Here is a 228,624-nt window from a genome sequence, read left to right on the forward strand (position 1 = left end):
GGTCGTGTTGGCCTCGTTGTACCCGGCGACGAACTGCTTCAGGACCTTGCCGGCCTCAGCCTTGGACAGTGCCGGGATCTTCTCCCGTTCGCCGTGCACCGTCATGCACCCGCTCAGCGTCAGCAGTGCCGCGCTCGCGGTCATCATCGCGACGGGCACCCGGAACGGCGACCTGCGTGTCATGGGGCTCGGGCTCCTTCTGGGCGACCGGGGCGGACTCTGCGGCCGCCGGGGTGGCTCGATTCTGCGCAACCCTACCGGGGGCGAAGAAGAAGAGGAGCGTGGGGATCAGGTAGAGGCACCAGACCACGACCTGGACAACTGTCGGGTCGGGCTGGAAGTTGAAGACGCCCTTCAGCAGTGTGCCGTACCAGCTGTCCGCGGGGATCTGCTCGCTGATGTCGAACGCCTTGCTGCCCAGGCCCGGGAGGAAGCGGGCCTCCTGCAGGTCGTGGACGCCGTACGCGAGGACGCCGGCGGCGACCACGACGAGCATCCCGCCGGTCCAGGTGAAGAACTTCGCGAGGTTGATCCGCACCGCGCCGCGGTAGAACAGCCAGCCCAGCAGCACGGCGGTGAGCAGGCCGAGCACCACGCCGATGAGCGGCCGGGGCGTACCGTCCGAACTCGCCTGCACGGCCGCCCAGACGAACAGCGCGGTCTCCAGGCCCTCGCGGCCCACCGCGAGGAAGGCGGTGACCACGAGGGCGAAGGTGCCCATCGCGAGCGCCGCGTCCAGCTTGCCGTGCAGCTCGGCCTTCATGTGCCGCGCGGTGCGGCGCATCCAGAAGACCATCCATGTCACCAGGCCCACCGCGATGATCGACAGCGAGCCGCCGAGCGCCTCCTGTGCCTCGAACGTCAGCGTCTGCGAGCCGAATTGGAGCGCGAAGCCGAAGACGAGCGCGAGCAGTACCGCGACGCCGATGCCGAGCCAGATGGGCTTCAGCGCCTCGCGGCGGCCGGTCTTGACCAAGTAAGCGACGAGGATGCAGACGACCAGGCTGGCCTCCAGCCCTTCGCGCAGGCCGATCAGATAGTTACCGAACACGTCGGTTCCCTCTCATTTCCGATAGAAGTCAGGCGAACAGCGCCCGGCCCCACCAGTCGTCCTTGCCGCGGACGCCCGGCGGGACCGCGAAGACCGCCGAACCCACGTGCTGGATGTATTCGTTGAGCGCGTCATGGCGCGCCAGGTTCTTCTGCAGCGGCACGAAGCCGTCCCGCACGTCCCGCTGGTACGCGAGGAAGAACAGCCCCGCGTCCAGCCGGCCCAGGCCGTCCGTGCCGTCGGTGAAGGAGTAGCCGCGGCGCAGGATGCGGATGCCGCCGTTGGCGTCGGGGTGCGCGAGCCGCACGTGCGCGGTCGGCAGCATGGACTTCAGGTGCGGCGCGTCGAACTCCTTCCGGCGGCCGGCCGGGGCGCCCTCGCCCTTGCTGCGCCCGAAGACGCCCTCCTGCTCCTGGAGCGAGGTGCGGTCCCAGGTCTCGATGTGCATCCGGATGCGGCGCGCGACGAGGTACGAGCCGCCGGCCATCCAGCCGCCGGCCCCCTTCTCGTCCTGCTCGCCCACCCATACGTGCTTGTCGAGCGCCGCGGAGTCGCTGCCGGCGATGTTCCGGGTGCCGTCCTTGAAGCCGAACATGTTGCGCGGGGTGTGCGCGTCCGGCGTCGTGGAGGAGGTCTTACCGAAGCCCAGCTGCGACCAGCGCACGGCGACCTTGCCGAAGCCGATGCGGGCGAGGTTGCGGATCGCGTGCACGGCGACCTGCGGGTCATCCGCGCACGCCTGGACGCACAGGTCGCCGCCGCTGCGGGCGGCCTCCAGGTTGTCGCCGGGGAACTTCGGCAGATCGATCAGCGCCTCGGGCCGCCGGCCCTTGATCCCGAAGCGGTCCTCGCCCTTCTTCTCGAAGAGCGTGGGCCCGATGCCGAAGGTCAGGGTGAGCCGGGAGGGCTTGAGGTCCAGCGCCTCGCCGGTGTCGTCCGGCGGCGCCTCGGCGAGCCCGCCGACCGCGCCCTCGCCGACCGGCCGGCCCGCCGTCATCTTCGCGGCGGCGGCCGTCCACTCCTTGAGGAGGTCGATCAGCGCTTCCCGGTCGTCGGTGGTGACGTCGAACGCGGCGAAGTGCAGGCGGTCCTGGACGGCGGTGGCGATGCCTGCCTGGTGCGTGCCGTGGAACGGGACGGCGGCACCGGTGCCGTCGGCGGCGGGCGCGGCCTCGCCGCCGGTGTTCAGCGCGGCGGCCGTGCCGCCGGCCGCGACCGCGCCGAGCGCGAGCCCGGCACCGCCCCAGCCGATCAGCGCGCGGCGGGAGGGGGTACGCGCTGCCGCGTCCGTCCCGTCCTCGGCGGTCCGCGTCAGGTCATCGGATTCGACTGCCATGGGGCCCTCCTACTGGGCGACGGCGGCGGCGAGCTTCGACAGCGGCTCGGCCAGCGCGCTGACGCCGTCCGACAGCGTCTTGCGGTCGCTCTTGGAGACGGTGTCGTACGAGACGAAGCCGTCGCCCTCGCGGTACTCGTCCAGCTGCTTCCCGATCGCCTCGAACTGCCTGTCCAGCTCCTTGACCAGCGCCGGGTCGTTCTTCTTGGCGACCGGCTTCAGCAGCTCGTACGCCTTGCGCGCGCCCTCGACGTTGCCCTCGAAGTCGACCAGGTCGGTGTGGCTGTAGCGCTCTTCCTCGCCGGTGACCTTGCCGGTGTAGACCTCGTCCAGCAGCTCCTTGGCGCCGTTGGCCATGCTGGTGGGGGTGATCTCCGCCTTACCGACCCGCTGCTGCCAGTCCTCGAGATCCTTGATCAGCTGATCGGCCAGCTTCTTGTCGCCCGCGGAGATCTTCTTGGTCTTCCACAGGGACTCCTCCAGCTTGTGCCAGCCGGTCCACTTCTGGCCGTCCTCCAGACCGTCCTCGCGCACGTCGACCTTGGGGTCGATGTCACCGAAGGACTCCGCGACCGGCTCGGTGCGCTCCCAGCCGACGCGGGAGGGCGCGTACGCCTTCTTCGCGGCCGCCAGGTCGCCGTCCTTGACGGCCTCGGCGAACTTCTTCGCCTTCGGCAGCGTCTCGTCGGCCTGCTGCTGCACGTACTTGCGGTACTCGGCCACCGCCGCGTCCAGCTTCGGGTCCCGCTTCGCCGCGGCGCCCTTGCCGGTCACGGTGATCTTCTGCCGGATGCCGGCGCCCTTCATGCCGGGCTTGCAGGCGATCTCGTACGAACCGGCCTTCACCTCGGCGGTGATGGCGGCCCTGGTGCCCGGGCCGATGTTCTCCCGCTCGGTGACGATGCGGTCGCCGGGCGCGTAGACGTACACCTCGGTGACCTTGCTGCCCTTGTTCTCGACCGCGAGCTTCACGTGCCCGGCCGGGAGCTCCTTCTTCGACACCTCGCACGCGTTGTCGGACGCGGTCACCGCCACGGCGCCGGCCTTCCCGGCGTCGCCCGACAGCTCGCTCTTGGCGGTGCACGCTGTTGCGGTCAGTGCGGCGGCCACGGTGATCGCGGCAGCGGTTGCGGAGCGGAGGGCTCGCATGAAGGCTCCAGGCTGGTTCGGGCGGCGCTCGGACGAGGGGGGACGGATCCGGCGCCGTCGGTCTTCGGCTCAGTTCTACTAAGGCGCACCTAAGTTATCTGAGGCTTACCTGAAGACAAACCAACTGTCCAGTGATCCCTCTCTCACGGACAACGAGGCCATAACAGGCCACCCTGCACTAGGCAATGACTTGGCAATGCACTGGTCAAGGTAAGGGCCAGTGGCGCTGATGATCTCTCACCCCTCTTGAATGGCCCCATGACTGAACTGCATGTGGTGCGGGTGTTCTGCGGGCCGGGCGGCGAGGGCGGGAATCCGCTGGGGATCGTACGGGACGGGGCGGCCGTGCCCGGGCAAGACGCGCGGCAGGCGCTCGCCCGGGAACTGGGCTTCAGCGAGACGGTGTTCGTCGACGACGCCGGGCTCGGCGCGGTCGACATCTACACGCCGACGGCGCGGCTGCCGTTCGCCGGGCACCCGCTGGTCGGCACGGCCTGGCTGCTGCGGCACCTCGGGGCGCCGGTGGACGTGCTGCGACCGTCGGCCGGTGACGTGCCCGTGCGCCACGACGGGGAGCTCACCTGGGTACGGGGCCGCGCACAGTGGGCGACGGGACGCACGCCCCGGCAGTACGGCTCGGTCGCCGAGGTGGACGCGCTGCCCGCGCCGCCGCCGGGCGAGGGCTGGCTGTACGCGTGGGCGTGGGAGGACGAGACGGCGGGGCGGGTGCGAACGCGGGGGTTTCCGCGCCGGGGCGACAACATCGACGAGGACGAGGCGACCGGGGCCGCGGCCCTGCAGCTCACGCACGAGCTGGGCCGGGCGCTGGACGTGCGGCAGGGGCGCGGCTCGCAGATCCTCACCCGGCCCCGGCCAGGAGACCTGATCGAGGTCGGCGGCCGGGTCGCCCTGAGCGACGTACGGCGGCTCGGCTAGGGCGTGTCTTTTGGATCAGCCCGGATCAGGTCGCGGCGTCTGGTGCGGTGGATCGCAAGGCGGAGCATTGCCCGCGTACCGGGTTGTACGTGGGCATTGCGACAACGCCGCGAGGTGCCGTGCCTGGGGGCACCTCCCAGCGGTAGCTGGGGGAGTCGCGGCCCCGGGATGATCCGAAAGACGCGCCCTGGCCGCCGTACGCGGGCTCACGCGCTCAGCGGGCTCGCGCCGCCTCCGGAGAACTCCGCGTCCAGCTCGCGCAGGACCGCGACGTTCAGCGCATAGGCGCGCCTGCACTCCTCGACCACCCGCTGCTTCTCCAGGTCGTCCACGGGCAGCGCGTCCAGCAGCGCGCGGTACTCGCGCTTGAAAGCGGCGGGATTGCCGATGTCCTCGAAGACGTAGAAGCGGACGCCGTCGCCCTTGCGCGCGAAGCCCCAGGCCTGCTCGGCCGTGCCGCGGACGATCTGACCGCCGGAGAGGTCGCCGAGGTAGCGGGTGTAGTGGTGGGCGACATAGCCGGCCGGCCACTCGCGGGCGCACTCGGCGATCCGTGCCGCGTACGTTTCCGTGGCGGGCAGCGGCCGGAGCGCGCCGCGCCACCCCGCCCCGCCCAAGTACGCGAGGTCGCGCTCCAGCTCGGGCTTGCGGGTCAGCTCGGGCCGGAGGAAGGGGCCGGCGACCGGGTCGGCGGCGAGCGCCTCCGCGGTCTCCTCCAGGGCGCGGTAGACGCACCACAGCTGCTCGGTGTAGCGGCGGTAGGCGGCGACGCCGAGCCGGCCGCCGAGCATGTCGTCCATGAAGGAGGTGTGCTGCACCTCGGTGTGCGCTTCTCGGGACGCCGTACGGATCAGTGTGGAGAACGGCGTGGAGAGGGCGGGGCTGTGCGCGTCCAAGGCGGGCCTCCGGGGACCGAGCGGTAGCGGCCGGGAACCGATTGTGGCAACTTAGGCTTACCTAAGTCAACCGGTTCCCGACGCCCTGTCGGTAAACCTGTACCCGCCCTCGTACTCAGGGAAGCGTGAGGATCTCCGCGCCGGTCTCCGTGACGACGAGGGTGTGCTCGAACTGCGCGGTGCGCTTGCGGTCCTTCGTCACCACCGTCCAGCCGTCCTCCCACATGTCGTACTCGTGCGTGCCCAGCGTCAGCATCGGCTCGATCGTGAAGGTCATGCCGGGCTTGATCTCGGTCGTGTGGTGCGGGCTGTCGTAGTGCGGCACGATCAGGCCGGAGTGGAAGGACGTGTTCACGCCGTGTCCGGTGAAGTCGCGGACGACGCCGTAGCCGAAGCGCTTGGCGTAGGACTCGATGACCCGGCCGATGATGTTGATCTGCCGGCCCGGCTTCACGGCCTTGATGGCGCGGTTCAGCGACTCGCGGGTCCGCTCGACCAGGAGCTTGGACTCCTCGTCGACGTTGCCGCAGAGGTAGGTGGCGTTGTTGTCACCGTGCACGCCGTGGATGAACGCGGTGACGTCGAGGTTCACGATGTCGCCGTCCTGCAGGACGGTGGAGTCGGGGATCCCGTGGCAGATGACCTCGTTGAGCGAGGAGCACAGCGACTTGGGGAAGCCGCGGTAGCCGAGCGTGGAGGGGTAGGCGCCGTGGTCGCACATGTACTCGTGCGCGACGCGGTCCAGCTCATCGGTGGTCACGCCCGGCTCGATGAGCTTGGCCGCCTCCTCCATCGCCTGGGCCGCGATCCGGCCCGCGATGCGCATCCGCTCGATGGTGTCGGCGTCCTGCACCTCGGGACCCGTGTACGGGGTCGGCGCGTCCTTGCCGACGTACTCGGGGCGCGGGATGGCAGCGGGGACGGGGCGCTTGGGGGAGATGGTCCCCGGGACAAGAAGAGACTGGCCAGACATGCCAGCGAGTGTATCCGCGAGCCATCGGGCAGGATGGCGTCAGGCAAGGCGCCCACTTGCGGAGGAGGCCGGGATGGCACTGTTCAGGCGGAAGACGGCAGGGAAGCCCGGCGAGTGGTACTACTGCCTCAAGCACGGCACGGTCGAGGAGGGCCCGGAGTGCCGGGCGGCCGACCGGATGGGTCCGTACGGCAGCCGCGAGGAGGCCGCGCACGCGATGGAGACGGCCCGCGAGCGGGAGGCGGAGTGGCGTGAGGACCCCCGGTGGAACGACGCGAGCGGCGGGACGTCCTGAGTCGCGGCGCTGACCTGCGGAGCGTCCCCCCGGTTTTCACGTGCCGGACGGGATCGATCCGGCCGCGGCCCGCGCCAGACACGTGGCCAGCCGCGCCCGCGGCACCGGCTCGCCGCCCCGGCGCGGGTGCACCGCGTTCGTGAGCAGCACGAGGAATGTGTCCGTTACCGGGTCGAGCACCAGGCTCGTCCCCGTGAAGCCGGTGTGCCCGGCGGCGCCGTTTGCGGCCAGTTCGCCCATGAAGCCGGGCTGCGCGACGCGGAAGCCCAGGCCCGGCGGCGCGAGCATCAGCGCGACCGTCTCCGGGCGCAGCACGGGGCCGCCGCCGGTGAGCAGCGCGCGGCACAGCACCGCGAGGTCCTGTGCCGTGGCGAAGAGCCCCGCCTGCCCGGCGACGCCGCCCAGCGCGTAGGCGTTCTCGTCGTGCACCTCGCCGCGGACCACGCCGCCCGCGCAGGACCGCCGCCGGGCCTTGAGCAGTACCTCGGCCTCGGTGGCGGCCACCCCGGCCGGGGCCAGCGGCCCGTACGAGGTGCTGATCATGCCGAGCGGGCCGGTGATGCCGTCCCGGACGAGGACGTCGAGCCGCTCGCCCTCGACCGTCTCCAGCAGCCGCTGGAGGGCGATGAAGCCCAGGTCGGAGTAGCAGAAGGGGCCCGGCACGGCAGCCGCGGCCACCGCCCACAGCGGCCCGAGCCGGTCGCTCCCCGGGGCCACGGCCCCGTCGTACAGCGGCAGCTCGGCGGCCAGCCCCGAGGTGTGGGTGAGCAGGTGGCGAATCGTTACGGCGGGCGCGAAGGCCGGCAGGTGGCGGGCCACCGGGTCGTCCAGCCCGAGCGTCCCGCGCTCCACCCGCTGCAGCACCGCGATCGCCGTGAACAGCTTCGAGAGTGACGCCAGGTCGAAGACCGTGCCCGCCCGTACCGGCTCCCAGCGCTCCCGGGCCAGCGGTATCCCCCGCCCGCGGTCCACGTCGTAGGACCCGTACCGCAGCGCCCACCCCGCGGCCTCCTCGACCGCGACGACCGGCCCGCGCCCCGCCACCGCCACGACCCCTGCGCAGCAGGGCGCCGGCCCTCCGGGCAGCGCGCGGATCTCCGCGACGAGCCGCCGCGTCCATGCCGGATCGAGCCCCGCCTGGGCGGGGGTGCCGTGGCGTAGTGGTGCGGGTGCGTTCAGAGCCGGGTCCTCTCGCCGGTACCGCCGTCCTCCGTGGACTCCTCCCTACGCTGCCACGGACGGCACAGTCCCAGGAAGCACGCGAGCGCCAGAAGTGCACAGGAACCCTGGACGACGGCCATCGGCACGGCCGTCCGCTCCCCCGCGATACCCACCAGCGGGGAGGCCACGGCGCCCATCAGGAACGTGGAGGTGCCCAGCAGCGCCGAGGCGGAGCCCGCCGCGTGCGAGGTGCGCAGCAGCGCCTGGGTGTTGGTGCTCGGCATGACCAGGCCCATCGAGGCCATCAGGACGAACAGCCCGGCGGCCATCGGCACGAGCCCGACGGGCCCGAAGACGCCGGTGGACATCAGCAGCAGCGCGGCGGCCGCGAGCGTGATCAGGCCCAGCCCGATCGCCAGCACCTTGTCCAGCGAGACCCGTCCGACCAGCACCTTCCCGTTGAGCTGGCCGAGCAGGACCAGCCCGACGGAGTTGATGCCGAAGAGCAGGCTGTAGGTCTGCGCGGAGGCGCCGTAGATCTCCTGGATCACGAACGGCGAGGCGCTGATGTACGCGAAGAGCGCGGCGAAGGCGAAGGCGCTGACGAGCAGGTACCCGGCGAAGACCCGATCGGTGATCAGCGCGCGCATGGTGTGCAGCGCGGCGCCGAGGCCGCCCGCGTGCCGGCGCTCCGGCGGCAGCGTCTCGTGCAGCTTCCGCCAGACGACGAGGGTGAGCAGCACGCCGATCACGGTGAGCACGACGAAGACGCCGCGCCAGTCGGTGATGCGCAGGATCTGCCCGCCGATCAGCGGCGCGACGACCGGCGCGACACCGGAGATCAGCATCAGGGTGGAGAAGAAGCGGGCCATCGCCACGCCGTCGTACATGTCGCGGACCACGGCCCGGGCGATGACGATGCCGGCCGCGCCTGCCAGGCCCTGAATCAGCCGCGCGCCGATGAGGAACTCGGCGTTGGTGGCGACCGCGCACAGGGCGGTGGCCAGTACGTAGATGACCATGCCGATGAGGAGCGGGCGGCGGCGCCCCCACTTGTCGCTCATCGGCCCGACCACCATCTGGCCGAGCGCCATGCCGGCGAGGCAGGTGGTGAGGGTCAGCTGGACGGTGGCGGCGGGGCTGTGCAGGGACCGGGTGACCGCCGGCAGGGCCGGGAGGTACATGTCCATGGAGAGCGGCGGGACCGCGGTCAGGCCGCCCAGGATGAGGGTGACCAGGAGGCTCGTACGGCGTACCGCGGGGGTCGGCGCGGGGCCGGTGGAAACGGGGCCGGTGGGAAGGGGTCCGTCAGCTGCGGGACCGGGGCCGGGGCCGCCGGTCGCGGCGGATATTCGGGGACTGGGGCGGCTCTGATGGCTCTCGGCCGTGGCGTGGCCGGGGTCCGACATGAGTGTCTCCATGGTGTGTAGATGTACGAACCATGGTGTCATGTCCGCGCGGACCCCGGCCTGTTTTGCACCCCCCGGACGGCTGGATCAGGCGGGCTTGAGGCCCGGGTCGCCCGCCTCGGAGACGAAGGAGGCGACGGTGGCGACCGGCGCGCCCTGCGTGGTCACCGCGGACACGGTCCGGTAGTCGGCGCGCGCCTTCTCCTGGTCCAGCTCGACCGTCACATAGCCGCGGCGGCCGTTGTAGAACTTCATGTGCGGGTTGGCCGCCATGTAGGCGTCCCAGTTGGCGGGCCGGTCGGCGCCGTCCTTGCCGCTGGCGATGGAGGTGGTCACGAACTCCACGCCCTGCGTCCGCGAGTCCTGGTCGGCGAAGTCCTTCTTGATGTCGAAGGCGTAGTGCACGTGCACGTCGCCGGTGAGGACGACGAGGTTGTCCACGCCCGCGGCCTCCGCGCCGGCCAGCACGCGGTCCCGGGAGGCGCTGTAGCCGTCCCAGGAGTCCATGCTGACCTTGTAGTCGGCGCCGGTGGTGCTGCGCCGCTCGGAGAAGGTGACCTGCTGCGGCACGACGTTCCACAGCGCACCGGAGGCGCGCCAGCCGTCGGCCAGCCACCGCTCCTGCGTGGCGCCGGTCAGGGTCCGGCTCCTGTCCGTGGACTCCGGGCCCGGGGCGTGCCAGCCGTCGCCGTACGCCTGGTCGGAGCGGTACTGGCGGGTGTCGAGGATGTCGAACTGGGCGAGCGTGCCGTACTGCACCCGGCGGTAGAGCTGCGCGTCGGAGCCGCGGGGCTGCTGGGGGCGGCGGAGCGGCTGGTTCTCCCAGTACGCGCGGTAGGCGGCGGCGCGGCGCACCAGGAATTCGGCCGGCGGCAGGTCGTTCTCGCTGATGTCGGAGGCGTAGTTGTTCTCCACCTCGTGGTCGTCCCAGGTGACGACGAAGGGGTGGGCGGCGTGCGCGGCCTGCAGGTCCGGGTCGGACTTGTACAGCGCGTACCGCAGCCGGTAGTCCTCCAGCGTGACGGTCTCCTTGTTGAACAATGCGGGCAGCGTCCGGTCGCTGTAATTCCGGGCGCCGCCGACCGCGTTCACCGGGTACTCGTAGATGTAGTCGCCGAGGTGGAAGACGACATCCAGGTCCTCCTCCGCCAGGTGCCGGTGGGCGGTGAAGTAACCGTCGTGGTACGCCTGGCAGGAGACGGCCGCCAGCCGCAGGCTCTGGAGGCGCGCGCCGCGGGCGGGCGCGGTACGGGTCCGCCCGACCGGGCTGATCCAGTCACCGGCACGGAACCGGTAGTAGTACACCCGGTCCGGGCCGAGACCGGTCGCCTCAATATGTATCGAGTGGTTGAACTCCGGGTGCGCCTCGGCCTTGCCCTGCCCGGCGATGCGGGTGAACTTCTCGTCGTGCGCGATCTCCCAGCGCACGGAGACGCGCGCGTCGGGCATGCCGTTGCCCGGCTCGTACGGGCGGGGCGCCAGCCGCGTCCACAGCACGACCGAGCCGGGGAGCGGGTCACCGGAGGCGACGCCGAGCGTGAAGGGGTTCTCGGAGAGCTGCTTCGCGTCCACCTCGGCAGCGTAGGCCGCGCCGGCGCCCGGCAGGTTGGTCGCGAAGGCGAGCGTCGCGGCGGCACCGGCGACGGTGAGGAAGCGACGGCGGCCGAGATGCTCGGCGGCGGCCCGCAACCGCTGGTCGTGCTGGGAGTGCTGAGTCATCTGCCCCTGCCCTGGCTGAAGTGTTTTCGGACTTCTCGTTGTCTGCTGTGATTGCAGAGGCAGGGGGCGGCGACGTGGCGTCGGATGTACGACGCAACGATGACGGCGGGATGAGGACTGGGCCCGCAACGGACACAGCGGGGCATACTCGCCCGGACGGCCTGGTCCGGGGCACGGGATGTGACGTGACTTGAGTGGCCTACGCTCCTGCCATGACTCACACGGAGAATCCGAAGGTGGCCGTGGTGACGGGCGCCGGATCCGGCATCGGCCGCGCGGTGGCGCTGACGCTGGCCGCCGCGGGCTGGTCGGTGGCGCTGGCGGGGCGGCGCGCGAAGGCCCTGGAGGAGACGGCCGCACTGGCCGGCGACGGCGCCGAGCTCCTCGCCGTCCCCACCGACGTCGCCGACCCCGACGATGTCGCGGCGCTCTTCTCCGCCGTCCACGACCGCTTCGGCCGGCTCGACCTGCTCTTCAACAACGCCGGCACCTTCGGCCCGCCCGGCCCCCTGGAGGACCTCTCCTACGACGACTGGCGCTCGGTCGTCGACGTGAACCTCAACGGCGCGTTCCTCTGCGCCCAGGCGGCCTTCCGCGCGATGAAGGACCAGTCGCCGCAGGGCGGCCGCATCATCAACAACGGCTCGATCTCCGCACACGTACCGCGCCCGCACTCCATCGCGTACACCGCGACCAAGCACGCCATGACCGGCCTCACCAAGTCCCTGTCCCTGGACGGCCGTCCGTACAACATCGCCTGCGGCCAGCTCGACATCGGCAACGCGGCCACGGAGATGACAGGCCGCATGCAGACCGGCATCCTCCAGGCCAACGGCGAACTGGCCGTCGAACCGGTCATGGACGCGGCGGACGTCGCCCGCACGGTCCTCCACATGGCCGCGCTCCCGCTGGAGGCGAACGTCCAGTTCGCCACGGTGATGGCTACGGGGATGCCTTATATCGGGCGGGGCTGACGATGTGTGACGGGTGAGGGTGCGGGTACCGGGGCGGGCGCGGGGTGCGGGGTGCGGGGAACCGCCGACTGTCACGGTGACGGGTGATCACACGCCCGTCACACACTCCCCACACCCCGCCCCGACAACCTCCACCAGCCCTTTCGCACCCCGTCCCACAACGCCACCACCCTCGGTACGATCCCGCGCATGCCTCCCCACAACGACCTGGATGACCAGGGCATCGCACTCCTCATGGAGTCCGCCACGCCGCGGGAGCGCCGCGCGGTACTGCGCCGCCGGCGCCACCGCCCGTCGAGCCCCCGCGACGCCCGTCTCACCCAGCTCGTCGTCTCCCTGCTCTTCCTGGCCGGCGGCATCGGCGCCCTCATCGAACACATCGACGCGCACACCTCGGCCCACACGGTCGCCGCGTACCTGGCCCTGATCGGCCTGTGCGCCGTCTCCGCCGAACTCAGCCGCCGCGGCCGCACCCGCATCAGCTTCTGGCTGCTCTGCACAGGCATGATCGCCCTCGGCCTCATCACCCCGTTCCTCCTCTGAGGCTCTGTCGGCCGGCACTTTTCGTGCAGTTGTCGGGGCGGCTTTGTGCAGGAGATCGGGTGGGGATGTGCCGATGCCCGACGGGTCAGAAGGCGAAACCGTAGTCCGCGCACTCCGCCCGGAAACCCGGATCATTGGGCCCGAGCGCGTTGACGACGTTCTGCACGGTCGGCCCGTCGACGAACATGCCGACATGCCCGACCGGATCCTTCGGACACTGATCCTGAACAGTGACGTTCCGAACGTCGCCCTCCGCCGCACCGTCCGCCGTCAAGAAGGCATTGCTGTACGGCGTCACCACATGATCGTGCCGGGTCTCGATCACCACGTACTTCACCCCGCGTACGGTGTCGCCGTCCGCCCACAGCTCCTTCTGGAACGCCGAGCCCGCCTCCTGCTGGTGCAGGGCCGGTGCGCCCGCCCCGTCGAAGACGCCATTGACGAGGCCGAGGACGCCGAGCGAACGCCCCAGTTCGGTAAGGCCGTTGAGGGTCGTGCCGTGGTTGGACGGCGCCAGCCCGACGACGGTGTCCACCTTCTTCGCGCCGCCCAGCCGCTTGAGGTAGTAGTGCGGCATCATGCCGCCCTGCGAGTGGCCCACGACGTCGACCTTCCGGGCCCCGGTCGCGGCCAGCACCTTGTCGACGAAGGCGGCCATCGTCCCGGCCGACTTCGCGATGTCGCCGAGGCCGCCGACGCGGCCGGCCGACAGCCCGGTCATGCCGTAGTTGAACGCGAAGACGCAGTAGCCCTCGTTGGCCAGCGTCGGGGCGATCTTCGTCCAGTTCGCACCCACGTTCACGCCGGTGGCGTGCACGAGGACGACCGGCTCCGGGTGCGCCGCGTCCGGCTCACAGCCCCAGTCGTTCGCGCCGGCGACCGCGTCGGGGCTGTACAGGAAGTTGTGCACGGCCTCCGGCAGACCGCCGACCGGCACGGACTCCCGGGCCGGTGCCGTGTCGGCCCGCGCGGGCCCGGCCGTGCCGAGGACGGTCGCGCTCAGGCACACCGCGGTGACCAGGGCCGTACTCCAGCGCCGTACGGCAGCGGATGGTCTGCCGCGGGCAGGGGTGCGTTCCATCATGTCCTCCTGAGAAGTGGGGGTGGGGGTGGGGGAAACCGCCGGCCCGCCTCGTACAGCAGGAGAACGATCACGAGGCACGAAAGGTGAGGGGGCCGTCGCCGTCCGAGCACACCGCATCGCCGAGAATCCGAAAACGGTTGTGTTCAGAATCGGTTACCTGACGGTAAGTCCGGCCCTGACGGCAGGCAATACCCGTGCACGGGATAATTGCGGGGCGGGGACGCCCGGCTCCGGAGGACGGAGTCGGGTGGGGTTGGGTTGGGTTGGGTTGGGTCGGGTGGGGTTGGGTCGGGTGGGGTTGGGTCGGGTCGGGAACGAGACGGAGGCACCGGTGGCGGACGCGCGGTCGGGAGGCGGGCCCGCCCGTAAACCCACCCGGAAGTACGCGGGCAGGCCGGCCGCCGAACGGCGCGCGGAGCGCCGCGAGCGACTCCTGGAAGCGGGCCTGCAGCTCTTCGGCGCGGGCCCCGGCTACCGCGCCACGTCCGTCACCGCGCTGTGCGAGGAAGCGGGCCTGTCCACCCGCCAGTTCTACGAGGAGTTCCGCAACCTGGAGGAACTGCTCGCCGCGCTGCACGCGCAGGTCAACGGCTGGGGCGAGGAGGCGGCCGTGGCGGCGCTCGCGGCGGCCGCCGAGCGGGGCGTCGAGGAGCGGGCCGCCGCGGCGGTACGCGCGTACGCCGAGGCCGTGACCGACGACCCCCGCCGAGCCCGAGTCGCCTTCGTCGAAGTCGTCGGCGTCAGCCCGGCATTCGAACAGCACCGCATGGCCCGCCGCGCCCAATGGGCCGACTTGATCAGCGCCGAACTGACAGCCGCAGCCGCCCGCGGCGAGGCCGCCCCCCGCGACTACCGCCTCGCCGCCACCGTCTTCGTCGCCGCGGTCAACGGCTTCCTCTACGAATGGTCAGCGGGCTTCATCGACGCCCCTCTGGACGCGGTGGTGACGGAACTGGTCCATCTTCTGCTGGGAACACTCCACCCACTGAAGGAGCTCTCAGAGGGCTCATCGGAGGGGCCCACGGAGGGCTGACCGGAGGCGATGAGGATCAGGCCGGCCTCACCAAGCCCCCCTCCGCTGGTGCAGCGGTGACGGCTGACGCCAGTCCCGCCGTTACGCCGTGCAGCACGAGCCCTCTCCCCCAGGTCACGGCGGGGAGCCGAGGCCACCCCGGCGGGATGATGCGGCTGTATCCCAGTCGGCGTCCCTTCGGCCGTCCTGCTGGAGATCACGGAGCCTTCTGGCCGGGCCTCTTGATCAGCCCGTCCAACGAGATTGCCACACACAGTGCTACCGGAATCACGGCGGCCCACGAATAGAAGGCCACCAGTGGGCCATTCGCGAGAATAAACAACCCCGCAGCGATCCTGTACAACCATCGCACGTCGGGTACATTCTCAGCGGCGCACTGGATATCCCGTCGATACTTCACGTACACCGCAGTCAATACAACGGGCCCGATCATCAAGGGCCAGGCGGACGCTTCGATCGGCAGCCAGTGCGTCCCTGCGATTTTCCCGATCGCCCCTACTAGAAGGAACCAGAGTAGGGGCACGAGCGCAGTCACTCGAACTGCAAGCAGGGCCCTGGATTCACCCTTACCGGACGACGTCATGCCACCTCCTGGATTTGGCGGTTTCAAACGATGAGGGCAATGTGTTCGCACGCCAGTCCCAAGTGCTACGCGCCGACGTAGTCCCGGTCCCAACGGGCCATCCGTGTGCTGCCCCACGTACCGAAGACCACAAATACCGTCCCCAGACCGGCGATCCCGCCCCCGTAGGAGCCCGGCTCCCAGGAATCGTCCACGGGGCCGGCCGCCTCCTCGGGGTCGTACCGAACCCTCAGCACGTCACCCTCGTCAACGAATTCGGGATCGCAGCCACCGCCCTCCGAGAGCGAGGGCTTGATCTCCCGCCCGTCGAGCCTCTCCACAGTGCACCGGTCGGTCTTCTTGTCCTCCACCGCCACGACCTGCGCCTTGATCCACTGGCCACGCTCCTGCAACGCCGCGTCCTCGCCGGCTTCGCCCGACACCACTGCCAGCCCGACGCCCGCGATAATCGGCAGCACGAGTTGCCACGCCCCCTTCCGCTGCTTTCGAGGGATACGCCGTAGCCGGAGGACCGGTACGAGAATCGAGGCGAGCGGCAAGAGGATCGCTGCCAACAGAAAGCCCAGGGCCCTGATCCAGCCTGGCAATGGAACCGCAGGCCCCAGCCACATCAGTCCCGCGATGCCGGCCACGGATACCAGATAGAACAGCAGCCATCGCAGAAACGCCGACCGGTCCTGCCGAGCTCGTTCCTCAGCTGCGCGTTCCCCGCCGACAGCGACCTCGTGCGCCTGCCGCGCCATTCACTATCCCCATCTCCGTGTCACTGAATCACATACAGGCTGCGGGCGAAATCGTCGAACGCGTCAATGTTCGCGGACACCCATTCGATGTCATCGCTGACGGTGCGCAGGGACAGGTCGATGCCAAGAGAGTCGACGCGCCACCCGTAGTTGACCGACATGCACGGGACCCCGCTCCCCTCGTGCACGAACCGGCGAACGGAGCGCAACCCCTTGCCGAGGTTGTCGGTGCTGAAGTCCACTATGTGCGGCGCCTGCAAGGCGCCGGGCTCGTGACGCTGCACCAGCGTGTCCAGGACCGGTTCCACTGGCCCTGTCGATTCCGCTGCGTAGAAGAAGAACGGCAACGGGGCCCTGTGGAGATCCGGCGCGTACGCGAACAGGTGCTGCATGGGAATCTTCTGCGGAAGCTGTTCCGAGAGACCCTCGAGAATGCGAGCGAATTCCTTCACCTGCGCCTTGTTGAGACGCTCATCGCCGGTGAGGAGAATACAGTGCAATTCGGCGAAGTTCTTCGCCCACTTGCGTCGCGTCCGGGCGGCTCCCCTTCCTTCAAGGATCGGGACGGCGATCCACCCGTCCGCCAGTTCTTCGGTGAAGTCGAGCCCGTATTGCAGGGGAGTGCTGTGCGTCACGCGGTTACTCGTTTCCTTGGACGTCGGCCGCTCACCGGATTGTCGATCAGGGTCACGCATGCATCCAGCTGTCCGCTTCCTCGTCCGGGCTGATCCGGATGGTCCGGGCGAATTCGTCGACGTCTTCGAGGGCGCGGAGGACCCGGCCGGCGGAGGGATCACTCAGGATGATCAGGACGTCCGCGGCTTCCGAGTCCTTCTCGTAGCGCCAGGCGTAACGGACGCCGACGTGCACCTCGTTGCTGTCGGGGTCCGGGTCCTGGTAATAGCGCAGCACCCGCAGACCGGATCCCAGATGTGGGGAGTCGAAGTCCTCGACGACGGGCGGCTCGACTGCGTAGTCGGCATCGGCATGGGTCAGCGCACGGAGTGCCGCTTCCCGATCTTCTCCTTCTTCGATTTCCACCAGATCGACATAGGTCGGCATCGGGATCTCCCTCGGGTGCGGGAGATGGAGGAAGACCTCGAAGCCCGGAAAGGCGGCGGGCGCCCTGAGGGCGTACATCAACAGGATGTTGGTCAGCAGGTCGACTTCGCCCGGTTCCGGCTTCTCCGACGCGAAATCCTCCCACAGGCCTTCGGCGAAGTAGCGCGCCCACGCCTCCGGCGACTGCGCCTCTTCGACGTCCTCAAGGCCCGGTTCCGGCCACATGAGCGGGATGCGGATCCACGGGGCGAGGCTCATGGCGTGCTTGACGTTGAGCCAGCTCATTCATAACTCCACTTGAAGGTTCCGACCACCGCGTCGAACAACTCGACAAGCACACCGGTGAATTCACTGTCGAGGTCGCCGTCGCCGGGTGTGGAAAAGTTGATGCTGATCCAGCGGCCCGGATCGTCCACGACGGGGATCACGTACTCGACCCGACAGGCCGGCAGGGCGGTCTGCTGTACGGCTTCGGTGGCAGAGCTCAGCTCCGCCACGTCAGGGGCGGAGCGGTAGAAGCGGCGGAGTGCCGGTGCCCCTGCCACTTCCGCCTTCGACGCCGTTCCGCCGGGGGCGCCCTCGTTGACCAGCTGATCGAGCACTGCCTCCGGCGGCACCGTACGGTCCTGGCCGATCGGCATTTCGGCGACGATGAACGAGGCCATGAGGAAGACCCCGCCGCGCGGAAGCACCGGCAGGTAGAGGTCAAGGCCGCCGTTTCTTTTGGCAGCACGGGCCTGCTTCTCGATATGGCGGCGCATGTCCAGGCGGAAGCGCATCGCATCGTCCCGGGGGATGCCCTCCGGGACTTGCTGCATATGGGAGAAGAGGACCTTCTCGAGTGCTTCCTTCGTGCCGTTTCGCAGGGGGATGCGGGTCCAGCCCGGTGGCAGGACGAGCTCGTAGCCACGGGGAGTGGCCCTCTCGGCAGCCGGTGGTTGCTGCTCGAGATCGGATGCACTCACGCGGACGCCTGCTTCTTCAGAAGCCGGTCGGCCACCAAGATCGTCACGCTGGCGAGCAGCGAAATCACGGCCAGCCAGCTGTAACCGATGGCCGACATGACATTCGGGATCAAGTACAGACAGGAAACGATCTTGATTGTTTGCGAGAAGTTGGCGCCCTTCCGCGGGTCACGGATGAGTTCTCGGTTTCCGATCAACAGAGCCAGCATCAACACCGGCGAAATCATGGCCGGCCACACGAAGTATTCGATGGTGAGCCAGTCCATTCCGCCATACTTGCTGCCGAGATCCTGGAAGGCGGCAAAGAGGATCGGCACCAGCGCACACACAGCAAGGAGCTTCATGGCCCTGGACTCTTCAGGGCTTTTCGCCGGGATTGTCGCCACTGTCTTCTACTTTCTAGGCTTTTTACTGCTTCGGGTTTGGCTTGCTCGACTTCGGTCGGCCAGGCTTCACCTCGGGGCCGTCACCAACGGCTGCCGACCTCACGCGTCAGGACATCCTTGGCGTCTCCGTACTGGTCCGCGATCGGGCCTTTTTCCCCGAATTTGTCTCCCAGGTCCACCCCAGTGGCAGCCCCATAGTTCCACCGGAATTTGGTCACAGCCTTGTCCACCGCATCAGCCGCACCCTTGACGTTGGCATCGCTGCCGAATTCGGCTCGCATCCGCTTGGCGAACTTGGACGCGCTGGCGACCTCCCCCTCGCCGCTCAGCAGGGTGTCCATCCGGGTCGTCGCGGGTCGTGTTTCCTTCGCCCCGATCCCGCGCAGTGCCTGTTTTGCCCGAAGCGCCTTCTGGCCACGCGCCGAGTTGACGCCGTAGCGTGTGACGTTCTTGTCGAGCAGCTTGCGCAGGTTCGTGTACCGATTGAACCGCCCCGCTCGGCTGGTGGCCTTCAGTGTTGTGGAGGCTGCCTTTACGCCCTTCATGGCGACGCTGCCGACTCCCAACGTCGCCAGCGCGAAGACGTCCATGGCGACGTCTGTCCAGTTCCCGTCGCCGGAAAGGGCCAAGAGCGTGTGCCCGACGCCGACGGCCACCGTGAGACCGATGGTGGCCACCGTGATCAGCGTCGCCAGCCATCCGACCGGCGTGAAGAGCATGGCGGCGACCCCGATGATCGTCGCCGCCCAACTCAGGACTTCGACGACGGTCTTGATCGTATCCGCGTTCTCGTGCACCCAGTCCTTGAAATCCTCCCAGCCACTGTCCTTGATGATGTCCGAGATGTCATCGCCGATGTTGCCGGCGTAGTGCTGGGCGCGGGTGTCGCGGTCGGAGATGACGTCGTTCAGCTGTTTGTGGTACGTCGCCAGGTGGCTGTCGGGGTCGGATTCCTCCGGCGGCTTCTTGTCGCCGTCCTTCTTCGCCTCGGCTTCCTTCTTCTTCACCTCGGCAGCGTGGTGCTCATCGGCCTGCTTTGCGGCCTTGAGAATTCCGTCCGCCCGCTCCTGGTAACCCTCCAGGTCGTTGGCCCAGTTGCCGAGGTCGCCGACCACTCGTTCGTAGCGGGCCGCCGTTTCACGGAAGTGCTTCTCCAGTTCGCCGGACTTCTCGCGGATCTTGTCGGCGTACTTCCCCTTCAGCGCGTCACCGTCGTCGACCTTGCGCAGGATGCGGGCCTGGTCGCGAAGGGTCGAGGCGAGGTCCTTCATCTTGCGGACCTCGTCCCGGATGTCCTCCGGATCGCCGGGGACCGGGTCCTTCTCCGCCAGCGGATGCCAGTCGACCGGTCGCCGCCTGCCCTTACCTGGTGCCATCAGCTACTATCCCCCGTTTTTCCCGTGCTTCTTCTCGGTCGCGTTCTTCAGGTCAAGGTCCTGCTTCTCGAAGCTCTTGAGCGCACCCTCTACGTGCTTCCCCAAGTCCTTGACGTTTTCCAGCAATTCGCGTCGATAGTTGTCCCAGTTGGTAACGAACTCGTCCATCTTTCCGGCGATGCTGTCGTGACCCCAGATGTCCCGGATGTCGTCGCGGTGGTCGTTGATGCCCTCGAGGACCTTCCTGATGTCCCGGAGATTGCTCTTCGAAGACCCCAGCAGCGTGTAGTCGACAACCAGCCGGTCGTGCCCGCCCATGTTTCCCCTCCCGTTGTGCTTACACGGTCAACAGCTCACGTCGCCGCTCACCCCACCGGCACAGTCACCGTGAACGCCTCCCCGTTGCCCAGGTGCAGCAGCCCCTTGCCCGGGGTTACCGGGCCGCCCACCGAGCTGCGGCTCAGGCGGACGCCGATCAGTTCGCCGCTGGAGGTGTCCTGGGGGGAGAGCAGCAGGCCCTGCCGGGACTTCTTCAGGTCGACCTGCCAGCCGCTGAAGCCGGAGCAGACGTCGTCCTCGTCGCCGGCGATGACGATGCCGATGCCGCGGTCGGAGCCCGTCGAGATCAGCTTCTTGAACTCGTCCTCCGCGTCGCAGTCCTCGAGGAGTTCGCCGTCGTCGATCAGGATGACGATCGGGCGCTCCACGGACGCCGTCGCCACGGCCTCCTGCAGCTCGTCCTCCTCGATGTCGCTGCCCGTGAAGACCGCCAGCACGCCCTCGAGGCCCTTCAGTTCGCGCAGCGGGGAGGTCCGCGGGGCGGCGACGACGAGGCGGACGCCGCGGCCCACGAACGTACGCGCCAGGTTCATCAGCACCGTCGAGCGGCCCGACTTCGCCGGGCCCGCGATCACGAAGCCCGGCGAGCCCTGTCCCAGGTCCGGGCCGAAGGCCATCAGGTCGTCGCCGCCGACACCCACCAGGCCCCACAGCCGCGAGGCGGCCGCCGCCGGGTCGATGTGCTGCCACGCCTCGCCGAAGGTGATGCGGCTGGGCAGCGAGTCCACCCGGAAGGGACGGAGGTGCCGCGGCACCGCCGCGTCCCGGCGGGTCGCCCCCTCTCCGATGGCCGCAAGGGCCGCGTTCTGGCCCTGCCCGGTGGCGTCCTCGCTCAGCAGCGCGAACTGGATCTCCGTAGCCGTCTCGTTGCGGAACGCGCGGCCGGGCGGGATCTCGTCCGGCACCTTGCGGCTGTTGATGCCCAGCATCGTGAAGTCGGTACGGTCCGCGAGGCGCAGGGCGAGCTTGTCCTCCGTGAGGGAGGAGATCCGGCCGGTGAGGAGCTGCCGGTCACCCGTGATCACCAGGTGGATGCCCACGCTCGCGCCCTCGCGCATCAGGGTCAGCAACTCGTCGGTCAGCTCGCCGTGTTCCAGCTCGCCCAGGGAGGTGACCCAGCCCTCCCAGCGGTCCAGGAGCAGCACGATGTGCGGCAGCCGCCGGTCCTCCGGCGACCCGGCGCGCTGCTCGCCGATGTCCGCGAAGCCGGACTCCGCGAGCAGCTCCTGCCGCCTGCTCGCCTCCGCCGACAGCCGGCGGATCAGCCGGACGGCCCGCTCGCTCTGGTTGCGGCCCACCACGGCGCCGCAGTTCGGCAGCTTGGTGAGCGCGTTCAGCGCGCCGTTGCCGCAGTCGATGCCGTACAGGTGGACGTCGGCGCAGGAGAGGGTGCGGGCCAGGGAGCCCGCGATCGTACGCAGCACCTGGGAGCGGCCGCTGCGCGGCGCGCCCGCGATGAGCAGGTGTCCGAAGGTCGCGAAGTCGATCGCGACCGCGCGGCGGGCCTGGCTCGACGGCAGGTCCTCGATGCCGTACGGCGCCGGGGGCAGCGCGCCCAGGCCCTGCACCGGCGGCAGGTCCTCCGGCAGCAGGGTCTCCGCGAGGGCCGGCAGCCACGGGCTGTGGGGCTGCGGGATGCGCAGGTGCGCGTTGGCCTCCCGGACGGCGTCGACCAGTACCTTCAGGTCGGTGATCTCCTCTTCCTCGCTCTTGGCGGCCGCGGGCTTCGCCAGCGCCGCGCGGCCCAGACCGGCCCAGTCCAGCTCCCCGGTCCACGGGGCGATGGCCATCGGGTCCACGGTGCCGGGGCGGCGGCCGCCGACGCGGCCGGACTGGAAGGGGATGAGGGAGGCCGCGCCGGTGCGCACGTAGGCGCGGCCCGGGTTGTTCTTGGAGATGTTGCCGGCCTCGGGCGAGTCGATGACGTCCGAGGACTCGCCGCCGTCGGTGACCCGCAGGGCGATACGGAGGTTGGTGTTGGCCCGGATCTCCGGCGAGACCACGCCGGACGGCCGCTGGGTGGCCAGCATCAGGTGGATGCCGAGGGAGCGGCCGCGCTGGGCGATGTTGACGAGGCCGGTGACGAAGTCGGGCAGGTCGCGGACCATGGACGCGAACTCGTCGATGACCAGCAGCAGTCGGGGCAGCGGTGCCATACCTGGGTTACGGCGCACCAGGTCCTGGTAGTCCTCGATGTCCTTCGCCCCGACCTGGGCGAGGATGTGCTCGCGGCGGTGCAGTTCGGCGCCGAGCGACTCCAGGGCGCGCTCGACGAGGTGGGCGTCGAGGTCGGTGACCATGCCGACGGTGTGCGGCAGGTGGACGCAGTCCTTGAACGCGCTGCCGCCCTTGTAGTCGACGAGCACGAAGGTCATGTTCTCCGGCGTGTTCGCCACCGCCAGCGCGGCGACGATCGTCTGCAGCAGTTCGGACTTGCCGGAGCCCGTCGTACCCGCGATGAGACCGTGCGGCCCGTCCTTGCGGATGTCGATGCCGAACGGCCCGTCGTACGACTCGCCGACCATCGCCAGCGTGGACTGCCCGCCGGTCTGCCAGCGGGCGGCCACCGCGGCGGCCGTCGGCGGCTCCATCCCGATGACGTCGAGGAGCCGGCTGGCGTCCGGCAGCGCGCTGTCCGTCGCCTCGCCGCTGATGTCGCGCAGCGGGGCGAGCGCCCGGGCGACCCGGTCGCACCAGGCCGGCGAGACGAAGTCGGGCCGTACGCCCAGGATCTTGGCCTTGCCCTCCTGCTGTACGCGGAGTCGCAGCACGGAGGGGTCGATCTGTTCCGCGGCCGTCGGCGCCGCGGGCACCGGGGAGCCGCTGTGGCTGTCGAGGGAGAGCATCACGGCGGCGGTGTTGGTCAGCGCCGGGTTGGCGGGCGCGGCCGACTTCTTCCCCCTCTTCTTCTTGCGGCGCGACCTGCCGGCCTCGTCCGCCGCCTTCTTCCGCTGCTCCTCCTCGGCGGCCCGCCGCAGTACTTCGTAAGCGTCGCTCGCGCCGCCGCCGGCCTGCTGCTCGTGCCGGGCGTGCCGGGCGGTGCGCGGTTCCGCGATCACGATGCCCTTGCACTCGCCCGGCAGGAAGCGCTCCTCGGCGTCCAGGCAGATCGCGTACATCGATACGGCCGGGCCTTCCTGCAGCAGCCGTACGACGCCGGGCATCGAGCGCAGCCGGCGCGAGCCGTCCCAGACGACGACGATGTCGGGGTCGGCGAAGCCCACCTGACCGCGGTTCTCCTGGGCGGCCTTCTGCCTGGCCTCGAGGATCTGGGTGAGTTCGCCGATGCGGGCGCCGACGGTCTCGGCGTCGTTCCCGATGAGGACGTTGGCGTCCTGCGCCGTCGGACGGGCGTGCGGCAGCCAGCGGACCCAGTCCCAGCTGGGCTGCGCGTTCGCCTCGGTGAGTACGTAGAACTGCACATCCAGCGGGCTGTGCAGGGCGGCCGCCTGGGTCACCGTCCACCGCGCCAGGCTGCGCGCGGTGTCGTCGGGGCCCGCGAAGCCGATCACACCGAGCTGGCCGAGGTGCAGGGCGACGGGGGTGTCGGCGATCTCCCAGGTGACCTGGCGGCGGTGGTCGTCCTGCTCGGGGTCGTCGAGGACGACGGCGGAGGGCAGCCGGCCGGTGCCCACCCGCAGCAGCAGGTGGTCGGCGTCGCTGCGGCGGCGCTCCCACAGACGGGTGCGGGGGCCGGTGGCGTTGGCCCAGATGGTGCCGGGGTCCGGGTGGTCGAGGAGGCGGTCGCCGCGCTCCAGGGCCAGCGCCTCCTGCGCGTCGCGCTCGATCCGGGCCTTGTGCTCCTCGTACTCCTCGACCTGCTTGGCGTGCGACTTGCGGCCGTGCTTCTTGTCCCAGAAGTAGTTGCCGATCATGATCAGCGGGCTGAAGACCGCCATCACCAGGTACGTCGCGCGCCCCATCACCATCGCCATGGTGACGGCCATGACGAGCGGGGACAGCGCCATCAGCCAGGGCAGCGGCCGGGCCTGGTGCTCCTTCGGGGGCGCCGGCAGGCGGAACGTGGTGGTGCGCTCCGGCGGGCGCAGCCGCGGCGGGCGGTTGTAGTCGAGCCCGGAGCCGTCGTCGGACCACTTCAGGGCCGCGTCCGGGGGCGTGTAAGGGGCCACGTCGAGCAGGGTGTTGCCCATGGCGAGCTGGGAGCCGACGGGCAGCTGCTGCCCATCGAGGGGCTTGCCGTCGACGCGCACCTCGAGCGCGGGCTCCTTGCCCTCGGGCGCCGCACCCGGCCGGCCGGGCTGCCCGCCCGACTGTTCGCCGCCCTGTCTGCCGCCGTGCACGGCCAGCCGGAGGTCGTCAGCGGAGACCACGTAGAGGGTCATCGCACGCTGGGGCAACTCCGGCTCATTGATGACTATTTGGCAGCTCGGGCCGGAGCCTATGTCGTACCGGCCGATGCCGAGCCGGTACACGGCGCCGGCGTCGGGCCCGCCGGCCACCCGGACCTCGATGACACCGGACTGCTCGCCGGGCAGCGTGCCGGAGGGGTCGTCCAGGCTCACCACCGCGCCGTCGCGCAGCGGGGAGCCGGCGACGGTGTGGTTGGGGTCCACGTGGTAGTTGTCGACGTAGAGCGCGGGGCCGGGCTGTCCGGGGAGCGAGCCGGGGCCGCCCATGCCCCGCACCCGGGCGGCCAACTCCCGGGCGACGGCGTCGATACGGGCCTCTGGGTCGGCGTCGAGGACGAGGTCTTTGCCGATGTGCGTATAGGGGTCGACGACGGTCAGCTTCAAACGCACTTAGCTCCTCCTCGAAATGCCTCTCTACGAAGGAGAGAATATCTTCCCGGCAAAGCGGTCGCGTACCGGCGCCATGTCCCAACAACGTCCCGATTTACTGGGATTCAATGTCGGTCGTGACGGCACTTATGTGCACCTGTAAGGGCTAGCGACTAGGGTGCCCAACGGCGCGTGCCGAACCGGTGCGCGCCATGCGTATGCCGGGAGGGGGACCTCGCGGTCGTCAACGGGAAGGGGAGCGTCATGGCTAAAGACCTTGATGTCACATATGAGGACATGCGGGCCGCCGCGAAGAAGATGAACCGCGAGAAGGAGCGCATCGAGGAGAAGCTTCACGACCTGAAGACCTACATCGACGGCCTGCTCGAGAAGGGCTTCGTCACCCGGCAGGCGTCGAAGAAGTTCGGTCACGACTTCGAGGAGTTCAAGCAGGGCATGTCGAAGACCAACGAGGGTCTCGACGGCCTGGCCCAGTACCTGGAGAAGGCTGCGGACTCCTTCGAGAACCTCGACCTCGAGCTCGGCAAGTAAGCCGGCGCCTGCCGCGGCAGAGCCTGCCTGCGCGCAGCGACGGGGGGTGAGGGTGGTGTCGGCCGATCCAGGCCGACCCCACCCGCACTCCCCCTTTTTTGCTTTCTGCGCCACCCGATATTCCTCCATTTCCATTACACCCGTTACGGCACATGCACAGAATATTCACAGGCGCCAAGTAGTACTTGATGGACTTGATGACACTTCTGTCCGTTGTGACCGCAGTCGTCGTGATCATGGTGATGAGGCGCTGGAATTTCGTGATTCTTGCCCTCATGAGCCCGGTCACGGTCACGGTCGCGGTCGCGGCGAATTACGCCATGGCAGGAGTCACGGGAGGGAGCAAAAGCGAATTGCGGAGGATGCTCAGGACGCTTTGATCGCTTTGATCGCGCTGGTCGCTGAGCCGCTCGGCCGTCGGGTGATCGGCGGCAAGGCGCCTGCCGGGCGCCGGAAGTGTGGGGGCGGACGAGTCGGCCTGTACGCCGGGTTTTGTCTCCCGTGGCCCTTGCGGGCCGCGGGGAGGCGGCCATCCATCTAGGACTGCCGTTGCCGGCAGCCTCGTGCGGTCCACCCGCGGACTCGGGCGGGCAGCCCTCGAACATCCGCGCAGGGCCGTCAGCCGACGGCCCCTTTTGACCTTGCTCCAGGTGGGGTTTACCTAGCCCTCCGAGTCACCTCGGAGGCTGGTGGTCTCTTACACCACCGTTTCACCCTTACCGGCGCCTTGCGGCACCGGCGGTCTGCTTTCTGTGGCACTGTCCCGCGGGTCACCCCGGGTGGGCGTTACCCACCACCCTGCCCTGTGGAGCCCGGACGTTCCTCGGTGAGGTCCGAAGACCCCCACGCGACCGCCCGGCCGGCTCGTCCGCCGTGCCGACCATGGTACCCGTACGCCGCGGCGGCTCGTCCTTGACCTTGTCGCAGCGTCAACGTTTCTACTGGACCGCATGAGGATCGGAGAGCTCGCGACGCTGGCCGGGGTCACCACCCGGACCGTGCGCCACTACCACCACCTCGGGCTGCTGCCCGAGCCCGAGCGCCGCGCCAACGGCTACCGGGAGTACGCGCTGCGCGACGCCGTGCTGCTGGCGCGGGTGCGGCGCCTCACCGAGCTGGGGCTCGGCCTTGACGAGGTACGGGACGTACTGGCCGAGGACGCCGGACGGGCGCTGGAGGAGGTGCTCGCCGAGCTCGACGCGGATCTGGCGCGGCAGGAGGCGGAGCTGCGCGAGCGGCGGGCGCGGCTGCGTACGTTGCTGGACCGCGCCGAGGAGCACGGCGGCCTGCCCGCCGAGGGCCCCGTGTCCGAGGAACTCGCGGACGTCTTCGGGAAGATGGCCCGCGTCTCGGCCGCACGCCCCGGGCCCGAGCCCGCGATGGCCGCCAAGGAGCGGGAGATGATGGCGCTGTTCGAGTCGATGGGCGGGGTGGCGGAGCGCGAGAGGCTGTCCTCCCTGCTCGGTTCGGCGCTCATGGAGCCCGCGGCCATGGACCGCGCGTACGAGGTGTACGCGCTGCTGGACGAGCTCGCGGAGGCCGAGGTGGACGACCCGCGGGTGACGCGGGCCGCGCAGGAGATCATCGGCTGCCTGCCGGACGCGGTGGTCGCCGAGCTCGGCGCCGATGCGCGCGAGGCCATGGCCATGGCCGGTACCGGCTCCGGTACCGAGGACGCGGCGGCGGCCCGGTCGCTGATGGCCGCCTTCTACGCCCACTTCGCGCCCGCCCAGGCCGCCGCCGTCCAGCAGGCGATCCGGCTCATGGTGGAGCGTGCGCGGTGAGCCGGCGCCGGGCGGCGCGCCTGCTGCTCGCCCATGAGGGGCGGTGGCTGGCGAGCCTGGGGCTGTGGGTGGTCCGGCGGCGGGACGGCGCGGGGCGGGATGCCTGTGGTGTGCGCGCCTTCGGGTATGCGGGGGCGCAGGCCCCGTTGGTGCTCGGCTTCGCCTTCGTGTGCCTCGTCGAGACCGTCGGCGTCGCCTTCCTGCTCGCGGGCTTCCCGCTCGTCCACGCGATCATGCTCGTGCTGGACGTCTACACGGTCCTGATGGCGCTCGGGCTGCACACCGTGGCGGTCACCCGGCCGCACCTGGTGAGCGCCGACGCGCTGCGCATACGGAACGGTGCGCGGCTCGACGCCTCGATACCGCTGGACCGCATCGCCACCGTGCGCCGCGACCTCCGCTTCCCGAAGGGCAGGCCGCCCGCCGGCGTCCTGGAGTCGGCCGTCGCCGGACAGACCGCGGTCACGCTGGAGCTGTCCGCGCCGGTGACGGTCGTACGGCGGCTGCTGGGGCCGCCGGAGGAGGTCCGTACCGTCCGCTTCCACGCGGATGACGCGCGGGCGGTGGTGACGGCACTGCGGGAGGCGCTGGCCGCCGTGCCGGAAAGCGGGCGGGCCGCTCACGCCGGTACGAAGCGCACCGTCTCGCGTCCCGGGTAGGCGGCCGTGAGGCGGACCCGCAGCGGGTGGCCCAGGGGCAGTGGCGGGGCCTCGGGGGCGGCGTCCACGCGGCCGACGACGGCCGGGGCGCAGAGGTGGACGGTGCCCTGGCGGGGCCGCTCCTCGTGGACGTCGACGACGTAGCCGTCGAAGAGCTCGCCGATCCGGTCGTGCAGGACGGCCGCCTCGACCAGGTCGACGCACTCCCGCTCGACCCGGTTGGCACGCCGCCCGCCCGCCGCCATCTCCTCCGGCAGCGCGGGCAGCGCCGCGCGTACCCACTCCGGTACCGGCTTCCCCGCCGCCGCTGCCAGGCACAGCTCGGCGACGTAGCGGTCCACCAGGCGCCGCAGCGGCGCGGTGGCGTGCGTGTACGGCGCGGCGACCGCGGAGTGCAGGGCGTGCGCCGAGTCGGGCGGGGAGCCGTCGAAGACCGTGTAGCCCGCGCCGCGCAGCAGGGCGGTGCACTCCTGGAGGAACGCGGCGTGCGTGCTCCGGTGCGGATCGAGGCCGCGGATCAGCTCCGCGTACGAGGTGTGGTGCGGCCAGTCGACGCCCAGCGCGCGGGCGGTACGGCGCAGCCGTCCGACCGCGCCGTCCGGTGCGGCAGGCAGGGTGCGCAGGATGCCGGTCCCGGAGTCGAGCATCAGGTCGGCCGCCGCCATGCCCGTGAGCAGCGAGAGCTGCGCGTTCCAGCCGTCGGCCGGCAGCGGGGCACGGTAGGCGAGGCGGTACCGGCCGTCGCGCAGCACGATCTCCTGTTCGGGGACGTTCAGCGAGATGCCGCCGCGGGCCCGCTCGCGCTCCTCGCGCAGCTGCCCGATGTCGCGGAGGAGCGAGAGCGGCTCCTCGGCGGTGCCGCTCTCGATGGCGCGCTGCACGCCTTCGTAGTCGAGCCGGGCACGGGAGCGGACGACGACCCGCCGGACGTCGGTGGCGACCAGCGCTCCGTACTCGTCGAGATCGAGCCGCCAGAGGACGGCGGGCCGGTCCTGGTCCGGGAGAAGGCTGGCGGCGCCCTCACTGAGGACGGGCGGGTGCAGGGGGACGCGCCCGTCGGGGAAGTACAGGGTCATCACACGGCGGTGCGCTTCGTTGTCCAGCGCGCTCCCCGGGGTGACGAACGCGGCCACGTCGGCGATGGCGTAGTACACGCGGAAGCCGCCGGGCTCCCGCCGCGTGAGGTACATCGCCTGGTCGAGGTCGGTCGAGCCGGGCGGGTCGAGCGTGAAGAGCGGCAGGTCCGTGGCGTCCTCGGCCGGCAGCCGGGGGCCGCGCGCCGCGCGGGCCGCCTCCTCCCTGACCTCGGGCGGGAAGTCGGCGGGCAGCTCCGTCCGGGTCCGCAGCTCCTCCAGCGCGCCGCACAGCAGGGCGGTGTCCGCCGGGGATTCGTCGGTCACTCGCATCGGGCGACGGGGCATGGAGCCGAGACTAGGACAAATCCCTCCCGGCCACCGTCCGGCGCCGGCACGCGACCGAATAGGGTTCACGGGGGCCGCGTACCAGGCGCGCGCCCCGCATCCGTGCCCGTACCCCCGTAAGGAGAACGACCGTGCTCACGCTGCTGCCGCCGTCCGAAGGCAAGGCCGGAGGCCGGGACGGCGCGGCCCCGCTGGACCTGGCCGCGCTGTCGCTGCCGGGCCTCACGGCCGCCCGCGAGACGGTGCTGACCGAGCTGGTCGAGCTGTGCGCGGCGGACGCCGGCAAGGCGCAGGAGGTACTGGGGCTGAGCGAGGGTCTGAAGGGCGAGGTCGCGAAGAACGCCGGGCTGCGCACCGCCGGCACGCGGCCGGCGGGCGAGATCTACACCGGCGTGCTGTACGACGCGCTGGACCTGGCCACGCTGGACGCCGGGGCGCGGCGGCGGGCCGAGCGGTCGCTGCTCGTGTTCTCCGGGCTGTGGGGCGCGGTGGGCGTCGCCGACCGGATCCCTTCGTACCGCTGCTCCATGGGCGTGAAGCTGCCCGCCCTGGGCGCGCTCGGCGCCTACTGGCGCGCCCCGATGGCGGAGGCGCTGCCCGCGGCGGCCGGTGATCAGCTCGTACTGGACCTGCGTTCGGCGGCGTACGCGACGGCGTGGAAGCCGAAGGGCGAGGTCGCCGAGCGGACGGCGACGGTGCGGGTGCTCCAGTCCAGGATCGTGAACGGGGTCGAGAAGCGGTCCGTGGTCAGCCACTTCAACAAGGCGACGAAGGGGCGGCTGGTCCGGGACCTGCTCTCGGCGGGGCTGGAGCCGGCCGGTCCGGCGGAGCTCGTGGAGGCGCTCGGCGAGCTGGGTTACGCGGTCGAGGCGCAGCCCCCGGCCAAGGCCGGCAAGCCGTGGGCGCTGGACGTGATCGTCACCGAGCTCTGAGAATATTGCAGCATGTGCAACGCTCGTTGCGAAGAGTGCGGACGAGGCGCACTATGAACCCGTGACTAGTGCTGCCTCCGCCTCCGCCGCCGCTTCCCCCGAGCGCTCCGTCCTCGGGCTCGCCCCCGTCATCCCGGTCGTCGTCCTGGAGGACGCCGCCGACGCCGTACCGCTCGCCCGTGCGCTCGTCGCGGGCGGCCTGCCCGCGATCGAGGTGACGCTGCGCACCCCCGCGGCGCTGGACGCGATCCGGGCGATCGCGGCCGAGGTCCCGGACGCGGTGGTCGGCGCGGGCACGGTGATCACGCCCGCGCAGGTCACGGAGACCGTCGCGGCGGGCGCCCGCTTCCTGGTCAGCCCGGGCTGGTCGCCCCGGCTGCTCGGCGCGATGAAGGACTCCGGCGTGCCGTTCCTGCCGGGCGTCTCGACGACGTCCGAGGTCGTGACGCTGCTGGAGGAGGGCATCACGGAGATGAAGTTCTTCCCGGCGGAGGCGGCGGGCGGCACGGCGTACCTGAAGTCGCTGGCCTCGCCGCTCCCCCAGGCCCGGTTCTGCCCGACGGGCGGCATCAAGGAGGCGAACGCACCGTCGTACCTGGCGCTGCCGAACGTGGCGTGCGTGGGCGGCACATGGATGCTGCCGGCGGACGCACTGGCGACCAAGGACTGGGCACGGGTGGAGGGGCTGGCGGCCGGGGCGGCAGCGCTGCGCCCGTAAGGGGCGCGGGGAACTGCGCGACCGGCCACGACGGCGCGGCAGTCGGCAGCCGAGCGCGCCGCCCTCCCCCGTGGCCGGAGTCGGCCCTTCGGAGCGCGAGCGCTACCGCAGGTGCGACGTATCGTTCAGCAGCCGCACCGACGCGTTGCCGTCCCCGTAGTACGCGATCGCCGACAACGAGGCCGCGGACAGCTCCATGCGGAACAGCGACTCCGGCGGCGCGCCGAGCGCCAGCCGGACCAGCGTCTTGACCGGCGTCACATGCGTGACGAGCAGGACCGTCTTCCCGGCGTACCGCGCCTGCAGCCGGTCCCGCGCCTGCGCGACCCGCCGCGCCACGGCCGCGAACGACTCGCCGCCGCCGGTCGGTTCGGCCTTCGACGAGGCGAGCCAGGCGTTCAGGTCGTCCGGGTAGCGGTCGCGCACCTCGGAGAAGGTCAGCCCCTCCCAGGCGCCGAAGTCCGTCTCGCGCAGGCCGTCCTCGATGCGGACGTCCAGGCCGAGCCGGGCCGCGATCGCCTCGGCGGTCTCCCGGCAGCGGCGCAGCGGGGAGCTGACGATCGCCTGGACCGTGCCCCGTACGGCGAGCGCGCCGGCGGCCTCGCGTGCCTGCAGGCGCCCTGCGGCGGAGAGTTCGGGGTCCGAGCCACCGCTCCCGGAGAACCGCTTCTCCGGGGTCAGCGCGGTCTCGCCGTGCCGCAGCAGTACGAAGGTGGTCGGCGCGCCGAGGTCGGCGGGCGCGGCCCAGCCGGACGACGGCGCGGCGGTGGCGGCCGTGGCAGCGGGCAGCTCGGCATCCGCCACCGCGGTGTCCGAAGCCGTCGCGCCCGCGGGCTCCCGCGCACCCACCGCCAGCGCCGCGCGCGACGCGCCCGGCTCCCACTGGCGGCCCGCCGCGCCCGCGTCCATCGCCTCGTTGGCGAGACGGTCGGCGTGCTTGTTCTGCGCGCGCGGAATCCACTCGTACGTGACCCGCTCGGGCGGGAAGACCGCCTTGGCGGTGGCCGCGAGCGGCTGCATGTCCGGGTGCTTGATCTTCCAGCGCCCGGACATCTGCTCGACGACCAGCTTGGAGTCCATCCGGACTCTGATCTCCGCCTCCGGGTCGAGCGCGTGGGCGGCGCGCAGCCCGGCCACCAGGCCCCGGTACTCGGCGACATTGTTCGTGGCCGTACCGAGGTACTCGGCGGCCTCGGCCAGCGTCTCGCCGGTCTCGGGGTCGAGGACGACGGCGCCGTACCCGGCGGGCCCGGGATTGCCCCGCGACCCGCCGTCCGCCTCGACGATGAACGTCCGCGCCATCGGACTTACAGGCCGGAGTCCGGCGTGCGGACCAGGATGCGGCTGCAGTTCTCGCAGCGCACGACCTGGTCGGGCGCCGCGGCCCGCACGTCGTTCAGCTCGGTGATGTCCAGCTCCAGGCGGCAGCCCTCGCAGCGGCGCTGGAAGAGCCGGGCGGCACCGACGCCGCCCTGCTTCGCGCGCAGCCGGTCGTACAGCTTGAGCAGGTCGTCGGGGATGTCGGCGACGGTCAGCGCGCGCTCCTTGGTGACCGTGGCGGCCTCCTCGTCGATCTCGGCGAAGGCGGCGTCCCGACGGGCGACCGCGTCGGCGACCTTGGCCTGGATGGCCTCCACCCGCCCGGTCAGCTCGGTGACGCGCTCCTGCGCGGCCTCGCGGCGCTCCATGACCTCCAGGACGACGTCCTCCAGGTCGCCCTGGCGCTTGGCGAGCGAGGTGATCTCGCGCTGGAGGTTCTCCAGGTCCTTGGGCGAGGTGACCGCGCCGGAGTCCAGGCGCTGCTGGTCGCGGGCCGCGCGCTGGCGCACCTGGTCCACGTCCTGCTCGGCCTTGGTCTGCTCGCGGGCGGTGTCGCTCTCCTCGGTCTGCGAGGCGACGAGCAGGTCGCGCTGCTGGGTGAGGTCGCTCTCCAAGGTCTGGAGCTCGGCCAGCTCGGGGAGGTTGTTGCGCTTGTGCGCCAGCTGGGTGAGCCGGAGGTCCAGGGACTGGACGTTCAGAAGGCGGATCTGGTCTGCGGGCGCGGCGTTCAGTTGGGGGCTCCTGGTGAGTCGGTGGTGGTCCGGGAGGACGCCGCGTGGGCGGTCCAGGGGTCGGTGACCGTACGGGAGACGTGCGTACGCAGGTCCCAGCCGTGCCGGTCGGAGATCTCGTCGAGCTGCGCGGCCGCCTGCTCGCACCACGGCCACTCGGTGGCCCAGTGCGCGGCGTCCAGCAGCCCGAGCGGGCTCTTCTGGGTGGCCTCGGAGGCCGGGTGGTGGCGCAGGTCGGCGGTGAGGAAGGCATCCACGCCCGCCGCGCGCACATCGTCGAAGAGGCTGTCACCGGAGCCGCCGGACACCGCGACCGTACGGACGGTGCGGTCGGGGTCGCCGGCGGCGCGGATGCCCTGCGCGGTGGCCGGCAGCCGCTCGGCGGCGTACCGGGCGAACTCCGCGAGGCTCATCGGGTGGGTCAGCTCGCACACCCGGCCGAGGCCGCGGCGGCCCGCCGGGTCGCTCGCGTCCGGCACCAGAGGGCGCAGCACGCGCAGGTCCAGGGCACCGGCGAGGGCGTCGGAGACGCCGGGATCGGCGGTGTCGGCATTGGTGTGCGCGACGTGCAGGGCGATGTCGTTCTTGATCAGCGTGTGGACGGCCTTGCCCTTGAAGGTGGACGCCGCGACCGTCGTCGTCCCGCGCAGGTAGAGCGGGTGGTGGGTGACGAGCAGGTCGGCGCCGAGCTGCACGGCTTCGTCGACGATCTCCTGTACGGGGTCGACGGCGAAGAGCACGCGCTGTACGGGCGCTTCGGGGTCGCCGCAGACGGTGCCGACGGCGTCCCACGCCTCTGCCCGCTCGGCGGGCCACAGGGCGTCGAGGGCGGAGAGGACTTCAGACAGTGCGGGCACGGGTGGAAGGTTACCTCCCAGCCCCGGCGGAACGCCCAGCCGCGGTGGCCCCAGGATGCCGGGCGCACCTGGGCAGGCACCCGGCGCACCCCTGGCGGACCGCCACCGGACGCCGCGCGGACCCGGCGCGGAGCGACCCGGCTGGCACATCCGCCACACCGCTCGCAGGCGAATCGGACAACGGCCACTCATACGCGTGAAGTGGTCCATCACGCGTTGATCGACACGAAGTGCGAAAACTAGCTTCAGTCGTGACTGGAGGTGACCATTCCATGACTGCCTGTGCAATCGAGGGCGTTGGAACCGACGGGAACACCGAGGACGTCACGGAGACCGCCGCTCCCGGACCCCCCGAGCTCCCCGGGCTCCGGGGGCTCACCGGACTGCCCCACCGCCCCGCCGCGCTGACGCTCGCCGCCGACGGTTCGTACGCCGCGCGGCTCACCCAGGGGCCGGGCGGCGGCTGGTACCCCGAGCGCTGGACGCTGGACGGCTGCGAGCCGTACGCGGTGCCGCTCCCCGGCCGCCGCCCCGAGCAGCCGGACAGCGCGCTGCTGCCGCTCACCGACGGCCGGGTGCTGATCCTGCGCCGCACGGAAGGCCACTGCACGGTCGCCCTCCTGTACCCCACGGGCCCGGGCACCGGCGAACTCCCGCTGGGCGCCGTGGAGACCGAGGAGCTGACGCTGCTGCCGCCCGCCCCCTGCGGCACTGCGGCCCACGCGCTCGCCCCCGTGGGCGGCGACGGCGCGCGCCGGGCCACCGCGGTCTGGCTGCTGCACGGCGGGGGCGAGGGGCCGCAGCGGATCGCCCTGGTGCCGGGCCGCTGCACCGGCGGCGCCTGGCTGGACAAGGAGGGCCGGCTGCTGGCCCTGGACCGCGAGCTGGACGGCCTTACCAAGACGGTGGTGGTCGACCTCGGCCGGGGCGGCGAGGTCAGCCCGCTGCTGCAGATCGCGGAGCGGAGCAACGACCGGCTGCTGCTGGCCGACCCCGACAGCGGGCTGATCCTGCTGCGGTCGGACGCACCCGGGTACGACCGGATGGGCTGGGGCGTACTGGGCAGCACGCTGCCGGTGCGGTTCCCCGAAGCGCTGCGCTCGGCGGACGCCGCGCTGACGCCGTTCGCCGTGCAGCCGGGACAGGTGCTGACCCCGGAGAGCTGCGCGGTGGCGTTCCGGGTGGACGCGGCGGCCGGTACCTGGCTCGCCACGTGGCGGCCCGCGGCGAAGCGGCTGGGCCGGCCGGCCGCGCCCGCGGGCTGGCTCGCCGGTACGGGCCGGTGGACGCCGGACGGCGAGCTGCGGCTGCCGTACGCGACGCCGGCCACCCCGTGCGGCGTGGCCCGGGTGAGCGTCCCCTGGGACGCTGCGGTCACGGCACCTCCGGGCGCCGCGCCCCCGTCTCCCGCGCTCCCCGTACCGGTGCCGGCAGCGGCCCCCGCGTCGCATTCGCAACGCCTGACGCGTCTCCCCTGGGACACCTCGTCCGCTTTGCCGCCGACTTCCGTAATCCGCACGACCCCCGCCGGATATCCGAACGACTGCACAACATCCGCACAATCGGACCCCACCGCGCGGGAACCGTACGCAAGCGGGGCGCATCCCCAACCGTGCAGGCCAGTACCGCTGCAGCAGGCGCCACTGGCGGCCCGGGAGGCCCGGTAGAGCGAAAAAGTACGCCCCGTTAGAATTCGGAAGGGGGCTACGCAGCCGGTTGACCCGGCCACCGACGGTGATGCCGCGGCGGTCCCGACGCGTACACCTGTAAGCGATCTGACGGAGTGACACTTTCCATGTCCGAAGCCCGAACCGACACGACCCAGGCGCGCCCGCAAGGGTCCTCCGCCCAGGCCGCCACGGCCGCAGGCTCCGGCAAGCACCGTGGCCCGGCAGCGAGCGAGGACGCGGCCGCGTCCAGCGCCGGGCGGCACCGCCGGCCCAAGAACTCCCGGGAAGCCTGAGCACCACCGGCCCTCCCGAGTCGGCCGTGGGGGGGGGGGGGGGGGGGGGGGGGGGGGGGGGGGGGGGGGGGGGGGGGGGGGGGGTGTGGGGGGGGGGGGGGTGTAGGGTGCTGGGAGGGGGGGAAGAGGGGCCGAAGCGTGCGGGGGCAGGGGTGTTGTGGGGGGTGGGGGGGTGTCCCCCCCCCCCCCCCCCCCCCCCCCCCCCACGCGCGGTCGGTCGGCGACCGGCCGGTCAGCCCGCCACCGGCTGTGCGGCCCGCATCAGCTCGCGGCGCTGCTTCATGAACGGGCGGGGGCGGTTGAGGGCGAGGACCGCGGTGGTGCGGCCGTCGCGCTCGTACGCGGCGAGGAAGCTGCGGTCCTCGGGGGAGCCGTCGAGCACTCGCAGGGTGTCGGTGGGCAGCCGCCGTCCGGCGAACTGGATGCGGACGCCGTACTGGTCGGACCAGAAGTACGGCACCGCGCGATGCGCCAGGAGGGTCTCGCCCGCGAGCAGGTTGTGGACGGCGGTGGCGGCCTGTTCGGTCGCGCTGGTCCAGTGCTCGGTACGGGACCCGTCGACCCGGGCCACGTCGCCGACCGCGACGACGTGCGGCAGCGCGGTCACGCACCCGGCGTCGCAGACCACCCCGTCGTCCAGGGCCAGCCCGGAGCCGGCCAGCCAGTCGGTGTTCGGGCGGACGCCGATCCCGACGACGACGGTGTCGGCGGGCAGCACCCGCCCGTCGGCCAGCTCGACACCGGAGACCCGGCCGCCCGGCTCGCCCTTCAGCGCGGCGACGCCCGTACCGGCGACCAGGGTGACGCCGTGATCACCGTGCAGCCCCGCGCAGACCCCGGCCATCTCCTCGCCGAGCTGCGGCAGCAGCGGGAGCGGCGCGGCCTCGACGACCGTGACCTCATGACCGAGCGCGGCACACGAAGAGGCGACCTCGGCGCCGATGAAGCCGCCGCCGATCACCACGACCCGCACCGGCCCGGCGGCCAGGTCGGCGCGGAGCGCCTGGGCGTCGTCGAGGCCGCGCAGGGTGTGCACCCCGGCGAGCTCGGGCCCCGGCAGCCGGCGCGGGGTGGCGCCGGTGGCGACGACCACCCCGTCGGTGGCCAGCGACCGGCCGCCTGCCAGCCGCACCGACCGGCCGTCGGCGGCCAGCCCGGCGGCCCGCGTCCCGAGCAGCCACTCCGCGTCCAGCTCGGCGACCTCCTCGGCGTCCGCCAGTGCGAGGTCGTCCTGCCCGGTCGTGCCCTTGAGGAAGTCCTTGGACAGCGGCGGCCGGTCGTACGGACGGTGGCACTCGTCCCCGACGATCATCAGCCGTCCCTCGAAACCCTGGGAGCGCAGCGCTCTCGCGGCGTACAGTCCGGCCAGCGAGGCTCCGACGACGGTGACCGTCCTCATGCGGCGTTGCCTTCCTCGGCGGCGTGGCGCACGTAGATCATGCCGTCCTCCACGGTGACGGAGTGGGTGCGGACGGCGCGGCGGGCGGGCAGGCAGGTCGGGGCGCCGGTGCGCAGGTCGAACGACGCGGCGTGCAGCGGGCATTCGACCAGGCAGCCCTCCAGCCAGCCGTCGGCGAGCGAGGCGTCCTGGTGGGTGCAGGTGTCGTCGATGGCGTAGATCTCGCCGTCGGCGTTGAAGACGGCGATCGGAGGTGCGGTGTCGATGCGTACGGACTCGCCTGCGGGCAGGTCATTGAGGTGGCAGACGGGAATCACGGGGCACCCCTCTTACTGTTCGGTATAGTTGAGTTCCGCGATGCGCACGGCGAAGCGCTCTGCGCAACAGAATCCAAGCCGGGAGCCCGCGCGTCAAGCGCCTCCCTTCAGATGCCGGCCCGCATCGGGTCGCGCCAGGTGGTGAGATCGGATGACGGACAGCGCGAAGGACACGTCGGAGGCCAGGTCAGCGAAGAAATCACCCCGCGGAGCGGGGAGTTCCGTGCAGTCGGTGGACCGTGCGGTCACCGTGCTGGAGATCCTCGCCCGGCACGGCGAGGCGGGGGTGACCGAGGTCGCCGACGAGCTCGGCGTGCACAAGTCGACGGCCTTCCGGCTGCTCGGCGTGCTGGAGAACCGCGGGCTGGTCTCCCAGGAGCAGGAGCGCGGCAAGTACTACCTCGGCGCCGGGGTGCTGCGGCTGGCCGGCGCCGCCGCGGTCCGGCTGGACATCTCGCAGGAGGGCGCGCCGATGTGCCGGCTGCTCGCCGACGAGCTGGGCGAGACGGCCAACATCGCGGTGCTGGACAACGGCGCGGCGGTCAACATCATGCAGGCCCGCGGCCCGGCCTCGGTCACCGCGCAGAACTGGCTCGGCCGCCGCACCCCGCTGCACGCGACCTCCAGCGGCAAGGCGCTGCTGGCGTTCCAGCCGGGCCCGGTGCAGGACGCCGCGCTCGCCCGGAAGCTGCCGCGGCTCACCGAGCGGACCATCACCTCCGTCGCCGAGCTGCGCGACCAGCTCGCCGAGGTGGTGCGCAACGGCTTCGCGGTGGCGATGGAGGAGCTGGAGCTCGGGCTGCACGCGGTCGCCGCGCCGGTGCGCGCGCACGACGGCCAGGTGATCGGCGCGATCAGCGTCTCGGCGCCCGCGTACCGGCTGGAGCCCGAGCGCATCCCGGAGGTCGCCAAGCGCACGGTCGAGGCGGCCCAGGAATTGTCCCGCCGCATGGGATACGGGAGTTGACCCCCGCCGACTAGGCGGTTCGACCGTACGCAGGAACGATGCGGGGCCGGTGCCGACCGGCCCCGCTGCCTTGTCTGCGATCAGTACCGGCGCTTTTACCAAGGGTTAACTCGCACCCCTTGACGGCGCCGAGACGGCGTTCCCAGTATGTCTCTCATCGCGCAACGAGTCGTGCAGTGCGCAACACTGAGGGGTAGGGGCATGCCACACGAAGTCCGTGCTGTGGTCGCGACGAAAAAGGGCGCACCGGTCGAGGTGCAGCAGATTCTGGTGCCGGACCCGGGCCCGGGGGAAGCGCTCGTCTCCGTGCAGGCGTGCGGGGTCTGCCACACGGATCTGCACTACCGGGAAGGCGCGGTCGGCGACGACTTCCCGTTCCTGCTCGGGCACGAGGCGGCCGGGGTGGTGGAGGCCGTGGGGGACGGCGTCACCGACCTGCTGCCCGGCGACTACGTGGTGCTCGCCTGGCGCGCGCCCTGCGGCACCTGCCGCTCCTGTCGCCGCGGCCGCCCCTGGTACTGCTTCGACTCGCGCAACGCCGCCCAGCCGATGACGCTGCTCGACGGCACCCCGCTGACCCCGGCGCTCGGCATCGGTGCCTTCGCCGAGAAGACGCTGGTCGCCGCGGCGCAGGCGGTCAAGGTCGACCCGGCGGCCCGCCCCGAGGCCGCGAGCCTGATCGGCTGCGGCGTGATGGCCGGCTACGGCGCGGCCGTGAACACCGGAAACGTGCGGCGCGGCAACACGGTCGCGGTCATCGGCTGCGGCGGCGTCGGCAACGCGGCGATCGCGGGCGCCTGCCTCAACGGCGCACGCAAGGTCATCGCCATCGACATCGACGACAGAAAACTCGACCGGGCCGAGAAGTTCGGCGCCACCCACATCATCAACTCCCGCGGCACGGACCCGGTCGAGGCGGTGCGCGCCCTGACGGACGGTTTCGGCGTGGACCTCGCGATCGACGCGGTGGGCCGCCCGGAGACGTACACGCAGGCGTTCTACATGCGCGACCTCGCCGGCACCCTGGTCCAGGTGGGCGTGCCCGAGCCCGGCATGAAGGTCGAGATCCCGCTCAGCGATCTCTTCTCGCGCGGCGGCGCCCTCAAGTCCTCCTGGTACGGGGACTGCCTGCCCAGCCGCGACTTCCCCGACCTGATCGACCAGTACCTCTACGGGCTGCTCGACCTCGAAGCCTTCGTCACCGAGCGGATCTCCCTGGACGAGGTGGAGGCCGCCTTCGACACCATGCGCGGCGGCCGCGTCCTGCGCTCCGTGGTCGTCCTCTGAGGGACGCCAGTCCCGGAACTTCCTGCCTGACCCGAAGGAGGGGCATGTCCCGCACACCCGCCACCGATGCCCGCGTGGTCGTGATCGGCGCCGGCATCGTCGGCTGCTCGCTCGCCGACGAACTGACCGCGCGCGGCTGGCGCGATGTCACCGTCCTCGAACAGGGCCCGCTCCCGGCCCCCGGCGGCTCCACCTCGCACGCCCCCGGGCTGGTCTTCCAGACCGGCCCCTCCAGGACCATGACCGCGTTCGCCTCGTACACCGTCGAGAAGTTCAACTCCCTCGAAGTGGACGGGCTGTCCTGCTTCAACCCGCTCGGCGGGCTGGAGCTCGCCACCACCCCCGAGCGCTGGGCCGACCTGCACCGCAAGGCCGGGCTGGCCGCCTCCTGGGGCGTACGCGGCGAACTGATCACCCCGGCGGAGTGCAAGAAGTACTGGCCGATGCTGGACGAGGACCGGGTGCTCGGCGGGTTCTACACCCCCGACGACGGCCTGGCCCGCGCCGTCCTCGCCTGCCGCGCGCAGATCGCCCGCGCGGAGCAGCGCGGCGCCCGCTTCCTGGAGCGGCACACCGTCACCGGCATCGAGCGCGCGGACGGCCGGGTCACCGGCGTCGTCACCGACCGCGGCACCTTCCCCGCCGACCATGTCGTCTCCGCGGCCGGCTTCTGGGGCCCGGTGATCGGAAAGATGGCCGGCGTGGACGTGCCGCTGCTGCCGCTCGCCCACCAGTACGCCAAGACCGCGCCGCTCCCGGAGCTCGACGGCGTCAACGACCCGCGCACCGAGGCGAGCAAGCCGATCCTGCGGTTCCAGGACCGCGACCTGTACTACCGCGAACACACCGACCGCATCGGCATCGGCTCCTACGCGCACCGCCCGATGCCCGTCGACCCCGCCGCCGTGCCCGCCTTCGACGACGCGCCCGTCATGCCGTCCTCGCTGCCCTTCACCGCGGAGGACTTCGCACCGAGCTGGCAGGACAGCGTCGAACTGCTCCCCGCGCTCGGCGAGTCCGCGGTCGAGGAGGGCTTCAACGGCGTCTTCTCCTTCACCCCCGACGGCATGCCCGTCCTCGGCGAATCCCGTGACCTGCGCGGATTCTGGCTCGCCGAGGCGGTCTGGGTCACCCACTCCGCGGGCGTCGCGCGCGCCGTCGCCCAGTGGATGACCGACGGCCGCCCCGACATCGACGTTCACGAGTGCGACCTGTACCGCTTCGAGGACGCCCAGCGCTCGCCCGCGTACATCGAGGACCGCGGCGCCCAGAACTTCGTCGAGGTCTACGACGTCATCCACCCGCTCCAGCCCATGGAGCAGCCCCGCCCGCTGCGGGTCAGCCCCTTCTACGCCCGCCAGCAGGAGCTGGGCGCGTACTTCCTGGAGGGCGGCGGCTGGGAGCGCCCGCACTGGTACGAGGCCAACGCCCCGCTCGCCGAGGGCATCGAGCTACCGGAGCGGGACGCCTGGTCGGCCCGTTACTGGTCGCCGATCGCCGCGGCCGAGGCGAAGGCGACGCGCGAGAAGGTCGCCCTGTACGACATGACGCCGCTGCGCCGCCTGGAGGTCACCGGGCCCGGCGCGCTCGCCTTCCTCCAGCGCATGACCAGCAACCAGCTCGACAAGAAGCCGGGTGCGGTCACCTACACGCTGCTGCTGGACGAGACGGGCGGCATCCGCTCCGACCTCACCGTGGCCCGGCTCGCGCCCGACCGCTTCCAGGTCGGCGCCAACAGCGGCTCCGACCTGGACTGGCTCCTGCGGCACGCCCCGGAAGGGGTGCAGATCCGCGACATCACCTCCGGCACCTGCTGCATCGGCGTCTGGGGCCCGCTCGCCCGCGACCTGGTCCAGCCGCTCACCCGCGACGACTTCTCGCACCAGGGCTTCGGCTACTTCAAGGCCAAGCAGACCTACCTCGGGCACGTCCCCGTCACCGCGATGCGGCTGAGCTACGTGGGCGAGCTGGGCTGGGAGCTGTACACCACCGCCGACCTGGGCCTGCGCCTGTGGGACACGCTGTGGGAAGCCGGGCAGGAGCACGGCGTGATCGCGGCCGGGCGGTCCGCCTTCAACAGCCTCCGGCTGGAGAAGGGCTACCGCGCCTGGGGCCACGACATGACGACCGAGCACGACCCGTACGAGGCGGGCGTCGGCTTCGCCGTCCGCCCCGCCAAGGGCGACTTCCTCGGGCGCGCGGCGCTGGAGGGCCGGAGCGCGGAGACCGCCCGCCGCAAGCTGACCTGCCTCACCCTCGACGACCCGGCCGCCGTGGTCCTCGGCAAGGAGCCGGTGTATGTGGACGGCGCGCCCGTCGGCTACGTCACTTCGGCCTCCTACGGCTACACCGTCGGCCGGTGCGTCGCCTACGCCTGGCTGCCGGCCGCGGCCGCCGTCCCCGGCACCGCCGTGCACGTGGAGTACTTCGGCGCGAAGATCCCCGCGACCGTCGCCGAGGAGCCGCTGTTCGACCCGGGCATGACCCGCATCCGCAAGTAGCGCTTGGCACAAGTAGTTCGCTTGAGGAGACGCACATGACGACCACGCCCGAACTCGCCCCTACCAGCAGCCTGATCGCCACCCTGCCCGGCACCTCCTACACCGACCCGGAGACCTTCCGGCAGGAGCAGGAGAAGATCTTCGAGCGCCTGTGGTTCTGCGCCGTGCGCAGCGCCGACCTGGCCAAGCCCGGCGCCTTCCGCACCGTGCAGGTCGGCCGGGAGAACGTCCTGGTCACCCGCAACCGCCGCGGCGAACTGCGGGCCTTCCTGAACATCTGCCGGCACCGCGGCGCCCGCCTGTGCACCGAGGAGTCCGGCGAGGCCCGCCGCAACCTCCAGTGCCCGTACCACGCCTGGACCTACGACTTCGACGGCAAGCTGGTCGCCGCGCCCAACCTGCAGAAGATGCCGGACATCGACCGCACCGAACGCGGCCTGGTCACCGTCCCGCTGCGGGAATGGCTCGGCTACGCCTGGGTCTGCCTGGCCGACGAGCCGCCCTCCTTCGAGGACACCGTGATCGGCGCGGCCGTCGAGCGGCTCGGCGACGCCGCCTCCATCGAGCGGTACCGCACCGAGGGCCTGGCCCTGGGCAAGCGCATCACCTACGACGTGGCGGCCAACTGGAAGCTCATCATCGAGAACTTCATGGAGTGCTACCACTGCGCCACCATCCACCCCGAACTCACCGACGTCCTCCCGGAGTTCGCCGACGGGTTCGCCGCCCAGTACTACGTGGGGCACGGCGCCGAGTTCGCCCCGGAGGCCGAGGGCTTCACGGTCGACGGCAAGGGCGGCTTCGGCCGGCTCCCGGAGATCGCGGAGACCCAGGACCGCCGGTACTACGCGATCACCGTCCGGCCGCAGGTCTTCGTCAACCTCGTGCCCGACCACGTCATCGTCCACCGGATGTTCCCGATGGCCGCGGACCGCACGGTCGTGGAGTGCGACTGGCTCTACCTCCCCGAGGTGATCGAGTCCGGCGCCGACATCTCCACCTCCGTCGAGCTGTTCCACCGCGTCAACAGCCAGGACTTCGAGGCGTGCGAGCGGACCCAGCCGGCGATGGACTCGCGCGCGTACCGGGACGGCGGCGTCCTCGTACCGAGCGAGCACCACATCGGCGCCTTCCACCAGTGGGTCACCGAGCAGCTGGAGGAGAAGCGTGCCTGAGCTGTTCATCGACGGGCGGTGGCAGGCGGCCGCCGCCGGCGGCACCCGCGAGATCCGCTGCCCTGCCGACCAGACCCTGGTCGCGGTGGTCGACGAGGGCGACGGTACAGACGCGGACCGGGCCGTCGCCGCGGCCCGGCGCGCCTTCGACACGGGACCCTGGCCGCACACCACCGCCGCCCGGCGCGGCGCCAAACTGCTGCGGGTCGCCGACCTCCTGGAGCGCGACAGGGCGGTCCTGGCCCGCGCCGAATCACTCGACACCGGCAAACGGCTGGTGGAGAGCGAGCTCGACATGGACGACATCGCGGCCTGCTTCCGGTACTTCGGCCGCCTGATCACCGAGGAGGGGGACGCGGGCCGGGCCGTCGACGCGGGCAGCGCCACGGTCGACAGCCGCGTCGTGCACGAGCCGGTGGGCGTCTGCGCGCTGATCACGCCGTGGAACTACCCGCTGCTGCAGACCGCGTGGAAGGTCGCCCCGGCCCTCGCCGCCGGCAACACCTTCGTACTCAAGCCCAGCGAGCTCACCCCGCACACCGCGATCCACCTGATGCGGCTGCTCGCCGAGGCCGGGCTGCCGGACGGCGTCGCCAACCTCGTCCTCGGCACCGGACCCGAGGCGGGCGCCCCGCTCACCGACCACCCCGACGTGGACCTGGTCTCCTTCACCGGCGGCCTGGCCACCGGGCGGCGGATCATGGCCGCGGCGTCCGCCACCGTCAAGCGCGTCGCGCTCGAACTCGGCGGCAAGAACCCCAACATCGTCTTCGCCGACGCCGACTTCGAGACGGCCGTCGACTACGCGCTGACCGCGATCTTCCTGCACTCCGGGCAGGTCTGCTCGGCCGGCGCCCGGCTGCTGGTCGAGGACTCCCTGCACGACCGTTTCGTCGACGAGGTGGTGCGCCGGGCCCGGGAGATCCGGCTCGGCGGGCCCTTCGACCCGGAGGCCCGTACCGGCCCGCTGATCTCCGCGGCGCACCGGGAGAAGGTCGAGGCGTACGTCGCCGCCGGGCTCGCCGAGGGCGCCGTGCTGCGCTGCGGCGGCGCCCGCCCCGACGATCCGGACCTCGCGGACGGCTTCCACTACCTGCCGACCGTCCTCGACGACTGCACCTCCGCCATGTCCGTGGTCCGCGACGAGTCCTTCGGCCCGGTCCTCACCGTCGAGCGCTTCACCGACGAGGACGAGGCGGTACGGCTCGCCAACGACACCGTGTACGGGCTGGCCGGCGCCGTGTGGACCACCGACCCGGCGTGCGCCGACCGGGTCGCCGCCCGGCTGCGGCTCGGCACCGTATGGATCAACGACTTCCACCCCTACCTGCCGCAGGCGGAGTGGGGCGGCTTCAAGCAGTCCGGGACCGGCCGCGAGCTCGGCCCCAGCGGCCTCGCCGAATACCGCGAGACCAAGCACGTCTGGCGCAACACCGCCCCGAAGGCGCTCCACTGGTTCGACTGATCCGACTGAGGAGAACGCTCTTGACGGCTCCCCGAGCAGAAAGACCACCGCAGGACGCACCACCGGCACAGGACGACGACGGCCTCGCCGAGTTCGGCTACCGCCCCGAACTCAAACGCACTCTCGGCAACTTCCACACCTTCGCCGCCGGCATCAGCTACATCTCCATCCTCACCGGCACCTTCCAGCTCTTCTACTTCGGCTTCGGGCACGGCGGTCCCGCCTACTGGTGGTCCTGGCCGATGGTCTTCGTCGGCCAGCTGATGATCGCGCTGTCCTTCGCCGAGCTGGCAGCGCGCCACCCCGTCGCGGGCTCGGTCTACAACTGGGCGAAACGGCTGGGCAATCCGCACGTCGGCTGGCTCGCCGGCTGGATGATGCTGGTCGCCTCGATCGTGTCGCTGTCCGCCGTGGCCCTCGCCTACCAGCTCACGCTCCCGCAGATCTCCGCCGCCTTCCAGTTCGTCGGCGACGGCACCGGGCGCTACGACATCGCCACCAACGGCGTCCTCCTCGCCTCCGTACTGATCCTCTTCACCACCCTCGTCAACGCCTTCGGCGTCAAGCTGATGGCCCGCATCAACACCGCGGGCGTCTTCATCGAGCTGATCGCCACCGTCGTACTGATCGTGCTGCTCGCCGTGCACGTCGTACGCGGGCCCGACGTGGTGATGGAGACCCACCACACCGGGACGGGCCAGAGCTTCGGCTACCTCGGCGCCTTCCTCACCGCCTCGCTCGCCTCCGCCTACGTCATGTACGGCTTCGACACCGCCGCCTCGCTCGGCGAGGAGTCCCTGGACCCCTCCCGCAACGCGCCCCGCGCCATCCTCCGCGCGCTGCTCGCCTCCTTCGTGCTCGGCGGGCTGATCCTGCTGCTCGCCCTGATGAGCGTGCGCAGCCTGGACGGCAAGGGGCTGGCCACCGACGGGCTGCAGTACGTCGTCCTGGACGTGCTCGGCGACACCGTCGGCAAGGCGATGCTCTGGTGCGTCCTGATCGCCGTCACGGTCTGCGCGCTGGCCGTCCACACCGCCGCCATCCGGCTCGCCTTCGCGATGTCCCGCGACAACAACCTGCCCGCAGCCTCGCTGCTCGCCCGGGTCAGCCCGCGCTTCCAGACCCCGGTACTGCCCGCCGTGATCGTCGGCGTGCTCTCCCTCGCCGTACTGCTGATCAACATCCGCCAGCCGCAGATCTTCTCCGTCGTCACCAGCATCGGCATCATCATGATCTACGGCGCCTATCTGCTGGTCACCACGCCGATGCTGATCGCCCGGCTGCGCGGCCGCTGGCAGCCGGCGCCCGGCCGCTTCACCCTCGGCCGCTGGGGCCTGCCCGTCAACGTCCTCGCCGTCCTGTGGGGCGCCGGCATGATCGTCAACCTCGCCTGGCCCCGCGACGCCGTCTACAACGCGGCCCCGCCCCACCACTGGTACCTGCGCTGGGGCGCCGTCCTCTTCGTGGGCGCCGTCGCGCTCGGCGGCTTCGCGTACTACTGGCTGATCCAGCGCCACCGTACGGGCGTGCTCGCCGAACACGCGGCGCTGAAGGAAGCCGGTCCCGACACCACAAGGAGCACCCCCACCCATGTCCACTGAAGAGTTCGACTATGTCATCGTCGGCGGCGGCACCGCGGGCAACGTCGTGGCCGCCCGCCTCAGCGAGGACCCCTCGGTGACGGTGTGCGTACTGGAAGCGGGCCCCTCCGACGTCGGCGACGACAACGTACTGCGGCTGGAACGCTGGATGGGCCTGCTGGAGTCCGGGTACGACTGGGACTACCCCGTGGAGCCCCAGGCGAGCGGCAACAGCTTCATGCGGCACGCCCGCGCCCGGGTCCTCGGCGGCTGTTCCTCGCACAACTCCTGTATCGCCTTCTGGGCCCCGGCCGAGGACCTCGACGGCTGGGAGGCCGCCGGCTGTACCGGCTGGGGCGCGGAGCACACCTTCCCGCTCTACCGGCGGCTGGAGTCCAACGACGCGCCCGGCGACCACCACGGCCGCTCGGGCCCCGTCACCCTGCGCACCATCAAGGGTGCCGACCCCTGCGGCACGGCGCTGCTCGCCGCCTGCGCCGAACAGGGCATCCCCACCACCCCGTTCAACACCGGCGAGACCGTGCTCCGCGGCGCCAACTGGTTCCAGATCAACTCCGACGAGAACAACATCCGGCAGTCCTCCTCCGTCGCCTACCTCCACCCGATCCTCGGCCGCCGCCCCAACCTGGAAGTGCGTACCGGCGTCCGCGCCAAGCAGCTGCTGATCGACGAACACCGCCGCTGCACCGGCGCCACCTACCTCGACCCCGACCTGATCCACACCCGTACCGTCAGTGCCCGCCGTGAAGTGATCGTCTCCTGCGGCGCCATCGACACCCCCAAGCTGCTGATGCTCTCCGGCATCGGCCCGGCCGCCCATCTGCGCGAGACCGGCGTGGACGTCCTCGTCGACTCGCCCGGCGTCGGCGAGAACCTCCAGGACCACCCCGAGGGCGTCATCATGTGGGACGCCAAGCAGCCCATGGTGACCAGCTCCAACCAGTGGTGGGAGATCGGCATCTTCGCCGACACCGAAGCGGGGCTGGACCGGCCGGACCTGATGTTCCACTACGGCTCGGTGCCGTTCGACCTGAACACCGCCCGGCACGGCTACCCGACCTCCGAGAACGCCTTCTGCCTCACCCCGAACGTCACCCGCGCCCGCTCCCGCGGCACGGTCCGGCTGCGCACCCGCGACTTCCGCGACAAACCGAAGGTCGACCCGCGCTACTTCACCCACGAGCACGACGTACGGGTGATGACGTACGGGCTGCGCCTCGCCCGGGAGATCGCCGCACAGCCGGCGCTGGCGGACTGGGCGGGCGCCGAGCTGGCCCCGGGCCCGGACGTGCGCACCGACGACGAGCTGCTGGACTACATCGCCAAGACCCACAACACCGTCTACCACCCGGCCTGCACGGTGAGGATGGGCGCCGACGACGACGCCATGGCGCCGCTGGACGCCCGGCTGCGTGTGAAGGGCATCCAGGGGCTGCGCGTCGCGGACGGCTCGGTCATGCCGGAGCTGGTCACGGTCAACCCGTGCATCACCACGATGATGATCGGCGAGAAGTGCGCCGACCTGCTCAAGGAGGACCGCTAGCGGGCTTCCTTGCGGAACGGCGGCGGCGCCGTGCCGTCCACGACGGAGCGCGCCAGGTCGTGGAGGTTGCGCTGGTGCGCACGGGCGTACCGGCGCAGCTCCGCGAACGCCCCGTCCGTCGGGTAGCCGAACCGCTCGGCGAGCACGCCCTTGGCCTGCTCGATGACGATCCGGCTGCGCAGCGCCTGCTCCAGCTGCCGGGCGTGGTCACGGGTGCGCCGGTGCCGCAGGTGCAGCGCCGCGGCGTCGGCGAGCGCCGGCACCGGCGCCGACCGTTCCGCCGGCGGGGGCGTGGCCACGTCGTGGTACAGCACCAGCGCGCCCAGCGGGACCCCCGGCCGCGTGCCGCCGGGCCCGTCCTCGTGCGCCACATCGGCCAGCGGCACCCTGCTGACCCGGCGGACTCCCAGCTCCCGCGCCCCCGCGGTGAACCGCGGCCAGCGGGCGGCCGCCGCGGCCTCCAGCGGCACTTCGTCCGCCGGGGCGCCGGCCAGCGTGTCCCGCACCGGGCCCTCGCCCAGCCGCTCCTCCAGCTCCCACAGCAGCTCGGCGCGGGGGCCGGAACCGGCGGTGACCGGCGGCCGGCCGGCCAGTACGGCCAGCGCGTCCGGGGCGGGCTCGTCGCCCAGCAGCCGTACGTACTCGATCAGGGAAGCGGCGTGCGCGGCCGGCTCCCGGTCCGCCGGCGAGGCCAGGTCCAGCAGCGCACGGGTCAGCAGCCGCTCGCGTTCGGACGCCGGTCGAACGGCGTGCGGGCGCTGCGGCAGACACGCGGCGGTGGGGTCTGCCGCGTCCATGGCGAGGCGCGGCACCGGAAATGCCTCCATTCGGACAGTCAATGCCCGCGTGGGGCCCGCCGATATCCATTTTGCGTAGCATGGGGACACCAAGCGCAGTCGGCTGCTCACTGCGCGAGGGCGAGCGACGATCCGAGGAACGGGGGGCGGCGATGCCGGGGGAGCGCGGCCACGGCACGGAACGGCGGGCGCGGTGCGGCCCGCGCGCGTTCCGCACCGCCGACGTAGAGCGTGCCCGCGCCTGGATCGCCGACATGCTCTCCTATCCGGTGGTGCTGAACCCCCTCACGGACCCAGCGGACTTCGGCTTCGCCATGAGCGCGCTGCAGCTGGGCCCCGTCACTTTCGCCACCGCGACCTACGGCATCGACGTCCTCTGCAGGAGCGAGGGGCTGGGCGTCGCGTACCACATCAACGTGCCGTGCAGCGGGCAGATGGTGCAGTCCCACCGCGGCGAGGTGTTCCGGGCCACCGCCACCGACGGCCGGGTCCCGGTCTTCGAGCCGGCCGGCGCCGTCACCGGCGAACTGGACACCGAGACCGAGGTGCTGGCCCTCAGCTTCGACCGGCAGGCGGTGGAGAGCACCCTGGCGGAGCACCTCGAACACCCCGTGCGGCCGCTGCACTTCCCCGGCGGCCTGGACCCGTACCACGGCCGGGGGCGCACCCTCGTCTCCCTGGCCCGGACCCTCGCCGGCGAACTGGCCGCGCCGACCGGCCTCCTGGCCCAGCCCGTGGTGGCCACCGGCCTCGCGGACTCGCTGCTCACCACGATGCTGTACGCCACCCCGCACCAGTACCGCGAAGAGCTCGCCGACCCGGCCACCCGCACCTGCCCGCGTCCGGTCAAGCGCGCCGTGGACGCCATGCAGGCCGATCCCGCGCACCCCTTCACCGTCCTGGAGCTGGCGCGGATCGCCGGCGTCGCGCCGCGCTCCCTGCAGGCCGGCTTCAAACAGCACCTGGAGACCACACCGATGGCCTACCTGCGCCGGCTGCGGATGGAGTGCGCCCACCGCGACCTGGTCGCCGCCGGCCCGGGCGTCTCGGTCACCGAGGTCGCGGGCCGCTGGGGCTTCACACACCTGGGCCGCTTCGCCGCCGCCTACCGGGCCCGCTACGGCAGGCTCCCCTCCCAGGCGCACCGCCGCTGAGCCGGCCTTGCTCACCGCCCCTGGTGGGCGTCGCGCGCGGCGTCGACGAAGCGCTCCAGCGCGGCCCAGAAGGGCCTGTACGCGGCGTCGAACCGCTCCTCGGCGGCGGCCCGGTCCTCCGGGCCCGCGCCGGTCCGCAGGGCCTGCTCGATCGCCGCGTGGAAGTCGCCCGTCGACTTCTGGACCACGAGCGCCGCCGAGGCCGCGGGCGGCGGCCCCTCCAGCTCCACGACCCGCGCACAGCGGCGGAGCTTCGCGTACTCCGCCACCTGGCGATCGCTGAGCTGCCGCAGGGCCGTCGTGCTCCCCTCGGCGTCCGGCTGCCGCAGCACGGCCGAGATCTCCCAGAACAACTCGCCCATCCGGTGCGTCTGTTCGATCAGGTCCAGGTAGGCGGTGCGGCGGCTCTCCCGGAGGCGTTCGCGGCGCTGGGAGTCGGCGGCGGTTTCGGCCTGGACGCGTGCCGCGCGGGTGGCGCCGCGGCTGGTGACCCAGCTGGCCAGCACTGCGGTGCCGCCGGTGACCGCGGCGATCGACAGGGTCCACAGGGTGCTTTCGGCCATGGTCGGCAACCGTACCGGCCGGGCGGGGCGGCCACCCGGCCGGTACGGGGTCGTCGCGTCAGCCGACGGAGACCGCCGACCAGGCGGCGGCCACCGCGTTCTGCTCGGCGCTGCCCGCGCCGTACAGGTCCTTCGCCGCGTTCAGCGTGGCCGTGCGGGCCGCGGCGTAGTTCGTCCCGGACGTCATGTAGACCGTCAGCGCCCGGTACCAGATCTTCCCGAGCTTGTCCTTGCCGATGCCCTGCACCGTACTGCCGTTGCAGGTGGGCGAGTTGTGCGTGACCCCGCCGATCACCTTCTGGCCGCTGCCCTCGGCGAGCAGATAGGCGAAGTGGTTGGCGACCCCGGACGAGTAGTGCACGTCGAGGTCCTTCACCTTCGAATTCCAGCAGTCCGCCGACTTGGTGTCCTTCGACGGTTTGTCCATGTAGCGCAGCGCGGCCTGCCCGAAGTCCGGTCGGACGATCTTCTCGCCGATGAGATAGTCACCGGGGTCGCTCGCGTTCTTCGCGTAGAACTCCACGAGCGTGCCGAAGATGTCGGAGGTCGCCTCGTTGAGGCCGCCGGACTCCCCGGAGTAGGTGAGGTTGGCGGTCGCCGCGGTGACGCCGTGCGACATCTCGTGCCCGGCGACGTCGAGCGCGACCAGCGGCCCGAAGACCTTGCCGTCGCCGTCCCCGTACGTCATGCAGAAGCAGGTGTCGTCCCAGAAGGCGTTGTTGTAACCGCTGCCGTAGTGCACGCGGTTGTACGAGCCCTTGCCGTCCCCGGCGATGCCGTTCCTGCCGTGCACGTTCTTGTAGTAGTCCCAGGTGGTGTCCGTGCCGTACTGGGCGTCCACCGCGGCCGAGGAGCGGTCGGCGGTGGTGCCGCTGCCCCAGTGGTTGTCCGCGTCGGTGAAGAGGGCGGCAGGCGCGCGGCCCCAGCAGATGCCGAGGATGCAGGAGTCCGTCTTGTTCTGCGCGTCACCGGTGTAGGTGCCGCCGCGGGTGGCGTCCTTGAGCTGGTACGTGGTGCCGGACTTGGTGGTCTCCAGCGGCACGGTCCCGCCGTACAGCGACTTGCCGTCGCCGGTCACGGTCTCCAGCCGGTCCCAGGAGTCGATCGCCTTGCCGGTACGGGCGTTGGTGAGCACGACGTGCGCCGCGGGGTTGCCCCTGCCGTCCTGGCCTGCGGCGGTGGTCCGCCAGGCGAGCTGCGGTGCGCCGTGCAGCGCGTCGATGACCAGCAGCGGCTTCGCGGCGACCTTGCGCAGCGCGGTACCGGAGTTGGCGGCGCGCAGCGCCGCGGTGCCCAGCCCCGCGGCCTTCGTCGCGCTGATCAGGGGCTTGACGGTGGGGACGGCGAGGTCGCTGCGGGTGGCCCGGGAGGCGCCGCGGTAGCTGCCGTCGGGGGAGAGGTGGACGACCAGGTCGCCGCCGAGCACGGGCACTCCGCCGAAGCTCCGGTCGTAGCGGACGTGCCGGCTGCCGTCGGAGTCGATGACGACGTCGCGTACGGAGGTGTCCTGGGCGGCGGTGAAGCCGAGTTGGGTGGCGTGCGCGGCGAGCGCGGCGTCGGCGCTGCGGACGGCTCCGGCGCGGTCGGGGGCCGGCCGGGCGGTGGCGGCTGTGGGCAGGGTGGCGGCGACCAGAGCGGCCGCCGCCGTGGCTATGACGCTGGTGGCGAGGCGCGTTCTCGATCTCATCGGGCTCCTCGGACGGCGGGGCAGCGCCCGGTGGTGTACCCACCGGTAACGCTGATGGCGAGTCACATTAAGCGTCCATGACAACGCTCTGTCCATACCCCGACGACGACCGGCACATACCCTGCACAGGGCCTCGCGCGGGGCTGACGTCCGGGTCTGAAGTACGGGCCCTATGAGCCGGCCCCGAGGTCGCTCTCGTCCGTCCCGTAGCGCACCGCTCGCATCGTGCGCTCGGACGGGACGACCTGGGCGACCTGGCCGGCGATCTCCATGAGACGCGGGGCGAGTGCGCGGACGCGGGCGTCGGGGAGGCGGACGGCGGGGACCTGGATCACCACCGCCGCGTGGGCGTGGCCCCCGGCGCCGAGTACGGGGGCGCCGATGCAGCGGACGCCCTCGACGTTCTCCTCGTTGTCGATGCTGAAGCCGCGCTCCCGGGTGCGCCGCAGCTCGTCAGCGAACCGCTTCGGGGTGGTCACCGTATGCGGCGTGACCGCCGCCAACCGCTCGGGCAGGGCGGCCAGATAGTCCTCGACGTCCTCCGCGAACGCCATCATCGCCTTGCCCGAGGCCGTGGAGTACAGCGGGAAGCGCGCCCCGGGGTGCTGCTCGAAGCGGAGCGGCAGCGTCGACTGGACGCGCATCACCACCACCGACTCGCCGCCGTCCCGCACGACGAGGTTGACCGACTCGTTCGTCTCCTCGTTGAGCTGCTTCAGCAGCGGCATCGCGCGGTCGGCGCCCAGCGCCCGCTGCGCCGCCTGGCCGAGCAGGATGGCCGTACTGCCCAGGTAGTAGCCCTCCGTCGCGGGATTGCGGCGCAGGAAGCCCTCGGCGGCCAGCGCTCCGACGACGCGGTGCGCGGTGCCGGGCGTGAGCCCGAGGCGCTGCACGATCTCGGTCACCTGGACGTCGCCCTCGGCCTCGATGAACAGCCGCAGCACGGCCATCGCGCGGCCGATGGCCTGGGTGCCGGCCGGGGTGTCAGGTGCCTTGGCGCGTCGCTCACTCACCCGCGGCAGCCTACCGAGCCGTGCACGCCCATTGACGGCGGGCACCTGCCGTCCTAGCTTGCAGGTACTGCTCCACATTGTGGACGGCCTTCCAAAGATCTTCATCGGCCCTACGCCAGGAGACTTCATGCCGCACTTCGAGCACCCCACCGAGACCGTCTTCACCTGGGCCGCGCCGCCCCTGAAGTTCGGCCTCGGCGCCTCGCCGAGATAGGCCAGGACCTGCGCGCACTCGGCGTCACCAACGCCCTGGTCATCACCGACCCCGGCGTCGCCGCGAGCGACGTGCCGGACCGCGTCGCGCACGCGATCAAGGCCGCCGGGCTCGGCGCCGACGTCTTCGACGGCGTCGCCGTGGAGCCGACCGACCGCAGCATCGAGGAGGCCGTCGCCTTCGCCCGTTCCGGCAGCTGGGACGGGTACGTCGCGGTCGGCGGCGGCTCCGCCATGGACACCGCCAAGGCCGTCAACCTCCTCACCACCCAGCCCGGCACGCTGATGGACTACATCGCCCCGCCCGTCGGCGGCGGCAAGGTCCCCGAGCTGCCCGTCAAGCCCCTCATCGCGGTCCCCACCACCGCGGGCACCGGCTCCGAGGCCACCACCATCTGCGTCGTCGACCTGCTCGACCTGCGCCTGAAGGCCGGCATCAGCCACCCCCGGCTGCGCCCCGCGCTCGCCGTCGTCGACCCGCTCACCACCCTGTCGGTCCCCGCCCAGGTCACCGCCGCCAGTGGCATGGACGTCCTCACCCACGCCGCCGAGAGCTACACCGCGCTCACCTTCGACGCCCGCCCCGCCTTCCCCGACGCCGCGGCGCGCGCCGCGTTCTGCGGCGCCAACCCCATCAGCGACGTGTGGTGCGAGAAGGCCATGGAACTGGTCGGCACCCACCTGCGCCGGGCCGTGATGAACGGCAACGACCTCAAGGCCCGGCAGGGCATGGCGTACGCGTCCGCCGTCACCGGCATGGGCTTCGGCAACGCCGGTACGCACATCCCGCACGCCAACGCGTACCCCATCGCCGGCGCCGTGGAGAACTACCGCGCCGAGGGCTATCCGGAGATGCCGATGGTCCCGCACGGCCAGGCCGTCGCCTCCACCGCCATGGCCGCCTTCCGCTTCACGTACCCCTCGAACCCACAACGCCACCTGCGCGCGGCCGAGTTGATCGGCGGCCGGCCCGTCGACCCCGACGAGGGCGCCGAGGCGCTGCCCCGCGTCCTGCGCGAACTCCTGCGTGACATCGGCATGCCCAACGGCATCGCCGCCTTCGGCTACGCCGAGTCCGACCTGGACACCCTGGTCTCCGGCACGATGAAGCAGTCCCGCCAGCTCTCCGTCGTACCGCGCCCGCTCACCACCGAAGCGGCCGGCCGGATCTTCCGCGAGTCGCTCCGCAACTGGTGAAGGGAGCGCAGCCGTGCCCGCATCCACCGCACAGACCCCGAGCCCCATCGGGAAGATCGCCCTCGCCGGCGCCATCGGCACCACCATCGAGTGGTACGACTTCTTCCTCTACGGCACCGCCGCCGGCATCGTCTTCGACAAGCTCTTCTTCCCGAGCTTCGACAGCCTCGTCGGCACCCTCATCGCCTTCGCGACCTTCGCCATCGGCTTCGTCGCCCGCCCCCTCGGCGGCATCGTCTTCGGCCACTTCGGCGACCGGGTGGGACGCAAGACCGCCCTGATCACCACCATGTTCATCATGGGCGCCGGCACCTGCCTCATCGGCGTCCTGCCGACGTACGACTCCATCGGCGTCTGGGCCCCGGTACTCCTCGTCCTGCTCCGCATCCTCCAGGGCATCGGCATCGGCGGCGAATGGGGCGGCGCGGTCCTGATGTCCGTCGAACACGCCCCGGAAGGCCGCAAGGGCTACTACGGCAGCTGGCCCCAGATCGGCGTCCCCGCCGGCCTGATGCTCGGCACCGGCGTCTTCGCGCTGCTCTCCAGCACCCTGGACAGCGAGCAGTTCCTCGCCTGGGGCTGGCGCATCGCCTTCCTGCTCAGCGCCGTACTGGTCCTCATCGGCCTCTACATCCGCCTCCAGGTCTACGAGACGCCCGCCTTCCGCTCCGTACGCGAGCAGCACACCCGGGCCCGCATCCCCCTCGTCGAGCTGCTCCGCACCTCCAAGGTCAACCTGCTGCTGGGCATGGGCACCCGCATGGCCGAGGGCATCGCGTTCAACACCTGGGGTGTCTTCGCCATCGCGTACACCACCACCGAACTGCACGTCCCCCGCACCCACGCCCTCATCGGTGTCATGGCGGCCGCGGCCGTCTGCGTTCCGATGATCCCGCTGTGGGGCGCGCTCTCCGACCGCTTCGGCCTGCTGCGCACCTTCGGCCTCGGCGCCGTCCTCTTCGGCGTCTCCGCCGTCCCCGCCTTCGCGCTCTTCGACACGGGCTCCGTACTGGTCATCGGCGGCACCCTGGTCGTCACCCTCGGCCTCTTCTACGGGGCGATGTACGGCCCGCAGGCCGCGCTCTACGCCGGCCTGTTCCCCGCCAACGTCCGCTACAGCGGCGTCTCCTGCGTCTACCAGGTCTCCGGCGTCTTCGCGAGCGGATGCACCCCGCTGATCCTCACCGCACTGCTCTCGGCGGGCGACGGCAGCCCCTGGCTGATGGTCACCTACATCGTCGCGATGTCGGCGCTCAGCCTGCTCTGCGTCGTCCTCATCGCGCTCCGCCGCCGCCGGAGCGCCGCCGACCGACCCACCGGGAAGGAGCGCCATGCGTCCGTCCGGACACCGGCCCCGCAATAAGGCCGACGCGGCCGGCGCCGAGCTCACCGCCGCGCTCCGCCGCGCCGGCGTGCCCAGCGCCGACGACTCCGACCTCGCCCGCTCCCTGTACGCCTCCGACGCCTCCCTCTACCGCATTCGCCCGCAGGCTGTCGTCGTCCCGCGACACGCCGACGAGATCGCCGCCGTACGCGAGGTCTGCGCCGCGCACCACGTACCGCTCACCCTGCGCGGCGCCGGCACCTCCATCGCCGGCAACGCCATCGGCCCCGGCGTCGTCGTCGACACCAGCCGCCACCTCAACCGCGTACGGGAGATCGACCCCGAAGCCGGTACCGCCCTGGTCGAACCCGGCGTCGTCCTGGCCGACCTGCAACGCGCCGCGGCCCCGCACGGCCTGCGCTTCGGCCCCGACCCCTCCACCCACAACCGCGCCACCCTCGGCGGCATGATCGGCAACAACGCCTGCGGCTCCCGGGCCCTCGGATACGGCCGGACCAGCGACAACGTGCTCGGCCTCGATGTCCTCACGGGGGCGGGGGAGCGGCTGCGGCTCGGGTCCTCCGAGGCGACCGCCTCGCCCCTCCTGACCGCCCTCCGGCGCACCGTCGGCGAAGAACTCGCCCTCCTCCGCACCGAACTGGGCCGCTTCCCCCGCCAGGTCTCCGGCTACGCCCTCGAACACCTCCTGCCCGAGCGCGGCTTCGATGTCGCGCGCGCCCTCGTCGGCAGCGAAGGCACCCTCGCGCTCACCCTCGCCGCCCGGCTCCGCCTCGTCCGCGACGCCCCGCACCGCGTCCTCACCGTCCTCGGCTACCCCACGATGGCGGACGCCGCCGACGCCGTACCGGCGCTCCTGAAGCACACGCCGGTCGCCTGCGAAGGGCTCGACGCCCGCATCGTCCGCACGGTCACCGCCCGCAGGGGCCGCGCGGCCGTCCCCGCCCTCCCGCGCGGCGAGGGCTGGCTCCTCGTCGAACTCGTCGGCGAGAGCCTGCCGTACCTGGTGGACGCCGCGGCCCGGCTCGTACGGGACGCCGGCGCGCTCGACTCCCGTACCGTCACCGACCCCGCCGAGGCCGCCGCCCTGTGGCGCATCCGCGAGGACGGCGCGGGCCTCGTCGCCCGCACCCCTGACGGCGCACCGGCCCACGCGGGCTGGGAGGACGCCGCCGTACCTCCCGAACGGCTCGGCGCGTACCTCCGCGCGTTCGAGGACCTCCTCGCCGACCACCACCTCACCGGCGTCCCCTACGGACACTTCGGTGACGGCTGCCTCCACGTCCGCATCGACTTCCCGCTCGGCGCCCCCGGCGGTACGCAGGCCATGCGCGAGTTCCTCTTCGCGGCCGCCCGCCTCGTCGCCCGGCACGGCGGCTCCCTCTCCGGTGAACACGGCGACGGCCGCGCCCGCGGCGAACTCCTGCCGCTGATGTACTCCCCGGCCGCACTCGGCCTGTTCGCCCGCGTCAAGGCCCTCTTCGACCCCGACGACCTCCTCAACCCCGGCGTCATCGTCCGCCCCGACCCCGTCGACCACGCCGTACGCGCCGCCGGTGCCCGCCCCCTCACCCGCCGCGAACTCCCCACCCTGGCCCTCGCCCACAGCGCCGACGGCGGCGACCTCTCGCGCGCCGTGCACCGCTGCACCGGCGTCGGCAAGTGCCGCGCCGACACCACCGCCACCGGCGGCGTGATGTGCCCCAGCTACCTCGCCACCCGAGAGGAGAAGGACTCCACCCGCGGCCGCGCCCGCGTCCTCCAGGACGTCGCCTCCGGCGCCCTCGGCCCCGACGGCTGGCGCTCGCCCGCCCTCCACGACGCCCTCGACCTCTGCCTCGCCTGCAAGGGCTGCTCCTCGGACTGCCCCACGGGCACCGACATGGCCGCGTACAAGGCGGAGGCACTGCACCAGAGGTACGGGCGCGGACTCCTCCACCCGCGCCCCCGCAGCCACTACGCGCTGGGCCGGCTGCCCCTCTGGACGCGGCTGATCGCCCGCACACCGGGCGCGGCCCGGGTCGCGAATGCGGTATTGCGCTCCCGGCTGCTGCATCCGCTCCTCACCTGGAGCGCGGGCGTCGACGCGCGGCGGTCGCTGCCCACCTTCGCGGGGACGACGTTCCGGCGATGGTTCGCGGACCGGGACCGGGCACCACAGGAAGACGCGCCCCACGGCGACGTGGTGCTCTTCGTCGACACCTTCACCGACGCCTTCGCGCCCGAGACGGGCCGGGCCGCGGTCGCCGTACTGGAAGCCGCCGGCTACCGGGTCCGGGTCACCGAACGCCCCGTGTGCTGCGGCCTCACCTGGATCTCCACCGGCCAGCTGGACGCCGCCCGGCGCCGCGTGCGCGCCACCGTCCGCGCCCTCCTCCCGTACGTACGCGCGGGCATACCGGTCGTCGGACTCGAACCGTCCTGCACCGGAGTACTGCGCTCGGACGCGGCGGAACTCCTGGGCGGGCGCGGCGTGTACGGGGCCGCGGCGGGCGAGGCGAGAGCGGAGGAGGCCGCCGCCGCGCGGGAGGTCGCCGCCGCCACCCGCACGCTCGCCGAACTGCTCAGCGCCACCCCCGGCTGGTCCCCGCCCGATCTGACCGGCACCACCGCGGTCGCCCAGCCGCACTGCCACCACCACGCCGTCATGGGCTGGGACGCCGACGCCGCGCTGCTGGCCGCCGCCGGCGCCATCGTCGAACGCCTCGGCGGCTGCTGCGGCCTGGCCGGCAACTTCGGCGTCGAACGCGGCCACCACGACGTCTCCGTGGCCGTCGCGGAACACGCGCTCCTCCCGGCCGTACGCCGCTCCGCCCCCGGCACCCCGCTCCTCGCCGACGGCTTCAGCTGCCGCACCCAGCTCGCCGACCTGACCGGGCGGCGGGGGACGCACCTGGCGGAACTCCTGGCACGCTCAGCCTCCGAGGAGCCGCAGTGATCCCCACAGCGCCACCACCGCAAGGGACAGCGCGGCGGGCACCGTGATCAGGCCGAGCCGGGTGAAGTCCTTGAGCACCACATCGGTGTCGTGCGCGTGCAGGATGCGCCGCCACAGCAGCGTGGCCAGCGACCCCGCGTAGGTGAGGTTCGGCCCGATGTTGACGCCGAGCAGGACCGCGAGCACCGCGCCGGGGCCACCCTGCGCGGTCAGCGGGATCAGGACGAGTACGGCGGGCAGGTTGTTGATCACGTTGGCCAGTACGGCGGCCAGCGCGGCCACGCCGAGCAGCGCGGGCAGTGACGTGCCGTCGGGGACCAGACGGCCGAGCGCGTCGGCGAGCCCGTTGTCCACCACCGCGCGCACCACGATGCCGAGCGCGAGCACGAAGGCGAGGAACGGCAGCGAGAGCGAGCCCAGGACGGCGCGGACGGTCGTACGGCGGCGGGCGAGCGTGCGGGCCGCGAGCACCAGCGCGCCGGCCGCCGCCGCCCACGCAGGGTCGATGCCGAGCGCGGAGGCGACCACGAAGCCGGCCAGCGTGCAGACCACGGTGACCAGCGCGAACACCGGTACGTCCGGCGGTTCGGCGGCAGCCGGAGGGGGCGTCTCCGCGTCGAGGTCGGCGGCGAAGTAACGGCGGAAGACCAGGTACTCGGTACCGATGGCGACCAGCCACGGCAGCACCATCAGCGCGGCGAACCGGGTGAAGCTCAGCCCGCTCGCCGCGAACGCGAGCAGGTTCGTGAGGTTGGACACCGGCAGCAGCAAGGAGGCCGTGTTCGAGAGGTGGGTGCAGGCGTAGACGTGCGGCCGCGCGCGGGCGCCCAGCCGGGCGGCGGTGGCGAAGACGACCGGGGTGAGCAGCACGACGGTGGCGTCCAGGCTCAGTACCGCGGTGATCGCCGAGGCGAGGCCGAAGACGGCGGCCAGCAGCCGCCGGGGACGGCCCGCCGCGGCGCGTGCCATCCAGGCGCCGCACGCCTCGAAGAGCCCTTCGTCGGCGCACAGCCGGGCCAGCACCAGTACGGCCGCCAGGAAGCCGATCACGGGGCCGAGCCGCGCGGCCTCCTCCCGCGCGTGCGCCAGCGGGATCGCCCCGGTCGCGAGGACGACGGAGGCGGCCGGTACCGCGATGGCCGCCTCCGGCAGCCGGAACGGCCGTACGACCGCGCACACGAGCACGACGACGAGCAGCGCCGCGGAGAGCGCCTCCGCGAGGGGGGTGTTCAGGGTCGTTCCTTTCAGCTGGTCCGTCCGCCGTCGGGGTCGGACAAATGTCGCAGAGTATGCGCTGGCCAGGCGCCATGGTGCAGGATGGGGGCAACGGATGACGCCGAACGCGTGTCATGCCCCGTCAGGTTTGTATGTATATCCCTAGAATTGCTCGATGCAGATACCGCAGCTGCCCAGCGCCCTTGCGAGCGAGGTGATCCGGTGACCCGCCCCGACGCCACCGACGAACAGTGGGAGGGCCTCGCTGAGGTCGTCCCGCTGCGCGGCGGCCGCGAGTGGCCCTCATGGCCCGACCACCGGGCGCTTCCCGACGACGAACCGAGCGAGGCGTCCCGCCGGTTCATCGTCATCCGCGTCCAGACCTTCGCCGACGCCCGCGAGGTCGCCGAACACCTCATGGCCCAAGTGCCCGTGCTGCTCGACCTGAGCAGCGCCGACACGGATGTGGCCAAGCGCATCCTCGACTTCTCCAGCGGCGTCGTCTTCGGCATCGGCAGCGGCATGCACCGCGTCGACACCAACGTCTTCCTGCTCGCCCCGGTCGGCACGGAGGTCGAGGAACCACGGGCGGGGGCGGCGCCGCGCCCGTAGGCGCAGCGCCGGCGTCCCCCGTTCGTAGGAACGGCCGTCCGGCGGAACGGTTCTCCGGCGGCCCGGCTCTCTAGCGTTCCCGCCATGGACCCCTGGAGCCGTACGGAAGAGGGCGCGACGGCCGCGGCCGTGGAGACGGGCCCGGGCGCGGACCCCGCCGCTGAGGCGGGCCCGGGCGCGGGCGCGGGCCCGGGCCCGGGCGCCGAGGCGAGCGGGCCGCCCCGCCCCCTCGTCACCGAGCTGCGCCTGTCCGCCTTCAAGTCGCACCGCGGCGCGACCTACCCGCTCGGCCCCCTCACCCTCCTCGCCGGCCCGAGCGGCAGCGGCAAGTCGAGCGCGCTCCAGGCGTACGGGCTGCTCGTCCGGCTCGGCGCGGGCGAGCCGCTGGACGGGGCGCTCGCCGCCGTACCGGGCGGCGCGGCGGCCTGTGTACCGGAGCGGGCCGCGCCGGACGCGCAGGGGAGGCGCGGCTTCCGCATCGGCTGCACGGTCGACGGACCGGCGGGCCCGACGCGCCTCGACATCGCCGTGCAGACCGAACCCGAGCTGCGGATCGCCGGTGAACGGCTCACCGGCGGCGGCCGGACGCTGTTCACCACCGCGCTCACCGACCCCGGCCGCCGCACGGTGCAGGCCGCGTGGCTCACCGCCGGGGCCGCGCCCGTCACCCGTGCGCCGCTCCCCGACGACCGGCTGGGCACCGCGCTGCTGCCGCTGCGCGTCGCGGGCACGACGGCGGGGCAGCGCCTGGTGCTGGCCGCCGCCGAACAGACCCTGATCGCCCTGCGCTCTTCCTTCGTCTGCGACCCACGGCCCGAGGCGGTACGCGCGGTGGCACGGGCCGCAGGCCCCGGGCCGGGGGCGGGCGCGTCTTCCGGGGCCGGCGTGGCGGACGCCGCCGAGGGCGCACGGCTGCGGCCGGACTGCGGCAACCTCGCCGCCGTACTGGAGCGCACCGGCCGGGAGTGCGCCACCCGCCACGCGGCGCTCGTCGACGCGGTACGCGCCGGCTGCCCGGGCCCGGTGCGGGAGCTCCGCGCGGAGCCCGGCGCACGGCGATTGGACTGGCTGGGCGACGGCGAGCTGCGCTATCTCGCGCTGGCGCTGGTGCTGCTGACCGGCCCCGGCGTGCTGGCCGTCGACCCGGTGGCCGAGGTGCTGCCGGCCCGTCAGGTGCTGACCGTGGTGGTGGACGGGCTGGACCGCTGCCTGGACCGGCGGCAGTCGGCCGAACTGTTCGCGCTGGCCGTACGGATGGCGGCGCGCGGCCACGTCCGGCTGCTGGGGACGGTGACGGACGCCTCGGCCGCCGCCCGGCTGCCGGAGGTCGGAGTGCTACACCTGGGGGCATGAGTGAAGATCTTGAGACCTTGCAGCGCCGGCTGGCCGACTTCGCGGCGGCCCGGGACTGGCAGCAGTACCACACCCCGAAGAACCTCGCCGCGGCGCTCAGCGTCGAGGCGTCCGAACTGGTCGAGATTTTCCAGTGGCTGACGCCGGAGCAGTCCGCCAAGATCATGACCGACCAGGAATCCGCGGCGCGGGTCGAGGACGAAGTGGCGGATGTGCTGGCGTACTTGCTCCAGTTCTGCGGCGTACTGGGCATCGACGCGGCGGCCGCGCTCGCCGCGAAGATCGAGCGCAATGAGGAACGATTCCCCGCGAATCGACCCGGTCGTCACTCTCCGGAGTGATGGATCTCGCAAACTCGCCTTAGTTGTCCACAGATTTGCGAATTACTCTAGCGCTTTCGGCGGTTTCAGTTCACTCTGGGTAGTGGCAGGTGTGCGCAAGGCAGCGGACGAGGGCAAGGGAAGGGGTCGTGCATGGATGCGGTGCGGATCATCGCGGCCAGTCGGCACGGTCTGGCCCAGGCGCGGACGGTCCAGGACATCGTCATAGAGGCGTGGCAGGCGCAGGCCCTGGCGGAGGCGGTCGGCAGCCTCCTGGCGATATCGGGACCGTTCGAGGTGCGGGCCAAGGCGCGGAGGCTGGGCGAGGCGGGAGGCCGGTCGGGCGCGGCGGTGCTGTGTCCGGTACCGAGATCGTACGGCCCCAGGGCGGCCCAGCTGTCCGAAGTCCGGGACAGCAAGCTCGCGTTGACGGACCTGTGCGGCCTGCTGGCCGAGGTGTGCGAGGCCCTGGTGAGCGTCGTCTGCGCGGCCGAGGAGGACGGCCTCTACTGGACGTGCGTGGAGGCGATGGACGCGGCCGACGAGTCCCGCGACCGCGCCGCCGCCATCCTCAAACAACTCCTCGTCCGCGACCGCCCCCACGACCGCGACCTGGCCTGACGAGGAGACCGATGCCCCGCCCCGGCGCACTGACGAGCGCGGGCGGGCGGCTGAGCGGGGGCCTGGCCGAGGGCTGGGCCGGGGGCCGGGCCGGGGGCTGGGCCCAGGTGGTGGGTTGGCGGGGGGCGGGGGGAGGGCAGGGGGAAGATGGGGGGATGGATCTGCGAATCTTTACCGAGCCTCAGCAGGGTGCCGACTACGACACCCTCCTCACCGTCGCCAAGGCCACCGAGGACCTCGGCTTCGACGCATTCTTCCGGTCGGATCACTATCTGCGGATGGGCACGGCGGACGGGCTGCCCGGGCCCACCGATGCCTGGATCACGCTCGCCGGTCTGGCCCGTGAGACCCGGCGCATCCGCCTCGGCACGCTGATGACCGCCGGTACCTTCCGGCTGCCCGGCGTGCTCGCCATCCAGGTCGCCCAGGTGGACCAGATGTCCGGCGGCCGGGTCGAGCTGGGCCTGGGCGCGGGCTGGTTCGAGGAGGAGCACAAGGCGTACGGCATCCCGTTCCCCAAGGAGAAGTTCGCGCGGCTGGAGGAGCAGCTGGCGATCGTCACGGGGCTGTGGGACACGCCGGTCGGCGAGGAGTTCTCGTACGAGGGGACGTACTACCAGCTGGAGAAGTCCCCGGCGCTGCCCAAGCCCGCGCAGCGCAAGGTGCCGGTGCTGATCGGCGGGCACGGCGCGACGCGCACGCCGCGGCTGGCCGCGCGGTACGCCGACGAGTTCAACATCCCCTTCGCCTCCCTGGAGGACACCGCGCGGCAGTTCGGCCGGGTGCGGGCGGCGGCCGAGGCGATCGGCCGCAAGGGCGACGACCTGGTGTACTCCAACGCGCTGGTCGCCTGCGTGGGCAAGGACGACGCCGAGGTGGCGCGCCGCGCCGCGGCCATCGGCCGGGACGTGGCGGACCTGAAGGCCAACGGCCTGGCCGGTTCGCCGGCCGAGGTGGTCGAGAAGATCGGCCGGTACGCGGAGGCCGGGGCCTCCCGCTTCTACCTCCAGCTGCTGGACCTCGACGACCTGGACCACCTGGAGATCATCTCCTCGCAGGTGCAGAGCCAGCTGGGCTGAGGAGCACCGGTCCGCCCGGCACCGGTCCGCCCGGCGCGAGCCGGGTGGACCGGGACCCGGCCGGGGCCGTGCCGCGCCGCGTCCACCGTCCCCCACGCGCCGCACCCACCTTCCCGGATACCGAGTGATCATCGTTGAATCCGGCCAGGATGGGGGGATGGGATTCCATGTCGACTCAGAGGTCGGTCATCTCCGCCGGGTCATCCTGCACCGCCCCGACCTGGAGCTGAAGCGGCTCACCCCGTCCAACAAGGACGCGCTGCTCTTCGACGACGTGCTGTGGGTGCGGCGCGCGCGGGCCGAGCACGACGCCTTCGCCGACACCCTGCGCGACCGCGGCGTCGAGGTGCACCTCTTCGGGGACCTGCTGGCGGAGAGCCTGCGCATCCCGGAGGCGCGGGCGCTGGTGCTGGACCGGGTCTTCGACGAGAAGGAGTACGGGCCGCTGGCCACCGACCACCTCCGGGCCGCGTTCGAAGAGCTGCCGCTGGGGGAGCTGGTCGAGGCGCTGATCGGCGGGATGACCAAGCGGGAGTTCCTGGAGCGCAACCCCGAGCCGACATCGGTGCGCTTCCACGTGATGGACCTGGACGACTTCCTGCTGCCGCCGCTGCCGAACCACCTCTTCGCGCGGGACACCTCGGCGTGGGTGTACGACGGGGTGTCGGTGAACGCGATGCGCTGGCCCGCCCGGCAGCGCGAGACGGTCCACTACGAGGCGATCTACCGGTACCACCCGCTCTTCACGCACGAACGTTTCCACGTGTGGTCCGAGGGCCAGGCGGCGTACCCCTCCACCATCGAGGGCGGCGACGTGCTGGTGATCGGCAATGGCGCGGTGCTGATCGGGATGAGCGAGCGGACCACGCCGCAGGCGGTGGAGATGCTGGCCCGCGGGCTGTTCGCGGCCGGCTCCGCGCAGACGATCGTGGCGCTGGACATGCCCAAGCGGCGGGCGTTCATGCACCTGGACACGGTGATGACGATGGTGGACGGCGATACGTTCACGCAGTACGCGGGGCTGGGGATGCTGCGCTCGTACACGATCGAGCCGGGCGCGAGCGAGCGGGAGCTGAAGGTCACCGATCACCCGCCGGAGCACATGCACCGGGCGATCGCGGCGGCGCTCGGCCTGGACGGCGTGCGGGTGCTGACCGCGACGCAGGACGTGCACGCGGCGGAGCGCGAGCAGTGGGACGACGGCTGCAATGTCCTGGCGGTCGAGCCGGGCGTGGTCGTGGCGTACGAGCGTAATGTCACGACCAATACGTTTTTGCGGAAGCGCGGGATCGAGGTGATCACGATCCCGGGGAGCGAGCTGGGGCGGGGCCGCGGCGGACCGCGCTGCATGAGCTGCCCGGTGGAGCGGGACGGGATCGGGTGAGCCCGCGGGCGGCTCCGGCTCGTTGAATAGGAATGCGCGGCGTCGTATACACTTCCATATTCGACCGCCCGGTCGTGCCTGTTGCGACGCAACGTCGTACCTGATGCGACCGCGAGGCCGTACCCGACCCCATTGGCCGCGACCTAGGAGCCTGCCATGGCGATTGACCTCACGGGCCGCCATTTCCTCAAGGAGCTGGACTTCACCGCCGAGGAGTTCCGCCACCTGATCGACCTCGCCGCGGAGCTGAAGGCCGCGAAGCGCGCGGGCACCGAGGAGCAGCGGCTGAAGGGGCGCAACATCGCCCTGATCTTCGAGAAGACCTCCACCCGGACCCGCTGCTCCTTCGAGGTCGCGGCCGCCGACCAGGGCGCCCACACGACGTATCTGGACCCCTCCGGCTCGCAGATCGGGCACAAGGAGTCGGTGAAGGACACCGCCCGCGTGCTCGGCCGGATGTTCGATGGGATCGAGTACCGCGGCAGCGCCCAGGTGAACGTCGAGGAGCTGGCCAGCCATGCGGGCGTGCCGGTCTACAACGGCCTGACCGACGAGTGGCACCCCACCCAGATGCTCGCCGACGTGCTCACCATGATCGAGCACAGCCCCGGCCGCCCCCTGGGAGAGCTGACCTTCGCCTACCTCGGCGACGCCCGGTACAACATGGGCAACTCCTACCTGGTCACCGGCGCCCTGCTCGGCATGGACGTGCGCATCGTGGCGCCGAAGAAGCTGTGGCCCGAGGAGTCGGTGATCGCGAGCGCCCGGCAGCTCGCGGAGAAGAGCGGCGCCCGGCTGACCCTCACCGAGGACGTCGCCGAGGGCGTGCGCGGCGCGGACTTCGTCGCCACCGACATCTGGGTGTCGATGGGCGAGCCGAAGGAGGTCTGGGACGAGCGGATCGCGCTGCTCAGCCCGTACGCCGTGACGATGGACGTGCTGCGCGCCACGGGCAAGGAGGACGTGAAGTTCCTGCACTGCCTGCCGGCCTTCCACGACCTCGGCACGGCCGTCGGCCGCGAGATCTACGCCCGGCACGGCCTGGAGTCGCTGGAGGTCACCGACGAGGTCTTCGAGTCGGCGCACTCCGTCGTCTTCGACGAGGCGGAGAACCGCATGCACACGATCAAGGCGGTCATGGTCGCGACGCTCGGACGCTGAGCCGGCGCTCCGGAGAAGCGGCCGGAGAAACCACACCGGAGAAACCACGCGCCGCGGACGCGGTCGCCGCATACAAATACGCCTTAATGGGCGATCATGCACCATTTTCGGTTATCATCGAACCGAACCTCGGGGGCGGGCCGATCGGCCCGCCCCTTCTCCGTGCCCCGCCCACCCCGCCGGGCACGTCGCACCACCAGGAAGAGAACCACCCCATGTCCGCGTCCGGACTGCGCATCAAGTCCCCCGACCTGCTCGTCGCCGAATCCGGCGCGGATCTCGAAGGCCACGGCCTCAAGCGCACCATGGGCCTCTTCCAGCTGGTGTGCTTCGGCGTCGGCGCGATCGTCGGCACGGGCATCTTCGTCGGCCTCTCGGACACCGTCGCCGAGGCCGGCCCCGCCGTCGTCGTCTCCTTCGTCCTGGCCGCCCTGACCTGCGTCTTCACCGCCTTCTCGTTCGCCGAGCTGGGCGGTGCGATCCCGGTCTCCGGCAGCTCGTACTCCTACGCGTACGCCACGCTCGGCGAGCGCACCGCCTTCCTCGTCGGCTGGTGCCTGCTGCTGGAGTACGGCGTGTCCGTCTCGGCGGTCGCGGTGGGCTGGGGCCAGTACCTCAACGAGCTGCTGGACAGCCTGGTCGGTTGGCAGCTGCCCGCCGCGCTGTCCGCGCCGCCCGGCGAGGGCGGCGTCCTCAACCTCCCCGCCGTCGTCGTCATGCTGCTCGCCGCCACGCTCCTCGTGCGCGGCATCCGGGAGAGCGCCCGCGCCACCGCCGCGATGGCCGTCCTGAAGATCGGCGTACTGATCCTCTTCTGCGTGATCGCCTTCACCGCCTTCCGGTACGGCAACCTCTCGCCGTTCGCCGCGCAGGGCGCCGCCGGCATCACCTCCGGCGCCTCGGTCGCGTTCTTCTCGTACATCGGCTTCGACGCGGTCACCACGGCGGGCGAGGAGGTCAAGAACCCGCGGCGGAACATTCCCGCCGCGATCCTGATCTGCATCGGCCTCGTCACCGTGCTGTACTGCCTGGTCGCGCTCGCCGCGATCGGCGCGCTCTCCGCGGACGACGTCGCCGACAAGCCCGCCGCGCTCTCCCTGATCGTCGACCGGGTCACCGGCTCGGCGCTGGGCGGCGGGATCATCGCCTTCGGCGCGGTGGTGGCCATCGCGTCCGTCGTCCTCGCGGTGATGTACGGCCAGACCCGCATCCTGATGTCGATGTCCCGGGACGGGCTGATCCCGCGGGTGTTCGAACGGATCTCGCCGAAGACGTCGACGCCGGTCCGGGGCACCTGGATCGTCGCGGTCGTCTTCGCGGTGCCGGCCGCGGTGGTGCCGCTGGACGTGGTCATGAATCTGACCACCATCGGGACCCTCGCGGTCATGGCCGTGGTCAACGTCTGCGTCATGCGGCTGCGCCGCACCCGCCCCGAACTGCCGCGCCGCTTCCGGGTGCCGCTCTTCCCGCTCAGCCCGCTGCTGGGGATCGCGTTCTGCCTGTACCTGATCTACGGCACGGGCCCGGCCACCTGGCTGCAGTTCGCCGCGTTCCTGGTGGTCGGCGCCCTGGTGTACGCGCTGTACGGCCGCCGGCGCTCGCGGCTGGCCGCCACCGCGCCCGAATCCGCTGCCGAAGTGGCGCCGAAGGAGTGAACCGGGGGCCCGGTCCGGGCCCGGCGGGCGCTCAGTCCGTACCGGCTCCCGGCGCTGCCGGGAGCCGGAACCACACCGCCTTGCCCTGTTCGGTCGGCCGGTAGCCGGATGCCGCGCTGAGGGTGCGGATCAGCAGCAGCCCCCGGCCGCCCTCGTCCAGCAGGTCGATCTCCGGCGGGGCGTCGTCGCCCAGGCCCTGGACCGGCGCCGGGTCGTTGTCGTGCACCTCGACGTGCGGGTGGCCGCTCGGCAGCACCTCGATGACCAGCTCGATCGGCTTGTCTCCCGGTGTGTGCTCGACGGCGTTGGCCACCAGCTCGCCGGTGAGCAGCTCGGCCGTGTCGCTGTCCGTGGCCACCCGCATGTCCGTGAACGCCATCCGGATCAGGGCGCGCGCGATCGGCACTGCGGCAGTGGTGTGCGGCAGCGTGATCCGCCAGGACGACGGCGCGGCTGGCTCCGGCAAGGTGCGTTTCCGTTCACGGGGCGTGATGTCCTCTTATAACGGTACGAACCTCTGCGGCGGACGGCTCGTCACGGCTTGTAGCGACGTCGGGAGTGCCGGGTGGATGCCTTATCGCGTACTCGTGACGGCGGTCACGGTTGCGTGATAACTTCCCGGAACAGGTAACGCCGGATACCGGCAGATACCGCCAGGCACCAGCCCTCCGGCTGAAGGGGGCACGACGCCCATGAGCCCGTTCACAGGTTCCGCGCACGCCACCGACGCATGGGAACACCTCCGCGTGACCAGGGAGGACGGGGTCGCCACCGTCACCCTCGCGCGCCCGGACACCCTCAACTCCCTCACCTTCGGCGCCTACGCCGACCTCCGCGACCTGCTCGCCGAGCTCTCCCGGGAACGCGCCGTGCGCGCCCTGGTACTCGGCGGCGAGGGCCGCGGCTTCTGCTCCGGCGGCGACGTGGACGAGATCATCGGCGCCACGCTGGAGATGGACACCGGCCAGCTGCTGGACTTCAACCGGATGACCGGTCAGGTCGTACGGGCGCTGCGGGAGTGTCCGTTCCCGGTGATCGCGGCCGTGCACGGTGTCGCAGCCGGGGCCGGCGCCGTCCTCGCGCTCGCCGCCGACTTCCGCATCGCCGACCCCTCGGCGCGCTTCGCCTTCCTCTTCACCAAGGTCGGGCTCTCCGGCGGCGACATGGGCGCGGCGTACCTGCTGCCCCGCGTCGTCGGCCTCGGGCACGCCACCCGGCTGCTGATGCTGGGGGAGGCCGTGCGCGCTCCCGAGGCCGAGCGGATCGGGCTGCTCAGCGAGCTGGCCGAGGAGGGCAAGGCGCACGAGGCCGCCGCCGCGCTGGCCCGCCGGCTCGCGGCCGGGCCGGCGCTCGCCCACGCCCAGACCAAGGCGCTGCTCACCGCCGAGCTGGACATGCCGCTCGCGGCGGCCGTCGAGATGGACGCGGCGACCCAGGCGCTGCTGATGAACAGCGCCGACTACGCCGAGTTCCACGCCGCGTTCACCGCCAAGCGCGGCCCGAAGTGGCAGGGGAAATGAGCTCCGGGGACGGGGCGCTGCCCGGCGGCCGGGTGGCCGTCATCGGGGGCGGCCCCGGCGGCCTGTACGCGGCGGTCCTGCTCAAGCGGCTGGATCCGGCCCGCGAGGTCACCGTCTGGGAGCGCAACGCGCCCGACGACACCTTCGGCTTCGGCGTGGTCCTCTCCGACGAGACCCTGGGCGGCATCGAACAGGCCGACCCGGTCGTCCACGAAGCGCTGCGCCGCGAGTACGTGCGCTGGGACGACATCGACATCGTGCACCGTGGCCGCACCCTCACCTCCGGCGGCCACGGCTTCGCCGCCATCGGGCGCCGCCGCCTCCTCCAGCTGCTGCACGAGCGCTGCCGCGCCCTCGGCGTACGGCTGCGCTTCCGTACCGAGGCGCCGCCCGCCGCCGTCCTGGCCCGCGACCACGACCTGGTGATCGCCGCCGACGGCGTGCACAGCGCCACCCGCGGCGCGCACGCCGAGGTCTTCCGCCCGCACCTGACCACCCACCGCTGCCGCTACATCTGGCTCTCCGCCGACCTCGCCTTCGACGCCTTCCGCTTCGACATCGCCGAGACCGAGCACGGGGTGCTGCAGCTGCACGGGTATCCGTACGGGGAGCGCGCGAGCACCGTCATCGTCGAGGCGCACGAGGACGTCTGGCGGCGGGCCGGCTGGGACGCCTGCCCCGCGCAGGAGTCCGCCGACCAGTGCGCCAAGATCTTCACGGACGCGCTGGGCGGCCGCCCGCTGTACGGCAACAACTCCGCCTGGACCGCCTTCCGTACGGTCACCAACGCGCGCTGGTCGCACGGCAACGTCGTGCTGCTCGGCGACGCCGCGCACACCGCCCACTTCTCCATCGGCTCCGGCACCAAGCTCGCCATCGAGGACGCCCTTGCGCTCGCCGCCTGCCTCCAGGAGCACGCGGCGCTGCCCGACGCGCTCGCCGCGTACGAGGCCGAGCGCCGGCCCGTCGTCGAATCCACCCAGCGGGCAGCCCGCGCCAGCCTGGAGTGGTTCGAGAACCTCGCGCAGTACGCGGACCAGCCGGCCCGCCGCTTCGCCTTCAATCTCCTCACCCGCAGCCGCCGGGTCACCCACGGCAACCTCCGGCTGCGCGACCCCGGCTTCGTCACCGCGGTCGAGGAGGAGGCCGGCGTGCCGCCCGGTACGCCGCCGATGTTCACGCCCTTCCGGCTCGCCGGGCTGACCCTGCGCAACCGCGTCGTGGTCTCCCCGATGGACATGTACAGCGCCGACGCCGACGGCACACCGGGCGACTTCCACCTCGTCCACCTCGGCGCCCGGGCCCTCGGCGGCGCAGGCCTGGTGATGACGGAAATGGTCTGCGTCAGCAGGCAGGGCCGCATCACACCCGGGTGCACAGGGCTGTACGCGCCGGAGCACGAGGCCGCCTGGCGCCGGGTCACCGACTTCGTGCACACCGGCGCGCCCGGCACCGCGATCGGCGTCCAGCTCGGCCACTCGGGCCGCAAGGGCTCCACCCGGCTGATGTGGGAGGGCATCGACCAGCCGCTCCCCGAGGGCAACTGGCCGCTCGTGGCCGCCTCCGCGCTCCCGTACCGGCAGGGCGTCAACCAGATACCGCACGCGCTCACGGCGGACGAGCTGGCCGGCGTGCGCGAGGACTTCGTACGCGCCGCCGAGCGTGCCGCGCGCGCCGGCTTCGACCTGCTCGAACTGCACTGCGCACACGGCTATCTGCTCTCCGGCTTCCTCTCGCCGCTCACCAACCACCGCACCGACGCCTACGGCGGCGACCTCGCCGCGCGGCTGCGCTTCCCGCTGGAGGTCTTCGACGCGGTACGCGCCGTCTGGCCGGACGGGCGGCCCATGACGGTACGGATCTCCGCCACCGACTGGGCGGCGGGCGGCACCGGTGCCGAGGACGCGGTGGAGATCGCGCGGGCCTTCGCCGCGCACGGAGCCGACGCGATCGACGTCTCCACGGGGCAGGTGGTCGCTGACGAACAGCCCGCGTTCGGACGCTCGTACCAGACGCCGTTCGCCGATCGCATCCGCAACGCGGTGGGCATCCCGGTGATCGCGGTCGGCGCCATCTCCTCCTGGGACGACGTCAATTCGCTGATCCTCGCGGGGCGCGCCGACCTGTGCGCGCTGGCCAGGCCGCATCTCTACGACCCGAACTGGACCCTGCACGCCGCCGCGGAACAGGGGTACTCCGGCCCCGGCGCGCCCTGGCCCGCGCCGTACCGGGCAGGCAGCCGCATTCCGCCGGCGGGGCGTACGGACGGGCCCAAGCAGCGGCTGACGCTGGGGGGATGACGCGCCCGGCGGACGGGCCGGGCGGGGTGCGCGGCCGTCGTACCCGGCCGCCGCGGTCCGCCGGTCAGCCGACGGGAGCGCAGCTCACCGTGGCGGTGAAAACAGGGTGGCCGTGCTGTTCCGCGGTGACCGCGACGCGCGGCCGGCCGGCGTCGTCGTGCCCGGCGGCCTCGGCCCGTATCCAGCACGGCGCGTCCAGCTCGCCGTAGCGGACGAAGGAGCAGTCCATCGCGGCGGCGATCGAGGGGCCTGGGCCCACCGCGGCGTACGCGGCCTGCCGGGCGGCCTCCACCAGCAGCATCCCCGGCGCGTGGTCGACGGGGTGGTCGAAGAGCACCGGGTGGGAGATGTCGGCCCGCAGCTGCCAGCGGTCGGTCTCGGCGGTGGGGGAGAGCACCACGTCGGCCGGGCGGTCCCGGCCGACGAGCGCCGGGCGGACGGGAGCGGCCGGCGGGATCGCGCGCGCGAGGGCGTGGCCGAGGTCGGCGTACGGGCCGCGCAACCGCCGGTAGACGGCCGGGATGTGGCAGGTGAAAGTGCACTCGACGCGTCCCAGACGCCGGTCGTCCCGATAGGCGTCGAAGATCTGCCGCATGCTGGACAGCCGGCTGCCTCTGCGCACGATGTCGTGGTCGTGCACGCGTACTTCGACGTCGGCGGGGGCGCCGGCGAGCGCGAGCGCCTCGGGGTCGGCGGAGTACCGCATGCTTCCCCAGATCACCGGGTGGCCCAGCGGGATGCCGTGGCCGACGTGATTGAGCAGGAGGCCGGCCTGCCGCACGGTCTCCGCCAGCATCATCGGGTCGTGCAGTCCGTGCGCGGGGCCGTAGAAGCTGTGGGCGCGCGGCCATTGGGCGTCGACGGTCCAGGCGTCGTCACCGTTGCCGCGCCAGTCGGTGAGGAACACCTCGGTCACCGAGCTGCGGTGGACGTACTCCCGCGGAACCGTGGTGGTCAGCGGCCGCTGCGGAGCGAGTGCGGGGGATTTCCCCGAAGGCGCGGTGAGTCGGCCGCGGACGGAGTGCGGCACGGTCAGAACGTCGGGCATGCGGGTTCCTTCCCTGGACGGGCGCGGGCTGCGCCCTTACTCAGCGCCTGCTGCCCCAAGATACGAACCGGCTGGTTTGTTTTCTAGTGCTTCAGAGTGAATCTTTGGGCAGAAGTGTTACGTGTGACGGCATAGTTATCGAGCCACGGCCGTTTTCGGCCGCGCCACACGCAGCGACGAGTTGCTCAGGACGTCGGAAGACGGCGGCCGAGGGGCCGCCGTCGGAGGAGGTGCCGGGCCGGTCAGGCGGCGTGGCGCTCCCATCGGCCGCTGGGGGTCAGGTGGCTCATGGCTCCCGGCGAGGCCAGGCTCGGCAGGATGTGCCGCCACAGAGAGGTGACGCGCTCGTGCAGGTCGGTGCGGTTCGCGGCGGCGTGGGAGAAGAGCTGCACGCCCATGTACGCGGACACGACGAACTCCGCGGCCTTCGCCGGGTTCACCGCGGGCAGCAACTCCCCGCGCTCGCGCGCCTCGGTGAACATCCTGGTCACGATCTCGATCCAGTCCTGGTACGGCACCAGCGGTTCGTGGCTGAAGGTGGTCTCCACCGCGATCCGGGTGCCGGCCTGCAGCACCGGGTCCTCGCGCAGCGCCCGCGCCACCTGATGACTGAAGTCGATGACGTCCTGCACCCGGGAGTCGCTGGGCGGCGGGACCAGCATCTCGGTCTGTTCCGCGATGACCGCGCGGGCCAGGGCGTCCTTGGACGGGAAGTGGAAGTACAGCGCGCCCTTGGTGACCTTGGCGCGCTGGATGATCTCCGCGATCGTGGCCGCTTCATAGCCGCGCTCGCCGATGACCTGGGCCGCTGCCACGAGGACGGCCTGTCGAGTGCGCACTGCCCGTTCCTGCTTGGCCACCGGCGGTCCTCCGCATGTTCGCTCTGGGGTGCGTCCGCCTTCCGCGGATCTGGCCGAATTCTATTGACGGCGCAAACAATAATCCAACCAGACGGTATTGATCTGTCGTGGAGATTTGGGAAAGCTTCGTTCCGGTCCTACCGGTCGTGAACGGTCGGCCCCCGAGTCCGGACGCGGCGCGTGCGTACGGGCCCTGCAATCGTCCGCAGCCCTCTATCCCCAGGAGCCTCCCCCCATGGCCGCGCCCGTCCACCCCGCCACCCACCGCGAAGTCCGCCTCGCCGCCCGCGCCGACGGCGCCCTGACACCGGATCACTTCACGGTGGTCGACACTCCGCTGCCGGAACCGGCCCCGGGTACGGTCCTGGTGCGCAACCGGATCATGGCCGTGACCGCCGTGATGCGCACGATGATGACCGGGGCCGAGCTGCCCATGCCCTCCTTCGTGCCGGGCCGGGCGCTGTGGGGCGCGGCGATCGGCGAGGTCGTCGAGGCGCCCGGCGGCGGCTTCGCGCCCGGCGACCTGGTCCGGCACGACCTGGGCTGGCGGGAGTACGCCCTGGTGGACGCGGCACGGGCGCAGCGCATCGACCCCGAGGCGCTGCCCGACCCGGCGGCGCACCTCTCGCAGGGCGCCACCGCCTGGGGCGCCCTCGTGCACATCGCGCGGGTACGGCCCGGTGACACGGTGTTCATCACCGGCGCGGCCGGCGGCGTCGGCAGCCTCGCGGGCCAGCTCGCCCGGCGCCTGGGGGCGCGCCGGGTCATCGGCTCCACCGGCTCGGAGCGCAAGGCCGAGTACCTGGTGAAGGAGCTGGGCTACGACGAGGTGGTGCTGCGCGGCGCCGGGCCGATCGGCCCGCAGCTGCGCAAGGCGGCGCCGAACGGCATCGATGTCCTGCTGGACACCGTGGGCGGCGAGCAGCTGGCGGCGGCGCTCGAATCGGCCCGTACCGGCGCCCGGTTCGCGCTCGTGGGCGCGCTGTCGGCGCAGCTGGGGGCGGGGGCCGGGACCACGGCGCCGGTCGAGCTGGACACCGCGCTGGTGGTCACCCGGCGGGTCGCGCTGCGCGGCTTCTCGGTACGCGACCACCCGGGCCTCGCGCAGGAGTGGGCCGAGGAGTTCGGGCGCGGCCTGCGCGACGGCACGCTGATCTTCGCGCACAGCCGGCTGCGCGGCCTGGACCAGGCCCCGGAGGCGCTGCGCGAACTCGTCCAGGGCGACCACACCGGGGCGGTGCTGGTCGAGCTGTGAACTCCGTGCGGCCCGCCGGGGGGCGGGCCGGGCGGCCGCCGTAGGGGCCCACCCCGACGGGTCCCGACGGCATACGGGCGTGGCGGCCACCGGACCACCGGTGACCGCCGCGCCCGCGCGACGACCGCCGCGCGCGGCGGCCCGGGCGGTCGGGTGCGGACGACCGCAGGGGGTGTACGCCTCGCAAGGTGTGTATGTCTCGCGGCGTGTGTACGACGGTCAGCGCGGCGGCGTGCGGCGCGGCGCGAAGGCGGCGGGGTCGCGCCCCGCGGCGCCGCGCAGGGCGGGCTGGGGGACGGCGGCGCGCGGCCCACCGGGCGGCCCGGCGCGCAGCGGGCGCCCGGCGCCGGCGCCGGCGGGCACCCGGGGCGCGGGCACCAGCTGCCGCCACATGTCCGTCACGGCCTCCCGGCTCCACCACGTACGGTCCGTGTGGCCGAGCTCCAGCAGCCCCACCACCATCGTGGTCAGCGCCCGGGCGAGCCGCTGCGGGTCGGTGTCCGGGGGCAGCCGGCCCGCCGAGCGGTCGGCGGCGGCCTTCTCCAGGAACAGCGTGCACCACCGCCGGTGCAGCAGGGTGCCGCTGGGTGTGGGGTCGCTCTCCGGGCGGATCCGCAGTCCGGCGCGGACGACGATGTCCCGGTCCACCCGGTCCAGCAGGGCGGCGGCGAAGTCGCGGGACGCGGTCAGCACCGGGTCGGGCGCGCGCAGCAACTGCTCCTCCAGCTCGCGCAGCGCGCCGAGCGCCTCGTCGCGGACGGCGAGGGTCAGCTCTTCCTTGGACTCGAAGTGGAAGTAGAGCGCGCCTTTGCTCAGTCTCGCGCGCCGGCTGATGTCGACCATGCCGGAGGCGGAGACGCCCTTGTCGATGAAGCTCTGGGCGGCCGAGCGGATGAGCGCCTGGCGGCTCTGGATCGCGCGGTGCTGCGTGGGCACTGTGTCCGTCCTGTCTCTCGTCCGGCTCGCGGGCTCGATGAGCCGAGGGCTCGGTGACGCGGGAGCCCGATGGCTCGATGGCTCACATGGTTCATGGTTCACGTGGTTCGATGCGGCGAAGGGTACCGAGAAAAACCAACCATGCGGTTTCAATATGGTACGGCCCGGCAAAGTCGGGCGCGGTAACCGGCCGATCCCTCGAAGCCGAGGTGGCTGAAGTGTTACCCCCATGATCGCGGCCCTGTGGCGGTCGGGTCGCGGTTCGTCCCGGGCGTCACAGGCGTTGCGGTCGTGTACGCGTTGTGTGTGAGGTGTGGCTCAGCGCATTGACAAACAGCGCAGGCGGTTTTTAAATCTGCAAAGGCGAGCAACGAAACGCGTTGCCTCCATGAAAGCCGTTGTAACGCTTCCCCGCCAGGCCCCCGCGGCGTTGCGTGCCGACGGATTCGCTTCACTCTTCACACATGCATCGGTTTCAGTTCCTCATCGCCGGTGGGAGTCCTGGACTCCGGCCGGCCCGTCAACGCATCGGAAGGTATCGAGCAATGCGCGATTCAGCGGACGTCGGCGAAGGCATCGGGGGGGCGCCGCGGGGCGGTGGCGCGGTTCCGATCCGGGCTGTCGTATTCGACCTGGACGGCACCCTCGCCGACACGCTGCCCGCCATTGGCCGGCTGCTCTCGAAGGTGGTCGCGGAGCAGGGGCGCCGGGTGACGCCCCGGCAGGCCGCGGCCGCGGTCGGCAAGCCGGCCCCCGCCGCCTTCGGGCAGCTGCTCGGCCGCCCGGAGACGGACGAGGCGGTGCTCACCGCGATGGGTCGCTACCGCGAACTCTTCGCACACGAAGTGCTCCGTGAGGGCCCGCGGCTGCTGTTCCCCGGCGTCTCCTCCGGCCTGTCCGCGCTGCGCGCGCACGGCATCGAACTGGCCGTGGCCACCTCCAAGGTGGCGCGCAGCGCCGAGGCGCTGCTGGACGTGATGGGCATCCGCGACCTGGTCGGCCCGGTCGTCTGCCACGACATGGTGCGGCGCGGCAAGCCGCACCCGGAGATGGCGCTGCGCGCCGTCTCCCAGCTCGGCGTCTCGCCGCGCGAGAGCGCGTACGTCGGCGACACCGTCGGCGACATGCGCATGGCCGTCACCGCCCACATGGCCCCGATCGCCGTGACCTACGGCGTGGGCCGCTTCGGGGAGCTGGCCGCGGTGGCCGGCACCCGGATGTGCAGCTCCTTCCGTGACGTGGTCGCCGCCGTGGCCGCCACCCGCCCCCGCCCGGTCGAGATGGCCGCCGGGCACCACCGGATGCGCTGAGGCGCTCCACTGCCCGTCCTCCTGGGGCCGTATCCGCGTCCGCCCCGTACGACGCCCGCTCCGCACGACGTGCCTCACGCGCGGCCGCGCCGCCACCCTGACGGCCGTCTCCCGCCCGTCGGCACGCCGGACCCCCCATGCGGAGGCCCGTCCCTCACCCGGGACCCAGTGCGCCCCGCTCAGCCAGTACCCCGTGCGCGAACTCCGCGCCCGCCGCGTGCAGCCGCCGGTGCAGCCGGCCGAAGACCGCCGCCGCGCGGCCGCCGGGCCAGTCCTCCGGCAACAGCGCGGCGGGCAGGCCAGGATCGGCGTACGGCAGGCGCCGCCAGGCGTCCAGGGCCAGCAGATAGTCGTGGTACGCCGCCTCCGGCACCGTCCCGCGCCGGCGGGTCCAGCGCCGCAGCACCGGCTCGTGCGCGTCGAGGAACGCGCGGTGCCGCCCGGCGATCGCGGGCAGGTCCCACCAGCGCGCCACCGCCTCCACCGTGGGCGCGAACCCGGCATGCGCGCCGGTGAAGAGGTCGACGTACCGATCGAGTTGGAGGCGCCGCACCACGTGCCGGGTCTCCTCGTAGAGATGGCCCGGCGCGATCCATACGCCCGGAGCCGCGGTACCGAAGCCGAGCCGGGCCAGCCGGGAGCGCAGCAGGTGCCGCTTGTGCCGCTCCTCCTCGGGTACCGAGAACACCGCCAGCACCCAGCCGTCGCTCGCCCGGGCGGCGGGCCGCCCGTAGATCCGCCGGTCGCCGTCGGCCAGCAGCTCGCGCGCGTCCGCCGACAGCGCGTATCCGGCGCCCCCCGCCGGCGTGCGCGCGGGCACCAGCAGCTCGCGGCGCTTGAGCCGGGAGACCGCCGAGCGCACCGACGGCGGGTCCACGCCCACCACGCCCAGCAGCGTGATCAGCGCGGCCACCGGCACCGGCCCCAGCGGTTCCCCCTTCGCGTCGCGTCCGTACGCGCCGTAGAAGGTGACGATCAGGGACCGTGGGGTGCGCTGCGGCTGCGGGTCACTCACGCCGTCACTCTAAAGGGGCGCCCTGAAGAGGCGCGCGCAGCCGGAAGCGCTGGAGTTTGCCGGTCGGCGTCCGGGGAAGCGCGTCGTGGAAGACGATCTCGCGCGGGCACTTGTACGGCGCGATCTCGGCCTTGGTGAACTCCCGCAGCGCGGCGACGGTTTCCTCCGAACGGGGGAGGTCCGTGCCGAGCACCACATGGGCCACGACCACCTGTCCGCGCGCCGCGTCGGCACGGCCGACCACCGCGGCCTCGGCCACCGCCGGGTGCCGCAGCAGCGCCTCCTCGACCTCGGGCCCGGCGATGTTGTACCCGGCCGAAATGATCATGTCGTCGGCGCGCGCGACATAGCGGAAGTAGCCGTCCGGCTCGCGCACATAGGTGTCGCCGGTGAGGTTCCAGCCGTCCCGTACGTACTCCAGCTGGCGCGGGTCGGCGAGGTAGCGGCAGCCGGTCGGACCGCGCACGGCCAGCAGCCCCGGCTCGCCGTCCGGCAGCGGCCGCCCCGCCGCGTCCACCACCCGCGCCTCGTACCCCGGCACCGGCACCCCGGTGACCCCGGGACGGGCGGCCTCGTCGGCGGCCGAGAGGAAGATGTGCAGCAGCTCCGTCGCGCCGATGCCGTTGATGAGCCGCAGGCCGGTCGCCTCGCGCCAGGCGTGCCAGGTGGCGGCGGGCAGGTTCTCGCCCGCCGAGACGCAGCGGCGCAGCGAGGAGACGTCGTACCCGGCCAGTTCGGGCAGCATCGCGCGGTAGGCGGTGGGCGCCGTGAACAGGACGGAGACGCGGTGGGCCGCGATGTCGCGGAGCAGTCCGCGCGGCCCGTTCCCTTCGGTGAGCAGCGCGCTGGCCCCGGCCCGCAGCGGGAAGACCACCAGGCCGCCGAGGCCGAAGGTGAAGCCCAGCGGCGGGCTGCCCGCGAAGACGTCGTCCGGCACGGGGCGCAGCACGCGTGCCGAAAACGTGTCGGCGATGGCGAGCACGTCCCGGTGGAAGTGCATGCAGCCCTTGGGGCGCCCGGTGGTGCCGGAGGTGAACGCGATCAGCGCGACGTCGTCGGCGGCGGTGTCCACCGCGGCGTACTCGGCGGGCTTGCCGGCGGCCAGGCGCAGCAGGTCGTCCGGTGCCCCGCCGCCGTACGCGGTGACCGCGAGGCCGGGCAGCGCGGCCTTGGCCAGGTCGTCCACCGACCGTACGTCGCACACCGCATGGCGGATACGCGCGATGTCGCACAGGGTGGCCAGCTCATGGGTGCGCTGCGCGGCCGGTACGGTCACCGCCACCGCGCCCGCCTTCATCACCGCCAGCCAACAGGCGGCGAGCGCGGGGGAGTTCGGCCCGCGCAGCAGTACTCGCGCGCCGGGCCGCACGCCGAGGTCGTCGCTCAGTACGTGCGCGATGCGGTTGACGCGCTCGCGCAGCTCTCCGTACGTCCAGACCGTCCCGGTGCCGTCGCGCAGGGCGGGCCGCCCCGCGCCGAACCGGTTCAGCGAGCCGTCCAGCAGCTCCGTACCGCAGTTGAGCCGGTCGGGATACCCCATATCGCCGAGGTGCGGCCACTGCTGGGGTGGTGGGAGATGGTCGCGGGTGAAGGTGTCGGCGTGGGCCGAAGGCTGTAGGTCCATGACGCATGCGCCCCCTCGTGACGCTCAGCCGTGGTGTCCGAGGGCCGCCGGGGACTGCCGTACGGACGGTTCGCCAGCGTAACGTGTTCGTGACGACAGTCAACAGACCGCGATAAGGGAGCCGCCCTGTGACCGCATTCGCGCTCGACGCCGGGGACGTGGCCTGGTGTGCCGAACTCCGGGCCCTGACCGCCGCACAGCTGCGCCCGCTCGCCGAGAAGGGCGAGCCGGGCCGGGTCAACCGCCCGCTGGTGGCCGCGCTCGGCGAACTGGGGCTGCTGCGCCGGCTGTTCCCCGAGGGTGGCACCGTCCGCGCCCTGGACCTGTGCCTGTTGCGGGAGTCCCTGGCGCAGGAGTGCACCGAGGCGGAGACGGCGCTCGCCCTCCAGGGGCTCGGCACCTATCCGGTACTCCAATCCGGTACCGAGGAGCAGCGAGCGCGCTGGCTGCCGGAGGTCACCGCCGGGCGCGCGGTCGCCGCCTTCGCGCTCAGCGAGCCCGGCGCCGGGTCCGACGCGGCGGCGCTCAGCCTGGCCGCAGAGCCGGACGGCCCCGGCGGCAGCGGCTGGCGGCTCACCGGCGAGAAGTGCTGGATCTCCAACGCGCCCGAGGCGGACTTCGCCACCGTCTTCGCGCGCACCGGCGAGGCCCCCGGCGCCCGCGGCGTCACCGCCTTCCTCGTCCCCGCCGACCGCCCCGGACTGAGCGGCGAGCACCTGGACATGCTCAGCCCGCACCCCATCGGCACGCTGGTCTTCGACGGCGTCCCCGTCACCCGCGCCGACGTCCTGGGCGAGCCGGGCCACGGCTTCGGCGTCGCGATGCGCACCCTGAACCTCTTCCGGCCCAGCGTCGGCGCCTTCGCCGTCGGCATGGCCCAGGCGGCGCTGGACGCCGCACTGGAACACGCCGCCACCCGTGAGGCGTTCGGCGCGCCCCTGAAGGACCTGCAGTCCGTCTCCCACCGCCTCGCCGACCTCGCCACCCGTATCGAGGCGGCCCGGCTGCTGGTGTACGCGGCGGCCGCGGCCTACGACGCGGGCGCGCCCGGCATCGCCAAGCGCGCCGCCATGGCCAAGCTGCTCGCCACCGAGACCGCCCAGGAGGCCGTCGACGCCGCCGTGCAGATCCACGGCGCCCGCGCCCTGCGCCGCGGCCACCTGCTGGAACACCTCTACCGGGAGGTGCGCGCGCCGCGCATCTACGAGGGCGCGACGGAGGTGCAGCGGACGATCATCGCGCGGGAGCTGTACCGCTGACGGACGTACTGTCTCCGGTGGGAACTCCTGGTCGACTTCGTCCACCGGGAGCCGGTGGCCGAGCTCCCGGCCGTGCGGTAGAGTTGATCTTGAGCGCGCCGCCGGGAAACCGGTGACGGCCCAGGCGTTGGTGGTCCAAGGAAAGACGCCCCGCTTCCTGCGGGGAGATGCAGGTGCAAGGCCTGCCCAGCGCTCGCGACGAACCCCGGTCTCCGCACGGAGACCGGGGTTCTGCCATTGCCCCCGGCGGGGGCTGGGCACGGGCTCTCAGGGGCGGGCCTTCTTGAGCGCCGTGGTGACGGCGTCGAGCAGGCGGTACCGCGAGACCGTCGCCTCCTCGTGGGCGGCGGCTTCGAGCCGGCGCGGGACGTCGTCCAGCGGAACGCCCAGCCGCGCAAGGGAGTCGAGCGTACGCGCGGCCTCCGCCCCGGTCGCCTCCTCCTGCTGGACGCGCTGGATGCGGCCGTGGTCGGCCACCGCCCACAGGAGCTGCTCCGGCATCGCGCTGACCGTGCCCGGCGCGAACAGCCCGTCCGCGTAGTGGGTGTCGCGGTACACGGTGTCGTGCACCGTCGTCGCGGTCCACAACAGCCGCTGGCGCCGGGCCCCGAGCCGCGCGTGCGGCTGCCAGGCGGCGCCGTCGTACGTCCTCCTGTGCCGCGCGAGGGCGAGCCGGGCGACGGCCAGGGCGGTCTTGCCGCGCAGGGCCAGCGCCGCCTCCGTACCGATGCCGTCGAGCAGCGGGTCCACCGCACAGTCGATCGGGCTGACGTGGAACGACGCCACGGAATGGATGCGGGCCAGCGGGCGGCCCGCCCGGGAGGCCAGCTCCAGACCGGCGAGATGCGCGTCGGCGACCTGCTGATAGCGCTCGGCCGAGAACACCGCCGCGGCGTTCACGCCGATGCCCTCGGCGAGACAGCCGGTGATCGCCGCAAGGCCCGTGTCGGTGGCCGGAATCCTGATCAGCAGGTTGGGCCGGTCGATCTCCCGCCACAGCCGGCGGGCCCACTCCACGGTCGCCGCACTGTCGCCGGAGAGCCGCGGATCGATGTCCACCGACACCAGCCCCGTCGTGCCGTGCCGCGCGAGGTGGACGGGCAGCAGTACGTCACAGGCCCACCGCAGGTCATGGGCCGTCAGCTCCCACACGGCCTGTTCCACGGTGGCCTCGCGCGCGGCCAGGCCCCGCAGCTGTTCCGCGTACGCGGGTCCCGCGGTCACCGCGTGGAGGAACAGCTCGGGGTTCGTCGTGGCGCCGGACACGCGCCAGTCCTTCACCAGCGCTGCCAGGGCGCCGCTGCCCAGCAGGAAGCGGCTGATGCCGTCGAGCCAGAAGGAGATCCCCGCGTCGTTCAGCTGCCGCAGCCGTGGCGCGGTCATCGGGCCCGCCGGCGGAGGGTGACGCGGCGGTGGCGCGCGGTCCGCGCGGCGGACGGGGCGGCCGCGGCGGCCGGGCGTCCGGTGGTGCCCCGTGCGGGGTGGGGAATGTACTGCACACACCGACCCTCGCTCAGGGCGCGGGGAACCAAAAGGGGGCGCACCGGACTCCGTCAAGTAGCCCGCGATTTCTGGCCGTTCGGGCAAGAATCCGCGCCCCGAGGGGCATGCGGGCCGGCGCCGGCGTGCCCGGCCGGGCAGCGGCGCCTACGCCTCCGCCGGACCGGACCGTCGGCCGGGGGCGGCCGTCTCCCGCTGCTGCCGCAGCACCTCCCGGGCCCGCACCAGGCGCAGGGCGAGCTGGACCTCGACCGCGCGCTCGCCCTTCTGCCAGCCGGACCCGAGCAGTTCCGTGATCCGGTCGAGCCGGCGGGCCACGGTGTTGGCGTGGATGTACAGGGCCTCCGCCGCGCGGGTGGGGCTCTGGCCCGAGGCGAAGTACGCCTCCACGGTGCCGACGAGATCGGCTCCGCGCTCGGCGTCGTGGTCCAGCAGGGGACCGATGGCCGAGGCGACGAACCCGTCCACGTCCCGGTCGTCGGAGAGCAGCAGCCCGAGGAAGCCGAGGTCGGCCATGGAGGCGGCGTTCCCCGCCTCGCCCAGGATGGCCAGTGTGTCCAGGCAGCGCTGCGCCTCGTGGTGCACCCGGGCCACCGACGCGAGCCCGGTGCCGGGACCGGCCGCGCCGACGGTCACGGGCTGCGTCAGGGAGGGCGACAGCTCGTCGGACACGGCGCGCGCCGCGGCCGAGGCGTCGGAGCCGGGCAGCAGCAGCACGATGCGCCCGTCCCGTACCGTCTTGAGCCCGCGGTGCCGGGAGCTGTACGACGAGGCCCACACGACGGCCTTGCCGTGCTCGCTGCCCTCGGGCCGGATCGCCACGACGACGTACGGCTCGTCCAGGTCCACCTGGAGCCGCTGGGCGCGCGTGGCGAGCCGGTGCGGCGCGCGCAGCGGCACGGCGAGGAGCTCGTCGAAGAACTCGTCACGGACCGGCCCGGCCGCGACCGCCGTGCTGCGCTGGATCACCAGCAGCATGGCCACCGCCTGCCCGGCGAAGCGGAGGAACCGCCGCCCTTCGGCGTCGAGTCCGGCGGCGGGCCGGAACAGGACGATGCCGAGGTTCTCGGCCCCCGCGCTGACCGGGGCCGCCCAGAGGTCCGCCGCGAGGGCGACCGGCTCGCCCGCCGCGTGCGCCTCCAGCACGGCCCGGTCCGTCACCGCATCGGTGAGCCCGGACGCCTCCCCGGCCGACGTCAGGACCCGCCCGTACGCGTCGCTCACCACCAGCCCGCCGTCCAGTGCCTCGGCCGCGGTGCTCGCGAGCTGCTGCAGGTCGCTGCCGTCGAGGACCAGCGAGGCCAGCCGGGACTGGGCGTCCTCCAGGTACGTCATGCGCGCGACGGTGGCCCGCGCCCGGGCGCCCAGGGACTCCAGCTCGGCGATCTCCGAGCGCGTACGGTCGAGGAGTTCGGCCTTCTCCAGGGCGACCGAGGCGAAGTCCGCGAGCGAGCGCATCACGCTGATCTCGTCGGGCGTGAAGTGCCGCACCACGCGGTTGGCCCCGTAGAGCACGCCGATCGGCTCGCTCCCGCGCAGGATCGGCACCGCCATGATCGCGGAGAGGCACTCCGCGCGGACGACGGCGTCGACCTCCTCCCAGTGCGGGATCCGGTCGTCGTTGAGGTAGTCCGTGGTCCAGAAGGGCGCGCCCGTGGTGCGGACCAGGTCGCTCAGACCGCGCTGCTTGCGCACCACGAGGCCGGTGTTGAGGGCCGTCGTGTCGCCGTCCGAGCTGTGGATGTAGGAGTTGTCCTCGGCGTCGCGCAGGCTGACGTACGCCATGTCGAAGCCGAGCAGTCTGCGGGCCCGGCTCGTGACGACCTTCAGCAGGGTGTCGGGGCTGGAGGGCGCCGCCATGTCGTGCACGGTGTCCACGAGCCCGGTCATGAAGGTCTCGCGCCGGCGGCGCTGGCTGACCGACGCCTGGACGTCCAGCGCCAGATGCGTCGCCCGCTGGAGATCGGCGAGCCCGTCCGGTGACAGGGACAGCCGCCGGCCGCGCTGGAGCAGTTCGTGGAACCGGTCCGGCGGTGAATCCTGCGCGAGCAGTTCCAGAACGGCCAGTGCCGGGACGCCGATGGACTCCTCGCCCTTCACCTTTGCATCTCCCCCCGAGACCCCGAACGCGTCGAGCCGCTTGAATGTATGTGCCGCCGTGGGCCGAGTCAAGCACGAGTCAAGCCCCGGTCAAGCGGCTGACCTGGAAATTCGCATTCTGCCGGTGGCTGCGACATCACTCGGCGGCCGCGCGGTGTTGTGGGACCACCTTTTGCCCGCCGTCCGGCTCGGCAACGATCAACGCGGGGGCCGGGAACGGACTTCGCCCGGGGGTGGCGACGACGTTCGCGGCGATCAATGAGAAACGGGGGCGGGATGGCCGCGATCAAGAACTACGTGCTTTCTCTGGAGCGGAGCAGAGCGGCGCTGCTGCACAAGGAACGGCCGCGGACGTTCGCCATGGCGGGCGCCGAATGGGATTTGCTGGACGGGGTGTTCGCGCCGCCTTTCTCCGCCTCGACCGGCGCGGCCATGGAACTCCTCGGCCTCACCGGGCCGGACCCGGCACTGTGGCGTGGCTCGTTCCTGGAGGTCGGCTGCGGTACCGGAATCATCGCCGTGTCCGCCGCACGGGCGGGCTGCGACCGCGTCACGGCCCTCGATATCAGCGCGGACGCCGTACGGAACGCCGCCATGAACGCGGCCCGCCACCACGTGGCCGACCGCGTGAAAGCCGTGCACAGCGACCTCTTCGACGGACTCGTGCCGGGCGACCGGTACGACACCGTTTACTGGCACTCGAATTTCGTCCTGGCCCCGCCGGAGTACCGCTACCTGTCGGTGCACGAGCAGGCGTACGTCGACCCCGGCTACCGCGCTCACCGGCGCTATCTCGCCGAGGCACCGTCGTACGTGACGCCCGGCGGAAGGGCCCTGCTGCACTTCAGCGAGCGCGGCGACCTCGCGTCGCTGGAGGCGATGGCCGCGGACTGCGGCCGCCGGCTGCGGGTGCTGCGCAGCCGCACGGTGCGCGAGGGCGCGGAAAACGTCGGGCACTTTCTTCTGGAGATCACCGATACGGCGACCGAGCGGCGCGCGGCGGCCCGCTGAACCGGCGGCGCCGAATGCGAGAAAGCCTTGTCGGCCCCGAGTACTCCCCTTCGTACGTACTCCTTCGTACTCCTTCCCGAGCTGAGAAAAGAATCGTGCGGACTCTGCTGATAGACAACTACGACTCCTTCACCTTCAACCTCCACCACTACCTGTCCCGGGTCAACGGAGTCGAGCCCGTGGTGCTCCGGAACGACGACCCGCGGTGGGATCCGGCGCTGCTCGCCGAATTCGACAACGTCGTACTGTCACCGGGACCCGGAAACCCCGGCCGCCCGGCCGATTTCGGAATCTGCCGGGAGATCGCCGAACGCGGCGACATTCCGGTGCTCGGCATCTGCCTGGGCCACCAGGGGCTGGCGCTGCTGCACGGCGGCACCGTCGCCCGGGCCCCGGAGCCGCGGCACGGCCGCACGTCACTGGTGCGGCACACCGGCACCGGACTCTTCCGCGGCCTGCCCTCGCCCTTCGAAGTGGTGCGCTACCACTCGCTGGCGGTGACGGACCTGCCGGACGGGATGGAGGCGGTGGCGTGGACCGAGGACGGCGTCCTGATGGGGCACCGGCACCGGTCCCGCCCCCTGTGGGGAGTGCAGTTCCACCCGGAGTCGATCCTCACCCAGTACGGCCATGAACTCCTGGCGAACTTCCGCGAGCTGACCGCGGAATGGCAGGCGGGACGGGGTACCGGACGCGGTGCCGGACGACGAGACGCACCGCACGTACCCGCCGTCGCGGAGCCCGTCGAGCCCGCCGGACCCGTCACGCCCGCCGCCCCCGACGTACCCGTCGTGCGCCGGCTGCGTGTCCTGACCGAGCAGCTGCCGACACGATGGCGCGACGAGGTCGCCCACCAGCGGCTCTTCGGCCGCAGCGAGAACGCGTTCTGGCTGGACAGCAGCAGGGCCGACGCGGACGCCGGGCGGTTCTCCGTCATGGGCGACGCCGCGGGGCCGCTCGCGCGCGTGGCCAAGGCCGATGTGTGGAGCCGCACCGTCACGGTGAGCTCCGCCGAGGGCCTGCAGATCGTCACGGGCGAGTTCCTCGACTGGCTCGACCGGGACCTGCGCGGCATGGAGACCGAGCTGCCCGACGTGCCCTTCGAATTCACCCTCGGCTGGGTCGGCTACCTCGGGTACGAGCTGAAGACGGAGTGCGGCGGCGACCTGGTGCACCAGGCGGAGGACGCCGACGCCGCCATGGTGTTCGCCGACCGCGCCGTGGTCCTGGACCACCTCACCGGGACCACCCATCTGCTGGCGCTGGCGGAGGACGACGACGAGCGCGACGCGCGCTCCTGGCTCACCGCCACCGCGCGGACGCTGGAGTCCCTCGCGGGTGTGCCCGCCGGCGAACCGGCCCCGCCGGCCCCGACCGCCGGGATCCGGCTGCGCCACGAGCGCGACGGCTACCTGCGGCTGATCGACGCCTGCCAGGAGGAGATCGCCGCCGGGGAGACCTACGAGGTCTGCCTGACGAACCTGGCCGAGGCGGACTGCCCCCTCGACCCGTGGGAGGGCTACCGCGCGCTGCGCCGCTTCAGCCCCGCCCCGTACGCCGCGCTGCTGCGCTTCGGCGCGCTGTCCGTGCTCAGCACGTCGCCCGAGCGGTTCCTGCGGGTGAGCGCGGCGGGCGTCGCCGAGTCCAAGCCGATCAAGGGCACCCGGCCGCGCGGGGCGACCGCGTCGGAGGACGCCGCGATCGTCGCGGAGCTGCGCGCGAACGAGAAGGACCGCGCGGAGAACCTGATGATCGTCGACCTGGTGCGCAACGACCTCGGCCGGCACGCCGAGATCGGCTCCGTCGAGGTCACGGGGCTCTTCGACGTCGAGTCGTACGCCACCGTCCATCAACTGGTCAGCACCGTACGCGCCAGGCTGCGCGCTGACCGTACCGCGGTGGAGTGTGTGCGGGCCGCGTTCCCCGCCGGGTCCATGACGGGCGCGCCGAAGGTACGCACGATGCAGATCATCGACCGGCTGGAGGGCGGACCGCGCGGCGTCTACTCGGGGGCCATCGGCTACTTCTCGCTGTCCGGGGCCGCCGACCTGAGCGTGGCGATCCGCACGGCGGTGGTCACGCCCGGGCGCGTCCGCTACGGCGTGGGCGGAGCCATCGTCGCGTTGTCGGACTCGGAGGAGGAGTTCGAGGAGACGGCGGTCAAATCGGCGCCGCTGCTGATGCTCACCGGAGCCGAGTTCCCGGGCCGCCGCAGGACGGACTCGGTCCCCGGGTGACTCCCGGGAAGCGGTGGTGCGGGCCCCGCCCCGTCGCGGTGCCCGCACCACCGGCACGGTGTCCCCGCCACCGCAGCGGCCGCGCGCGGGCGGCACAAAAGGCGTGACAGGGCGGCCGGGTGGTGGTGGGAGCACCACCCGGAGGCGCAAGAGGGGAGCCTGCGCACCTCGTCCGAGGCGGCCGGCCGGAGCGATTCTTGAGGCGGTCGAAGGATCACCGTGTCAGAGGGGGAGACCCGTGGTTGTGTCCGTCAGTGCAGGAAGAGCGGTACGCGAGCAGTCCTGGTCCGCCGCGCCGTCCGGGCCCGCGGGAGCGCCGGAGGCCCGGGAGGCGGTGACCCGCGGACTGGGCGACGTGCTGTTCGCCTCGTTCGCCCGCAGGGACCAGCGCCGCAAGGGGGAGCAGTACCTGCGCGGGCTGCTGCAGACGGAGGGCCGCAAGTCCATCCGTAACATCGCGGCCCAGGTGGGCGGTTCGGCCACCGAGCAGAGCCTGCACCACTTCATCAGCAGCTCCACCTGGGACTGGCAGCCCGTGCGCGAGGCGCTCGCCGGCCACCTCTCGCGGCTCGCCACGCCGCAGGCATGGGTGGTGCACCCGATGGCCATCCCCAAGGCCGGCGACCAGTCGGTGGGCGTGGACTACGGCGTCGACCCCTGTACGGGCATCTTCCGGGGCCAGCGCGCCTTCGGCGTGTGGTACGCCACCGAGACGCTCAACACCCCCGTCAACTGGCGGCTTTTCCTGCCGGGCTCCTGGGACGGTGACGAGGAGCGGCGGCGCCAGGCCGAGATCCCCGAGGGAGCGGGCGGGGAGACCCTGGAACAGTGCGCCGCGGCGGCTGTACTGGAGGTGATGGCGTCCTGGCGGGTGCCCGCCCGCCCGGTGGTGCTCAACACCCACATCAACCGGATCGGCGCCACCATCGGCCGGTTCAGCGCCGCCGGGGTCCCGGTGATCGCCCGGATCCGCGGGACGGACCGGCTCATGATGGGCGACCCGGCGCTGCCCGGCTACGACGGGGGAGCGCTGACGGCCGAGCGGATCCTCGCGGGCGTGCGCGGGCTGCGCCGCCCCGTCCGCGCGGCCGGCACGGGCGACACGCTGGCCGTCGCGGTCCGGGTGGCGTGCGTCGGCGAGCCGCCGCGCCGGCGCCGGGGCGGCGCGGCCGACGCCCCGGGTGACCTCGTGCTCGTCGGGGAGTGGCGGGACCCGCAGGGCCCGCCCGCCGCCCTGTGGGTCACCAATATGACGGCGGTCCCCGCGGGGGCGCTGCTGCGGCTGACCGGGCTCGGCGGCCGGGCCTGCCAGGACCTCGCGGCGGCGGGCGAGGACGTGGGGCTCAAGGACTTCGAGGGCCGCTCGTTCCGCGGCTGGCACCGCCACATGACCCTGGCCTCCGCCGCGCACGCCGTGGCCGCCCTGTCGCGCACCGGCGGCGCCCCACCAGTGGGCGCAGGGCGGGGACTTGACGGACTCCGGACCACCTGACGTAGTCGCGCCGCCGGCGTTGGCGCCGGTCCGCGCGTGCCGCACGATTCAGGCCACAGGGCGCCGCGCGGAGACGATTTCCGGCGGCCCGGAGGGGGAGCATCCGTGACATCCATCGGGAAGCCGGACGGTGACGGCCGGCCCGGTTCCGCGACCGTCGAGAGCGTGCCGATCGACCGGCTCAAGCCGTCCGACTCGCCGCGCGGCGGTTCCTGCGACGAGAGCCACGTCCGCGCGCTCGCCGACTCCGGCCGGGAGTTCGAGGCCATCGTCGTGCACCGGCCGACGATGCGGGTCATCGACGGCATGCACCGGCTCCGCGCCGCCCGGCTGCGCGGCCACCACGCCATCGCGGTGCGCTTCTTCGACGGCAGCGAAGCGGACGCGTACGTGCTCTCCGTCCAGCTGAACGTCCGGCACGGCCTGCCGCTGTCACGGGCCGAGCGCCGCGCCGCAGCCGAGCGCATCCTGCGTACCCACCCCCACTGGTCCGACCGGGCCATCGCGGAGCGCACCGGCCTCAGCGGCAAGACCGTCGGCAAGCTGCGCGGGTGTGCGAGTGCGGAAATTCCTCAGCCGCACACCAGGGTCGGCAGGGACGGCACCGTACGGCCGGTCAGCAGCCTCGACGGGCGGCTGCGCGCGGCCGGCCTGATCGCGGCCGACCCCACCGCCTCGCTGCGCGAACTGGCGCGCAGGTCGGGGCTGTCCACGGCGACGGTGCGCGACGTGCGCGACCGGCTGCGGCGGGGCGAGGACCCCGTGCCAGGGGGCGGCCGCGGCTCCGGCGGGCCCCTGGCGCGTACGAATGCACCTGCCGGGCCGTCCCTGCGGCTCGACGCCGGGAGCGGGACGGGGGAGGGCGAGGAGCGCCCCGACCCGGTGGCCACGGCGGTGCGCAAACTCGTCAAGGACCCGTCCCTGAAGGGCAGCGAGCCCGGCCGGCAGCTGCTGCGCGCCCTTCTCGCCACCGAGCTCACCCCCCACCAGTGGCGGCGGATCGCGGCCGCCCTGCCCGGACACTGCGCACCACTGGTGCGCACCGTCGCCGCCCAGCGGGCCGCCGAGTGGAACGCCCTGGCCGACGCGGTCCCCCCGCGCGTCCAGGGCGCCGCCTGACCTTCCCCCAGGCGTCCAGGCTTCCTGCCTTCCCGGGCCGAGCGCCGGGGCAGCCCGTACCGACGGGCCGCCCCGGCGTGCCCGTATTTCCGCGTCCGCGGCAAAGAAATCCGACTGTTGAAATCCGACCGTTGAAGATTCTTCCGTACCCGGCATCCGGTCATTAGGCTGCGATGAGTCCGATACGGGAATTGCCGTGACCGCCGCCTTCGGCGAGCGACATCCGGCCGGCCCGTGACGCGCTTTCCCGCCGTCCGGACCTCCTGCGCGCAAAGCGCCTCCGCCATTCATCCGGCAGTCATCAGCCATGCACTGCGAAGGGATTTCCATGTCTGAAACCGCAGCCTCCCAGGGATTCGCCGACGCGGCCGAACTGCGCCGCGCGCACCGGGCCGTCGTGGAGCAGTACATGCACACCAAGGGCGAGGCCCGCCTCCGGCGGCACAAGCTCTTCACCGAGGACGGCAGCGGTGGCCTGTGGACCACCGACACCGGTTCCCCGATCGTCATCAACGGACGGGACCGCCTCGCCGAGCACGCCGTCTGGTCGCTGAAGTGCTTCCCGGACTGGGAGTGGTACAACATCCGCGTTTTCGAGACGGATGACCCGAACCACTTCTGGGTCGAATGCGACGGGCACGGCAAGATTCGGTTCCCCGGTTATCCCGAGGGTTACTACGAGAATCACTTCCTGCACTCGTTCTCGCTGGAGAACGGGAAGATCAAGCAGAACCGCGAGTTCATGAACCCCTTCGAGCAGCTGCGCGCGCTCGGCATTCCGGTGCCCGAGATCAAGCGCGAAGGAATACCCACCTGACGGTTCCTCCCCCTCGGCGGAGCCGGCCCTTCCCCCCTTGGAGAGCAACATGGAAAACGTTCTGCGCGCCTTCGAGTCCCGCGCCGCGCTGCAGCAGCCGCAGTGGGCCGACCCGCATCAGCTCCAGCGGGTCAGGGAGACCCTGGAGGCCAGGCCCCCGCTCGCCAGGGCCGACGACATCCGTACGCTGCGTTCCCTGCTCGCCCGGGTCGCCGCCGGCGAAGCCATGGTGGTGCAGGCCGGGGACTGCGCCGAGGACGTGAACGAGCACACGCCCGGCTATGTGGCCCGCAAGGCCGCGCTCCTGGACCTGCTGGCGGGCGTCCTGCGGATGGCGACGCACAAGCCGGTCATCAGGGTGGGCCGGATAGCGGGCCAGTTCGCCAAGCCGCGCTCGAAGGCCACCGAGTGCATCGGCGGGGTCGAACTCCCCTCGTACCGCGGCGACATGGTGAACGGCCCGGAGCCGGACGCCGAGAGCCGGCGCCCCGATCCGCTGCGCGTCCTCGCCGGGTACATGGCGGCCAACGACATCGTGGAACACCTGGGGTGGAAGGGCCGCGCCGAGGGCCAGGGCATCGAGGCACCGGTGTGGACCAGCCACGAGGCCCTGCTCCTCGACTACGAAGTGCCGATGCTGCGCCGGGACGAGCACGGCGGGAGCTACCTCGGCTCCACGCACCTGCCGTGGATCGGGGAGCGGACCCGTCAGGTGGAGGGCGCCCATGTCGCCCTGCTCGCCCAGGTGTTCAACCCAGTCGCCTGCAAGGTCGGCCCGGGCATGACGCCCGAGGAACTGCTGGCCCTGTGCGAGCGCCTCGACCCCGGCCGTGACCCCGGCCGGCTCACGCTGATCGCCCGCATGGGCGCCGACCTGGTCGCCGACCGGCTGCCCCCGCTCGTCGAGGCGGTCCGCGCCGCGGGCCACCCGGTGATCTGGCTGACCGACCCGATGCACGGCAACACCGTCTCGGCCCCGGACGGCCACAAGACCCGCATGGTGGCGACGGTCGCGCGCGAGGTGCGCGACTTCCAGCAGGCCGTGCTCGCCGGCGGGGGCATCGCCGGCGGCCTGCACCTGGAGACCACGCCGGACGACGTCACCGAGTGCGCCACCGATCAGGCCGGCCTCGCCCGGGTCGGCGAGAAGTACACCAGCCGCTGCGACCCGCGCCTGAACCCGTGGCAGGCCGTCGACGTGGTCTCGGCCTGGAACGGCTGACCGGAACGGCCGACTGCACCGGCCGACTGCACCGGCCGACCCCTTCCCGACATCAGAAGCTGGAGGTCAGGGCCATGCCCGGCATACCGCCCATCGAACCCTACGCACTGCCCACCGCGGGTGAGCTGCCCGCCAACACCGCCCGCTGGACCATCGACCCGGCCCGCGCCGTCCTGCTGGTCCACGACATGCAGCGGTACTTCCTCGAGCCCTTCCCGGAGCCCCTGCGCACCGAGCTCGTCGCCAACGCCGCGCTGGTGCGGCGGTGGAGCGCCGCGCACGGCGTCCCGGCCGCCTACACCGCCCAGCCCGGCGGTATGGACGACCGGCAGCGCGGTCTGCTCAAGGACTTCTGGGGGCCGGGCATGCGCACCGACCCCGCCGACCGCGAGGTCGTCGACGAACTGGCACCCGGACCCGAGGACTGGCGGCTCACCAAGTGGCGCTACAGCGCCTTCTTCCGCTCCGACCTGCTGGAGAGGATGCGGGCCGCCGGGCGGGACCAGCTGATCGTGTGCGGCGTGTACGCACACGTCGGGGTCCTGATGTCGGCGGTCGAGGCGTTCAGCCACGACATCCAGCCGTTCCTGGTCGCCGACGCCGTCGCCGACTTCTCGGCGGAGTACCACCACCTGGCACTCCGGTACGCCGCCGAGCGCTGCGCCACGGTCCTCACCGCCAAGGAGGTACTGGCGTGAACGCGGGTCTCCTCGACCGGATCCTGGGCCCGGAACCGGGGCCGTTCGCCCTGCTGCACCGGCCCGAGACGACCGGCCCCGGACACCTGGATGTCCTGGTCGGCGAGGTGTCCTACCCGGAGTCGCTGGCACAGATCCCACTGCCGGACGGTCCCGCGCCTGCCACCGGGGTGCGCCACGAGGTCCTGACCGTCATCCCTTACCGGCAGATCGCCGAACGCGGATTCACCGCGGCCGACGACGGGGCGCCCCTGATCGCCCTGACCGTCACCGGCCAGGAGACCGTCCGCGTCGAGGACGCGGCCGCCCGCATCGGCGATGTGCCGACCGAACTGCGCGACGCCCACTTCGACGTGGACGACGAGGAGTACGCCGAGACCGTCCGCAAGGTCATCGCCGAGGCCATCGGTGAGGGCGAGGGCGCCAACTTCGTCCTCAAGCGCTCGTTCGTCGCCGACATCAGCGACTTCGGACCGCGCAGCGCCCTGGCCCTCTTCCGGCGCCTGTGGGAGCGGGAGACCGGCGCCTACTGGACGTTCGTCATCCACACCGGCGACCGCACCTTCGTCGGCGCCTCACCCGAGCGGCACATCAGCCTCCGCGACGGCGTCGCCGTCATGAACCCGATCAGCGGCACGTACCGCTACCCGCCGTCCGGCCCCGAACTGCCCGGGATCATGGACTTCCTCGCCGACCGCAAGGAGACCGACGAGCTGTACATGGTCGTCGACGAGGAACTGAAGATGATGGCCCAGATCTGCCCCGAGGGCGGCCGGGTCGTCGGCCCCTACCTCAAGGAAATGGGCAGCGTCGCGCACACCGAGTACTTCATCGAGGGGCGCACCGACCGGGACGTGCGCGACGTCCTGCGCGAGACCCTGTTCGCGCCCACGGTCACCGGCAGCCCGCTGGAGAACGCCTGCCGGGTCATCGACCGCTACGAGCCGCAGGGGCGCGGCTACTACAGCGGGGTCGCCGCCCTGATCAGCCGCGACGAGCACGGCGCGCGCTCGCTCGACTCGGCCATCCTCATCCGCACCGCGGACATCTCCGCCACGGGGCGACTGCGGATCGGGGTCGGCGCCACGCTCGTACGCCACTCCGACCCGGCGGCCGAGGCCGCCGAGACCCGCGCCAAGGCCGCAGGGCTGATCGCCGCCCTGGAAGTGCCCGCGGTCACCCGCTTCGCAGAACACCCCACGGTCCGCGCCGCCCTGGGCAGCAGGAACGACACCATCGCCGGCTTCTGGCTGAGCGACATCGGCCGGCGGCTGCGGCCGGAGCCCGGCCTCGCCGGCCGCGAGGTCCTCGTCATCGACGCCGAGGACACCTTCACCGCCATGATCGCCGGGCAGCTCCGCTCGCTGGGCCTCGCGGTGACCGTGCGGCGCTTCGACGAGACGTACTCCCTCGACGGGTACGACCTCGTGGTCATGGGCCCGGGGCCGGGCGACCCGAGCGCGTCGGCCCACCCGAAGATGGCGCACCTGCGCACGGCCGTCGACACCCTGCTGCGCGACCGGCGGCCGTTCCTCGCCGTGTGCCTCAGCCACCAGGCGCTCAGCCTCCGGCTCGGCTTCCGGCTGCGCCGCAGGGACGTCCCCAACCAGGGCGTGCAGAAGGAGATCGACCTGTTCGGCCGCGCCGAACGAGTCGGCTTCTACAACACCTTCGCGGCGGTGAGCCACGAGGACCGCGTCGAGGTCGACGGGGTCGGCACGGTCGAGGTGAGCCGCGACCGGGCGACCGGAGAGGTGCACGCGCTGCGCGGGCCGCACTTCGCGTCCATGCAGTTCCACGCCGAGTCCGTGTTCACCCAGGACGGGCCGCGGATCGTGGCCCAGGCCGTACGGGACGTCTTCGCGGCAGCGCCGCAGCACGTCACCTCCTGAGCCCGCACCCCCCACCCAAGTTCCTTTGTACTCCGCCCGGTTGGAGAGAACCTCATGCACCGATACGTCGTCGTGGACGCCTTCGCCGAGGAACCCCTGCGCGGCAATCCCGTCGCCGTCTTCTTCGACGCCGACGATCTGCCCGCCGAACGCATGCAGCGCATGGCCCGGGAGATGAACCTCTCCGAAACCACCTTCGTGCTCAAGCCGCGCGATGACGGGGACGCCCGCATCCGCATCTTCACGCCGGTCAACGAACTGCCCTTCGCCGGGCACCCGATGCTCGGCACGGCCATCGCCCTGGGCGCGGAGACCGACCGGGACAAGCTGCTCCTGGAGACCTGGATGGGGACCATCCCCTTCGAGCTGGACCGCAGGGACGGGGACGTGGTGGCCGCGCGGATGCAACAGCCGATCCCCACCTGGGAGGCGTTCGACCGGGCCGAAGAACTCCTGGCGGCCCTGGGCGTAGGCGAGTCGACCCTGCCGGTCGAGATCTACCGCAACGGTCCCCGGCACGTCTTCGTCGGCCTGGAGAGCGTCGAGGCGCTCTCGCGGCTCAACCCCGACCACCGGGCGCTCGCCACGTTCGACGACATGGCGACCAACTGCTTCGCCGGCGAGGGCACCCAGTGGCGCAGCCGGATGTTCTCGCCGGCGTACGGGGTGGTCGAGGACGCGGCCACCGGTTCCGCGGCCGGACCCCTCGCCCTGCACCTCGCCCGGCACGGCCTGATCACGCACGGGCAGCCCGTGGAGATCCTCCAGGGCGTGGAGATCGGCCGCCCCTCGCTGATGCTGGCGCGCGCCGAGGGCACCGGCGACCGCTTCACCTCCGTCGAAGTCGGCGGCAGCGGCGCGCTGTTCGCCCGAGGCGAGGCCCTGGTCTGACGGCCGGGCCCCAAAAGGCGACGTAACGAACTACCGGCGTAACGAACTACCGGCGTAACGAACTACCGGCGTAACGAACTACCGACGTCACGTACTACCGACGTCACGACGTGAAGTCACACCCTGAGGAGGCAGTAATGAGTGCAGGCAGGTCGGAAACGATGACCGCGACCATCGACATCGACTTCCCCGAGTACGACACCCCACCGGCCTCCCCGGCCGGAATCGTCCGCGGCTGGTGGGAGACCGCCGCGCGCCTCGGGGTGCGGGAGCCGAAGGCGCTGGCGCTCGCCACCGCCGACAAGCGGGGACGCCCGTCGACGCGGATCGTCGCGGTGAACGAGATCACGGACGAGGGCATCGTCTTCGCCACGCACCTGGGCAGCCAGAAGGGCCGCGAGATCACCGAGAACCCGTGGGCCTCGGGCGTCCTGTACTGGCGCGAGACCAGCCAGCAGATCAGCGTCAGCGGCAGGGTGGAGCTGCTCGGCCCCGACGTGGCCGACGCCAAGTGGGCCGAGCGGCCCCTCTTCACGCACCCCGCGTCGGTCACGTCGCGGCAGAGCGAGGAGCTGCGCGACATGGCGGCGTTCCAGACGGAGGTCGACCGGCTCGCCGGCACCGGACCGCTGCCGCGCCCGGAGAGCTATGTCGCCTATCTGCTGCGGTTCGACGGCGTGGAGTTCTGGGCCAACGGCGAGAACCGTGTGCACCAGCGCCTGCGGTACGACCGGGACGGCGAGGGCTGGACGGTGCGGCGCCTCCAGCCGTGACCCGCGCTCCGCTGCACGCCCGCGCCGCGCCGCTGCTCAGCGGCGCGGCGCTTTGCGTTGCCGAACGCCGTTGAACGTCGCCGCGGCCCCGCGCAGGCCCCCGCTGACGACTTGACATAGTGCCGCCCGGACCGTCGCAGCGCGTGGGCCGCTGGCGCACAATTTCCTGAGTGAGCGAAAAGCTTGAGGAAACCGAAGAAGCAGGAGCGGGAGCGGCCGAGAAGATAGCGGCGGCCTATATCGCGGCCTGGCGCGGCAAAGAATTCGACACCTTGCGATCATTCCTGGCCGATGAATTCGAGTACGTAGGACCGCTGGCCCGGCTCGACGATCCGGACGCGTGCCGGGAATCCCTGGAGCGCATGTCGCCGGTGACGACGGACCTCGCCGTGGAGCGGGTCTTCGTTTCGGGCGCCGACGTGGTCACGTGGTTCACCCTGCACACCACCATCGCCCCGCCCACTCCCGTCGCGAACTGGATTCACGTCGAGAACGGAAAGATCAACAGAATTCGAGCGGTGTACGACCCGCGCGCGCTGCTTTCCGACTGAACGAGAGGAAGAAAACCCCGATGACCACCGAGCGGGAAAAGGCCAAGGAGCCGGAGGACCTGGCGCGGCTGTGGGTGGAGCTGGCCAACGCCGGCGACGCCGAGGGCATGGCGGCGCTCTACGAAGCGGACGCGATCATGGCGTTCCCCATCGGCCGGGAGCACGTCGGCCGGGACGCGATACAGAAGGCGTTCGAGGGGATGCTCGCGAAGTTCTCCTACTTCCCGATGGAGCAGTCGCTGCCCACGCTGCGCCTCGGCGACGTCGCCCTGACCTCCAGCGTCCCGGAGGACAACAGCCGCGGCCGCTACCAGGTGGCCCGGCGCCAGCCCGACGGCACCTGGCTGCGCGTCCTGCACTCGTCCGGTTACTTCGGCGAGCCCACCTGACCTCCACCAGCGATGACTGGCGCCCCCAGAAAGGAATCCGCGCGATGAGCGCACACGCTGTGCCTGCCGATGCCTACACGACAGGACTGCTGAGCAAGGATCTGCCCACCGAACTGGAGCGGCTCCAGCTGCTGGAGAGGACCTACGACCCCGGAACGGTGCGGGCCTTGTCCCAGTTGCCGATGCGGTCGGACTGGCGGTGCCTGGAACTGGGCGCCGGCGCGGGCTCCATCGCGTACTGGCTCGCCGAGCGGGTGCCCGACGGCTCGGTGCTCGCGGTGGACATCGACCCCCGGTTCATCGACGCCGGCCGCGCGCCCGGTCTGGAGGTGCGGGGATCGGACATCACCACCGACGACTTCCCGCCCGGCTCCTTCGACCTGATCCACGCCCGCGCCCTGTTCATGCACCTGCCGCGGCGCGAGGAAATGGTCGAGCGGGCGATGAAGTGGCTCGCGCCCGGCGGCTGGCTGGTCCTGGAGGACGTTCACTTCCTGCCCGCCGCCGACTCCCCGTACCCGGTGTGGCAGCAGGTGCACGGCGCCTATCTGGAGGCGCTCGCCGGGCAGGGCATCGACCTGGCCTGGGCGCGGCGCATCCCGGCGCGGCTGGCGGCGGCCGGCTGCGACGCGGTGGGCCTCTCGGTCACCCCGGGCGGCCTCGGCGTCGACGAGGTGCAGGACCGGCTCCTGAGCATCCGACTGATCCAGAGCGGCCCGCGGCTGGTCGAAGCCGGTCTCGCGACCGCCGAACAGATCGAGGCCGCACAGCGCCTGGTCGAAAGCGACCCGGCCCCCGATGTCTCCACCTTCGTCTACAGCGCCTGGGGCCAAAAGCCCGACGGATACGCGCAGTAGACACCTTCTCGCCTTCCCACCTTCTCACCTTCCCACCTTCTCACTTTCCCCTTCTCCGGCGCCGCTGCCGACGCCGAAGAGTCCCCCCATCCCAGCCCTCGACGGCGGTGTAGAAAACATGAGTTCAACGCAGAGTTCGACGCAGAGTTCAACGCAATCACAGAGCGGCACGGAAAACTCCGCGCCCTCAGTGGTGAAGAAGGTATCGGCCACGGCCATTGCCTGGCTTTCGTTCACGACCATGTTCGTGATCGGAACCGACACCTTCCTCGTCGCTCCGATGCTTCCCACGCTTTCCCGCAGTTTTGACGTCTCCACCAGCATGTCGGGGTGGATGGTCAGTGCCTACGCCCTCGGCTTCGCCCTCTTCGCGCTGGTGGCCGGCCCCCTCTCGGACGGCAGGAACCGGCGCAGCGTACTCCTCCTCGGCTTCGCCGGATTCACCATCGCAACCGCGCTCTGCGGAGTGGCGCCGGGCTTCTGGGGCATGATCGTCTTCCGGGTGCTCGCCGGCATGTCGGCCGCCCTGGTCACCCCGCAGCTGTGGGCCTCCATCCCGGTCCTGGTGCCCAAGGACGCCATCGTGAAGACCATGGGCCTGGCGGGCGCCGGCATGTCCATCTCGCAGGTGGTCGGCGTCCCGATCGGCGGCTGGCTGGCGGCCAGCTCCTGGCACGTGCCGTTCTTCGCGGTCGCCGGGCTCTCCGCCGTCGTCTGGGTCCTGCTGTTCCGGGTCTTCCCGTCCGTGCCCGCCGCGCCGTCGGCCGGCGGCGGCTTCTTCTCGGTGTACGCGGGTCTGTTCCGCTCCCGCACGTTCACCTGGTACCTCGTGGGCTACCTCGCGTACCAGACCGGCGTGTTCGAGACCATCTCGTTCATCGGGTCCTGGCTCGCCAAGGACTTCGGGCTGGGCGTCACCGCGATCGGCGCCGCGATGATGGCGCTGGGCGTGGGCATGGCGATCACCTCGATCTTCGGCAACCACCTCATCAAGCGGCTGGGTGAGGCGCGCACGCTCGCCTGGGCGTTCGTGGCGCTCATCGTCATCTACGCCGCCGTGCCGTTCGCCCCCAACCTGGCCACCGCGATCACCTTCCTGGCCCTCGGCTCCGCCGTGCTCGGCCTGAACTACCCGATCTTCATGGCCATGCTGCTCTCCCGGACCACCGCGGCCCGCGGCACGGTCTCCTCGCTCGCGACGACCGCGCTGTACGTCGGAACCACGATCGGCGGCTTCGTGGGCGGCATCCTGCTCTCCCACTTCGACGGCTTCCACGGAGTCTCCGGATTCACCGTGGCGGCCCTCGTGATCGCCGCGCTGGTCTTCGCCGGGTCCGGAGCCTTCCGGACCAAGAAGGCGGAGCCCGCGGCCGCCTGACCGGGATCCCGGACCGGCCCCGCGGGAACCCCCGCTCGCGCGGCCGGGCGACCGCCGGGATCCCGCAGGCCACTGCCCGTGGCCGTGAGCGCCCACTCCGACCGGAGAGGCGCACACGGGCACGGGCTTGTGGGACGTGGGGGTGCGTACCACCTGTCCAGAACCTTCGGAGCCTGTGTCCGAACCCATCCGTTGCACCTGGGGGAGTCCGTGAGTAGTGCCGCGTTGCGCGAGGCGAGCGGGTGCCGGCCGGCCGTCGACGCGCTGCAGACCCTGTGCGCCCCGCTGTTCGCCTCGCTGCCCCGCAGCGACCAGCGCGAGCGGTTCGTGAAGTACGTCGAGGGGCTGCTCGCCACCGAGGGCCGCCGGTCCTTCCGGAACATGGCGGCCTGCCTGGGCGGCGGGCCCACCCTGGAACAGCGCCTGCACCATTTCGTCAGCTGCTCCACCTGGGACTGGATGCCGGTCCGGCGCGCCCTGGCCGCCCGGGCGACCGCCCCGGTGCCGCCCGACGCGTGGGTGCTGCGCACGGTACTGGCGCCGAAGGAGGGCACCAGCATGGTGGGCGTCCACCGCCGCCACGTACCGGCCCTCGGTCACTCGCTCAACGTGCAGTACGCCGTCGGCCTCTGGGCCGTGTCCGGTACGGAATGCCGGCCCGTCAACTGGCGGCTGCTGCTGCCCCGTACATGGACGGACGACCCGGAGCGGCGGGCCCGGACGTCGATCCCCGACGGGAGCCGCCCCGAGACCCCGACGGAGTGCGCGATCGGCGCGTACAGCGGCCTGATGGATGACGCGGAGGGGCAACTGCCGGGCGCGCCGGTGGTGTTGGCCGTGGACGGCGTCGACGTGGCCGCGGCGGTCCGGCACCTGCGTGCCGCTCGGCTGCCGTTCCTCGTGAAGGCCGACCCCGGCGACCCGCTCGGCGCGCGCGCCGCCTCCGACGACGGCCTGCTCCTCTTCGGCAGCAGTACGGGGACGGAGCCGTGGCCCGACGAGGTCTGGCTCACCAACCTGCGGGACGCCGGCACCCCGGAGCTGACGGCCCTGGCGGCGTCGGCGCGCGCGGTGGACGCGTCGTTCGCGCAGGTCACCGACCCGCTCGGCGCGCGGGACTTCACGGGCCGCACCTTCGACGGCTGGCACCGCCATATGACGCTCGTCTCGGTGGCACACGCGGCACACGCGGCGGCCCACACGGCTCGTGCGGCCGCCCCGGCGGACAACCGCCCCTCGTCCTCGCTTGTGACAGAGTCTGCACCTTTTCCTGGTGTTGCCGATCGGGTGTGACTAGCGTCGAGCCAGTCGCGGCCGGCGCGGCGTGCGGCCCTCGCCGCCACAGTCCCGCGCCCCCGCCTTTTCCGCCGCAGCCGCCCATCGTGTGGCCGCCGCACCACTTCCACCGGACTTTCACCGGTTCCTCTGGTCTAGGAGTGCCATGTCCCGCCGTCTGTTCACCTCGGAATCCGTGACCGAGGGGCATCCCGACAAGATCGCTGATCAGATCAGCGACACGATCCTCGACGCGCTGCTGCGGGCGGACCCGGTCTCCCGGGTCGCCGTGGAGACGCTGATCACCACCGGCCTCGTCCACGTCGCCGGCGAGGTCACCACGAAGGCGTACGCGGACATCGCGACCCTCGTCCGGCAGAAGATTCTGGAGATCGGCTACGACTCGTCGGCCAAGGGGTTCGACGGCGCCTCGTGCGGCATCTCGGTGTCCATCGGCGCGCAGTCGCCGGACATTGCGCAGGGCGTCGACACGGCGTACGAGCGGCGGGTGGCGGGCGAGACGGACGAGCTGGACCGCCAGGGCGCGGGCGACCAGGGCCTGATGTTCGGCTACGCCACCGACGAGACGCCCGAGCTGATGCCGCTGCCGATCCACCTGGCGCACCGGCTGTCGCGCCGCCTCTCCGAGGTGCGCAAGGACGGCACGCTCCCGTACCTGCGCCCGGACGGAAAGACCCAGGTCACCATCGAGTACGACGGCGACAGGGCGGTCCGCCTGGACACGGTCGTCGTCTCCTCGCAGCACGCGGCGGACATCGACCTGCAGACGCTCCTCACCCCCGACATCCGCGAGCACGTCGTCGAGCACGAGCTGGCGGCCCTGGCCGACGAGGGCATCAAGCTGGAGACCGACGGCTACCGGCTCCTGGTGAACCCGACGGGCCGCTTCGAGATCGGCGGCCCGATGGGGGACGCGGGCCTGACCGGCCGCAAGATCATCATCGACACGTACGGCGGCATGGCCCGGCACGGCGGCGGCGCCTTCTCGGGCAAGGACCCGTCCAAGGTGGACCGTTCGGCGGCGTACGCGATGCGCTGGGTCGCGAAGAACGTGGTGGCGGCCGGGCTGGCCGCGCGCTGCGAGGTGCAGGTCGCGTACGCGATCGGCAAGGCCGAGCCGGTCGGCCTGTTCGTGGAGACCTTCGGCACCGCGACCGTCCCGCAGGACCGCATCGAGAAGGCCATCACCGAGGTCTTCGACCTGCGCCCGGCCGCCATCATCCGCGACCTGGACCTGCTCCGCCCCATCTACGCGGCGACCGCCGCCTACGGCCACTTCGGCCGCGCCCTCCCGGACTTCACGTGGGAGCGCACCGACCGCGCCGCCGCGCTGCGCACCGCCGCGGAGGCCTGACGTGCGGATCGTCATCGCCGGATCGGTCGCCACCGACCACCTCATGACCTTCCCCGGACGCATCAGCGACCAATTGCTGGCCGACAAGCTGGACAGGGTCTCCCTGTCGTTCCTCGTCGACACCCTGGAGATCCGGGAAGGCGGCGTCGCCGCCAACATCGCCTACGGCCTGGCCCGCCTCGGCCACCGCCCCCTCCTCGTCGCGGCGGTCGGCGCGGACTTCCGGGACCAGGGCCGCCGCCTCGCCGAGCTCGGCGTGGACACCTCCGGGGTGCGCGTCTCCGGTACCCGGCACACGGCCCGCTTCCTGTGCACCACCGACCCGGACGGCAACCAGCTCGCCTCCTTCTACGCGGGCGCGATGGCCGAGGCCGCCGACATCGACCTCGCCGCCGTGCTCGGCCCGCGCGGCGGCGCCGACCTCGTGCTGATCGGCGCCGACGCCCCGGCCGCGATGCTCCGCCACACCCGGGCCTGCCGCGCCCTCGGCATCCCCTACGCCGCCGACCCGGCCCAGCAGCTGGCCCGCCTCGAAGGCCCCGAGATCCGCGAACTCGCCGACGGGGCGACGCTGCTGTTCACCAACGAGTACGAACACGAACTGCTGCTGCGCAAGACCGGCTGGACCCACGCCGAGGTGCTGCGGCGGGTCGGCACATGGATCACCACGCTCGGCGAGAAGGGCAGCCGCATCGAACGCGACGGCGAACCGGTGGCGGAAGTCCCGGCCGTCCCCACGGACGTCGTCGCCGACCCGACCGGCGTCGGCGACGCCTTCCGCGCCGGATACCTGGGTTCCCTCGCCGCGGGGCGCGACCCCGTGCGCTGCGCGCAGACCGGATCGGTGATGGCCTCGTTCGCCCTGTCGGCCGTGGGGACCCAGACGTACACCCCCACACCCGAGGGCGTGCGCGCACTGCACCGCACCGCCTACCCGGGCGCCGCGGACCCCGCGACACCCGTGCTCGCAGAGGGGGCGGCGCACCGATGAGCGTGCTCACGCTGCCCGCAGCCCGCCCCGGCCCGGCCGAGCTGATCGCGGCCGGCCACCGCTCGTACTCCTTCGAGTTCTTCCCGCCCCGGACCGACCAGGGCGAGCGGGTGCTGTGGCAGGCCCTGCGCCGGATCGAGGCCGTCGACCCGGCCTTCGTCTCCGTGACCTACGGGGCGGGCGGGTCCTCGCGGGAACGGACCACCGACCTCACCCAGCGCATCGCGGAGCACACCACCCTGCGCCCGGTCGCCCACCTCACCGCGGTCGGCCACTCGACGGCCGAACTCCGCCGGATCATCGGGCGCTACGCCGACGCCGGCATCCGCGACGTACTGGCCCTGCGCGGTGATCCGCCCGGTGACCCCCGTGGCCCGTGGACCCGGCACCCCGACGGCCTCGACCACGCGGCGGACCTGGTACGGCTCGTACGCGACCTGGGCGACTTCAGCATCGGCGTCGCCGCGTTCCCCGAGCGGCACCCCCGCTCGCCCGACTGGGACACCGACATCCGCCACTTCGTCGCCAAGTGCCGGGCGGGCGCGGACTACGCCATCACCCAGATGTTCTTCAGCGCCGAGGACTACTTCCGGCTGCGCGACCGGCTGGCCGCCGCCGGCTGCGACACTCCGGTCATCCCGGAGATCATGCCCGCCACCCGGTACGACCAGATCAGCCGCTTCGCCGAACTGAGCAACGCCACCTTCCCGACCGGCCTCGCCCGCCGGCTGCGTGCCGCGCGGCACGCCCCCGGGGACTCCCACCGCATCGGCGTCGACCACGCCACCGAACTGGCCCAGCACCTCCTCGACGAGGGCGCGCCGGGCCTGCACTACATCACCCTCAACCACTCCACCGCGGCCCTCGACATCCACCGCCGCCTCCGCCTGGAGACGACTCACCTATGACCACGTCACTTTCCCTGCCCTGCGTCGGCCCGCTGCCTCCGCTGCTCCCCCTGGGCTTCGAGTGGTCCGCACTGGACCAGCGGGCGGTCGACACCGCCCGTGTGCTGGCCGCCGACGCCGTGCAGAAGGTCGGTAACGGCCACCCGGGCACGGCGATGAGCCTGGCCCCTGCCGCGTACACCCTTTTCCAGAAGGTCATGCGGCACGACCCCGCCGACCCGGACTGGACCGGCCGTGACCGGTTCGTGCTGTCCGCCGGCCACTCGTCCCTGACCCTCTACATCCAGCTCTACCTGGCCGGTTTCGGCCTGGAGCTGGAGGACTTGATGGCCTTCCGTACCTGGGGTTCCAAGACCCCGGGTCACCCGGAGTACGGCCACACCGTGGGTGTCGAGACCACCACCGGCCCGCTGGGCCAGGGCGTGGCCAACGCAGTGGGCATGGCGATGGCCGCCCGGTACGAGCGCGGCCTGTTCGACCCGGACGCCGCCCCCGGCACCTCGCCGTTCGACCACCACATCTACGCCATCGCCGGCGACGGCTGCCTGCAGGAGGGCATCTCCGCCGAGGCGTCGTCCATGGCCGGGCACCAGAAGCTCGGCAACCTGATCATGCTGTGGGACGACAACCACATCTCGATCGAGGGCGACACCGAGACCGCCATCTCCGAGGACACCGCTCTGCGGTACGAGGCGTACGGCTGGCACGTCCAGCGCGTGGCGCCGAAGTCCAACGGCGACCTGGACCCGGCCGCCCTGTACGCCGCGATCCAGGCCGCGAAGGCGGTAACGGACCGCCCGTCGCTGATCGCGATGCGCTCGATCATCGCCTGGCCGGCCCCGCACGCGCAGAACACGGAGGCCGCGCACGGCTCGGCACTGGGTGCCGAGGAAGTGGCCGCCACCAAGCGGGTGTTGGGCTTCGACCCTGAGCGGACCTTCGAGGTCTCCGAGGAGGTCATCGCCCACACCCGGACCGCACGGGACCGCGGTGCCCGGGCCAGGGCCGAGTGGGAGAAGGCGATGGCCGCCTGGCGCATGGCGAATCCGGCGCGGGCCGCCGAGTTCGACCGGATCACCGCGGGCGAGCTGCCGACGGGCTGGGAGGCGAAGCTCCCGGTCTTCGAGACCGGCAAGGGCGTCGCGACGCGCGCAGCCTCGGGCAAAGTCCTGCAGGCGCTGGGCGGCGTGATTCCCGAGCTGTGGGGCGGCTCCGCCGACCTCGCCGGCTCGAACAACACCACCATCGACAAGAACTCCTCGTTCCTGCCGGTGGGCAACCCGCTGCCCGAGGCCGACCCCTACGGCCGCACGATCCACTACGGCATCCGCGAGCACTCCATGGCCGCGGAGATGAACGGCATCGCGCTGCACGGCAACACCCGCATCTACGGCGGCACCTTCCTGGTGTTCTCCGACTACATGCGCAACGCCGTACGCCTCTCGGCCCTGATGCACCTGCCGGTCACCTACGTGTGGACCCACGACTCCATCGGTCTCGGCGAGGACGGCCCGACCCACCAGCCGGTGGAACACCTCGCCTCCCTCCGCGCCATCCCCGGCCTCAACGTCGTCCGCCCGGCCGACGCCAACGAGACCGCGATCGCCTGGCGCGAGATCCTCAAGCGCTCCACGAAGGAGTACGGCAAGAGCGCCCCGCACGGCCTGGTCCTGACCCGCCAGGGCGTACCGACGTACGAGCCTGACGAAGGTGCGGCGAGGGGCGGTTACGTCCTGCTGGCGGCCGAGGGCGGCGAGCCGCAGGTGATCCTGCTCGGCACGGGCTCCGAGGTGCAGCTCGCCGTCGAGGCGCGTGAGCGGCTGCAGGCCGCGGGCGTCCCGACGCGCGTCGTCTCGATGCCCTGCGTGGAGTGGTTCGAGGAGCAGGACCAGGCGTACAAGGACAGCGTCCTGCCGCCGGCCGTCAAGGCCCGCGTGGCCGTCGAGGCGGGCATCGGCCTGACCTGGCACAAGTACGTGGGCGACGCCGGCCGCATCGTGTCGCTGGAGCACTTCGGCGCCTCCGCCGACGGCAAGGTCCTCTTCCGCGAATTCGGCTTCACAGCCGAGGCCGTGACCGCCGCGGCCCTGGCCGCACTCGGCGGCGGAAGCGAGCGGGACATGACGGAGGAGCACCGTTGAGCAGGTTGCGCTGGCTGACGGCGGGGGAGTCGCACGGCCCCGCACTGGTGGCGACGCTGGAGGGCCTTCCGGCCGGCGTCCCCGTGACCACGGAGATGGTGGCGGACGCCCTGGCCCGTCGCCGGCTCGGTTATGGCCGCGGTGCCCGGATGAAGTTCGAGCGTGACGAGGTGACCTTCCTCGGTGGCGTGCGGCACGGCCTGTCGCTGGGTTCGCCCATCGCGATCATGGTGGGTAACACCGAGTGGCCCAAGTGGGAAAAGGTCATGGCGGCCGATCCGGTGGACGAGGCGGAGCTGGCCGAGCTGGCCCGCAACGCGCCGCTGACCCGCCCGCGCCCGGGCCATGCGGATCTGGCGGGGATGCAGAAGTACGGCTTCGATGAGGCCCGCCCGATCCTGGAGCGCGCGTCGGCGCGTGAGACGGCGGCCCGGGTGGCGCTGGGCGCGGTGGCCCGCTCCTTCTTGAAGGAGACGGCGGGCATCGAGATCGTCAGCCACGTCGTCGAGCTGGCGGCTGCCAAGGCCCCGTATGGCGTGTACCCGGAGCCCTCCGATGTGGCGAAGCTGGACGCGGACCCGGTGCGCTGCCTGGACGAGGCGGCGTCGAAGGCGATGGTCGCGGAGATCGACCAGGCGCACAAGGACGGCGACACCCTCGGTGGCGTGGTGGAGGTGCTGGCGTACGGCGTGCCGGTGGGCCTCGGTAGCCATGTGCACTGGGACCGCCGCCTGGACTCCCGCCTGGCCGGTGCCCTGATGGGCATCCAGGCGATCAAGGGCGTCGAGGTCGGCGACGGCTTCGATCTCGCCCGGGTGCCCGGTTCCAAGGCGCACGACGAGATCCTGGCGACCGACGACGGCATCAAGCGCGCGTCGGGCCGCGCCGGTGGCACCGAGGGCGGCCTGACCACCGGCGAACTCCTGCGCGTCCGGGCCGCGATGAAGCCCATCGCGACCGTGCCGCGCGCGCTGGCCACCATCGATGTGGCCACCGGTGAGGCGGCGCAAGCCCACCACCAGCGCTCGGATGTGTGCGCGGTGCCGGCTGCCGGGATCGTGGCCGAGGCCATGGTGGCGCTGACCCTGGCCGACGCCGTGGCGGAGAAGTTCGGCGGCGACAGCGTGCCCGAGACGCGGCGCAACGTGCGCTCGTACCTCGACAACCTGCGGGTCCGGTGAGCCGCTCAAGTACGGTCCGCGGTCCGCGGGTTGTGCTGATCGGGCCGATGGGGTCGGGCAAGTCGACGGTCGGCGCGCTCCTCGCCGAGCGGCTGGGCTGCGGTTTCCGGGACACGGACGCGGACATCGTGGCCGCGCAGGGCCGGGAGATCGCGGACATCTTCGCGGACGAGGGCGAGCCGTACTTCCGCGAGCTGGAGCGGGCGGCGGTCGCCGCCGCCGTGGCCGGGCACACGGGGGTCCTCGCGCTCGGCGGCGGGGCGATCCTCGACGGGTCGACCCGCCGGCTGCTCGCCGGGCACCCGGTCGTCCATCTGTCGCTGGGCGCGGCGGAGGCGGTCGAGCGCATCGGCGCGAACCGGGCCCGCCCTCTGCTCACCGCCGACCGGCACACCCGGTGGCGGGAGTTGATGGAGGCGCGCCGGCACCTGTACGCCGAGGCGGCCCGGGAGGTCGTGGCCACCGACGGCCGCACCCCCGAAGAGGTCGCCCGGGCGGTCCTCGGCGTACTGGAGCTTCTGTAGGTCGGGGAACGGCCCACGGGGTGCCGGGGCTTACGGGTGGTACTTCTCCTCGACCGTCTCGCCGGCGCCGGACTTGGTGCTCATGGTGACGCGGACGGTCACGCTGCCGGTCTTCGCGGCCTTCTCCAGCTGTTCCACGGTGCACTTCGCGGTGCCGTAGCCGTCGTCGCCGAGGGACACGCCGTCGTCGGGGTCGTCGGAGCAGATCGCGGCCGCGCCGAGGATCTTGGTGGCGTTGGCGACGAAGAACGCCTGGTCCGTGCCGCCGTCCTGGGGCTTGACGATCAGCTTGCCGGGCGCGAGGTACTCCAGCTTGCCGACGATCGTGCGGTGGTTGCCCGCGTTGGCGACGCCGCCGCCGGCGGGGGCGGACTCGCTGCCGGTGCCGGCGGCGGGCGGCGCCGTGGTGGGCTTGCCGCCGTCCTGGCCCTGCGGGCCGGAGTTGTCCGAGGAGGAGCCGCTCGTGGGCTGGGGCGAGGCCGAGGAGTGCTGCGAGTCGGTCGCGGCCGAAGAGCCCGAGGAGTCGGCGGCGCCCGCCTCCCCGGAGCCCTGCCCGCACGCCGTGGCCCCCAGGCCCAGCGCCGCGGCGGCGACGACGGCGGCGGCGATGCGGCGGCCGGCGCGGCTGCGGAAGCGCTTGGTGGCGGTGGCGGTGTTCATCGTGTACTCCCGTTGCTCTGTTCTCTCGTCTTTCTCCCTGACGACAATCAGTTTCCAAGATCGCGTTGGCGTTCCGCTAACGGACGGCTAATGCGGTGCGGCGGCACACCGCAGCGCGCGTGCCGCCGCCGCCGAAGGTCGGTCAGATGTCCCGGAAGATCTCGATCTGTGCGCCCAGCGAGTTGAGCCGCTCGGCGAGGTCTTCGTAACCGCGGTTGATGACATAGACGTTGCGGAGTACGGACGTCCCCTCGGCGGCCATCATCGCCAGGAGGACGACGACGGCGGGGCGCAGGGCCGGCGGGCACATCATCTCCGCCGAGCGCCAGCGGGTCGGGCCGTCGACCAGGACGCGGTGCGGGTCGAGCAGCTTCACCTGCGCGCCGAGGCGGTTGAGGTCCGTCAGGTAGATCGCGCGGTTGTCGTAGACCCAGTCGTGGATGAGGGTCTGGCCCTGGGCGCTGGCCGCGATCGCCGCGAAGAACGGCACGTTGTCGATGTTCAGGCCCGGGAACGGCATCGGGTGGATCTTGTCGAGCGGGGCGCTCAGCTTGGAGGGGCGCACGGTGAGATCGATCAGGCGGGTGCGGCCGTTGTCGGCGGTGTACTCCGCGCTGCGGGTGTGGTCCAGGCCCATCTCCTCCAGGACCGCGAGCTCGATCTCCAGGAATTCGACGGGTACGCGGCGGATCGTCAGCTCGGACTCGGTGACGACCGCGGCGGCCAGCAGGCTCATCGCCTCGACCGGGTCCTCCGACGGCGCGTAGTCCACGTCCCGCTCGATGTGCGCGACGCCGTGCACGGTGAGGGTGGTGGTGCCGATGCCCTCGACCCGTACGCCCAGCTGCTCCAGGAAGAAGCACAGGTCCTGGACCATGTAGTTGGAGGAGGCGTTGCGGATGACCGTGACGCCGTCGTGCCGGGCGGCGGCGAGCAGCGCGTTCTCCGTCACGGTGTCGCCGCGCTCGGTCAGTACGATCGCGCGCTTGGGCGCCACGGCCCGGTCGACGTGCGCGTGGTACGTGCCCTCGGTGGCGGTGACCTCCAGGCCGAAGTGGCGCAGCGCGGTCATGTGCGGGGTGACCGTACGGGTACCGAGGTCGCAGCCGCCGGCGTACGGGATCTTGAAGTGGTCCATGCGGTGCAGCAGCGGCCCGAGGAACATGATGACGCTGCGGGTGCGGCGTGCCGCCTCGGTGTCCATCGCGTCGAGGTCCAGCTCGGCCGGCGGCACGATCTCCAGGTCGTTGCCGTCGTTGATCCAGCGGGTGCGGACACCGATGGAGCCGAGGACCTCGAGGATGCGGTAGACCTCCTCGATGCGGGCGACCCGCCGCAGCGTCGTGCGCCCGGCGTTCAGCAGCGTGGCGCAGAGCAGGGCCACGCACGCGTTCTTGCTCGTCTTGACGTCGATGCTGCCGGACAGCCGCCGGCCGCCGACGACGCGGAGATGCATGGGACCCGCATACCCCAGGGAGACGATTTCACTGTCGAGCGCCTCGCCGATCCGGGCGATCATCTCAAGGCTGATGTTCTGATTACCGCGTTCGATGCGGTTGACCGCGCTCTGGCTCGTGCCGAGCGCCTCCGCCAGCTGGGTCTGTGTCCAGCCCCGGTGTTGCCGGGCGTCACGGATGAGCTTGCCGATGCGTACGAGGTAGTCGTCTGCCATGAGGAGAACGGTATCTCAGATATGAGATGGATGTTCAACTGTCGCTTGTTCTACTACTATGCGAACAATAGGCCGTACGGCGGCAGCGAGGCGACCGCTGCCGAGGCGGCGGACACAGGGGAGGCGGTGCCGGACATGGCCGGTCGCTGGGGCATTACCGCAGGACACGGCGGCGGCACGGCGGACGCGGGCAAGGGGCCGGGCGTGCGCCGGATGATCGTCGCGATCGCACCCTTCCCGGTGGCCGCCGCCGTCGTCGTAACGGCGTACAGCACGCTCGCCGGGCGGCTGCCCGACACGCTGGCCACGCACTTCCGCGCCGACGGGCGCGCCGACGGCTTCACGACCGCCGGCGGCTTCCTCGCCGTCTCGCTCGGCACCCTCCTCGTGTTCGGCGCCGTTTTCGGGCTCCTCGTCCTCGGGCCGACGGCCGGACGGCGTACCGGGACCGCGCGGCGTCCGGCGGACACGGGTCGTGCGGACGGCGTACCGGCCATGGCCCGCCTCCGCACGGCCGGTTCCTTCATCGCCGTCGGCTACGGGCTCGCGGGCCTGCTCGGGTACCTCTTCGTACGGACGCTGTACGCCAACGCGGCGGCCGGCGGCCACTCCGCCGCCCGGCTCCCGCTCTGGCAGGTCGCCGTGGCCCTCGGCGTGGGCGTGGTGGCCGGCCTGCTCGGCCGGCTGCTGGCGGGGAAGGATGTGCCGCCGCCGGACGGCGGGGTGCGCGGCGGTGCGCCCCGGCTGCCCCTCGCCGGCTCCGAGGTCGCCGGCTGGTCCCGGACCGTCTCCTCGCCCGTCATGTACGTCCTGGGCGGCGTGCTGCTCCTCGCGGGCCTGATCGCGGGCCTGACCGCGGGCCCGGGCAGCGGGTGGAGCGCGACGCCGGTCCTGCTCTTCGGCGGGCTGCTGATCCTCGCGCTCGCCGGGCTGCGGGTGACCGCCGACCGGCATGGCCTGACGGTGACCCCGCCGCTCCTCCCGTACCCCCGTATGCGCATCCCCCTGGCCCGCATACGGGAGGCCGACAGCCGGAAGATCGTCCCGCTGCGCGACTTCGGCGGCTGGGGCTACCGGATGCGGCCCGGCCGCAGCGGTTTCGTGCTCCGCTCCGGCGAGGCGCTGTCGCTGCGCCTGGCGAGCGGAAAGGAGTTCGTGGTGACGGTCGGCGACGCGGCCACCGCGGCGGCGCTCCTGAACACCCTCGTCGACCGCTCGGACGCCGCGGAGGGCAGCGGGGACGGTGGTACGGGGAGTAGCGCCGACGGTCCTGCGAACGGCAGCGCCGGCGGTCCGGGAGGCGCGGCCTGATGCTCGTCCGCATCGACCCGGCGTCCTCCGTGCCGCTCGGCGATCAGGTCGCCGCCTCCGTGCGCGGCGCCATCGCCGACGGCTCCGTGGGCGCGGGGGAACGCCTCCCCGCCGCCCGCGCCCTCGCCGTCTCCCTCGGCGTCAACGTCCACACCGTCCTCCGCGGCTACCAGCGCCTCAAGGAGGAGGGCCTGATCGAACTGCGGCGCGGCCGCGGCGCGGTGGTCACCGGCGCCGCGTCCCCCGCCCGCGCCCGCCTCACCGACGCCGCCGCCGGCCTGATCGAACAGGCCCGCGCCCTCGGCCTCACGGACGAGGAGATCGTCTCCCTGGTCCGTACGGGCCTGGGCGGCCGGATCGGTACGGGCTGACCGCCCATCAGGTCGGCTCGGCTACCAGGTCGGCCCCGCCACCTGCCGGGTCGTCACATTGATCCGGTTGAAGAGGTTGGTCAGGCCGACCATGAGGACGATCGACGCAAGCTGCTTCTCGTCGAAGTGCTCGGCCGCCGCGTTCCAGATCTCGTCCGGCACCGGGTCCGGCTGATCGGCGAGCCGGGTCGCGGCCTCGGCGAGGGCCAGCGCGGCGCGTTCGGACTCCGTGAAGAACGGCGCGTCGCGCCAGGCCGCCACCGCGAAGAGCCGCTCGTCGGTCTCGCCCGCCTTCTTCGCGTTGAGCGCGCCGCCCACCACGCAGTAACCGCAGCCGTTGATCTGGCTCGCGCGCAGGTGCACCAGCTCCAGCGTCGTCTGCGGTACACCGCCCGACCCCGCCGCCTTCAGGAGCTGCTGCACGGCCGCGGTGGCCTCGGGAAAGATGGTCGCGGGGTTCTGCATCCGTGCCTGCATGATCGCTCTCCTCGTGATCGGATTTCCGTGCTTCACCCCTACGACGGGAGCGGCCCGCGAGATGTGACATGCCGGCCGAGGCGTCCGCGGAAAATTTTCCGCACCCCTCTGTACCTACTGGTATGTATCCTCTCCCCATGAGCACTGCGAACGGCCCGTCGGCCGGCACCTCGGAACGCCTCATCGAAAGCACCCGCGAGCTGCTGTGGGAGCGCGGCTACGTCGGCACCAGCCCCAAGGCGATCCTGCAGCGCGCGAACGCCGGCCAGGGCAGCATGTACCACCACTTCACCGGCAAGCCGGACCTCGCGCTGGCCGCCATCCGGCGCACCGCCGAGGAGATGCGGGCCGAGGTGGCGCGGCTGCTTGCCGAACCCGGTACGGCACCGGACCGGATCGGCGCCTACCTGCGCCGCGAACGCGACGTCCTCAAGGGCTGCCCGGTCGGGCGGCTCACCCAGGACCCGGACGTGATGGCCGACCCGGCGCTGCGCGCGCCGGTCGACGAGACGTTCGACTGGCTGCGCGGCCGGATCGCGGAGGTGCTGGCGGAGGGCCAGGAGGGCGGCGAGCTGAATGCCGAGCTGGACCCGGCCGCCACGGCCGCGACCGTGGTCGCGGTGGTCCAGGGCGGTTACGTCCTCGCCCGCGCCGCCGGTACGCCGGACGCCTTCGACCAGGCCGTCACGGGCGTGCTCACCCTGCTGGCCGCGCACGCCACCGGGAGCCGCTGATGTACGCCGCGCAGTACGAGATCACCCTGCCCGCGGACTACGACATGGGCGTCATCCGAAAGCGGGTGGCCGACTACGGGCATCTGCTCGACGACCGCGCCGGGCTGGCCCTGAAGGCGTACCTCATCCGCGAGCGCGGCGCCGACGGCTCGCCGGTCAACCAGTACGCGCCCTTCTACCTCTGGCAGGACGTCGACGCGATGGGCCACTTCCTCCTCGGCGGGGGCGGCTTCCAGGGGATCATCCGCGACTTCGGCCGCCCGGCCGTACGGCACTGGACCGGCGTGGCCACCCTGGCGGGACCGGCCCGCGAGACACCCCCGCGCGCCGCCTCCCGCCGCCTGACCGCCCTCCCGCCCGACCCCGACCCGGACCGCACGGGCCTCGGTCTCTCCCGCCTCATCGAGCGGGAAACCGAAGCCCTGCGGACCCTGGCCCGCCGCGCCGACGTCCACACGGCGGCACTCGCCGTCGACCCGCACCACTGGCACCTGATGCGCTTCGTCCTCTGGACGGACACCGTCCCCGACAACGAGGACGCCACCGAACGCTACGAGGTCCTCCACCTGTCGGCCCCGCACCTCACCGAGCTGCAGGACGGCATGCGGCAGGGCGGAGCATGACCGCGCGGCGGCGATGTACTAGAGTTATCTCGACATCGAGATATCTGCCGAGAGGCGTACCGCTGCCGCGCTAGTAAGGCTCCCCTAACTAAGTCTTACCTTAGCTGATCGGCTGGGGCCGGTGACGGCAGGATCGTGGTGGTACGCGCGAATTCATGCATGAAGGAGACTGTCGTGTCGGCGAACAGCTTCGACGCCCGCAGCACCCTGCAGGTGGGCGACGAGTCGTACGAGATCTTCCGGCTGGACAAGGTGGAGGGCTCCGCCCGCCTCCCGTACAGCCTGAAGGTGCTGCTGGAGAACCTGCTCCGCACCGAGGACGGCGCGAACATCACCGCCGACCACATCCGGGCGCTGGGCAACTGGGACTCGCAGGCCCAGCCCAACCAGGAGATCCAGTTCACGCCGGCCCGCGTGATCATGCAGGACTTCACCGGCGTGCCCTGCGTCGTGGACCTCGCCACCATGCGTGAGGCCGTCAAGGAGCTCGGCGGCGACGCCGACAAGATCAACCCGCTGGCCCCGGCCGAGCTGGTCATCGACCACTCCGTCATCGCCGACAAGTTCGGCACCAACGAGGCGTTCGCGCAGAACGTCGAGCTGGAGTACGGCCGCAACAAGGAGCGCTACCAGTTCCTGCGCTGGGGCCAGACCGCCTTCGACGAGTTCAAGGTCGTCCCGCCCGGCACCGGCATCGTCCACCAGGTGAACATCGAGCACCTGGCCCGTACGGTCATGATCCGTAACGGCCAGGCGTACCCCGACACCCTGGTCGGCACCGACTCGCACACCACGATGGTCAACGGCCTGGGCGTCCTGGGCTGGGGCGTCGGCGGCATCGAGGCCGAGGCCGCGATGCTCGGCCAGCCGGTCTCCATGCTGATCCCGCGCGTGGTCGGCTTCAAGCTGACCGGCGAGCTCACCCCCGGCACCACCGCCACCGACCTGGTGCTGACCATCACCGAGATGCTGCGCAAGCACGGTGTCGTCGGCAAGTTCGTGGAGTTCTACGGCGAGGGCGTCGCCGCCACCTCGCTCGCCAACCGCGCCACCATCGGCAACATGTCGCCGGAGTTCGGCTCCACCGCCGCGATCTTCCCGATCGACGACGAGACGCTGAACTACCTCAAGCTCACCGGCCGCTCCGAGCAGCAGGTCGCGCTGGTCGAGGCGTACGCCAAGGAGCAGGGCCTCTGGCTGGACCCGGCCGCCGAGCCGGACTTCTCCGAGAAGCTGGAGCTGGACCTGTCGACGGTCGTCCCGTCGATCGCGGGCCCGAAGCGCCCGCAGGACCGCATCGTGCTGGCCAACGCCGCCGAGCAGTTCGCCACCGACGTGCGCAACTACGTCTCGGACGACGAGGAGGCGGGCAAGGAGTCCTTCCCGGCCTCCGACGCGCCGGCCACCTCCAACGGCGTGCCGACCAAGCCGACCCTGGTCACCGCAGCGGACGGCTCGACGTTCGAGATCGACCACGGCGCCGTCACCGTCGCCGCGATCACCTCCTGCACCAACACCTCGAACCCCTACGTCATGGTCGCCGCCGCGCTCGTGGCCAAGAAGGCGGTCGAGAAGGGCCTGACCCGCAAGCCGTGGGTCAAGACCACCCTGGCCCCGGGCTCGAAGGTCGTCACCGACTACTTCGACAAGGCCGGCCTGACCCCGTACCTGGACAAGCTGGGCTTCAACCTGGTCGGCTACGGCTGCACCACCTGCATCGGCAACTCCGGTCCGCTGGACGAGGAGATCTCGAAGGCGATCAACGAGGCCGACCTCGCCGTCACCTCGGTGCTCTCCGGCAACCGCAACTTCGAGGGCCGGATCAACCCCGACGTCAAGATGAACTACCTGGCGTCCCCGCCGCTGGTCGTCGCGTACGCCATCGCCGGCTCCATGAAGGTGAACATCACCGAGGAGGCCATCGGCAACGACACCGAGGGCAACCCGGTGTTCCTCAAGGACATCTGGCCCACCGAGGCCGAGGTCAACGACGTCGTGGCCAACGCCATCGGCGAGGACATGTTCAACAAGTCCTACCAGGACGTCTTCGCGGGTGACGCCCAGTGGCAGGCGCTGCCGGTCCCGACCGGCAACACCTTCGAGTGGGACAGCGAGTCCACCTACGTCCGCAAGCCCCCGTACTTCGAGGGCATGACGATGGAGACCACCCCGGTCGAGGACATCGCGGACGCCCGCGTCCTGGCCAAGCTGGGCGACTCGGTCACCACCGACCACATCTCCCCGGCCGGTGCGATCAAGGCCGACACCCCGGCCGGCAAGTACCTCACCGAGCACGGCGTCGAGCGTCGCGACTTCAACTCCTACGGCTCCCGCCGTGGTAACCACGAGGTCATGATCCGCGGCACCTTCGCCAACATCCGCCTGCGCAACCAGATCGCGCCGGGCACCGAGGGCGGCTTCACCCGCGACTTCACCCAGGCCGACGGCCCGGTCTCCTTCATCTACGACGCGTCGCAGAACTACCAGGCCGCCGGCATCCCGCTGGTCATCCTGGCCGGCAAGGAGTACGGCTCCGGCTCCTCCCGCGACTGGGCCGCCAAGGGCACCGCGCTGCTCGGCGTCAAGGCCGTCATCGCCGAGTCCTACGAGCGCATCCACCGCTCGAACCTGATCGGCATGGGCGTCCTGCCCCTGCAGTTCCCCGAGGGCGCCTCCGCCCAGTCGCTGGGCCTGACCGGCGAGGAGACCTTCTCCATCACCGGCATCACCGCCCTGAACGACGGCGGCATCCCGGAGACCGTGAAGGTCAAGGCCGCCCGCGGCGAAGCCGCTGATGGTGACAGTGTGGAGTTCGACGCCAAGGTCCGCATCGACACCCCCGGCGAGGCCGACTACTACCGCAACGGCGGCATCATGCAGTACGTGCTGCGCAGCCTGATCCGGAAGTAAGCAGCCCGGTCCGCGAGTGAGCGGGACCGGCAGCGGCAGGAAGGGCCGCACCCCTCGGGGTGCGGCCCTTCCCGCATGTCCGGCTTGTACCACGGAAGCGCCCGGCGGGGCGGGTGTGCGGGGCCGCTCGGGGACATCACGAGGCCGGGGGAGTGGTGTCGGGGCGGACTCGGTGAGAAGGCGGCGAGGCGCGGTAGGTCTTACGCCGTCCTTATTTCCTGCTGACAGGAGAATCACATGCGCAGGTTCATCGGCCGGTCCGTCGCGGCCGCCGTGCTCGCGACGGCGGTCGTGCTCCCGGTGTCGGGAGTGGCCCAGGCCGCCCCGAAGGCGCCGACGGTCGCGTCGTGGCAGCACCACGACTGCAAGTGCAAGCACAGCCACCACCGCTGGGACGATGACGACGACTGGGGCTGGGGCCACCACTGGTGGGGCCACGGCGGCCTGCTCAGCGGCCTCCTCGGCATCCTCCTCTGAGCCGTCCGGCAGCCGTACAGGGCCGCACCCTCCGTTCGCGGACGGTGCGGCCCTGGCGTGCGGGCGGGGTCAGGAGATCAGTTCGATCTCGGCGAGGGTGGCCCTGGCGGCCGGGACCAGGCGGTAGTGCCGGTACGTGCCCGGCCGGTCGACCGAGAAGACGCGGGTCTGCTTGCCCCACGTGAAGGACTCGGCGGAGCGGCGGTCCACGGTGGTCCACTTGCGGCCGTCGGGGGAGCCTTCCAGAGTCCAGCCGGCGGGTGCGTCCGCCTTGGCCGAAGAGGTCAGCGTGTACGAGGTGACGCGGGACGCCTTCGTGAGGTCGGCGGCCGCCGTTTCGAAGGACGCCGAGGTGTCCGAGGTGTTGTCGAAGAGCGCCGAGCCGTCCGGCGCGGTCACGTCACCGGCCGGGGACGGGACCTTGTCGTCCTGGGTGATCGAGGTGGGCGCGGCGTGCGCGCCGGTGCCCCAGCGGGACGGCTCCGGGCCCATGGCGAAGTCCAGGGTGCCGCCGCGGGCGAGTACGGAGTGCGGGAGCGCCGTGGAGGTCCAGGGCTTGCCGTTGACCCGCACGCCCTGCACGTAGACGTTCCGGGCGCTGTTCTTCGGGGCCTTGATGACCAGGTCGCGGCCGTTCTCCAGGTGGACGGTGGCCTTCGTGAAGAGCGGGGAGCCGATGGCGTACTCCGGCTGTCCCATCACCAGCGGATAGAAGCCGAGGGCGCTGAAGACGTACCAGGCGGACATCTCGCCGTTGTCCTCGTCGCCCGGGTAGCCCTGGCCGATCTCGCTGCCGAGGTAGAGCCGGGAGAGCACCTCGCGGACCTTCTCCTGGGTCTTCCAGGGCTGCCCGGCCGCGTCGTAGGCGTACGCGATGTGGTGCGACGGCTGGTTGCTGTGGCCGTACATGCCCATGCGGGTGTCGCGGGCCTCGGTCATCTCGTGGATCACGCCGCCGTAGCTGCCCGCGAACTCCTGGGTGCCGGTCTCGGGCGTGGCGAAGTACGTGTCGAGCTTCTTCGCCAGGCCCGCGCGGCCGCCGTAGAGGTTGGCGAGGCCCTTGAGGTCCTGCGGCGCGGTGAAGGCGAAGGTCCAGCCGTTGGTCTCGGTGTAGTCGTTGCCCCAGACGCGCGGGTCGTACTTGTCCGGCGTCAGCCGCCAGTCGCCCTTCTCGTCCTTGCCCTGGAAGAAGCCGACCTTGTCGTCGAAGAGCTTGACGTAGTCCTGGGCGCGGTTCAGGAAGTAGGCCGACTCCTCCTTGTAGCGCTTCTTGTGGGTCTTCTTGTAGAGCGCCTGGCCCATCCGGGCGATGCCGAAGTCGTTGAGGTAGCCCTCCAGTGCCCAGGACATGCCCTCGCGGGTCTTGGTGGAGGTGTAGCCGAGGAACGGCGAGGTGTTCATGCCCTTGCGGCCGACGCCGGGGCTGGGCGGCGCGACCGTGGCGTTCTTCAGCGCCGCCTCGTACGCCGCGTCGGCGTCGAAGTGCACCCCCTTGGCGTACGCGTCGGCGAACGCCACGTCGGAGCTGGTGCCGGTCATCAGGTCGGCGTAGCCGGGCGAGGACCAGCGGGAGATCCAGCCGCCGTCCTTGTACTGCTGGACGAAGCCGTCGGCCAGCTGCCCGGCCAGCTTCGGGGTGAGGAAGGAGTACGCGGGCCAGGTGGTCCGGTAGGTGTCCCAGAAGCCGTTGTTGACGTGCACCTGGCCGTCGACGATCTTCGATCCGGTGTGGGTCGGGGTGTCCGGGCCGGTCGCGGGGGAGAAGGGGCTGGCGTAGCGGGCCTTGCCGCTCACCTCCTCGGAGCCGGAGTTGGGGTAGAGGTAGAGCCGGTAGAGGCTGGAGTAGAGGGTGGTGAGCTGGTCGCGGCTCGCGCCCTCGACCTCGATGCGGCCGAGGATGCCGTCCCAGGCGGACCGGGCCTTGTCCGTCAGGGAAGTCAACGACGCGCTCTCCGGGACCTCCTGGCCGAGATTCGCCTTCGCCTGGTCGACGCTGATCAGGGACGTGGCGATGCGCATCGTGACCGTGCGGTCGGTGCCCGGCTTGAAGCGGAGGTAGCCGGTGACGTCGGGGCCGCCGCCTCCGGAGAGCTTGCCGCCGGCGGTGACCGGCGCGTCGAAGGTGGCGTACACGAAGAGCCGCGTGGCCCCCGTGGACGACCCGCTCTTGACGTCGGAGAAGCCGGTGACCACGCCGTTCTCGGTGTCGAGCGTGAGGCCGCCCTTGTTGTTGACGTTGTCGAAGATCAAGCTCGCGTTATCACCCGGAAAGGTGAACTTCATCAGCGCGGCGTGGTCGGTGGGAGCGATCTCGGTCTTCAGCCCGTTGTCGAAGGTGACGCCGTAATAGTGCGGCTTCGCCGTCTCGCGGGAGTGGTGGAAGGGGAGCGCGCGGGCGGTGCGGGAGGCGTCGGGGGTGCCGGCGGCCGCGGACGGCATCACCTGGAAGGTCTGCCGGTCGCCCATCCAGGGGCTGGGCTCGTGGCTGGCGGCGAAGGCCTGGAGTGTGGGGAGGTTGTCGGCGTTGTTCTTGCGCGCGTATTCGTAGAGCCAGTCCTGGGAGCCGGCGTTGGTGACCGGGGTCCAGAAGTTGAAGCCGTTGGGGACGGCGGTCGCGGGGAAGGTGTTGCCGCGCGAGAAGCTGCCGCTGGAATTCGTGCCGCGGGTGGTCGAGGCGTAGTCGGCGAGGTGCGCGAGCCGCTTCTCGGGCGCCTTGGGGGCCAGCTTCACATCGTCCAGCCAGCCGCGGAACTTCGCCGGGCCCTTCGGGGAGTCGTAGGCGACCAGGATCCGGTCGACGGTCCGGCCGTTCGCGACCTGCCCGATCCGCGAGGCGATGTGGTTCCACTGATTGACGTAGAGGGACTTCGAGGCGCCCTGACCCCGCGGATCGAGCGGGAAACCGTGCTGGTCAACGGCCTTGAGGTCGCTCAGATAGGTGCCGTCGCTGAAGGCCAGGTCGACGGCGACGTTCGTGGCGTCGTAGTCGCGGTCGCCGTCGGCCATCGACGGGAAGACGCGGTAGGAGAGCTCGGTGTCCCGGTCGACGGCGACGTTCACGTCGAAGACCTTGTTGTACGAGTATCCGCGGCCGTCGGCCGTATGCGTCCCGGCGTAGCGCAGGGCGCGCGTCCCGGTGAATCCGGCGCGGGCCTTGGCGGTCGGTGAGCCGCTCGGGCCGCGGTCGACGAGGGAGAGCATGTCCTTGGGCGCGGGGGTGTCGCCGCCGTCCGCCGCGAGGTGGACGTCGGCGAGCTGGAGGGCGTCGTCGGCGCCGTTGTTCGCGGTGATGTCGAGGCGGTAGTGGCGGTAGGCGGCCGGGGCGCCGATCTTGTACGTCCTGGTCTCATGGCGCTTCGGGAAGGACTGGTCCCGCTGGGTGTCGAGGACCTTCCAGTCCTTGCCGTCCTGTGACCCCTCAAGGGTCCAGTCCCGGGGGTCGCGCTCGGCGTGGTCATTGGCCGAGGTGAGCGCGTACGTCGTGACCTCGATGGGCGCGTCCAGGTCGAACTCGGCCCAGCTCGTGCGCGCGAAGGCCAGCCACTTGCTGCCCGGATCGCCGTCGATGAGGTTCTCCTTCACCTCGCCGCCGCCGTCGTTCTCGCCGCCCGCCCGGACGTCGGTGACCCGCTCGGTCACCTCGCCGGGGATGCCGGAGCTGAACGCGCCGTTGACGCCCGCGGCCTTCTTCTTGCCGTCGGCACCGGTCTCCACGGTGTTGAGCCAGGTCGGCGCGGGGTCCTTCGCCTCGAAGGAGGAGCTGAACGCCCGGTCGGAGCGCGGAGATCGGTCCGGCGTGGCGACCGCCGGGCTCTGGCCGCCCATGGCGAGGGCGAGGGCGACCGCGCCGATCGTCGTGGCGGTGACCGGGCGACGTCTGTATCGAGATCTGTGCCCCATCCGCAAGATTCCTCCAGTTGGACAACGTTGTCACGAGGCCGCGCAAGGGACCAGTAGGGCGGCAAGCGGGCAGGAGTGTCAAGGGCGCGGGACGACCGAGGGGCGGTTGTCGGTCGTACGCCGCTGGTTGTCGGCCGTGCGCCGCGCTCGCTTCGGTTACGGCTTCGCGGCGACGGGCGGCACGAAGAAGCTCACCATGTCCCGGTACTCCTGGTGGGGCGCGTCATCGGCGGCGAGCCAGTCGCTCGGTCCCACGCGGTCCTCCCACGCGAGATGCCGCTCGGCGATGGCGCCGACGAAGTCCTGGGCCAGCCGCCCCGCTTCGAAGAGGTCCTGGTCCGGACTCTGCGAACTCGCCCCGACGATCTGCCCGCGCACTTCGGCGGAGTGTCCGTAGCGAAAGCCGGCGCTGCCGCACAGATGCGGGTCGACGAGGACCGCCTCGCCGTAGTTGCGCCCCAGTCGCCGGTGGCCTGCGGCCTTGGCGGCCGCGTTGGGCAGGAATCTGTGCCCGTCCTCGCCGATGCTGACGACGCCGAGAACCGCGCGCTCGTTGGGTATCCAGGGCCCCGCCGTGGGATCCATGAGGACGAAACCCATGGCTGTCCGGCCATAGCTGCCGCGGGGCGCGGCGGACGCGGCGGTGGTGTGCTGGCGCCAGATGCTCGCCGCGCGCCGGAGCCCGAGCTCCAGCAGGAGCTGGTCGAGTTCGCCGGGGCCGAGCAGGTAGTCGTACGGATTGCGGCGGTGCTGGGCGCGCACCGTCAGCCCGTGCTCCGAAACGGTCTCGCGGACATTCACTGTCGGCTCCTTCTGCGGTGTGCACCAGTGGTCGGCCACCGGCGGGGCGGTGAGATCGTCGGAGATCATAAGGCCGAAATCCGGTGCCGCCGCGGGGAAATCGAAAAAGATCTTCGAGAGGTGGGCGGTGCGGCCGTTCCGTAGAAAATTCTGCGCGGAAAGGCCGCGTACGCGGTGCCGGAATCGTTCCGGTTACGTGCGGGAATGGCGATAGTGGTTGAACCACTTGACGTCACGTCAGTTTCCATCCATGCAGGTCAAGTTGGGTTCACGTAAAAGGCGTGGTCCGCTCATGGAAATGCTTGACCGCGGGACCGCTTCCCCATAGATTGCCTGGCGCCGCAGGGATCGAATATCGAACGGGGGGCGATCAAGTGGTGGGGGGTTCCGGGACCCGCAGGGTTTCCCGATCTTGAGTACGTGGAGTCGCCGACTCCGTATTCACACCTGACCTGGCTGGGCCGCCACAGGGCGCCCCGGCTTTCCGAGTCGCGCCCTTGAACCATCGGGACCATCGCGCGAAATCACCGTTGCCGTATTGCCTGCCGACAGCCCGGGCCTTGGCCCAGGTGGCCTCGGCATGCCGCGCGGCCACTCATGGGAAAGGTTGGTTCTGCAATGACAGTGAGCGCTCATCTCGGCCTGGCGGAGACGTTCCGGCGGGACGGTTTCGCCGCGACGGGGCCGCTGATCTCCACGGACGAGGTGGAGCTGTACCGGGACATCTACGACCGCTTCCTGAGCGGCGAGATCGAGAGCGGGGACAAGCGCTCCGACCTCGGCTCCCACGTCCCGCGCCGGGACGGCGTGCGGGAGAACATCACGCAGATCATGTGGCCCTCCGCGCTGTACAAGCCGCTCCTGGACCTGCCGCTGCACGACCGGGCCCTGAAGGTCGCCCGCGAACTCATCGGTGACGACGCCGAGCTGGACTTCGACATGCTGATCCACAAGGCGCCGCACACCGGCGTGCCGACGCCGTGGCACCAGGACGCGGCCTACTGGATCGACCTGCCCGACACCCGTGCCGTCTCCCTCTGGGTGGCCCTCGACGAGGCCGTGCTGGACAGCGGCTGCATGTGGTACGTCCAGGGCTCGCACCGGCAGCCGCTGCGCCCGCACCGCCCGACCAGCGACGGCAAGAACATCGAGACCGACTGCTCCGAGACCGAGCCCGGGGCGACCGCGGTGCCGGTGTCGCCGGGGGAGGGCATCGCCCACGGAGGCCAGACGCTCCACTACTCCCGCGGCAACACCACGGACCAGGTCCGCCGCGCCTACATCCTCAACTACCGCCCCGCCTCGATGATCCGGTTCGAGCGGGAGCGGGGCGCGGACCACGGCCTCGAGGAGAACGTGCGCAAGGTGCGCAACGCGAACGCCGGGGACGCGGGCAACTGAGCGACTCGCAATTGATCCACCCGCGACCGATCCACCCGTAACCCCCCTCCGACCGCCCTGAACACGCCTGTGAGGTAATGCCATGGAGCCCACGAGTCACCCGGTGAAGTTGAGCGGTGCCGTGATGGCGCATCCCAAGCGCATGAAGGAAGCCCAGCTCATCGCTGACGCCGACGCGAAGGGCCGGATCCGGGTGACCGTCGACCCCGAGCCCGGGGGCCGGCCCACGGCGCTGCGCACCGCGCTGGTGTCCTGGGGATGCGTGGCGCCGGACGCCACCCACCACGTGGTCCTGCAGGACGACGTGCTCCTGGCAGACGGGTTCTACGAGCACGCCGAACGCGTCGCGGCCCGGGTCCCGCACGAGGCGGTCGCCTTTTATGCCGGGTGGGAGGCGCGCAACGGCGCCGTGGCGCGCCTCGCCGCGCTGACCGGCTCCCCGTGGGCGTACACGCTCCAGGAACACGTGCCGTGCCAGGCGCTGATGCTGCCCGCCGACGTGGCCCGGGGTTACGCGGCCTTCCAGGAGGAGCACGGCGAGGGCTGGCCGTACGACGTCGTGGTGCAGCAGTACCTGAACTCCCTGGGGATACCCGTACGGTTCACGACGCCCAGCACCGTGCAGCACGACGAGGTGCCCAGCATCGCCGGCAACAGCTACCACGGGTTCCGCCAGGCGACGCTGTTCACCGGACAGGCGGCGGAACCGTCGACGTACGACTGCCCCCGCTTCCCGGTCGTGCCCTTCTACCAGTACGGCGACGCCCGGTGCGCCGTCCGCCGTGAGACGGAATGGGAGTACCTGGAGACCGAGCGGTACCTGCGGCGCCTCGGGCTGCTCGACAACGCCACGGCGGCCTTCGACGCGGCCGAGCCGTCCGGTCTCCCCGAGCGGGTGAGCCGGGCCGTGTGGCTGACCGGGTTCGCCACCGGCGTCGTCACCGCCGACGCGCCGGAGCCGGAGCCTTCGGTGGCGGCCGCGGTGATGGAAACGCTGGGCACCGGCGGCCTGTGCGAGGAGTACACGGCCGCTGAGCTGCTCGCCATGGCCCCCGCGGTGCGGGACCTGGCACTGGCCGCGCTGGCGGCGGGACGCCGGGCCGGACGCCTCGGCATACGCGCGGCAAGCCCCGGACCCGATGCCGCCCGCGTCGTCGTCACCGGGGGCGAGAGCCGCTTCGGCGGCCAACTCGCCCGCCTGCTCGTCGACGTGGGGTACCAGGCCGTACATCTCGCGGGCGCGCCGGAGGCCCGGGACCTGGCCGGTGTGCCGTACGTCGTGCACCTGGGCGGCGCCGACGACGCGCTGCTCGACGAGGTGCTGACGGCCGCGGAGCAGGCGGGCGTGGCGCGCCTCGTGTACGCCGGTTCCGCCGCGGTCTACCGCGGCAGCGGCGCCCGGACGGTGGCGGAGGGGACGCCGGCGGAACCGCCGGGCGACCCGGTCGCGCTGGCGTGGTGGCGGCAGGAGGAGCGGTGCCGCCAGTGGGGCGAGCGGAGCGGGACCGCCGTACAGGTGCTGCGCCTCGCCGACCCCGTCGGTCCGCACGCCCCCGCCGACAGCACCCCCGTCCGGTGGGTGCACCTGGCGTGGACGCGCCACTCGCTCTCCCTGAACAAGCAGGGGGCGCACCAGATCCTCGACTACCGCGACATGGCCGACGCCATCGGCGCCGTGCTGGCCGCCCCGCCGGCCGCGGCGGTGCTCAACGTGGCCTCGGCGGCGTACGGCGAGGAGGAGCTGGCGGAGCTGCTCGCGGACGTCTCGCGCCGGACGCCGTGGGAGTGGAGCGACGGCCCGGAGGCCGAGCGCTGGACCATGTCGACGGAGCTGATCGAGAAGGAGCTGGGCTGGCACCCCTCGGCCTCGGTCTTCGAGGGCGCGCGGGCGCTGGCCCAGTGGTACGCCTGCGACATCCACGGCGACTACGACGTCCCGGCCTGAACACCCCATCTCTCATTGACCTTTCAAGGAGTGCGGCATGTCCGGTATAGCTGGCTGGGTCGACTTCTCCCGCGACGTGGCGCGGGAGCGGGACGTCGTACAGGACATGACGGCCACGCTGGCCCGGCGCGGTCCGGACGGCGAAGGCGTGTGGCTGTCCGGGCACGCCGCGCTGGGCCACCGGCGGCGGTCCGCCGCCGAGGCCGAAGGGGGCGAGCTGCCCCTGGTCCTCGATGCCGGTTCCGGCCCGCGCACGGTCCTGACCTGGAACGGCCGGCTCTACAACGCCCAGGAGCTGCGGACCCGGCTCCGGTCGGCGGGCCACGACCTCAGGGCCGGCGGCGACGCCGAGCTGGCCCTGCACGCGCACCGGGAGTGGGGGCCGGACTTCGTCACGCGGCTCGAGGGTGTGTACGCCTTCGCTCTCTGGGACGTACGACGGGAGGAACTGCTGCTGGTCCGTGACCGCATGGGCGTGAAGCCGCTGTGCTACGCGATCACGCCGGCCGGGGTGCTCTTCGGCTCCGAGCCGAAGGCGATCCTCGCCCATCCCGATTTCTCGGCGGCCGTCGACGCCGAGGGGCTGCGCGACATCCTCTCGGTCGCCCGGGTGCCAGGGCACGCGATCTTCCGCGGCATGCGGGAGGTCCGCCCGGGCCACACGGTGCGGGTGACGCGCGCGGGCACGGTCGAGAAGCGCTACTGGGGACTGCGGGTGGCGGACCACACGGAATCCCTCGACCGGACGATCGACACCGTCCGCGGCCTGCTGGAGACCATCGTCACCGAGCAGATGGTGGGCGAAGCGCCGCCGTGCGCGCTGCTCTCCGGCGGCCTGGACTCCAGTACCCTCACCGCGCTGGAGGCGAAGACGGCCCGCGCCCAGGGGATCGGCCCCGTCCGCTCGCTGGCGGTCAACGACCACGACCCCGACGGGAAGGCCGGCAACGACGACCACCTCTACGCGCGGATGCTGGCGGAGCACGTCGGCACGGACCACGGCGAGATCTCCCTGAAGGACCTCGACCTGCTCGACCCGGCACTGCGGGCCTCCGTCCTGGCCGCCTACGACGTGCCGATCAACAAGGGCGACCAGTACGCCTCCCTGCATCTGCTGTTCCGCGCCGCGCGAGAACACGCCACCGTCGCCTTCTCCGGAGAGTGCGGCGACGACGTGTTCGGCGGATACAACTGGAACCGCCTCTCCGAGTGGATCTCCACCAGTACCTTCCCCTGGGTGGCCGAGGGGAGGCCGCGCTTCCAGGGCTACGAGTCGGTCTTCGACCCCGGCCTCCTCGGCAAGCTCGACCTGGCCACGTACGAGCGCGACTCCCACAGCGCCGCGGTCGCGGAGATCGCGGCGGCCGACCACCTCGACGACGCGGACGAGGCGCGCTACCGGGAGGTCACCTACCTGGCGCACACCCGCCACTCCCGGGTTCTCTTCGACCGCCTCGACCGGCTCGGCATGGCGTCCGGGCTCGACATCCGGGTGCCCTTCGCCGACCACCGGCTCGTCGAGTACACCTTCAACATCCCCCGCGCCATGAAGGGTTTCGACGGCCGGGAGAAGAGCCTGCTGCGCGCGGTCATGAAGGACCTGCTCCCGGAGCCGGTGGCGATGCGCGTCAAGACCCCCTATCCCAACCTCCGGGACACCGCCTACGACCGCGTGCTCCGCGACCGGCTCGTGGCCGTCGTACGCGACCCGGACAGCCCGATCGCTCCGCTGCTCTCCGACGGACTCAGGGCAGCGGTGGCGGGGAGCGGCGCGGCCGCGCTGGAGAGCGGGGTGAGCCGGGCGGCTCTGGAGACGGCACTCCAGACGGAGAGCTGGCTGCGCACCTACGGGGTGCGGATGGACCTCTGAGAGTTCTCCAGCCTGAATTCCGTGCAAAGGATGCCCGAATGATCACGCCCCTCGCCCCGCCGGCCCGCCTGTGGACCTGGAATTTCGGCGGCTACTTCACCGCCCGCATCGCGTCGATGCTGGGTGACGCGATGCTCCCGGTCGCCATGTCGGTCGCGCTGCTCTCCCTCGGATACGGGGTCAGCGCGGTCGGGTTCGCGCTCGGCGCCTGGATGGGGGCGTTCGCCCTCTTCGTCGTTTTCGGCGGGGTGTTCGCCGACCGGTTCCACCCCAGGCCGCAGATGATCGCCGCGGACGCGGTCCGGTTCCTGCTCATCGGCTCGCTCGCGGCGTACTTCTGGCTCGGGCACCCGCCGCTGTGGTTCATCCTCGCGGTGTCCGTGCTCGGCGGGACCGCGACCGCGATGTTCCAGCCGGGCGTCACCAGCCTGGTGCCCCAGGTCGCCGCCGACCCGCAGCAGGCCAACGGGGTGCTGCGGGTGGCCCAGGGGATGTCCACGATGGCGGGGCCCGCGCTCTCCGGGCTGCTCGTCGCCACCACGTCGGCGGCCGTGGCGTTCGCGGCGACCGCCGCCACCTTCGCGGTCAGCGGGGTCTGCCTGGTGGCGCTGCGGCTGCCCCGGTTCGAGCCGGACCGGTCGGCCTCCACGCTGGCGAATCTGCGTACCGGCTGGGACGAGTTCCGGTCCCGGTCCTGGCTGTGGGCGGTGATCCTGATCTGGTGGATGCTCGGGATGTTCGTCTGGGGCCCCATCACGCCGCTCGGCGCGGCCTCCATCACCGACGCGCACGGCAAGGCCGCGTTCGGCTACGCCGAGGGCGCGTTCGGGGCCGGCTGCGTCCTCGGGGGTGTGCTGGCGATCCGGATCCGCCCGTCCCGGCCGCTCTTCGGCGGCGGGCTCGCGATGTTCCTGTTCCCGCTGATGCCGCTGGCCGCTTCCCTGGTCCCGGCCCAGCCGCTGCTCATGCTCGGGTATGCGATCAGCGGCATCGGCTGGGCGTTCTGGGGCGTCCAGTGGGCCACCACGATGCAGACCCAGATTCCCGAGGACCGGCTCAACCGCGTGTCCGCCTACGAGATCGCGGGCTCGATCCTCGCCGTGCCGATCGGGCAGATGATCGCGGGCCCCGCCAGCACGGCCTTCGGCGTCCACCGGATGCTGATGGTCGCCACGGTGATCGGCTTCTGCTGTGCCGCGGCCCTCATCGCCGTCGCCCCCATCCGCCGGCTCCTGCGCGCGCCGGAGCGACCGCGGCCCGCGCCGGCCACTCCCTCCCTCGACGCGACCAGCACATGATTGGGGCTTGTCCATGCGGTACCGCATGACGGTGATCGGCAGCGGATATCTCGGCATCACCCACGCCGCGTGCATGGCGGAACTGGGCCACGAGGTCCTGGGGCTGGACATCGACGAGGACCGGATCCGCCGGCTCGGCGCCGGTCGGCTCCCCATCCACGAGGAAGGTCTCGACGAGCTGCTCCGCCGCGGGCTGGACTCCGGAAAGCTGCGCTTCACCACTTCCTACCAGGAGGCGGCCGAGTTCGGCGACGTACATTTCCTGTGCCTGGGCACGCCGCAGAAACAGGGCGAGTACGCGGCCGACGTCTCGCAGCTCGATGCGGCGGTCGACGCGTTGGCGCCCCATCTGACGCGGGAGTGCCTGGTCGTCGGGAAGTCCACCGTGCCCGTCGGTTCGGCGGAGCGGCTCGCGGGCCGACTGCGGCGGCTCGCGCCGGCCGGTGACCGGGTCGACCTGGCGTGGAACCCCGAGTTCCTGCGTGAGGGCTTCGCCGTCCAGGACACGCTCGGCCCGGACCGCGTCGTCCTCGGCCTCCGTACCCGGTACGCCGAGAAGGTGCTGCGCGAGATCTACGCGCCTCTCGGCGAAGTCCCCTTCGTCGTCACCGACTTCGCCACCGCCGAGCTCGTCAAGGCCGCCGCCAATTCCTTCCTGGCCACCAAGATCTCCTACATCAACGCGATGGCCGAGGTGTGCGAAGCGGCCGGAGCGGACGTGGTGCAGCTCGCCGAGGCCATGTCCTACGACGATCGCATCGGCGGGCGCTTCCTCCGCCCCGGACTCGGCTTCGGCGGTGGCTGCCTGCCCAAGGACATCCGCGCTTTCCTGGCCCGCGCCGATGAGCTGGGCGCCGGGCAGGCGCTGTCGTTCCTGCGCGAGGTGGACGCGGTCAACCTGCGCCGCCGGGACCGCACGGTGGATCTCGCCCGGGACCTCGCGGGCGGGTCCTTCGCGGGCCGCAGGCTGGCCGTCCTCGGCGCTGCCTTCAAACCCGACTCCGACGACATCCGGGACTCGCCGGCGCTCCACGTCGCGGGGGAGATCCAGCGGCAGGGCGGGCGGGTGTCCGTGTACGACCCGGTCGCGCTGGACAACGCCCGCAAGGCATGCCCCGAGCTGAGCTACGCCACCTCGGCGACGGAAGCGGCGCGTGGGGCACACGTGCTGCTTCTGCTCACGGAGTGGCAGGAGTTCGTGCGCCTGGACCCCGCGGAGCTCGGCGCGGTGGTCACGGTGCGCCATGTCCTCGACGGGCGCAACGCCCTCGACCCGGCTGTCTGGCGGAAGGCCGGATGGCATTACCGGGCCCTGGGCCGCCCTTGACCGGGGCTCGCCCCCCTGGCGCACTGGCGGGGTAGCGGAGCAGCGGGACGGCCGTCACCGTGAGGTCTCAACTCGGACAAGACCGGCCTGCAAACCTGCGTTCGATCTTGCCCAGTTCGTGGGGAGAGGACTATACCTGTCGGCGTCAGCATGGCCGTTCAGCCGAACGCGGACCCGGGCAGGGGGCAGGGGAAAGCGTCCGAGCAGCGATGCGAGCCGTGCGGGCCCTTCCTTGTCACCGGCCCCGGAACAGGCACAGCAGTACAGCAGCACCGTACGACCCCAGCTTCACACCACCGCGGTGCCGGGGAGGGTCCGGTTCACCGCCTGAGTCCAGAAGGCGAGGACTTGAGCATGGGATCCAGCAGACTCAACCGTCGTGACGTGATGAAGAGGGCCGCGGCGGCCGGTCTTCTCACGGTGCCCGCCATCGGCGCCCTCAGCTCCTGCGCCAGCGGCGGCAGCGAGGAGAACAAGGCCGAGAAGGGCAAGAAGAGCAAGGACAACCCGCTCGGCGTGAAGACGGACGCGGGCCTCGCCGTGTACATCTTCAACGGCGGCTACGGGGACAAGTACGCCCAGTACGTCACGGACATGTACGCGGAGAAGTACCCCAAGGCGAAGCCGTCGCAGAAGGCCACGGAGCGCATCGCGACCCAGCTGCAGCCGAAGATCATCCGGGGCAACCCGACCGCTGACGTGATCAATAACTCCGGCGCCGACAAGATGAACCTCGGCAAGCTCGTGAAGAACGGGCAGGTGGCCGACCTCACCGAGCTGCTCGACGCGCCCTCGTGGGACGACCCGAGTGTGAAGGTGCGCGACACGCTCGCAGCGGGCATGGAAGAGATGGGCGCCTTTGGCACCAAGGGCTGCTACCAGCTCAACATCGCCACGACCGTGTACGGCAACTGGTACTCCAAGCGGCTCCTGGAGGACGAGCTGGGCATGGAGTATCCGAAGACCTGGGACGAGATGCTCGCTGTCTGCCGCAAGGCCAAGTCCAAGGGCATCCACGGCTGGAGCTATCCGGGCGGCCACGCCCGGTACATGCTCTTCAGCATGTACGCGATGTTCGCTCAGGTGGGAGGGCGGCAAGTCGTCGAGGCGATGGACTACTTGGAGCCGAACGCCTGGAAGCACGACGCGGTGAAGTCCGTCCTGGAGGCGTTCGAGGAACTGATCGCCAAGAAGTACGTGCTGACCGGCTTCGACGGACAGGACGCCCACACGGAGATGCAGACCGCCTGGACCAAGGGCAGGTGCGTCTTCATCCCCGACGGTTCCTGGGTGGAGAACGAGGCCAAGGACACCACTCCGAAGGGCTTCAGGATGGCGGTGGGCGCGACCCCCTCGCTGGACAAGAGCGACAAGATGCCGTTCGGCACGCTCTACGCCCCGCCCGGCGAGCCCTTCGTCGTTCCGGCCAAGGCCGTCAACGTGCGGGGCGGCATGGAGTGGCTGCGGATGATGTACAGCAAGAAGGCCGCCCAGAACTTCTTCAAGGAGGTCTCCTCGATCCCGGCCCTGAAGGGTGCGATCGCCGGAATGGATCTGCCGCCCGGCGTCGACAGCGCGCAAAAGGCGCTCACGGCCGCCGGCGACAACGTCGTGATCCCGTTCTTCAAGGAGTGGTACGAGGAGCTCTTCGCGAACGACTTCGACAGCGCCATGGCCAAGTTCATGGTGGGTGACCTGTCGGTGCGGGGCGTGATGGACGCCATGCAGAAGGCGTCCGACCGCGTGGCCAAGGACCCCGACATCACCAAGGTCAAGAAGGGCTGACGGGGCGACAGTACGGAGCACGGGGACAACAGCGGTGAATCGGGGCGGCGTGAGCGCACAGACACGGGCGGACAACAAGTCCTCGCCCGGCAGGACGGGTTACGGCGGAGCACAGCAGACCTCGGCGCCGGGGCGGCTGCTCTTTCTCGCGGCGGTTCTCCTCCCGCCCCGGTTCACGCCGGAGAGAGTGCGCAACGACCGCAGATACCGCACGCTCGACAAGTACCGCTTCATCGCCGGCTTCCTGGTCGTGCCGCTGGCCTTCTACGCGGTCTTCGTCATCTCGCCCTTCATTCAGGCGATCTACTACTCGTTCACCGACTGGTCCGGCGGGCCGGTGGCGAACTTCATCGGCCTCGGCAACTTCGTGAAGATGTGGCACGACGAGCGGTTCTGGGATTCCGCGACGACCAGCCTCACGCTGCTCGTCATCGCCCCGCTCATCACGCTCGTCCTGGGCATGTTCTTCGCCTACATGCTCACGGCGGGCGGCCGGCACCGCAGGGGCCAGGCCGTGGCGGGCGTGGCCGGTTCCTCGCTCTACAAGGTCGTCTACTTCTTCCCGCAGGTCCTCTCCGTCGCCATCATCGCCGTTGTGTGGGGACGGGTCTTCAGCACCAACAGCGGCCTGCTCAACGGTGCCCTGGAATCCGCCGGTGTGGCCGGCCCCGCCTGGCTGGGCGGGAACCACACCCTCGCCCTCATCGCGGTGCTCACCGTGCTCTCCTGGAGCTTCGTCGGCTTCTACGTGGTGCTGTTCTCGGCGGCGATGGGCGCGATCCCCAAGGACATCTACGAAGCCGCGCTCCTGGACGGCGCGGCCCGGGGCCGCACCTTCTTCAGCGTCACGCTCCCGCTGACCTGGGACACCGTGCGGACCGGCTGGATCTATATGGGCATCCAGGCGCTCGACTCGTTCGCGATCGTCCTCGTCATGGTGCCGGGGAACGCCCTGAAGGTGACCCCGGTCTTCCTCTACGAACGGTTCCGCGACGGCCAGTACGGCTACGCCACCTCCATCGGTGTCGTGCTCCTCGTCCTCAGCGTGATCTTCTCGTTGATCATCATGAGGATCGGGAACCGCGACCGGATCGAATACTGACGAGCGCGGGAGCCACATCGCCATGACCACCACACCCGAGAAAACGGCCCCCGCCCGGGGTGCCCGCCGCCGAGGCCGCGGCGCCGAGAGCGCCACCCTCAACGTCTTCTCGCACGCCTTCCTGCTCCTGTGGGTGGTGATGGCGGCGGGCCCGCTCGTCTGGGTCGCGGTGACGTCGTTCCGTACCTCGGGCGACATCCTCAGCGACCCGATGGGCTGGCCGTCCTCGCTGCACTGGGAGAACTTCAGGCACGCGTGGAACGAGGCCAACATCGGCCGCTACACCCTCAACTCCCTGGTCATCCTGGCCGGATCGCTGACCGGCACGATGCTGCTCGGCTCGATGGCCGCCTACGTCATCGCCCGCTTCACCTTCCCGGGCAACCGCGTCGTCTTCATGCTGTTCGCGGGCGGCATGATGTTCCCGGTCATCCTCGCGCTGGTGCCGCTCTTCGCCGTCATGGAGAACTTCGGCCTCCTCGACACCCGCCCCGGCCTGATGATCGCGTACATCGCGTACTCGCTGCCGTTCACCACCTTCTTCCTCACCTCCTTCTTCCGTACGCTGCCGACCGGCGTGCAGGAGGCGGCGATGGTCGACGGCGCCTCGCACACCCGCACCTTCTTCCAGATCATGCTGCCGATGGCCAAGCCGGGCCTGGTCAGCATCGGCATCTTCAACTTCCTCGGCCAGTGGAATCAGTACCTGCTGCCGCTGCTGCTCAACAACGAAGAGGAAAAGAGCTATGTGCTGCCGCAGGGGCTCGCCTCGCTGGCGGTCTCACAGGGCTACCGCGGCGACTGGGGCGCGCTCTTCGCGGGCCTGACGGTGGCCATGCTCCCGGTGCTCGTCGTGTACGTGGTCTTCCAGCGCCAGGTGCAGGCGGGCCTGACCGCCGGCGCCCTCAAGTAAGGCGCGCTTACCGATGTCGAAGGGTTGTCCATGAACAAGCGAATCATCGCCACCGGTGCGGTAGTGAGCGCCATGGCACTGGGACTTTCCGCCTGTGGTGGCGGCAGTGACAGCGGCGACAGCAAGACCATCAAGGTCGTCGCCGCCGATTACGGGGACAAGGCGTCCAACGCCTCCAAGGTGTACTGGGCCGACGTCAAGAAGGAATTCGAAAAGGCCAACAAGGGCTACAAGGTCGATGTCCAGGTGATCAACTGGAATGAGATCGACAAGTCCGTGAAGAACATGATCCAGGCGGGCAACGAGCCGGATCTGCTGCAGACCGGCGGCTACGCCGACAAGGTCGCCGACGATCTCCTTTACAAGGCGGACGAGGTGCTCTCGCCCAAGACGCGCGAGAACCTCATTCCCACCTTCGCCAAGGCCGGCGAGGTCGACGGCACGCAGTACGGCATTCCGTGGGTCTCCTCCAGCCGCGTGATGTTCTACAACAAGGACGTGCTGAAGAAGGCAGGGGTGAAGACACCGCCCAAGAACTGGGACGAGCTCGCCGCCGCCGCCAAGAAAATCAAGTCCGCCAAGGCCGCGGAAATCCCCTACGCCCTGCCGCTCGGTCCCGAGGAGACCCAGGGCGAGACGATGATGTGGGAGCTCGGCAACGGCGGCGGCTACACGGACGCGAGCGGCAAGTACACCCTGGACAGCGCCAAGAACACCGAGACCTTCGACTGGCTCAGGACCAACCTGGTCAAGCCCGGTCTCACCTATGCCAACCCCGCCTCCACCGACCGCAAGACGGCCTTCGCCGACTTCGCGGCCGGCAAGGTCGGCATGCTCAACGGCCACCCGAGCCTGATCCAGATGGCCAAGGAGGGCAAGGTCGACTACGGAGTCGTGCCCATTCCGGGCAAGGACGGGCCGCTGAAGAGCACCCTCGGCGTGGCCGACTGGATGATGGCGTTCAAGGACGGCGGCGCCGAGAAGGCGGGCGTGAAGAAGTTCCTGGACTTCACGTACTCCAAGAAGATGCTGCAGTTCGACGAGATGTACAACCTCATGCCGGTCACCCAGGACGCGCTCAAGACGATGCAGTCCAACGGCAAGCACAAGGACCTGGAGCCCTTCTTCAAGGTGCTGCCGAACGCCAAGTTCTACCCGCTGGGCGACACCTCCTGGGACGTCGTCTCGGCCGAGATCAAGAAGACCGGCGGCAAGGCCGTCGCCGGCGACGCGAAGCAGGTCCTCGGCGACCTGCAGAAGAAGGCGGAGTCGGCGGCCGCCGACGCCAAGTAACGGCTCGCACGCACCCGTTCGCAAGGAGCACTTGTGTCAGTGAAGGCCCCGCCGTCCCCGGCCGACGCCGGCCGGGGACGGTCCGGGCGCGTACGCAGGCCGGTGCGGCGCCCTGGCGGTCTCGCCAGGCTCGGACCGCTGCCCTGGATAGCGCCCGTCGTTCTGCTGATCCTCGCCGTGGTCGTCTGGCCGGTCGTCGAGCTGATCCGCACCTCGTTCCTCAACATCTCCATCGCCGGGAAGGTGCGCGGCGGCGCGGGGACCGACAAGTTCGCGAAGCTCTTCGAGGAGAGCGACTTCGGGGCCGTGCTGTTCTGGACGGCGGTGTGGACCGTCGTCGTCGTGGCCGTCACGATGCTGCTCTCGCTGGCCCTCGCCCAGCTGTTCAACCAGAGGTTCCCCGGGCGCCGCATCACACGCTGGGCGCTCATCGCGCCCTGGGCGGCATCCGTGCTGATGACCGCGATCGGCTTCAAGTGGATGCTCAACCAGACGGCCGGCGTGCTCAACACCCTGATGCTGGACCTCGGCCTCATCGAGAGCTCCAGGGACTGGCTGGGCCGGTCGGGCACGGCCTGGCCGTGGATGATGGCCGTCGCGGTCTTTGTCTCGCTGCCCTTCACCACGTACACGCTCCTCGCCGGACTGCAGACCGTCCCGCGGGACGTCTACGAGGCGTCGCGGATCGACGGGGCCGGCCCCTGGCAGACCTACCGGCGCATCACGCTGCCGCTGCTGCGGCCCGCCTTCCTCGTCGGCGTGGTCATCAACCTCATCAACGTCTTCAACTCCTTCCCCATCATCTGGGCCATGACGCAGGGCGGCCCGGGCTATGACACCTCCACGACCATGGTGTTCATGTACAAGCTGAAGGAGACCGACATCGGCGAGTCCGCGGCCATGTCGGTGGTCAACTTCGGGATGGTCGTGGTGCTCGTGCTGATCTTCCTGAAGGTCAGCCGGTGGAACGAGGAGGACTGATGGCCACCGCGACGGCGGGCCGCCCCACGGCCCGCGCGCCGAAGCGCACCTTCCGGCCGCGCACCCTTGTCATCACGGTCTGCGCCTGGGCGCTCGCCGCGCTCTTCCTCGCGCCGTACCTGGAGATGGTCGTCACCGCGCTGCGCCCCAAGAGCGAGCTGCGGGACCGCACCTACCTGCCGCAGCACTTCGAGTGGGCGAACTTCATCGACGTGTGGAAGGAGTCAGCGCTCGGCCAGAACCTGCAGGTGAGCATGGTCGTCGCGGGCGGCGCCACGCTGCTCGTGCTGCTGGTCTCGCTGCCCGCCGCCTACTACACGGCGCGGATGCGCTACCGGGGCCGCAAGCTCTTCCTGCTGCTCGTCCTGGTCACTCAGATGTTCCAGCCCACGGCGCTGCTCGTCGGCCTCTACCGGGAGTTCCACCAGCTGGACATGCTCAACTCGGTCTGGACGCTGATCCTCACCAACGCGGCGTTCAACCTGGCCTTCGCGGTGTGGATCCTGACGGCGTACATCGGCTCGATCCCGCCGGAGCTGGAGGAGGCCGCCATGGTGGACGGCACCAGCCGGTTCGGCGCGATGACGAAGGTGACGCTGCCGCTCGCGCTGCCCGGTGTCGTCACCACCGTGATCTTCACCTTCATCTCGGCGTGGAACGAGTTCGTGATGGGGCTCACCCTCACCACCGAGCCGGAGAAGCAGCCGCTGACGGTGGGCATCAACAACTTCATCGGCGCTTACACCGTGGAGTGGAACTACCTCTTCGCCGCTTCCGTGGTGGCGATCGTGCCGGTCATCGTGCTGTTCGCCTTCATCGAGCGGCACGTGGTCTCGGGACTGACGGCGGGTTCGGTGAAGTAACCCGTTCCGCCCAGGGCCTCCCCGCCTTCCGCCGCCGGGCGACGGGAGGCCCTGGGGCGTGTCCACGCGGCGGGTCGGCCGTCGTGCGTGGATATGCGCCCTGCGGTGGTCGAGGACTTGACGGGAGTGGACCCGGGCGGCTCAGCTTAGATTCACATGTTGGAGACAAGCCGGGTCCCATTGCTGTGGCCCGGCCGGCGGGCGGTCGTCGTGCCGCCCGCGGCAGGCGGGAGTGGATGAGTCGATGGAGACTCCGGGGTCGCAGTCCTCGCTGCACCGGGCCAACCTTGAGCGGGTCGTGCGCGCCGTGAGGATGGCGGGATCGCTCACCCAGGCGGAGATCGCCCGGACCACCGGGCTCTCGGCGGCCACGGTCTCCAACATCGTGCGGGAGCTGAAGGACGGCGGGACCGTCGAGGTCACGCCCACCTCCGCGGGCGGCCGTCGGGCCCGCTCCGTCTCGCTCTCCGGCGACGCGGGCGTCGTGGTCGGCGTCGACTTCGGCCACAGCCACCTGCGGGTCGCGGTCGGCAACCTCGCGCACCAGGTGCTCGCCGAGGAGTCCGAGCCGATCGATGTGGACGCCTCGGCCGCCGAGGGCTTCGACCGGGCCGAGCAGCTGGTCAGCCGGCTGGTGGCGGCCACCGGCATCGACCGCTCCAAGGTCGTCGGGGTGGGCCTCGGCGTGCCGGGCCCGATCGACGTGGTCTCCGGGACGCTCGGCTCGACCGCGATCCTGCCGGGCTGGTCCGGCACCAACCCCGGCGAGGAGCTCTCGGAGCGGCTCGGCGTGCCGGTGCACGTCGACAACGACGCGAACCTCGGCGCGCTCGGCGAGCTGGTGTGGGGCGCCGGGCGGGGCGCCGCCGACCTCGCGTACATCAAGGTGGCCAGCGGCGTCGGCGCCGGGCTGGTGATCAGCGGGCAGATCTACCGCGGCCCGGGCGGCACGGCGGGCGAGATCGGGCACATCACGCTCGACGAGTCGGGGCCGGTGTGCCGCTGCGGCAACCGCGGCTGCCTGGAGACCTTCACCGCGGCGCGGTACGTCCTCCCGCTGCTCCAGCCGGGGCACGGCCCGGACCTGACCATGCCGGGCGTCGTCCAGCTGGCGCGCGACGGCGACCCGGGCTGCCGCCGGGTCATCGCGGACGTCGGCCGGCACATCGGCAGCGGCGTGGCGAACCTGTGCAATCTGCTGAATCCGAGCCGGGTGGTGCTCGGTGGCGACCTGGCGGAGGCCGGGGAGCTGGTGCTCGGGCCGATCCGGGAGTCGGTGTCGCGGTACGCCATCCCCAGTGCGGCGCGTCAGCTCGGCGTCGTACCGGGCACGCTGGGCGGCCGGGCCGAAGTGCTGGGCGCGCTGGCGCTGGTGCTCAGCGAAATGGGGGACTCCACGCTGCTGGACGGCACGCTCGCCGTGGACGCTCCCGCCATTGTCTGAAGCAAGAGAGGCGCCCCACCGGTGCTGGGGCGCACTCTGAGTTCACACAGCTAACGGATGGCACCGTTGTCATCTCGTTAAGGATTTACTCCTTGACGCCCTGCGAGCGGCCGAGTTGACTCCAAGCACCTCGGCCGCAAGGACGCGGCCATGTCAGGGAGGGCCATCCCCATGAACGCATTTGTGCGTCGCGTCGTCATAGCCACCACCGCGGTCTCCATGGCCGCGACCGTGGCCGCCTGCGGCAAGGCCGGCAGCGACGGCGACAGCGGTGGTGACAAGAAGACCATCGGCCTCTTGCTGCCGGAGAACAAGACCACGCGTTACGAGACCTTCGACCGCCCCTTGATGGAGGCGAAGATCAAGGAGCTCTGCGCGGACTGCGTGGTGAAGTACAACAACGCCGCGCAGGAGACCGAGACGCAGAAGAAGCAGTTCGACGCGCTGATCACGCAGGGCGTCAAGGTCATCATCCTGGACGCGGTCGACTTCAAGGCCACCAAGTCCTGGGTGAACCAGGCCGCCAAGAAGGGCGTCAAGGTCGTCGCGTACGACCGCCTCGCCGAGGGCGACATTTCGGCATACGTGTCCTACGACAACGAGAAGATCGGCCGCCTCCAGGGCGAGGGCCTGGTCAAGGCCCTGGGCAGCGACGCCAAGAACGCCAACGTGGTGATGATCAACGGCTCGCCGACCGACCCGAACGCCCCCTTCTTCAAGAAGGGCGCGCACACGGTCCTCGACAAGCAGGTCAAGAAGATCGTCTACGAGCAGGACATCCCGGACTGGTCGCCGGACGAGGCCAACAAGAAGATGAACTCGGCGATCGACTCCCTCGGCAAGGACGGCTTCCAGGCCGTCTACTCCGCCAACGACGGCATGGCCGGCGGCATCCTCACCGCGCTGAAGCAGCGCAGCGTCGACGTCCCGGTCGGCGGCCAGGACGCCGAGCTGGCCGGTCTGCAGCGGATCCTGAAGGGCGAGCAGTCCTTCACGATCTACAAGCAGATCAAGCCGCAGGCCGAGACCACCGCCGAGGTCGCGGTCAAGCTCCTCAAGGGCGAGAAGATCGGCTCCGTCACCCCGGACAAGGTCGACAGCCTCAGCGGCGAGGTCAAGGGCATCCCGGCGAAGCTGTACGACGCGCAGATCGTGACCAAGGACGACATCAAGGACACGATCATCAAGGACAAGGTGTACAAGGCGAGCCAGCTCTGCACCGCGGACTACAAGAAGGCGTGCCAGGAAGCCGGCATCAAGTAGCCCTCCCCCGGACGGCCCGCGCCCTGGGTGGCGCGGGCCGCCGGGCAGCCTCGTACGCACCATTCCCGCCCGACAGGCGGCGAAGGAGATGATTCACGTGTCCGCTGCGCCCGTGCTGGCGTTGCGCTCGGTCTCCAAGCGGTTCGGCGCCGTCCAGGCGCTCTCGGACGTCACGCTGGAGATCGAACCCGGTGAGGTGGTCGCCCTGGTCGGCGACAACGGCGCCGGCAAGTCGACCCTCGTCAAGACCATCGCCGGGGTCCACCCCATCGACGAAGGCACCATCGAGTGGGAGGGGCGACCGGTCCGCATCAACCGGCCGCACGACGCCCAGGAGCTCGGCGTCGCCACCGTCTACCAGGACCTCGCCCTCTGCGACAACCTCGATGTCGTCGCCAACCTCTTCCTCGGCAGCGAGCTGCGCCGCGCCTCCGTGCTGGACGAGATCGCCATGGAGAAGCGCGCCAAGGAGCTGCTGGACACCCTGTCCATCCGCATCCCCAGCGTCCGCATCCCCGTCGCGGCGCTCTCCGGCGGCCAGCGCCAGGTCGTCGCCATCGCCCGCGCGCTGATCGGCGACCCCAAGGTCGTCATCCTCGACGAGCCGACCGCGGCGCTCGGCGTCGAGCAGACCGCGCAGGTCCTCGACCTCGTCGAGCGGCTCCGCGAGCGCGGCCACGGCGTGATCCTGATCAGCCACAACATGGCCGACGTGCAGGCCGTCGCGGACCGCGTCGCGGTGCTGCGCCTCGGCCGCAACAACGGCGTCTTCCCGGTGGCGGACACCTCCCACGAGGAGATCATCGCCGCCATCACCGGCGCCTCGGACAACGCCGTCACGCGCCGCAAGGCCCGTACGGACCAGGTGAAGAAGGAGCAGGGCGCGTCATGAGCAGCGACCTCACCAAGAGCGCGGCGGGCGGCACGCCGGACCAGGGCGCCGCCGCGGCGGAGCAGGGCGCCGTCCCGGCCGCCGCCGTCGACCCCCGCCTGCTCGTCCGCGAGCAGGGCTTCAAGGGGTACTGGACCGACTTCACCCGGCGGATGCGCGGCGGCGAGCTGGGCTCGCTCCCGGTCGTCCTCGGCCTGATCGTCATCGCGGTCGTCTTCCAGCTGCAGACCAGCAGCTTCCTGTCCGCGGGCTCGCTCGCGAACATCGGCGTCTACACCTCCGGCCTCGGCATCATGGCCGTCGGCATCGTCTTCGTGCTGCTGCTGGGCGAGATCGACCTCTCGGTCGGCTCGGTGGCGGGCGTGGGCGCCGCGGTCTGGGCCGTGCTCAGCGTGACGAACGGCCTGAACGACTGGCTGTCCGTCCTGCTCGCCATCGTCTGCGGCCTGCTGATCGGCGCGCTGCACGGCTTCTTCTTCGCCAAGATCGGCGTGCCCGCCTTCGTGGTCACGCTGGCCGGCTTCCTCGGCTGGAGCGGCCTGCAGATCTGGATGATGGGCAAGGAAGGCTCCATCAACACGCCGGACGACAGCGTGGTCGCCTACCTCACGGGCTACTACTTCGAGGACAAGGCGGCGGCGTACGGCCTGGCGCTGGTCGCCGTGCTGGCGTACGCGGGCTCGCTGCTGCTGGACACCAGGCGCCGCAAGGCCGCCGGGCTGCCCTCGCGGCCGCTGAGCGAGGTGGGCCTGCGCACCGCCGTGGTCGCGGTGATCGCCTTCGTCGTCGCGTACGTGCTCAACGAGCCGGCCGGCGCGCGCGGCCTGCCGCTCGCCCTCGTCGTCTTCCTGGCCGTCCTGGTCGTCGCCGACTTCGTGGTCCGCCGCACGACCTACGGCCGGCAGATCTTCGCGGTCGGCGGCAACGCGGAGGCGGCCCGCCGGGCCGGCATCAACGTCGACAAGATCCGCATCACGGTCTTCGCGATCTCCGGGATGCTCGCGGCCTTCGGCGGGCTCTTCATCGCCAGCCTCTCCGGCGGCGCCACGAAGAACCTCGGCGCGGGCAACACGCTGATGAACGTGATCGCCGCCGCGGTCATCGGCGGCACCAGCCTCTTCGGCGGCCGCGGCAAGATCTGGTCGGCGCTGCTGGGCATGCTGGTGATCCAGTCCATTCAGCAGGGCCTGAACCTGCTGGGCATGGCCAGCGAGATCCAGTACATGATCACCGGCGCGGTGCTGCTGGCCGCCGTCGTGATCGACTCGGTCTCCCGGCGGACCCAGAAGACGGCCGGACGGACCTGACACGCCCGGTCAGCCCGATGGCCCCTGCCCGGTTCCCTACGGGTGGGGGCCATATGCGTGACATTCCTCGCACGGCCCGCGCGCAGTGGCAGCGCGCGGAACATTAGACTCGTCTGATCGGCAAGCTCGATCAGCTCGGACCGTCCCGAAGCGGTTCGAAAACAGCTCGACGCAACGCACAAGGAGGCACGGGTGGCGCTGCTGACCCGCATCAGGGGACCGCGCGATCTGGACCGGCTCGGACCGGAGCAGCTGGAGCAGCTCGCGGGAGAGATCCGTACGTTCCTTGTCGACGCCGTCTCCAAGACCGGCGGACACCTCGGCCCGAACCTCGGCGTGGTCGAGCTGACCATCGCCCTGCACCGCGTCTTCCACTCGCCACAGGACCGGGTCCTCTTCGACACCGGCCACCAGTCCTACGTGCACAAGCTGCTGACCGGACGCCAGGACTTCGGCAAGCTGCGGGCCAAGGGCGGCCTGTCCGGCTACCCCTCGCGCGCCGAGTCCGAGCACGACGTCATCGAGAACAGCCACGCCTCCACGGTGCTCGGCTGGGCCGACGGGCTGGCCAAGGCCAACCAGGTGCGCGGCAAGGACGACCACGTCGTCGCGGTGATCGGCGACGGCGCGCTCACCGGCGGCATGGCCTGGGAAGCGCTGAACAACATCGCGGTCGCCAAGGACCGCCCGCTGGTCATCGTCGTCAACGACAACGAGCGCTCGTACGCGCCGACCATCGGCGGCCTCGCCAACCACCTCGCCACGCTCCGTACGACCGACGGCTACGAGCGCTTCCTGGCCCGTGGGAAGGACCTGCTGGAGCGCACCCCGGTCGTCGGCAAGCCGCTCTACGAGACGCTGCACGGCGCGAAGAAGGGCCTGAAGGACTTCATCGCCCCGCAGGGCATGTTCGAGGACCTGGGCCTGAAGTACGTCGGCCCGATCGACGGTCACGACATGGAGGCGCTGGAGTCCGCGCTGCAGCGCGCCAAGCGCTTCGGCGGCCCGGTCATCGTGCACTGCCTGACCCAGAAGGGCCGCGGCTACGAGCCCGCCGAGCAGGACGAGGCCGACCGCTTCCACGGCATCGGCGTGATCCACCCCGACACCGGCCTCCCGGTCTCCGCCTCCGGCGCCGACTGGACCTCCGTCTTCGGCGAGGAGATGGTCAAGCTCGGCCGGGAGCGCAAGGACATCGTCGCGATCACCGCGGCGATGCTGCAGCCGGTCGGCCTGAAGAAGTTCGCCGAGGCGTTCCCCGACCGGATCTACGACGTGGGCATCGCCGAGCAGCACGGCGCGGTCTCCGCCGCGGGGCTGGCGACCGGCGGTCTGCACCCGGTCTTCGCGCTGTACGCGACGTTCCTGAACCGCGCCTTCGACCAGGTCCTGATGGACGTGGCGCTGCACAAGTGCGGCGTGACCTTCGTCCTGGACCGCTCCGGCGTCACCGGCACGGACGGCGCCTCGCACAACGGCATGTGGGACATGTCGCTCCTGCAGGTCGTCCCGGGCCTGCGGATCGCCGCGCCGCGCGACGCCGACCAGGTACGCGCCCAGCTGCGCGAGGCCGTCGAGGTCGACGACGCGCCGACCGTGGTGCGCTACTCCAAGGGCGCGGTCGGCCCGGCCGTCGAGGCCGTGGGCCGGATCGGCGGCATGGACGTACTGCGCAACGCGCCCGAGAGCGTCACGCGCCCGGACGTGCTGCTGGTCTCCGTCGGCGCGCTCGCCCCGATGTGCCTGGAGATCGCCGACCTGCTGGACAAGCAGGGCATCTCCACGACCGTCGTCGACCCGCGCTGGGTCAAGCCGGTCGACGCGGCCCTGCCGGGCCTGGCCGACCGGCACCGCGTCGTGGTCACCGTCGAGGACAACATCCGCTCCGGCGGCGTCGGCTCCGCGGTCGCGCAGGCGCTGCGGGACGCGGGCGTGGACGTGCCGCTGCGCGACTTCGGCATCCCCGAGCGCTTCCTGGACCACGCGTCGCGCAAGGAGATCATGGCCGAGATCGGCCTCACCGCGCCGGACATCGCCCGCCAGGTCACCGGCCTGGTCGCGAAGATCGACGGCCGCTACGAGGACACCGGGGACGCGCAGGCCGCCGAGCCGGCCCAGGTCGCCCAGGACTGATCGGTCCGACGCCGCAGGGACCGGTCCGCACTCGTTCGGGTGCGGACCGGTCCCTGCGCATATCGAGTGATCTGTGGCGCCTTCGGGCAAGCCGTCAGTGACTGTTCCCCGCTTTTGCCGAGACTCGGTCAGTTGGGGATTCCCAGACGGTCGCCCAGGCGGAGGTTCGCCCATGAGCAGTTCGTTGCCAGAGCAGGAGGGCCGCCGCCGCGGCCTTTTCCGTACCAAGACGGTCGAGGAGTCGATCCGCGACACGGAGGAGCCCGAGCACGCGCTCAAGAAGTCACTGTCCGCGCTGGACCTCACGGTCTTCGGCGTCGGGGTGATCATCGGCACCGGCATCTTCGTGCTCACCGGCAAGATCGCCAAGGAGACGGCGGGCCCCGCTGTCGCCCTCTCCTTCATCGTCGCCGGTGTGGTGTGCGCGCTGGCCGCGCTCTGTTACGCGGAGTTCGCCTCCACCGTCCCGGTCGCCGGCTCCGCGTACACCTTCTCCTACGCCTCGCTGGGCGAATTCCCCGCCTGGATCATCGGCTGGGACCTGGTCCTGGAGCTGGCGCTGGCCTGTGCCGTGGTGTCCGTGGGCTGGTCCGGCTATATCCGCTCGCTGCTGGACTCCGCGAGCGTCCACCTGCCGCAGGGGCTCTCCGGCACCCATGAAGGACACTTCGGGTTCGACCTGCTGGCCTGCATCCTCGTGCTCGTGCTGACGGCCATTCTGGTCGCGGGCATGAAGCTGTCCTCGCGGGTGACCGCGGTGGTCGTGGGCGTCAAGGTCACCGTCGTACTGATCGTCATCGTGGTCGGCGCGTTCTTCATCAACGGCGCGAACTACCAGCCGTTCGTGCCCAAGTCCGTGCCCAGCGAGGGCGGCAGCGGCTGGCAGGCGCCGCTGGTCCAGCTGCTGTTCGGCTTCACCCCGGCGAGCTTCGGCGTGATGGGTATCTTCGCGGCCGCCGCCGTGGTCTTCTTCGCCTTCATCGGCTTCGACATCGTCGCCACCGCCGCCGAGGAGGCCCGCAATCCGCAGCGCGACGTACCGCGCGGCATCCTCGGCTCGCTGCTGATCTGTACGGTCCTCTACGTCGTCGTGTCCGTCGTCGTCACCGGCATGCAGAAGTACAGCAAGCTGTCCACGGACGCGCCGCTCGCCGACGCCTTCAAGGACCTCGGGCACCCCTTCTGGGCCGGTCTGATCAGCTTCGGCGCGGCCGTCGGCCTCACCTCCGTCAGCATGATCCTGCTGCTCGGCCAGAGCCGGGTCTTCTTCGCGATGAGCCGCGACGGCCTGCTGCCCCGGGTGTTCTCCACGGTCCACCCGCGCTTCGGCACGCCCTACCGGTCCACGATCGCGCTCGGCGTGGTGGTCGCCGTGGTGGCCGGCTTCACGTCCATCGACGTCCTGGCCGAACTGGTCAACATCGGCACCCTGTTCGCCTTCGTCGTGGTCGCACTGGGCGTGATCATCCTGCGCCGCACCCGCCCCGACCTGCCGCGCTCCTTCCGTACCCCATTGGTGCCGCTGGTGCCGGTCCTGTCGGTGCTGGCGTGCCTGTGGCTGATGATCAACCTGACCGCGGAGACCTGGCTGCGGTTCGCCGTCTGGATGGCGGTCGGGCTCGTCTTCTACTTCGTGTACGGGCGGTCGCACAGCCGGATGGGGCGCCGCGGCTGACGGCTCCTCATCTGCCGTACGCCCGGCCGCCACCGGTGCCGGCCGGGCGTACGGAACGGGGGCCCGTCACCCGGGCGCCCAGCGCCTCCACCCGGGCCCGCAGCCCCCGGTCGGCCGTCACGACCACGCAGGGCCGCCCCTCGGGCCGGGCCGCGACCAGTTCGACGATGCGGTCGTCGCCGCTGCCGTCGGCCGACTCCACCCGTACGCCGTCGACGCTCGCCACCCCGCGCGCCGCGCCCTCCACGACGAGCACCAGCTCCACCGGCGGGTCGGCGATGCCGGGCAGCCCGCTCCCGCCGTACGCCACGAGGCCGTCGCGCAGCCGCTCGGCCGCGCCCCGCCGGTCGTGCCACCAGCCGTCGGGCACCGAGCCGACGACGTTGGCGCCGTCGACGATGAGGGTGGTTGTCGCTGTCATGCGTTCATCGTGGCATTCCGCGGCCGCCGGGGAGATCACTATCCGCGAATCGACAACCTGGGGTTGACGCCCCGGTCATCGTCAACCTACCGTTGACGCATGGCAGATTCCGTGGAACCCGTACGCAGCACGCAGCCGGTGCGCCTCGACGACCTGATCGAGGCCATCAAGAAGGTGCACACCGACGCCCTCGACCAGCTCACCGACGCGGTACTGGCCGCCGACCACCTCGGCGACGTGGCCGACCACCTGATCGGCCACTTCGTGGACCAGGCGCGACGCTCCGGCGCGTCCTGGACGGACATCGGCAAGAGCATGGGCGTCACCAAGCAGGCGGCCCAGAAGCGCTTCGTCCCGAAGGGCCCCGCGACCTCGGACCTCGACCCGAGCCAGGGCTTCGGCCGCTTCACGCCGCGCGCCCGCAACGTCGTCGTCGCTTCCCAGAACGAGACCAAGGCGGCCGGCCACACCGAGATCACGACGGCGCATCTCGTCCTCGGCCTCCTCGCCGAGCCGGAGGGCCTCGCAGTGAAGGCGATCGCCGCGCAGGGCATCACGCCCGAGGCGGTACGCGAGGCGGCCACCGCCGCGCTGCCGCCGCGCGCGGACGCCGAGGTCCCCGCCCTCATCCCGTTCGACGCCGCGGCCAAGAAGGCCCTGGAACTGACCTTCCGCGAGGCCCTGCGGCTCGGCCACAACTACATCGGCACCGAACACGTACTGCTCGCCCTCCTGGAGCAGGAGGACGGCGACGGCGTCCTGACCCGCCTCGGCGTCACCAAGGCCGCCGCCGAGGAATGGGTCACCGCCACCCTGGCCGCCCTCGTGGCGGACAAGCCGCAGGAGTGACGGCGCGTCAGCCCTGAGTACTGCCCGACCAGCGCGTCACCACGGCCGTCATGGCCCGCGTCACCACCACCGCGCGGTGTTCGCGGGCCCGGACGCCGTGGCGGTACTCGATGTGCAGGAACGGCACGCCGGCGGCGTGGGCGCGCCGGCCCTGCACGTTCGTCTCGCCGGCCAGCGGACAGGTACGGGCCCAGGCGCGGCACACCTCGAAGCCGTGCGACCGCAGATCGTCCGCCAGGGCCCGGCCGTCCGCGCGCGCCGCCGTGCCCCGCCCGGTCGAGGCGATCACGTCGTACTCCGGCGCCGAGGAGTCGGCGAAGCCGTGGATCTGCAGCCCCGGCAGCCCGCGCCGTACGAGCTCGGCGCAGACCGCGTCGAAGACGGTGTCGCGGTGGTGCGCCACGTCCGCGCGGTCGCCGCTGCCCGCGTCGCGGTGCGCGCCCGCCAGGACCAGCACCCCGCCCCGGGCGGCGAGCAGCACGCCGACGCCCAGCCGTTCGGTGTCCTGGTCGGCCACCGGGTGCGGCACCTGCACCGACCAGCGGGCCGGCGCTTCCAGGTCGACGTAGACCCGGCCCCAGCCGCGCTCCGCCTCCGAGCCGCGGTCGCGGTCGGCCACCTCGGCGTACTGCCGCCCGGTGGCCCGGTCGGTGAGGGTGCGGACCGTGTACCCGGCGTCCGCCAGCCGGGCGCGGGCGGCGTCCCGGCGGCCGTCGAGCAGCAGCCCGACGCCCGCCGCGACCGCCCGCCGCTGCGCCCGCTCCGGGCGGACGTAGCCGCCGGCGGGGGAGAAGCCCGTGGTGTAGCCGGTGACCCGGCGCACCAGGTCGACGGGCGTCGGCTCCGCCGAGCCCTCGGCCCGTACACCGCCGGGCCCCGCCCCGCAGGCGGCGGCCGTGACCAGCGCCGCAACGGCCGCGAACAGCCGGAGCGTTCGCGCAATCGTTATCTTGTTCGTCCGAACCACGGTCATAGTTGTATAAAGTTAACTGAGTGACGAATCGCCCTTACTGGAGTCTCCGTTCGACTCGGAGGCTCGTGGCCGCCACCGCCGCCCTCCTCCCGCTGGCCGGTCTCGCCGGCTGCGGAGCCGCGGAGACGGAGGCCGCGGTGAAGCCGGACGGCCGCCGCTTCACGGTCGCCGCGGCCGGTGACATCCTGATCCACCCGCAGCTGACCGAGCAGGCGCGCAAGGACGCGGCGGCGACCGGCGGCGGCGAGCAGGGCCTGGACTTCGACCGGATCATGGCCGGGGTGAAGCCCGTGATCAGCAAGGCCGACCTGGCGATCTGCCACTTCGAGCCGGTCGCGGGCAAGCCCGGCGGCCCGTTCCGCAGCTACCCCGACTTCCTCGTACCGCCGCAGATCGCCACCACGATCAAGCACGTCGGCTACGACACCTGCTCCACCGCCTCCAACCACACCCTGGACCACGGCCCTTCGGGGGTGAAGCGCACGCTGGACGTGCTGGACGCGGCGGGGCTCAAGCACACCGGCTCGGCGCGCAGCGCCCGCGAGGCGGCCACCCCGCTGATCATGGACGTCAAGGGGGTCAAGGTCGCGCAGCTCTCGTACGCCTTCGGCTTCAACGGCCGCGAGGTGCCGGCGGACAAGCCGTGGCTGGTCAACCAGAACGACTTCGAGAAGATCGCGGCGGCCGAGCGCCGGGCCCGCAAGGCCGGCGCCGAGGCCGTCGTCCTCAGCATCCACTGGGGCCGCGAGCACCACCCCGAGCCCAGCGCACCGCAGCTGAAGTTCGCCCGCCGGCTCGCGAAGGAGACCGGCATCGACCTCGTCATCGGCCACCACGCGCACGTCGTGCAGCCCATGGAGAAGGTCGACGGCACCTGGATCGCGTACGGCCTCGGCAACCAGCTCGCCCGGCACGACGTGCCTTCCGGGCTGACCGAGGAGGGCGTGATCGGCTGGTTCGAGTTCGCCGAGCGGCAGGGCGGCGGCTGGGACGTCACGCCCAAGTACGTCCCCACGCTCGTCGACCTGCCGCCGGACCCCGACGAGAGCGGCAAGCTGCCCGAGGGAGCCGTCACCGACCACCGGCTGGTCGACGTCGCGGCGGCGCTGCGGGACGGCGACGGGCTGACCGCGGACCAGCGGGCCCGCTACCGGCTCGCCTTCGAGCGCACTCAGGGCACGCTGCTCAACCGGGGCGCGGGCGAGGACGGACCGCGGCCACTGGAACCGCTGCCGGCCGGCTGACCGCGCCCGTCCGGCCGCTGGTACGCCGGTACGCCCGGACGTCGCCCACCTCACAGCGGAAACTTACGAAACTCGTACAACCCTTCCCGCGGTACGCGGGTCTTCTATGCGGTTTCACCGCAGGAGCGTGCCCACAAGGCCCGCTCCTGCGCCGCGGTTTTCCGACATACCCGCACGTCAGCCCGCACGCAGCACCTGGAGCGCGCTCCGGCTGAGCTCCAGGAAGGGAGCCCCCCGTTGGCCGCTTCGGCTACGAAGCGGCGGCACAAGGTCCGCCGACGGGCCGACATGTCCCTGCTGGGCGGCATACGGCCGCCCATCGCTGTGCTGTCTGCTCTGATCCTCACCTTGACGGGCCTCACCGCCCTCACCCTCGGCCGGATAGGCCAGGACCCCGTCGCCAAGGCGGTGCTGACCTCCCAGCAGCACTTCGCCGAGGACGGCGCCATCGCGATGCGCGCCTCGATCGACGAGAGCGTCACCGACCTCACCCGGGTCGCCGGCCTCTTCAGCGCCTCCGACCCGGTCCCGGCCGACGCCGTCCTGGACAAGCTCGGCAACGTGTACCAGAAGTGGCGCGGCACCGCCGTCATCGAGATCAAGTCCGGCAAGCTGCTCGCGGCCCGCGGCGAGAACGTCCCGCTGACCGCCATCGACCGGACCCGGCTGTCCCAGGAGAACGGCCTCGCGCCGCGCATGGTCCGGCTGCAGAACGGCGAGGTACGGCTGCTCACCCTCGCCCTGCTGACCTGGGAGGGCCACCCGCAGCAGCTGCTGGTCTCCACCAGCGGCCTGAAGTTCCCCGGCATCAGCCTCGGCGACTTCCGCTCCATCGCCGTCGTCGACCAGCGGGGCAACGTGCTCAGCAGCGACGGCATCCCCGAGCCCGAGCAGGTCCTCACCGACCTCCAGCGCGCCGAGGTCACCCGCTCCCGCAAGCAGCTGAAGTCCTTCGCGGCCGACGCCGCGCGGCGGGCGGCCCAGCACCCCCTCTCCGCCAAGGAGCCCGGCTCCGGCGGCTTCCAGGGCGTCAGCGGCTCGCTGGTCGGCGACCGGTACGCCGGTGACCGGTCGGTCGCCGGGTACGCCTCCCTCGCGGCGCCCGAGCCCGGCGAGTTCACCGTGGCCACCGGGCTCGGCCTGACCGTCGTCTCGATGGTCCCCGTCGCCGAGGACCCCACCGCCACCAGCAGCCCGCTCTTCGGCCTGATCGCCGCGGGCGCGCTGCTGGTCATCGGCGGGCTCAGCATCGCGCTGCTGCTGGGGACCGTGCAGCGCCCGCTCATCCGGCTGTTCCTGGAGAGCCGCCGGCTCACCCGCGGCGACCTCACCCGCCCCGTGACCGTGCCCCGGTACGGCGAGGCGGCCCGTATCGGCACGGCGCTGGAACGGCTGCGCCGCCAGCTGCTGGGCGAGGCCCCGGACGCGCCGGCACCGGCGGGCCGCACCCGCTCCCGGTTCGGCACCCGCGCGCTGATCGCCGCCAGTGCCGTCCTGCTGTTCGTGTGGTGCGCGCCGCTGCTGCTGCTCGTCAACCGGGCCGGCGACTCCGTCGTCGTACCCCAGCAGCTCGTCAACGACCAGCGCGAGCGCACCGACACCCTCACCGACCGGGTGCGCCGCGCGCTCAACGAAGGCCAGGCCGACCTGGTCTCCGTCGCCTCGCTGATCGGCGACCGCACCGAGCCCGGCCAGATGACCAAGGTCCTGCGGGGCACCCTCACCGAGCACGGCCGGTACCAGTCCCTGTACGTCCTCGACGCGCACGGCAAGGTGCTCGCTCAGGCCGGCGACGACCCGCACAGCCCGGCGGGCAGCGCTCCGTCCAGTGCGCCGGTCCGGCTGCTGGACCACACCAGCAAGGAGCCGGTGATCCTCGGCACGGCCGAGGTGCCGGGCCGCGCGGGCGCCGCCGTGGTCGGCGAGTTCCGCATCGACTTCCTCAACTCGCTGCTGAAGCGCCCGGGCCTCGGCGACGTACGCGTCGTGGACCGCCAGGGCCGCGTCATCGGCGGCAACACCGGCTACCGCGCCTTCCAGCAGCTGCCGAACGACCGGCTGAAGGAGCTGGTCGCGGGCAGCAACCAGAAGGTCGGCATGAGCCCGCGCCCCAGCGGCGTCCTGCACCGCGACGGCACCGGCATCCAGATCGCGGCCGCCGCGCCCTTCGTCGGCGGCGGCGCGGCCGAGGACCTGCACTGGACCGTCGTCAGCTGGCAGCCCGCCTCGGGCCTGGAGATCCCCGCGTACCGCCTGCAGAACCGCACCGTACTGGCCGGACTGCTCGGCTCCGCCGCGGCCGCCGCCTGCCTGGGCTGGCTGCACATCGTCGTCGTCCGCCCGCTGCGCGCGCTCGCCGGGCAGGCCGAGGCGCTGGCCGGCGGGGACCGCCGCACCGTGCTCTATCCGCGCCACCACGACGAGGTCGGCGCCGTCACCCGCAGCCTGGAGATCGTCCGCCAGCAGCTGCAGGGACAGCCGCGCAAGCGGGACGGCGCCGCCACCCTCGCCGGAAGGAACTGACCCACCGTGCTCTTCCTCTACATCGTGCTGGTGGTGTGCGGTGCCGTCCTCCTGGTCGCGGGCGTCATCGAGCAGCGGCGGCACTTCGCCAATCTCGATCGGATACCGACGCGGGTGCTGGTCAACGGCATCCGCGGCAAGAGCTCCATCACCCGGCTGTGCGCGGGGGCGCTGCGCGGCGGCGGGCTGACCACGGTCGCCAAGACCACCGGCACGGCCGCCCGCTTCATCCACCCGGACGCCACCGAGGAGCCGGTCTACCGCAAGTTCGGCATCGCCAACGTCGTCGAGCAGATCGGCATCGTGCGGCGCGCGGCGACCTACCGCCCGAACGCGCTGGTCATCGAGTGCATGGCCGTCATGCCCGCGCTCCAGGAGATCAACCAGTCCAAGCTGATCCGCTCCACGATCGGCGTGCTGTGCAACGTCCGCGAGGACCACCTCGCGGAGATGGGCCCGACGCTGGACGACGTGGCACGCTCGCTGTGCCGGTCGATGCCGGAGGGCGGCATCTGCGTCACCGCCGAGAAGGAACGCTTCCACATCCTCCAGGAGGAGGCGGCGGCGCGGGACTGCGAGCTGGTCTACGCCGACCCGGAGACCGTCACCGACGAGGAGCTGCGCGGCTTCAGCTGGTTCACCTTCAAGGAGAACGTCGCGATCGCGCTCACCGTCGCCGAACTCCTCGGCGTGGACCGGCAGACCGCCCTCAAGGGCATGTACGACGCGCCGCCGGACCCCGGCGTGCTCTCCGTCGAGCGGTACGCCACCGAGGACGGCAAGAAGCTCCGCTTCGCCAACGTCTTCGCGGCCAACGACCCCGAGTCGACGCTGATGAACATCAACCAGCTGCTCGACCTGGGCGCCGTCCACCGCCCGCTGAACGTCGTCATCAACTGCCGCCCCGACCGCGTCGAACGCAACGGCCAGATGGGCGAGATCATCCCCGACCTCCGGCCCGACCGGGTCTTCGTCATCGGCCACCCCGCGAAGAGCGCCATCGACGCGATCCCGGCCGAGTGGCGGGACCGGGCGGTCGACCTCGGCGGCGACCGGCGCGACCCGGAGGAGTTCATGGCCGAGCTGCTCGGCCGGCTCGGCCCGGACTCCTCGCTCGTCGCCATCGGCAACATCCACGGCCAGGGCGAACTGCTCCTGGAACACCTCGCCGAACTCCCGCCGGACGAGACCCCGGACGGCACCCCGGACGCCATGGACGGGGCGGCCGACGCACCCGGGCACGGGGAGCACGTGCAGCACGCGGACACGATGCAGCTGTACGCGCCCACGGTCGATCCCTACGCGCCGTACCCGGAGGGGTACGAGACCCGGCACCAGCCGTGGGTGCCGGCGCCCAGGACCGAGCCGGAGCCGCACGCACGCGGCCTGTTCGAGCCCCGCGTGCCGCCGGTCCCGGCGGCCGACCACCCTCAGCAGTGGCACAGCCCGCAGAGCCAGAGTCCAGGAGAACCCCGTTGATCCCGTCCGTCCTCACCCCCGAGATCGCCGCGATCGGGATCGCGCTCGGCCTGCTCTTCTCGCTGGTCTGCTACCTCACGACCAACCTCTCGCCGGGCGGCATGATCACGCCCGGCTGGCTGGCGCTGACCCTCGTCGAGGACCTGCAGCGCGCCGCGATGGTCGTCGGCGTCACCGTGCTCACGTACGTCTCCGTGCTGCTCATGCAGCGCTTCGTGATCCTCTACGGCAAGCGGCTGTTCGCCGCCGTCGTGCTCACCGGCGTGGCCCTGCAGGCGACCGTGATGATCGTGCTGTCCATCGAGTTCCCGCTGATGTACGCGAACCAGACGCTCGGCTTCATCGTCCCCGGTCTGATCGCCTACCAGCTCGTCCGCCAGCCCAAGGGCCCCACGCTGCTCGCCACGGGCTCCGTGACCCTGATGGCGTTCGTCGTCCTCACCGCCGGCATCCTCCTCGGCTTCATGCCGTCCGCCTGACCCCGTACGGAGACCGTTCATGAGTGCCCCCGGCAAGCCGACCGACCAGCCGACCGACCAGCAGGCCGCGCGGAAGGCCGCCACGAAGGCCGCCAAGAAGAAGCGCGCCGTCCTGCACACCGCGACCGTGCTCGCGCTGCTCGGGACGAGCGCGTTCCTGACCGTGGAGCTGCGCAAGCAGGAGCAGGACAAGGCCCCGGCCGTGCAGGCGGTCACCGACAGCCCCGTACTGGAGTCCAGCACGAAGACGGACACCGGGGCGCAGCACTGGGAGCGGCTGCGGCACCCGGAGCGCTCGGTGCTGCGCGGCGAGGGCGGCGCGGTGCTCGCCACCTTCACCGACGGCGCCCGCACCGCCACCCTCAAGGGCCCCAGCCGCACCTTCGCCGAGGCGGCCCACACCAGCTCCCGGGTGGTGACCGAGGACTGGGTGCGGCTGCTGCCCGAGCCGTGGCGCAAGGGCGCCGAGAAGGAGAAGTGGTTCAAGGACTGGTTCAAGCAGTACTTCGGGAGCGAGGAGGACGACGTCTTCGCGATGGGCTTCCAGTACACCGACCAGGCACCGGCGAAGAAGGACGACGAGGGCATCGCGTACGCGGGCGACGCCAACTTCGGCCCGCTGAACCCCAACGGCAGCGAGGGCAACGACCTCCGCCAGGAGTTGTCCGACTTCAACGACTACCTCGGCATCCCGTACAGCTTCCGGGACGGCACCACCGCGGCCCCGGAGGCCGCGCGTGCCCGCTCGGTGGACTGCTCGGGCTTCATGCGGCTGCTGTGGGGCTACCGCGCCCGCTACCCGCTGATGTCCAGCGACAAGTCCGGCGACGGGCTGCCCCGTACGGCCAACGGCATGGCCCGCTCCGACGTGGGCACCGACGTCCTCCCGCTCAAGGGCGTCGGCGCCGGCGACCGCCCCGCCTCCATCGACGTCCTGCAACCGGGCGACCTGGTCTTCTTCAAGCTCGACGCGCGCACGAAGCAGCGCCTGGACCACGTCGGCATGTACCTGGGCCACGACACCGACGGGCACAAGATCTTCCTGTCCAGCCGCGAAGAGGTCAACGGCCCCACCATCGGCGACAAGGGCGGCACCTCCCGCCTGGACGGCAACGGCTACTACGCCACGAAACTGCGCAGCGCGAAGCGGCTGTAGGCGGCCGCTGAGCGGTGCCCGGGGCCGCCATGGCCGCCGTCAGCTCACTGGTGCTGGGCGGGCGGGCAGTAGCCGGTCTTCTCGCCGATCGTGTTGATCTCGGCGTTGGAGCGGGAGTCGCCCGCGTAGTCGACCTGGTCCGTGCAGCTCACGTCGGGCTTCTTGGGGGTGCCCGACGGCGTGCCGGCCTTCTCCGGGGCCGGGCAGTGGCCGGTCTCCTCGCCGATGGAGTTGATCTCGGCGTTGGACCTCGGGTCGCCCGCGTAGTCGAGCTGGTCCGTGCAGCGCGCGTCGGACATCGTGGCGGTGCCCGACGGCGTGCCCTCGGTGGCGCTCCGGGAGGTCTTGTCCGTGGCAGTGGGGGACTGCGTGGCCTGCGCGGAGGGGGACGAGGCCGAGGTCGCGGGGGCGGGCGAGGCGCCGGAGCCGCCGTCCTGGCAGGCGGTGAGCCCGAGCGCGGCGACGGCGATCACCATGGCGGCGGCGGCCTTGCGGGCGTGGCGGAGGGTGGAGCGGTGCGGCATGGTCGTCCTCGTTCGCTGTTCTTACGACTCTGATGACTCTTACGGCGTGGTGTTGCGGTTCGTGAGGACAAGATTGCCGGCCGCCGCTGTTGATCCACCGACGTACGGCTAATGCCTCGCTAACGTCCCGGGCGGACCATCGAACCCTCGAACCGGCGAGCCGTCGCATCCGCACATACGGAACTGCCCCGGCACCACTGAGGGATGGTGCCGGGGCAGTTGACCCGTGGGGTGGGAGCGCGTCCGTTACGCGGGCACGCTCGCGACGCCCGGGGCGAGGAACTTCTTGCCGTTCACGCGCTCGGAGACGCCCGCACGGTCCAGGTACGGCGTGATGCCGCCCAGGTGGAAGGGCCAGCCGGCGCCGGTGATCAGGCACAGGTCGATGTCCTGCGCCTCGGCGACGACGCCCTCGTCGAGCATCAGGCCGATCTCCTGCGCGACGGCGTCCAGGACGCGGTCGCGGGTCTGCTCCTCGGTCAGGACGGTGTCGCCCTGCTGGAGGAGCGCCGCGACCTCCGGGTCCAGCTCGGGCGCGCCCGAGTCGTACACGTAGAAGCCGCGCTTGCCGGCGTCCACGACGGCCTTGAGGTTCGGCGAGACCTTGAAGCGGTCGGGGAACGCGCCGTTGAGGGTCTCGGACACGTGCAGGCCGATCGCCGGGCCGACCAGCTCCAGCAGGACCAGCGGCGACATCGGCAGGCCGAGCGGCTCGACCGCCTTCTCGGCGACGGCGACCGGGGTGCCCTCGTCGATGACGTTCTGGATCTCGCCCATGAAGCGGGTCAGGATGCGGTTCACGACGAACGCCGGGGCGTCCTTGCACAGGACCGCGGTCTTCTTCAGCGACTTGGCGACCGAGAAGGCGGTGGCCAGCGACGCGTCGTCGGTCTGCTCGCCGCGCACGATCTCCAGCAGCGGCAGGATCGCGACCGGGTTGAAGAAGTGGAAGCCCACGACCCGCTCGGGGTGCTTGAGCTTCGACGCCATCTCCGAGACGGACAGCGAGGAGGTGTTGGTCGCGAGGACGGCGTGCGCCGGGGCGACCGCCTCGACCTCCGCGAACACCTGCTGCTTGACGCCCATCTCCTCGAACACGGCCTCAATGATGAAGTCCGCGTCCGCGAAGCCGTCCGCCTTGTCCAGGACGCCGGTGACCAGGCCCTTGAGGCGGTTGGCCTTGTCCTGGTTGACGCGGCCCTTGAGGAGCAGCTTGTCGATCTCGCCGTGGACGTAGCCCACGCCCTTGTCGATGCGCGCCTGGTCGATGTCGGTCAGTACGACCGGCACCTCCAGCCGGCGCGCGAAGAGCAGCGCCAGCTGAGAGGCCATCAGGCCCGCGCCGACGACGCCGACCTTGGTGACCGGGCGGGCCAGCTTCTTGTCCGGGGCGCCGGCCGGGCGCTTGGCGCGCTTCTGCACCAGGTTGAACGAGTAGATGCCGCTGCGCAGCTCGCCGCCCATGATCAGGTCCGCGAGGGCCTGGTCTTCGGCGTCGAAGCCCTGGCGCAGGTCGCCGTTCTTGGCCTTGGCGATGATGTCCAGCGCGCGGTACGCGGCCGGAGCGGCGCCGTGCACCTTGCCGTCGGCGATGGCCCTGCCGCGCGCCACGGCCTGGTCCCAGGCGTCGCCGCGGTCCAGCTCGGGCCGTACCACCTCGGTGTCGCCCTTGAGGACGGAGGCGGTCCAGATCAGCGACTGCTCCAGGAAGTCCGCGCCCTCGAAGAGCGCGTCGGCGATCCCGAGGTCGTAGACCTGCTGGCCCTTGAGCTGCTTGTTCTGGTTGAGCGAGTTCTCGATGATGACCGAGACCGCGCGGTCGGCGCCGATGAGGTTCGGCAGCAGCACGCAGCCGCCCCAGCCGGGCACCAGGCCGAGGAAGACCTCGGGCAGCGAGAAGGCCGGCACGGCCTTGGAGACCGTGCGGTAGCTGCAGTGCAGACCGACCTCGACGCCGCCGCCCATGGCCGCGCCGTTGTAGTAAGCGAAGGTCGGCACGGCCAGCGCGGACAGCCGCTTGAAGACGTCGTGGCCGCCCTTGCCGATGGCGAGCGCGTCCTCGTGCTTCTTCAGCAGCTCGACGCCCTTGAGGTCGGCGCCGACCGCGAAGATGAACGGCTTGCCGGTGATGCCGACGCCGACGATGTCACCGTCGGCCGCTTCCTTCTCCACCTGGTCGATGGCGAGGTTGAGGTTCGCCAGCGACTGCGGTCCGAAGGTGGTCGGCTTGGTGTGGTCCAGGCCGTTGTCCAGGGTGATGAGCGCGAAGCGGCCGGCGCCCTGGGGAAGGTCGAGGTGGCGTACGTGCGCCTGGGTCACGACCTCGTCGGGGAAGAGCTCGGCCGCGCCCTTCAGAAGCTCTGCGGTCGTCGTCACTTGCCTGCTCCCTCGAAGTGCGGGTTCTCCCAGATCACGGTGCCACCCATGCCGAATCCGACACACATGGTGGTGATGCCGTAGCGGACGTGCGGCTGCTCCTCGAACTGGCGGGCCAGCTGCGTCATCAGACGCACGCCGGAGGAGGCCAGCGGGTGGCCGAACGCGATGGCGCCGCCGTACTGGTTGACGCGCGGGTCGTCGTCGGCGATGCCGTAGTGGTCCAGCAGCGAGAGCACCTGGACGGCGAACGCCTCGTTGATCTCGAAGAGGCCGATGTCGTCGATCGACAGGCCGGCCTTGGCCAGCGCCTTCTCGGTCGCCGGGACCGGGCCGATGCCCATGACCTCCGGCTCGACACCGGCGAACGCGTAGTCCACCAGGCGCATCTTGACCGGCAGGCCCAGCTCGCGCGCCACGTCCTCGGCGGCGATCAGCGAGGCGGTGGCACCGTCGTTCAGACCGGCCGCGTTACCGGCCGTCACCCGGCCGTGCGGGCGGAACGGGGTCTTCAGGCCCGCCAGGTTCTCCAGCGTGGTGCCCGGGCGCATCGGCTCGTCGGCCGTGGCCAGGCCCCAACCGGTCTCGCCGGCCTCTGCGTTGGTGCGGCGCACGGAGACCGGCACCAGGTCGGCCTGGATCTTCCCGTCCGCGTACGCCTTGGCCGCCTTCTCCTGGCTGCGCACGGCGAACTCGTCGGCGCGCTGCTTGGTGATGTGCGGCAGGCGGTCGTGCAGGTTCTCGGCCGTCATGCCCATGAACAGGGCCGACTGGTCGACGAGCTTCTCACTCACGAACCGCGGGTTGGGGTCCACGCCCTCGCCCATGGGGTGGCGGCCCATGTGCTCGACGCCGCCGGCCACGGCGATGTCGTACGCGCCGAAGGAGACGCCGCCCGCGATGGACGTCACGGCGGTCATCGCACCCGCACACATCCGGTCGATCGAGAAGCCGGGCACGGACTGCGGCAGACCGGCCAGAATTCCGGCCGTACGGCCCAGGGTCAGGCCCTGGTCGCCGATCTGGGTCGTCGCGGCGAGCGCGACCTCGTCGATGCGGGCCGGATCCAGATCCGGGTTGCGGCGCAGCAGCTCCCGGATGCACTTGACGACCAGGTCGTCGGCGCGGGTCTCGTGGTAGATGCCCTTCGGGCCCGCCTTGCCGAACGGGGTGCGGACGCCGTCGACGAAGACGACGTCCCTAGCGGTACGAGGCACGTTGGCTCTCCTCCAGGTGCGGGATGGCACTGCTGCGGGGCGCGCTCATGGCGCGCTGCCCACCGTCATGCTACTTGCGGGTAACCAGCCTGCCCAGCCCCCTCGGCCGGAGCGGCGAACGTCACACTCACCTGCGGTTGCTCCGGAGGTGTCCTGGGGCTTCGCGCGATCCGGGTGGCTTCGGCCGGTCTTCGCTGCGTCGCGGACGTAAGGGGACGTACCGCCTCTACTCTGCCCCTATGGATACGAAGCGAAGCGGAACGCTCGCGTACGGGAATCGCGCGGCGCGGCTGCGCGCGGCCGGCCTGGTGTGTGCCGTGGCCGTGGCCGGTGCCCTGGTCGCCGGCTGCGGCGACGACAAGGGCGGCGGTGGGGGCGGCTCCTCGTCCTCGTCCTCGTCCCCGTCGGCGTCCGGCGGCGGCAAGTCCGCCTCCGCCTCTCCGAGCGGGAGCGGCAAGCTCACCGAGGATCAGACCCAGCGCAAGGCCCTCATCCCCAAGGCGAAGATCACTTACGACAAGGCGCTCACGGCCGCCACTGGCGCGGTGTCCGGCTCCAAGCCGGTCTCGGCCGAGCTGAAGCGCGGGATGGGCGGAAAGCCGGTGTGGGAGACCGAGGTCGCCACCACCGACGGCACCAAGAGCATGGTCACCGTCGACGCGGTCTCCGGGAAGGCGGCCAAGCCCCGGACCGACAGCGGCGAGGACACCGACGACAAGAAGAAGCTCGCCGGCTGGCTGAAGAAGGCCACGGTCACCGCCCAGCAGGCGGCCCAGGTGGCCACCGGCAAGAAGAAGGGCACGGTCAGCTCGATCGAGCTGGACGACAACGACCAGGGCAAGGAAATCTGGTCCGTCGACGTCGTCACGAAGAACGACTGGAACAAGACGACGTACGACATCGACGCAAGCAACAAGAAGGTGCTCCGCACCCACGTCGACACGGACTGAGTTCCCCTCGCCGCCGCGGCGGCGAAACGCCGGGCGGGCCGGTGGTCAGCGGCCCGCCCGGCAAAATCCAGCCCGTCCGGCGTTTGAGGACAAGACGCCCGCAGGCGTCAGCCCGCAGACGAGGTACTGAGCGCCTTCACCAGCAAGGGGGTAACCAGCTCGACCTGCCAAGGCCGAGCACCGTACCCCGCGAGCGCCTCGGAAACCGCCGACGAAGTCGGCTCCGGCGGCTCCCAGCACACCCGCCGCACCGTGTCCGGCGTGATCAGGTTCTCCTGCGGCAGGTGCAGCTCCTCGGCGAGCGCCGTCACCGCCGTGCGGGCCGCGGACAGCCGGGCCGCGGCCGCCGGGTCCTTGTCGGCCCAGGCGCGCGGCGGCGGGGGGCCGTTCAGCGGCTGGCCGGGCTGCGGCAGCTCGGACTCGGGCAGCTCCCGCGCCCGGTCGATCGCCGCCTGCCACTGCTCCAGCTGCCGGCGGCCCATGCGGTGCCCGAAGCCGGGCAGCGCGGCGAGCGCGTGCGCGTTCGGCGGGACGTTCAGCGCGGCCTCCACGATCGCCGCGTCCCCCAGCACCTTGCCCGGCGAGACGTCGCGCTTCTGCGCGACCCGGTCGCGGGCCGTCCACAGCTCCCGTACGACCGCCATCTGCCGCCGTCGTCGCACCTTGTGCATGCCGGACGTGCGGCGCCAGGGATCCTTGCGGGGCGGCGCCGGCGGGGCAGCGGCGATCGCCGCGAACTCCTGCCGGGCCCAGTCCAGCTTCCCCTGCCGGTCCAGCTCCTCCTCCAGCGCGTCCCGCAGGTCGACCAGCAGCTCCACGTCCAGCGCCGCGTACCGGAGCCAGGGCTCGGGCAGCGGGCGGGTGGACCAGTCCACCGCGGAGTGGCCCTTCTCCAGCGCGTAGCCGAGGACGTTCTCCACCATCGCGCCGAGGCCGACCCGGGCGAAGCCGGCCAGCCGTCCGGCCAGCTCGGTGTCGAAGAGCGAGGCGGGGAGCATCCCTATGTCACGCAGACAGGGCAGGTCCTGGGTCGCCGCGTGCAGCACCCATTCCGCGTCGGCGATCGCGTCGCCCAGCGCGCTGAGGTCGGGGCAGGCGACCGGGTCGATCAGGACGCTGCCGGCGCCTTCACGGCGCAGCTGTACCAGGTAGGCGCGCTGGCCGTAGCGGTACCCGGAGGCCCGCTCGGCGTCCACGGCGACCGGGCCGCTGCCTGCGGCGAAGGCCGCGACGACCTGCGCGAGGTCCTCGTCGGTCGCGGTGACGGGCGGGATGCCCTCGTGGGGTTCGAGAAGCGGAACCGGCGCCGGCCGGGGGTCTTCCGTTGCGTCCCCGGGGGTTCGCAGTGTCGAGTCTTCTGCGGTCTTTTGGGCGTCGGTCACCAGTCAAGGGTATCGGTGTATGCACCACGTCCGCCGAGGGAACGTTCCCTCGACGGACGATGTGCCTGTGTAAAGCCTCGGTGGGCGGGTCCGAGGAGCTGGTGGGGGGCCTGGTGGACGGGGCGGACGGACGGCCGGGCGGCCTCAGTGGATGATCCCGGTACGCAGCGCGACGGCGACCATGCCGGCCCGGTCGCCCGTGCCGAGCTTGCGGGCGATGCGGGCGAGGTGGCTCTTGACCGTGAGGGCCGAGAGTCCCATCGAGACGCCGATGGCCTTGTTCGACTGGCCTTCGGCGACCAGTCTCAGCACCTCGACCTCGCGCCCCGAGAGCTCGCGGTACCCGCCGGGGTGGCCGGGGGCGCCGGGCGGACGGCGGTGCATACGGGCCGCGCCCGCGCCGATGGGCGCGGCGCCGGGACGGCCCGGGATGCCGAGGTTGGTGCGGGTGCCGGTGACGACGTAGCCCTTGACGCCGCCGGCGAGGGCGTTGCGTACCGCGCCGATGTCGTCGGCGGCGGAGAGCGCGAGGCCGTTGGGCCAGCCGGCCGCCCGGGTCTCGGACAGCAGGGTGAGGCCGGAGCCGTCGGGAAGGTGGACGTCGGCCACGCAGATGTCGCGCGGGTTGCCGACGCGGGGGCGGGCCTCCGCGATGGACGATGCCTCGATCACGTCGCGTACTCCGAGTGCCCACAGGTGGCGGGTGACGGTGGAGCGGACGCGCGGGTCGGCCACGACGACCATGGCCGTCGGCTTGTTCGGGCGGTAGGCGACCAGGCTCGAAGGTTGCTCGAGGAGAACAGACACCGGGCCTCCTGGGGAGTGGCGGGGACGGAAGCCGGCTTCAGGGGAGTGAGCCGGAGTGCTCCCGTGTTTGAAGGGTCACAGACCTCTTCGGCAGTAATCCGGCCGGACTTTAGAGTTTGATCACGATTTAGTTTGGGCAATTCGGGCAAATCGGATGGGTGATCGAGGTTCCGGGCAGCACGAGTGCGCCGCGCGGACCGCCCCTTCGGAGGCGGTCCGCGCGGCGTACTCGAAGAAACGCGCTCAGCGCGGCTGCGGCCCTCGTCGCTGCGGCAGCGGCACCACGCCGCCCCGCCCCGCCGGCTCCACCGGCGCCGGCGGCAGCCCCGCCACCTGGCACAGCAGATCGCACCAGGCCGTCAGGTGCGCCCCGATGTCCCGTACCCCGCGCGGCCCCTCGGCCGGCGTCCAGGAAGCCCGCAATTCGAGCTGGGTGTCCGGCGCCCGGTCGCCGATGCCGCCGAAGTAGTACGAGCCCGCGCGCGTGACCGTGCCGCTCGGCTCGCCGTACGGCACGCCGCGCGCCTCCAGCGCCCCCGTCAGCCAGGACCAGCACACGTCCGGCAGCAGCGGATCGGTGGCCAGCTCCGGCTCCAGCTCGGCGCGGGCCAGCGTCACCACCCGGAAGGTGCCGTGCCAGGCGTCGTGCCCTGCCGGGTCGTGCAGCAGTACCAGCCGCCCGTCCGCCAGGTCCGTATCGCCCTCCGTGTCCCGCTCGATCACCGTCGCCTCCAGCGCGTGCGCGAACGGCGCGAGCCGTTTGGGCGCGGGCATCGGCGCGATCTCGATCTCCGGTCGCAGCCGGGCCGCATGGAGGGCCTCGACCGCCTGACGGAAGGCGATCGGGGTCTCGTCCGCGCTGTCCGCGAGGTGTTCCTGAGCCGCTGCCATGCTGGGAAGGTTAGGCGCAATGCCGTGTTCATATGCGGAGGACACCCGCTGGGCGGGTCGCCCGTTCGGAGGTGTCCCCCGGCACGTGCGAAGATTCTGGGCGTGAGTGCCAACGACGTTCCCCACGCTCTCCACTCCGACCGAGCAGGGGAGACCCCGATGACGGGCCAGCAGCAGACCGCCTCCTTCGCGCCGGAGAGCGCGCGGGAGTCCGCGTTCCTCAAGGCGTGCCGCCGGGAGCCGGTCCCGCACACGCCCGTGTGGTTCATGCGCCAGGCCGGGCGCTCACTGCCCGAGTACCGCAAGGTGCGCGAGGGCATCGCGATGCTCGACTCCTGCATGCGGCCCGAGCTGGTCACCGAGATCACGCTGCAGCCGGTGCGCCGGCACAACGTCGACGCCGCGATCTACTTCAGCGACATCGTCGTCCCCCTGAAGGCCATCGGCATCGACCTGGACATCAAGCCCGGCGTCGGCCCGGTCGTCGAGCGGCCGATCCGCACCCGCGCCGACCTGGAGCGGCTGCGCGACCTCACGCCCGAGGACGTCTCGTACGTCTCCGAAGCGGTCCGGATGCTCGTCGGCGAGCTCGGCTCCACCCCGCTCATCGGCTTCGCGGGCGCGCCCTTCACCCTCGCCAGCTACCTCGTCGAGGGCGGCCCGTCCCGCAACCACGAGCACACCAAGGCGCTCATGTACGGCGACCCGCAGCTGTGGGCCGACCTCCTGGACCGCCTCGCCGAGATCACCGCCGCCTTCCTCAAGGTGCAGATCGAGGCCGGCGCCAGCGCCGTGCAGCTCTTCGACTCCTGGGTCGGCGCGCTCGCCCCGGCCGACTACCGCCGCTCGGTCATGCCGGCCTCCGCGAAGGTCTTCGACGCGGTCGCGGGGTACGGCGTACCGCGTATCCACTTCGGCGTCGGCACCGGCGAGCTGCTCGGCCTCATGGGCGAGGCGGGCGCGGACGTGGTGGGCGCCGACTGGCGGGTGCCGCTGGACGAGGCCGCGCGCCGGGTCGGCCCCGGCAAGGCGATCCAGGGCAACATCGACCCGGCCGTGCTCTTCGCCCCGCGCGAGGCGGTGGAGACCAAGGCCCGCGAGGTACTGGACGCCGCCGCGGGGCTGGAGGGCCACATCTTCAACCTCGGCCACGGCGTACCCCCGAACACCGACCCGGAGGCGCTGACCCGCCTGGTCGAGTACGTCCACGAGCAGACGGCGCGCTGAGGCGCGGCGGGGCGCGCGTGACGGTACGGGCGCCCCGCGGTCCTTATTGCGGCGCGGCGTCCGCCCGTACCGCCTGCACCGCCTTGCGCGCCGCCACCAGCACCGGGTCCCACACCGGTGAGAACGGCGGCGCGTACCCCAGGTCCAGCGCCGTCATCTGTTCGACCGTCATCTTGGCCGTCAGCGCGACCGCCGCGATGTCCACCCGCTTCGCCGCGCCCTCCCGCCCGACGATCTGCACGCCGAGCAGCCGCCCCGAGAGCCGCTCGGCGAGCATCTTCACCGTCATGGGCGCGGCGTTCGGGAAGTACCCCACCCGGCTCGTCGACTCGATCGTGACGGCCACGTACTGCAGCCCCACCGCCCGCGCGTCCTTCTCGCGCAGCCCCGTACGCGCGATCTCCAGGTCGCAGACCTTGCTGACGGCCGTGCCGACCACGCCGGGGAAGGTCGCGTAACCGCCGCCCACGCCCGAGCCGATGACCTGGCCGTGCTTGTTGGCGTGCGTGCCGAGCGCGATGTGCCGGTCCCGCCCGGAGACCAGGTCCAGCACCTCCACGCAGTCGCCGCCCGCCCAGATGTCGTCGTGGCCGCGCACCCGCATCGCGAGGTCGGTGAGGATCCCGCCGGCGGCGCCCAGCGGCAGTCCCGCCTTCTCGGCGAGCGTGGTCTCGGGCCGTACGCCGAGCCCCAGCACCACCACGTCCGCCGGGTACTCCTGCTCCGGCGTCAGCACCGCGCACGCCCGGCCGTCGGCGTCGGTGCGGATCTCCGTCACCTCGGCGCCGTTGACCATCCCGATGCCCAGGCCCGTCATCGCGTCGTGCACCAGGCAGCCCATGTCCGGGTCCAGCGTGGACATCGGCTCCGCGCCGCGGTTGACGACGGTCACCTCGTACCCGCGCTGGATCAGCGCCTCGGCCATCTCCACGCCGATGTACCCGGCGCCCACCACGACCGCGCGCCGCCCCTCCGTACGGGCCAGCGTGTCCAGCAGCGCCTGCCCGTCGTCGAGGGTCTGCACGCCGTGCACGCCCGGCGCGTCGATGCCCGGAATCGGCGGCCGGAGCGGCGACGCGCCGGTCGCGAGCACGAGCTTGTCGTACGCCGTCCACTCCTCCGCGCCGGTTTCCAGGTCGCGCGAGCGCACCCGCCGCTTCTCGACGTCGAGCTCCGTGACCTCCGTCCGCATCCGCAGATCGATGTCCCGCTCCCGGTGCTGCGCGGCCGTCCGCGCCACCAGCGCGTCCCGTTCGTCCACCACCCCGCCGACCCAGTACGGAATGCCGCAGGCCGAGTACGACGTGAAGTGCCCGCGCTCGAACGCGACGATCTCCAGCTCCTCGGGCGTGCGCAGCCTGCGGGCCTGGGACGCGGCGGACATCCCCGTCGCGTCCCCGCCGACGACCACCAGCCGCTCCGGTCGTTCCGCCATGGCGGGCTCCCTCCTCGCTCCGCGGACGCGCCCGCGCCCGGCACCGGAAAGGCTACGACCTGCGGCCCCGTCACCCGGCGCCCGCGCCGCTGTCACGCCTGTGTCACAGCGCTGTGTCCAGTGTTGGCAGAGATGTCCCTGAGTTGGGAAGATGTCTCCGCAAACAGCCGTTCAGCCCGGCAGGGGGAGCCTGATGAAGTTCGACATGGGATCGCAGACGTTGTCGACGCTGCAGTCGAAGTCGCGTGGGTCGAGTGAGGATCTGGGCTCGCTGATCCGGCAGCTGGTGGACGCGGCGGCGCCGCTGGAGGGCAAGTTCAACGGCTCCGGCAAGGCGGCCTTCGACCGGTTCAAGGCGCACTCGGACGAGATCGCGTCGTCGCTGCAGAGTTCCCTGTCGGGGATTCTGGGCGGCCAGTCGGGCATGGACGCGGCGTTCAGCTCCGGTGATCAGGAGCACGGGGACAACGCGCGGCAGCAGATGTCGGCGGCGAATTTCGACGCGGCGCGCTTCGGCGGCCGCTGATTTGATCTGTGGCCTGCGGGTGCGGGCCGTGTTCTTGGACGGGGAGTGTGTGTGATGGCTGGTGGACAGGATCGTCGTTCGTATGACACGACGGCTTCGGGTGATGCGCAGGGCAATATCCAGACGGTGATCGCGCGGCTGGAGCAGGTGATCACGGCGCGCGACGGTCAGGTGAAGGCGGCGATGGCGGACTTCACCGCCGATGGCGTGGCGGATGAGTACCACGGCAAGGAGCTGCGCTGGAACCGTGCCTCGCAGGAGGTCAAGAACATCATCCAGCTGCTGAAGACGACGCTGGAGAAGAACGACGGCACGGCGCAGCACACGCTGTCCAAGGCCAAGGCTGCGGTCGACAACATCGGCTGACCGGCCGGACGCGGGTGCGGTGTCGGGCGGTAACGGGGAGCATGAGGTAGGGGCATGGCCGGCTGGGATCTGGATCCGCAGGGCATCCAGGGTGTGCTGAAGACGACCGGTGAATTCGCCGGGAAGATCGAGACGCATACCAAGGCGTACGGGGAGCATCTGCAGTCGGCGGCCACGAGCGCCGGCACGATCTCCGCCGAGGGCGAGGCGCACGGCGGCAAGGGCGGGGAGAAGGCCGCGGGCGGTCTGGTGGCGCTGGCGCTCTCGCAGTTCTCCGAACACACCATCAACGACCTGAAGTTCATCGCGATGCGCGCGGGCAAGTCGCTGAACGGTGCGGTGGATGCCACCACGGCGTATCTGAACGGTGATCTGGACATGGCCGCCCAGGCGCAGCACAAGGCGCTGGGTGCGGTGGATGTCGATCCCAAGACGCCGGGGGTGCAGCAGTCGTGAAGATCGAGCTGAAGCCGGACCAGATTCCCCAGTACACCGGCGATCTGGAGCAGCTGGAGAAGGACCATGCCGCGCTGAAGTCGGATGCCGGGCACATCCGCACCACCGGCTCGGATGTCCACTCCCATTTCCAGGGCCTGTCCGCGTACTACAAGGCCCCCGAGGCCGAGCAGCTCTTCGCCACCACCAAGCCGGTGCAGGAGCGGGCGGACGGTTTCGCCGACGACCTGGAGACGGTCGCCTCGGCGCTGTCCTCCTACGCGGATGAGATCCGCCCGCTGGTTCCCAAGCTGGCGGCGCTGAAGACCAAGGCGCAGAACTTCATCCGGGACCACAAGGACGATGACGACGGGGATTACGACGAGGATCTGATCGCCGAGCACAATCAGATCCGGGATGACATCACCGCCACGGTGGCCGCGTTCTGGGCGGCCGAGCGGACCTGCCACAACAAGATCACCGCGCTGTGGCACGGCACCCAGATGGTGGCCGGGGACGGCTCGGAGAAGAAGAACCAGTACGGCTTCAACGCCGCGGACATGAAGAACGCCAAACTCCCCTGGGGCGACCCGGTGGAGGAGAAGCACCACTGGTACGAGGTCGGCCACTGGGTCAAATCCTTCGTGTGGGACGGCCTGATCGTCGACGGCATCTGGGGCACCATCAAGGGCCTGGGCACCCTGGTGGGCTTCGGCGGCTGGGACGCCATGGGCCAGGCCTGGAAGGGCCTCGCGCAGCTGGCCACCGGCCTGGCGATTTCCACCATCCCCGGCGTCGGCACCGCGTTTTGGGCCCTGCCGGACGACAAGCTCCCCTCCTGGCTGCGCGATTCGCGGACCGCGATGAAGGAGACCGGCAAGGCGCTGGTGGCCTGGGACGAGTGGGGCAAGAACCCGGGCCGGGCCGCGGGCGCGGTCACCTTCAACGTGCTGACCACGGTCTTCACTGGCGGCGCGGGCGGCGCGGCGGCCGGTGCGGGCAAGGCCGGCGCGGTCGCCAAGGCGCTGTCGGTGGCGGGTAAGGCGGGCAAGGTCATCGACCCGATGACGTATGTCGCCAAGGGCGCGGGCGCCGGCCTCTCCAAGATCGGCGACATCGCCAAGAGCATCAAGGGCATCGGGAAGATCGACGTCCCGGCTCTGCCGGCGGATGCGATCAAGCTGCCGGAGGGGTCGCTGAAGCTGCCCGACGGCACCGTTCACCTGCCCGAGGGCGCGGCGATTCCCGAGGGCGCGACCAAGCTGCCGGACGGCAACGTACGGCTGCCCGACGACGTCCCGGCGCTGCCGGAGAACGCCACCAAGCTGCCCACGAACCCCGGCGAGCCGGCCCGGTACTTCGACGGCGACGGCAACGTCCTCGACCAGCACGGCAACGTCCTGGACAGCATCGACAACGCCCCCAAGGAGGGTTCGCCGAACGTCGACCGGCCCGCCGGCTCGGACGTACCGCATGTGGATGCGGACAGTCCGGCCAAGGTCCCGGCCATGGCGGGCGCCGCTGTACACGCCGCCGACAACGCGGGCCACGTCCGCCTGGGCGGCAGCTTCGACCTCGCCGACGCGGGCCGCCTCGGCGACGACGCGACCACCCCGTCGGGGCACGTGGGCGACGCCCCCGGCGGCCACGCCCCCGGCGGCACGGCCGACCACCTCCCGGGCGGGACCGCGCACGACCTCGGCCACGGCCCCTCGGCCGGCCACGAACCGCCCTCGGGCGGCAGCCACCCGGGCGGCCACGGCGACGGTCCTGCGGGCGAGCACGACGGTCCGCCGTCCGGTGGCCACGACGGTCCCGGCGCGGGCGGCCACGAAGGCCACCCGGGCGCGCACGGTGAAGGTCCGGGCGGCCACGAGACGCCTGGCGGTACCGGTGGTGAAAGCGGCCCCGGAGGCGGCGGACCGGACGGGCCCGAGGTACCGCACGGCCCCGGCGGGCCGGACGGGCCGGAAGGCTGGGAGCGTCATCCGGACGACTCCGGTCCGCTCGAGCGCGGCAGCGAGACGGAGCAGCAGGTCCGGGACCAGGTACGGGGCACGGCGGTCAAGCACGGTGACGTGGACCGCATCCTGGACAACCTGGCCGACCACCCCGCGGGCCGCGAAATCGCCGACACCATTGCTTCGGGACGGTTCCGGGATGCCCCGAATTTCTCCAATGTGGTGTCCGCACTGACCGGAAAGGGGGAGATCTCCGGCTGCCTGGAACAGATCCGGCTGGCGAACCGGCTGCACGACAGCGGGCTCACCGATATCTCGTTCGAAATCAAGCAGGGCGGGCACGAGATCAAGCCCGGCGTGTTCACCGAGCCCAAGACCGACCTCGACCTCATGGCACGGGACGCGGACGGTAACGTCCACGGCTGGCAGTTCAAGGACATGACCGGACCTGACTCGCCCGCCGATCCGGCCAAGGTCACCCGTAACATCTTCAAGAAGATCGGCCAGCTCACCGATTCACATGCGGACGTGCAGACGTTCGTGGTCGAAACGAAGGCGTCGAGGGCCGAGATGGCCACCCAGATCGGGCGGTTCCAGAAGGGGTACGACTTCGATGGCGTGCAGTTCGTCGTCCGCTCACCGGACGGTATCCTCTTCGTCCCGCGCGACGGGGGCACGTTCATGCCGGAGGGAACGCTGTGATCGCTAGCACACCTGTGGCCCGCTGGGACTGGGGCCGCGACGACGAATCGGCGGACGCGCTCCTGCTGTGCCTCCGCGACCTCCTGACCGCCCGGTCCGTACTGGCCGAGCACCGGCTCGCGGACGGCGCGCCGACGGTACGCGTCTCCGTGAAGGAGGCGGGAAGGACCAACACGTACCTCTTCCAGGGTGAGCTGGCCGCGGCCGGCGCGGGCAGCCCGGCCGAGAGCGCCGAGGAGCTCGCCCGTCAGGTGCGGGCCGCCCTGCGCCCCGGCGCGCTCGGCGGGGTGTCGGCCGACATTGCCTGCACCGGCACGGTGGCCGGACCGGACGGGGAGGTACGCGAGGAGAGCCTGCTACGGCTCGGCGCCCATGCGGCCGCGGACTTCGTGAGCGTGGACCTGGTCACGTGCGCGGACGTCTGGATGCCGTACGACCTGAGGGGCCGTCCGCAGCCCGCCGTGTACGAGGCCAACGCGCCACGGCTGGCCGCGGTCCTGCGCGGTCTGGAGAAGGCGCTGGAGTCGGAGACCGAACCGGACGACCCGACCTACTTCGGGAAGCCGACCGAGACCGGCGTGGAAAACCGCCGCGAGCCGGACGGCACCCCGTCCGACGTGTGGACCCGCTTCGAAATCCCCTCCCGGACCGAGGTCTTCCGGCAGCTGCCCTCATTCCGTCCGGGCTACCGGCGCACGACCAGCGGTGACGTGCAGTACGTGCCCGTCCGGGGCGAGCACGGCGTACTCGGCTACCTCTGGGCCTCCGACGCGGACAACGCCGCGAGCTTTGAGCCGCGGGCCGCCGCCGACGACGAGGGCCGACGGCAGGGCCTGGCACTGCTGGACCGACTGGCCGACGCATACGCCCGCGGACTGTCCCCGTCCCGCGCCCTCGCCGAACTGACCGGTGCGAGCGCCACCCCGAGCGTCCGTCCCCTGCCCGCCCTGCGCGACCTGGCCCAGGAGGACTGAGCCGCGCCGGGCGGGACCGGAGGGATGGGGATGAAGCGCATCGATATCGATGATCCCGACGTGGACATGGACCACGGGCAGCGGCTGCTGTACCGCGGGGAATTGTTCACGGGGGAGGCCGAGGAGCGGTTGGGCGGGGTCGTGGTCAGCGTGGATGCCTACCTCGACGGACTGCTGTTCTCCGACGACGGTTTCCGGATGCTGGAGGAGCGCCGGTGGGACGACGAGGGGCGGCTTACGAAGGACTGGCGCAAGGACCGTTGACGGAGCGGTCAGAGCGCCAGCTTCAGGCGTGGGCCGTGGCAGCGGGACACGCAGATGAGCATCGTGTCGCCCGCCGCCCGTTCCGCGTCCGTGAGCAGCTGGTCGCGGTGGTCGGGGGTGCCGGCCAGGACCTCGGTCTCGCAGGTGCCGCAGGTGCCCGCGCGGCAGGACGACAGGACCTGTACCCCGGCGTCCTCGACCGCCTCCAGGATCGAACGGCCCGGCGGCACGCGTACGGTGCGGCCCGAGTCGGCCAGCTCCACGTCGAAGGCCGTGTCCGTGCCGTCGTCGGTGGGCGCCGGGCGGAAGCGCTCGACCCGCAGCGCGCCCTCGGGCAGCCCTGCCGCTCGGCACTGAGCCTCCGCCGCGGCCAGCAGTGCCTCGGGTCCGCAGGCGTACACGAGGGTGTCCGGGTGCGCGTCCCGGAGGAAGCCCGCCAGGTCCAGCAGCCCGTACTCGTCCTCCGGGCGCAGCGTGACGCGCTCCCCGTGTGCGGCGAGCCGGTCGGCGTACGCCATCGAGGCGCGGCTCCGGCCGCCGTACAGCAGCCGCCAGTCGGCGCCCGCGGCCTGCGCGCGGGCGATCATCGGGAGCAGCGGGGTGATGCCGATGCCGCCGGCGAGGAAGAGGCAGCGGGTGGGGGGAGCGGACGGGGGTTCGAAGGGGAAGAGGTTGCGGGGGGCCGAGGCGGTGATCCGGTCACCCGGTGCGAGCCGGTCGTGCACGTACGCCGAGCCGCCGGTGCCCGCGGCCTCGCGCAGCACCGCGATCCGCCACTCCGCCCGTACGGCCGGATCCCCGCACAGCGAGTACGAGCGGGCCAGGCCCGGCGCGAGGTGCAGGTCCAGATGGGCGCCGGGCGTCCAGGCGGGCAGCGCGCCGCCGTCCGGGCGGCGCAGCGACAGCTCGCACACGCCCTCGGCGACGGCCCGCTTGCGCGCGACGACCAGGTCGAGGGGAATGAGGGGGTCGAGGGAGGCGTCGGTCATCGTGCCGACCCCGCGATCATCCGCTCCAGTACCCGCCGCGCGGCCAGCCCGCCCGCGTCGATGCCGATGCTCAACTCCTGTACCCGGCGGCCCTCTTCCTCGGCCATGACCTTCTCGAGGATGTCCAGCGCCGTCACGTCCTGGAGGACGACGGTGCGGTTGAACTCGTGCAGGAAGCTGCTCACGCCCTCGTCCTCGCGCGCGAAGTCCCGCGCCACCAGCCAGAAGTCGTACGTGGTGGTCTCGGTGGACGGGGTGATGGCGTACGCGATCTCGGTGTGGAAGGCGTCCGGGTCGCTGCCGTCCGTGCCCGGTACCGAGCCGACGGGAGCGATCCGGCTGTGCAGCAAGTACAGGCAGGGCGCGTGGTACTCGATGTCCTGCCAGCGGCTGACGCGGCCCTTCAGGCCCGTGGAGTCGGCGTAGAAGGGCGGGCACTCGGCGTCGTCCATGTGCCGGCTCACCCGGACGATGCCGCGCTCTTCGTCGGCCTCGGTGGTGATCGGTGTCTCGGCGACCTCCGGCGTGCCGATGTACCCGGCGTGCAGGAACGTCTCGTGGGAGAGGTCGAGGAGGTTGTCGATGAGCAGCCCGTAGCGGGCCTTGAGCGGTTCCATGCCGCGTACGACGGTCCACTCCGGGTCCGCGAGCCAGGGGGCGCGCGGCACGGCGGACACGTCCGCGCGCGCCGGGTCACCGATCCACACCCACACGAAGCCGTCCAGCTCGGCGAGGGGATACGAGGCGACGCGCGCGGTACGCGGGACCCGGGCCTGACCCGGTACCGAGACGCAGGCGCCGGCCCGGTCGTAGGCGAAGCCGTGGTACCCGCAGACCAGCCGGCCGTCCTCCAGCGCGCCTTCGGAGAGCGGGTAGCGGCGGTGGACGCAGCGGTCGGCGAGCGCGACGGCCTCGCCCTCGGGCGTGCGGTAGAGCGCCAGCGGCTCGCCGCAGACCGTGCGGGCGAGGATCTCCTCGCCGCCGACCTCGCTGCCGTACGCGGCGACGTACCACTGGTCGCGGGCGAATGCGGTGGGAACGGGCATGGCGCGGCCTCCTTGACGCACAGTCCTGCACTCGGGGCACCCGGGCGGCCCCGGGTGTCGCCACAGATTGTGCGGCGCCCCGGAGAGCGGCAAGGCCCTCTTCCAGTAGCTGGAAACATGCGTGCACGGGGGTTGCGCGCCGCGCCTCCTCTGCGTAAGCCGCCCCTCTTATGCGCAAGGGGATGGTCAGAGAACGGGCAGGCTGCGCGAGATGCCCTGTGCGGCGACGCGTACCGCGGGCGCGAGCAGGGCCGCGCGGCCCTCGCTCACCGGGACGACGACCGACAGCGCGGCCACCGCCCGGCCGTCGGGCCCCCGGACGGGCGCCGCCACGGACACCGCGTCCATCGTGATCTGCCGCTCGCTGACCGCCACTCCGGACGTGCGCACGCCCGCGAGCACGGAACGCAGCAGCGCGGGGTCGCCGATGGTGCGCTCGGTGAAGCGGCGCAGCGGCGCGGCACACACCTGCGCGACCACGGAGGGCGGCGCGTACGCCAGGAGCGCGAGGCCCACACCGGTGGCGTGCAGCGGCCAGCGCGCGCCGACCCGCGTGCGCACCCCGACCGCGGAGCGCCCCGAGATCAGCTCGATGTACACCGTCTCCAGGCCGTCCCGTACGGCGAGTTGGACGTTCTCGTGCGTCGCTTCGTAGAGGTCCTCCATGAAGGGCAGCGCGGCCTGCCGCAGCCCCACGCCGCGCCGCGCGAGCACCGCGATCTCCCACAGCCGCAGCCCGATCTCGTACCGGCCGTCCGCGCGGCGTTCCAGCGCGCCCCACTCCGTCAGCTTGCCCGCGAACCGGTGCGCGGTGGCCAGCGGCAGGCCGGCCCGGCGGGCCAGCGCGGTCAGGGTCAGGCTGCGGTGCGCGTCGTCGAAGGCCCCGAGCAGCGCGAGCACCCGGTCGGCGGCCGATCGCCCGCTCCCGTGCCCGGCCTGCGGATCGCGCGGGGCCATCGCGCCACCCCGCCTCCGCTCGCCCGTACGTGAAGCCGCGAGCATAGTGGAGCCCCGGAGAGGCTCCCAGGGCCGGGCCCCCGCCGGGCTCTGAGAGAGTGGGAGCATGAGCACAGCGCACACCGGTACGGGCCACGCGCCCGGTCGTACGGGCCACGCGCCCGGCCACGTCGTCGTGATCGGCGGCGGCATCTCGGGTCTGGCAGCCGCGCACCGCGCGCTCGACGGCGGCGCGCGGGTGACCGTACTGGAGGCGTCCGGGCGGCTCGGCGGCAAGCTGAAGGCCGGCGCGGTCGCGGGCGTACCGGTCGACCTCGGCGCCGAGTCGATGCTCGCCCGGCGCCCGGAGGCGGTGGCGCTCGCCCGGGCCGTCGGCCTCGGCGACCGGCTGCAGCCGCCGTCCACCGCGACCGCCTCCCTGTGGACCCGTGGCGCCCTGCGCCCGATGCCCAAGGGGCACGTCATGGGCGTGCCCGGCGACCCGGCGCCGCTCGCCGCCTCCGGTGTGCTCTCCGAGGCGGGCCTCGCGCGCATCGAGGAGGACGCGGAGCTGCCGCGCACCGAGGTCGGCGAGGACGTCGCGGTCGGCGCGTACGTGGCCGAGCGGCTGGGTCGAGAGGTCGTCGACCGGCTGATCGAGCCGCTGCTGGGCGGGGTGTACGCGGGCGACGCGTACCGCATCTCCATGCGGGCCGCAGTACCGCAGCTCTTCGAGGCCGCGCGGGATCACCGCTCCCTGACGGAGGGCGTGCGCGCCATTCAGGCGCGCACCGCCGCCACCGTCCACCAGACCGGGCCGGCCGCAGCGGGGCCGGTCTTCATGGGCATCGACGGCGGCATCGGCACGCTGCCGGACGCGGTCGCCGACGCGGTACGGGCCAAGGGCGGCGAGATCCACCTGCACACGGACGTGCGCGACGTGCGGCGGACCGGCGAGGAGGGGTGGGAGATCCACACCGAGGGCCGGGTCCTGACGGCCGACGCCGTCGTGCTGGCCTGCCCCGCGCCCGCCGCGGCGCGCATCCTCCGCCACGCGAGCCCCGCCGCCGCCATGGAGCTGGACGGCGTCGAGTACGCCTCCATGGCCCTGGTCACCATGGCCTTCCGGCGCGCCGACGTCGAGCGGCAGCTCACCGGCAGCGGCTTCCTCGTCCCGCCGGTCGACGGCCACAAGATCAAGGCGGCCACGTTCGCGAGCAACAAGTGGGGCTGGATCGACGCCGCTGACCCGGACCTCTTCGTGCTGCGCACCTCGATCGGGCGCCACGGTGACACCGCCGACCTGGCGCGCGAGGACGCCGAGCTGGTGGACCTGTCGCTGCGCGACCTCGGGGCGGCGGTCGGGCTGGCCGCGCGGCCGGTCGACACGACGGTCACCCGATGGGACGGCGGCCTGCCGCAGTACCCGGTCGGCCACCTGGCGCGGGTGGCCCGTATCCACGAGGCCGTCGGCCGGCTCCCCGGCCTCCGGGTGTGCGGCGCGCTCTACGAGGGCGTCGGCATCCCGGCCTGCATCGCGAGCGCCACGAAGGCCGCCGACGCAGTACTGGCCACCCTGACGCCGGGCATTCCGGTCGACGAGTGAGAATGGACGACATGACTGACGCCACCCCTGGGCCCGCGCCCGAGAAGACCCCGAATGCCGGCAAGAAGGCGAAGGACCTCAACGAGGTCATCCGCTACACCCTCTGGTCGGTGTTCAAGCTGCGTGCCGTCCTTCCGGAGGACCGCAGCGGCTACGCCGAGGAGGTCGACGAGCTGTTCGAGCAGCTCGCCGCCAAGGACGTGGTGGTCCGCGGCACGTACGACGTGTCCGGGCTGCGCGCCGACGCCGACATCATGATCTGGTGGCACTCGGAGAGCTCGGACGCGCTCCAGGAGGCGTACAACCTCTTCCGCCGCACCAAGCTCGGCCGCGCCCTGGAGCCGGTCTGGTCGAACATGGCGCTGCACCGCCCCGCCGAGTTCAACAAGTCGCACATCCCGGCCTTCCTGGCCGACGAGGAGGCGCGCGACTACGTGAGCGTCTACCCGTTCGTGCGCTCGTACGACTGGTACCTCCTCCCCGACGAGGACCGCCGCCGGATGCTCGCGGACCACGGCAAGATGGCCCGCGGCTTCCCGGACGTGCGCGCCAACACCGTGCCGTCGTTCTCGCTCGGCGACTACGAGTGGATCCTCGCGTTCGAGGCGGACGAGCTGTACCGCATCGTCGACCTCATGCGGCACCTGCGCGGCTCCGAGGCGCGGCGGCACGTCCGTGAGGAGATCCCGTTCTACACCGGCCGCCGCAAGCCGGTCTCGGAGCTGGTGGCCGGGCTGGCCTGACCGGCCATCGGGCCGGCCCGACCGGCCCACGCCCGGCGGGCCGGACTCCGCACCGGCCGGTCACCGGTCTCACTCCTCGCCGGGCTCGGGCTCCTTGTGCGGCTTGCAGAACGCATCCCGCTCCGGGACCCGCCCGGTGAGCAGATAGTCCTCGGTGTACTTGTTCACGCAGTCGTTCTCGCTGAAGGCGATGCCGTGCGAGCCGGCGCCGCGCTCGGTGACCAGCGTCGACCCCGCCAGCCTGCGGTGCAGCTCCAGCGCGCCCTCGTACGGCGTGGCGCCGTCCCGCTCCGCCGCCAGCAGCAGCACCGGGGGCAGCGCCCCGGGAGCCGTACGGACGTCCAGCGGGCGCTGCTGCAACGTGTGCACCGGCCGGGGCCAGAACGCGCAGGGCAGGTTCATCCACGCGTTGTCCCAGGTCTCGAACGGCGCGGCCTGGGCCACGAGGGTGTTGTCGCGGTCCCACGTAGCCCAGTCCCGCGGCCACTCCGCGTCATTGCACTCCACGGCCGTGTAGACCGCGTCGCCGTTCTCGTCCGGCGCCGCGTCCGCCGGGTCCGGCGCCGCCTGCGCGATCAGCGGCTTCGGGTCGCCCTTGAGGTACTTGGACAGCGCGGCGGCCCGGATGGGCCAGTAGTGGTCGCTGTACCCGGCCGTCAGGAAGGCGGACTGGAGCTGGGCCGGGCCGACCTTGCCGCCCGCCGGCTTGCGCCGCAGCTGCGCGGCCGCCCGGTAGTACGACTTCCCCACCGCGTCCGCCGTCGTGCCGAGGCGGTACGTCTTGTGGTGCTTGGCCACCCAGGTGCGCCAGTCGTGCCAGCGGCCCTCGAAGGCGATGTTCTGTTCGAGGTTGCTGCGGTACCAGATCTGGTCCGGGTCCGGGTTCACGACGCTGTCGAAGACCATGCGGCGCACGCGGTCGGGGAAGAGCGTCGCATACACGGCCCCGAGGTACGTGCCGTACGACGCGCCCATGAAGGTGAGCTTCTTCTCGCCCAGTGCCGCGCGCAGCATCTCCAGGTCACGCGCGTTGTTCAGCGTGTTGTAGTGCGGCAGCGCAGAGCCGGCCCGGCGCGCGCAGCCCGCCGCGTACTCCTGCGCCTCCTTGATCTTGTGCTGCTTGAAGCGCTCGGAGGGGTGCACCGGGCTGTCCGAGGGCGCCTTGGCGGACTGCTTCGGGTCCTCGCACGAGAGCGGCGCCGACCGCCCCACCCCGCGCGGCGCGTAGCCGACGAAGTCGTACGCCTTGGCCGTGCGGCGCCACTCGGGCAGCTCGGCGTACATGGGGAAGGCCATCGCGGAGCCGCCGGGGCCGCCGGGGTTGTAGAGCAGCGCGCCCTGCCGCTCGCGCGCGGGGCCACTGGCGCGCCGCCTGCTGACCGTGAGGTCGATCTTCTTGCCTTCGGGGTGCGCGTAGTCCAGGGGGACGCTGACCTTGCCGCACTCGACGCCGGACGGGAGGTGCTCCACGGGGGCGCAGCGGCCCCATGAGATCTTCTTCGGGGCGGGCGCGGTCCTCTCCGGGACGGGCGTGGGGAGCCCGGTCACCGCGCCGTCCGCCGGAGCGGCCGCCAGTGTGCCCAGGACCAGTGACCCGATGGCGCCGAACAACGCTACTGCCTTCACAAGCCGTCCCTTCGTGGGTCACCGTGCCGCCTCCGAACGGCGTCACCGTGTGTGACAAAAGGGATACTTGAGTGGGGACTTGATGATGTAAAGCACCGGGCGCCGGTGTCGGAAGGGATGCCCCGGAAGAGACCGTGCGGGAGCGCGGAGTGGCTCCCCCGAGGTCAGTGCTTCCCCTCCGGCGCGGGCGTCGAGGCGGCGGGCGGCAGCGAGTACGTCGCGGACGGGGTGGCGGGCTCGGGCGGTACGGGCGGCGCCGACGGTGTCGGCGGTACGGGCGGCGGCGCGGCCGGGGACGTCGGCGAGCTCGACGCCTGCGTGTCCCGCGCGATGCCGTCGAAGTCCACCAGACCGGTGCGTTCGAGCACGGTGATGTGGTCGAGCACGGTCGTGTTGGCGTCGTCCGCCAGCCCGCGGACCAGCGAGTTGCGGGTGGTCGCGCGGACCTGGGCGACGACCGTGAAGACCCTGCCGTGCGCCAGCCGCAGGATGTTGGCGAACTTCTGGTCGTACTCGGCGCCGCGCGCGGCCGCCAGCTCGGACAGCCAGCCCCGCTGCTGGTCGTTGGGCTGGTTGGGCAGGTCGACGCCGAGCTGTGCGGCCACCTCCCGTACGTGCCGGTCGAGTTCGGTGTGCCCGGTCACGAGGTGCTCGCCGGCGGTCCGTACGGCCTTGGTGGTGCCGCGCTCCTCCGCCTGCTGCCCGGCCGGCAGCTCCCACAGCCCGGCCAGCCGTACCTTGGTCACGAAGTCGCGGTCGAGCGCGGAGAGCGGGCCGGAGCGGGTGGCCACGGTGCCCGCGTCGGGGTCGGTGCCGGCCGCCGACAGCCCGGCGAAGGACAGGATGGGGAAGAGCAGTGCGGCTGCCGTCGCGACGAGTGCGGCGACGACGAGACCGGTTCCGGTGACGGATCGCATGGTGCCTCCTGGTGCGGCACCGCACGCTAATCGGGCCGGCCCGGCCCGCGCCCCCCGTTCGCCGAACCCCGCTCAACGGGGGGCGGGTGTTGGTACGTTGGCGGGTTTCCGGGCCCGGGGAGGCCCCCGGGGCCGCTCTGGCGGGCGTTCAGCTACCCGAGCCGCACCACGTCCCGGCGCTGTCCCCGGCCGCGCTCCAGTCGGCCCCCGGGCCGGTCGAGGACACCGCCGCGGCCGCCGCGCTGCCGGCCGCTGCCCGCTGCGCCTCCAGCAGGTGGTCGCGCAGTACCCGGTCCACCAGCACCGCCACGCCGCCGACGGCCACGGTGAGCGCGGCGGACCGGTCCGCCGGGCCGGCGACGGCCGCCCTGTTCGCCGTACGGAACCGCTTCAGGGCCCGCTTGCCGGCCTTCGTGATGCGGCGGCGCACGGCGCTCCGGCACAGCGTGCCGACGAAGATCCCCGCGAACACCGCGGGCGTCACCTTGAGCACGAACGGCATGTTCTGCGGGTACTGCGGAGCGCCGTCGTCCAGCGCCCCCGTCACCGACTGGAAGATGCCGAGGAAGAAGACGCACATGCACGCGCCGATCTGCAGCCGGGCCAGCTGCCGCCAGCGCCGGCCCGCCTCCGGGCGGCGCAGCAGGCCGCGGTCGGCCAGCCGGTCGCCGATCTGCTGGACGGCCGCGCTGCGCATGACCGTGGGGCGCAGCCGCGTCAGCGAGCCGCCGGGCGTGCGCGCGAGAGCTTCCAGCACCGCGGACTCGACCGGGTCGTGCGAGACGGCGGGGCGGCGCGCGGTGACCGTTCCGGGGCCGCCGATCGCCAGCCGGCCATCGCCGTGCATCCCGGCGATCGCCGCGTCGGCGACCCGGCCGGGACCGCCGGCGAGGAAGGCGTTCTCCCAGAGGTCGTGCGAGGGCACGTCGACGAGCGCCGTCCGGGGGGACGGCGCGGCGCGGCGGGTGTGGACCGTACCGGCGATGAGCACCACTGAGGAAGCGGCGACGGCCCAGTACACCAACTGCGCGAAGGACAACGTGATTACCTCCCACTCCGGGGTCTGTCCCCACTCCGGGGTCTGTCGACATACTCCACCCGCGAGGCGCCCGCCGGCACGCCCAGGGGTGCGCTCCGGCCGCCGTCCGCCGTACCGCCCGGGTCCGGACCGTCGTCCTTGGGGCGGTCCGGCGAGCCGGCCGTCGCGTGGCCCGTCCGGGGCAGCAGGCCGGTCACCTTACGGGCCAGCCGGGCCAGCCGTGCGGCGGGGCGGGCCGACGGCGGGACGGGGCCCGAGCGCTCGCGCCACCACTGTGTCAGCTCCCGCCGCGCGGCGGGGTGCGCCGGCAGGCCGAGGGCGAGCAGATGGCCGGCGAAGTCCAGCGCGTCGCGGCGGTAGCCGCCCCGCATCGGCCGGCCCTGCGCGTAGTCCAGGAAGGCGCTGCGGTAGTCCGCGCCCAGTATGCCGGGCAGCTCCGGCGCGACCGCGGCGATCACGTCGGCGCGCTTGGCCGCCAGCGCGCGCCGCTGCACGGCCAGCCGCTCCCCGTCGAACCCCGCGGGGTCCGGCTCGCCCGCCACCAGCGCCGCCAGCAGCTCCTCCTGCGCGGCGGCCAGCCGGGGGCGGGCCGCTTCGGTCTGCTCGGACGGCGGGTCGGCCTTCTTGGAGGCCGGGCCGGCACCCTTGGACGGCGGGTCGGTCTCCTTGGACGCCGGGTCGGTCCGGTCGCCGGATTCCGGCTCGGGCCGGGGCGCGGGCGCGGCCCGCAGCGAGGTCGTTTCGACGACGGCCCGGATCGCGTCCAGCTCGGCGGCGAGCTCCTCCGCCGCCGGGAAGTTCTCGTCGCGTTCGAGGAGGACGCCGGGCGGGCCGACGCGGGCGCACAGCTCGGCCAGTACGTCCAGGACCGGCTGCGTCACGGGGTGGGCGTGGCTGTCGTGCCACACCCCGTCCCGCTCGAAACCGCCCGCGACGTGGACGTACGCGATCGCCTCCACCGGCAGCGCGGCGAGCGCGGCCGCCGGGTCCTCGCCCCGGTTGACGTGGTTGGTGTGCAGGTTCGCCACGTCGATCAGCAGCCGTACGCCGGTCCGCTCCACGAGTTCGGCGAGGAACTGTCCCTCGGTCAGCTCCTCGCCCGGCCAGTTGACCAGCGCCGCGATGTTCTCCAGCGCCAGCGGTACCGGCAGCGCGTCCTGCGCGATGCGTACGTTCTCGCACAGCACGTCCAGCGCGTCGTACGTCCGCGGTACGGGCAGCAGATGCCCCGCCTCCATGCGCGGGCCGCCGGTCGGCTCGCCCCCGGCCCGTACGAAGGCGATGTGCTCGGTGACGAGGGGCGCGGCGAGCGCCTCGGCGCGCTCGGCCAGCGCGGCCAGCCGTCCGGCGTCCGGCCGCTCGGCGCCGCCCAGCCCGAGCGAGACGCCGTGCGGCACGACGGTCGTGCCGCGGGCGCGCAGCGCTTCCAGGGCGGGCGGCAGATGGCCGGGGCAGATGTTCTCCGCGACGACCTCGACCCAGTCGATGCCGGGCAGCCGCGCGATGCCGTCGGCGATCTCCGGCCGCCAGCCGATGCCGGTACCCAGCCGCACCTGGCGTGCCCGCCGCTCCCGGTGGTCCGTACGCCCCGGCTGCTGCCCCCGGTGGCCGGTGCGCCCTGGCTGCTGCCCCCGGTGGCCGGTGTGCCCTGGCTGCTGCATGGTCCCCCTCCACTCCCGACTCCGCGTATTCCGTACTCATCACCCCTCTGCGGAGGACGAACCATCGGCGGACCGGGTTCAGAGCCGGATCTGAGCTTTTCCCCGTCTTTGCGCGTCTTTCCGCAGCGTACGGGGGGCCGGTGCCGCCGGCGCGGCGTCAGCGGGCCGTCTCGGCGGCCACCGCGGCGCCGAGCCCGAAGAGGACGGTGCCGGTGAGCTGTTCGAGGCGGCGGCGGACGCGCGGCCTGCGGAAGACGGCCCGCGCGCGGTGCACGGCGAGGGTGACGCTGCCGAGCCAGACGACGCCCAGTACGGCGTGGACGGCGACGAGCATCAGGGTGGTCGCCACGACCGGCGCGCCGTGCGGGATGAACTGCGGCAGCAGCGACATGTACACCACGCCGACCTTCGGGTTGAGCACGTTCGTCAGCAGCCCGGTGCGGAAGGCGCGCCACGGGGTCTGCGGTTCCTCGGGGGCCGCCGCGCTGTCCACCGTGCCGTCTGCCGTGCTGCTCCCGGCGGTCGCCGTGGCGGTGCGCCGCGCGCTGCGCAGCGCCTGGAAGCCGAGCCACATCAGGTACGCGGCGCCCGCGATCCGCAGCCCGTCGTACGCGACCCGGGACGCCGACAGCATCGCCGTCAGCCCGGCCGCGCCCGCCAGCCCCCACACGAAGCAGCCCGCCGCGATGCCGAGCGCGGAACACAGCGCGGCGCGCCGCCCCGAGCCGAGCGCGGTGCGCAGCACGACCGCGAAGTCCGGACCGGGGGAGACGGTCAGCAGGGCGGCGACGACCGTGAAGCCGAGGAGTGAGGTGAGCATGTAAAGAACGGTACGTGCTCCGGCGGACTCCACGACGGCCGCGGGGTGTCCGGCTGGTTCTGCGTCCGGCTCGTGCTGCGGGGGCCCTGGCTCGTGCTGCGGGGCCCCGGCTCGTCCTGCGGGGCCTCCGGTCTGCGTCGCCGGGCGTCCGGCCCGGTCCCGGCTACCGGCGGGTGAACTCCGGCTGGGTCACCGTGTCGACCCGGGTCGGGCGGCCGAGCAGGGCCACCTCCCGGAACTGCCACAGCAGCGCACCGGTCGGCGCGTGGATCACCATCCCCGGGCGCAGCGGCATCTGCAGCAGCGGCCCGCCGTCCGGGGCCGTCACCCACCGCGGCAGGTCCGGCTCCCGCAGCCGCCGCAGCGGTACGTGGTGCACCGACTGGACCTCGTCCGGGGCCGGCCGCGGCAGCGCCGGCCCGCGTGGGACGACGACCAGCGGCGTGATGATGAACCCGGAGTCGGTACGGAAGTCGTCCAGGTACCCGGCGATCTCCTCGGGGCCGGCGTCGACCGAGGTCTCCTCGGCCAGCTCCCGCAGCGCGGCCGCCTCCGCCGTCTCGCCCTCGTCCAGGCGGCCGCCGGGGAGCGCCCACTGCCCGGCGTTGCGGCCGCGCGGCGCCCGCTTGATCACCAGGACGTGCGGCTCGTCGCGGTACGGGAGCACGGTGAGGCACACAGCGGCGCGGCGCACGCCCTCGGGCACGGCGATCTCGCGCCGTTCGAAGGCCGCGAGGTTGGCGCGCAGGGCGGCTTCGAGCCGGGACGGATCCGCGAGGTCCGCTTCCTTCAACGTCGACATCGGCATCATCACGATGTACCACGACCGGACGCCTGTTCCCACCCCTGTGTGGACGTTCACCGGCTCCTTCTGCGTACCTTCACTCGCTCTTGCCCGGGCCGCAGGCTCTTGGTCCCATGGGGGGAGGGGCGGGATCCGGCGCCGCGGCGGTCTCCCGCCGGAGGCGAGTCCCGCGAGGGGTGCGCGAGGGGTGCACGAGGGCGCGAGGGGTGATGTCCGTGGAACCGACGTCGGACGACCCGGACCGGTTCTTCCTGCCGCCGGACGACCCGGACCGGTTCTCCCTGCCGCCGGACGACCCCGACCGGCTCTTTCTGCCGCCGGACGACGATCTCGCACCGAACCGCCCCGGGGAAGTGCTCCGCACCCACCTGGCCGCTCACCCCCTCGACGGCCCCGCGCTCCTCGCGGCCCGGCTCCTGGGCCGGCGGCCCGTACAGGACGAGTGGCGGCGCCGGCTCGCCGCGGAGTGCGCGGTGGGCGCGGAGCTGGAGCGGCTGGGCCGCGGCGGCTGGCACGTGCTGCACTCCCTGCCGCTGCCGCCCGGCAGCGAGATCAGCCACCTGCTCATCGGGCCGGGCGGGGTCTTCTGCCTCGCCACGGAGTACGTGCGTGCCGCGCGCGTACGGGCCGACGCCACCGACGTGCGCCCGGGGCGCGGCCGGCGCCCGCAGCCGTACGTGCGCCGGAGCCGGCAGCGCGCCGAGCGCGCGACGTACGCCCTGAGCCGCGGCTGCGGTTTCCCGGTGCCCGCCCGTCCCGTACTGGTCCTCGTCGGCCCGCGCCACATAGAGCGGCTGCCGGAGCAGCCCGGGCCGGAGGCTCCTGGCGACGCGGAGACGAAGGGCGACGACGCGGACGTACGCCTCGTGGCCGGCGCGCAGGCGGTCACCGCGCTCGGCGCCATCGGCGGCGTACTGACCCCCGCGACCGCCGACCGCGTCCACACCGTCGCCCGGAACCGCCGCACGTGGCAGGGGGTTTGAGGCCTGCCCATCACGGGGAACGGGGCCTGGGGCCGGGTGGCCTCATCGCTCGGTTCGGTCCCTCATCCGCCCCCTTCCGCCCCCCTTCCGTCCCGTCCGCCGCGGCTACCGCAGCGCCGGGTGATCGGCGACGACCGTGCAGGAACCCGGGGCGATCTCCGTGAACCCCGCGTCGCGGACGACGGGCAGGCCGCTGCGGGTCAGCTCCGCCCACCGGTCCGGCTCCGCCGTGCGCACCGACAGCGGGAAGCCGGCCGCCTGCCAGGCGGCGCGCTCGGGCCCGGACAGCTCCCACCATGCAAGCTGCGCGCCGTGGCCCGCCTGGGCCATCGCCTTGCCCGCCGACATCTCCAGCTCCGGGCTCAGCCAGAGCACGGGCCCCGCCGCGTCGGGCGCACCCGGCGGCTCCGGGTCGTCCAGCTCCGTACCCGACACCTGGAGCTTGGCCAGCTCCTTGGGCCAGCCGTCCAGTGGCACCGGCGGGAAGACCCGCACCTCGGCGGAATCGCCGGTGACCGTGATGCCCGGCAGCTCCGTCGCGCGGCGCCACTCCGCGCCCCGGGCCCGCCGTACGACCTTGCGGATGCGGGCGTCCTGCCAGTCCCGCACGGCCGCGGCCCACTCGCCCTCGTCCAGCGAGCGCGTGTCCGAGAGCAGCACGAGGACCGCCCGCGCCGCCGTCTCCAGCGCGTCCGTACGCGCCGGCGGTGCGGCCTTCTCCATCCGGACGACCAGCGGCAGCACGAACTGCGGTGCCGTGTCGCGGTCGGTCTCGGTATTACCGGTGCTGTGGGTCTCGGTGCTGCTCACGGTTTCAGTCTGCCAGCAGGCACTGACAATCCCCGGCGCGGAGCCGTCTGCCGGGCCTCCTTGGCGGAGGGGAACGTTCCGGGCGATCATCCTCACCATGCAGAGCGAACTCTTCTCGTCCGAGAACTTGGTCACCGCGGCCACCGCCCCGGGCATGACCCTCCAGAACGCCAAGTCGGTCAAGTACGTGGTGGACGGCGAGTGCTACGCGCGCCAGGGCTCGATGGTCGCCTTCCGCGGCAACCTGCAGTTCGAGAAGCAGGGCCAGGGGGTGGGCAAGTTCCTCAAGCGCGCGGTCACGGGTGAGGGGCTGGCTCTGATGGCCGTGCGCGGCCAGGGGGAGGTGTGGTTCGCGCACGAGGCACAGAACTGCTTCATCGTCGACCTCGCCCCCGGAGACAGCATCACCCTCAACGGCCGCAACATCCTGTGCTTCGACGCCACGCTGTCCTACGAGATAAAGGTCGTGAAGGGCGCCGGAATGACCGGCGGCGGGCTCTTCAACTCCGTGTTCACCGGGCACGGCCAGCTCGGCGTGATGTGCGAGGGCAACCCGATCGTCATCCCCGTCAGCCCGCAGCTGCCGGTCTTCGTGGACACCGACGCGGTGGTCGGCTGGAGCGCCGCCCTGAAGACCTCGCTGCACCGCTCGCAGAGCGTCGGGTCGATGATCCGCGGCGGCTCGGGCGAGGCCGTCCAGCTGCGCCTGGACGGCGAGGGATTCGTGATCGTACGGCCCAGCGAGGCCAAGCCCAGCCAGGCGTCGAACGGCTGAGGCGCGGGACCGGGCACTGAGTCGGACACCGGCACGAAGGCGAACACCGGGATGAAGCTGCACAAGGTACGGGCATGAAGCTGCGCAACGTGGGGCGGCGTTACGGGCTGCGCGGCCCCTGGGTGCTGCGTCACGTCGACCTCGAAGTGCCGCGCGCGTCCCTGCTGCGCATCGAGGGCACGAACGGCAGCGGCAAGTCCACGCTGCTCCGGATGCTCGCCGGGATCGACGCACCGAGTACGGGCCGCGTCACAGGACGCCCGCGCGCCGCGTACGTACCGGAGCGCTTCCCCGCCGCCCTGCCCTTCACGGCCCTGGAGTACCTCGGCCATCTCGGGCGCGTCCACGGGCTGCGCGGTGCCGCGCCGGCCCGCCGGGCCACCGAGTGGCTGGAGCGCTTCGGGGCGGCGGGGCACGCCCGTACGCCGCTCGCCGAGCTCTCCAAGGGCACCAGCCAGAAGGTCGCCGTCGTACAGGCGCTGCTGGCCGAGCCCGAACTGCTCGTCCTGGACGAGGCGTGGACCGGCCTGGACGGCACGGCGCGCGGCACGCTCGACCGCGCCGTGGCCGAGCGCGTCGCGGCCGGCGGCACCGTCGTGTTCGTCGACCACGACCCGGCCCGCCTGGCCGGCGCCGCGCATGCCTGCTACCGGGTCGTGGACGCGGGCCTGCGCCCGCAGGACGCGCACTCGTACGCGACGGACGCCACCCCGGGGCCGCGCGTGACCGTGGTGGCGCAGGGCCCGCCCGGCGCCGCCCCGCCGCCCGGCCTCCCGGGCGCGCCCGTTACCGGGCCAGGCCCGGACGGCACGACCCGGCTCACCGTTCCCGCCGCGCACTCCGACCCGCTGCTGCGCGCTCTCCTCACAGCCCGCCCGCCCTGGCACATCCACGCCGTGGCCCCCGAGGGCGCCCGCCACGCGCCGACCGCACCGAGGCCCGATACCCTGTGATCCCGCTGCTCCGCTACCACTTCGCGCTGCTCATCGGCTCGCACCGCTGGCTGCCGCCCGCCCTCCTGTACGCCGCCTTCGTGGCGATCGGCATCCGGGCCGGCGATCCGGTGCTCGACGGGTTCGGCTACGCCGCGGCCCCGCTGCTGCCCGTGGCCGTGTGGCTGGTGCGAGCCGGCGTGACCGGCGAACCGCCCGCGGCGCGGGCCTGCACCGCGGCGGCCGCGGGCCCCGGCCGCGCGCACCTGGCGGCCGTCCTGACCGCGGCACTGACCACGACGGTCCTCGGGGCGCTCGGTACGGGCTTCGTCGCGCTGGTCTCCGACCCGCACAGCGCCGATCACCGCACCGCGGTACCGCTGGGGCCCGCGACCCTCGCCGGGGCGCTCACGGCGCTCTCCTGCGTCCTGCTGGGCACAGCAGCCGGCGCGCTGGCCAACTGGCCGGTGCTGCGCAGTACCGGGTGGGCGGTGCCCACGGGCGCGCTGGCCGCCCTGCTGCTGCTCGTCACCGCGGCCTCGCCCGCGAACGCCGCGGTCAGCGGCCTGGTCACCGGCTCGGCCCACGGCACGGTGACCGTGCCCTGGCTGCCGCTGGCCGCCGCCGCCCTGATCGCCGCCGCGGCCGTCGCGGCGGCCTGCGCGCTCAGCTCCCGGCGTACCTGAGCGGCGACGGCAGTAGGCTCGGGACCATGCCGCCCGCCACCCAGCACCCCGCCTCCGAAGACGCGCCGCAGGCCGCCCCCGAAGAGGCGCCGAACGCCGTGCCCGAAGACGCGCCGCTCGCCGAGTGCGTCCTGTGCCGTGAGCCCACCGAGTACCCGGAGTCCACCCCGGGCATCGTCCTGTGCCCGGTCTGCGAGTGGCAGGAAGCCCAGCGCACCGCCTGTTCGGGCTAGTCGGTCGGCCCGTACGGGCGGTGCGCGCGCTCAGCCCCGGAGGGCGGTGAGTACGGTCAGAACGGCCCCGTCACCGCGAACGTCGTCCCCGGCGTGTAGCAGTTCACGTACATCGTGCGCCCGTCCGGCGCGAAGGTGACGCCCGCGAACTCGCCCCACTCCGGCTTCTCCGGCGTCCCGATGTTCTGCCGGCCGCGCGCCATCGGGTACACCGCGCCCTGCCGCGTCAGCCCGAAGACGTGCTGAGCGCCGTCCCCGTCCTCGCACACCATCAGGCCGCCGCTGGGCGCAAGGCAGATGTTGTCGGGAGACTCGCCGGGCAGCTGCAGATCGCTGTCCGGACCGAAGACGACCACCAGCGTCAGAGAGCGCCGCTTCGGGTCGTACCGCCACACCTGCCCGTAGTGGTCGGCGGCCGAGCCCTGGTCCCGGTGCGCGAAGCTGGACACGAAGTACACGCAGGAGCCGCCCCAGTAACAGCCCTCCAGCTTCTGGGCGTGCGTGATGCCCTTCGTGCCGAAGTCCTGGAAGCGGATGGGCGTCTGCTTCGCGAGCGGGTCCGGGACGTCCACCCACTCGATGCGGTCGAACGTCGCGCCCGTCTCCTTGATGGCGGAGAGGTCCTTCACCCCCGGTACGCGCATCGCCTGCAGCCGGCCGCCCGCGCGCAGCGAACCGGTGCCGCCCAGCGGCTTGTTCGGGTGGAAGCGGTAGAAGAGCCCGAACGGCTTGTCGAACGCGTCCTCGGTCTCGTAGACCGTGCCGTCCCGGGGGTCCACCGCGATCGCCTCGTGCTGGAAGCGGCCCATGTCCGTGAGGGGGACGGCCCCGGTGCGCCGCGGGTCGTACGGATCGACCTCGAAGATGAAGCCGTGGTCCTTGGTGTAGCCCTCCTCGCCGGCCTTGAGCTCGGTCTCCTCGCAGGTCAGCCAGGTGTTCCAAGGGGTGGGGCCGCCCGCGCAGTTGGTGGAGGTACCGGCGATGGCGACCCGCTCGGAGACCACCTCGTTGTGCGCGTCGACCTCGATGGCGGTACAGCCGCCCTCGCCCATCGGGTCGTAGGTGATGCCGGGCACGGTGGGCACGGCGGAGCGGGACTTGCGGCGGTTCTCGTGGTTGCGCACCAGGTGCGTGTGACCCCCGCGGCCTCGGAAGGCCGCCATGCCGTCGCAGTTGCTCGGTACCTTGCCCTCACCGGAGGGCAGCGGGGCGCCCTCACGGGACAGCACCTTGTAGCGGAAGCCCTTCGGGAGGTCGAGCAGGCCGTCGGGGTCGGGAACCAGCGGTCCGTAACCGCTCCGGCCCGTCGACTGGGCGACGGCGGTACCGGCGAAGATCTCCGAGACGGCGCCCGAGAAGGCGATTCCCGCCCCCACAGCGCCGGTTCTTGCAAGGATCTGACGTCGTGTTGCGGACATGAGGCAACTCCCTGCTGGCGGACAGGTGATGTGACCGCACGTGTGTACCACGTCACAACGCCGCCGGGAACCACGCGCGTAGAGTGTTGTGGAGCACCCCTGAAGGGCGCGGGGCCCGTCTCCGGGCCGTGCCGCGGCCCCGCTCCCGTACTGCTCCGGCCCTGCCTCTGCGGGCCCTACTTCTCCGTCAGTTGCTTCGCGTCCCGGGCGAGCGCCGTCAGCCGGGATATCGCGCGGAAGTACTTCTTGCGGTAGCCGCCGTTGAGCATCTCCTCGCTGAACAGCTCGTCGAACGGCTTGCCGGACGCCAGCACCGGCACCTCGCGGTCGTAGAGCCGGTCGGCCAGCACCACGAGGCGCAGCGCCGTGGACTGGTCCGGTACCGCCTGTACGTCCGTCAGGCAGACGGCCCGGATGTCGTCGCACATCGCGCCGTAGCGGCTCGGGTGCACCTTCGAGAGATGGTCCAGCAGGCCGGGGAAGTCGTCGAGCGAGGCGCCGGGCGTGGCGTACGCGACCCGGGTGACGGTCTCGTCGTCGAACGGCGCCGGCGCCTCGGGCAGCCCGCGGTGGCGGTAGTCCTCGCCGTCGATGCGCAGCGGCCGGAAGTGCGCGCTCAGGCCCTGGATCTCGCGCAGGAAGTCGGCGGCGGCGAAGCGGCCCTCACCGAGCTTGCCCGGCAGCGTGTTCGACGTGGCCGCCAGTGCCACGCCGTGCTCGACCAGCTTGGCCAGCAGGGAGGAGACGAGCACCGTGTCACCGGGGTCGTCCAGTTCGAACTCGTCGATGCACAGCAGGCGGTGGCCACTGAGGGTGCGCACCGTCTCCTGGAAGCCGAGCGCGCCGACCAGGTTGGTCAGCTCCACGAAGGTGCCGAACGCCTTGAGCTCCGGTGCAGCCGGCGTGGCGTGCCACAGGGACGCCAGCAGGTGGGTCTTGCCGACGCCGTAGCCACCGTCCAGGTAGACGCCGCGCGGCCCCTGGGGTGCGGCGGGCTTCTTCGAGAACCAGCGCCGCTTGCCCCCGGAGGGGCTCGCGCTGCCCCCGATGCTCGCCGCGAAGGAGCTGAGCACCTGTACCGCCTCGGCCTGGCTGGGCTGCGCCGGGGCCGGGATGTACGTCTCGAAGCGCGCGCTCTGGAAGCGCGGCGGCGGCACCATCTCCGCGACCAGCCGGTCGGCGGGGACGTGCGGGGCGCGCGCGGTGAGCGCGGCCGGGGCCGCGTCGTCCGAGGGGCCGGCGGCGGCCTGGCCGGTTATCGGAGCGGGCTGTGAGGGCGACGAGGGCGTGGAAGGTGACACAGCGCTCCAGCCTAGTCGCTGCACGGCACGGCCCGGACCGCTGAGCGAGGCATGTCACACGGCCGTCTCCGTGCCACACTGCGGCCTATGCGACGTCTGTTCCCCTCTCCCGCCCAGTCCGTGCCGTCCGGAACCGCACTGTCCGAAGGAACCGCCGGAGATGCGGTGTCGCCGCCGCCGGACGGGTACCGGGAGTGGATGGAAGACCGGGAATGGACCTTGGAGGAGCTGGCGGAGGCGTACGCGTATCCGGAGGCGGCGGGCGCGGCAGCGGCCGGTACGGAGGCGTCGCACGGCTGGCTGCGCGCCAACATGGTGTCCTCGGTGGACGGCGCCGCGCACCATGAGGGCCGCTCGCAGCCGCTCTCCAGCGACGCCGACATGCGGATCTTCGGGGTGCTGCGCGGGCTGGCCGACGCGGTGGTCGTCGGCGCCGAGACGGTGCGTCAGGAGGGCTACCGGCCGGCCAGGGCGCGCGAGGCGTTCGCCGCGCGGCGGGCGGCGGCCGGGCAGGGGCCCGCGCCGGCGATCGCCGTGGTGAGCGCGAGCCTGGACCTGGACTTCTCGCTGCCCCTCTTTACGCAGCCTCTGGTGCCCACGGTCCTGCTGACCGGCGCCGCCGCCGACGAGGACCGGGTGCAGGCCGCGCGGGAGGCCGGCGCCGAGGTGGTCTTCGTCGGGGAGGGCGCGGCGGTGGACCCCGCACGGGTGACCGGCGCGCTCGCGGACCTGGGGCTGACCCGGCTGCTGACGGAGGGCGGGCCGCGGCTGCTCGGCCAGTTCGCCGCCGCGGGCGCGCTGGACGAGCTGTGCCTGTCGCTCGCGCCGCTGGTGACGGTGGGTGACGCGCCGCGGATCATGAACGCGCCCGGTCTGGCGGTCCCGGAACGGTTCCGGCTCGCGTCCGTACTCGAAGAAAACGGATTCCTGTTCACCCGGTACCGCCGCCCATGAACCGTTTCATCACAGCTCCGCGGCGTTCGGCGGAATTTCCCGTTCCGCTTAGCTTCCATTGGGCACACTGAAGGAGCAAAGGCCCCGTCCTGGGACGGGGCAGGATGGTTTCTGTCGGACCACCGCTCCGTGGCGGTCCATGAAGCGGAGAAGAAGGGCACGCGTCGTGTTCACGAGCGTATTGATGATCGAGAAGCCTCTGTCGCCCGCCGACGTGGAGTTCGTCACCACGCTGCACGGCAATGACGAGGTCTCCTTCGTCGTCCTCATGCAGCCGCGCGGCAAGCAGGACGTCCTGCTGCGGGCCATCGACGACGTCGCCCTCGGCGAGTTCGACGAGGCGGTACGGGAGGGGGACGAGCCCGAGGGCCCGCAGGCGGAGCCGCCTGCCGAGCGGGCCCTGTCGCACACGCTGCTGCAGCTGCGGAACGCGGGCGCCGAGGCCATCGGACAGGTGGTCGAGGACCATCCGCTGGACCTGTTGCGGTCGGTCGTCGACCAGACGGGCGCGGACGAGGTGATCGTGCTGACCGCCCCGCACTTCGTCGAGGAGTTCTTCCACCGCGACTGGGCCTCCCGCGCCCGCCACAAGGTCGGCGTGCCCGTACTGAAGCTGTTCGCGCACGCGCCGGGCGAGCCGGCGGGGGAGGCGGGCGAGGCGGCCGGCAGCTGACCGCGGAGGCCGGCAGCGGGCTTCCCGGCCGCCCGAGCCGCCCCGGCCGCCGACAGTCCCTCACAGCCCCTCGCAGTCGCTCACAGAGCCCTCAGAGGCTCTCAGGCGCCCGCCGGCGCCCCCGTACCGACCCGCCCGTCCCGTACCTCCACGACCGCGTCCACCGCGCCCAGGTGCGACCGGTCGTGCGTGACGAGGACGGTCGCCGTGGCCCGCTGATGAGTGAGCGTGGTCAGCAGGTCCAGGACCGCCGCGCCGCGCTCCTGGTCCAGCGCGCTGGTCGGCTCGTCGACCAGGAGGACGGCCGGGTCGTTCATCAGCGCCCGCGCGATGTTGATCCGCTGCCGCTGGCCGCCCGAGAGCTGGTGCGGCCGGCGGTCCGCCTGCTCCGCGAGCCCCACGGCGGCCAGCAGCTCCTTCGCGCGCGGCGCGGCCTTACGGGGCGAGCGCCCGTCCAGGTGGGCCATCGCCTGCAGCTGCTCGGCGGCGGTCAGTGAGGGCAGCAGGTTCGGCTGCTGGAAGACCATGCCGACCTTGTCGCGGCGGAGCGCGGTCAGCCGCGCCCGGCTCAGCCCGGTGGTGCCGACGCCGTCGATCGTGACGGTGCCGCGGTCCGGGGTGATCAGGGTGGCGGCCACTGCCAGCAGGCTGGACTTCCCCGACCCCGAGGGGCCGAGTACCGCGGTCATGGTGCCGGCGGGCACGTGCAGCGACACCGCGTCCAGTGCCGTCAGCCGGGAGCCGCCGTCAGGGTAGGTGAGGGTCACATCGGTCAGGTCGAGGCTCATCGGGTGCTCCACGGGGCGGTCGGTGCGTTACGGGGGCGGGAGCCCGGCGCCGTACGGGGACGGTGGTGGCTCGGTGTCATCGGGCGCTGCCCAGGGCCGTCAGTGGGTCCACGAAGGTGATGCGGCGGATGGACAGCGCGGCGCCCACCGCACCCAGCGTGATCATGATCAGCGCGGGGACCAGCACGGTGGCCGGCTCCAGTACGAAGGGCACGGTGCCGCCGACCGCCGCGCCCACCCCGGCGGCGAGCGCGGTGCCCAGGCCCGTACCGAGGACCAGCAGGACGACGGCCTGGCCGAGCGCGTCCTTCAGGAGGTAGCGGGTCGAGGCGCCGAGCGCCTTCAGTACGGCCACGTCGCCGCTGCGCTGGATCGTCCACACGGTGAAGAACGCGCCGATGACCAGCGCCGAGATGGCGAAGAGGAAGCCGCGCATCAGTTGCAGCGAGCCGTTCTCGGCGGTGAAGGACCCGATCGCCTGCAGGGCGTCCGCTGAACTCACCGTCTTCGTGCCGAGCTTCTTGTCGGCGGCCGCGAGGTCACCGGCCCCGGCGCCCCCGGTGGTCAGCGCGAGGACGGTCGAGCCCCCGGTACCGCGCGCGGCGGCCGGGGCGCCGCCCACCCGCTGCCAGTCGTCCAGCGAGGTCCACACGACGGGCGTATGGCTGTACATCGCCTCGCCCGACACGGCGGCGACCCGCAGCCGCTGCCCGGCCAGCGTGAAGCGGTCCCCGGCCCGTACTCCCAGCTCGTCGGCGGCCTTCTGGGAGAGCACGGCGGCACCGTGCGCGATCCGCCGTGACTCGGGCGCCAGCGGGGAGCCGGGGCGCACCCCGAAGGCGGACAGCGCCGCGTTCCGCGCCCCGGACTCGGCCTTCGTGGTGGCGATGCCCAGCGGCTCGGCCCGGTCCACCCCGGGCTCCCCGGCCCAGCGCTCCGCCGCCCCCGCACTGAGGTGCGAGTCGGTGAACGACACGTCGTCGCCCTGCGCCGGCGCGGAGAAGACGAGGTGGTCGGCGGGGAGCGAGGTGATCGCCGAGGTGTTCTCGCGGCCGAGGCCGGCCGTCAGGCCGGACAGCAGCCCCACCAGCACGGTGATCAGCACGATGACGGTCCCCATCAGGGCGAACCGCCCCTTGGCGAACCTCAGGTCCCTCCAGGCGACGAACACGGCCTCGGAGCTCCTTTGCGCACGGTGCCGGGCCCGCTGCCCGGCGACTGCTCCCAACCTCGCCGCAACGGGGTGTGCCGGGCATCGCGCCGGGGACGGCTTCGCCGGTATCGAAAGGGCGCCGACCCGGTCAACCTTTCGGTTGATGCCGCCGTACGGGGCGCCGCCTAGCCTTGATGCTGTCGTGAACCCGCACTCCCTCACCCCCGTCCTCCGGGTGCTGCGCCTGTGCCTGCACCTGATGGTCGCCGCGCTGCTGGCCCTCGCCGCGATCCGGGCGGCCGCCGAGCACGCGCCCGACACGCCGGCCGTCATCGGAGCGGCCGTCGTGCTGGCCTTCGTGTACGCACTGGGGCCCGTCCTCCCGAAGGTCTCCGCGGCCCCCGTGGCCGCCGCCCTCTGGCTCGCCGCCGTACTCGCCGTATGGGCCGTACTGGTCCTGCTCACCCCGGACGGCGTATGGCTCGCCTTCCCGCTCTTCTTCGTGCAGCTCCACCTGCTGCCCCTGAGGTGGGCGCTGCCCCTCGTCGTGGCCACCACGGCCGTGGCCGTGGGCGGCTTCGGGTGGCACGCCCGTACCTTCACCATCGGTACCGTCCTCGGGCCCGCACTCGGGGCGGCCGTCGCGGTCGCCGTCGTCCTCGGGTACCAGGCGCTGTACCGGGAGAGCGAGGAGCGCCGCCGCCTCATCGAGGAGCTCACCGCGGCCCGCAGCGACCTGGCCGCCGCCGAACGCACCGCCGGCGTCCTGGCCGAGCGCGAACGCCTCGCGCGCGAGATCCATGACACCCTCGCCCAGGGCCTGTCCAGCATCCAGCTGCTGCTGCGGGCCGCGGAACGGGTCCTGCCCGACCGTCCCGACAGCGCGCTCGGCCACGTACGGCACGCCCGTGAGGCCGCCGTCGACAACCTCGCCGAGGCCCGCCGCTTCGTACGCGCCCTCACTCCGCCCGGCCTGGAACACGGCTCGCTGCCCGCCACCCTCGAACGGCTGTGCGCCACTACGGCGCGTACCAGCGGCCTCGCCGTGCACTGCCACGTGTCCGGTACGCCCGCGGAACTGCCCACCCCGCAGGAGGTCGCCCTGCTGCGCATCGCCCAGTCCGCGCTGGCCAACACCGTGCAGCACGCCGCGGCGACCCGGGCCGAGCTGACGCTGAGCTACATGGACACCGAGGTCGCCCTCGATGTCGTCGACGACGGCACCGGATTCCGGCCGTCCGAGGTCCCGGCCCCGGGCACGGACACCGCGGGCTCCGGCTTCGGCCTCGCCGCGATGCGCGCCCGGGCCCGCGCCCTGCACGGCACCTTCGTGGTCGAATCGACACCGGGGGAGGGCACGGCCGTGGCAGTAACCCTGCCCACGGCTGCCCCGGCCCCCGAGGCCGCGACCTCCACCCCACTCCCGGAACAGGCCCCGTGACCGACACCCCGCGGACCAGCGACCGCGCCCCTGAGGACAACGCCCCAGAGAGCGACGCCCCTGACGACAACGCCCCCGAAGGCGGCCGCATCCGGCTCCTCCTGGCCGATGACCACCCCGTGGTGCGGGCCGGGCTGCGGGCCGTGCTGGAGACCGAGCCGGACTTCGAGGTCGTCGCCGACGTGCCCACGGCGGAGGAGTCCGTGGCGCTCGCGGCGCGGCCGGGCATCGACGTGGTCCTCATGGACCTCCAGTTCGCCGGTGAGATGCGCGGCCCGCAGGCCACCGCCGAGATCACCGCCCGGGACGGCGCGCCGCGCGTGCTGGTGCTCACCACGTACGACACCGACGCCGACATCCTCGCCGCCATCGAGGCCGGTGCCACCGGCTACCTCCTGAAGGACGCGCCGCCCGAAGAGCTGGCCGCCGCCGTCCGGACCGCCGCCGCCGGGAAGTCCGCGCTCGCGCCGGCCGTCGCGCTGCGCCTGATGGACCGGATGCGCACGCCCGCCGCGGCCCTCTCGCGCCGCGAGACCGAGGTGCTCCAGCTGGTCGCCGACGGCCTGTCCAACGCGCAGATCAGCAAGCGGCTCTTCCTCAGCCAGGCGACCGTGAAGTCCCACCTCGTGCACATCTACACCAAGCTCGAAGTGGACTCCCGTACGTCCGCGGTCGCGGCGGCGACGGCACAGGGACTGATCCGGCGCTGACGCGGCGCGGGGCGGCCGGGCGACCGGCCGTGGCCGGGATTGTCAGTGGGGGGTGCGAGAATCATGCCCGACGGACAACACTGACCGGCGACCGCCGGCCGACCGTCCGAGCAGACCGACCGACCAGGGAGACGTCACGATGGCACCCGGCATCCCCGCCGCGATGGACCGACCGCACTTCATCGGCATCGGCGGCGCCGGCATGTCCGGCATCGCCAAGATCCTGGCGCAGCGCGGCGCCGCCGTCGCGGGCAGCGACGCCAAGGAGTCGGCGACCGTGCTGGCCCTGCGCGAGGCCGGCGCCACGGTCCACATCGGCCACGCAGCCGAGCATCTCGCCGCCGACGCCACCAGCGTCGTCGTCTCCTCCGCGATCCGCGCGGACAACCCCGAGCTGGCCGCCGCCGCCGAGCGCGGCATCCCGGTCGTGCACCGCTCCGACGCCCTCGCCGCCCTCATGGACGGCGCGCGCCCGATCGCCGTCGCCGGCACGCACGGCAAGACGACCACCACGTCCATGCTGGCCGTCGCCCTCACCACCCTCGGCCTGGAGCCGTCGTACGCGATCGGCGGCGACCTCGACGCGCCCGGCTCCAACGCCCAGCACGGCACGGGCGACATCTTCGTGGCCGAGGCGGACGAATCCGACCGCAGCTTCCACAAGTACACCCCCGACGTCGCGATCATCCTCAACGTCGAGCTGGACCACCACGCGAACTACGCCTCGATGGACGAGATCTACGAGTCCTTCGAGACCTTCGTGGGCCGGGTGCGCCCCGGCGGCACCCTCGTGATCTCCGCGGACCACGCCGGTGCCCGCGAGCTGACCACCCGTATCCGCGGCCGCGAGGGCCTGAACGTCGTCACGTACGGCGAGGCCGAGGACGCGGACGTACGCGTCTTCAAGATCAACCAGCGCGGCCTGACCAGTGAGGTCAGCGTCGTCCTGGCCAGCGGCAAGGTCCTCACCTTCACCGTCTCCGTGCCCGGCCGGCACTACGCCCTCAACGCCGTCGCCGCGCTCGCCGCCGGCATCGCCCTGGGCCTGCCGCCGCACAACCTCGCCTCCGCGCTCGGTTCCTACACCGGCGTCAAGCGCCGCCTCCAGCTCAAGGGCGAGGCCAAGGGCGTCCAGGTCATCGACTCGTACGCGCACCACCCGACGGAGATGACCGCGGACCTCGAAGCGATCCGGGGCGCCGCCGTCGACTCCCGCGTCCTCGTCGTCTTCCAGCCGCACCTCTTCTCCCGCACCCAGGAGCTGGGCCGGGAGATGGGCCAGGCGCTCGCCCTCGCCGACGCCTCCGTCGTCCTGGACATCTACCCGGCCCGCGAGGACCCGATCCCGGGCGTGACCAGCGACCTGATCATCAAGGCCGCCGAGGCCGCCGGCGCGACGGTCGCCGCCGAGCACGACAAGTCCGCGGTCCCGGACGTCATCGCAGGAATGGCGGGCCCCGGCGACCTTGTTCTCACCATGGGAGCGGGCGACGTGACCGAGCTGGGCCCCGAGATCCTCGCCCGCCTCGACGCCTGACCCAGTACGCCGGCCCGAAGGAGCGAGACATGGCCTACGAGATCGACAAGCCCGACGAGCAGTGGCGCGCCGAGCTGACCCCCGGGGAGTACCACGTCCTCCGCGAGGCCGGCACCGAGCCCGCCTTCGTCGGCGAATACACCGACACGAAGACCTCCGGCGTCTACTCCTGCCGCGCCTGCGGCGCCGAACTCTTCCGCTCGGACACGAAGTTCGCCAGCCACTGCGGCTGGCCGTCCTTCTACGACCCCAAGGACACCGACGCCGTCGAGCTGATCGAGGACCGCTCCCACGGCATGCTCCGCACCGAGGTCCGCTGCTCCCGCTGCGGCTCCCACCTCGGCCACGTCTTCGAGGGCGAGGGCTACCCCACCCCCACGGACCAGCGGTACTGCATCAACTCGATCTCGCTGCGGCTGGTGCCGGACGAGGAGTGAGCCGGCGCCCAGCTCTCTGCCTGACGGCGCCCTCACCGCCGCTGGGCTCAGCTCGGACGGCCGTCCCCTCAGCATCGCCACCAGCTGTCAGCGGGCGGCCGCGATCCGGCTGGCGTTGTCGACGCCGGGAGCGACGAGGAGTGGGCTCTGCCTGCACTGATGGTCCCGCGCCGTGAATGTCCCGCGCCGGCGGGACCGTCACTGCGTGTCGAAGTCCGTCCCCCGGGAGACCTTCTCCCACGCGGCGAGCTCGGCGCGTACCGAGTCCAGGTGCCCGACGAGGGAGTCCACCGCGTCGCCGCCGAGGGCGAGCCGCAGCGGGGTGTGCTCGGCGTCCAGGGCCAGCCGGATCGCCGCCGCGGCCTTCGCCGGGTCCCCGGGCTGGGTGCCGGCGCCGCCCTGCACCAGCTTCCGGGTGGCGCCGACCTTCTCCGCGTACGCCGGGTGTTCCTGGGAGAAGTAGGCCGCGCCCTTGCCGAACAGGTTGGTGCGGAACGCGCCGGGCTCCACGATCAGTACCTTGATGCCGAACGGCGTCACTTCGTCGGCCAGACCCTCCGACAGCTGCTCCAGCGCCGCCTTGGTCGCGCTGTACGCGGAGAACCCCGCGAAGGACAGCTGTCCGCCGAAACTGCTGATGTTCACGATCGATCCGCTGCCCCGCTCCCGCATCTGCGGCAGCAGCGCCCGGGTCAGCCGCGCTGGGCCGAACACGTGCAGCTCGAACAGGTCGCGCAGCTCCCGGTCGGTGGTCTCCTCGAAGGCCCCGACCTGCGTGCGCCCGGCGTTGTTCACCAGCACGTCCACCCGGCCGTAGCGGGCCAGGACGTCCGCGGCCACCACGTCGATCTGCCCGCCGTCGGTGACGTCCAGGCCGATCGCCTCCACCCGGTCGGGGTGCGCGGCGACCAGGTCGGCCAGCGCCTCGGTCCGCCGGGCCGTGCCGATCACCGTGTCGCCGGCGGCGAGGGCGGCCTCGGCGATGGCCCGCCCGAAACCGCTGCTCGCGCCGGTGACCAGCCAGACCTTGCCGACCTTGCCGTTCTCGGTCATCTCTTCGTCTCCCTCGTCCTCGTCGACTGCCGTTCGGGGGCTCCCCGTCGACAGCGCCCATCCTTTGCCGGATCCGGGACCACGTCCAAGACCCGTTGTGATAGCCATGAGTTATGGACGTCCATGGGCGTGATCTGCGCTACTTCGCCGCGGTCGCCGAGGAGTTGAGCTTCACGCGGGCCGCCGAGCGGCTGTTCGTCTCCCAGCCCGCGCTCAGCAAGCAGATACGGATGCTGGAGAAGCAGGTCGGCGCATCTCTGTTCCACCGGGACCGGCGGGCGGTGCGGCTGACCGCGGTGGGGGAAGTCCTGCTGCCGCACGCCCGCGGGGTGCTGGCCGCCTGGGAAGCCGCCGAGGCGGCGGTGGAGGAGGCGAGGGCCGCCGAGCGGCACACCCTGGTCATCGGCATGTCCACCAGCCCGGGCCGCGGGCTGCTGCCCGCCCTGCGGACCCGGCTGCTCTCCCGGTACCCGGACGCACGGCCCGTCCTGCGGCAGGTCAACTGGGCCGACCCCAGTGCCGGATTGGCGAACATGTCCAGCGATGTCGCCTTCGTCTGGCTGCCGCTCCCGGACGGCGACCGCTACCGGTACGCGGTGGTGGCCCGGGAGCCACGCCTTGTGGCACTGCCGCAGGGACACCCCCTGGCGATGCGGGCCGCGGCCGATCGAGAGGGGGCGGTGGACTTCACCGATCTCTTGGACGAGCCGTTCCTCGCCCTCCCTCCGGAGGCCGGTCCGATGCGGGACTACTGGCTGGCCCTGGACGCCCGGGGCGATCGCGCGCCGCGGATAGGCGGGGTGGTGGCCAGCGCAGAGGAGACCCACGAGGCGGTCGCCAACGGCCAGGGCGTGGCACTACTGGCTACCGGCAACGCCCCGCTGGTCGTCCGGGACGAGGTGATCGCCGTGCCGGTCCGGGGTGTCTCTCCGTCCCGACTGGCGGTTGCCGCCCGTCGGGACGACGAGCGGCCCTTGGTACGGGCCTACCTGGACGCGGCGGCAAAGGTGGGAGCCGTCCCTTCCTGAACCGGGCCGCTCGTGAGGCTCCGCGCGGCCGTTCCGCCGCCTGGCACCTCCGACCCGAAGCCGGCTCGGTCCCGCAAGCCTCTGGTCTGCAGCGAAGAGGCCAAGCCCGGGCTTCCTGGCTGAGCTGTCCAGGCACACAGCCCGGCGAACCCCGAGGAACCGACGCCGTCGAGCTGATCGAGACTGATCGAGGCTGATCGAGGACCGCTCCCACGGCATGCTCCGCACCGAGGTGCGCTGCTCCCGCTGCGGCTCCCAGCTCGGCCACGTCTTCGTGGGCGAGGGCTGCCCGGCCCCGACGGACCAGCGCTACCGCATCAACTCGATCTCCCTGCGGCTCGTTTCCGATGAGGAGTGAGGGCGCGTCTCGCGGGAGGCGGCGAGTGCCCAGACGGTGAGCGCGCTGACGGCCGCGAGATACAGCGCGACCGGCCATACGTTGCCGGTCCAGCCGATGAGCAGGGTGGCGATCAGCGGGGAGACGCCTCCCGCGAGGATGGAAGCGAGTTCATGGCCGAGGGCCATGCCGCTGTAGCGGACCGGACCGGTGAACAGTTCGCTGAAGAAGGCGGGCTGGACGCCGACCATGGCGGCGTGACACAGGCCGAGGCCGACGATCAGGGCGAGCCAGACCGCGGCGGGTTCGCGGCTCTGCATGAGCAGGAAGAACGGATAGGCCCACACAGCGAGCCCGATCGCGCCGCCCATGTACACGGGCCTGCGGCCGACGTGGTCGGAGAGAGCGCCGAAGCCGACCATGGCGCCGCCCGCCAGGACCGAGGCCGCGACGACACCGGACAGCGTGACGGTCTCGTCGATGCCGAGCTGCTTGCCGTAGGACAGGGCGAAGACCAGGAAGAGGTAGGAGGCGGTGTTCTCGGCGAGCCGGGCGCCCATCGCGATGAGGACCTCGCGGCGCTGGGTACGCAGGAGTTCCCACAGCGGTATGCGGTGGGTGGCCTGCTCCGCGCGGGCCGTCACGAATTCCGGGGCCTCATCGATACGGGAGCGGATGTAGAGGCCGACGAGGGTGAGGACGATGCCGAGGAGGAACGGCAGGCGCCAGCCCCAGGAGACGAAGGCCGCTTCGGTACCGGCCAGGGTGCGGGCCCCGGTGAAGGCGATCGCGGAGAGCGCGAAGCCGGCGATGACGCCGGTCTGGCTCCAGGCGGAGAACATGCCGCGCCGCTCGGCGGGCGCGTTCTCGCTGATGAGAAGAACGCCGCCGCCCCATTCGCCGCCGGCCGCGATGCCCTGCACGAGCCGCACCACGACGAGCAGCGCGGGCGCCCAGACACCGATCGTGGCGTACGTGGGCAGGACGCCGATGAGGAAGGTCGCGACGCCCATCAGCGTCAGCGTGGCGACCAGCGTCTGCTTGCGGCCGCGGCGGTCGCCGAAGTGGGCGAAGACCAGGCCGCCGAGGGGGCGGGCGAGGAAGCCGATGGTGAAGGTGGAAAGAGAGGCGAGCGTGCCGGCGAGCGGGTCGGCGCCGGGGAAGAACAGCGGGCCGAAGACGAGGGCCGCTGCCGTGCCGTAGAGGAAGAAGTCGTACCACTCCAGGGCGTTGCCGAGGAGGCTTGCGAGGACGAGCCGTCCCATGGGGCGGTGGGCCCGGACGGCTTGGGATGTGCTCACGGTGGCTCCCGGTGGGTGGGTGTCGGTCGCGGAGCGGCTACGGGTACGGGAGGGGGACGGGGATGGCGTACGGGACCGCCCCGTTGGCGGTGACTTTCATGCGGTGACTTTCATGCGGTGGTTTCGGGGCGGGGGGTGGTGCCGGTGAGGGCACGGGTGGCTGTCCGGACGCGGCGGGCGGCCGCGAAGAGCGCGGGGAGTTGCCCGGGGTGGCCGATGAGCTGGAGGCCGAGGGGCATGCCGTTGCGGTCGCGGTGGCCGGGGACGGTGATCGTGGGCAGGCCGAGAAACTGCCAGGGCCGGCTGAGGACGGGCGAGCCGGTGGCGGCGAGGCCGCGCGGGGCGGCGCCGGGGGCGGCCGGGGCGAGGACGACCGTGGAGTCGAGCCGGGCCAGGGCCCGGGAGCGCAGGTCGGCACGGGTGTCGAGGGCGAGGCGGTAGTCGCCCTCGGGGGTGGCGGCACCCCGCGTCAGCAGTTCGCGGAGCGGGGCGCTGAGCGCGTGGGGGGTGCGGGCTTCGGTGGCGAGGGAGCGGGCTGCCTCGTACGCCATGACGCAGGCGTGCAGCTCGGCGAGGTAGCCGGTGTCGAGGCCGCGGACGGGGGTGGCCTCGGCCCCGAGACGCTCGGCGGTGGCGGTGAGTACGGCCGTCATCTCCGGGTCGACGTCGGCGAGTTCGGTGGCCTGCCAGATGCCGAGCTCGGGCTCGCCTTCGGGGCGGGTGCCGTCGAGCGCCTCGACGAGCGGGAGGAGGGCGTCGACGTCCGGGGCGAGGAGCCCGGGGGCGTCGAGCGTCGGGCTCAGGCCCTGGATGCCGTCCGTGGGCCAGGCTCCGACCGGCGGTACGTAGCCGGCGGTGCCGCAGTAGGCGGTGGGCCGGGTGAGCGAGCCGGCGGTCTGCGAGCCGAGGGCGAAGGGCACGTGGCCCGCCGCTACGGCCGCGGCGGAGCCGCTGGAAGAACCACCGGGGGTGTGCTCCGGGCCGTGCGGGTTGCGCGTCGGGCCGGGCGCGAAGTAGGCGAATTCAGTGGTGACGGTCTTGCCGAGCGGGACGGCCCCGGCCTCGCGCAGCCGGGCGACGAGAGCGGAGTCGCGCTCGGCGACCCGTCCCTCGCGCAGGGGCGAGCCGCACTCGGTGGGCAGCCCTGCGACGTCATAGATGTCCTTCACGCCGAAGGGCAGCGCGTGCAGGGGGCCGTCAGGGGCGGTGCGGGCGGCGGAGGCCGCGTGCGGGTCGAGGTGTGTCCAGGCGTGCAGGCGCGGTTCGGTGGCGGCGATCCGCCGGAGCGCGTCGTCGACAGTACGGGGTACGGGCGCGGGCATGGGCTGGTCTGCTCCTTCGGGAACGGGACGACCGCGGGACGGGCTGTCAGCAGGCGACGGGCAGGCGGTGGAAGGAGCGGTTGAAGTAGACGAGGCTGTGCGCGCCGGGCTGCGTCCGCACCCGCTCGGCCTTGACGAAGAGGACGGTGTGGGAGCCCATGGACTTGCTGTCCTCGATGGTGCCGACGAGGGCGACGAGCGCGTCGTTGAGCAGCGGCACGGTTTCCTCCTGGTCCCAGATGTCCCAGGCGAAGCGCTCCGCCATGGCGACGTCGGTGGCGCCGGAGAAGTGCAGGGCGAGGTCGCGCTGGTCGCCGCCGAGGACGTTGAGGCAGACCCGGCCGTTGGTCCGGAACACGTCGTGCATGGCGCTGGACCGGTTGACGCAGACCAGGACGGTCGGCGGGGTGTCGGTGACGGAGCAGACGGCGCTGACGGTGATTCCGCAGCGGCCGCCGGGCCCGTCGGTGGTGAGGATGCTGACGGCCGCCGGCAGGTGGGCCATGGCCTCGCGGAACTGGTCGCGGGAGGGCAGGGCGTTCGGTTCGGTCATGTCGGGTTTCCTTCAGAGGGCCGGAATCCTTCAGGAGCCAGGAGGAGCAGCGGAGTCCGGGAGGGAGGGTGCGGGAGGCTCACCAGAGCTCGACGACGAGACGCGGGCTCCGGGCGCGCGAGACGCAGGCGGCGATCCGGTCGCCCGCGGCCTTCTCGTCCCGGCTCAGGCACTGGTCCCGGTGGTCGGGGGTGCCGTCGAGGACCTGGAGGACGCAGGTGCCGCAGATGCCCTCGCGGCAGGAGGTGTCGAGCGGGATGCCGTGCTCCTCCAGTACCTCGGCGATGGACCGGCCGGGCCGGACGGTGTACGTCTCGCCGTCGAGTTCGACCTCGAAGGTCCGGCCGGGGTCGGTATCGGTGTCACCGTCGTCGGCGTCGTCGGCGCGGAACAGCTCGCTGTGGATGTGGTCTTCGGGCAGGGTGTGCGCTGCCAGCCGGGTCACGGTGTCCATGAAGCCGGCCGGACCGCAGGTGTAGACGTGACTGCCGGGCGGGAGGGCGCCGAGGGTGTCCCGCAGCGCGGCCGCGGTGCGGTCACGGCCCAGGCCGAAGAGGCGCCGGACGCGTCCGGCGAACGGCGCTTCCGCGAGCGTCTGCGCGAAGGGCGCTTCGGCCTCGCCGCGGGCCACGTAGTGGAGGGCGAACGCGGCGCCGTCCGCGTACAGCTCGTAGGCCATGGCGAGCAGCGGGGTGATGCCGATGCCCGCGCCGACCAGGTGGTGTTCGGTGGCGGACGGGGTGAGGGCGAACAAGTTGTGCGGGTCGGAGACGCCCAGCTCGGTGCCGACGGCGACCTTGTCGTGCAGGGCCTGCGAGCCGCCACGCGACTCCGGTTCGCGTTGTACGGCGATGGTGTAGGCGCCGGGGTCGGCCGGCGGGCCGCACAGGGAGTAGGCGCGGGTCAGCCCTGTCGGGCCGGTGACCTGGATGTGGGCACCGGCCCGGTAGGCGGGGAGCGGGCTGCCGTCCGGGCGGGCGAGGCGGTAGCGCCTGACCGCGTCCGTCTCCTCGACGACGTCGGTCACCGTCACGGTGTGCATGGCGCGTCCTTCGGGGGGTTATGACACAGGCTCTGAGGTGGGAAGGGGCGAGCGGGCGGGGTCAGCGCATGTGGAGCCCGCCGTTGGCGTCCCAGCAGGCGCCGGTGACCGCGGCAGCTTCCTCGCCGGCGAGCAGTACGGCCATGTCGGCGATGAACCCGGGAAGTCCGAGCCGGCCCACCGGGATCGACTGCTCGATCCGCTCGATCTGCTCGGCGGGGAGCATCTCGCGGACGACGGGCAGGTCGAGCGGGCCGGGCGAGATCGCGTTCACGGTGACGCCGCGCGGGGCGAGTTCGCGGGCGAAGACCTTGGTGAGGGTGGCGACGGCGCCCTTCGCGGCGGCGTAGTGCGCGCCGGTCGCGGTGCCGCCGTTCTGGCCGGCGAGCGAGGCGATGTTGACGATGCGTCCGTAGCCGCGCTCGGCGAAGTGGCCGCCGAATACCTGGCAGCCGAAGAAGGCGCCGTCCATGTTGGCCGATACGGTGGACCGGAAGCTCTCCGGGCCGATCTCCATGAGGGGTTCGGCGCGGGACAGACCGGCGTTGTTGACCAGGACGTGCACGGTTCCCCACCGCCCTGTGACCTCGGCGAGCGCCCGCTCGAAGGCGCCACGGTCCCGGACGTCGAGCTCGATGCCGATCGCCGAGTCGCCCGTCGGGGCGAGGCCGTGGGCCGTCCGGCGGGCGCCCTCGCCGTCGAGATCGGTGACGGCGACGCGGTGGCCGCGCTCGAAGAAGCGAGCGGCGAGGCAGGCGCCGAGTCCGCGTGCGCCACCGGTGACGACGGCGACGGGGCAGGTGTCGTCCGCCCGGCCGGCGGCGGTTCCGCGCGGGCTCACAGCAGGAATCCCGATGCGGTGACGGCGTCCTGGGAGTTCACCAGGCGGATGATCTTGCGCTGGATCCGCGGGTTCTCGCGCTGGTCGAACACCAGGTGGTGCGTGACGTCGGCGGCGAGGACGAACGTCTCCTCGCGCTTGTGGCCCACGAGAACCATGGCCGACCGCAGCTCGATCGTGTCCTCGTCGCGCGCGGTGACGGTGAAGCCGGAGACGGTACGTACGGTGCGTGCGGCGGCCGCGGCGGAGAGGGAGAAGCCGCCGGTCAGCCGCTCGATCCGCATCCGTCGCAGCCGGTCGTCGTCGTAGACGAGGTTGAGCGTGGCGGCGAAGTCGGTGGTGTCGGGGTCGATCGGGACGACGTAGGTGCCGCCGGGGGCCCACAGGGTGTCCCAGGCGCCGTACTCCTTGGCGTCCAGCAGCCGCGCTTCGTGCCAGATCAGGGCGATCGCGGCGCGGACCCGGGCGTCCCCGAGATCGACAGGCAGGTCCGGAACGGGAGTTCCGTTGCCGGTCACGGTGGTGGCGGTGTCATGCGCCATCGGTCATCATCCTCTTCCACATGGCGTAGGCCTCGCGCATGCCGGTCTCGTCGGTGGCGTGCGAGGTGGGCTCGCCGAGGTTGTTGGGCTTCTCACGGCCGAGGCCGCGGTTGACGAGGATGTCCATCGGGGCGTCGCCGGTGACGCCGAGCTGGACGCGGTTCCAGGCCTCGGCGTCGTCGGGGCTGCCGAAGCCGAAGGGGCCCTGGAAGTGCTCATGGATGCGCAGGCGTTCGCGGTTGACGATCTCCGGGCCGCCGTCCAGGCCGAGGGCGACGTGCCGGATCTCGGTCCGGTCGACGGCGAGGGGCCGCAGGACGCGGAAGAACGACATCGACATGGCGACGTTCGGGAAGAGGTTCAGGTTGAAGCCGGCGCCGTGCATCGAGCGCACGATCCGCCGCACCCTGTCCGGGTCCATCGTCTTCGACAGCTCGTCGACGACGTGGCCGAAGCGGTCCTGGAGCTTCTCGGTGCCGTCGTCGACGTCCAGGTCGGCATGGCCGGCGACGGAGATGGAGACGCTGTGGCCGTTGCCGAGGGCGTGGGTGACGGCGGTCTCGTCGGTCATGATCGACAGCATCGAGGCCGTCTCCGCGTCGACGGAGGACATCCAGGAGCGGTGCACGATCGGGAAGTGGTACCAGTCGGTGGTGTTCTCCAACTGGATCTTCCAGTTGCCGTTGAACCGGAACTTGTGCTCGCCCCGCACCTTCAGCGGGAAGCCGGCACCCTGCTTCATGAAGCGGTCGATCCACAGCCGGGCGCCGCCGAGGAAGTCCTCCAGCGGTTCGATGCCGTGGTTGAAACTCGCGAAGATCATGCCCGCGTACGTGCCGACCTTGAGGCGCTCCAGTGGCATGTCCTGCTTCTGCGCGACGCCCTCGTAGCCGTCCGGGAAGGGGATGCCGCGCAGCGTGCCGTCGAGCGTGTAGGACCAGGCGTGGTACGGGCAGGTGAAGCCGTTGGCCTCGCCCCTGGGGGCATCGCAGACGCTGGCGCCGCGGTGCCGGCAGCGGTTCAGCAGGACGTTGATGCCGCCCTTGCGGTCGCGGGTGACGATGACGGGCCGGCGGCCGACCCAGGCGGTACGGAACGTGCCGGGGCGCGGGATCTCGCTCTCATGGGCGACCCACACCCAGGTGCGGTGGAAGATCCGCTCCATCTCCTGCTCGTGCAGGGCCGGATCGGTGTAGAGGGTGCCGGAGACTCGGTCGGTGCCGGCGAGGGCAGCGGCATCGGGCCCCTGGGACGCGGTGGTCATGCGCCGGCCTCCTCGATGGGGCGGCCGGCGGCTTCGGCAGGCCGGTCGTCGGCCCAGGGCTCGGGGAGCGGGCGGCCGACGCGGGCCTCGATCCGCAGGTAACGCCAGAGCCCGTGCTCGCCGACCTGGACGGTACGCAGCAGGTTGCAGGCCTCTGTGACAGTCGGGTACGCGTCGGCCTCGGCGAGGACGTAGCACGTCCAGGGCCAGGCGGCGGACGGGCCGACCATGGTCTGGTCGTCGTCGATGGTGCCGAGCGGGCGCAGGCCGGGCAGCTTGCCGAGTTCGGTGAGGAAGGTGTTGACACCGGTCCACACCTGGCCGCCGGTGCCGGTCGGCAGGTCGAAGAAGTTCTGATTGACGCCGATGCAGAAGAGCACGCGCATCGGAGGAGCGGCGGGTTCGGACACGAGGAAGTACCTCCGAGGTCGGGGGGGAGGGCTTACAGGTAGCCGGGGAACGGGTCCAGGCCGGTGAGGACGGCCCCTGCGGCGTCGTACATGCCCTCCTGGAGGAAGGCGTGCTGGGGGACGACCGCGGCGTCGCGGAGGTGCCGCTGGAGCGGGTGGCCATCGGCGATGGCGGCGATCCCGGCGAGCCGGAAGGCGGCGCGGGTGGCCTCGTCCCCGGCGGCGGCCGCATGGGTGGCGGCGAGCCGCAGGAGGCTGGCCTGCTCGCGGGTGACGGGGTCGCCGGCGAGGACGGTGTCCCAGGCGTCCCCGGTGGTGTCGTAGAAGAAGGCGCGCGCTGCGCGCAATTGCGCCTCCGCGCGGGCGAGTTGGATACGGAAAGTGGCGCGTTCGGCCGGGCGGGGGGCGCCGGTGTGGCCGGCGGTGGCGCCGCGCGCTGTGGCTTCGTCGAGGGCGGCGCGGGCGACGCCGAGTCCGACGACGGCGAGGACCTGGGCGGCGTACGGCAGCACGGGGTAGCGGAAGAGGGGTTCGTCGAGGGTGGGCTCGGCGCCGCGTACGAAGGTGTGGCTGTCGGGAACGGTGACACTGTCCACGGCGAGGTCGTGACTGCCCGTGCCACGCATGCCGATGACGTCCCAGCTCTCGACGACGGTGACCTCGTCGGGACGGAGCAGCGCGGTGAGCGGCTTGCCCGAGCTCTCGGGCCCGCCCTGGATGCCGACGCCGAGCCAGTCGGCGCCCAGGCAGCCGGAGGCGAACTTCCAGCGGCCGGTGACCCGGTGGCCGCCGTCCACCTGCTGGGCCTTCTGCACCGGGAAGAGCCCGCCGGCGAAGACCACGTCCGGCCCGTCGGCGTAGATCTCGGCCTGCGTCTCCACGGGGAGGGCGGCGAGGTAGGTGAGGGAGGAGCCGAAACTGGCGACCCAGCCCGCCGAGCCGTCCACGGTGGAGATCCGCTCGACGAGTGCGAGGAATTCACCGGGGGGCAGGGCGTCACCGCCGAAACGGCGCGGCGCGCCCGCCCGGTAGACGCCGGCCTTCTTGAACAGGTCGACGACGTCCTGCGGAACGTGCTTCTTCTGCTCGAACTCGGCGCGGCGCTCGGCGACCGCCGCGAGCATACCGGCGACGGGATCGCGTTCAATGTCTGCGAAATGTCCGGCCGGTGGTGCTGCCACAGGTGTCATGGGAATTCCTATCGGCGGGGCGGGATTCCTTTCCCGCTGTTCACCATCAGATTAGGAATCGTCCGCCGGCCTGGCTATTGGTGAACTCCTCCACCCGTTAGGGGATTTCCCCTACGCGCTCGCGCCGTCGCGGGGAACGGGGTCGAGCGGAAGGCGCAGGGTGAACGCGGCACCCCGCGGATGGTGGGGCGCCGCGGTGAGGGTTCCGCCGTGCCGGGCGGCGATGCGATGGCTCAGGGCCAGGCCGATGCCATGGCCGTCGCGCTTGGCGGAGAACGCGCCGTCGAAGATCTGCTCCGGCGGGATCGGCGGCAGCCCGGGTCCGGTGTCCAGGACGGCGAGTTCGGCCAGTCCGCCGTGGCGGCGGGTGCGCAGCGTGACGGCGCCGGCGGCGCCGGGCAGGCCGGCGAGCGCTTCCACGGCGTTGAAGGCCAGGTTCATCACGACCTGCCCGATCAGCACCTCCTCGCAGCGCACGGGAAGCGGCTCCCGGGCCGGTTGCCAGGCGATGGGCACACCGGCCTCCTTGGCGCGGGTCTCGATGAAGTAGCCGCAGTCCGCCACGATGTCGCGCAGGTCGACGCGTTGCGCGGACTGTTCCAGGCGAGTGACGTAGCGGCGCAGGCTGGAGAGGATGTCCGCGGCCCGGTCCAGCTGGCGAGTGGCGTGGTCCAGGCCGAAGACCAGGTGTGCCGGCGCGGCGTCGTCCCCGAGCCGGCTGCGCGCCCCGGCGACGAAGTTGTGGGCGGCGGCGATCGGCTGGGAGACCTCGTGGGCGATCGCCATCGCCATGTCGCCCATCGCGTTGTAGCGGGCCAGATGGTTCAAGTACTGCAGATCGCGGCGGTGTTCCTCGGCGGCCCGCACCTGATCACCGATGTCCCGGAACTGCACCGTCACCACGGGCCCGGCAGCGAGGTCGACACGGGTGGCCACCGCCTCCGTGAGGATCTCGGTGCCGTCCTTGGAGCGGTAACGCCATTCGATGGTGCTCGTTCCCTCGGCGGCGGCCCGGCGCAGCCAGCTCACCCCGATCTCGCGGGCGTACTGCCGGGCGTTGGCGCTCATGTCGGGTGCCTTGAGCGGTCGGAGCTCGTCGACGGTGAATCCGAGGACGTCGCAGGCCGCGGGGTTGGCCCACAGGATGCGCTGGTCCGCGGCGTCGTGCACGAGCACGCAGAGCGGGAGCGCGGCCAGCATCCGTGCGAAGTCGCCGGCGGCGAACGGCGCCGTCTCCGGGCGCACGTCCCCGCTCACCCGGCCAGGCGGCGCACCCCGCACCGCAGCATGTCGCCGACGAGGGCCCCGAGCGTCTCCGCGCCGGTCTTGTCGCGGATGCGTGCCCGATGGGCGTCGACCGTCTTGAGGCTGATGCACAGCGCGGCCGCGATCTCCTTGCTGGGCACCCCTTCGGCGACAAGGTGCAGGATCTCCCGTTCGCGCGGGCTGAGCGCGCCGAGCGCTGCCTCGACGGCCCGCCGCTCGGCGTACTCGGCGTAGCGCTCGCGGGCGGTGTGCAGGGCGCGTTGGACCACTTCCAGCATGTGCTGCGGATCGTAGGGTTTCTCCAGGAAGTCCACGGCCCCTTGCTGGAGGGCGCGTACGCACATCCGGATGTCACCGTGCGCCGAGACGAAAACGATCGCCACGGGAATTCCGGTGGCCGCGAGAAATTCCTGGACCTGGAATCCGCTGAAGCGCGGCATACGGACGTCCAGGACGAGGCAGGCGGGCCTGTCACGGTCGAAAGCATCGAGAAAAGCGGCCGGATCGCTGAAGCAATGGGCATGGATTCCGATGGATTCCAGCAGCCAGCCGAGAGAATCACACAGCGCGGTGTCGTCGTCCAGGATGTACACCACGCCCTCCCCGCCGCCCCCGGGGCCGGCCGGGGTGGCTTCGGGCAGCGTCGCCGTCACCGGGTCACACCGCCCACTCGGCCGAGGCGCTCCAGTAGGCGCGGCCGTCCGCCGTGACACCGGGCTCCCAGGGGGAGGTGCGGCGGAGCGAGGGCTCGGCGCGGGCGGTCGCCGCGTCGGCGCCTTCGGGACCGGTCTCCTCGGCGGGCCAGTGCACCCAGTTGAGCTCGCGTCCCTCCGCGTCATGAAGGGAGAGGTCCACATGCCGCCAGGAGTGGCCGTGCGGATCGGCGTAACACGTGAGCCGCAGGGCCGCGGTGCAGTGAGTGGTGGTCACCGTCGCGCTCCTTTCGTCGGGAGGTCGTGGGAGGTCGTGGGAGTGGTGGGAGGTCACGGCAGGTCAGGCGGGCAGAGCTGCCGTGAACAGGCGTTCGGTACGGAATTCCTGAATGCGCGCGGTCCCCGTCCCGAGCCGGAACGCGACGGTCAGCCGGGCGACGCGCATCTCGGCCGTGCCATCGGCGTAACGGGAGAGCTGCTGCATCAGCCAGACGCCGTGCGCGCTGTCCGCGTCGGCCGTGCAGCTGTCGGCGGGAAACAGCAGGTGCACGTTGGCGGCGAAGTGCGGGCTCGGCGGCAGATGCCGGGCGAGCATCGCCAGGATGGCCGCGCGGCCACGGTGGACTCCGTAGCGGGCGGCGTAGTCGGTGCCCGCGCCGGTCCAGACGGCGTCCTCGGTGAACACCTCGGCGAGCCGGGCGCGGACTTCGTCCCAGGGGGCGGGCGCGGGAACGTCGCACAACCGCAGATAGCGGGTGAGGACGGAGGTGGCGAGCGCCTGGGGGCCCGCCTCGGGGCCGGGCTCGGGGCTGCTGGCGTCAGGCATGCCGCAACGGTAGGAGCGGCGGGCCGGTGGGGGACGGGCGCACAGTGCACGGGGACTCGCCATCCGGTGCACACGTTCCGCACCGCCGGCTCGGTGCGCCGGTGCGGTGCCGCGGCCGGGCCCTCAGCCGGCGGTGCGGGGCGGCAGCCCCTGCCGGGCGCGGTAGGCACCCGGTGCGCAGCCGTACACGGACTTGAAGGTCCGGGAGAAGTGGCGGGCGTCGGTGAGGCCCCAGCGGGCCGCCACCGTCGCCACCGGTACCTCGCACAGGGCCGGGTCGGCGAGGTCGCGCGCACACCGTTGCAGCCGCTGTGCCCGGATCCAGCCCGCGACCGTCATGCCCTGGGCCGAGAACAGCTTGAAGAGGTACCGGCGCGAGATGCCGTGCGCCTGAGCGATGCCCTCCGGGTTCAGCCCGGGGTCGGCCAGCCGCCGCTCGATGTGATCGCGGATGCGCAGCAGCAGGGCCTGACCGGGTTCGGCCGGCGCGACCCGGTCGAGCTGCTCGGCGAGCAGCGCCGTGACCAGCGAGACGGTCGAATCGGCCAGTCGAGCTCCGGTGTGGGGGGCGCACTGGGCGCCGTGCCGCACCAGCGACCGCAGGTGCGGGCCGAGCACGGCGCCCACGCCGTCCGACCCGTCGATCCGGCGTCCGGTGACCGCCCGCAGCGCCTCAGGGCGCAGCGGGATGCGATCACGCGGGATCATGATCATCGCGGTGCTGAACGGCGCCCTGTACGTGAGCTCGTACGGTCTCGCCGCGTCGCACACCACCAGTTCACCCGGCCCGACCAGTTCCGCTTCCGCGCCCTGCCACGCCGCCACGGTGCCGGAGATCTGCAGCAGCACCTTGTAGTAGTCCTCGGCGTGCCGTGCCGCCATCGGCGCCGTACGCCGCACCGCGACAGGCGCGGCCCGCATCGCCCGCAGCCGCACCCCGCCCACCTCGGCCAGCGCCGCCCGCCCGTGGAACGCCGTGCGGGGGCTGCCCCGCCCCGGCACGTCCAGCACGACGTGCATGGCCTCGGCGACGGCCCGAGACCAGTACGCGAACCGCTCCCGGTCCGGCACCTGGTCGGTGGCGATGACGGTCTGCATGGCGCGCACCAGCCTTTCTCGGTGGCGCGAGCATATCCGCGCGCCCAGCAGGGGCCAACGGTCCGCAACCGTCGGTCACCTCCGCGGCCTGCCCGGCATCGGCCGCCCATGGCCGCCCACGGCCGCACCCCCGTTCGCTACGGTTGATCTCGACTTGACGGGGACGGTCGCCGTAATGGCGCCGGGAGCAGGGGAGTTGCGGATGGTGGATCCCATGTCGCTGGCGGCGGTCACGGCGATGCTGGGCGCGGTCGGCACGGGCATGGCGAACGAGGCCGGGAAGCGGGCGCTCGAATCGGTCGGCGGCCTCGCCCGGCGGATCGCGGGGCGTGAGGTCGCGGCGCCGGCGACGCCGGGGGACTGGGACGGTCTGGCCCGGCTCCTCCACGAGGGTGCGCTGCGCGACCCCGGCCACGCGGCGCGGCTCGCCGAAGTACAGGCCCTCGTGCGTGACGCCCTCCCCGAGGTGCGCGCTCGGGCCGTGCCCCAACTCCCACCCTCGCTGCGGTATTTCACCGATCGGGATAGTCAGAAAAGGAGCATGGGACGAGAGTTGGGTCGGCAGTACGCCGGGCGTCCGCGTCGGGTGCTGGTGTTCGGTCCGGAAGGCATGGGGACGAGCGCGCTCGCGCGTCAGTGGGGGTGGCAGGCGACCGCGGCCGGGCACTTCCCGGACGGGCAGGTGTACGTCGATCTTGGCGGCGACGGTGCGGAGGGCGGACTCGATCCGGCCGTGGCGGTCCGCCATGTGCTGCGTGAACTGGGGCTGACCGAGCCGGAGATACCGCCGGGCCGGGCGGAGTGCGTCGCCCTGTTCCGCCGCCTCGTGGCCGGTCTGCGGCTGCTGCTGGTACTGGATCACGCCCACTCCGCGGCGCAGGTCGGGCCGCTGTTCACCGCCGCGCCCGGGGTCTTCACGATCATCGTCGCCCACCACCGACTGGCCGGCCTGGACGCCGTGCCGATCGAGGTCGACCCGCTGCGGAAGAAGGACGCCGTCGCGCTGCTGACCGACCTCGTCGGGGAACGGGCTCTCAAGGCGGCGTCCCGGTCCGCGCTGTCGTCGGTCCTCGCCCGTTGCGGCGGCTCACCGTACGCGCTGCGGGCGATGGCCCCGCGGCTGACCGGACGTCAGGAGACACCCCGCCACCACGAGCACCATGAGGAGCCGGGAATGCCCGAGCGCGAGGCCGGGGACGGCCCGGCCGTCGATCCGGTACGTGATCGCGGTGGACACCCCGAGGATCCCGCCGCGGCGAGCGAACCCGTACCGCCGGTCGTCGAGGACCTCTACCAGGAGCTCACGCCCGCTCCCGCCCGGCTCTACCGGCTGGCGGCCGTGTGGCCGTGGGCCGCGTTTGGTGCCGGGCAGGCCGCGGCGGCCGCGGACGTCGAGGAGGCGGAGGCGGGGCGACTGCTGGAGGTACTGGCGGATCAGGGGCTGTTGGAGCGTACCGATGCGGGGCGCTACCGCTACCGTCCGGCCGTCCGCCGCCACGCCGAGCAGGCGGCCCTCCGGGAGGCGGGCGGCGCGGCGTACGCGCAGGCCGTCCGGCGCACGGTGGAGTGGGCGCTGCGCTTCGCCGTACGCGCCGACCTGGCCGCGCTGCCGCAGCGCTGGCACGTCGGCCCGCTCTACGCCGACGGCCGGCTGACGCCGGGCCCGTACACGGGCCCCGGCGAGGCAGTCGCCGCGCTCGGGGGCGAGCTGGGCAACCTCGTACAGGCCGTGCTGGCCGCCGAGGAGTTCGGGCTCGGCGACGTGGCCTGCCAGCTCTGCGAGGCGCTGTGGGCGTACCAGCTCAAGGCCGGCCGGCACGAGGAACTGCTGCCCGCGCTGCGGGTCGGGGCGCGGGTCGCCGACGCGGTGAGCCCCGGTTCGCGGATGGCCGCCCGTATGCACACACAGCTCGCGCTGGCCTTCGTGGAGCTGCGGCGCTTCGAGGAGGCGGAGACCGAGCTGACGGCCGCCGCCGACGCCGAGCGCGCCCAGGGGCACCTGCGCGGCCGGGCGACCGCCGCGGAGACGCTGGGGCTGGTACGGCTGGCGCAGTGGCGGTACGAGGAGGCGCTGGAGCTGTTCGCCGAGGCGGACGGGTACGTGGCGGAGATCGGGCCTGGGGAAGAGGGGCGTACGGATGTACCGCGCGCCTGGGCACTCCTCCAGCGCCACCGCGGGCGCGCACTGCGGGGCCTCGGCCGGTGGGCCGAGGCCGAGGAGCTGCTGACGCGCGCGCTGGGCTTCTTCAGGGACAGCGGGGAGGCGTACAACGCCGCGCGGACGCTGACCGACCTGGCCGAGACGTACCACCTCGCCGGGCGCGCGGCGGACGCCCTGCCGCTGATCGACGAGGCCGTCGCCGCGCTGGCGGACGAGCGGGCGGAGTACCACCTCGGCCACCTACGGGCGCTGCGCGAACGGTGCACGAGTGGTGCGTGAGCGGTTCGTGAGTGGTTCGTGACGGCTGCTCCGGAGGCAGCGACGGGCGCTGCTCCGGAGGCAGCGACGTGGGCCGCTACGGAGGCGGCGACAGGGGCCGCTCCGGAGGCGGCAACGGGAGCCGCTACGGAGGCAGCGACAGAAGTGCCTACAGGGCCGGGGCCTCGCGACTGACCCGCACCCGGTGGGCCGTCCGTCCCGTCCATACGGTCAGCCCGTCATCCGGCAGCCCGTCGACCCCCTTCCCGCCCGCCAGCCACCCGTACAGCGCCGAGGCGTACGCGGCCGGGTCGGCGCCGGGCAGGCCCGCGGCCGCGCTCCGGTCCGCGGTCAGCCGCAGCAGGTCGCCGTCGCGGGTGCGGACGGTGCAGCCGCCGGGCCCGGTGACGTACGCGGCCAGTCGGCAGTACGGGTGGCGTTCCAGGACCTCCGCCGCCCACGAGGCGGGCGGGCCGAGCCGGGGATCGTCGGCGTGTCCGTAACGGAAGATCACGTCGGCGAGCTCGAGGACCCCGGGGTCGAGGGTGTCCTCGTGCACCGCGATATGCGCCTGCTCCCCGGCCGAGGGCTCGCCGACCGCCTCCGCCGTCCCGCTCCGAAGGTCCGCCCGGCGGACCACCGTCACCTCGCCCGGCCCGAGGAGGCGGGTCAGGACGCGCAACGGAGCGGTGCGCACCGGCGGTTCGTACGGGGGCAGCGGCAGCGGGTCGAGCAGCGCGGGCTCCGGCGGCTCGGGGAGGCCGATGAGCCCGTAGAAGGCGCTGCGGAGCAGCCGCGCCGACTCGCCCGGTGCCGAGGTCGTGAGCTCGGCGGGGCCGGGCAGCGGCCGGTGCCCGGCCAGTGCGGCGTCCAGTTGGGGGCGCAGCGGCGCATACGGGTCCAGCCGCGGCGCCCGCCGTACGAAGTCGGCGACGGGGGAGTCCGCCGCGAGACCCGAAGGCGAGGCCGCGCCGATGAGTACCGGCGTGCCGTGCGCCGCGGCGTAGTACGAGACGGAGCCGTAGTCGCCGATCACGAGGTCCGCGGCGAGCAGCGCCTGCTGCCAGCCCGTCAGCGGGTCGACGAGCGTCAGCCCGGCGCGCCGGGCCCGGTCGAGCCAGGCGCGTATCTGGCCGGGGCCGTGGCCGTGCCAGATGTTCGGGTGCAGCACGGCGGCGGTGCGGTACTCGTCGGCGGGGAGTTCGGCCGTCAGCCGGGCGAGCAGGGCCGGCAGGACGTCGTCGCCGCCGTCCCCGAAGAGCGCTTCCGGGTTCCACGTCGAATTGAGCAGGACGAGCCGCTGGCCCGGGGCGACGCCGAGCGCGCGGCGGAAGCGGTCGCGGTACGGGCGGGCCGCCAGCATACGGTCGAAGCAGGGATCACCGGCCAGTACGGCCGTGGCCGCGGCCTGCGGGCAGGCGGCACGCAGCCGCCGGAGCTGCTCGGGGTGGGAGAGCACCATCGCGTCCGCTATGGGGGCGCCGTCCGCGAGTGTCCACTCCGGACCGAAACCGAACACCGGCGGTTCGGATGCCGACGACGGCTGACCGGGCGCCTCCCCGCGCTCCCCGCCGTCCGGCGTTTGGCGTTTGGCGTTTGGCGTTTCGAGTCTTTTATTGTATCCCGCGCCGTGCGACAGTACGGCCAACTTCCCGGGAAGTTCCGCCAGTTGACCGCCGAAGCTGGCCGTGACGGCGAGGTCCACCGGCGTCCGCAGCGCCTGCTCCCACGGCAGTACCGGTACGCCGGTCTCCGCCAGCAGCTCCGGCACCCCGGCCTGGAACGGCGACGAGCCCGTACACGTGGCGAGCAGCTGCACCCGTAGGTCGTCGCGGAACAGCGGCAGTACGTCCAGCAGCCGGGTCGCCGCCGTCACGTTGTGCACGACCAGCAGCACCTTCCGGCAGCGCCCCCGAGTGGTCCAGCGCGCCGCGTCCGCCCCGACCGGCACCCGTATCCAGCCCGGCTCGACGCACCCCACGGCAACCCCCGTACTTCTCGTACCCCTCGTGCTCCCCGATCCCCCTCACCCTAACCACCGTTCAGTCCACCCTTCGGGTCAGCACCCTCCCCAGGTCGTACCGCACCGGCTCCTCCAGTTGTGCGTACGTGCAGCTCTCCGGGGTGCGGTCCGGGCGCCAGCGGCGGAACTGGGCGGTGTGCCGGAAGCGCTGCCCGTTCTCCATGTGGTCGTACGCCACCTCCAGCACCCGCTCCGGGCGCAGCGGCACCCAGGACAGGTCCTTCTTGCCGCTCCAGCGGCTGGGCGCGCCGGGCAGCCGGGCGGACTCGTGCGCCTCCTCCTCCGCCCAGTGCGCCCAGGGGTGGCCCGCCGCCGACTCCATGCGCAGCGGCTCCAGCTCGGCCACCAGCTCCTCGCGCCGCTTCATGGAGAACGCGGCGCAGACCCCGACGTGCTGCAGCGCGCCGGCCGCGTCGTACAGGCCGAGCAGCAGCGAGCCGACCACCGGGCCGCTCTTGTGGAAGCGGAAGCCGGCGAGCACGCAGTCCGCCGTGCGCTCGTGCTTGATCTTGACCATGACCCGCTCGTTCTGGCGGTACGGCATGTCCAGCGGCTTGGCGATCACGCCGTCCAGACCGGCGCCCTCGTACTCCGTGAACCACTCGGCGGCGACCTCGGGGTCGGTGGTGGCGGGCGCCAGGTGCACCGGCGCCTCGGCGCCTTGCAGGGCCTCGGCCAGCCGGGCGCGCCGCTCCTTCTGGGGCGCGCGGAGCAGCGCTTCGTTGTCCAGCGCCAGCAGGTCGAACGCGACGAAGCCGGCCGGGGTCCGCTCGGCGAGCAGGTCGACGCGGGACTTGGCGGGGTGGATGCGTTCGGTGAGCGCGTCGAAGTCCAGCCGGTCGCCGCGCGCGATCACGATCTCGCCGTCCAGCACGCAGCGCGCGGGCACGTTGGCGCGCAGCGCCTCGACCAGCTCGGGGAAGTAGCGGGTGAGCGGCTTGCCGGTGCGGCTGCCGAGCTCGATCTCGTCGCCGTCCCGGTAGACGATGGCCCGGAAGCCGTCCCATTTGGCCTCGTACTGCATTCCGGACGGGATCTTCGCCGCCGGCTTGGCCAGCATCGGCTTCACGGGCGGCATCACCGGGAGATCCATGTCTTGATTGTGCGCGTACGTCCCTTACGTCGCCCGGCGAGCGCCCTCGGCCGTGCGCGCTTACCGTGGCGGCCATGGGTGGTACAGGCGGTGCCAAGGGTGCGGGCGGTGCGGCGGTGGAGATCGAGGCCGGCGGGCGCACCGTACGGCTGTCCCACCCGGACAAGGTGTACTTCCCGGAGCGCGGCTTCACGAAGCTGGACCTGGCGCAGTACTACCTGGCCGTCGCCGACGGCGTCACCCGGGCGCTGCACGACCGGCCGACGACCCTGGAGCGGTACCCGGACGGGGTCACCGGCGAGTCGTTCTTCCAGAAGCGCGCCCCGAAGAACCGCCCCGACTGGCTGCCGACCGCCCACATCACCTTCCCCAGCGGCCGCTCGGCCGACGAGATCTGCCCCACCGAGCCCGCCGCCGTCCTCTGGGCGGCGAACCTGGGCTGCGTCACCTTCCACCCGTGGCCGGTCCGCCGCGGCCGGCCCGACCACCCCGACGAGCTGCGCATCGACCTCGACCCGCAGCCGGGCACCGGCTACGCGGACGCCGTACGGGCAGCCCACGCGCTGCACGCCCTCCTGGACGAGCTGGGCCTACGGGGCTGGCCGAAGACCTCCGGGGGCCGCGGTCTGCACGTCTACGTACCGATCGCGCCGCGCTGGACGTTCACCGAGGTGCGGCGCGCGGCCATCACCGTGGGGCGCGAGCTGGCCCGCCGGATGCCGGACCAGGTGACCACGGCCTGGTGGAAGGAGGAGCGCGGCGCCCGGATCTTCGTCGACTACAACCAGATGGCGCGCGACCGCACCATCGCCTCCGCCTACTCGGTACGGCCGAACCCGCGTGCCACGGTGTCCGCGCCGCTGCGCTGGGAGGAGCTGGACGACGCCGAGCCGGCCGACTTCGACCTGGCCACGATGCCGGCCCGGTACGCGGAGCGGGGCGACGTGCACGCCGGCATGGCCGAGGAGAGCTTCGGGCTGGAGTCCGTGTTCGAGCTGGCCGACCGCGCCGAGCACGACGGCGGCCTCGGTGATCTGCCCTATCCCCCCGACCACCCGAAGATGCCGGGCGAGCCCACCCGAGTCCAGCCGAGCCGCGCTCGCCACAAGGACTGACGCCCGCTCCCGTAGGCCGCGCGCCCGCATGCCCGTAGGCCCGCGCGTCACACCCGCCCGCCGCGCCTGATGCGCGTCGCCAGCCACAGGTCGAAGCGGTCGTCCGCGTCGTCGAGGCGGCGGCCCGTGAGGGTCATGGCCTTGTCGAGGCGGTTGCGCACGGTGTGGCGGTGGACGCCGAGGCGGCGGCTGGTGGTGTCCCAGGAGCCGCCGGTCTCCAGCCAGGCGGCCAGCGTGGCGATCAGCTCCTCGCCGCTGTCGGCGAGGTCCAGGGGGCCGAGCACGGCGTCCGCGTAGCCGAGGAGGGTGCGCCGGTCGCCGAGCTCCAGGAGCAGCCGGCTGGCCTGGCTCTCGCGGGCCTCGACGGGCGCCCCCGAGGTCCGGCTCAGGCCCAGCAGCCCGGTGGCCTGCCGCAGGGAGGCCCGTACGGCCTCGGGGGCGGCCAGCGGGCCGAGGCCGGCGGGACAGCCCGGTGCGAAGCGGCCGAGGACGTCGCGTACGTCCAGCTCCTCGCCGACCACCGCCTCGACGAGGCCGCCCTCGGTGACCCGTACCAGCCCGCCCGGTACGGCGAGGGCGAGGTCGGCGGCCGACTCCTGGGCGGACTCCGCGGGCGCTTCGACCACCACGCCGCGCACCCGGTCGGTGGCCAGCCCGACCGAGGCGAGGATGTCCTGGGCGCGGCCCGCGGCCCGTTCCTGGCCGGCCGCCGGCTCGGCGAGCAGCTCCGAGAGCAGCGCGGAGCGCCGGCGCCGCTCCGGCTCGTCCATCAGGTGCCGCCGCTCCAGCTCCAGGGAGAGCAGCGAGACCAGGCCGGGGACGACGGCGCGGGCCGAGGCGTCGGGGCCGCCGCTCAGGAGGAGCAGGCCGCGCAGCCGGCGGGCGCCCAGCGGCTGCACCTCCAGCTGCTGCCCGCCGGCCGTACTGGCCGCGCTGCCGCGCAGCCCCCGGGAGGCCACCCGGTCGACGAGGTCGCGGGCGCCGTCCAGTACGGACTCGGCGTCCGGCCCGCCCGAGGCGAGCAGCCGCCCCAGGGGGTCGAGGACCGCGGCACCTACCCCGGTGGCGGCCGTCCACTCCTCCAGCATCGGGCGCAGCCCGTTGTCCGTGGCCGCCGCCGTCAGCCGCCGCTGGGTCGCGAAGGCCCGCTGCAGCACCTGCCGCTCCTCATGGGCGCGCGCCTCGAAGACCGCCTTCGTGACGGCGATGAACGGCACCTCGTCCGGGACGGTGAGCAGCGGCAGGCCGGCCTCCTGCGCCGCGTCCACGAGGGGCTGCGGCGCCGCCTGGTACGGGAGGCCGTGCCCGAGGCCGAGCGCCAGGGCCGCCGCGCCGCCGGCCGCCACGTCGGCGACGTACGCGCGGCAGGCGGCGGGCTCCATCGGGAGCAGCAGCCCGATGGTCATCAGCAGCTCGCCGCCCTGCAGCCACTCGCCGGGATGCAGCAGGTCGGAGACGGTGGCGGCGTCGATGGTGCGGTCCAGCAGCCCGGGCGCGGGGGCGCCGGTGACCGAGAGGTTCAGGTCCGGGCGCGCCAGGAGGTCGGTGAGGTACAGCGGCATAGACATAGTGTCCATCACATATCTATCGAATGGACGATCGGGCGATCGAAGCAGCTCCGAACGGGCCCGTAGGTTCACACCACCGCGATCAGCTGTAGGTCGCATCCCCCGCAGACCCCGCCCCGTACGGCCCCCCAGCCGGTCACCGCACCACCCGAGGAGGACCCATGGCTGCCGCCCCCAGGGTCATCGAACAACGATCGATCGACTATGTGCCCGTGCGCGAGCGCCACGGCAAGGTCTGGCACCAGGGGCCGTTCTGGTTCACCGGGAACTTCGTGCTCACCACGATGGTCACCGGGTTCCTCGGCCCCGAGCTGGGGCTGAGCCTGGGCATGTCCGTGCTGGCCGTCGTCCTCGGCGCCTGTTTCGGCACCTTCTTCATGGCGTTCCACGCCAACCAGGGGCCCCGGATGGGCCTGCCGCAGATGATCCAGTCGAGGGCCCAGTTCGGCACCCGCGGCGCGATCGTCCCCTTCGCCGCCGTCGTCTTCGTCTACATCGGCTTCAACGTCTTCAACGTGGTGCTCGCCACCGAGGGCCTCCAGACGATCCTCCCCGGGGGCAAGACCCTCTGGTACGGCGTGATCATCGCCGTCGCGATCGTCCTCGCGGTCGTCGGCCATGATCTGCTGCACCTCGTCCAGCGCTGGCTGACGTACGTACTGATCGCCGTCTTCGGTGTCCTCACCATCGGAGCGCTCGTCCAGCTGCACCCGGGTACCGCGCACGCCGCAGCGTCCGGGGGCGGCTCGACGTGGACGTCCTTCCTGGTCGTCTTCTCCGCTGCGGCCGGCTACCAGATCAGCTACGCCATCTACGTCTCGGACTACTCCCGTTACCTGCCGCGCGACGTCTCGGCCCGCAAGGTCATCTGGTGGACGTACGCCGGCGCGGCCGGCTCCGCCGTCTGGCTGATGTCGCTCGGCGCGCTGCTGTCCTCCGCGCTGCCCGAGCCGGGCGCGATCACCGGTATCCGTCAGGTCGGCAACGCGATCCTGCCCGGTTTCGGCACCTTCGCCGTGGTGGTCTCCTCCATCGCGCTGATCGGCATCACGGCCGTCAACGCGTACGGCGCGATGCTCACCACCACCAGCGCCGTGGACGCCTTCCGTACGGTCAAGCCGACCGTACGGCTGCGGGTCGCCGGTATCGCGGCGGTGGGCGTCGTCATCTTCACCGTCGCCATGCTGCTCCCGGAGAACTACCTGGAGAGCTTCAACACCTTCGTGCTGATGATGCTGTACTTCCTGGTGCCGTGGACCGCGGTCAACCTGGTGGACTTCTACTGCGTGCGGCGCGGCCACTACGCGGTCACCGCGATCTTCGACTCGAAGGGCGGCATCTACGGCCGCTGGTCCTGGCGCGGCATCGTCTCCTACGTCGTCGGCTTCGCCACGATGATCCCGTTCTTCGCCACCCACGCCTACGAGGGCCCGGCCGCCAAGGCGCTGGGCGGCGCCGACCTCTCCTTCGTGCCCGGCCTGATCATCGGCGGCGGCCTGTACTACCTGCTCAACCGCCGCCTCGACAGGGACACGGAGCTGGCCGCGGTGGCGGCGAGCGAGCGCGAGCTGGACGGCGAGCCGGCGGGGGACGGCGGGCCGTCCCCGAAGGCGGAGTCCGTCACGTCCTGAGGACCGTCACCGACTCCGGGGGCAGCCGCAGGACGCCGTCCGCGCCGGGCTCCTGCGGCGCCGGCCACCCCGCCAGGGGCCGCGCCGCCTCATAGGGCAGCGGAATCACCGCCGTACGGGCGGGGTGCAGGTTCACCGCGACCAGCACCCCGCCTTCGCCGTGTCCGGAGTCGCGCTCCAGCCGCAGCCACCGCCCCTCCTCGTCGTACGCCACCCGTGTCAGCGCGAGGTGGGGCTCGGTGAGCGCGGGGTGGTCGCGGCGGAGCGCCAGCAGCGTGCGGTACCAGCCGAGCAGCTCCGCGTGCGGGGCGCGGGCCGGCTCCGACCAGTCCAGGCAGGAGCGCTCCCGGGTGGCCGGGTCCTGCGGGTCGGGGATCTCCTCGGCCTGCCAGCCGTGCGCGGCGAACTCCCGGCGCCGCCCGTCGCGCACCGCCGCCGCCAGCTCGGGGTCGGTGTGGTCGGTGAAGAACTGCCAGGGCGTGCCCGCGCCCCACTCCTCGCCCATGAAGAGCATCGGCGTGTACGGGGCGCCCAGCACGAGGGCCGCCGCGCAGCCCAGCAGGGCGGGGGAGAGCCGCTCCGAGAGGCGGTCACCGAGCGCGCGGTTCCCGATCTGGTCGTGCGTCTGCGTGTAACCGAGCAATCGGTGTGCGGGGGTGGCGCGTATGTCGAGCGGCGCGCCGTGCCTGCGCTCCCGGAAGCTGGAGTACGTACCGGCGTGGAAGAAGCCGCTGGTCAACGTGGTCGCGAGGGCCGCCATCGGAGCCCGCGCGAAGTCGGCGTAGTAGCCCTGGGACTCGCCGGTGAGCGCCGCGTGCAGGGCGTGGTGGAAGTCGTCGTTCCACTGCGCGTGTAGGCCGTGGCCGCCGTACGGGCGCGGCGCCGTCGTCCGCGGATCGTTCAGGTCGGACTCGGCAATCAGGAACAGCGGACGGCGCAGCTGCGCCCCGAGTGCGTCCACCGCCTCCGACAGCTCGGCGAGGAAGTGCCGGGCCCGGGTGTCGTGCAGCGCGTGCACGGCATCCAGGCGCAGCCCGTCGATCCGGTAGTCGCGCAGCCAGGACAGCGCACTGCCCAGGAAGTACGCGCGGACCTCGTCGGAGCCGGGCGCGTCGAGGTTGACGGCGGCGCCCCAGGGCGTGTGGTGGGTGTCGGTGAAGTACGGCCCGAAGGCGGGCAGGTGGTTGCCGTACGGGCCGAGGTGGTTGTGCACGACGTCCAGGACGACGCCGAGCCCGAGGCCGTGCGCGGCGTCCACGAAGCGCTTCAGCCCGTCCGGGCCGCCGTACGGCTCGTGCACCGCCCACGGGGCGATGCCCTCGTATCCCCAGCCGTGCGTACCGGGGAACGGGCAGACCGGCATCACCTCGATGTGCGTGACGCCGAGGTCCTTCAGATGCGGCAGCCGCTCGACGGCCGCATCGAACGTGCCCCCGGGGGTGAACGTCCCGATGTGCAGCTCGTAGAGGACCGCGCCGGGCAGCCCGCGGCCCGGCCAGTCGTGCCGCCACTCGTACCGGGCGTGGTCCACGACCGCGGCCGGGCCGCCGGGACCGTCCGGCAGCCGGGCCGCGCGCGGGTCGGGCAGCGGCTCGCCGCCGTCCAGCCGGAAGGCGTACCGGTCCCCGTGGCGGGCCGCCACCTCGGCCCGCCACCAGCCCGTACGGGAAGGACAGCGCGTCATCGGAGCGGCCCGGTCCTCCCGTACGAGCTCCACCCGACCGGCGTCCGGTGCCCACACCTCGAAGAGCACGTGGTCTCCTTCCTCTACCCGTCGAAGAAAGCACGCTCCTGGGTGACGGGGTACCCCGCCTTGGCGAATGCCGCCGCCATTGGGGTGTTGTGCTGGTCCGTCTCGGCGACGATCCGGTCCACGCCGAGCGCGGCCAGCCCGCGTGTGCAGTCGGCCAGCAGGTCGTACGCGTAACCGTGGCCGCGCTGCGCCGGGACCACGCCGATGAACGCCACGATGGGCGCCGTGTGGTTGCGCGCCGGGACGTGCAGGCCGACGACCTCCCCCTCGGGCGTGTACGCCACCCGCCACCAGTCGCGCGGCGACGGGCACCAGTGGAAGAACTCCAGCTCCTCCCGGGCGGCCTGCTCCACGCCGCCCTCGGTGACGGCCCGCCGGGCGTGCGCGTCCAGCGAACCGCGCTCCACCTGGCGCAGCACGTCCAGGATCGCCTCGTCGTCCGGCTCCGGGCGGAAGACCAGCCGCCCCGGGTCCGCGGGCACGCCGCACTCGGGGGTCCAGGAGTACCGGAAGCGCTCGACCATCGGGCGCAGCCCGGCGGCCCGTACGACGTCCATACGGGCCTCGGCCGCGGCCCGCACGTCCCGCTGCGCACGCCAGCCGGGCGGCAGCATCAGCACGTACTCCGCCGACAGCGGAGCGGCACGCAGGAGCTCGGCCGCCGCGGCGGCCTCGCCGGGCGCGAAGTCCAGCCGGTCCAGGGAGATCGGGCGGGTGTCGTCCGGGCCGGCCCACCACGCGGCGCGCGCCACGACGACGCCGTCGCGCAGCGCGACCCACGTCCAGTCGGGGCGGTACTCGCCGCCGGCCGCGACCGTGGCGTACGGCCGGCCGAAGTGGTCGTGCCCCAGGAGCGGGGCCGTGGGGTCGTGCAGGGTGTGGAAGAGGTGCGCGTCGCCTTCGGTGAGCGCGCGGATGACCAGATCGGTCATGGGGGTACGAGTCCTCTCGGGAGGCGCGCTGCCGACGGCCCGTCAGCGTATGCGGCGGGCGGCGCCGGAGCGCGCGATCAGGTCGATGGCCGTGCCGTACATGCCGTCCCGCCTCCTTCCGCTCGCCTCACCGGCCCGCCTGCCGTGGGCCGTTCGCGTGCCCGCACACTAGCCGCCCGGCCCGCGCGGCGCGAGCGAATTTCCGTTGCCCCGGGTGCTGCCTGGACAGAAGGCCGGAAGCCGCCGGACAATCGCGCCATGACATCGCTCGAATTCCCGGCGCGACCGGCCCGTTTGTCGGATGCCGAGCGGGATCGCGCGCTGGCGCTGCTGCGCGAGGGCGCGGCAGACGGGCGGCTGTCCCAGGACACCTTCCTGCGCCGCCTGGAGCTGGTGCTCACCGCCCGGCAGCGCAGTGAACTGGACCGGGCGACCGGTGACTTGGCCACGCGTGGCCGCTTCGAGGGCGCCGTGCTGCGCGCGGTGGGCAAGGTGTCCGCTTTCCACATCATGGTCCGCAGGGCATGGCGCACGGAGCGCCTCCCCAAGCTGCTGCTGCCGTCCCCCGGGCCGTTCCCCCTCCTGATAGGGCGCGCCCCGGGTGCGGGCCTGCGGCTCAACGACGACACGGTCTCGCGTTCCCACGCCCAGCTCCGCACCTCCGGCGACGTCTGGCTGCTGCGCGACCTCGGCTCCATGAACGGCACGTACGTCAACGGCCGTCGCGTCCTCGGCGAGGTCGCCGTCAACCCCGGTGACCACGTCACCTTCGGCAGCGTGGCCTACGTGCTCACGGGGCGCTGACTCCGGGGCGCTGGCTCACGGGGCGCTGGCTCACGGGGCGTTGAGCACCAGTAGGGCCACCGGCCACCGGTCCAGGAGGGCGGCCAGCGGGATTACGGAGCCTTCGAAGTCGCGGCCGGTGAGCAGGTCGCGCCAGGTCGCGGACGGCCCGCCGGGGAGCTGGAGGGCGGCCGCGTGCCAGCCGCCGGACTCGGCGAGGCGAAGCGAGAGCCGGGTGGCCACGGTCACCGCGCGGTCGGCGCGGGCGAAGGCCACGCAGTGGCCGTACGGGTCGCCGGTGGCGTGCAGCGGCCGGTACGTGCCCTGCGGGCCGAACCACTCCGGGTGCGCCCGGCGCAGCCGCAGCGCCGTCGCGGTCAGCCGCAGCTTCTCGGCGGAGAGCCCCGGCGTGCCGTACGGGTCGCCGGCCGGGCCGCCGCTGCCGTCCCCGCCGCCGTCCACGTCGGCCAGGAACTCCGGCGAGAAGCGCGCGGGGGCGCGGTTGTCCGGGTCGACGAGCGCCAAGTACTCGTGCTCCGTGCCCTGATAGAGGTCGGGGACGCCCGGCATCGTGAGGTGCAGCAGCGCCGCGCCGAGCACGTTGGCGCGGATGAAGGGGGCCAGCTCGTCGGCGAACGCGGCCAGTTCGGCGGCGGCCGCGGCGCTGCACGGGCCCGCCTTCAGGAACTCCGTGACCGACTCCTCGTACCAGGAGTTCTGTTCGGTCCACGTGGTGTGCAGCCCGGCCTCCCGCACGGCCTTCAGTACCGCCGGCGCGAGCCGCTCGAAGGAGATGCCGCCGCCCGCCGGCCCCGGGGCACCCGCCGGCCCGCAGGAGGGGACGACCGCCGCGCCAGGAGCGGCCGCGGCGGTGCCGGCCAGCCCGAACGCCGTCTGCCAGGCCGTCCACGCCATCTGCGGATCGGGGTCGAGGCCGTCCATCGTGCGGGCCGCGCGGGCGTTCAGCCGGGTCAGCACCTCGCGCCAGCCTTCGGGGCACTCGCTGAGGGCGGCGAGGCGGGCCCGGACGTCGGCGCTGCGCTTGGTGTCGTGGGTGGACAGCACCGTTCCGGACGTGGGCCAGGTCTCCTGAAGGCGGGCGCAGAAGGCGTGGAACGCGGCCGCGGTGACCGCGGGCGCTCCGGGCTCGCCGCCGACCTCACAGGCGGACAGCAGGGGCGCGTACCGGTAGAACGCGCGGTCCTCCACCGACTTGGCGTGCAGCGCGGAGGCGGTCTGCGCGAAGCGGGCGGCGAAGTCGTCGTGGTCCGCGCTGTCGTCCCCGGAGCCGTCCCGCAGGCGGCCCAGTGCCAGGTCGCGCACGAGCGCCACGGAGCGGGCCTCCTCGCGCACTTCGAAGGCGGCGGCCGCGCCCTCGGCGGCCGCCGCCAGCATCGCGGCGTCCCGTTCCGCGCACCACGGGTCGTGCGCGTACGGGCGGTACACCGGGAGCCGGACGAGCAGTTCGTGCAGGGCGCGGCGCAGCGCCCACGGGGCGTGGTCGCCGTGGTGCGGCGCGCGCTCGCTGATGCGCGCCGCCGTACGCACCAGTCGGTCGACCTCGGCCGACAGCTCGTGGGTGACGACTTCGTACGCCGCCTGCCGTACCGTTTCCTCCCAGTCGCCGCCGCGGTCGGCCAACGGGGCCACGGCGTCGCGGTAGACGCCGAAGAGCCGGTCGGCGCCGTCCGGGCACACGAAGAGCCCGTCGATGTGGCGCAGCGCGTCATAGCCCGTGGTGCCTGCGCAGGCCCAGCTCTCCGGGAGTTGTTCGTCGCCGGTGAGGATCTTCTCGACCACCGTCCAGCGCCCGCCCGTGGCCTGCCGCAGCCGCGCCAGATAGCCCGTGGGGTCCGCGAGCCCGTCCGGGTGGTCGATGCGCAGCCCGTCGATCACGCCGTCCTCCACGAGCCGCAGCACCGTGGCGTGCGTCGCCCGGAAGACCTCGGGGTCCTCGACGCGGACCGCGATCAGCTCGGAGATGGTGAAGAAGCGCCGGTAGTTCAGCTCGGTGCGGGCCAGTCGCCACCAGGAGAGCCGGTACCACTGCGCATCGAGGAGCTGCGGGAGCGGCAGCCGCTCGGTACCGGGACGGATGGGGAACGCGTGTTCGTGGTAGCGCAGCACGTCCCCCTCGATGCGCATCCGGGGCAGCTCGTCGGCCAGCCGCCCGCCCAGTACGGGCATCAGCAGCCGTCCGCCGTGCCCGCCCTCCCAGTCGATGTCGAACCAGCGGGCGTAGGGGGAGGCGGGCCCGTCCCGCAGAACGGACCACA

201 protein-coding genes, 1 other RNA gene and 1 pseudogene (2 of these 203 cut by a window edge) are annotated in these 228,624 nt (G+C 72.2%); 115 read left to right on the forward strand and 88 right to left on the reverse strand.

Annotation, left to right across the window (positions count from 1 at the left end):
• The 4 genes in view from ACZ4MH_RS04625 to efeO are tightly spaced (at most 28 nt apart) and all read right to left on the reverse strand, a layout consistent with a single transcriptional unit that may run on beyond the window.
• On the reverse strand, positions 1-147 hold the beginning of the coding sequence (locus tag ACZ4MH_RS04625) for an SCO2278 family lipoprotein (RefSeq protein WP_467754192.1). It extends 783 nt beyond the left edge of the window; only the first 147 of its 930 coding nucleotides appear in the window; its start codon is at positions 145-147; the stop codon falls past the left edge of the window.
• Entirely contained in the window at positions 56-1,051 is a 996-nt protein-coding gene (gene efeU / locus ACZ4MH_RS04630; protein WP_351601209.1) for an iron uptake transporter permease EfeU, read from the reverse strand. The genes ACZ4MH_RS04625 and efeU overlap by 92 nt, the downstream gene beginning before the upstream one ends.
• Positions 1,052-1,079: 28 nt before the next feature.
• Positions 1,080-2,387: an iron uptake transporter deferrochelatase/peroxidase subunit gene (gene efeB / locus ACZ4MH_RS04635; RefSeq protein ID WP_351601206.1), complete on the reverse strand. Its 1,308-nt coding sequence runs from the start codon at positions 2,385-2,387 to the stop codon at positions 1,080-1,082.
• A 9-nt stretch (positions 2,388-2,396) separates the two neighbouring features.
• Positions 2,397-3,536: an iron uptake system protein EfeO gene (efeO, locus tag ACZ4MH_RS04640; protein ID WP_351601203.1), complete on the reverse strand. Its 1,140-nt coding sequence runs from the start codon at positions 3,534-3,536 to the stop codon at positions 2,397-2,399.
• 258 nt (positions 3,537-3,794) lie between these two features.
• On the opposite strand from efeO, the gene ACZ4MH_RS04645 reads away from it, so the two are divergent.
• The gene (locus ACZ4MH_RS04645) at positions 3,795-4,472 is read left to right on the forward strand and encodes a PhzF family phenazine biosynthesis protein (RefSeq protein ID WP_351601200.1); all 678 of its coding nucleotides are present in this window, start codon (positions 3,795-3,797) and stop codon (positions 4,470-4,472) included.
• A gap of 206 nt (positions 4,473-4,678) precedes the next feature.
• Here ACZ4MH_RS04645 and ACZ4MH_RS04650 read toward each other — a convergent pair whose 3' ends face one another.
• Both ACZ4MH_RS04650 and map read right to left on the reverse strand, forming a co-directional pair.
• The gene (locus ACZ4MH_RS04650) at positions 4,679-5,368 is read right to left on the reverse strand and encodes a biliverdin-producing heme oxygenase (protein WP_351601197.1); all 690 of its coding nucleotides are present in this window, start codon (positions 5,366-5,368) and stop codon (positions 4,679-4,681) included.
• Positions 5,369-5,483: 115 nt separating this feature from the next.
• Complete coding sequence (gene map, locus ACZ4MH_RS04655; protein ID WP_351601194.1) at positions 5,484-6,341, reverse strand: type I methionyl aminopeptidase; 858 nt, start codon at positions 6,339-6,341, stop codon at positions 5,484-5,486.
• Positions 6,342-6,414: 73 nt separating this feature from the next.
• Between map and ACZ4MH_RS04660 the strand changes: the two genes are divergently transcribed.
• On the forward strand, positions 6,415-6,636 hold the full coding sequence (locus tag ACZ4MH_RS04660; RefSeq protein ID WP_351601191.1) for a hypothetical protein: 222 nt from the start codon (positions 6,415-6,417) through the stop codon (positions 6,634-6,636).
• A 36-nt stretch (positions 6,637-6,672) separates the two neighbouring features.
• Here the strand turns inward: ACZ4MH_RS04660 and ACZ4MH_RS04665 are convergent, their stop codons facing one another.
• From ACZ4MH_RS04665 to ACZ4MH_RS04675, 3 genes are all read right to left on the reverse strand, one after another.
• A complete protein-coding gene (locus ACZ4MH_RS04665; RefSeq protein ID WP_467754065.1) occupies positions 6,673-7,686 on the reverse strand; it encodes a serine hydrolase domain-containing protein in 1,014 nt (337 codons plus the stop codon).
• 125 nt (positions 7,687-7,811) lie between these two features.
• On the reverse strand, positions 7,812-9,206 hold the full coding sequence (locus ACZ4MH_RS04670; RefSeq protein WP_351597648.1) for a multidrug effflux MFS transporter: 1,395 nt from the start codon (positions 9,204-9,206) through the stop codon (positions 7,812-7,814).
• Between the two features lie 87 nt (positions 9,207-9,293).
• Entirely contained in the window at positions 9,294-10,925 is a 1,632-nt protein-coding gene (locus ACZ4MH_RS04675; RefSeq protein WP_351597645.1) for an alkaline phosphatase D family protein, read from the reverse strand.
• Positions 10,926-11,137: 212 nt separating this feature from the next.
• On the opposite strand from ACZ4MH_RS04675, the gene ACZ4MH_RS04680 reads away from it, so the two are divergent.
• Together ACZ4MH_RS04680 and ACZ4MH_RS04685 are read left to right on the forward strand one after the other, a co-directional pair.
• Entirely contained in the window at positions 11,138-11,899 is a 762-nt protein-coding gene (locus ACZ4MH_RS04680) for an SDR family oxidoreductase (RefSeq protein WP_351597643.1), read from the forward strand.
• Positions 11,900-12,088: 189 nt separating this feature from the next.
• Entirely contained in the window at positions 12,089-12,442 is a 354-nt protein-coding gene (locus tag ACZ4MH_RS04685) for a hypothetical protein (protein ID WP_351597640.1), read from the forward strand.
• 85 nt (positions 12,443-12,527) lie between these two features.
• Here the strand turns inward: ACZ4MH_RS04685 and ACZ4MH_RS04690 are convergent, their stop codons facing one another.
• The gene (locus ACZ4MH_RS04690; protein ID WP_467754069.1) at positions 12,528-13,526 is read right to left on the reverse strand and encodes an esterase/lipase family protein; all 999 of its coding nucleotides are present in this window, start codon (positions 13,524-13,526) and stop codon (positions 12,528-12,530) included.
• Positions 13,527-13,857: 331 nt separating this feature from the next.
• Between ACZ4MH_RS04690 and ACZ4MH_RS04695 the strand changes: the two genes are divergently transcribed.
• The gene (locus ACZ4MH_RS04695; protein ID WP_351597634.1) at positions 13,858-14,559 is read left to right on the forward strand and encodes a TetR/AcrR family transcriptional regulator; all 702 of its coding nucleotides are present in this window, start codon (positions 13,858-13,860) and stop codon (positions 14,557-14,559) included.
• 648 nt (positions 14,560-15,207) lie between these two features.
• Here ACZ4MH_RS04695 and ACZ4MH_RS04700 read toward each other — a convergent pair.
• The 8 genes from ACZ4MH_RS04700 to ACZ4MH_RS04735 all read right to left on the reverse strand — a co-directional run bounded on the left by ACZ4MH_RS04700 (position 15,208) and on the right by ACZ4MH_RS04735 (position 24,773).
• On the reverse strand, positions 15,208-15,885 hold the full coding sequence (locus tag ACZ4MH_RS04700; protein WP_351597631.1) for a hypothetical protein: 678 nt from the start codon (positions 15,883-15,885) through the stop codon (positions 15,208-15,210).
• A 20-nt stretch (positions 15,886-15,905) separates the two neighbouring features.
• On the reverse strand, positions 15,906-16,520 hold the full coding sequence (locus ACZ4MH_RS04705) for a hypothetical protein (protein WP_351597628.1): 615 nt from the start codon (positions 16,518-16,520) through the stop codon (positions 15,906-15,908).
• A 52-nt stretch (positions 16,521-16,572) separates the two neighbouring features.
• Positions 16,573-17,232, reverse strand: a complete 660-nt coding sequence (locus tag ACZ4MH_RS04710) for a hypothetical protein (RefSeq protein ID WP_351597625.1) — start codon at positions 17,230-17,232, stop codon at positions 16,573-16,575.
• Positions 17,229-17,912 carry a hypothetical protein gene (locus tag ACZ4MH_RS04715; RefSeq protein WP_351597623.1) on the reverse strand — a complete coding sequence of 228 codons (684 nt, stop codon included), beginning with the start codon at positions 17,910-17,912 and terminating at the stop codon, positions 17,229-17,231. Before ACZ4MH_RS04715 ends, ACZ4MH_RS04710 begins: the two co-directional genes overlap by 4 nt.
• The gene (locus ACZ4MH_RS04720; protein WP_351597620.1) at positions 17,909-18,256 is read right to left on the reverse strand and encodes a hypothetical protein; all 348 of its coding nucleotides are present in this window, start codon (positions 18,254-18,256) and stop codon (positions 17,909-17,911) included. The genes ACZ4MH_RS04715 and ACZ4MH_RS04720 overlap by 4 nt, the downstream gene beginning before the upstream one ends.
• A 122-nt stretch (positions 18,257-18,378) precedes the next feature.
• Positions 18,379-19,674, reverse strand: coding sequence for a putative T7SS-secreted protein (locus ACZ4MH_RS04725; protein WP_351597617.1), 1,296 nt, complete (start codon positions 19,672-19,674; stop codon positions 18,379-18,381).
• Positions 19,675-19,680: 6 nt separating this feature from the next.
• The gene (locus ACZ4MH_RS04730; protein ID WP_351597614.1) at positions 19,681-19,992 is read right to left on the reverse strand and encodes a hypothetical protein; all 312 of its coding nucleotides are present in this window, start codon (positions 19,990-19,992) and stop codon (positions 19,681-19,683) included.
• 47 nt (positions 19,993-20,039) lie between these two features.
• Complete coding sequence (locus tag ACZ4MH_RS04735; protein WP_351597611.1) at positions 20,040-24,773, reverse strand: FtsK/SpoIIIE domain-containing protein; 4,734 nt, start codon at positions 24,771-24,773, stop codon at positions 20,040-20,042.
• A 243-nt stretch (positions 24,774-25,016) separates the two neighbouring features.
• Here ACZ4MH_RS04735 and ACZ4MH_RS04740 point away from each other — a divergent pair, with 243 nt between their 5' ends.
• Together ACZ4MH_RS04740 and ACZ4MH_RS04745 are read left to right on the forward strand one after the other, a co-directional pair.
• The gene (locus tag ACZ4MH_RS04740; RefSeq protein WP_351597609.1) at positions 25,017-25,304 is read left to right on the forward strand and encodes a WXG100 family type VII secretion target; all 288 of its coding nucleotides are present in this window, start codon (positions 25,017-25,019) and stop codon (positions 25,302-25,304) included.
• 188 nt (positions 25,305-25,492) lie between these two features.
• Positions 25,493-25,684, forward strand: a complete 192-nt coding sequence (locus tag ACZ4MH_RS04745; RefSeq protein ID WP_351597606.1) for a hypothetical protein — start codon at positions 25,493-25,495, stop codon at positions 25,682-25,684.
• An 85-nt stretch (positions 25,685-25,769) separates the two neighbouring features.
• On the opposite strand, the gene rnpB is transcribed toward ACZ4MH_RS04745, so the two are convergent.
• Positions 25,770-26,171, reverse strand: an RNA gene (gene rnpB, locus ACZ4MH_RS04750) — RNase P RNA component class A.
• A gap of 83 nt (positions 26,172-26,254) precedes the next feature.
• On the opposite strand from rnpB, the gene ACZ4MH_RS04755 reads away from it, so the two are divergent.
• Together ACZ4MH_RS04755 and ACZ4MH_RS04760 are read left to right on the forward strand one after the other, a co-directional pair.
• Positions 26,255-27,088, forward strand: coding sequence for a MerR family transcriptional regulator (locus tag ACZ4MH_RS04755; RefSeq protein ID WP_351597604.1), 834 nt, complete (start codon positions 26,255-26,257; stop codon positions 27,086-27,088).
• Complete coding sequence (locus tag ACZ4MH_RS04760; protein WP_351597602.1) at positions 27,085-27,747, forward strand: hypothetical protein; 663 nt, start codon at positions 27,085-27,087, stop codon at positions 27,745-27,747. The genes ACZ4MH_RS04755 and ACZ4MH_RS04760 overlap by 4 nt, the downstream gene beginning before the upstream one ends.
• Here the strand turns inward: ACZ4MH_RS04760 and ACZ4MH_RS04765 are convergent.
• Complete coding sequence (locus tag ACZ4MH_RS04765) at positions 27,708-29,168, reverse strand: RNB domain-containing ribonuclease (protein ID WP_351597599.1); 1,461 nt, start codon at positions 29,166-29,168, stop codon at positions 27,708-27,710. The genes ACZ4MH_RS04760 and ACZ4MH_RS04765 overlap by 40 nt on opposite strands.
• A gap of 131 nt (positions 29,169-29,299) precedes the next feature.
• Here ACZ4MH_RS04765 and yaaA point away from each other — a divergent pair, with 131 nt between their 5' ends.
• Positions 29,300-30,100 carry a peroxide stress protein YaaA gene (gene yaaA / locus ACZ4MH_RS04770; RefSeq protein ID WP_351597596.1) on the forward strand — a complete coding sequence of 267 codons (801 nt, stop codon included), beginning with the start codon at positions 29,300-29,302 and terminating at the stop codon, positions 30,098-30,100.
• A 61-nt stretch (positions 30,101-30,161) separates the two neighbouring features.
• Positions 30,162-30,818 carry a bifunctional 4-hydroxy-2-oxoglutarate aldolase/2-dehydro-3-deoxy-phosphogluconate aldolase gene (gene eda / locus ACZ4MH_RS04775; protein ID WP_351597593.1) on the forward strand — a complete coding sequence of 219 codons (657 nt, stop codon included), beginning with the start codon at positions 30,162-30,164 and terminating at the stop codon, positions 30,816-30,818.
• Positions 30,819-30,920: 102 nt separating this feature from the next.
• Here eda and ACZ4MH_RS04780 read toward each other — a convergent pair whose 3' ends face one another.
• Genes ACZ4MH_RS04780 through ACZ4MH_RS04790 form a run of 3 tightly spaced genes read right to left on the reverse strand, consistent with a single transcriptional unit; the run spans position 30,921 to position 33,726 of the window.
• Positions 30,921-32,120, reverse strand: a complete 1,200-nt coding sequence (locus ACZ4MH_RS04780; protein WP_351597591.1) for a bifunctional RNase H/acid phosphatase — start codon at positions 32,118-32,120, stop codon at positions 30,921-30,923.
• A 5-nt stretch (positions 32,121-32,125) separates the two neighbouring features.
• Positions 32,126-32,869 (reverse strand): zinc ribbon domain-containing protein, encoded by a 744-nt coding sequence (locus ACZ4MH_RS04785; RefSeq protein WP_351597654.1) that lies wholly within the window; start codon positions 32,867-32,869, stop codon positions 32,126-32,128.
• Positions 32,866-33,726, reverse strand: a complete 861-nt coding sequence (locus ACZ4MH_RS04790) for a Nif3-like dinuclear metal center hexameric protein (RefSeq protein WP_351597588.1) — start codon at positions 33,724-33,726, stop codon at positions 32,866-32,868. Before ACZ4MH_RS04790 ends, ACZ4MH_RS04785 begins: the two co-directional genes overlap by 4 nt.
• A gap of 272 nt (positions 33,727-33,998) precedes the next feature.
• Here ACZ4MH_RS04790 and ACZ4MH_RS04795 point away from each other — a divergent pair, with 272 nt between their 5' ends.
• Together ACZ4MH_RS04795 and ACZ4MH_RS04800 are read left to right on the forward strand one after the other, a co-directional pair.
• Positions 33,999-35,393 carry a hypothetical protein gene (locus ACZ4MH_RS04795; protein ID WP_351597585.1) on the forward strand — a complete coding sequence of 465 codons (1,395 nt, stop codon included), beginning with the start codon at positions 33,999-34,001 and terminating at the stop codon, positions 35,391-35,393.
• A gap of 128 nt (positions 35,394-35,521) precedes the next feature.
• Positions 35,522-35,689 (forward strand): hypothetical protein, encoded by a 168-nt coding sequence (locus tag ACZ4MH_RS04800; protein ID WP_351597582.1) that lies wholly within the window; start codon positions 35,522-35,524, stop codon positions 35,687-35,689.
• 232 nt (positions 35,690-35,921) lie between these two features.
• Here the strand turns inward: ACZ4MH_RS04800 and ACZ4MH_RS04805 are convergent, their stop codons facing one another.
• Together ACZ4MH_RS04805 and ACZ4MH_RS04810 are read right to left on the reverse strand one after the other, a co-directional pair.
• Positions 35,922-37,088, reverse strand: a complete 1,167-nt coding sequence (locus ACZ4MH_RS04805) for an NAD(P)/FAD-dependent oxidoreductase (RefSeq protein WP_351595052.1) — start codon at positions 37,086-37,088, stop codon at positions 35,922-35,924.
• Positions 37,085-37,405, reverse strand: a complete 321-nt coding sequence (locus ACZ4MH_RS04810; RefSeq protein ID WP_351595055.1) for a bifunctional 3-phenylpropionate/cinnamic acid dioxygenase ferredoxin subunit — start codon at positions 37,403-37,405, stop codon at positions 37,085-37,087. Before ACZ4MH_RS04810 ends, ACZ4MH_RS04805 begins: the two co-directional genes overlap by 4 nt.
• Positions 37,406-37,628: 223 nt before the next feature.
• On the opposite strand from ACZ4MH_RS04810, the gene ACZ4MH_RS04815 reads away from it, so the two are divergent.
• The 7 genes from ACZ4MH_RS04815 (at position 37,629) to ACZ4MH_RS04845 (ending at position 47,944) form a co-directional block, all read left to right on the forward strand.
• Positions 37,629-38,372 (forward strand): IclR family transcriptional regulator, encoded by a 744-nt coding sequence (locus ACZ4MH_RS04815; RefSeq protein ID WP_467754080.1) that lies wholly within the window; start codon positions 37,629-37,631, stop codon positions 38,370-38,372.
• A 201-nt stretch (positions 38,373-38,573) separates the two neighbouring features.
• Entirely contained in the window at positions 38,574-39,659 is a 1,086-nt protein-coding gene (locus ACZ4MH_RS04820) for an S-(hydroxymethyl)mycothiol dehydrogenase (RefSeq protein WP_351595061.1), read from the forward strand.
• 44 nt (positions 39,660-39,703) lie between these two features.
• Positions 39,704-42,160: a GcvT family protein gene (locus ACZ4MH_RS04825; protein WP_351595064.1), complete on the forward strand. Its 2,457-nt coding sequence runs from the start codon at positions 39,704-39,706 to the stop codon at positions 42,158-42,160.
• 35 nt (positions 42,161-42,195) lie between these two features.
• Positions 42,196-43,335 (forward strand): aromatic ring-hydroxylating oxygenase subunit alpha, encoded by a 1,140-nt coding sequence (locus ACZ4MH_RS04830; protein WP_351595067.1) that lies wholly within the window; start codon positions 42,196-42,198, stop codon positions 43,333-43,335.
• Positions 43,328-44,800, forward strand: coding sequence for an aldehyde dehydrogenase family protein (locus ACZ4MH_RS04835; protein WP_351595070.1), 1,473 nt, complete (start codon positions 43,328-43,330; stop codon positions 44,798-44,800). The genes ACZ4MH_RS04830 and ACZ4MH_RS04835 overlap by 8 nt, the downstream gene beginning before the upstream one ends.
• A gap of 20 nt (positions 44,801-44,820) precedes the next feature.
• The gene (locus tag ACZ4MH_RS04840; protein ID WP_351595073.1) at positions 44,821-46,401 is read left to right on the forward strand and encodes an APC family permease; all 1,581 of its coding nucleotides are present in this window, start codon (positions 44,821-44,823) and stop codon (positions 46,399-46,401) included.
• Positions 46,391-47,944: a GMC family oxidoreductase gene (locus tag ACZ4MH_RS04845; RefSeq protein WP_351595076.1), complete on the forward strand. Its 1,554-nt coding sequence runs from the start codon at positions 46,391-46,393 to the stop codon at positions 47,942-47,944. The genes ACZ4MH_RS04840 and ACZ4MH_RS04845 overlap by 11 nt, the downstream gene beginning before the upstream one ends.
• Here the strand turns inward: ACZ4MH_RS04845 and ACZ4MH_RS04850 are convergent.
• Positions 47,941-48,771: an ANTAR domain-containing protein gene (locus ACZ4MH_RS04850; RefSeq protein ID WP_351595079.1), complete on the reverse strand. Its 831-nt coding sequence runs from the start codon at positions 48,769-48,771 to the stop codon at positions 47,941-47,943. The two genes, ACZ4MH_RS04845 and ACZ4MH_RS04850, sit on opposite strands and share 4 nt — an antisense overlap.
• A gap of 50 nt (positions 48,772-48,821) precedes the next feature.
• Between ACZ4MH_RS04850 and ACZ4MH_RS04855 the strand changes: the two genes are divergently transcribed.
• Entirely contained in the window at positions 48,822-49,895 is a 1,074-nt protein-coding gene (locus ACZ4MH_RS04855; protein WP_351595082.1) for an AraC family transcriptional regulator, read from the forward strand.
• A gap of 11 nt (positions 49,896-49,906) precedes the next feature.
• Here the strand turns inward: ACZ4MH_RS04855 and ACZ4MH_RS04860 are convergent, their stop codons facing one another.
• From ACZ4MH_RS04860 to ACZ4MH_RS04870, 3 genes are all read right to left on the reverse strand, one after another.
• Positions 49,907-50,458: an N-formylglutamate amidohydrolase gene (locus ACZ4MH_RS04860; RefSeq protein WP_351595085.1), complete on the reverse strand. Its 552-nt coding sequence runs from the start codon at positions 50,456-50,458 to the stop codon at positions 49,907-49,909.
• A gap of 58 nt (positions 50,459-50,516) precedes the next feature.
• Positions 50,517-52,145, reverse strand: coding sequence for a M4 family metallopeptidase (locus tag ACZ4MH_RS04865; protein ID WP_351595088.1), 1,629 nt, complete (start codon positions 52,143-52,145; stop codon positions 50,517-50,519).
• A gap of 170 nt (positions 52,146-52,315) precedes the next feature.
• Positions 52,316-53,158 (reverse strand): IclR family transcriptional regulator, encoded by an 843-nt coding sequence (locus tag ACZ4MH_RS04870; protein ID WP_351595091.1) that lies wholly within the window; start codon positions 53,156-53,158, stop codon positions 52,316-52,318.
• 58 nt (positions 53,159-53,216) lie between these two features.
• Here ACZ4MH_RS04870 and ACZ4MH_RS04875 point away from each other — a divergent pair, with 58 nt between their 5' ends.
• Genes ACZ4MH_RS04875 through ACZ4MH_RS04890 form a run of 4 tightly spaced genes read left to right on the forward strand, consistent with a single transcriptional unit; the run spans position 53,217 to position 58,848 of the window.
• Positions 53,217-53,372 carry a hypothetical protein gene (locus ACZ4MH_RS04875; RefSeq protein ID WP_351595094.1) on the forward strand — a complete coding sequence of 52 codons (156 nt, stop codon included), beginning with the start codon at positions 53,217-53,219 and terminating at the stop codon, positions 53,370-53,372.
• A 41-nt stretch (positions 53,373-53,413) separates the two neighbouring features.
• The gene (locus ACZ4MH_RS04880; protein ID WP_467754195.1) at positions 53,414-54,568 is read left to right on the forward strand and encodes a hydroxyacid-oxoacid transhydrogenase; all 1,155 of its coding nucleotides are present in this window, start codon (positions 53,414-53,416) and stop codon (positions 54,566-54,568) included.
• Positions 54,569-54,581: 13 nt separating this feature from the next.
• On the forward strand, positions 54,582-55,931 hold the full coding sequence (locus ACZ4MH_RS04885; RefSeq protein ID WP_351595097.1) for an MFS transporter: 1,350 nt from the start codon (positions 54,582-54,584) through the stop codon (positions 55,929-55,931).
• Entirely contained in the window at positions 55,900-58,848 is a 2,949-nt protein-coding gene (locus ACZ4MH_RS04890; RefSeq protein WP_351595099.1) for an FAD-binding and (Fe-S)-binding domain-containing protein, read from the forward strand. Before ACZ4MH_RS04885 ends, ACZ4MH_RS04890 begins: the two co-directional genes overlap by 32 nt.
• Here ACZ4MH_RS04890 and ACZ4MH_RS04895 read toward each other — a convergent pair.
• Positions 58,825-60,081, reverse strand: coding sequence for an SLC13 family permease (locus ACZ4MH_RS04895; RefSeq protein WP_351595143.1), 1,257 nt, complete (start codon positions 60,079-60,081; stop codon positions 58,825-58,827). The genes ACZ4MH_RS04890 and ACZ4MH_RS04895 overlap by 24 nt on opposite strands.
• Positions 60,082-60,285: 204 nt before the next feature.
• On the opposite strand from ACZ4MH_RS04895, the gene ACZ4MH_RS04900 reads away from it, so the two are divergent.
• The 8 genes from ACZ4MH_RS04900 (at position 60,286) to ACZ4MH_RS04935 (ending at position 68,248) form a co-directional block, all read left to right on the forward strand.
• Positions 60,286-60,675 carry a cell division protein SepF gene (locus tag ACZ4MH_RS04900; protein ID WP_351595102.1) on the forward strand — a complete coding sequence of 130 codons (390 nt, stop codon included), beginning with the start codon at positions 60,286-60,288 and terminating at the stop codon, positions 60,673-60,675.
• An 84-nt stretch (positions 60,676-60,759) separates the two neighbouring features.
• A complete protein-coding gene (locus ACZ4MH_RS04905) occupies positions 60,760-62,028 on the forward strand; it encodes an AAA family ATPase (RefSeq protein WP_351595104.1) in 1,269 nt (422 codons plus the stop codon).
• Positions 62,025-62,369 carry a nucleotide pyrophosphohydrolase gene (locus ACZ4MH_RS04910; protein WP_351595107.1) on the forward strand — a complete coding sequence of 115 codons (345 nt, stop codon included), beginning with the start codon at positions 62,025-62,027 and terminating at the stop codon, positions 62,367-62,369. Before ACZ4MH_RS04905 ends, ACZ4MH_RS04910 begins: the two co-directional genes overlap by 4 nt.
• A 132-nt stretch (positions 62,370-62,501) precedes the next feature.
• Entirely contained in the window at positions 62,502-62,969 is a 468-nt protein-coding gene (locus ACZ4MH_RS04915) for a DUF6099 family protein (protein ID WP_351595110.1), read from the forward strand.
• Between the two features lie 155 nt (positions 62,970-63,124).
• Positions 63,125-64,048, forward strand: coding sequence for an LLM class F420-dependent oxidoreductase (locus ACZ4MH_RS04920; RefSeq protein ID WP_351595113.1), 924 nt, complete (start codon positions 63,125-63,127; stop codon positions 64,046-64,048).
• Positions 64,049-64,205: 157 nt separating this feature from the next.
• Complete coding sequence (locus ACZ4MH_RS04925; RefSeq protein ID WP_351595116.1) at positions 64,206-65,432, forward strand: arginine deiminase; 1,227 nt, start codon at positions 64,206-64,208, stop codon at positions 65,430-65,432.
• Between the two features lie 156 nt (positions 65,433-65,588).
• A complete protein-coding gene (argF, locus tag ACZ4MH_RS04930) occupies positions 65,589-66,593 on the forward strand; it encodes an ornithine carbamoyltransferase (protein ID WP_351595119.1) in 1,005 nt (334 codons plus the stop codon).
• 215 nt (positions 66,594-66,808) lie between these two features.
• Positions 66,809-68,248: an amino acid permease gene (locus tag ACZ4MH_RS04935; protein ID WP_351595122.1), complete on the forward strand. Its 1,440-nt coding sequence runs from the start codon at positions 66,809-66,811 to the stop codon at positions 68,246-68,248.
• A gap of 31 nt (positions 68,249-68,279) precedes the next feature.
• On the opposite strand, the gene ACZ4MH_RS04940 is transcribed toward ACZ4MH_RS04935, so the two are convergent.
• A complete protein-coding gene (locus ACZ4MH_RS04940) occupies positions 68,280-68,714 on the reverse strand; it encodes an ATP-binding protein (protein ID WP_351595125.1) in 435 nt (144 codons plus the stop codon).
• Between the two features lie 226 nt (positions 68,715-68,940).
• Between ACZ4MH_RS04940 and ACZ4MH_RS04945 the strand changes: the two genes are divergently transcribed.
• Positions 68,941-69,768 (forward strand): enoyl-CoA hydratase family protein, encoded by an 828-nt coding sequence (locus ACZ4MH_RS04945; protein ID WP_351595128.1) that lies wholly within the window; start codon positions 68,941-68,943, stop codon positions 69,766-69,768.
• Entirely contained in the window at positions 69,765-72,068 is a 2,304-nt protein-coding gene (locus tag ACZ4MH_RS04950) for a bifunctional salicylyl-CoA 5-hydroxylase/oxidoreductase (protein WP_351595131.1), read from the forward strand. The genes ACZ4MH_RS04945 and ACZ4MH_RS04950 overlap by 4 nt, the downstream gene beginning before the upstream one ends.
• A 64-nt stretch (positions 72,069-72,132) precedes the next feature.
• Here the strand turns inward: ACZ4MH_RS04950 and ACZ4MH_RS04955 are convergent, their stop codons facing one another.
• Both ACZ4MH_RS04955 and ACZ4MH_RS04960 read right to left on the reverse strand, forming a co-directional pair.
• Positions 72,133-73,116, reverse strand: coding sequence for a ScbA/BarX family gamma-butyrolactone biosynthesis protein (locus ACZ4MH_RS04955; RefSeq protein WP_351595134.1), 984 nt, complete (start codon positions 73,114-73,116; stop codon positions 72,133-72,135).
• A 242-nt stretch (positions 73,117-73,358) separates the two neighbouring features.
• Positions 73,359-73,955: a ScbR family autoregulator-binding transcription factor gene (locus ACZ4MH_RS04960; protein WP_351595137.1), complete on the reverse strand. Its 597-nt coding sequence runs from the start codon at positions 73,953-73,955 to the stop codon at positions 73,359-73,361.
• Between the two features lie 256 nt (positions 73,956-74,211).
• Here ACZ4MH_RS04960 and ACZ4MH_RS04965 point away from each other — a divergent pair, with 256 nt between their 5' ends.
• Positions 74,212-75,231 carry an MDR family NADP-dependent oxidoreductase gene (locus ACZ4MH_RS04965; RefSeq protein ID WP_351595139.1) on the forward strand — a complete coding sequence of 340 codons (1,020 nt, stop codon included), beginning with the start codon at positions 74,212-74,214 and terminating at the stop codon, positions 75,229-75,231.
• A gap of 219 nt (positions 75,232-75,450) precedes the next feature.
• Here ACZ4MH_RS04965 and ACZ4MH_RS04970 read toward each other — a convergent pair whose 3' ends face one another.
• Positions 75,451-76,167, reverse strand: a complete 717-nt coding sequence (locus ACZ4MH_RS04970) for a TetR family transcriptional regulator (RefSeq protein ID WP_467754093.1) — start codon at positions 76,165-76,167, stop codon at positions 75,451-75,453.
• Positions 76,168-76,712: 545 nt separating this feature from the next.
• Between ACZ4MH_RS04970 and ACZ4MH_RS04975 the strand changes: the two genes are divergently transcribed.
• Positions 76,713-77,477 carry an HAD family hydrolase gene (locus ACZ4MH_RS04975; protein ID WP_351588219.1) on the forward strand — a complete coding sequence of 255 codons (765 nt, stop codon included), beginning with the start codon at positions 76,713-76,715 and terminating at the stop codon, positions 77,475-77,477.
• Positions 77,478-77,631: 154 nt separating this feature from the next.
• On the opposite strand, the gene ACZ4MH_RS04980 is transcribed toward ACZ4MH_RS04975, so the two are convergent.
• Together ACZ4MH_RS04980 and ACZ4MH_RS04985 are read right to left on the reverse strand one after the other, a co-directional pair.
• Positions 77,632-78,492: a PaaX family transcriptional regulator gene (locus ACZ4MH_RS04980; RefSeq protein ID WP_351588222.1), complete on the reverse strand. Its 861-nt coding sequence runs from the start codon at positions 78,490-78,492 to the stop codon at positions 77,632-77,634.
• Between the two features lie 4 nt (positions 78,493-78,496).
• Entirely contained in the window at positions 78,497-80,116 is a 1,620-nt protein-coding gene (locus tag ACZ4MH_RS04985) for an AMP-binding protein (protein ID WP_351588224.1), read from the reverse strand.
• Between the two features lie 128 nt (positions 80,117-80,244).
• Between ACZ4MH_RS04985 and ACZ4MH_RS04990 the strand changes: the two genes are divergently transcribed.
• Positions 80,245-81,375: an acyl-CoA dehydrogenase family protein gene (locus ACZ4MH_RS04990; RefSeq protein ID WP_351588227.1), complete on the forward strand. Its 1,131-nt coding sequence runs from the start codon at positions 80,245-80,247 to the stop codon at positions 81,373-81,375.
• Positions 81,376-81,642: 267 nt separating this feature from the next.
• Here ACZ4MH_RS04990 and tal read toward each other — a convergent pair whose 3' ends face one another.
• Positions 81,643-82,758 (reverse strand): transaldolase, encoded by a 1,116-nt coding sequence (gene tal, locus ACZ4MH_RS04995; RefSeq protein WP_351588230.1) that lies wholly within the window; start codon positions 82,756-82,758, stop codon positions 81,643-81,645.
• A gap of 264 nt (positions 82,759-83,022) precedes the next feature.
• A complete protein-coding gene (locus ACZ4MH_RS05000; protein WP_351588233.1) occupies positions 83,023-84,975 on the reverse strand; it encodes a helix-turn-helix domain-containing protein in 1,953 nt (650 codons plus the stop codon).
• Between the two features lie 276 nt (positions 84,976-85,251).
• On the opposite strand from ACZ4MH_RS05000, the gene ACZ4MH_RS05005 reads away from it, so the two are divergent.
• From ACZ4MH_RS05005 to ACZ4MH_RS05065, 13 genes are all read left to right on the forward strand, one after another.
• A complete protein-coding gene (locus ACZ4MH_RS05005) occupies positions 85,252-85,986 on the forward strand; it encodes a methyltransferase domain-containing protein (protein ID WP_351588236.1) in 735 nt (244 codons plus the stop codon).
• 95 nt (positions 85,987-86,081) lie between these two features.
• Complete coding sequence (gene pabB / locus ACZ4MH_RS05010; RefSeq protein ID WP_351588239.1) at positions 86,082-88,223, forward strand: aminodeoxychorismate synthase component I; 2,142 nt, start codon at positions 86,082-86,084, stop codon at positions 88,221-88,223.
• 334 nt (positions 88,224-88,557) lie between these two features.
• Complete coding sequence (locus ACZ4MH_RS05015) at positions 88,558-89,715, forward strand: IS701 family transposase (protein ID WP_467754196.1); 1,158 nt, start codon at positions 88,558-88,560, stop codon at positions 89,713-89,715.
• 105 nt (positions 89,716-89,820) lie between these two features.
• Positions 89,821-90,834: a ParB/RepB/Spo0J family partition protein gene (locus ACZ4MH_RS05020; RefSeq protein WP_351588245.1), complete on the forward strand. Its 1,014-nt coding sequence runs from the start codon at positions 89,821-89,823 to the stop codon at positions 90,832-90,834.
• A gap of 328 nt (positions 90,835-91,162) precedes the next feature.
• Complete coding sequence (locus tag ACZ4MH_RS05025) at positions 91,163-91,651, forward strand: PhzA/PhzB family protein (RefSeq protein WP_351588248.1); 489 nt, start codon at positions 91,163-91,165, stop codon at positions 91,649-91,651.
• Between the two features lie 49 nt (positions 91,652-91,700).
• Complete coding sequence (locus tag ACZ4MH_RS05030; RefSeq protein WP_351588251.1) at positions 91,701-92,873, forward strand: 3-deoxy-7-phosphoheptulonate synthase; 1,173 nt, start codon at positions 91,701-91,703, stop codon at positions 92,871-92,873.
• Positions 92,874-92,947: 74 nt separating this feature from the next.
• The gene (locus tag ACZ4MH_RS05035) at positions 92,948-93,571 is read left to right on the forward strand and encodes an isochorismatase family protein (RefSeq protein ID WP_351588254.1); all 624 of its coding nucleotides are present in this window, start codon (positions 92,948-92,950) and stop codon (positions 93,569-93,571) included.
• Positions 93,568-95,463, forward strand: coding sequence for an anthranilate synthase family protein (locus ACZ4MH_RS05040; protein ID WP_351588257.1), 1,896 nt, complete (start codon positions 93,568-93,570; stop codon positions 95,461-95,463). The genes ACZ4MH_RS05035 and ACZ4MH_RS05040 overlap by 4 nt, the downstream gene beginning before the upstream one ends.
• A gap of 54 nt (positions 95,464-95,517) precedes the next feature.
• On the forward strand, positions 95,518-96,354 hold the full coding sequence (locus ACZ4MH_RS05045; protein WP_351588260.1) for a PhzF family phenazine biosynthesis protein: 837 nt from the start codon (positions 95,518-95,520) through the stop codon (positions 96,352-96,354).
• 137 nt (positions 96,355-96,491) lie between these two features.
• Positions 96,492-97,127, forward strand: a complete 636-nt coding sequence (gene phzG / locus ACZ4MH_RS05050; RefSeq protein WP_351588263.1) for a phenazine biosynthesis FMN-dependent oxidase PhzG — start codon at positions 96,492-96,494, stop codon at positions 97,125-97,127.
• Positions 97,128-97,297: 170 nt separating this feature from the next.
• A complete protein-coding gene (locus ACZ4MH_RS05055; RefSeq protein ID WP_351588266.1) occupies positions 97,298-97,678 on the forward strand; it encodes a nuclear transport factor 2 family protein in 381 nt (126 codons plus the stop codon).
• A gap of 20 nt (positions 97,679-97,698) precedes the next feature.
• On the forward strand, positions 97,699-98,067 hold the full coding sequence (locus tag ACZ4MH_RS05060; RefSeq protein WP_351588268.1) for a YybH family protein: 369 nt from the start codon (positions 97,699-97,701) through the stop codon (positions 98,065-98,067).
• 44 nt (positions 98,068-98,111) lie between these two features.
• On the forward strand, positions 98,112-98,924 hold the full coding sequence (locus tag ACZ4MH_RS05065) for a class I SAM-dependent methyltransferase (RefSeq protein WP_351588271.1): 813 nt from the start codon (positions 98,112-98,114) through the stop codon (positions 98,922-98,924).
• Positions 98,925-98,948: 24 nt separating this feature from the next.
• Here the strand turns inward: ACZ4MH_RS05065 and ACZ4MH_RS05070 are convergent, their stop codons facing one another.
• Positions 98,949-99,167 carry a hypothetical protein gene (locus ACZ4MH_RS05070; protein ID WP_351588423.1) on the reverse strand — a complete coding sequence of 73 codons (219 nt, stop codon included), beginning with the start codon at positions 99,165-99,167 and terminating at the stop codon, positions 98,949-98,951.
• Between ACZ4MH_RS05070 and ACZ4MH_RS05075 the strand changes: the two genes are divergently transcribed.
• From ACZ4MH_RS05075 to ACZ4MH_RS05110, 8 genes are all read left to right on the forward strand, one after another.
• Complete coding sequence (locus ACZ4MH_RS05075) at positions 99,118-100,302, forward strand: MFS transporter (protein ID WP_351588412.1); 1,185 nt, start codon at positions 99,118-99,120, stop codon at positions 100,300-100,302. The genes ACZ4MH_RS05070 and ACZ4MH_RS05075 overlap by 50 nt on opposite strands.
• 210 nt (positions 100,303-100,512) lie before the next feature.
• Positions 100,513-101,595 (forward strand): IS701 family transposase, encoded by a 1,083-nt coding sequence (locus ACZ4MH_RS05080; RefSeq protein ID WP_351588274.1) that lies wholly within the window; start codon positions 100,513-100,515, stop codon positions 101,593-101,595.
• Positions 101,596-101,743: 148 nt separating this feature from the next.
• Positions 101,744-102,952: a methionine adenosyltransferase gene (metK, locus tag ACZ4MH_RS05085; protein WP_351588277.1), complete on the forward strand. Its 1,209-nt coding sequence runs from the start codon at positions 101,744-101,746 to the stop codon at positions 102,950-102,952.
• A 1-nt stretch (position 102,953) separates the two neighbouring features.
• Complete coding sequence (locus ACZ4MH_RS05090) at positions 102,954-103,943, forward strand: carbohydrate kinase family protein (RefSeq protein ID WP_351588280.1); 990 nt, start codon at positions 102,954-102,956, stop codon at positions 103,941-103,943.
• The gene (metF, locus tag ACZ4MH_RS05095) at positions 103,940-104,851 is read left to right on the forward strand and encodes a methylenetetrahydrofolate reductase [NAD(P)H] (protein ID WP_351588283.1); all 912 of its coding nucleotides are present in this window, start codon (positions 103,940-103,942) and stop codon (positions 104,849-104,851) included. The genes ACZ4MH_RS05090 and metF overlap by 4 nt, the downstream gene beginning before the upstream one ends.
• Positions 104,848-106,992 carry a transketolase gene (gene tkt, locus ACZ4MH_RS05100; RefSeq protein WP_351588286.1) on the forward strand — a complete coding sequence of 715 codons (2,145 nt, stop codon included), beginning with the start codon at positions 104,848-104,850 and terminating at the stop codon, positions 106,990-106,992. Before metF ends, tkt begins: the two co-directional genes overlap by 4 nt.
• Positions 106,989-108,173, forward strand: coding sequence for a chorismate synthase (aroC, locus tag ACZ4MH_RS05105; protein WP_351588288.1), 1,185 nt, complete (start codon positions 106,989-106,991; stop codon positions 108,171-108,173). The genes tkt and aroC overlap by 4 nt, the downstream gene beginning before the upstream one ends.
• A gap of 47 nt (positions 108,174-108,220) precedes the next feature.
• On the forward strand, positions 108,221-108,697 hold the full coding sequence (locus ACZ4MH_RS05110) for a shikimate kinase (RefSeq protein WP_351588290.1): 477 nt from the start codon (positions 108,221-108,223) through the stop codon (positions 108,695-108,697).
• Positions 108,698-108,727: 30 nt separating this feature from the next.
• Here ACZ4MH_RS05110 and ACZ4MH_RS05115 read toward each other — a convergent pair whose 3' ends face one another.
• Entirely contained in the window at positions 108,728-109,357 is a 630-nt protein-coding gene (locus tag ACZ4MH_RS05115) for a hypothetical protein (protein WP_351588292.1), read from the reverse strand.
• A 142-nt stretch (positions 109,358-109,499) separates the two neighbouring features.
• Positions 109,500-111,029, reverse strand: a complete 1,530-nt coding sequence (locus ACZ4MH_RS05120) for a helix-turn-helix domain-containing protein (protein WP_351588294.1) — start codon at positions 111,027-111,029, stop codon at positions 109,500-109,502.
• A gap of 45 nt (positions 111,030-111,074) precedes the next feature.
• Here ACZ4MH_RS05120 and ACZ4MH_RS05125 point away from each other — a divergent pair, with 45 nt between their 5' ends.
• Entirely contained in the window at positions 111,075-112,340 is a 1,266-nt protein-coding gene (locus ACZ4MH_RS05125) for a DUF1648 domain-containing protein (protein WP_351588296.1), read from the forward strand.
• Complete coding sequence (locus tag ACZ4MH_RS05130) at positions 112,340-112,711, forward strand: GntR family transcriptional regulator (RefSeq protein ID WP_351588298.1); 372 nt, start codon at positions 112,340-112,342, stop codon at positions 112,709-112,711. The genes ACZ4MH_RS05125 and ACZ4MH_RS05130 overlap by 1 nt, the downstream gene beginning before the upstream one ends.
• A 21-nt stretch (positions 112,712-112,732) precedes the next feature.
• Here ACZ4MH_RS05130 and ACZ4MH_RS05135 read toward each other — a convergent pair whose 3' ends face one another.
• The gene (locus tag ACZ4MH_RS05135) at positions 112,733-113,188 is read right to left on the reverse strand and encodes a carboxymuconolactone decarboxylase family protein (protein ID WP_351588300.1); all 456 of its coding nucleotides are present in this window, start codon (positions 113,186-113,188) and stop codon (positions 112,733-112,735) included.
• A 137-nt stretch (positions 113,189-113,325) separates the two neighbouring features.
• Between ACZ4MH_RS05135 and ACZ4MH_RS05140 the strand changes: the two genes are divergently transcribed.
• The 4 genes from ACZ4MH_RS05140 (at position 113,326) to ACZ4MH_RS05155 (ending at position 117,932) form a co-directional block, all read left to right on the forward strand.
• Entirely contained in the window at positions 113,326-113,922 is a 597-nt protein-coding gene (locus ACZ4MH_RS05140; RefSeq protein ID WP_351588303.1) for a TetR/AcrR family transcriptional regulator, read from the forward strand.
• A complete protein-coding gene (locus ACZ4MH_RS05145) occupies positions 113,922-114,545 on the forward strand; it encodes a DUF4865 family protein (RefSeq protein WP_351588306.1) in 624 nt (207 codons plus the stop codon). Before ACZ4MH_RS05140 ends, ACZ4MH_RS05145 begins: the two co-directional genes overlap by 1 nt.
• Positions 114,546-114,719: 174 nt before the next feature.
• Complete coding sequence (gene acnA / locus ACZ4MH_RS05150) at positions 114,720-117,455, forward strand: aconitate hydratase AcnA (protein ID WP_351588309.1); 2,736 nt, start codon at positions 114,720-114,722, stop codon at positions 117,453-117,455.
• 237 nt (positions 117,456-117,692) lie between these two features.
• Positions 117,693-117,932: a hypothetical protein gene (locus ACZ4MH_RS05155; RefSeq protein WP_351588312.1), complete on the forward strand. Its 240-nt coding sequence runs from the start codon at positions 117,693-117,695 to the stop codon at positions 117,930-117,932.
• Between the two features lie 69 nt (positions 117,933-118,001).
• Here ACZ4MH_RS05155 and ACZ4MH_RS05160 read toward each other — a convergent pair whose 3' ends face one another.
• Both ACZ4MH_RS05160 and ACZ4MH_RS05165 read right to left on the reverse strand, forming a co-directional pair.
• On the reverse strand, positions 118,002-121,832 hold the full coding sequence (locus tag ACZ4MH_RS05160; RefSeq protein WP_351588315.1) for a GH92 family glycosyl hydrolase: 3,831 nt from the start codon (positions 121,830-121,832) through the stop codon (positions 118,002-118,004).
• Positions 121,833-121,988: 156 nt separating this feature from the next.
• The gene (locus ACZ4MH_RS05165; RefSeq protein WP_351588318.1) at positions 121,989-122,702 is read right to left on the reverse strand and encodes a hypothetical protein; all 714 of its coding nucleotides are present in this window, start codon (positions 122,700-122,702) and stop codon (positions 121,989-121,991) included.
• Between the two features lie 549 nt (positions 122,703-123,251).
• Between ACZ4MH_RS05165 and ACZ4MH_RS05170 the strand changes: the two genes are divergently transcribed.
• The 17 genes from ACZ4MH_RS05170 to ACZ4MH_RS05250 all read left to right on the forward strand — a co-directional run bounded on the left by ACZ4MH_RS05170 (position 123,252) and on the right by ACZ4MH_RS05250 (position 146,125).
• The gene (locus tag ACZ4MH_RS05170) at positions 123,252-124,034 is read left to right on the forward strand and encodes a phytanoyl-CoA dioxygenase family protein (RefSeq protein WP_351588320.1); all 783 of its coding nucleotides are present in this window, start codon (positions 123,252-123,254) and stop codon (positions 124,032-124,034) included.
• An 82-nt stretch (positions 124,035-124,116) separates the two neighbouring features.
• On the forward strand, positions 124,117-125,979 hold the full coding sequence (locus tag ACZ4MH_RS05175) for an NAD-dependent epimerase/dehydratase family protein (protein ID WP_351588322.1): 1,863 nt from the start codon (positions 124,117-124,119) through the stop codon (positions 125,977-125,979).
• Positions 125,980-126,016: 37 nt separating this feature from the next.
• A complete protein-coding gene (gene asnB / locus ACZ4MH_RS05180; protein WP_351588324.1) occupies positions 126,017-127,849 on the forward strand; it encodes an asparagine synthase (glutamine-hydrolyzing) in 1,833 nt (610 codons plus the stop codon).
• A gap of 38 nt (positions 127,850-127,887) precedes the next feature.
• On the forward strand, positions 127,888-129,147 hold the full coding sequence (locus tag ACZ4MH_RS05185; RefSeq protein WP_351588325.1) for an MFS transporter: 1,260 nt from the start codon (positions 127,888-127,890) through the stop codon (positions 129,145-129,147).
• A gap of 13 nt (positions 129,148-129,160) precedes the next feature.
• Complete coding sequence (locus ACZ4MH_RS05190; RefSeq protein ID WP_351588415.1) at positions 129,161-130,474, forward strand: UDP-glucose dehydrogenase family protein; 1,314 nt, start codon at positions 129,161-129,163, stop codon at positions 130,472-130,474.
• Between the two features lie 354 nt (positions 130,475-130,828).
• Positions 130,829-132,259 (forward strand): N-acetylglucosamine/diacetylchitobiose ABC transporter substrate-binding protein, encoded by a 1,431-nt coding sequence (ngcE, locus tag ACZ4MH_RS05195; protein WP_351588327.1) that lies wholly within the window; start codon positions 130,829-130,831, stop codon positions 132,257-132,259.
• Between the two features lie 187 nt (positions 132,260-132,446).
• Positions 132,447-133,361 (forward strand): carbohydrate ABC transporter permease, encoded by a 915-nt coding sequence (locus tag ACZ4MH_RS05200; protein WP_351588418.1) that lies wholly within the window; start codon positions 132,447-132,449, stop codon positions 133,359-133,361.
• A gap of 22 nt (positions 133,362-133,383) precedes the next feature.
• Complete coding sequence (locus ACZ4MH_RS05205) at positions 133,384-134,274, forward strand: carbohydrate ABC transporter permease (protein WP_351588330.1); 891 nt, start codon at positions 133,384-133,386, stop codon at positions 134,272-134,274.
• Positions 134,275-134,304: 30 nt separating this feature from the next.
• On the forward strand, positions 134,305-135,567 hold the full coding sequence (locus ACZ4MH_RS05210) for an extracellular solute-binding protein (RefSeq protein ID WP_351588332.1): 1,263 nt from the start codon (positions 134,305-134,307) through the stop codon (positions 135,565-135,567).
• 33 nt (positions 135,568-135,600) lie between these two features.
• Complete coding sequence (locus ACZ4MH_RS05215; RefSeq protein ID WP_351588335.1) at positions 135,601-136,548, forward strand: carbohydrate ABC transporter permease; 948 nt, start codon at positions 135,601-135,603, stop codon at positions 136,546-136,548.
• Entirely contained in the window at positions 136,548-137,411 is an 864-nt protein-coding gene (locus tag ACZ4MH_RS05220) for a carbohydrate ABC transporter permease (RefSeq protein WP_351588338.1), read from the forward strand. The genes ACZ4MH_RS05215 and ACZ4MH_RS05220 overlap by 1 nt, the downstream gene beginning before the upstream one ends.
• Before the next feature lie 244 nt (positions 137,412-137,655).
• Positions 137,656-138,855 carry an ROK family transcriptional regulator gene (locus ACZ4MH_RS05225; protein WP_351588341.1) on the forward strand — a complete coding sequence of 400 codons (1,200 nt, stop codon included), beginning with the start codon at positions 137,656-137,658 and terminating at the stop codon, positions 138,853-138,855.
• Between the two features lie 171 nt (positions 138,856-139,026).
• Entirely contained in the window at positions 139,027-140,118 is a 1,092-nt protein-coding gene (locus ACZ4MH_RS05230) for a sugar ABC transporter substrate-binding protein (protein ID WP_351588344.1), read from the forward strand.
• An 88-nt stretch (positions 140,119-140,206) separates the two neighbouring features.
• The gene (locus ACZ4MH_RS05235; protein WP_351588347.1) at positions 140,207-141,010 is read left to right on the forward strand and encodes an ATP-binding cassette domain-containing protein; all 804 of its coding nucleotides are present in this window, start codon (positions 140,207-140,209) and stop codon (positions 141,008-141,010) included.
• Positions 141,007-142,317 carry a sugar ABC transporter permease gene (locus tag ACZ4MH_RS05240; protein WP_351588350.1) on the forward strand — a complete coding sequence of 437 codons (1,311 nt, stop codon included), beginning with the start codon at positions 141,007-141,009 and terminating at the stop codon, positions 142,315-142,317. The genes ACZ4MH_RS05235 and ACZ4MH_RS05240 overlap by 4 nt, the downstream gene beginning before the upstream one ends.
• 192 nt (positions 142,318-142,509) lie before the next feature.
• Positions 142,510-144,450 (forward strand): 1-deoxy-D-xylulose-5-phosphate synthase, encoded by a 1,941-nt coding sequence (gene dxs, locus ACZ4MH_RS05245; protein ID WP_351588353.1) that lies wholly within the window; start codon positions 142,510-142,512, stop codon positions 144,448-144,450.
• 172 nt (positions 144,451-144,622) lie between these two features.
• A complete protein-coding gene (locus tag ACZ4MH_RS05250) occupies positions 144,623-146,125 on the forward strand; it encodes an amino acid permease (protein ID WP_351588356.1) in 1,503 nt (500 codons plus the stop codon).
• 7 nt (positions 146,126-146,132) lie between these two features.
• On the opposite strand, the gene ACZ4MH_RS05255 is transcribed toward ACZ4MH_RS05250, so the two are convergent.
• Positions 146,133-146,546: an NTP pyrophosphohydrolase gene (locus tag ACZ4MH_RS05255; RefSeq protein WP_351588357.1), complete on the reverse strand. Its 414-nt coding sequence runs from the start codon at positions 146,544-146,546 to the stop codon at positions 146,133-146,135.
• A 99-nt stretch (positions 146,547-146,645) separates the two neighbouring features.
• Here ACZ4MH_RS05255 and ACZ4MH_RS05260 point away from each other — a divergent pair, with 99 nt between their 5' ends.
• A complete protein-coding gene (locus ACZ4MH_RS05260) occupies positions 146,646-147,395 on the forward strand; it encodes a Clp protease N-terminal domain-containing protein (RefSeq protein WP_351588360.1) in 750 nt (249 codons plus the stop codon).
• 7 nt (positions 147,396-147,402) lie between these two features.
• Here ACZ4MH_RS05260 and ACZ4MH_RS05265 read toward each other — a convergent pair whose 3' ends face one another.
• Positions 147,403-148,368, reverse strand: a complete 966-nt coding sequence (locus ACZ4MH_RS05265) for a hypothetical protein (protein WP_467754117.1) — start codon at positions 148,366-148,368, stop codon at positions 147,403-147,405.
• A gap of 65 nt (positions 148,369-148,433) precedes the next feature.
• Here ACZ4MH_RS05265 and ACZ4MH_RS05270 point away from each other — a divergent pair, with 65 nt between their 5' ends.
• From ACZ4MH_RS05270 to ACZ4MH_RS05290, 5 genes are all read left to right on the forward strand, one after another.
• The gene (locus ACZ4MH_RS05270) at positions 148,434-149,612 is read left to right on the forward strand and encodes a CapA family protein (protein WP_351588366.1); all 1,179 of its coding nucleotides are present in this window, start codon (positions 148,434-148,436) and stop codon (positions 149,610-149,612) included.
• A gap of 288 nt (positions 149,613-149,900) precedes the next feature.
• Positions 149,901-152,135 (forward strand): HAMP domain-containing protein, encoded by a 2,235-nt coding sequence (locus tag ACZ4MH_RS05275; protein WP_351588421.1) that lies wholly within the window; start codon positions 149,901-149,903, stop codon positions 152,133-152,135.
• A gap of 6 nt (positions 152,136-152,141) precedes the next feature.
• Entirely contained in the window at positions 152,142-153,614 is a 1,473-nt protein-coding gene (pgsB, locus tag ACZ4MH_RS05280) for a poly-gamma-glutamate synthase PgsB (RefSeq protein WP_351588369.1), read from the forward strand.
• Positions 153,611-154,093: a poly-gamma-glutamate biosynthesis protein PgsC/CapC gene (locus tag ACZ4MH_RS05285; RefSeq protein ID WP_351588372.1), complete on the forward strand. Its 483-nt coding sequence runs from the start codon at positions 153,611-153,613 to the stop codon at positions 154,091-154,093. The genes pgsB and ACZ4MH_RS05285 overlap by 4 nt, the downstream gene beginning before the upstream one ends.
• A 19-nt stretch (positions 154,094-154,112) precedes the next feature.
• The gene (locus ACZ4MH_RS05290; protein ID WP_351588375.1) at positions 154,113-155,249 is read left to right on the forward strand and encodes a C40 family peptidase; all 1,137 of its coding nucleotides are present in this window, start codon (positions 154,113-154,115) and stop codon (positions 155,247-155,249) included.
• A 44-nt stretch (positions 155,250-155,293) separates the two neighbouring features.
• On the opposite strand, the gene ACZ4MH_RS05295 is transcribed toward ACZ4MH_RS05290, so the two are convergent.
• The 3 genes from ACZ4MH_RS05295 to ACZ4MH_RS05305 all read right to left on the reverse strand — a co-directional run bounded on the left by ACZ4MH_RS05295 (position 155,294) and on the right by ACZ4MH_RS05305 (position 159,366).
• Positions 155,294-155,773 carry a hypothetical protein gene (locus tag ACZ4MH_RS05295; protein WP_351588378.1) on the reverse strand — a complete coding sequence of 160 codons (480 nt, stop codon included), beginning with the start codon at positions 155,771-155,773 and terminating at the stop codon, positions 155,294-155,296.
• A gap of 246 nt (positions 155,774-156,019) precedes the next feature.
• Entirely contained in the window at positions 156,020-158,149 is a 2,130-nt protein-coding gene (locus tag ACZ4MH_RS05300) for a 3-hydroxyacyl-CoA dehydrogenase NAD-binding domain-containing protein (RefSeq protein ID WP_351588381.1), read from the reverse strand.
• Entirely contained in the window at positions 158,146-159,366 is a 1,221-nt protein-coding gene (locus ACZ4MH_RS05305) for a thiolase family protein (RefSeq protein WP_351588384.1), read from the reverse strand. Before ACZ4MH_RS05305 ends, ACZ4MH_RS05300 begins: the two co-directional genes overlap by 4 nt.
• Before the next feature lie 239 nt (positions 159,367-159,605).
• Between ACZ4MH_RS05305 and ACZ4MH_RS05310 the strand changes: the two genes are divergently transcribed.
• A complete protein-coding gene (locus ACZ4MH_RS05310) occupies positions 159,606-160,316 on the forward strand; it encodes a PepSY domain-containing protein (RefSeq protein WP_351588387.1) in 711 nt (236 codons plus the stop codon).
• A 107-nt stretch (positions 160,317-160,423) separates the two neighbouring features.
• Here the strand turns inward: ACZ4MH_RS05310 and ACZ4MH_RS05315 are convergent, their stop codons facing one another.
• The 3 genes from ACZ4MH_RS05315 to ACZ4MH_RS05325 all read right to left on the reverse strand — a co-directional run bounded on the left by ACZ4MH_RS05315 (position 160,424) and on the right by ACZ4MH_RS05325 (position 163,396).
• A complete protein-coding gene (locus ACZ4MH_RS05315) occupies positions 160,424-161,698 on the reverse strand; it encodes a ribonuclease D (RefSeq protein WP_351588390.1) in 1,275 nt (424 codons plus the stop codon).
• A gap of 144 nt (positions 161,699-161,842) precedes the next feature.
• Positions 161,843-162,505 (reverse strand): response regulator transcription factor, encoded by a 663-nt coding sequence (locus ACZ4MH_RS05320; RefSeq protein WP_030261220.1) that lies wholly within the window; start codon positions 162,503-162,505, stop codon positions 161,843-161,845.
• Positions 162,506-162,748: 243 nt separating this feature from the next.
• Positions 162,749-163,396, reverse strand: a complete 648-nt coding sequence (locus ACZ4MH_RS05325; protein WP_351588394.1) for a DUF3000 domain-containing protein — start codon at positions 163,394-163,396, stop codon at positions 162,749-162,751.
• 102 nt (positions 163,397-163,498) lie between these two features.
• Here ACZ4MH_RS05325 and hemE point away from each other — a divergent pair, with 102 nt between their 5' ends.
• The gene (hemE, locus tag ACZ4MH_RS05330) at positions 163,499-164,623 is read left to right on the forward strand and encodes a uroporphyrinogen decarboxylase (RefSeq protein WP_467754124.1); all 1,125 of its coding nucleotides are present in this window, start codon (positions 163,499-163,501) and stop codon (positions 164,621-164,623) included.
• 43 nt (positions 164,624-164,666) lie between these two features.
• On the opposite strand, the gene ACZ4MH_RS05335 is transcribed toward hemE, so the two are convergent.
• Positions 164,667-166,058 (reverse strand): FAD-dependent oxidoreductase, encoded by a 1,392-nt coding sequence (locus tag ACZ4MH_RS05335; RefSeq protein ID WP_351588400.1) that lies wholly within the window; start codon positions 166,056-166,058, stop codon positions 164,667-164,669.
• A gap of 193 nt (positions 166,059-166,251) precedes the next feature.
• On the opposite strand from ACZ4MH_RS05335, the gene ACZ4MH_RS05340 reads away from it, so the two are divergent.
• Genes ACZ4MH_RS05340 through ACZ4MH_RS05365 form a run of 6 tightly spaced genes read left to right on the forward strand, consistent with a single transcriptional unit; the run spans position 166,252 to position 171,286 of the window.
• A complete protein-coding gene (locus tag ACZ4MH_RS05340; RefSeq protein WP_351588403.1) occupies positions 166,252-166,584 on the forward strand; it encodes a hypothetical protein in 333 nt (110 codons plus the stop codon).
• 54 nt (positions 166,585-166,638) lie between these two features.
• A complete protein-coding gene (locus ACZ4MH_RS05345) occupies positions 166,639-166,950 on the forward strand; it encodes a pore-forming ESAT-6 family protein (RefSeq protein ID WP_351588406.1) in 312 nt (103 codons plus the stop codon).
• Positions 166,951-167,004: 54 nt separating this feature from the next.
• Positions 167,005-167,406 carry a DUF6507 family protein gene (locus ACZ4MH_RS05350; protein ID WP_351588409.1) on the forward strand — a complete coding sequence of 134 codons (402 nt, stop codon included), beginning with the start codon at positions 167,005-167,007 and terminating at the stop codon, positions 167,404-167,406.
• Entirely contained in the window at positions 167,403-170,048 is a 2,646-nt protein-coding gene (locus ACZ4MH_RS05355) for a hypothetical protein (protein WP_467754127.1), read from the forward strand. Before ACZ4MH_RS05350 ends, ACZ4MH_RS05355 begins: the two co-directional genes overlap by 4 nt.
• Positions 170,045-171,022 (forward strand): hypothetical protein, encoded by a 978-nt coding sequence (locus tag ACZ4MH_RS05360; RefSeq protein WP_351599605.1) that lies wholly within the window; start codon positions 170,045-170,047, stop codon positions 171,020-171,022. The genes ACZ4MH_RS05355 and ACZ4MH_RS05360 overlap by 4 nt, the downstream gene beginning before the upstream one ends.
• A 30-nt stretch (positions 171,023-171,052) precedes the next feature.
• Positions 171,053-171,286, forward strand: coding sequence for a hypothetical protein (locus tag ACZ4MH_RS05365; protein ID WP_351599604.1), 234 nt, complete (start codon positions 171,053-171,055; stop codon positions 171,284-171,286).
• Between the two features lie 8 nt (positions 171,287-171,294).
• On the opposite strand, the gene ACZ4MH_RS05370 is transcribed toward ACZ4MH_RS05365, so the two are convergent.
• From ACZ4MH_RS05370 to ACZ4MH_RS05380, 3 genes are all read right to left on the reverse strand, one after another.
• The gene (locus tag ACZ4MH_RS05370) at positions 171,295-172,275 is read right to left on the reverse strand and encodes a PDR/VanB family oxidoreductase (RefSeq protein WP_351599603.1); all 981 of its coding nucleotides are present in this window, start codon (positions 172,273-172,275) and stop codon (positions 171,295-171,297) included.
• Positions 172,272-173,321, reverse strand: a complete 1,050-nt coding sequence (locus ACZ4MH_RS05375) for an aromatic ring-hydroxylating dioxygenase subunit alpha (RefSeq protein WP_351599602.1) — start codon at positions 173,319-173,321, stop codon at positions 172,272-172,274. The genes ACZ4MH_RS05370 and ACZ4MH_RS05375 overlap by 4 nt, the downstream gene beginning before the upstream one ends.
• Positions 173,322-173,507: 186 nt before the next feature.
• Positions 173,508-174,278 carry an IclR family transcriptional regulator gene (locus ACZ4MH_RS05380; protein ID WP_351599601.1) on the reverse strand — a complete coding sequence of 257 codons (771 nt, stop codon included), beginning with the start codon at positions 174,276-174,278 and terminating at the stop codon, positions 173,508-173,510.
• Positions 174,279-174,384: 106 nt separating this feature from the next.
• On the opposite strand from ACZ4MH_RS05380, the gene hemG reads away from it, so the two are divergent.
• A complete protein-coding gene (hemG, locus tag ACZ4MH_RS05385; protein ID WP_351599600.1) occupies positions 174,385-175,863 on the forward strand; it encodes a protoporphyrinogen oxidase in 1,479 nt (492 codons plus the stop codon).
• Positions 175,864-175,865: 2 nt separating this feature from the next.
• Entirely contained in the window at positions 175,866-176,606 is a 741-nt protein-coding gene (hemQ, locus tag ACZ4MH_RS05390; protein ID WP_351599599.1) for a hydrogen peroxide-dependent heme synthase, read from the forward strand.
• Between the two features lie 69 nt (positions 176,607-176,675).
• On the opposite strand, the gene ACZ4MH_RS05395 is transcribed toward hemQ, so the two are convergent.
• The 6 genes from ACZ4MH_RS05395 to ACZ4MH_RS05420 all read right to left on the reverse strand — a co-directional run bounded on the left by ACZ4MH_RS05395 (position 176,676) and on the right by ACZ4MH_RS05420 (position 183,471).
• Entirely contained in the window at positions 176,676-178,232 is a 1,557-nt protein-coding gene (locus tag ACZ4MH_RS05395) for an alpha/beta hydrolase (protein ID WP_351599598.1), read from the reverse strand.
• Positions 178,233-178,396: 164 nt separating this feature from the next.
• Positions 178,397-179,149: a DUF4142 domain-containing protein gene (locus ACZ4MH_RS05400; protein WP_351599597.1), complete on the reverse strand. Its 753-nt coding sequence runs from the start codon at positions 179,147-179,149 to the stop codon at positions 178,397-178,399.
• 148 nt (positions 179,150-179,297) lie between these two features.
• Entirely contained in the window at positions 179,298-180,188 is an 891-nt protein-coding gene (locus ACZ4MH_RS05405; RefSeq protein ID WP_351599596.1) for a TIGR04222 domain-containing membrane protein, read from the reverse strand.
• Positions 180,189-180,193: 5 nt separating this feature from the next.
• Complete coding sequence (locus tag ACZ4MH_RS05410) at positions 180,194-181,741, reverse strand: MbnB/TglH/ChrH family RiPP precursor modification enzyme (RefSeq protein ID WP_467754200.1); 1,548 nt, start codon at positions 181,739-181,741, stop codon at positions 180,194-180,196.
• A gap of 265 nt (positions 181,742-182,006) precedes the next feature.
• The gene (locus ACZ4MH_RS05415; RefSeq protein ID WP_351599594.1) at positions 182,007-182,669 is read right to left on the reverse strand and encodes a LysE family translocator; all 663 of its coding nucleotides are present in this window, start codon (positions 182,667-182,669) and stop codon (positions 182,007-182,009) included.
• Positions 182,670-182,832: 163 nt separating this feature from the next.
• Complete coding sequence (locus ACZ4MH_RS05420; RefSeq protein WP_351599593.1) at positions 182,833-183,471, reverse strand: NUDIX hydrolase; 639 nt, start codon at positions 183,469-183,471, stop codon at positions 182,833-182,835.
• Between the two features lie 218 nt (positions 183,472-183,689).
• Here ACZ4MH_RS05420 and ACZ4MH_RS05425 point away from each other — a divergent pair, with 218 nt between their 5' ends.
• Positions 183,690-184,457 carry a nuclease-related domain-containing protein gene (locus ACZ4MH_RS05425; protein WP_351599592.1) on the forward strand — a complete coding sequence of 256 codons (768 nt, stop codon included), beginning with the start codon at positions 183,690-183,692 and terminating at the stop codon, positions 184,455-184,457.
• Between the two features lie 105 nt (positions 184,458-184,562).
• Here the strand turns inward: ACZ4MH_RS05425 and ACZ4MH_RS05430 are convergent, their stop codons facing one another.
• Entirely contained in the window at positions 184,563-185,267 is a 705-nt protein-coding gene (locus ACZ4MH_RS05430; RefSeq protein ID WP_351599591.1) for an aminoacyl-tRNA hydrolase, read from the reverse strand.
• A gap of 97 nt (positions 185,268-185,364) precedes the next feature.
• Between ACZ4MH_RS05430 and ACZ4MH_RS05435 the strand changes: the two genes are divergently transcribed.
• The 4 genes from ACZ4MH_RS05435 to ACZ4MH_RS05450 all read left to right on the forward strand — a co-directional run bounded on the left by ACZ4MH_RS05435 (position 185,365) and on the right by ACZ4MH_RS05450 (position 187,893).
• Complete coding sequence (locus ACZ4MH_RS05435; protein ID WP_351599590.1) at positions 185,365-186,042, forward strand: AIM24 family protein; 678 nt, start codon at positions 185,365-185,367, stop codon at positions 186,040-186,042.
• Positions 186,043-186,116: 74 nt separating this feature from the next.
• Positions 186,117-186,995: an ATP-binding cassette domain-containing protein gene (locus ACZ4MH_RS05440; RefSeq protein ID WP_467754135.1), complete on the forward strand. Its 879-nt coding sequence runs from the start codon at positions 186,117-186,119 to the stop codon at positions 186,993-186,995.
• Complete coding sequence (locus tag ACZ4MH_RS05445) at positions 186,992-187,660, forward strand: ABC transporter (RefSeq protein ID WP_467754137.1); 669 nt, start codon at positions 186,992-186,994, stop codon at positions 187,658-187,660. The genes ACZ4MH_RS05440 and ACZ4MH_RS05445 overlap by 4 nt, the downstream gene beginning before the upstream one ends.
• A gap of 26 nt (positions 187,661-187,686) precedes the next feature.
• Entirely contained in the window at positions 187,687-187,893 is a 207-nt protein-coding gene (locus ACZ4MH_RS05450) for a hypothetical protein (RefSeq protein ID WP_351595634.1), read from the forward strand.
• Positions 187,894-187,949: 56 nt separating this feature from the next.
• On the opposite strand, the gene ACZ4MH_RS05455 is transcribed toward ACZ4MH_RS05450, so the two are convergent.
• A complete protein-coding gene (locus tag ACZ4MH_RS05455; protein WP_351595637.1) occupies positions 187,950-189,311 on the reverse strand; it encodes an alkaline phosphatase PhoX in 1,362 nt (453 codons plus the stop codon).
• Between the two features lie 176 nt (positions 189,312-189,487).
• Positions 189,488-190,570: a cell division protein ZapE gene (zapE, locus tag ACZ4MH_RS05460; protein WP_351595721.1), complete on the reverse strand. Its 1,083-nt coding sequence runs from the start codon at positions 190,568-190,570 to the stop codon at positions 189,488-189,490.
• Positions 190,571-190,699: 129 nt separating this feature from the next.
• Here zapE and ACZ4MH_RS05465 point away from each other — a divergent pair, with 129 nt between their 5' ends.
• Together ACZ4MH_RS05465 and ACZ4MH_RS05470 are read left to right on the forward strand one after the other, a co-directional pair.
• Complete coding sequence (locus ACZ4MH_RS05465; RefSeq protein ID WP_467754140.1) at positions 190,700-191,566, forward strand: pyrimidine reductase family protein; 867 nt, start codon at positions 190,700-190,702, stop codon at positions 191,564-191,566.
• A 166-nt stretch (positions 191,567-191,732) separates the two neighbouring features.
• Positions 191,733-192,239, forward strand: coding sequence for an indole-3-glycerol phosphate synthase (locus tag ACZ4MH_RS05470; protein WP_351595642.1), 507 nt, complete (start codon positions 191,733-191,735; stop codon positions 192,237-192,239).
• A 101-nt stretch (positions 192,240-192,340) separates the two neighbouring features.
• On the opposite strand, the gene ACZ4MH_RS05475 is transcribed toward ACZ4MH_RS05470, so the two are convergent.
• Together ACZ4MH_RS05475 and ACZ4MH_RS05480 are read right to left on the reverse strand one after the other, a co-directional pair.
• Positions 192,341-193,027 carry an ABC transporter ATP-binding protein gene (locus ACZ4MH_RS05475; protein ID WP_351595644.1) on the reverse strand — a complete coding sequence of 229 codons (687 nt, stop codon included), beginning with the start codon at positions 193,025-193,027 and terminating at the stop codon, positions 192,341-192,343.
• Between the two features lie 76 nt (positions 193,028-193,103).
• Entirely contained in the window at positions 193,104-194,198 is a 1,095-nt protein-coding gene (locus tag ACZ4MH_RS05480; RefSeq protein WP_351595647.1) for an ABC transporter permease, read from the reverse strand.
• A 145-nt stretch (positions 194,199-194,343) separates the two neighbouring features.
• On the opposite strand from ACZ4MH_RS05480, the gene ACZ4MH_RS05485 reads away from it, so the two are divergent.
• The 4 genes from ACZ4MH_RS05485 (at position 194,344) to msrB (ending at position 198,305) form a co-directional block, all read left to right on the forward strand.
• Positions 194,344-195,621, forward strand: a complete 1,278-nt coding sequence (locus tag ACZ4MH_RS05485) for a sensor histidine kinase (protein WP_351595650.1) — start codon at positions 194,344-194,346, stop codon at positions 195,619-195,621.
• An 89-nt stretch (positions 195,622-195,710) separates the two neighbouring features.
• The gene (locus tag ACZ4MH_RS05490; protein ID WP_351595724.1) at positions 195,711-196,331 is read left to right on the forward strand and encodes a response regulator transcription factor; all 621 of its coding nucleotides are present in this window, start codon (positions 195,711-195,713) and stop codon (positions 196,329-196,331) included.
• A gap of 139 nt (positions 196,332-196,470) precedes the next feature.
• A complete protein-coding gene (gene murC / locus ACZ4MH_RS05495) occupies positions 196,471-197,868 on the forward strand; it encodes a UDP-N-acetylmuramate--L-alanine ligase (RefSeq protein ID WP_351595653.1) in 1,398 nt (465 codons plus the stop codon).
• A gap of 29 nt (positions 197,869-197,897) precedes the next feature.
• Positions 197,898-198,305, forward strand: a complete 408-nt coding sequence (gene msrB / locus ACZ4MH_RS05500; RefSeq protein ID WP_351595655.1) for a peptide-methionine (R)-S-oxide reductase MsrB — start codon at positions 197,898-197,900, stop codon at positions 198,303-198,305.
• 198 nt (positions 198,306-198,503) lie between these two features.
• Here msrB and ACZ4MH_RS05505 read toward each other — a convergent pair whose 3' ends face one another.
• Positions 198,504-199,358 (reverse strand): oxidoreductase, encoded by an 855-nt coding sequence (locus ACZ4MH_RS05505; protein ID WP_351595658.1) that lies wholly within the window; start codon positions 199,356-199,358, stop codon positions 198,504-198,506.
• Between the two features lie 113 nt (positions 199,359-199,471).
• On the opposite strand from ACZ4MH_RS05505, the gene ACZ4MH_RS05510 reads away from it, so the two are divergent.
• Positions 199,472-200,386, forward strand: coding sequence for a LysR family transcriptional regulator (locus ACZ4MH_RS05510; RefSeq protein ID WP_351595661.1), 915 nt, complete (start codon positions 199,472-199,474; stop codon positions 200,384-200,386).
• Between the two features lie 193 nt (positions 200,387-200,579).
• Positions 200,580-200,744 (forward strand): annotated as a pseudogene (locus ACZ4MH_RS05515) (peptide-methionine (R)-S-oxide reductase); the annotation flags it as partial.
• On the opposite strand, the gene ACZ4MH_RS05520 reads toward ACZ4MH_RS05515, so the two are convergent.
• From ACZ4MH_RS05520 to ACZ4MH_RS05585, 14 genes are all read right to left on the reverse strand, one after another.
• A complete protein-coding gene (locus tag ACZ4MH_RS05520) occupies positions 200,696-202,024 on the reverse strand; it encodes an MFS transporter (RefSeq protein ID WP_351595664.1) in 1,329 nt (442 codons plus the stop codon). The pseudogene ACZ4MH_RS05515 and the gene ACZ4MH_RS05520 sit on opposite strands and share 49 nt — an antisense overlap.
• A 110-nt stretch (positions 202,025-202,134) precedes the next feature.
• Entirely contained in the window at positions 202,135-203,346 is a 1,212-nt protein-coding gene (locus ACZ4MH_RS05525; RefSeq protein ID WP_351595666.1) for an amidase, read from the reverse strand.
• Positions 203,347-203,392: 46 nt separating this feature from the next.
• A complete protein-coding gene (locus ACZ4MH_RS05530; RefSeq protein ID WP_351595668.1) occupies positions 203,393-203,899 on the reverse strand; it encodes a flavin reductase in 507 nt (168 codons plus the stop codon).
• A 79-nt stretch (positions 203,900-203,978) separates the two neighbouring features.
• Positions 203,979-204,941, reverse strand: coding sequence for a PDR/VanB family oxidoreductase (locus ACZ4MH_RS05535; protein WP_351595670.1), 963 nt, complete (start codon positions 204,939-204,941; stop codon positions 203,979-203,981).
• A gap of 61 nt (positions 204,942-205,002) precedes the next feature.
• The gene (locus ACZ4MH_RS05540; protein WP_351595673.1) at positions 205,003-205,782 is read right to left on the reverse strand and encodes an SDR family NAD(P)-dependent oxidoreductase; all 780 of its coding nucleotides are present in this window, start codon (positions 205,780-205,782) and stop codon (positions 205,003-205,005) included.
• Positions 205,779-206,324 (reverse strand): aromatic-ring-hydroxylating dioxygenase subunit beta, encoded by a 546-nt coding sequence (locus ACZ4MH_RS05545; RefSeq protein WP_351595676.1) that lies wholly within the window; start codon positions 206,322-206,324, stop codon positions 205,779-205,781. The genes ACZ4MH_RS05540 and ACZ4MH_RS05545 overlap by 4 nt, the downstream gene beginning before the upstream one ends.
• The gene (locus tag ACZ4MH_RS05550; RefSeq protein ID WP_351595679.1) at positions 206,314-207,588 is read right to left on the reverse strand and encodes an aromatic ring-hydroxylating oxygenase subunit alpha; all 1,275 of its coding nucleotides are present in this window, start codon (positions 207,586-207,588) and stop codon (positions 206,314-206,316) included. The genes ACZ4MH_RS05545 and ACZ4MH_RS05550 overlap by 11 nt, the downstream gene beginning before the upstream one ends.
• Positions 207,585-207,998, reverse strand: a complete 414-nt coding sequence (locus ACZ4MH_RS05555; protein ID WP_351595682.1) for a hypothetical protein — start codon at positions 207,996-207,998, stop codon at positions 207,585-207,587. Before ACZ4MH_RS05555 ends, ACZ4MH_RS05550 begins: the two co-directional genes overlap by 4 nt.
• A gap of 32 nt (positions 207,999-208,030) precedes the next feature.
• A complete protein-coding gene (locus ACZ4MH_RS05560) occupies positions 208,031-209,122 on the reverse strand; it encodes an acyl-CoA dehydrogenase family protein (protein WP_351595685.1) in 1,092 nt (363 codons plus the stop codon).
• 177 nt (positions 209,123-209,299) lie between these two features.
• Positions 209,300-210,445: a sensor histidine kinase gene (locus ACZ4MH_RS05565; RefSeq protein ID WP_351595688.1), complete on the reverse strand. Its 1,146-nt coding sequence runs from the start codon at positions 210,443-210,445 to the stop codon at positions 209,300-209,302.
• Positions 210,442-211,107 carry a response regulator transcription factor gene (locus tag ACZ4MH_RS05570; protein WP_351595691.1) on the reverse strand — a complete coding sequence of 222 codons (666 nt, stop codon included), beginning with the start codon at positions 211,105-211,107 and terminating at the stop codon, positions 210,442-210,444. The genes ACZ4MH_RS05565 and ACZ4MH_RS05570 overlap by 4 nt, the downstream gene beginning before the upstream one ends.
• Before the next feature lie 4 nt (positions 211,108-211,111).
• Positions 211,112-211,384: a hypothetical protein gene (locus ACZ4MH_RS05575; RefSeq protein ID WP_351595694.1), complete on the reverse strand. Its 273-nt coding sequence runs from the start codon at positions 211,382-211,384 to the stop codon at positions 211,112-211,114.
• 63 nt (positions 211,385-211,447) lie between these two features.
• Positions 211,448-211,933 (reverse strand): nuclear transport factor 2 family protein, encoded by a 486-nt coding sequence (locus ACZ4MH_RS05580; RefSeq protein ID WP_351595697.1) that lies wholly within the window; start codon positions 211,931-211,933, stop codon positions 211,448-211,450.
• Positions 211,934-212,056: 123 nt separating this feature from the next.
• On the reverse strand, positions 212,057-213,031 hold the full coding sequence (locus ACZ4MH_RS05585; RefSeq protein WP_351595727.1) for an AraC-like ligand-binding domain-containing protein: 975 nt from the start codon (positions 213,029-213,031) through the stop codon (positions 212,057-212,059).
• 202 nt (positions 213,032-213,233) lie between these two features.
• On the opposite strand from ACZ4MH_RS05585, the gene ACZ4MH_RS05590 reads away from it, so the two are divergent.
• The gene (locus tag ACZ4MH_RS05590; RefSeq protein ID WP_351595700.1) at positions 213,234-215,471 is read left to right on the forward strand and encodes a tetratricopeptide repeat protein; all 2,238 of its coding nucleotides are present in this window, start codon (positions 213,234-213,236) and stop codon (positions 215,469-215,471) included.
• Positions 215,472-215,619: 148 nt separating this feature from the next.
• On the opposite strand, the gene ACZ4MH_RS05595 is transcribed toward ACZ4MH_RS05590, so the two are convergent.
• Positions 215,620-217,431 (reverse strand): hypothetical protein, encoded by a 1,812-nt coding sequence (locus ACZ4MH_RS05595; protein WP_351595703.1) that lies wholly within the window; start codon positions 217,429-217,431, stop codon positions 215,620-215,622.
• A 61-nt stretch (positions 217,432-217,492) separates the two neighbouring features.
• Positions 217,493-218,566, reverse strand: a complete 1,074-nt coding sequence (locus ACZ4MH_RS05600) for an ATP-dependent DNA ligase (RefSeq protein ID WP_351595706.1) — start codon at positions 218,564-218,566, stop codon at positions 217,493-217,495.
• Positions 218,567-218,640: 74 nt separating this feature from the next.
• Between ACZ4MH_RS05600 and ligD the strand changes: the two genes are divergently transcribed.
• A complete protein-coding gene (gene ligD / locus ACZ4MH_RS05605; RefSeq protein WP_351595709.1) occupies positions 218,641-219,681 on the forward strand; it encodes a non-homologous end-joining DNA ligase in 1,041 nt (346 codons plus the stop codon).
• 47 nt (positions 219,682-219,728) lie between these two features.
• On the opposite strand, the gene ACZ4MH_RS05610 is transcribed toward ligD, so the two are convergent.
• The gene (locus ACZ4MH_RS05610; protein WP_467754203.1) at positions 219,729-221,243 is read right to left on the reverse strand and encodes a PucR family transcriptional regulator; all 1,515 of its coding nucleotides are present in this window, start codon (positions 221,241-221,243) and stop codon (positions 219,729-219,731) included.
• Positions 221,244-221,410: 167 nt separating this feature from the next.
• Here ACZ4MH_RS05610 and ACZ4MH_RS05615 point away from each other — a divergent pair, with 167 nt between their 5' ends.
• On the forward strand, positions 221,411-222,880 hold the full coding sequence (locus ACZ4MH_RS05615) for a purine-cytosine permease family protein (RefSeq protein WP_351595715.1): 1,470 nt from the start codon (positions 221,411-221,413) through the stop codon (positions 222,878-222,880).
• Here ACZ4MH_RS05615 and treZ read toward each other — a convergent pair.
• A complete protein-coding gene (gene treZ, locus ACZ4MH_RS05620; protein WP_467754152.1) occupies positions 222,870-224,633 on the reverse strand; it encodes a malto-oligosyltrehalose trehalohydrolase in 1,764 nt (587 codons plus the stop codon). The two genes, ACZ4MH_RS05615 and treZ, sit on opposite strands and share 11 nt — an antisense overlap.
• A gap of 14 nt (positions 224,634-224,647) precedes the next feature.
• Positions 224,648-225,565 (reverse strand): GNAT family N-acetyltransferase, encoded by a 918-nt coding sequence (locus ACZ4MH_RS05625; RefSeq protein ID WP_351598735.1) that lies wholly within the window; start codon positions 225,563-225,565, stop codon positions 224,648-224,650.
• A 258-nt stretch (positions 225,566-225,823) separates the two neighbouring features.
• Here ACZ4MH_RS05625 and ACZ4MH_RS05630 point away from each other — a divergent pair, with 258 nt between their 5' ends.
• Positions 225,824-226,369, forward strand: a complete 546-nt coding sequence (locus ACZ4MH_RS05630) for a DUF1707 and FHA domain-containing protein (RefSeq protein WP_351598737.1) — start codon at positions 225,824-225,826, stop codon at positions 226,367-226,369.
• 30 nt (positions 226,370-226,399) lie between these two features.
• Here the strand turns inward: ACZ4MH_RS05630 and treY are convergent, their stop codons facing one another.
• Positions 226,400-228,624, reverse strand: the 3' portion of a protein-coding gene (gene treY / locus ACZ4MH_RS05635; protein ID WP_351598739.1) for a malto-oligosyltrehalose synthase. The gene runs 328 nt beyond the window's last position; the window shows 2,225 of its 2,553 coding nt (coding positions 329-2,553); the start codon falls outside the window, past its right edge; the stop codon is at positions 226,400-226,402.

Source organism: Streptomyces sp. NPDC026301 (genome assembly GCF_055567935.1).

Bases quoted from the DNA above. Each gene is read 5' to 3' on its own strand.
- ACZ4MH_RS05235 (WP_351588347.1), top strand. From the start codon at position 140,207: ATGATTCACGTGTCCGCTGCGCCCGTGCTGGCGTTGCGCTCGGTCTCC.
- ACZ4MH_RS04905 (WP_351595104.1), top strand. From the start codon at position 60,760: ATGGACCCCTGGAGCCGTACGGAAGAGGGCGCGACGGCCGCGGCCGTG.
- ACZ4MH_RS04935 (WP_351595122.1), top strand. From the start codon at position 66,809: ATGTCCGCGTCCGGACTGCGCATCAAGTCCCCCGACCTGCTCGTCGCC.
- ACZ4MH_RS05440 (WP_467754135.1), top strand. From the start codon at position 186,117: ATGAAGCTGCGCAACGTGGGGCGGCGTTACGGGCTGCGCGGCCCCTGG.
- ACZ4MH_RS05550 (WP_351595679.1), bottom strand. From the start codon at position 207,588: ATGACCACCGCGTCCCAGGGGCCCGATGCCGCTGCCCTCGCCGGCACC.
- ACZ4MH_RS05485 (WP_351595650.1), top strand. From the start codon at position 194,344: ATGCCGCCGTACGGGGCGCCGCCTAGCCTTGATGCTGTCGTGAACCCG.
- tal (WP_351588230.1), bottom strand. From the start codon at position 82,758: ATGACCGCGCCACGGCTGCGGCAGCTGAACGACGCGGGGATCTCCTTC.
- ACZ4MH_RS05145 (WP_351588306.1), top strand. From the start codon at position 113,922: ATGTACGCCGCGCAGTACGAGATCACCCTGCCCGCGGACTACGACATG.
- ACZ4MH_RS05135 (WP_351588300.1), bottom strand. From the start codon at position 113,188: ATGCAGGCACGGATGCAGAACCCCGCGACCATCTTTCCCGAGGCCACC.
- ACZ4MH_RS05615 (WP_351595715.1), top strand. From the start codon at position 221,411: ATGGCTGCCGCCCCCAGGGTCATCGAACAACGATCGATCGACTATGTG.
- ACZ4MH_RS05260 (WP_351588360.1), top strand. From the start codon at position 146,646: ATGGCAGATTCCGTGGAACCCGTACGCAGCACGCAGCCGGTGCGCCTC.
- ACZ4MH_RS05275 (WP_351588421.1), top strand. From the start codon at position 149,901: ATGTCCCTGCTGGGCGGCATACGGCCGCCCATCGCTGTGCTGTCTGCT.
- ACZ4MH_RS05265 (WP_467754117.1), bottom strand. From the start codon at position 148,368: ATGACCGTGGTTCGGACGAACAAGATAACGATTGCGCGAACGCTCCGG.
- ACZ4MH_RS05225 (WP_351588341.1), top strand. From the start codon at position 137,656: ATGGAGACTCCGGGGTCGCAGTCCTCGCTGCACCGGGCCAACCTTGAG.
- ACZ4MH_RS05505 (WP_351595658.1), bottom strand. From the start codon at position 199,358: ATGACCGAGAACGGCAAGGTCGGCAAGGTCTGGCTGGTCACCGGCGCG.
- ACZ4MH_RS04860 (WP_351595085.1), bottom strand. From the start codon at position 50,458: ATGGCCGAAAGCACCCTGTGGACCCTGTCGATCGCCGCGGTCACCGGC.
- ACZ4MH_RS04945 (WP_351595128.1), top strand. From the start codon at position 68,941: ATGAGCCCGTTCACAGGTTCCGCGCACGCCACCGACGCATGGGAACAC.
- ACZ4MH_RS05415 (WP_351599594.1), bottom strand. From the start codon at position 182,669: ATGCTCACCTCACTCCTCGGCTTCACGGTCGTCGCCGCCCTGCTGACC.
- ACZ4MH_RS05110 (WP_351588290.1), top strand. From the start codon at position 108,221: ATGGGGTCGGGCAAGTCGACGGTCGGCGCGCTCCTCGCCGAGCGGCTG.
- ACZ4MH_RS04920 (WP_351595113.1), top strand. From the start codon at position 63,125: ATGGATCTGCGAATCTTTACCGAGCCTCAGCAGGGTGCCGACTACGAC.
- ACZ4MH_RS04830 (WP_351595067.1), top strand. From the start codon at position 42,196: ATGACGACCACGCCCGAACTCGCCCCTACCAGCAGCCTGATCGCCACC.
- ACZ4MH_RS05325 (WP_351588394.1), bottom strand. From the start codon at position 163,396: ATGGCAGCGGCTCAGGAACACCTCGCGGACAGCGCGGACGAGACCCCG.
- ACZ4MH_RS05450 (WP_351595634.1), top strand. From the start codon at position 187,687: ATGCCGCCCGCCACCCAGCACCCCGCCTCCGAAGACGCGCCGCAGGCC.
- ligD (WP_351595709.1), top strand. From the start codon at position 218,641: ATGGGTGGTACAGGCGGTGCCAAGGGTGCGGGCGGTGCGGCGGTGGAG.
- ACZ4MH_RS05580 (WP_351595697.1), bottom strand. From the start codon at position 211,933: ATGCCTGACGCCAGCAGCCCCGAGCCCGGCCCCGAGGCGGGCCCCCAG.
- ACZ4MH_RS04685 (WP_351597640.1), top strand. From the start codon at position 12,089: ATGCCTCCCCACAACGACCTGGATGACCAGGGCATCGCACTCCTCATG.
- ACZ4MH_RS05230 (WP_351588344.1), top strand. From the start codon at position 139,027: ATGAACGCATTTGTGCGTCGCGTCGTCATAGCCACCACCGCGGTCTCC.
- ACZ4MH_RS05170 (WP_351588320.1), top strand. From the start codon at position 123,252: ATGACAGTGAGCGCTCATCTCGGCCTGGCGGAGACGTTCCGGCGGGAC.
- ACZ4MH_RS05340 (WP_351588403.1), top strand. From the start codon at position 166,252: ATGAAGTTCGACATGGGATCGCAGACGTTGTCGACGCTGCAGTCGAAG.
- ACZ4MH_RS05070 (WP_351588423.1), bottom strand. From the start codon at position 99,167: ATGGTCGTGAACGAAAGCCAGGCAATGGCCGTGGCCGATACCTTCTTC.
- ACZ4MH_RS05240 (WP_351588350.1), top strand. From the start codon at position 141,007: ATGAGCAGCGACCTCACCAAGAGCGCGGCGGGCGGCACGCCGGACCAG.
- ngcE (WP_351588327.1), top strand. From the start codon at position 130,829: ATGGGATCCAGCAGACTCAACCGTCGTGACGTGATGAAGAGGGCCGCG.
- argF (WP_351595119.1), top strand. From the start codon at position 65,589: ATGGCGATTGACCTCACGGGCCGCCATTTCCTCAAGGAGCTGGACTTC.
- ACZ4MH_RS04820 (WP_351595061.1), top strand. From the start codon at position 38,574: ATGCCACACGAAGTCCGTGCTGTGGTCGCGACGAAAAAGGGCGCACCG.
- ACZ4MH_RS05185 (WP_351588325.1), top strand. From the start codon at position 127,888: ATGATCACGCCCCTCGCCCCGCCGGCCCGCCTGTGGACCTGGAATTTC.
- ACZ4MH_RS05560 (WP_351595685.1), bottom strand. From the start codon at position 209,122: ATGCTCGCGGCGGTCGCCGAGCGCCGCGCCGAGTTCGAGCAGAAGAAG.
- ACZ4MH_RS04720 (WP_351597620.1), bottom strand. From the start codon at position 18,256: ATGAAGCTCCTTGCTGTGTGTGCGCTGGTGCCGATCCTCTTTGCCGCC.
- ACZ4MH_RS05045 (WP_351588260.1), top strand. From the start codon at position 95,518: ATGCACCGATACGTCGTCGTGGACGCCTTCGCCGAGGAACCCCTGCGC.
- ACZ4MH_RS05335 (WP_351588400.1), bottom strand. From the start codon at position 166,058: ATGGCGGAACGACCGGAGCGGCTGGTGGTCGTCGGCGGGGACGCGACG.
- map (WP_351601194.1), bottom strand. From the start codon at position 6,341: ATGTCTGGCCAGTCTCTTCTTGTCCCGGGGACCATCTCCCCCAAGCGC.
- ACZ4MH_RS05030 (WP_351588251.1), top strand. From the start codon at position 91,701: ATGGAAAACGTTCTGCGCGCCTTCGAGTCCCGCGCCGCGCTGCAGCAG.
- ACZ4MH_RS04730 (WP_351597614.1), bottom strand. From the start codon at position 19,992: ATGGGCGGGCACGACCGGCTGGTTGTCGACTACACGCTGCTGGGGTCT.
- ACZ4MH_RS05210 (WP_351588332.1), top strand. From the start codon at position 134,305: ATGAACAAGCGAATCATCGCCACCGGTGCGGTAGTGAGCGCCATGGCA.
- ACZ4MH_RS05160 (WP_351588315.1), bottom strand. From the start codon at position 121,832: ATGGGGCACAGATCTCGATACAGACGTCGCCCGGTCACCGCCACGACG.
- ACZ4MH_RS04725 (WP_351597617.1), bottom strand. From the start codon at position 19,674: ATGGCACCAGGTAAGGGCAGGCGGCGACCGGTCGACTGGCATCCGCTG.
- hemG (WP_351599600.1), top strand. From the start codon at position 174,385: ATGAGCACAGCGCACACCGGTACGGGCCACGCGCCCGGTCGTACGGGC.
- ACZ4MH_RS05250 (WP_351588356.1), top strand. From the start codon at position 144,623: ATGAGCAGTTCGTTGCCAGAGCAGGAGGGCCGCCGCCGCGGCCTTTTC.
- ACZ4MH_RS05025 (WP_351588248.1), top strand. From the start codon at position 91,163: ATGTCTGAAACCGCAGCCTCCCAGGGATTCGCCGACGCGGCCGAACTG.
- ACZ4MH_RS05375 (WP_351599602.1), bottom strand. From the start codon at position 173,321: ATGCCCGTTCCCACCGCATTCGCCCGCGACCAGTGGTACGTCGCCGCG.
- ACZ4MH_RS05035 (WP_351588254.1), top strand. From the start codon at position 92,948: ATGCCCGGCATACCGCCCATCGAACCCTACGCACTGCCCACCGCGGGT.
- msrB (WP_351595655.1), top strand. From the start codon at position 197,898: ATGGCCTACGAGATCGACAAGCCCGACGAGCAGTGGCGCGCCGAGCTG.
- ACZ4MH_RS05370 (WP_351599603.1), bottom strand. From the start codon at position 172,275: ATGACCGACGCCTCCCTCGACCCCCTCATTCCCCTCGACCTGGTCGTC.
- ACZ4MH_RS04765 (WP_351597599.1), bottom strand. From the start codon at position 29,168: ATGCCCCGTCGCCCGATGCGAGTGACCGACGAATCCCCGGCGGACACC.
- ACZ4MH_RS05545 (WP_351595676.1), bottom strand. From the start codon at position 206,324: ATGGCGCATGACACCGCCACCACCGTGACCGGCAACGGAACTCCCGTT.
- ACZ4MH_RS05525 (WP_351595666.1), bottom strand. From the start codon at position 203,346: ATGCCCGCGCCCGTACCCCGTACTGTCGACGACGCGCTCCGGCGGATC.
- ACZ4MH_RS04805 (WP_351595052.1), bottom strand. From the start codon at position 37,088: ATGAGGACGGTCACCGTCGTCGGAGCCTCGCTGGCCGGACTGTACGCC.
- hemQ (WP_351599599.1), top strand. From the start codon at position 175,866: ATGGACGACATGACTGACGCCACCCCTGGGCCCGCGCCCGAGAAGACC.
- ACZ4MH_RS04745 (WP_351597606.1), top strand. From the start codon at position 25,493: ATGGACTTGATGACACTTCTGTCCGTTGTGACCGCAGTCGTCGTGATC.
- ACZ4MH_RS04690 (WP_467754069.1), bottom strand. From the start codon at position 13,526: ATGATGGAACGCACCCCTGCCCGCGGCAGACCATCCGCTGCCGTACGG.
- ACZ4MH_RS05465 (WP_467754140.1), top strand. From the start codon at position 190,700: ATGCGACGTCTGTTCCCCTCTCCCGCCCAGTCCGTGCCGTCCGGAACC.
- murC (WP_351595653.1), top strand. From the start codon at position 196,471: ATGGCACCCGGCATCCCCGCCGCGATGGACCGACCGCACTTCATCGGC.
- ACZ4MH_RS05220 (WP_351588338.1), top strand. From the start codon at position 136,548: ATGGCCACCGCGACGGCGGGCCGCCCCACGGCCCGCGCGCCGAAGCGC.
- ACZ4MH_RS05060 (WP_351588268.1), top strand. From the start codon at position 97,699: ATGACCACCGAGCGGGAAAAGGCCAAGGAGCCGGAGGACCTGGCGCGG.
- ACZ4MH_RS04865 (WP_351595088.1), bottom strand. From the start codon at position 52,145: ATGAGATCGAGAACGCGCCTCGCCACCAGCGTCATAGCCACGGCGGCG.
- ACZ4MH_RS05155 (WP_351588312.1), top strand. From the start codon at position 117,693: ATGCGCAGGTTCATCGGCCGGTCCGTCGCGGCCGCCGTGCTCGCGACG.
- ACZ4MH_RS05630 (WP_351598737.1), top strand. From the start codon at position 225,824: ATGACATCGCTCGAATTCCCGGCGCGACCGGCCCGTTTGTCGGATGCC.
- asnB (WP_351588324.1), top strand. From the start codon at position 126,017: ATGTCCGGTATAGCTGGCTGGGTCGACTTCTCCCGCGACGTGGCGCGG.
- ACZ4MH_RS05255 (WP_351588357.1), bottom strand. From the start codon at position 146,546: ATGACAGCGACAACCACCCTCATCGTCGACGGCGCCAACGTCGTCGGC.
- ACZ4MH_RS05140 (WP_351588303.1), top strand. From the start codon at position 113,326: ATGAGCACTGCGAACGGCCCGTCGGCCGGCACCTCGGAACGCCTCATC.
- ACZ4MH_RS05625 (WP_351598735.1), bottom strand. From the start codon at position 225,565: ATGACCGATCTGGTCATCCGCGCGCTCACCGAAGGCGACGCGCACCTC.
- efeO (WP_351601203.1), bottom strand. From the start codon at position 3,536: ATGCGAGCCCTCCGCTCCGCAACCGCTGCCGCGATCACCGTGGCCGCC.
- ACZ4MH_RS04965 (WP_351595139.1), top strand. From the start codon at position 74,212: ATGGCCGCGCCCGTCCACCCCGCCACCCACCGCGAAGTCCGCCTCGCC.
- ACZ4MH_RS05590 (WP_351595700.1), top strand. From the start codon at position 213,234: ATGGTGGATCCCATGTCGCTGGCGGCGGTCACGGCGATGCTGGGCGCG.
- ACZ4MH_RS04700 (WP_351597631.1), bottom strand. From the start codon at position 15,885: ATGGCGCGGCAGGCGCACGAGGTCGCTGTCGGCGGGGAACGCGCAGCT.
- ACZ4MH_RS05365 (WP_351599604.1), top strand. From the start codon at position 171,053: ATGAAGCGCATCGATATCGATGATCCCGACGTGGACATGGACCACGGG.
- ACZ4MH_RS05455 (WP_351595637.1), bottom strand. From the start codon at position 189,311: ATGTCCGCAACACGACGTCAGATCCTTGCAAGAACCGGCGCTGTGGGG.
- ACZ4MH_RS04950 (WP_351595131.1), top strand. From the start codon at position 69,765: ATGAGCTCCGGGGACGGGGCGCTGCCCGGCGGCCGGGTGGCCGTCATC.
- ACZ4MH_RS05380 (WP_351599601.1), bottom strand. From the start codon at position 174,278: ATGGCCCCGCGCGATCCGCAGGCCGGGCACGGGAGCGGGCGATCGGCC.
- ACZ4MH_RS05175 (WP_351588322.1), top strand. From the start codon at position 124,117: ATGGAGCCCACGAGTCACCCGGTGAAGTTGAGCGGTGCCGTGATGGCG.
- ACZ4MH_RS05530 (WP_351595668.1), bottom strand. From the start codon at position 203,899: ATGACCGAACCGAACGCCCTGCCCTCCCGCGACCAGTTCCGCGAGGCC.
- ACZ4MH_RS04890 (WP_351595099.1), top strand. From the start codon at position 55,900: ATGCGTCCGTCCGGACACCGGCCCCGCAATAAGGCCGACGCGGCCGGC.
- ACZ4MH_RS05205 (WP_351588330.1), top strand. From the start codon at position 133,384: ATGACCACCACACCCGAGAAAACGGCCCCCGCCCGGGGTGCCCGCCGC.
- ACZ4MH_RS04800 (WP_351597582.1), top strand. From the start codon at position 35,522: ATGTCCGAAGCCCGAACCGACACGACCCAGGCGCGCCCGCAAGGGTCC.
- ACZ4MH_RS05420 (WP_351599593.1), bottom strand. From the start codon at position 183,471: ATGTCGACGTTGAAGGAAGCGGACCTCGCGGATCCGTCCCGGCTCGAA.
- ACZ4MH_RS05130 (WP_351588298.1), top strand. From the start codon at position 112,340: ATGCTCGTCCGCATCGACCCGGCGTCCTCCGTGCCGCTCGGCGATCAG.
- ACZ4MH_RS05120 (WP_351588294.1), bottom strand. From the start codon at position 111,029: ATGGCAGACGACTACCTCGTACGCATCGGCAAGCTCATCCGTGACGCC.
- ACZ4MH_RS04755 (WP_351597604.1), top strand. From the start codon at position 26,255: ATGAGGATCGGAGAGCTCGCGACGCTGGCCGGGGTCACCACCCGGACC.
- ACZ4MH_RS04985 (WP_351588224.1), bottom strand. From the start codon at position 80,116: ATGGACCTACAGCCTTCGGCCCACGCCGACACCTTCACCCGCGACCAT.
- metF (WP_351588283.1), top strand. From the start codon at position 103,940: ATGAGCGTGCTCACGCTGCCCGCAGCCCGCCCCGGCCCGGCCGAGCTG.
- ACZ4MH_RS04740 (WP_351597609.1), top strand. From the start codon at position 25,017: ATGGCTAAAGACCTTGATGTCACATATGAGGACATGCGGGCCGCCGCG.
- ACZ4MH_RS05165 (WP_351588318.1), bottom strand. From the start codon at position 122,702: ATGATCTCCGACGATCTCACCGCCCCGCCGGTGGCCGACCACTGGTGC.
- ACZ4MH_RS05510 (WP_351595661.1), top strand. From the start codon at position 199,472: ATGGACGTCCATGGGCGTGATCTGCGCTACTTCGCCGCGGTCGCCGAG.
- ACZ4MH_RS04675 (WP_351597645.1), bottom strand. From the start codon at position 10,925: ATGACTCAGCACTCCCAGCACGACCAGCGGTTGCGGGCCGCCGCCGAG.
- ACZ4MH_RS04710 (WP_351597625.1), bottom strand. From the start codon at position 17,232: ATGAGCTGGCTCAACGTCAAGCACGCCATGAGCCTCGCCCCGTGGATC.
- ACZ4MH_RS05435 (WP_351599590.1), top strand. From the start codon at position 185,365: ATGCAGAGCGAACTCTTCTCGTCCGAGAACTTGGTCACCGCGGCCACC.
- metK (WP_351588277.1), top strand. From the start codon at position 101,744: ATGTCCCGCCGTCTGTTCACCTCGGAATCCGTGACCGAGGGGCATCCC.
- ACZ4MH_RS05310 (WP_351588387.1), top strand. From the start codon at position 159,606: ATGGATACGAAGCGAAGCGGAACGCTCGCGTACGGGAATCGCGCGGCG.
- ACZ4MH_RS04795 (WP_351597585.1), top strand. From the start codon at position 33,999: ATGACTGCCTGTGCAATCGAGGGCGTTGGAACCGACGGGAACACCGAG.
- tkt (WP_351588286.1), top strand. From the start codon at position 104,848: ATGACCACGTCACTTTCCCTGCCCTGCGTCGGCCCGCTGCCTCCGCTG.
- ACZ4MH_RS04975 (WP_351588219.1), top strand. From the start codon at position 76,713: ATGCGCGATTCAGCGGACGTCGGCGAAGGCATCGGGGGGGCGCCGCGG.
- ACZ4MH_RS04955 (WP_351595134.1), bottom strand. From the start codon at position 73,116: ATGCCCGACGTTCTGACCGTGCCGCACTCCGTCCGCGGCCGACTCACC.
- ACZ4MH_RS05065 (WP_351588271.1), top strand. From the start codon at position 98,112: ATGAGCGCACACGCTGTGCCTGCCGATGCCTACACGACAGGACTGCTG.
- ACZ4MH_RS05345 (WP_351588406.1), top strand. From the start codon at position 166,639: ATGGCTGGTGGACAGGATCGTCGTTCGTATGACACGACGGCTTCGGGT.
- ACZ4MH_RS04825 (WP_351595064.1), top strand. From the start codon at position 39,704: ATGTCCCGCACACCCGCCACCGATGCCCGCGTGGTCGTGATCGGCGCC.
- ACZ4MH_RS04660 (WP_351601191.1), top strand. From the start codon at position 6,415: ATGGCACTGTTCAGGCGGAAGACGGCAGGGAAGCCCGGCGAGTGGTAC.
- ACZ4MH_RS05115 (WP_351588292.1), bottom strand. From the start codon at position 109,357: ATGAACACCGCCACCGCCACCAAGCGCTTCCGCAGCCGCGCCGGCCGC.
- ACZ4MH_RS04845 (WP_351595076.1), top strand. From the start codon at position 46,391: ATGTCCACTGAAGAGTTCGACTATGTCATCGTCGGCGGCGGCACCGCG.
- ACZ4MH_RS04850 (WP_351595079.1), bottom strand. From the start codon at position 48,771: ATGGAGGCATTTCCGGTGCCGCGCCTCGCCATGGACGCGGCAGACCCC.
- ACZ4MH_RS05535 (WP_351595670.1), bottom strand. From the start codon at position 204,941: ATGCACACCGTGACGGTGACCGACGTCGTCGAGGAGACGGACGCGGTC.
- ACZ4MH_RS04670 (WP_351597648.1), bottom strand. From the start codon at position 9,206: ATGTCGGACCCCGGCCACGCCACGGCCGAGAGCCATCAGAGCCGCCCC.
- ACZ4MH_RS04645 (WP_351601200.1), top strand. From the start codon at position 3,795: ATGACTGAACTGCATGTGGTGCGGGTGTTCTGCGGGCCGGGCGGCGAG.
- ACZ4MH_RS04780 (WP_351597591.1), bottom strand. From the start codon at position 32,120: ATGGCGCGGACGTTCATCGTCGAGGCGGACGGCGGGTCGCGGGGCAAT.
- efeB (WP_351601206.1), bottom strand. From the start codon at position 2,387: ATGGCAGTCGAATCCGATGACCTGACGCGGACCGCCGAGGACGGGACG.
- ACZ4MH_RS04910 (WP_351595107.1), top strand. From the start codon at position 62,025: ATGAGTGAAGATCTTGAGACCTTGCAGCGCCGGCTGGCCGACTTCGCG.
- ACZ4MH_RS05610 (WP_467754203.1), bottom strand. From the start codon at position 221,243: ATGCCGCTGTACCTCACCGACCTCCTGGCGCGCCCGGACCTGAACCTC.
- ACZ4MH_RS05350 (WP_351588409.1), top strand. From the start codon at position 167,005: ATGGCCGGCTGGGATCTGGATCCGCAGGGCATCCAGGGTGTGCTGAAG.
- ACZ4MH_RS04855 (WP_351595082.1), top strand. From the start codon at position 48,822: ATGGGGACACCAAGCGCAGTCGGCTGCTCACTGCGCGAGGGCGAGCGA.
- ACZ4MH_RS05475 (WP_351595644.1), bottom strand. From the start codon at position 193,027: ATGAGCCTCGACCTGACCGATGTGACCCTCACCTACCCTGACGGCGGC.
- phzG (WP_351588263.1), top strand. From the start codon at position 96,492: ATGAGTGCAGGCAGGTCGGAAACGATGACCGCGACCATCGACATCGAC.
- ACZ4MH_RS05295 (WP_351588378.1), bottom strand. From the start codon at position 155,773: ATGCCGCACCGCTCCACCCTCCGCCACGCCCGCAAGGCCGCCGCCGCC.
- ACZ4MH_RS05600 (WP_351595706.1), bottom strand. From the start codon at position 218,566: ATGGATCTCCCGGTGATGCCGCCCGTGAAGCCGATGCTGGCCAAGCCG.
- ACZ4MH_RS05290 (WP_351588375.1), top strand. From the start codon at position 154,113: ATGAGTGCCCCCGGCAAGCCGACCGACCAGCCGACCGACCAGCAGGCC.
- ACZ4MH_RS04915 (WP_351595110.1), top strand. From the start codon at position 62,502: ATGGATGCGGTGCGGATCATCGCGGCCAGTCGGCACGGTCTGGCCCAG.
- ACZ4MH_RS04925 (WP_351595116.1), top strand. From the start codon at position 64,206: ATGGGATTCCATGTCGACTCAGAGGTCGGTCATCTCCGCCGGGTCATC.
- ACZ4MH_RS04680 (WP_351597643.1), top strand. From the start codon at position 11,138: ATGACTCACACGGAGAATCCGAAGGTGGCCGTGGTGACGGGCGCCGGA.
- ACZ4MH_RS05190 (WP_351588415.1), top strand. From the start codon at position 129,161: ATGCGGTACCGCATGACGGTGATCGGCAGCGGATATCTCGGCATCACC.
- ACZ4MH_RS05005 (WP_351588236.1), top strand. From the start codon at position 85,252: ATGGCCGCGATCAAGAACTACGTGCTTTCTCTGGAGCGGAGCAGAGCG.
- ACZ4MH_RS05400 (WP_351599597.1), bottom strand. From the start codon at position 179,149: ATGCGATCCGTCACCGGAACCGGTCTCGTCGTCGCCGCACTCGTCGCG.
- ACZ4MH_RS05585 (WP_351595727.1), bottom strand. From the start codon at position 213,031: ATGCAGACCGTCATCGCCACCGACCAGGTGCCGGACCGGGAGCGGTTC.